Here is a 225372-nt window from a genome sequence, read left to right on the forward strand (position 1 = left end):
GCCTTGGCCTCGGTGATGAGGTTGGTGTCGAGGCCGAGAACGAGGTCGGCCTTGGTGCTTTCGCCTTCGAGCTTCAGGCGCGTCAGAAGTTCCACGCCATCGGCGACGCCGACCCATTCGACCGTGCAGCCGCAGGTCTTCTCGAAGGCTTCCTTGACCTTGGGGCCGGGGCCCCATTCGGCGACGAAGCTCTCATAGGTGTAGACGGTCAGCGTCTTTTCCTGCGCGAGCGCGGGAAGGGCGAGGGAAACGGCCAGTGCCGCGATGGTGGAGAAAAGTGTCTTGCGCATCCGCGCCTCCTTGTTGTTCACAAAACGGGAGTAGGGCGCAGGATGTGCCGTCTAATCCCTCCGCCGGTACGAGCCGGATCAGGTTCTTCGGGTTGGCGAGACCGCCTCTCAGCCAGTGGATCAAAAAAACCCGCTGGCACCCCGTTAGAGCAAGGCAAGGCATAATCCCGCTTGTGACAGTACGCAAGGGGCAAGCAAAAGGCCGGCGCAAGCGCCGGCCCTGCCGTTCTGAAATGTGTCGGGCCTTAAAGGCCGAAGGCGTCCTTGAACTGATACCACCAGGAGCCGATGGTGGAATATTGCGCACGGAACATGCGCCCACCCGGGAAGGGAATCCAGGGCAGCTTTTCGAACTGGCTGAAGCGCGAGAGATCGCCATCGACCGCTTCCGAGAGGATGCGGCCGAAAAGGTGCGAGCCGGTGACGCCGTGGCCGCTGTAGCCGTGGGCAAAATAGGTGTTCTTGCCGATCTTGCCCATCTGCGGCACGCGCGAGAAGGAGAGGGCGAAGTTGCCGCTCCAGGCGTAGTCGATTTTTACACCCTTCAGCGAGGGGAAGACCTTTTCGAGGTTTGGGCGGATTTTTGCGCGCACGTCCGCCGGATCGGTGCCGCCATAGACGGTGCCGCCGCCGAAAATCATGCGCTTGTCGGCGGAGAGGCGGAAGTAGTCGAGGATGTAGCGGACGTCCTCGACGCACATGTCGCTCGGGATCAGCGCATCGGCGCGCTCGGCGCCGAGCGGCTCGGTGGCGACCATCTGGGTGGAGACGGGCATGACGCGCGAAACCAGCTTCGGCACGACATGGCCGAGATAGGCATTGCCGCAAAGTACGGCGACCTTGGCGGTGACGCTGCCCTTCGCCGTGTGAATGACCGGCTTTTCCGCCTCGTGTTCGACGTGGGTGACGGGCGACTGTTCGTAGATCACGCCGCCGAGCGATTCGAGCGCCTTGGCCTCGCCGAGGGTGAGGTTGAGCGGGTGCATGTGGCCGCCGGTCGTGTCCAGCATGCCGCCGATATAGGCGTCGGTGTTGACCAGCTTGCTGATCGCCGCCTTGTCGAGCATCTGGTGGTCGTCCATGCCGTAGCTCTTCCAAAGGGCCTTCTTGTGCTCGAGGTCCTTCATGTGGGCGGGTGTATAGGCGGCATAGATATTGCCGGTCTTCATGTCGCAATCGATATCGTATTGCGAGACGATGCGGCGGATGATCTTGCCGCCTTCCTGCACCAGGCCGCCGACGAAGGCGCCGGCCTGGTCGCCGTAGCGGCGCTTGATCGTGTCGAGGCTGGCGTTGAGGCCATTGACGATCTGGCCGCCGTTGCGGCCCGAGGCGCCCCAGCCGATGCCGGCGCCCTCGACCATCACGACCTTGTAGCCCTTTTCGGCAAGGTGGATGGCGGTGGAGAGGCCGGAATAGCCGGCGCCGAGCACGGCGACGTCGGCGGTGACAGCGCCTTCCAGCACCTTCGGCGTGCGGATGATGTTGCGGGAGGCGGCGTAGTAGCTGTCGGGATAGGCGCCGTTGCCGGCATAGGACTGGGTATTGGCCATCAGACGATTTCCAGGTAGGCGCTGAATTCGAAGTCGGTCACCTGTTCGGCAAAACCGGCGATTTCCTGCCGCTTGCAGGCGATCAGCATGGAGCGGAGATCCGTGTCGAAGATCTCCGAGACGATCGAGCCGTTCTCGAAGGCGGTGACGGCAGAGCCCCATTCCGAGGGGATGCGCGGCAGCTGCGAGAGATAGGCCCGGCCCGAGACCGGTGCCGGCGGCTCCCACTTGTTGCGGATGCCGACAAGGGCGGCGCCGAGAATGCCGGCCATGACGAGATAGGGGTTGGCATCGGCGCCGGCGACGCGGTGCTCGATGCGGCGCGCCTTGTTGCTGCCGCCGGGAATGCGGATGGCGGCGGTGCGGTTCTCGTAGCCCCACGAAACGGAGGTGGGGGCATGCGTATCCGGGCGCAGGCGGCGGTAGGAGTTGAAATGCGGCGCGAAGAGCAGCGTCGATTCCGCCATGCCGCGCGTCAGGCCCGCGACGGCATGTTTCATGATGTCGGAGCCCTCGGGCGTGTCGTTGTCGAAGACGTTGTTGCCGTCCTCGTCGATCAGGCTGAAATGCATGTGCATGCCGCTGCCGGAGCGCATGCCGTAGGGCTTTGCCATGAAGGTGGCGGCAAAACCATGCTTGCGCGCGACGCCCTTGATGATGCGCTTGAAGAACAGCGCGTCGTCGGCGGCCTTCAACGGGTCGTCGGAATGCATCAGGTTGATTTCGAACTGGCCGATACCGTTTTCGGCGACGGCCGAATCCGCCGGCACATTCTGCCGTTCGCATTCCGCATAGACGTCGGAAAAGAACTGGCCGAAATCGTCGAGCTCGTCGATGGAGAGGATGGCGTCGGAGTCGAGCCGCTTGCCGGTATAGGGCGAGATCGGCGGCTGTGCATGGTCAGGCTCGGCGTCGATCAGGTAGAATTCCATTTCCGAGGCGACGACGGGGCGCAGGCCGAGTTCGTGGTACTGGCGCACGATATTGGCGAGTGCCTGGCGCGGGTCGGCAAGGAACGGTGTGCCGTCCTCCTTGAACAGCCAGAGCGGCACGACGGCCGACGGCTTCAACGTCCAGCTGACGGGGAGCGCGCCACGACCGGTTGCGGCGCAGATGCCGTCCATGTCGCCCGAGGCGAAGACATGGCTTGAGCCGACGATGTCCTCACCCCACACGTCCACGCCCACGATGGACAGCGGCATGCGAATGCCGCCCTTCAGCACCTTTTCCGCCTGCCCGACGGGCACGCGCTTGCCGCGCAGGATGCCGTTCAGGTCGCAGACCACGGCCTGGATGCTCTCCACGCCGTCGGCATTGATCAGCCAATTGGCATCATCGTTCGGAGTCATGGTTCCCTTCCGTATCACATAATTATTTTTGTGATCACATTTTCAAAATATGCACACTTTCTTGTCGGGGGTCAAGCTGCTAGAACCTGTCACAAAGCATAGGGTAGCATCTGCAGCCTTTCGTGGAGGGATGGATTGGGCAATTTGGCGCTTGAGCCGCTGGACCGGCCGGATGGGATGACGACGCATGAATATGCGCATCGGCGCCTGCGCCAGGCGATTATGGTCGGCTCGATCCGGCCGGGGGAATCGTTGACGATCCGCGGCATTGCCGAAGCGATGGAGAGTAGCCCGACGCCGGTGCGCGAGGCGCTGCGCCGCCTTTCGTCCGAAGGGGCGCTGCGCGTGCTCGACAACAGGCGCATCATGGTGCCGCGCATGACGGCGGACCGGTTCAGCGAGCTCGTCTCGCTGCGTTCCGTGCTGGAGCAGCACGCCGCGCGCAGGGCGGTACCGCATATCACCGAGCGCCGGATCGACCGGCTGGAAGAGATCGACAAGGCGCAGGATGAGGCGATCGGGCGCAAAGACAATGCGAACGCCCTGCTCCTGAACCAGGAATTCCATCGCACGCTCTACACCGCCAATCCCGAGCAGGTGATCATGCCGATGGTGGAGAGCATCTGGCTCCAGCTCGGCCCCTTCCTCGGTATCGCCATGGAACATGTCGCCCAGCTCTACTTCGTCGATCGCCACCAGGAGGCCATCGAGGCGCTGCGCAAGCGCGATGAGGATGCAGTGGCGGCGGCGATCAAGGCCGATATTTCCGAGGGCATCGGCGGTTTCGAGCGGGCGGCGATCGAGAACCTGTTGCGGCTGGCAGGCCAGTAGCCGGCGCTGCGGGTGCCTTGTCTTGCCGGGGCACGCATGCATTGATGTGCAAACGAAAGATCCTTGGGGCAGGCATATGAAGACGGATGTCATCGTTCTCGGCGCGGGTGTTGTGGGTATTTCGACCGCGATTCATCTGGCACGGCGCGGCAAGTCGGTGGTGCTCGTCGACCGGCGCGGGGCTGCGGAAGAGACCTCTTACGGCAATGCCGGCCTCATCCAGCGCGAGGGTGTTTTCCCTTACGGTTTCCCGCACGATTTCGGTGCGCTCTTCCGTTATGCGTTGAACAACACGATCGACGCGCACTACCATCCCTCGGCAATCCCCGGCATCATCCCGTTCCTTGCCCGCTACTGGTGGCATTCCGGTTTTCGCCAGCACCAGAGCATCGCCCATCTCTATGCACCGTTGATCGAGAACTCGATTTCCGAGCATGCCGACCTCATCGCGGCCTCGGGCGCTGAAGACCTCATCCGCAAGGACGGCTGGATGAAGGTGTTTCGCACCGAGAAGGAACGTGACAAGGCCTATGTGGATGCGGAAAAACTCTCCGCCAATTTCGGTGTCAACCACCAGAAGCTGACGACCCGGGAGGTCGCCGAGGCCGAGCCCTCCATTCGCGTGGAGCTCACCGGCGGCCTGCGCTGGACCGATCCCTGGTCGATCCTCGACCCGCAGAGCCTGCTGAAACGCTACCTTGCTTATTTCCAGTCGCTCGGCGGCGCGCTGAAGTCGGGTGATGCGGCGACCATCGAACATGTCCTTGAAGGCGAGGGCTGGCGCATCGCCACGCCGGAGGGACCGCTGGAAGGCAAAGAGGTCGTCGTCGCGCTGGGTCCCTGGGCCGATACGGTGACGCGCAAGCTCGGCTATCGCTTCCCGCTGGCGATGAAACGCGGCTATCACATGCACTACGGCACGGAAGACGGTGCGAAGCTCAACAATTGGGTGCTCGATGCTGAACGCGGCTATTTCCTCGCGCCGATGCAACGTGGCATCCGCCTGACGACCGGTGCCGAATTCGCCAAGCGCGACACGCGCAAGACACCGGTACAGCTTCGCAGGGCGGAAAAGGTGGCGCGCGAATTCTTCCCGCTCGCCGAGCGGCGCGACGAGGAGCCCTGGATGGGCGCCCGGCCTTGCACGCCGGACATGATGCCGATCATCGGCAAGGCGCCGCGCCATTCCGGCCTCTGGTTCGCCTTCGGCCATGCCCATCACGGCATGACGCTGGGCCCGATCACCGGCCGTGTGCTGGCGGAAAAGATGCTGGGCGAGCGCACGGTCATCAATATCGGGCCTTACCGACCGGAGCGGTTCATCGCCTGAGGCGGTTGCACGACGGATCCGCCGCAGTGCGGCGCTGAGGCGGCGCACCCGCCCTTGATCTGCCACAGCCCGTCACCCCGCCCTCCTTCGTCATCCTCGGGCTCGACCCGAGGATCCACGCATTACGGCGTAGCTTGAGTTTGTGGCATGGATCCTCGGCTCAAGGCCGACGATGACCGCGGAGAGGTGGAGAGCCTTGGTTGGGGTCGCCTGGTCCGATGTGGCATCCTATCGCCTGATCCGCGTCGACAGGATGATCGACGACAGTGTGCGTTCCACGCCGTCGATAGCGCCGATGCGGTCGATCAGGTGATCGAGTTCGGCGATCGACGTTGCCTCGACCACGGCAATCAGGTCGAAACTGCCGCTTACCGAATGTAGGGTGCGTACGGCCGAGATGGCGTGCAGTTCCGTGGTGATGCGCGCCAGCGTCTTCGGCGCGATGGTGATCAGTACATGCGCCTTCACCATGCCGCTCTCATAGGCGTCCGAAAGCTTGACGCCATAGCCGGCGATCACGCCGTCCCGCTCCAGCCGGTCGATTTTTGCCTGCACGGTCGTGCGTGATAGACCCAGTTTGCGGGCGATCGTGGCTGTCTGTTCGCGGGCGTTCTCGCTGAGGATGGCGAGAAGTTCGCGATCCTTGGCGCCTAGCGTCGAAATGCTCATTTTAACCGTCATTCTGCCGATACTGATGATTGATTATGCCGGATATGGCGCTTTAAATCGACTGTCTTCCCTCTCAAAATAAACGCATCAATTCATGCCGGAGGGAAATCACATGAAGGACATCGTCGTCATCGGCGCGGGCAAGATCGGCTCCACCATCGCCCGCATGCTGGCTCACAGCGGGGATTACCGCGTCACCGTCGCGGACCGTTCGGACGAGCAGCTTGCCGCCATCGAGCGCCACGATGCCGTTTCGACCGCCGTGGTCGATATCGCCGACGGCGCCGCGCTCCGCGCCCTGCTCGCCGGCAAGTTCGCCGTCCTCTCCGCTGCGCCCTATCATCTGACGGTCGCCATCGCGGAAGCCGCAGCAGACGCGGGCCTGCACTATCTCGACCTCACGGAAGACGTCGAATCCACCCGCCAGGTCAAGCGCATCGCGGAAAACGCCAAGACGGCCTTCATCCCGCAGTGCGGCCTTGCACCGGGTTTCATCTCCATCGTCGCCAACGATCTCGCCAGCCGTTTCGATTCGCTCGAAAGCGTGCGCATGCGCGTCGGCGCGCTGCCGCAGTACCCGTCCAACGCGCTCAACTATAACCTGACCTGGAGCACGGACGGCGTTATCAACGAATATATCGAGCCCTGCGAAGCCATCGTCGAAAGCGCGCTGATCGAGGTTCCGGCCCTCGAAGAGCGCGAGGAATTCTCGCTCGACGGCGTCACCTATGAAGCCTTCAACACCTCGGGCGGCCTCGGCACGCTCTGCGAGACGCTGAAGGGCAAGGTTCGCACGCTGAACTACAAGACGATCCGCTATCCCGGCCACGCCGCCATCATGAAGGCGCTCTTGAACGACCTGGGCCTGCGTCACCGCCGCGAAGTTTTGAAGGACATTTTCGAAAACGCCCTGCCGACCACCACGCAGGACGTCGTCATCATCTTCGTCACCGTCTCGGGTCGCAAGGGCGGTCGCCTGATTCAGGAAACCTACGCCAACAAGGTTTACAGCGCCCCGGTCGCCGGCGCCCTGCATTCGGCCATCCAAATCACCACGGCCGGCTCGATCTGCGCCGTGCTCGACATGCTCGCCGACGGGTCGCTGCGCGCCGAAGGTTTTGTTCGCCAGGAAGAAATCGCCCTCGACGCCTTCCTCGCCAACCGTTTCGGTCACTACTACGCCCAGGAGCACCACGGCGCCCGCGCCGCCTGATTTTTAAAGCCCATTAAACGCCCCGGCCAGAAGGCCGGGGCGTTTTCGCATCTGTGGCTCAGCCGCGGGGAAGTAGAGAACGCCACAAGGCGCGAACCCATAAAAATGGGGCCTCTTGCGAGGCCCCTTTTCTTTTGCCGATTTTTGCTTTGCCGCTCAGACGAGCCGGGCGCAGGCGTCTGCGATGCGCTTCAGCGCTTCCGCCAATTCGGCTTCCGACGTGGCGTAGGAGATGCGGAAATAGGGCGAGAGGCCGAAGGCCGAACCTGGAACGACGGCGACATGGGCGTCTTCGAGGAGATAGTCCGTGAAGTCGCTGTCTGCCTCGATGCTCTTGCCCCTGGGTGTCACCTTGCCGATCACGCCAGCGCAGCCGGCGAAGGTGTAGAAGGCACCCTCGGGCGTGCGGCAGGTGAGGCCGGGGATGGCGTTCAATGCGGAGACGACGAGATCGCGGCGGTGCTTGAAGCTCGCCTGGCGGTCCTTCAGAAACTCCTGCGGACCGTTCAGCGCCTCGACGGAGGCGGCCTGGCTGACGGAGGAGGGGCAGGAGGTCGCCTGGCTCTGGATCACCGCCATGGCCTTGATCAGCGCCTTCGGGCCACCGGCATAGCCGATGCGCCAGCCGGTCATGGCATAGGCCTTCGAGACGCCGTTGATGGTGAGCGCACGGCTCTTCAGCCGCGGTTCGATGGCAACGGGGGTGACGAACTTGAATCCATCGTAGACGATGTGTTCGTACATGTCGTCGACCATCAGCCAGACATGCGGGTGTTTCAGCAGCACGTCGAGCAGCGGGCGGTAGTCGGCTTCGCCATAAGCGGCGCCCGAGGGGTTCGAGGGCGAGTTGAACAGCACCCAGCGGGTCTTCGGCGTGATCGCTTTTTCGAGCTGCTCGGCCTTCAGGCGAAAACCGGCTTCGGCGTCGCAGGGGATCAGCACCGGCACGCCGCCACAGATCTCCACGATGTCGGAATAGGACGTCCAGTAGGGCGTCGGGATGATCACCTCATCGCCTGGATTGACCGTCGCCATGAAGGCGTTGAACAGGATCTGCTTGGCGCCTGTCGCGACGGTGACTTCGTCGAGCGCGTAGTCGACATTGTTTTCGCGGCGAAATTTTTCGGTGATCGCCTTTTTCAGCTCCGGCGTGCCGTCGAGCGCGGTGTACTTGGTGTCACCACGGTCGATGGCGGCCTTGGCGGCAGCCTTCACGTTGTCGGGCGTGTCGAAATCCGGCTCGCCCGCGCCGAGAATGATGATCGGCAGGCCGTCCTTCTTCATGGCAGAGGCGCGGGCGCCGATCTGCAGGATTTTGGAGACGCCGATGGCGGCGATGCGCGAGGCGGGCTGGAAGCCCGCCTCCTCGATTTTGCTAGCGACGGTCATGGCCGATTACTCGATATCGAAGGAGACGCCCTGGGCGAGCGGCAGGGCCTTCGAATAGTTCACCGTGTTGGTGGCGCGGCGCATGTAAGCCTTCCAGGCGTCGGAGCCGCTCTCGCGGCCGCCGCCGGTTTCCTTCTCGCCGCCGAAGGCGCCGCCGATTTCGGCGCCGGAGGTGCCGATGTTGACATTGGCGATGCCGCAATCCGAACCGTCGACCGACAGGAAGCGTTCGGCCTCCTGGACGTTCAGCGTGAAGATCGACGAGGAGAGGCCGGCGGCGACAGCGTTGTGGTCGTCAAGAACGGCGTCGAAGTCGGAGTACTTCATGACGTAGAGGATCGGCGCGAAGGTTTCTTCGAGAACCGGGCCGGCCTGCTTCGGCATTTCGACGATGGCCGGCTTGACATAGTAGGCCGTGTCCTTGCCGGCGTCGGCAACGCGCTCGCCACCAGTGACGGAACCGCCTTCGGCCTTGGCCGCTGCCAGTGCCTTCTGCATGCCGTCGAAAGCCTGCTTGTCGACGAGCGGGCCGACGAGGGCCGAGGTTTCCAGCGGGTTGCCGACGGAAACGCTGGTGTAGGCCTTCTTCAGGCGCGGCACGAGCTGGTCGTAGACGCTGTCATGCACGAAGAGGCGGCGCAGCGTCGTGCAGCGCTGGCCGGCGGTGCCCATCGCACCGAAGGCAATCGCGCGCAGCGCCATGTCGAGATCGGCCGAGGGGCAGACGATGCCGGCATTGTTGCCGCCGAGTTCGAGGATCGAGCGGGCGAAACGCTTGGCGAGACGCGGGCCGACTTCCTTGCCCATGCGGGTGGAGCCGGTGGCCGAGACGAGCGCGACCTTGTGGTTGTCGACGAGGGCTTCGCCGATGGTGCGGTCGCCGATGAGGACGATCGACAGGTTCGCCGGGGCATCGCCGAAGCGGGCAAGGGCCCGTTCGAAGATCGCCTGGCAGGCAAGCGCCGTCAGCGGGGTCTTTTCGGAGGGCTTCCAGACGATGGAATTGCCGGCGACGAGGGCGAGTGCGGCGTTCCACGACCAGACGGCGACCGGGAAGTTGAAGGCGGAGATGATGCCGACGACGCCGAGCGGGTGCCAGGTTTCCATCATGCGGTGGCCGGGGCGCTCGGTGGCGATGGTCAGGCCGTAGAGCTGGCGGGAGAGACCGACGGCGAAATCGCAGATGTCGATCATTTCCTGCACTTCGCCCAGGCCTTCCGAGGTGATCTTGCCGGCTTCGATGGAAACGAGGCGGCCGAGATCGGCCTTGGACGCGCGCAGTTCCTCGCCGAGCAGGCGAACGAGTTCGCCGCGCTTGGGTGCGGGCACGAGACGCCATGCCTTGAAGGCGTCGTGGGCGGCGTCGATCGCCTTGTTTGTGTCGGTGGCCGAGACGGTCTTCAGCTTGCCGATCTCCTCGCCGCTGACGGGGCTGTAGGAGGCCATGTCGCCGCCCTGCCAGGCGCTGCGGGCAACGCCGAGCTTGTCGAGAAGGGCTGCGGTTTCCTGTTTCACGTCGACGTTCGTCATGGGGTGTCTCCCTGTCGGTTTCTTAAAAGGTGATCGCGCCGAGCGGGCCCGGCGAGGTGATGGTTTTCAGTCCGGCCGCGAGCTCGCGGAGCTTTTCCGGGGTGTATCTGTCATAAAAAACCTGGTTCTTGCGGCCGATGGCGTGTTCCGCGCTGAAGCTGCCACCGAATTGCTCGACGGCGACGGTGAAGACCCATTCGCGCAAATCCGCTTCGAAATCGGGATCGGCGAGCCGAGGATCATCCTTCGCGACGACCAGATTGAAGTGCACGCCGCCGTCGCCGATATGGCCGAAGTCGCAGATCGTGACGTCCTCGAAATGGTCAGGCATGTCCGCCTTCATATGGGCGAGGAAGGGCATGATGTCACCCCGGCGGAAGGACAGATCGAAGGCGATCAATCGTCCACGATGCTTCACGCCTTCGGACAGCGCATGGCGCAGCGCCCAGATCTCGTGCGGCGGGCCGACGAAAGCGTCGGCGAGCGGCGCATCCTCGCGCTCCCAGATCGTGGCCAGCACCTCCTCCAGCACCGCATCAAGCGGCTGCTCGCCCTCGCGCGGCGGGCTTGAACGGGAGATCTCCGCAAGGATGACGAAGTCGGGCACCACGCCACCCTGGAAAGGGTTGCGCAGCGACGGCACATGGTCGAGCGCGGCGGCGACCGCGTTGCCGGACATGCCTTCGAAAGCCGAGAGGTAGCTGCCGAGCGCGTCTTCCATGGCGACGAGCAGCGTTGCCACCTGCTCTGCCGAGGCGGGCACGAGCAGGGCGGTGGCAGACTGTTTCGGTGCCGGTTCGAGGTTCAGCACGCATTCGGTGACGATGCCGAAAGCGCCCGACGTACCGATGAAAAGCTGCTTCCAGTCGACACCGGTGTTGTTCTTGCGCAGATCCGAAGACAGGTCGAGCACGGTGCCGGCCTCGTCGGCGAGCACCACCGTGAGGCCGAGAACGTTGCGGCGCACGTCGCCGTAGCGCAGGAAGCGCGAACCGCCGGTGTTCGTCGCGATCATGCCGCCAAGACGCGGGTCGGCGCCGAGGTCGATCGGAAAGAACAGGCCGCTCTCTTCGAGCCGGCCGTTGAGGTCGGAAAGGCGCAGACCCGCTCCGGCCGTGACGGAACGGTTTATCCGGTCGAGGTCGAAGGGCGCGTTCAGGCGGTCGAGGCTGAGCACACCCTGAAGGCCGCTACCGTCAGGCGTCGAGCCGGAGACGAGACCGGTATTGCCGGATTGCGGCACGAGGGCGATGGCGTTCCTCACGCAGTAGGAGACGACGGCAGAGGCCTCCGCCGTCGTGGCCGGACGCGCGACGAAAGCGGCGCGGCCCTTGTCATAGCGCGCGCCGGTCTCGTAGGCAGCCATGTCGGCTTCCTCGGTGAGAAGGCCCTTCTCGCCGGTGATGCCTTTCAGTACTTCGATATGGCGTGCCTCGATCATGCGTTCTTCCGTCACTCCGCAGCGGCAGCCATGTTGACGATGCCGAGGCACATTTCAAGCGACGCGCGCTGGATGGCGGCATAGTGCGCGAATTCGTCGAGCACGGCGGCGCCGAGATCGCGCTCGAACATCACCTGGTTCGGGCTTGCGACGAAGTCCTGGGTCGCGTCGTCGCCGAGGTTCGACTGGAAGATGCCTGCGGCACTGACCGGCAGGAAGTCCTCGTAGACGATCGGATCGAAGCGGATGAGGCCGGCTTCGATCGCCGTTTCGAGATCGGCGTTGCGGCCGGTGACGGCCTTGCCCTTCTGTGTCAGGGAGTAGGTGAAGTAGCCGAGGCCTGCCTTGCGGATGCCGTCCCAATCATCGGGAAAGGTCTTGAAGACGTCGGAGAGAGCGGCTTCGTATTCGTCAGCGTTAGAGCCGTCAGCGGCAGGACGTACGCGGGCGCGCGTCTCGGTCAGCAGCCCGTCATAGAGCGCGCGGCCCTTCGGCGTCAGCGCCACGCCGCGCTGCTCGATCTCGCCGAAGCGGGCCGTGTGGGAGCCTTCCTGCCAGGTGCCGTCGGCGCCGACGAAGGAGACGGCCTCTTCCAGGGCCTTGAACGAGGTCTGGCGCAGGAGGATCGGGCAGGTTCGGGTCGGCGGACCTTCGACTACGGCCTTAGGGGCGATGCCCTCTTCCGGCATGCGGGCCTGCACCTTGTCGATGTCGAGCGTGCGCGGCGTCAGGTGGTTGATGTGCGGACCCTTGAAGGAGACGACGTCGGCGATCAGACGATGCGCATCGTGCAGGCGCTTGTACATACCGGTGCTGACGATGGCCTGATCGTGCCAGCGGAAGGTTTCCAGCAGTTCGGTGACGAAGCGGGCGGCATCGGCCGCATCGAGGCCGCCGTCGCGTTCGGCCTTCTCGATGAACCTGACGGCTTCGTCGGTAAAGATCTTTCGCGCGGCGAGCACGTCGGCTGCTTCCTCGCGCAGTGTCTCGTCGGCGATGAGATCGAGGCGCAGCAGCGAGGTGAAGACGCGGAAGGGATTGCGGTTGAGGCTTTCCTCGCCGACCGGGCGGAAGGCGGTGGAATGCACCGGCACGCCCGCGGTGGAGAGATCGTAGTAGCCCACCGGATACATGCCCATGACGGCAAAGGCGCGGCGCATCATGGAAAGCTCTTCCGGCGTGCCGAGGCGGATGGCGCCGTGGCGTTCCTCGGAGATGCGCTCCAGCGTGTCCGTCGCCTCGAGACGCTCCTTGAGGACGGGGTCGGCGGCGAGCGTCTCGGCGTTCACATCGGCCACCAGCGCCATCAGCGTGCCATAGGCCGGAACCTCGGTGCGATACATGGCGGACATGGCGGTGGAGAAGTCCGCGCGGATCGTGTCGGCGGAAACGTGCGAATTTGCTTTCATGGCGAGTGATCTCATCTCGGTGTTGCGCAATTCCAGGAAAACCGCTTCACACTTTTCGTGGAATTGCTTTAGAAGGGTGGGAGGCCCTGATCATTCTCAAAACGGATCATACCGGATCGTTTCTTCCCGCGATTGCGACCGTTCTGACTATGTTGATGCGAGGAAAGAATGAAGCTCAGTCGAAGGCTGATCCCTGACGTCACCACGCTGCAAGCGTTCGAATGTGCTGCCCGTCATGGCAGCTTCACGCAGGCGGCCCATGAGCTGAACCTCACCCAGAGTGCCGTCAGCCGCCAGATCAAGGACCTCGAGGAACAGCTCGGCGTGCTGCTCTTCGAGCGTGTGCGCCAGCGCGTGGTGCTCTCCGACGACGGCCGCCGTTTCCTGCCGGAAGTACGCAAGCTGCTGCATCAGACGGAAGAGACCATGCTGCGCGCCATGGCGTCGGCCTCTTCCGAGCACAGCCTTTCCATCGCGACGCTGCCGACGTTCGGAAGCCGCTGGCTGACGCCGCGCATTCCGGGTTTTCTCGCGGAAAATCCGGGCACGATCGTCAACATCGCCTCGCGCTCGGCGCCATTCGATTTCGACGAGGAGAATTTCGACCTTGCGATCCACTACGGCCAGCCGGTCTGGGCGCGGGCGGCCTGCTCCTATCTGTGCAGCGAGGTCATCCTGCCCGCGGCGAGCCCGGAACTGGTAAAATCCTGGAACCTTGCCGAGCCGAAGGACCTGGAAAGAGCACCGCTCCTGCATCTTGCGACGCGGCCGAAGCTCTGGGCACAATGGTTCGAGCTGAACGGCGGCTCGGCGGATACGGCCTATCGCGGCCACCGCTTCGACCAGTTCTCCATGGTCATCGAAACGGCCGTCGCCGGGCTCGGCTTCGCGCTCCTGCCGTATTATCTGATCGAGCAGGAGCTGGCGAACGGCCGGCTTGCCGTCGTTTTCGACCGGCCGATGGAGACGGAGAACAGCTATTATCTCGTCGTGCCGGAGGGAAAGCTCGAAAACCCGCTGAGTCAGGCATTTCGCGCCTGGATCTCCAAGCAGGTCCCGGCGTAGGATTTCCGCGACCGATCATGCGGCGGGGGCATGACCCCGTTCTCATTTTTTGCTTTAGTCGTCGTGCCGCATGGCCGATTGTGCGGCGAGAAATCCTCCTCCTCCGGAAAAGACTGACGCCCATGCTCAACGATCCGCGCTCCCATGGCCTTTGGGAGATGACCGCTCCGCCCGCCCCCGAAACCGTTGCCTTTTCCGGCAAGGCGGAGGCGGATGTCGTCATCGTCGGCGGCGGGTATACCGGCTTTTCGGCGGCGCTGCATCTGGCCGAGCGCGGCACGCGGGTCATCCTGCTTGAAGGCGCGGAGATCGGCTATGGCGGGTCGGGCCGCAATGTCGGCCTCGTCAATGCGGGCATGTGGGTCATGCCGGACGAGTTGCCGGGCGTGCTCGGCGAGGTGCACGGCGGCCGGTTGCTGGAACTTCTCGGCAATGCGCCCCGTGCGGTGTTCGATCTCGTCGAAAAGCATGCCATCGACTGCGAGATCAATCCGGCGGGCACGCTGCATTGCGCCGTCGGAAAGGCGGGTCTCGACGAATTGAAGCAGCGCGCAGAGCAGTGGGCCCGTCGCGGCGCCCCGGTGCGCCTGCTGGATGCCGCCGAGACGGCGGCGAAGGTGGGCACCGAGGCTTATGCCGGCTCGCTTCTCGACATGCGCGCCGGCACGATCCAGCCGCTGGCCTATGCGCGCGGCCTTGCCCGTGCGGCGATTGCAGCGGGTGCCCAGGTCTTCACGGCAAGCCCGGTGACGGGCGCAGAGCGGACCGGAAAACGTTGGACGGTGAAGACCGCGCGCGGCTCCGTCACGGCGGACTGGGTGGTGGTTGCGACCAACGCCTATACGGTCGCGCCCTGGAACGAGGTGCGCACCGAGCTCGTGCATCTGCCCTACTTCAACTTCGCCACCGTTCCGCTTTCGCCCGAGATGCAGGCAAGGATCCTGCCGGAGCGCCAGGGCGCCTGGGACACGAAGGAAGTGCTCTCCTCCTTCCGCTTCGACAAGCGTGGCCGGCTGGTGTTTGGCAGTGTCGGGGCGCTGCGCGGCGCGGGTACAGGCATCCACAAGGCCTGGGCGCGGCGCGCGCTGAAAAAGCTCTTTCCCGCTATCGGCGACGTCGCTTTCGAGGCGGAATGGTACGGCAAGATCGGCATGACCACGGACAACCTGCCGCGCTTCCACCGCCTTGCCGACAGCGTCATCGGCTTTTCCGGCTACAACGGCCGCGGCATCGCGCCGGGCACTGTCTTCGGCCGCACGCTGGCGGAGCTCGTTTCCGGCGAGATCGCCGAACGGGACCTGCCGTTGCCGGTAAGCGAACCCGAAGCGCAGTCCTTCCGCTCGATGCGCGAGGGCTATTACGAACTCGGCGCGCAGATCGCCCATCTCGCCGGCGCCCGCTTCTGATTTCAGAGGAGAGAGCCCGCCTGTTTCCTGCGGAACAGCGGGCGGCGGGGCGATGTGCGATCTTCTGATCACCGGATGAGAGAGGCTCATCCTTACCAGAGATCAGGAGAGACCCCATGCGCAAGATCATCGTTTCCGCCACCGTTGCCCTCGTCGCCGCCGTCTCCTTCGCGGCCCCTTCGCAGGCCGGCTACTACAGCTACGGCTACGAGCCCTATTGCTTCATCAAGAAGGTGAAGTCCTACGACTACTACGGCAACGTCGTCATCAAGAAGATCAAGGTCTGCAAGTAAACATCGCCCAGACTGACCTCCCCAAAGACCCGGATGTTCCCTGCATCCGGGTCTTTTGCCGTGCTGCGGTCAGAGGCGCAGGCCCGGAATGGCGAGCGGGTTGTCGGAAAGCGCGGCGCGGTCCGGCCGGTCGATCCTGGGAGTGCCGGTAAACGCATCGAAGAGGTCGCGCACGAAGGCTTCCGGCAGGTCCTTGGTGATGAGCACCAGTCGTGTGCGGCGGTCCGCCGGGTCGGGCCAGGCGGAAAGGCGCTCCGGCGGATGAAAGACGCTCTGCACACCCTGCAGCACCAGCGGCCGCTCCGGCGTGTTCGACATCAGCACGATGCCCTTCATGCGCAGGAGCTTTTCTCCGTGCGCGGAGCGCAGCAGGTCGATGAACATTTCCAGCGCCATCGGATCGACCGGGCGGTCGTGCACGATGCTGAAGGAGCGGATCGTCGCGTCGTGGCGGGTCACGTCATGGGCGTGCTGGTGGTCGTGGTGGTGATGCCCGTGATCATGCCCATGGTGATGGTGCTCATGATCGTGGTGGTGCCCATGATCATGGTGGTCATGTGTTTCCTCTTGCAGCCAGCGGCGGACGTCAGGAATCTTGCTGCCGGGATCGTAAAGTCCATTGGCGAGGAGGGCGGGGCCGACGAGACCAGGCGTGTCGATATCCACGATGCTTGCCCGTGGATTGAGTGCGGCAATCTCCCGCTTCACCGCCTCTACCGTTGCGGCATCTGAAAGCGAGATCTTGCTGATCAGCACGCGGTCGGCGACGGCGATCTGCTTGACGGCTTCCGGATGGTTGGCGAGCGTCGACAGGCCGTTGACGGCATCGACCACTGTTATCACGCCGTCGAGGCTGAAGGACTGGCTGATCACGGGATTGCCCATGACGGATTGCAGCACCGGTGCTGGATCGGCAAGGCCGGTGGTCTCGATCACCACACGCTTCAGCGGCTGGATCTTGCCCGTCTGCATGCGATCCATCAGGTCGGCGAGCGTATCGACCAGTTCGCCGCGGATGGTGCAGCACAGGCACCCGTCGGAAAGCTCGATGACGCCGTCGCTCGACTGTTCGACGAGCAGATGGTCGATGCCGACCTCGCCGAATTCGTTGATGATGACGGCCGTGTCCGTGAGTGTCGGATCCTTCAGCAGGCGGTTGAGCAGGGTCGTCTTGCCCGCGCCCAGAAATCCGGTCAACACGGAAACCGGCACGCGCCGCTCAGCAAGGGTCATGGTCTTTCCAATCAAATGGGGCCAATCAAACGGGCCAGTCAAAAGGGGCCGTTCAGAAGGTCGTGGGACGCGGAATCGGGATCGGCACATTGGCAAGGCCGCCGGTATCGCCGACGGCGACCTGCTCGTTGCCGGCAGGCTTCGCCGTGTCGCCGCCCATGAGGCCGGCAAAGACCAGCTTCAGCGGCCGGTTGAGCTCATGGATGTAGGGTGACACGAGCTTCTGGCGTCCGGCCTCGTCACGGCCTTCGCTGCGCACCTTGGCTGCGTGCTTCGAGCAGATTTCCTGCGACACGTCGGTGACGATGTCGCGAGTCTCGCCATAGGGGCGAAGCTGGCCGAGCGTCGGTACATTGCCCGCCCGCATCGTCAGGCCCTTTTCCAGCATGCCGGCGGAAATGTCCGCCCGTGCGCCGAGGCTGTCGGAGCCGAGCACGACGGAGACGACGCTGCGGCCGTTGCGGGTGGCCGAAGACACCTGGTTGAAGCCGGAGGCGCAGATGAAGCCGGTCTTCATGCCGTCAGCGCCGTCAAACCGGCCGATCAGCATGTTGAAATTCGGATACTGCTTCTTGCCGGTAGTGAAGCCTTCCAGCGCGAAATAAGGGGCGTATTGCGGGAATTCTCGCTTCAGCGTTACCGCAAGGACCGCAAGGTCGCGTGCCGTCGTGTACTGGCCCTTGCCGGGCAGGCCGTTGGGATTGATGAAGCGCGAGGAGCTCATGCCGATGCGGGCCGCCTCTGCGTTCATGCGGTCGACGAAGGCCTGCTCGGAGCCGGAGATCGTCTCGCCGATGGCGACGGAAACGTCGTTGGCCGACTTGACGAGGATGATCTTCAGCGCGCTGTCGAGCGTCATCTTCTGACCGGGCTTGAAGTACATCTTGCTCGGCGGCTCGGCGGCGGCATGCTTGCTCATGACGACCGGGCTTTCCAGCGTCAGCTCGCCGGCCTTGACGGCGCGGAACACGGTATAGGCCGTCATCAGCTTGGTCAGCGAGGCCGGATACCAACGCTGGAAGGCATCCTCATGCTCGATGACCTTCAGCGTGTTGACATCCACCAGGATGCGCGGGGCGGCGCTTGCCGCGTTCGCCAGAAGGGAGGCTGCGAGCAGCAGGCAGGAGCCCAATAGCCATGCGCTCCGGCGCGTCGTTCGTCCGTTCATCTGCAAGGGTCTCACCTCGAAATCGGGAGTTGTCTCGAACCGTCGCCCTATTTAACCTATATGGCACCGTGATGGCAAAGCCATCGAATGCAGTTGGCCGCTTTCGCGGCCGAAATGACAGGAAGTGTTGCATGCCCATCCTCAACCGCGCCGCAGAGATGCAGGATGAAATCACCGAATGGCGCAGGCACATCCACCGGGAGCCGGAAATCCTCTTCGCGGTGGAGAAGACCGCCGCCTTTGTCGCTGAAAAGCTGCGTGAATTCGGCGTCGACGAAATCGTGACCGGCATCGGCCGCACCGGCGTCGTCGGCCTTATCCGCGGCAAGGCTGCGGGGCGCACCATCGGCCTTCGTGCCGACATGGATGCCCTGCCCATCGAGGAGACGAGCGGAAAGCCCTGGGCCTCGACCGTCAGGGGCAAGATGCATGCCTGCGGCCATGACGGGCACACGGCCATGCTGCTCGGCGCGGCGAAGTATCTCGCCGAGACGCGCAGTTTCTCCGGCAATGTCGCGGTCATCTTCCAGCCGGCCGAAGAGGGTGGCGGCGGCGGCAACGAGATGGTCAAGGACGGCATGATGGAGCGTTTCGGCATTGCCGAAGTCTACGGCATGCACAATCTGCCCGGCATGCCGGTCGGCTCCTTCGGCACGCGCCCCGGCCCGATCATGGCAGCGACCGACGAGTTCAACATCACGGTGAAGGGTCGCGGCGGCCATGCCGCCCTGCCGCACAAGACGGTCGATCCGATTGTCATCGGTGCGCAGGTGGTTTCCGCGCTGCAGACCATCGTCTCGCGTGTCGCCGATCCGATAGCCTCCCTCGTCGTCTCTGTTACCAAGTTCAACGCCGGTTTCGCCCACAACGTCATCCCGGAGACGGCGCAGCTTGCCGGTACGGTGCGCACCCTGAGCGCCGAGATGCGCCAGGAGACCGAAGCCCGGATCCGCCAGATCTGCAGCGGCCTTGCTGCCGCGCATGGTGCCGAGATCACGGTCGGCTACCACCGCAACTACCCCGTCACGGCCAATCATCCCGACGAGACCGACCATGCCGTTGCCGTCGCGCGCGAAATCGCCGGCGAGGCTGCGGTCGATCCCGCGCTGGACCCGATGATGGGCGGCGAGGATTTTTCCTACATGCTGCTCGCCCGCCCCGGTGCCTTCGTCTTCCTCGGCAACGGCGACAGCGCGGGCCTGCATCACCCTGCCTACGATTTCAACGACGACGCGATACCCCATGGCGTGAGCTATTGGGTCAAGCTTGCCGAAAGCCGCCTCGCCGCCTGAAAATCGCTTGGCTAAAAGCCCCGGCTTTTGTATGGGTTCAGTCAGTGGTCCCGTAGCTCAGCAGGATAGAGCACCAGATTCCTAATCTGGGGGTCCCGCGTTCGAATCGCGGCGGGATCACCATTGCCTTGATGCTCCTGCCGTCACTTCCGACAAGTATCCGGATACTGCTCTCCGCACGCGGACCTGCATGCAAATCCGGACATGGTCGCTGGCGGCATCGAATGAGAATTTCGACGCTCCACTCGACGATTACGATCAAAAATTGCAGCTTGGAGTAGGGGGCCGGGAGGAGATATGAAGAACCGGCAGAACGAGAAAGCTAAGCTGACCGCGCGCTATCTCAATGGCATTGCCATCGCGGTTGCTTTGGCGGGGCCTTGACGCCCACCCTGGCAGGGATTCAGGAAAATCCGGGTCCGATAAACTGGATGACCGCTGGTATCGTGGCGATCTGCATGGTCGTTTCGGTGTCGTTCCACGCAATGGCGCGTCGGGCGTTGAGTTACCTGCTGGACTGGGTCTGGCCCAAGCATTGCGGGCCATCGCCCCGATTGGGAGGGATCAGACGTCCTCCTTCTCGCGCTCCGGCGTGACGACGCGCGGCTTGGGGCGAATGGAGGGGATGGCGGAGGGTTTGGTGACGACCTTCGGCTGCGGGGCTTTCAGGCCGAGCATGCTGCGGATCCGGTCGCTGACCAGGGGGCGGAAGCGGGTGGCGCGGAAGGGCATGTCGTCGGCCCCGTAGCCTTCCGGGCCGTCGTCCTTGCCGCGGTAGAGTTCGACCAGCTTGATGCCGTAGAAATCGCCATCGACATAGTGGCGGTAGTGGCCGGTCCAGCGGACCGTATAGACCTGCCCTTTGCGGATGCCCTGGTCGATCGAGACATTCTTGAAGCGGTCGTTGATGCAGACGACCTTCTGGCCGACACGGAACGTGGGCATGCGATGGTCCCCTCCAGTGACCGGCCGGATCAGCCGGTCTTGCGGCAGTTGACGCCTGGTGCGTTCTCGCCCTTGGTCAGGTCGTAGAGCGTCGCCTCGTCGCCCTTCGTCCACCATTCATACTGGCCGCCGGCATATTTGGCGCCGGAGGCGGACAGGACGTTGGCGGCGATGACCGTCTCTTCGCCGATCTTCAGCACGGCAAGCGAATTCGTACCGGCATTGATATATTCGACGACGACGCGCTGCTCGGCGTCGCACTGGTAGTTGATCGTCTCGCGCGCCACGCTCTGTTCGGGTCCCGGCAGGCGGATGACGATGTCGGTGTTGTTCTTGAGGCCGGCAAGGCGGATCGCCGGGGCGCCTTCCTTGCCCGTCAGGTGCAGGATGCCGTTTTCGAGCTTCCACGAGGTGACGGTGCCGAGCGCGTCGAAGAATTTCTGTTCCTGGTCCATGATGGCCGGCGCGCACATTTTGCGCGTCGCGGCAGCGGGGGCAAAGGCGATGTTGCCGTTCTGCACCTTCAGCTTGCCACGATAGGTGTTGCAGCCGCCATTGCCGCCATAGGAGCCGTCCGGCTTGATCTCCAGCGTCGTCTGCAGGTCGTCGATGACACCATTGCCGCCGATATCCTCGGCAAGCCAGGTGCCGCCGAGACCACCCGGGACCGGCTCGTCGGCATAGGCCGGAGCTGCCGCCATGAAGGCGAGGCAGGCGAGGGTCCATACTCTCAGGCGTCGGTACACAGATTTCTCCAATCGCGTCAGGGCGGAAGACCGCTTTGCCGGGACGTTATGGCCGTCCGGGTGAAAAGGTCAAGCCGCGGGTTTGCGAAGACTGGCGCAGCCTTCGCTTTACAGCATTTCCATGACTTGTTGCAGGCGTCTTTCGCCTGTAGAGCCTTTTGTCGATAACAAGAAAATCGCGGACTTCACCATGGCTCCCGACGCGCGGCAAAAGCGCCGTATCACCATTCTCGGCTCGACAGGCTCCATCGGCACCAGCACGCTCGACGTGGTGCGCCAGCTCGGCGGGCAGGATCGCTACGAGGTGCTGGCGCTGACCGGCAACGGCAATGTCGACCTCCTCGCGGCGCAGGCGAAGGACTGCGGGGCGAAGATGGCGGTGACGGCGGACGAAAGCCGCTACAGTGCGTTGAAGGAAGCCCTTGCCGGCAGCGGTATCGAGGCGGCGGCGGGGCGAGCGGCGCTGCTGGAGGCAGCCTCCGGCGAGGCCGACTGGGTGATGGCGGCGATCGTCGGCACGGCAGGCCTTGCGCCGACGCTGGCTGCAGCAAGGAAGGGTGCGGACATCGCGCTTGCCAACAAGGAGTGCCTCGTGTCGGCGGGCGACCTCTTCGTCCGGGCCGTCGCCGAGGGCGGCGGGCGGCTGATCCCCGTCGACAGCGAACACAGCGCGATCTTCCAGGCGCTGGAGGACGACCAGCGTCATGCGGTCGAGCGGATCGTCCTGACGGCTTCCGGCGGACCGTTCCGCACCTGGAGCCGGGCGCAGATGGCCGATGTCACCGCCGATATCGCCCGCGCCCACCCCAACTGGTCGATGGGGCTGAAAATCTCGATCGGCAGCGCCTCCATGTTCAACAAGGCGCTGGAGATGATCGAGGCGAAGCACCTCTTCGACGTCAGACCGGAGCAGATCGAGGTGGTGGTGCATCCGCAGTCGATCATCCATTCGATGGTCGGTTATGTCGATGGATCGGTGCTGGCGCAGCTTGGCGCGCCGGACATGCGCACGGCGATCGGCTACGCGTTGACCTATCCCGAGCGTTCGCCGCTCAATGTCGACCGGCTGGATTTCGCAAAGCTGTCGCGGCTCGATTTCGAGGCGCCGGATGAAGAGCGCTTCCCGGCGCTGCGGCTGGCCCGCACGGCGCTGACGCGCGGCGGCCTGCAGGGTGCGGTGATGAATGCGGCCGAGGAGGTGGCGTTCCACGCCTTTGTCGGCGGGCGCATCGGCTTCCTTGCCATGGCCGATATTGCCGAGGCGGTGATGGACAGGCTCACCCATCTGCCGCCGGCCGCGTCCATGGACGATGTCTTTGCCGCGGACGAAGAAGCCCGGCGGGTGGCCGCCGGGCTCATCGGATAGTCCTGGCTTACGCCACGCTGTCAGGCGACGGCGCGGGCGAGCGCACAGCGCGACCAGAGCGAATGCAGGGCGCTTACAAGATGCTCGATATCGGCATCCGTGTGCAGCGGGGTCGGCGTGATGCGCAGGCGTTCGGTCTTCTTCGGCACCGTCGGGTAGTTGATCGGCTGGACATAGATGCCGAAATTGTCGAGCAGCAGGTCCGAGATCCACTTGCACTTGGCCGCGTCGCCCACCATGACCGGCACGATATGGCTCGGATTGGGCATGTGCGGGATGCCGTTGCGGTCGAGCAGGCTGCGCAGCTTGCGCACGCGCTCCTGGTGGGCAAAGCGCTCGACCTGGCTTTCCTTGAGATGGCGGATGGCAGCAGCCGCGCCGGCGGCGATCGTCGGCGGCAGCGAGGTCGTGAAGATGAAGCCGGAGGCGAAGGAGCGCACAAAGTCGCAGAGCGCCGCCGAGCCGGCGATGTAGCCGCCCATGACGCCGAAGGCCTTGCCGAGCGTGCCCTCGATGAGAGTGAGGCGGTGCATGAGGCCGTCGCGTTCGGCAATGCCGCCGCCGCGTGGGCCGTACATGCCGACGGCGTGCACTTCGTCGAGATAGGTCATCGCGCCATATTTGTCGGCGAGGTCGCAGATCTCCCTGATGGGGGCGATATCGCCATCCATGGAGTAGACCGATTCAAAGGCGATCAGCTTCGGCGCCTTCGGGTCGGCGGCGGCAAGCTTGGCTTCGAGATCCTTGAGGTCGTTGTGCTTCCAGATCACCCGCTCGCATTTCGAGTGGCGGATGCCTTCGATCATCGAGGCGTGGTTTCCGGCATCGGAAAAACAGATGATGCCGGGGATCTTGGAACAGAGCGTGCCGAGCGCGGCCCAGTTGGACACATAGCCCGAGGTGAAGAGAAGCGCCGATTCCTTGCCATGCAGGTCGGCGAGCTCGCGTTCGAGGAGGACGTGGTAGTGGTTGGTGCCGGAGATGTTGCGGGTGCCGCCGGCACCGGCGCCACAGTGATCGATGGCGAGCTTCATCGCCTCGGTCACCTTGGGGTGCTGGCCCATGCCGAGATAGTCGTTCGAGCACCAGACCGTGACGTCCTGCGGGCCGTTCGCCGTATGGCGGGTCGCTTTCGGGAAGTTGCCCTTCTGGCGTTCCAGGTCGGCGAAAACGCGGTAGCGGCCTTCCTGATGCAGGCCGTCCAGCTCGTTCTTGAAGTAGGTCTCGAAGTCCATCCAGAGTCTCCTGTCCGGCGGGAACCCGGACATCATCGTCGTTGGCGGTCGTTCAATCGGCTATATCAGGCGCCCGTTTCTCGCAACGGGATGCGCTGCGGCAAATCGGCGCCACCTTTGAACCATTCCAATGTATCATAGGCCCCCAAAGGCCATTTCCTGTTGATGCATGTCAAGTCTGCATGAAAAAAGGACGGCCTCAACCGTCCTTTTAATCGAACAGTTTCACGTTTTTCGAGGGGTCAGGCGGCGGCGACGGCGCGCTTGGCCATGACCTTCACGAGATTGGCGCGGTATTCCGCGCTGCCGTGGATGTCCGAGAGCAGCTCGCCGGCATCGACGGTCATGCTTGCTGCGGCATCGGGCGACCAGTTGGCGGACAGCGCCGCTTCCAGCCCGGCATGGCGGAAGACGCCGTTGGAGCCGGCACCCGTCACCGCCACCCGCACGCCGCCATCCCCCGCCTTTGCCACGAAAACGCCGGCCATGGCGTAGCGCGAGGCCGGGTTTGGAAATTTGGAATAGGCGGCTCTTGCCGGTGCGTCGAAGGTCACGGCCACGACGATCTCACCGTCTTCCAGTGCGGTCTCGAAGAGGCCGGTGAAGAAGTCGTCGGCGGGGATCTCCCTGGCATTGGTGACGATCGTCGCACCCAGCGCCAGCATGGCGGAGGGATAATCGGCGGCGGGGTCGTTGTTGGCGATGGAACCGCCGATCGTGCCCATATGCCGCACATGCGGGTCGCCGATATGGGAGGCGAGCTGGCAGATCGCCGGGCAGACGGCTTTCAACTCCGCCGAGGTCGAGACCTCGTAGTGCGTCGTGCCGGCGCCGATCCTCACCCGGCCGCCGTTGACGGAAATCCCCTTGAGGTCGGCTATGTGACGCAGATCGACGAGGTCGGACGGTGCCGTCAGCCGCTGCTTCATGGTGGGGATGAGCGTCATGCCGCCGGAGACGTACTTCGCCTCGTCGGAGGACGACTGCAGCTTGACGGCCTCGGCGACCGAGGAGGCGCGATGGTAATTCGTGGCGTACATGGCTTCCTCCGTCAGTTGCCGGCTGCCAGCGCCGCTGCCCAGACCTTCTGGGGCGTTGCCGGCATGGTGAGGTCGTTGTTGCCGATGGCGTCGGTGATGGCGTTCATCAGCGCCGGCGGCGAGCCGATGGCGCCGGCCTCGCCGCAGCCTTTGATGCCGAGCGGATTGTTCGGGCAGGGCGTCACCTGGTGGGAGACCTGGAAAGAGGGCAGATCGTCGGCGCGTGGCATGGTGTAGTCCATGTAGCTCGCCGTCAGCAGCTGGCCCGTCTCCGGATCGTAATGCACGCCTTCGAGCAGGGCCTGGCCGATGCCCTGGGCGATGCCGCCATGCACCTGGCCCTCGACGATCATCGGATTGATGATGTTGCCGAAATCGTCGGCGGCAACGAACTGGATGATCCTGGTCTTGCCGGTTTCCGGATCGACCTCGACCTCCGCGATGTAGCAGCCGGCGGGGAAGGTGAAGTTGGACGGATCGTAGAAGGCGCCTTCCTTCAGGCCCGGCTCCATGCCGGAGGGCAGGTTGTGCGCGGTATACGCGGCAAGGGCCATCTGGAACCACGGCACCGACTTGTCCGTGCCGGCGACCTTCAGCGCGCCGTTCTCGATGACGATATCGCTCTCGTCAGCCTCCATCAGGTGGGCGGCGATCTTCTTGGCCTTGGCCTCCACCTTGTCGAGCGCCTTGACGACGGCGGACATGCCGACGGCGCCGGAGCGCGAGCCGTAGGTACCCATGCCCATCTGCACCTTGTCGGTGTCGCCGTGCACGATGGAGACGCTGTCGATCGGCACACCGAAGCGCTCGGCGACGAGCTGGGCGAAGGTCGTCTCATGGCCCTGGCCGTGGCTGTGCGAACCAGTCAGCACCTCGATCGTGCCGACGGCGTTGACGCGCACCTCGGCCGATTCCCAGAGGCCGACGCCGGCCCCGAGCGAACCGACCGCTGCCGACGGGGCGATGCCGCAGGCCTCGATGTAGCAGCTCATGCCGATGCCGCGCTTCATGCCACGGCTTGCGGCCTCCGCCTTGCGGGCCGGAAAGCCGTTCCAGTCGGCCGCCGCCATGGCGGCCTCGAGCGAGGCTTCGTAGTCGCCGGCATCGTAGTTCATGATGACGGGCGTCTGGTGGGGGAAGGAGCGGATGAAGTTGATGCGGCGAAGCTCTGCCGGCGAAACGCCGAGTTCGCGCGCCGCTGTCTCCATGGTGCGCTCGAGCAGGTAGGTGGCTTCCGGTCGTCCGGCGCCGCGATAGGCGTCGACGGCGACCGTGTTGGTATAGACCGCGCGCACATTGGCGTGGATCGCCGGGAAATCATACTGTCCGGAGAGCAGGGTTGCGTAGAGATAGGTCGGCACGGCCGAGGAGAAGAGCGACATGTAGGCGCCGAAATTGGCGATGGTATCGACCTTTAGCGCCGTGACGCGGTTGTTCGCATCGAAGGCCATCTTGACGGTCGAGACGTGATCGCGGCCATGCGCATCCGTCAGGAAGGCCTCGGTGCGGTCGCTCGTCCATTTTACCGGCACGCCCGAGCGCTTCGAGGCCCACAGACAGACGATCTCTTCCGGATAGATGTAGATCTTCGAGCCGAAACCGCCGCCGACGTCGGGCGCGATGACGCGCAGCTTGTTTTCCGGCGCCACATTGTAGAAGGCGCTCATGACGAGACGCGCGACATGCGGGTTCTGGCTCGTCGTGTAGCAGGTGTAGTGGTCCTCGGCCGAATCGTAGATGCCGAGCGCAGCGCGCGGCTCCATCGGGTTCGGGGCAAGCCGGTTGTTGACGATCTTCATCTCCGTGACATGGGCGGCCGCGGCGATGGCCGCGTCGGTGGCGGCGCTGTCGCCGATCTCCCAGTCATAGATGAGGTTGCCGGGGGCTTCCGGATGGAGCTGCGGCTGGCCGGCTTCCAGCGCCTTCACCGCATCGGTGACGGCCGGCAGCACCTCGTAGTCGACCACCACGGCCTCGGCCGCATCGCGTGCCTCGCCCACACTGTCGGCGACAACGACGGCGACGGCATCGCCGACATAGCGCACCGTCTCGTGCGCGATCGGCCGCCAGGCGCCCATCTTCATCGGCGAACCGTCCTTGGAATGGATCATCCAGCCGCAGATCAGATTGCCGATGCCGTCGTCGAGCATCTGCTTGCCGTTAAGCACGGCGATGACGCCGGGCATGTCCGCCGCCGCTGCCGTATCGATGCTCTTGATCTTCGCGTGTGCATGCGGCGAGCGCACGAAGGCCGCATAACGCATGCCCGGCACGGACATGTCGTCCGTGTAGCGGCCCTGGCCCATGAGAAACCGCTTGTCTTCCTTTCGCGCGACGCGCGCGCCGATGCCTTCGACACCCATCTTCATCTCCTCCAGAGAAATGAGGCAGCAGGTGTTGGCCAAGGGGCGTTCGGGCTTTCACCGTCGCACAATTGGCCGCCCTGCTGGCTTCTGCCTATTGCGTAACGCCTACTGCGCTGCCTGCTGGCCTGCCGCGCCCATTTCCTCGGCGGCGGCCAGGATGGCCTTGACGATGTTGTGGTAGCCGGTGCATCGACAGATATTGCCTTCGAGGTTGTCGCGCACCGTCTGTTCGTCGAGTTTCGCGCCGTAGCGGTTGATCATATCGACCGCGGTCATCACCATGCCGGGCGTGCAGAAACCGCATTGCAGGCCATGGTTGGCCTTGAAGGCGGCCTGGACGGGGTGCAGCTCGCCATTGGCCGCAAGGCCTTCAATGGTAAGGATCTCGGCGCCGGCGGCCTGGGCCGCGAGGATCGAACAGCTCTTCACTGCCTTGCCGTCCATATGCACGACACAGGCCCCGCACTGGGAGGTATCGCAGCCGACATGGGTTCCGGTAAGACTGAGCTGGTCGCGGATGAAATGGACAAGCAGCGTGCGGTCCTCGCACTCGCGGCTCACCTTTCGGCCATTGACGGTCATTGCCACTTTCGCCATGCGTTCCTCCCTGGCGGTTCATTGTCCGCTGGAGCGATCGATCCGACGTCACATGCAGCTGGCGTCCTCGCGACGCGGGCCTGGGATCAAACGACACCAGCATTGTCTCTTCGCGTGCACTGCATTCGTAGCGGGATGCCGCCCGGCTGTTCCTCCAACCGCCGGTGCGACATCAACAATCATATCATTTGACGTTTTGCGGCGGCGATCAACCGGTACTTTCAGGCAATTGCGAAATTTCTCGTGACCGGTCGAAGTGTCGGGACCAATCAAACGAAACGGAAACGATATTTATTCGCGCGCCAAAAAAATACTTCAACGCCATGGACTTCCCGATTTCCGGGTATATTTTCGATCTCGGACAAACCTCACCGTTGAAGACGGCCGCGGTATGTTGCCTGAGTAGAAGGGGATAGGGCGGACCCGGCAAACGCGGCCGCCGCTCAACTTTGGAGAACATCTTCATGAAGAAAGTCATTGCGCTCGTTCTGGTCGGTCTGGCCGTGGCCGGCTGCACGCAGACGGAAAAGGGTGCAGGTATCGGCGCCGTCTCCGGCGCGATCATCGGCGGTGCCATTACGGGCGACGTTCGCGGTGCAGCCGTCGGCGCGGCCATCGGTGGCGTTTCGGGTGCCGTCATCGGGTCCGTCGCAGAACAGCCGGGCCAGTGCTACTACCGTGACCGCTACGGTCGTCGCTATATCGACCGTTGCCCGTCAGGTTACTAAGACCAAAACTTGCAACCTATGCGAAGCCCCGGAGTGTCTCCGGGGCTTTTGCTTTGACGAGTGTGGCGTAAAATCACCGCTCCAGTGCTTCAAATCTTGTTTCCATCCGTGTAAAACCGCCGTTAACATTACGGAAAACCTAACGCGTTAGGGTCTTTTCCTGCCTGAAAGCTCCGTATGAGACGGGGCGCCTGAAGTTTGTGACGGAAGCTGTCGGTTTGCCGCGCGCACCGCACCTGAAGGAGAAAGGCGACGGATAGCTGCGGATGCGGGATAAAGTGAACCGGCCGGAAAAGAGTTTTGCGTTTCTGAGAGCTGGCACCGCGCTTGCGGTTGCGGCCTCCCTGCTGTGCGGCCCCTTGTCTGCCGGGCCAGCCTCTGCCTTCGAAATTTTCGGCATGAAATTCTTCGAGGACGACGAAGAGGCTGCCACCGCCGTCATCGATCCCGTGAACTACACGCTGACGTTCGATCCCGGGACGGATGATGACGACCTCAAGGACGCGATCGAGAACACCGCGCGCCTGAAACAGGACGAGGGCAAGCCGGTGTCCGGCGATCTCGGCCTTGTCATCAAGGCCCGCGACGACCGCGACCGCATCCTCGCTGCGCTTTATGAGAAGGCGCGTTATGGCGGTGTTGTGAATGTGACGGTTGCCGGCCAGGATCTCGATTCCCTGCCGCCCAACCCTGAATTCAACCACAGCGGCGCCATTCCGGTGACAATCACCGTCCAGCCCGGCCCGGCCTTCACCTTTGGTGACGTCGCCTTTGCCGGCGACGCAGAGGGGCGCAATCCGGCCGACTATGGACTGGTGCCCGGTGCGCGGGCCGATTCCACCCTCATCCTGAAAGCAGGCGAGAAGGTCGTCGTTGACCTGAAGGCCGAAGGCCGGCCTCTTGCCAGGCTCGTCGAACGCAATGCGACGGCGGACCACAAGACGCAGACCGTCGACGTTGTGATCTCGGCCGAAGGCGGACCGGTCGCGCCCGTCGGCGAAGTCGGCGTTTCCGGCACCAAGACGGTCGATCCGGCCTTCGTGCAGCGTTATTCGCGCATCAATGCCGGCCAGCCCTATTCGCCGGAAGCGCTCAACAAGGCGGCGGAGCGGCTGCGCACGCTCGGCGTCTTCTCCAGCGTGACGATCCGCGAGACCGACAAGCTGGCGCCGGACGGTTCGTTGCCGATGACGATCGAGGTCTCCGAAGGCAAGCACCGCTATTTCGGTGTCGGTGCGCAATATTCGAATACGGACGGCCTCGGCCTGCAGGGCTATTGGGGGCACCGCAATCTTTTCGGGGAGGCCGAATCCCTGCGCCTGGAAGGATCGGTCAACCGCATCGGCGAGTCGGATATCAGCAATCTCGACTATTCGGCCGGCATCCTCTTCTCCAAGCCCGGCGCGTTCGGGCCGGCCTCGACCTTCAATGCCAGCCTCAAGGCCTCGATTGCCGATCCCGACGCCTACAAGGCGTTCACCACCACGGCGGCGGCCGGTGTCACCATCGAGCTTTCCGACAGGGACACGGTCAGCGCGGGCGGCGAGGTGATGTGGAGCGATGTCGAGGACGCCTTCGGCAACAACAACTATCTCACTGTCGCCATCCCGATCGAATATGTACGCGACACGCGCGACGACAAGCTGAATCCGACGGAAGGCTATCGCGCGATGATCAACGCGAAGCCCAGCTACGAGATCGATCGGGGCACCTTCTTCTCCAGCTTCGAAGGCGCGATCACCGGCTACCAGGCATTCGGCGAGGAAAAGCGCTTCGTTTTGGCCGGGAAGCTCGCTGCCGGCACGATCATCGGTGGCGACGAGCTGTCCGATATTCCGGCGACGCGGCGCTTCTTCCTTGGCGGCGGCGGCACGGTGCGTGGTTACGGCTATCAGGAGATCTCGCCGCGTGACGGCCGCAACAAGCTGCTCGGCGGCCGTTCCTATGTCGCGGCCACGGCCGAGGCGCGCATCGGCGTCACCGAGACGATCGGCGTCGTGCCCTTCATCGATGTCGGCACGGTTTCGACAGACGAAGTGCCCGACTTCAAGGATATCAGGGCTGGCGCCGGTATCGGCCTTCGCTATGCGACGCCGTTCGGCCCGCTGCGTCTCGACGTCGCGGTGCCGCTGAAGAAATATCCCGGTGGAACGTCCTTCGGGGTCTATGCCGGTATCGGCCAGTCCTTCTGACTGTCGCCCCAATTTTCGTCTAGACTCTTGATTGCTCGCGCGATTCGGATTCAAGACGTTGTGGAGCGACCCCGGCGCTCCCCCGCACGCGAAATGGATGACGCATGAACAGGCTGTCCCGAATTCTCCGCGCCACGCTCCGTTTTATCGGCTATGGCCTTGCCGTTCTTGTGGTTCTTCTTGCCGGTCTCGTCGGTTTCATCGGTTTTACCGATGCGGGTGCGCGTTTTGCCGTGTCGCAGGCGGAGAAGATCGCCGCTGCGAGCGGTCAGGTGATCTCGATCAGCGAACCCTCCGGCCTTCTCACCGGCAAGCTCCGCGCCGGCTCGATCGCGCTTGGCGATGCCAGGGGCACCTATGCGGAGATCCGCGACCTCGCGGTCGACTGGTCGCCGCTCCAGCTTCTCTTCTTCAGCTTCGAAGCCGAACGTGTCTCCGCCTCTTCCGTCTCGCTCCTGCGTCTGCCCGAGCCAAAGGCGGATGCGGAGCCTTCCGACACGCCGTTCACCCTGCCCGTGGAAGTACATGTCGGCGCGCTTGATGTGCCGGAACTCTTTGTGTCGGGCACGGTCGCCGGCCGGGACCAGCGTATCGTCGTCTCCGGCAGCGGTGATGCGACGGCCGAAAGCGTTGCGGTCAAGCTCTCCGCTTCGGAAAAGGCGCGGCCGGATGCACGCGTCGCCGCCGATATCGTCTTCAACCCTGCCGACAACGAGCTTCGTCTTGAGGCCGATGTCGCCGAGCCGAAGGGCGGGCTGCTCGCGGCGCTGCTCAAGCTGCCGAACGACCCTGCCGTCACGATCCGCCTTACGGGCGACGGTCCGCTTTCCGAATGGACGGGCCGGCTGTCTGCTGCGCTCGACGGCACGGAAATGCTGCGGGTCGACGGACGCCACGACCTTGCGACGAACGGCCTGCACACGATCGCCCTCAGTGGCGGCGGCACTTTCGACGCGCTGATGCCGCCGCAGCTTCGCCCGCTCTTTGCCGGTGAAACGGGCATCGACGTTGTCGCCGCCTTCGACGGTTCGGACATGTTGCGCATTGAGAAGGGCTCGATCTCGACGGGCGCCATGACCCTTGCCGCCTCGGGTACGGTCAGCGCCAAGGGTGCCAACGACCTCGACGTCAAATTTTCGGGCAAGGACGGGCCGGTCGATTTCCGTTGGCCGCTCGCCGAGGGCGATGCGCGCGTGCTGATCGAAGGTGCCGATCTGTCGCTGACGGGCGAGGCGACCGCGGCAGCGCTCAAAGCCAATGCGACGGTCGTTTCGGCCGAACTGCCAGCCGGGCGGGTGGAGAACATCCGCCTGACGGCAAAAAGCGAAGCGTTCAATGTGGCGAGCCAGTCCGGCCGTATCGATGCCGTGCTCGAAACCGGCATGACGGCCTTTGCCAGTGCTGATGTCGACCGTACGGTGAAGGGGCCGGCGAAGCTGGTAGCGACGCTCACCGTCTCGCCTGACGAGATCGCCTTCGATCCCGCCACGCTCGAAAGCGCCAGCATCGGCGGTACGCTGTCGGGCCGCTATGGGTTGAAGAGCCGTGAGGCCGATGTCAATTTCCGTCTCTTCGCGCTGCCGGCCGTGCTGCCGCCGGCGCTGGCCGGCAAATTCGACACGACGATTGCGATGGAGGGACGGGTCCAGCTGGCGGGCGATGGTGCCGTTCAGGTTTCCGGGCTTCAGGTCAAGTCCGGTACGCTGGAGACGGCGGGCACGATCTCGCTCGGCAACGGTGCGCTCGATGCCGCTTTGACCGGCAAGGTACTTAACCTTGGCAAGCTGCTCGCCGATGCGGCGGGCGAAGCGGCCTTCGAGCTTTCCGCCACCGGTCCCGTTGCGGGGCTCGATGTGTCCGCCAAGGTCACGTCGAGCGGGGCAACCCTCTCCGGCCGCACGCTCAGCGATCTCGTGGTCACGCTGACTGGCAAGGCCGTTGCCGACAGCCCGTCCGGCGAATTGACGGCGACCGGTGCGCTTGATGGCCAGCCGATCAACGTGCGCTCCAGCATCACCTCGGAAGGCGGTCGCATTGCCGTGCCGGTGCTGGAAGCGGAAATCGGTCCCAACACGCTGAAGGGCTCGCTCGCGCTGGCGGACAACTTCATGCCTGACGGCACGATCCGCTTTGATTTTCCTGATCTTGGCTTGCTCGCCGCCATGGCTGGCCAGAAGGCGGCGGGCGATCTCTCCGGGCAGGTGGAAATCGCGACCGGCAATGGCCGGACGTCGGCGACCATCCAGGCCTCCGGTTCCGCCATCCGCCGCGATGCTCTCAGCATCACCAAACCGGCGGTCGATCTCACCATCGCCGACCTCGCCACCGCGGCGATTACAGGCACGGTGCGCGCCGAGCGGGTGGCCTCGGGTGAGAACCGGCTCGAAGCGCTGAAGCTCGGTTTTTCGCGCGAAGGGCAGGCGACCAATTTCGATCTGACCGGCCGTCTCGACGGTGCGCCGCTTCTGACGAAGGGCAAGGTCATCCAGCGCGACGGTGGGCTGGATGTCGCCCTGCAGGCCTTCGAGGCCGCACCGCGGCGCATTGCCTTGAAACTGGCCAAGCCGACGACGATCGGCGTCACCAACGGCGTCGCCTCGCTCGACGGGCTGACGATCCAGGCCGGCCGCGGCTCCATTGCGGTCACGGGCCGCGCGGGTGAAGCGCTCGATCTGTCCGTTCGCCTCTCCGCGCTGCCGGCTGCGCTGGTCAACAATTTTGCCGACGGCCTTGGTGCGGAAGGCACGATCGGCGGCACGGTTACGGTTAAGGGACGCGCGGCGGCGCCCGTCGTCAACTACGCGCTGGGCTGGGGCGGGGCGGTAACGAGCCAGACCCGCGGCGCGGGCATCGGCGCGCTCACCATCACTGCCAAGGGGGAATTCGCCAACAACCAGGTCCGGCTCGATACGGTGCTTTCGGGCGGTGGCGGTTTGTCCTTCCGCGGTGGCGGTACGGTCGGCATCGGCGGGGCGACGCCGCTCGGGCTCAAGTTCAACGGCACGGTGCCGTTCGGCCTGCTGCAGGGTCAGCTGTCCGCCCAGGGCTTTGTCCTGACCGGCAATGCCAATGTCGATCTCTCCATCGGCGGCACGGCGGCCGCACCCTCGATTACCGGCAGCATCACGGCCGGCGGCGCGCGGCTTGTCGATGTGCGCCGCAACCTCGCGGTGGAGAACCTGACGGTCCGCGTTACGATGGACGGGCGGCAGGCGGTGATCGAGACGGTCTCCGGCAAGCTTGCCAGCGGCGGCCAGCTGTCGGCCAGCGGGCGCGTCGGCATCGACCCGGCGAGCGGCTTTCCGGTCGACGTCGCCGTCAAGCTCGGCGACATCACCTATGTCGACGGCACGCTGGTGACGGCGAATGTCGCAGGTGACTTGACGCTGAAGGGACCCGTGGCGGGGCTTTCGCTCGGCGGCAAGGTGCGCATCAACAAGGCGAACATCACCATTCCCCAAAAGCTGCCGGCCTCGCTCTCCGAAATCGACATCAAGCACCGCAATGCGCCGGCCGACGTCAAGCGCATGACGGCGGACGTGCAGCGCGACCAGGGCAGCAGCGGCGCTTCGCGCGGCATTGCGCTCGACCTTACCATCGAGGCGCCGGGCCAGCTCTTCGTGCGCGGCCGCGGCATCAATGCGGAACTTGGCGGCAGCCTGAAGATCACGGGTACGTCCGCCTCGCCGGTCGTTTCCGGCGGTTTCGAATTGGAGCGTGGACGCATGGAGATCCTGACGCGCCGTCTCGATTTCACCAGTGCCCATATCGGTTTTGCCGGCGGCCTTGTGCCGACGGTCAATCTGGTGGCCGGCAGCACGGCCGGCTCGACGGAAATCACGGTGACGGTGGCGGGCCTTGCCAACAACCCGACCGTTACCTTCGCCTCTTCGCCTTCGCTGCCGCAGGACGAAATCCTGGCGCAGCTGATCTTCAACCGCTCCATGTCGAACCTCTCGGCGGTGCAGATCGCCCAGCTTGCCTCCGCCGCCAGCCAGCTCGCCGGCGGCAGTTCGACCGGTCTGCTTGACAGCCTGCGCAGCAAGCTCGGCGTCGACGATCTCGACATCACGACGGATGCGGAAGGCCGGGCGGCGGTCTCGGCGGGGAAGTATCTCAACGAGCGGACCTATATCGAGTTAAAGCAGGACCCGGAGACGAACGGCGCCAAGGCGGTCATCAACCTCGATGTCGGCCGTGGCCTGAAGCTACGCGGCGAGGCGGGCAGTGGCGGCAGCGCAGGCGCGGGTATCTTCTACGAGAAGGAATATTGAGGGCATTGCCGAGGCTGACGGGCGCTCCCGCCTGGATGGGATGATTGCCGGCTCCTGCAAATGGTAGGGTCGGAAAAAGTGCAAGGCTCCGTGGCGACGCGGAGCCTTTTGCATGCAGGGCGCAACAAATCGCGGCGCGTTTGAAAGATTTTAACCAGAGCGTGCATAGGATCGGGACACGAAGCAGATGAAACTGGAAAGATCCCGATGTCCTCCATCAAGACGACCGGCTTTGCCGGCGACACGCTCGAAATCATCGCATTCCGCCTGCACGATCAGGAATTCTGCGTGAAGACGACCACGATCCGCGAAATCCGCGGCTGGGCGCCGTCCACGCCGATCCCGCACTCGCCGCCTGACGTCATCGGCGTGATGAACCTGCGCGGCACGGTGATCCCGATCATCGACCTCGCTCACAAGCTCGGCATGAAGAGCACCGAGGCAAACGAGCGCAGTGCCATCGTGGTCGCCGAAGTGCACAGCATGGTCGTCGGCCTCGTCGTCGATCGGGTCTCCGACATCCTCACCATCCGCAGTGAGCAGATCCAGCCGGTGCCGGAAGTGACGACCTCCTTCGACAAAGTCTATGCGGAGGGCATCATCGCCCATGAAAACGGCATGATCTGCTTCCTCAACCTTGCGCGCATGTTCAAGGAGCGCGAAGTGGAGGACATGGCGGCCTGATCCGCCCGCTTTATCGCTGAAATCCTGAGACCGCCGTACGATTGTACGGCGGTTTTTTTATGTTTCTCGGCTTGTGCAACTTTTGCGTGTTTCAGGACTCGCCGTCTGGAGCGCCTACCTGACGTTACGTAAGCATCATGTTTTCAGGTATGCTATAAGTCATTGTTATATAATAGATCTAAAATATCGCTGTTTGTTTTTCATCAATTCTTAAGTCTGTGTCGCCATCTTTGATTGCAGATGCGCATTCCGTCGCTCTGGCATGATGCCTCTCGCGAAGATTGTACTTACCGTTGCCAGCGTATGACCGTTAAAGCGGGTCATATCTGGGCATCAACACACGACGATCACCACGCGCACAATTTTGAAGAAGACCGTGGTCATCGCACAGAGGGACAGGTCATGCTTTCATTTGCGAAATCCATGGATGCGGGCCACATCTTCGACGCGCTGTCGCGTTCACAGGCCGTGATCCAGTTTGATCCCAAGGGAACCATCCTCACCGCCAACGAGAATTTCTGCCGGGCGCTCGGCTACGACTTGAAGGACATCGTCGGTCAGCACCATCGCATGTTCTGCGAGGCGGCCTACACGGCCAGCGAGGAGTATCGCCAGTTTTGGGCACATCTCGGACGTGGCGAATACGATTCGAACAGCTACAAGCGCCTGCGCAAGGACGGCAGCGAAATCTGGATCCAGGCGACCTACAATCCGGTCTTTCGCGGCGGCAAGCCCTACAAGGTTGTCAAGTTCGCCAGTGACATCACCGAAGCGAAGAGACGTGCGGCGGAGGATGCGAGCAAGCTCGACGCGATCTCCCGTTCGCAGGCCGTGATCGAATTTACGCCGACCGGCGAAATCCTGCACGCCAACGAGAATTTCTGCACCGCGCTCGGTTATGATCTGTCCGAAATCCGCGGAAAGCATCATCGCATGTTCTGCGATCCGGCCTACGTGCAGACCGCGGCCTATGCGGATTTCTGGAAGAGCCTTGCCGAGGGCCGCTTCATCTCCAACGAGTTCGTGCGTTACGGCAAGGGTGGTCGCGAGATCTGGATCCAGGCGGCTTACAATCCGATCCGCGACCTTTCCGGCCGGGTCTACAAGGTGGTCAAGTTTGCCACCGATGTCACCGAGCGCATGTCGGCGATCAAGGCGCTCGGCATGGCGCTGAAGGCATTGGCCGGGGGCGATCTGACGCAAAATCTCGCAACGCCTTTCGTGCCGTCCATGGAAACGGTGCGCAGGGACTTCAACGAAGCTGTCGCCGGCCTTCACGATGCCATGCGCACCGTCGAGACCAATGCCAATGCGATCGCGTCGGGCGCACAGGAAATCCGCTCTGCCGCCGACGATCTGGCAAGGCGCACCGAGCAGCAGGCGGCCTCCGTGGAGGAAACTGCGGCCGCTCTCGACGAGATCACCACCACCGTCGGTGATTCGAGCCAGCGGGCCGATGAGGCAGGAACGCTGGTAAGCAAGACACGGGCGGGTGCGGAAAAATCCGGCGTGGTCGTCCGCAAGGCGATCGACGCGATGGGGCAGATCGAGCAGTCCTCGCGTGAAATCTCCAACATTCTCGGCGTCATCGACGACATCGCCTTTCAGACCAACCTTCTGGCGCTGAACGCCGGTGTCGAGGCGGCGCGGGCGGGCGAGGCGGGCAAAGGCTTCGCCGTCGTGGCGCAGGAGGTGCGGGAACTGGCCCAGCGGTCGGCCAGCGCCGCCAAGGACATCAAGGCCCTGATCGCGACATCGGGCGAGCAGGTCAGGAGCGGTGTGGCGCTGGTCGATGAGACCGGACGGGCGCTTCAGGAGATCCTGGCGCAGGTCCAGGACGTGCACACCAACGTGGCGGCGATCGTCGAGGCGTCGCGCGAGCAATCGACCGGGCTTCGAGAGATCAACCAGTCGGTCAATGCGATGGACCAGGCGACGCAGCAGAATGCGGCCATGGTCGAGGAAAGCACGGCCGCCAGCCATGCCATGGCGCGCGAGGCGGATGCGCTGCATGCGCTCATCCGCCGGTTCCAGCTTGCCGGAAATACTGCCCACCCGGTCCAGCGGGCACCCGCGCCTGCACAGGTATCACAACTTCATGCCGTGGCCCGCACCCTGCGGGCGCCGCGAGGCTCCACGGCGCAGGCAGCGGAGAACTGGGAAGAGTTCTAAGCGGCCCGCGGCATGAAAAACGGCCGGCAGCGATGCCGGCCGTTTGCGTTTGAGGATTGGTCAGGGAGCTGTTGGAGCGTTCGCTCCGGCCGCAGCCGGGATTTCGGCTGGCGGCGGGCGGTGGATCATCGGCACCGCCGCGAGGACGAGGGCATCAAGGCCTTCGCCGGCGTGGTTGTCGACGATATCGAAGAGTTGCCGGCGCATGCGGGGTTCCCAGAACTTGTTGATATGGGTCGCCACGCCGTTCGGGCCCTCGCTCTTGGGCTGCGAGTGGAAGAAGGTGGCGATCTGGTTCGCCATCCTGGGAATCTTGCTGCCTTCCGACATTCCTGTCTCCTAACCGTTGCCGACCTGGCGTTCCGCACGGGAGACGATGCGCTCCGCGCCGGTGAAAATCTCGAATTCTTCGCCCCGCACCAGCGCGACCAGCGTCATGCCGGCGTCCTCGGCGGTGCGGATGGCGAGCGCCGTCGGCGCGGAAATGGCGATGATGAAGGGGCTGCCGATGACTGCCGTCTTCTGCACCATCTCGACGGAAACGCGGCTCGTCACCACGACGGCGCCGGTGCCGCCTGCATGGCCTGTGCGTCGTGCCGCGCCGACGAGCTTGTCGAGCGCATTGTGCCGGCCGACATCCTCGCGCACGGCGATAAGGCCTTCGCCCGGGACATAGAACCCGGCGCCATGCACGGCGCGCGTCACCATATGAAGCGGCTGCTGACCGTTCAGGAGGCGCACTGCCTCCACCACGTCCTCCGCGCCGAGCGTGAGGGACGACGCCCGCACCGAGGGCGTCACGCGCACGGCCTGCTCGATCGATTCGATACCGCACAGACCGCAGCCGACCGGGCCGGCCATGTGGCGCCGGCGGGTGGTCAGGGCGTCGTTCTGTGCGTCCGCCAGCTGGATCTGCACATCAATACCCTTGTCTTCGGTCAGCACCTCGATGGCCTCGATCTCGCAAGGGTCGGTGATGATGCCCTCCGTCAGGCTGAAGCCGACGGCGAAATCCTCGAGGTCGGCGGGCGTTGCCATCATCACCGCATGGGTCGAGCCCGCATAGGAGAAGGCAACCGGGGCCTCCTCCGGCACGAAGCGCTCGCTTTCCGCGAGCCGCCCGTTGCGGCGGGCGATCTCGGCAACCTTGGTCGTGGTGGAAAAATCCGGCACGCCGCTATCCTACTCCGCTGCCTCCAGCTTGCCCCTGATCCGACGCGAGCGGCGGGCCAGTTCGTCATATTCGACCTGCCAGTCGGACGGGCCGTTCGACGGCGAGATCTGCACGGCGGTCACCTTATACTCCGGACAGTTGGTCGCCCAGTCAGAGAAATCGGTGGTGATGACGTTTGCCTGCGTCGTCGGGTGGTGGAAGGTCGTGTAGACGACACCCGGTGCGACGCGGTCGGTGACGAGGGCGCGCAATGTCGTCTCGCCGGCGCGGCTGGCGAGACGCACCCAGTCGCCATCGCGGATCCCGCGGTTTTCCGCATCGTGCGGGTGGATCTCCAGCCGGTCCTCCTCGTGCCAGACGACGTTCTCCGTGCGCCGCGTCTGGGCGCCGACATTGTACTGGCTGAGAATGCGGCCGGTGGTGAGCAGCAGCGGGAAACGCGGGCCGGTCTTCTCGTCCGTTGCGACATATTCCGTGCGGATGAACTTGCCTTTGCCGCGCACGAAGCCGTTGATGTGCATGATCGGCGAACCTTGTGGGTTCTTCTCGTTGCAGGGCCACTGCACCGAGCCGACCTTTTCCAGATAGTCGTAGGAAACGAGGGCGAAGCTCGGCGTCGTTGCGGCGATCTCATCCATGATTTCGGAGGGATGACTGTAGTTCCAGGCAAGGCCCATGGCCTTGGCGAGGTTCTGGGTGACCTCCCAGTCCGCATAGCCGTTCTTCGGCGTCATCACGCGGCGCACGCGGTTGATGCGGCGTTCGGCATTGGTGAAGGTGCCGTCCTTTTCGAGGAAGGTCGAGCCCGGCAGGAAGACATGGGCGTAGTTCGCCGTCTCGTTGAGGAAGAGGTCCTGCACGACGACGCATTCCATGGCGGCAAGGCCGGCGGAGACGTGCTTGGTGTCCGGGTCGGACTGGAGAATGTCCTCGCCCTGGATATAGAGGCCTTTGAACGTGCCTTCGACGGCGGCGTCCAGCATATTGGGGATGCGCAGGCCCGGCTCGTTGTTGAGCGTCACGCCCCACAGCTTTTCGAAGATCTCGCGCGTCGCATCGTCGGAGATGTGGCGGTAGCCCGGCAGTTCGTGCGGGAAGGAGCCCATGTCGCACGAGCCCTGCACGTTGTTCTGGCCGCGCAGCGGATTCACGCCGACGCCTTCGCGGCCGATATTGCCGGTCGCCATGGCGAGGTTGGCTATGGCCATGACGGTGGTCGAGCCCTGGCTGTGTTCGGTGACGCCGAGGCCATAGTAGATCGAGCCGTTGCCGCCGGTGGCGAACAGGCGGGCGGCGCCGCGCAGCGTTTCCGCCGGCACGCCGGTGAAGGCTTCGGTTTCCTCGGGGCTGTGGCGCGGCTCGGCGACGAAGGAGGCCCAGTCCTCGAACTCCGACCAGTCGCAGCGCTCGCGGATGAATTTTTCGTCGAAGAGGCCCTCCGTCACGATGACATGGGCGAGCGCCGTGACGACGGCGACGTTCGTGCCGGGCTTCAGCGGCAGGTGATAGGAGGCCTTGATGTGCGGCGAGGAGACGAGATCGATGCGGCGCGGATCGATGACGATCAGCTTGGCACCCTGGCGCAGGCGCTTCTTGAGGCGCGAGGCGAAGACCGGATGGCCGTCCGTCGGGTTGGCGCCGATGACGATGACGACGTCGGTGTGCTCGACGCTGTCGAAGTTCTGCGTGCCGGCGGAGGTGCCGAAGGCCTGGCCAAGGCCATAGCCCGTCGGCGAATGGCAGACGCGGGCGCAGGTATCGACATTGTTGTTGCCGAAACCGGCGCGGATCAGCTTCTGGACGAGGAAGGTCTCCTCGTTGGTGCAGCGCGAGGAGGTGATGCCGCCGACCGAATCACGACCGTACTGGTACTGGATGCGGCGGAACTCGGCGGCGACATGGGCATAGGCCTCATCCCAGGTCACCTCGCGCCACGGGTCCGAGATCTTCTCGCGGATCATCGGGTTGAGGATGCGCTCCTTGTGGGTCGAGTAGCCATAGGCGAAGCGGCCCTTGACGCAGGAATGGCCGCGGTTCGCCTGGCCGTCCTTCCAGGGCACCATGCGCACCAGTTCCTCACCGCGCATCTCCGCCTTGAAGGAGCAGCCGACGCCGCAATAGGCGCAGGTGGTGACGACGGAATGCTCCGGCTGGCCGATCTCGATGACGGATTTTTCCGTCAGCGTCGCCGTCGGGCAGGCCTGCACGCAGGCGCCGCAGGAGACGCATTCGGATTCGAGGAAATGCTCGTGCATGCCGGGCGAAACGCGGCTGTCGAAGCCGCGGCCCTCGATGGTCAGCGCGAAGGTGCCCTGTACCTCCTCGCAGGCCCGCACGCAGCGCGAGCAGACGATGCATTTCGACGGATCGTAAGTGAAATAGGGGTTTGATTCGTCCTTCGGCATCCAGCGGGCATTGGCTTCGCCATTGTTGCGTGCCTTGACGTGGTTGTCGCCCTTGTAGCCGTAGCGCACGTCGCGCAGGCCCACGGCTCCGGCCATGTCCTGCAGTTCGCAGTCGCCATTCGCCGCACAGGTGAGACAGTCGAGCGGATGGTCGGAGATGTAGAGCTCCATCACGCCCTTGCGGATGTCCTTCAGCCGGCCTGTCTGGGTGTGGACGACGAGGCCGGGCGCCACCGGGGTCGTGCAGGAGGCCGGGGTACCGTTGCGGCCCTCGATCTCGACGAGACAGAGCCGGCAGGAGCCGAAGGCATCGACCATGTCGGTGGCGCAGAGTTTTGGCACCTGGATACCGGCCTCCATCGAGGCGCGCATGATGGAGGTGCCCTCTGGAACGGTGATCTCGTTCCCGTCGATGGTGAGCGTCACCATCTTTTCCGAGCGGGAGGCGGGAGTGCCGAAGTCGATTTCTGGAACGAGGGGCATGAGAACCTCCGGGTCAATCCGTTGCGCCGCTGATGGCGGCGACTTCATTTGTTGCTACGACTTCGTCTCGGCGAGCGTCGCCGCGACGAGTGCATTGGCATGGCCATGGCCGAGACCGTGCGTTTCCTTGAGGAATGCGACGATCTGCATGTGCGCCTTGCCGTCCTGTGCGCGGATGATCTCCTTCCAGTGTTCGATCGGCTGACCGTAGGTCTTCTCGATCGAAGGGAAGTAGGATGCCGGGCCTTTGACCTTTTCCGGTGTGCTCATTCCGCCGCCTCCACCATCGGGGCCGGGGAAAAATCCCCCGGGAAATGCGTCATGGCGCTCATGACAGGATAGGGCGTGAAGCCGCCGAGCGCGCAGAGCGAACCGAACTTCATGGTGTTGCAGAGGTCGGCGAGCAGTTCGCGGTTCTTCTCCGGCTCGATGCCCTGGGCGATCTTGTCGGCGGTCTCGACACCGCGCGTCGAGCCGATGCGGCAGGGCGTGCACTTGCCGCAGCTTTCGACGGCGCAGAACTCCATGGCGAAGCGTGCCTGCTTCAGCATGTCGACCGTGTCATCGAAGACAGTGATGCCGGCATGGCCGATGAGGCCGTCCTTCGCGGCGAAAGCCTCGTAGTCGAAGGGCGTGTCGAACAGGGCGCGCGGGAAATAGGCGCCGAGCGGGCCGCCGACCTGCACGGCGCGAACCGGCCGGCCGGTGGCGGTGCCGCCGCCGATGGCGTCGACGATCTCGCCGAGCGTCAGGCCGAAGGCGGTTTCATAGAGCCCGCCATGCTTGACGTTGCCGGCGATCTGGATCGGGATGGTGCCGCGCGAGCGGCCCATGCCGAAATCGCGGTAGTAGGCGGCGCCCCTGTCCATCACGATCGGCACGGAGGCAAGCGAGATGACGTTGTTGACCACGGTGGGGCGGCCCATGAAGCCCTGCAGGGCCGGCAGCGGCGGCTTGGCGCGCACGATGCCGCGCTTGCCCTCCAGGCTGTTGAGCAGTGCCGTTTCCTCGCCGCAGACATAGGCGCCCGCGCCGACACGGATCTCCATGTCGAACGCCCTGCCGGAGCCGAGCACGGACGGACCGAGCACGCCGGCGGCGCGCGCGACGATAACGGCGTCGTTCATCACGGCGATGGCGTGTGGATATTCGGAACGGGTGTAGACGTAGCCCTTGGTGGCGCCGGTGGCGAGGCCGGCGATCGCCATGCCCTCGATCAGAACGAAGGGATCGCCCTCCATGATCATGCGGTCGGCGAAGGTGCCGCTGTCGCCCTCGTCGGCATTGCAGACGATGTATTTTTTGTCGCCGGGGGCATCGAGCACGGTTTTCCACTTGATGCCTGTCGGGAAGCCTGCACCGCCGCGGCCGCGCAGGCCGCTGTCGGTGACTTCCTTGACGACATCAGCAGGAGCCATCGCGATGGCCTTTTCGAGGCCTCGCAGACCGCCATGGGCCCTGTAGTCCTCAAGCGAGACGGGATCGATGACGCCGCAGCGCGCGAAAGTGAGGCGGGTCTGGTTCTTCAGGAACGGAATCTCTTCCGTTCCGCCAAGACAGAGCGGGTGGGCCTTGCCGTCCAGCAGGCCGGCGTCGAGCAAGGCGGGCACGTCGGCGGGCTTGACGGGGCCGTAGGCGATGCGGCCTTCAGCCGTCTCGACCTCGACCAGCGGCTCCAGCCAGTGCATGCCGCGCGAGCCGTTGCGCACGATCGCGATGTCGAGCTTGCGGGCCTCCGCCTCACGGGAAAAGGCCTGGGCGACGCGGTCGGCGCCAAGCGCCAGCGCAGCGGCATCGCGGGGAACATATATGCGAACGGTCATCGGCGTGCCTCCGCGACGAGTTCCTTCGCCAGATCCGCATCGACCCGTCCATGCACCTCGCCGTCGAGCATTGCGGCGGGTGCGCAGGAACAGAGCCCGAGACAGTAGATGGGTTCGAGCGTGACGGCGCCGTCCAGCGTCGTCTGGTGGAAATCGATGCCGAGCAGCGCCTTCACGCGCTCCGCCAGTTCATCTCCGCCCATCGATTGACAGGCCTCGGCGCGACAGAGCTTCAGCACATGCCGTCCGGTCGGGTGGTCGCGGTAGTCGTGGTAGAAGGTGACGACGCCATGCACCTCGGCGCGCGACAGGTTGAGCTCGCGGGCGATCACCGGCAGGCTCTCCTGCGGCACGAAGCCGAACTCCGCCTGAATTTCGTGCAGGATGGGAAGAAGCGGCCCTTCGAGCCCCTTCAGTTCGCTGACGATCGCCAGCGTTCTTGCGCCGACATCGCTGCCGGATACGTGCACATTCATCGTCAGGCCTCCCAACCGACACGAATGAACCGCAAGGTGTCAGGGGTTCCATCGCGCCGATACCATTGAAACTGCTCGGCGAAGACCGGAACCCTGTCGATCCACGCGCTTGTTCTAACAGCTTCTCAGCCGGGAGACGACCGGTCAATAAAGCAAAGCCGTTGGCCGATAGAAAAATCCTATTAATCGATCCCCTTTTCCGCCAGCACACGGGCCTCGTGCAGCAGGGCGGATACGAGCGGGGTAAAGGGCTCGCGATGGGTGGCGACAAGGCCGACGGTGTGGTGCGGCTCGGGATCGACGAGGGAAACTATACTTATTTCGTCAGGAAATCCAAATGATTTTGCAACATTTCGCGGCATGATGCTCGCCCAGCGCCCCGTGCGCACATGGGAGAACAGCACGATCATCGAATTGGCCTCCAGCGAGGGCTCCACCGAAACGCCGGCCTCGGCGAAGTGCCGGTTGATGATGCGACGGTTCTGCATGTCGGCGGTCAATAGGCAAAGCCGAACGCTCCCGGCCTCCTGCCAGGTCACGGTCTTGCGATCGGCAAAGGGCGTGCCGCGGGCGGTGACGAGGCAATAGTGCTCGTGCAGCAGTGGTACGCTGGTAACGCGGCCGAGCGGCTCGTTTTCGAGATAGGTGAGGCCGGCGTCGATCTCCAGATTCTCCAGGAGGCCGAGGATCTTGATGGAGGTGGTGGAAACGATGGAGAAGGTGACGTCCGGGTGCTTTTCCTGGAAGGGTGCGGTGATGCGGGGCACCATGGCGAGCGTCGTCGGAATGGCGGCAAGGCGGATATGGCCGGAAAGACCCTTGCGCGCCGCGCGCATCTCCTCACGCATGGTGCGCGTGTCGCCGACAATGCGGCGGGCCCATTCGAGCACGCGCTGGCCTTCCGGCGTCAGGCCCTGGTAGCGCGAGCCGCGCACGACCAGCATCACGCCCAGCTGGTCCTCCAGCTGGCGGATCGCCGCCGAAAGCGTCGGCTGCGAGATGCCGAGTTCTTCCGCTGCCCGGGCGAAATGTTTCTCGCGGGCGAGCGCAATGAAGTATTCGAGCTTGTCTATCATCCCGTCCCTCCGCGTCCTTGATACAAAAGAACAGTGGCGGCACCAATGCCCCGCGCCCTATATCTGGGGCGAATGGATGCGCACGAGGAGAAAGCGATGACGTTCCAGGCATTGTTGGTGGAAAAGGGGGCGGATGGCGCGGTTTCCGCATCGATCCAGGACCTGGAGGATTCGCGGCTTCCGGCCGGCGATGTCACCGTTGCCGTCGAATATTCGACGCTCAACTACAAGGACGGGCTCTGCATCACCGGCAAGGGCGGTCTGGTGCGTAGCTTTCCGCACGTGCCGGGCGTCGATTTCGCCGGCACCGTCGAAGCCTCCGATGATCCGCGCTACCGGCCAGGCGATCGTGTGGTGCTGACCGGCTGGCGGGTCGGCGAGATCTGGTGGGGCGGTTACGCGACGCGCGCGAAGGTCAAGGCCGACTGGCTGGTGCCGTTGCCGGCGGAGCTTTCGACCCGGCAGGCCATGGCGATCGGCACGGCTGGGCTTACCTCCATGATGTCCGTCATCGCGCTGGAAAAGGCCGGGCTCTCTCCGCTGAAGGGCGAGGTCCTGGTAACGGGTGCGGCCGGCGGCGTCGGCTCGGTGGCGGTCGCACTGCTGGCGCGGCTCGGCTATTCGGTCGCTGGCGTGACGGGGCGGCCGGAAACGGCGGACTACCTCAGGGAACTTGGCGCCGAAACCATTGTCGACCGCGGTGAGCTGTCGGAAGCGGGTAGCAAGCCGCTCGAATCGGAGCGCTGGGCCGGCGCCGTCGACGCGGTCGGCGGCGAGATGCTGGCGCGCGTGCTCAAGCAGATGAAGTATGGCGGTGCGGTCGCCTCGGTGGGCCTTGCGGCCGGCGCGGCGGTACCGTCCTTCACGGTCATTCCGTTCCTTTTGCGCGGCGTCAGCCTGCTTGGTATCGATTCGGTCATGCGGCCCTATGACCAGCGTGTCGACGCGTGGAACCGCATCGCCGCCGACCTTCCGATGGACAAGCTGGAGGCGATGGTGGTGGAGCACCGGCTCTCCGACCTGCCGGCGCTGGCCGGCAGGATCCTTGAGGGCAAGGTGAAGGGCCGCGTCGTCATTGATCTCAACGCCTGACCGGTGCCAACGGCCGGCTGGCTTCAGCAGATCAGCTGGCCGCCGTTCACTTCCAGTACCTGGCCGGTGATGTAGCCGGACAGCGCCTTCGAGGCCAGGAAGAGATAGGCAGGGGCGCAATCCTCCGCGGTGCCGAGCCGCTGCAACGGAATGGTCTTTCGCGTCGCCTCGAGCTTGTCGGCCGACGAGTAGCGTGAATGGAAGTCGGTGGTGATTGTACCCGGCGAGACGCAATTGACACGGATGCCATCAGGCGCGAGCTCGCGCGCCAGGCCCTTGGAATAGGTCGAGACGAAAGCCTTGGTTGCCGAATAGATCGCCGATCCGGGGCTGCCCCCGGTCAGTGCCGAGATCGAAACCGTGTTGACGATGGCGGCGCCCGGTGCCCTGCGCAGTGACGGCAGCAGCGCGCGCGTCACCTCGACGACGGAGGTCTGGTTGAGGCGCACGACGGTTTCGTACTGCTCGTCTGTCAATTCGGCGGCGGGGAAGCGGCCGACCATGGTGCCGGCATTGTTGATGAGCACGTCGATATGCGGGAAGAGGCTGTCCACCCGCTGCAGGATCGCGCCGATGCCGCCTTCGACGAGGAAGTCGGAATAGACGATGTGGGCACGGGCTTCTGCGACGGCGTTTTCCAGGAAATCGGGCAGCGGGCCGGTGGGCGCTCGCCCGCCATGCAGCAGCACATGGGCGCCGCAATCGAGGAACTGCCGCGCGATCTCCAGACCGATGCCGCGCCCTGCACCCGTCACGACGACATTGGCGCCCTTGAACAAGGCTGGATGAAACATGTGCTTTCCTCCCGATGCTGGCCGCAACCTGCTGCCTGCCCAGTATCACAAAAAGTGGGGCGCACTCCAAGAAGGCGCGGCAGATCAATTGATGTGCTTTCGTTTTTGCATATTATGAAAACAAACGAAAGCAATGGGAGGAGCCGATGTTTCTGACAGGTCGCCAGGCGGAGATCCTTGATCTCGCCAAGGCCGAGGGCCGCGTGCTCGTGGAGGACCTTGCGGCGCGCTTCTCCGTGACGCCGCAAACCATCCGCAAGGATCTCAACGATCTCTGCGACAACAAGGTCCTGACGCGCATCCATGGCGGGGCGTTGTTCCCGAGCGGCAACGAGAACGTCAAGTACGAGGCGCGCCGCTCCATCGCTGCGCCGGAAAAACAGGCGATCGGCCGCGCCGCCGCCGCCATGATCCCGGACAATTCCTCACTCTTCATCAATATCGGCACGACGACGGAAGCCGTGGGGGAGGCGCTGCTCGAGCACAAGGAGCTGATGGTCATCACCAATAATATCAACGTCGCCAATCGCTTGCGTGTCTATCCCTCGATCGAGGTGGTGATCGCGGGCGGTGTCGTGCGCGGGGCGGATGGCGGCATCGTCGGCGAGGCGGCGGTCGATTTCATCCGCCAGTTCAAGGTGGATTACGCGGTCATCGGTGTTTCCGCGATCGACGAAGACGGTGCGCTGCTCGATTTCGACTATCGCGAGGTGAAGGTGGCGCAGGCGATCATTGCCAATGCACGCCACGTCATTCTGGTTTCGGATTCGACGAAATTCGAAAGGACAGCGCCGGTCCGCATCGGCCACCTCTCGCAGGTCCATACCTTCATCACGGACAGCTGTCCTTTCGAGGGCATCCGCAGCATTTGCCAGGAGCATGACGTGCGTCTCGTGGAGACGGCTTCTCCCCATTGAACGGGGAAATGGCGTTTTCACCCGCATTCGTTTGACATTCGAAATGTTTTCGTTTTAACTCCACTGGCTTTCGCAACTGCGCAAATTTGTGCGATGCGAAATGGGAGGGGACTTTGAACGGCGACGTGATCCGCGATATTTTCGTTATCGGTGGCGGCATCAATGGCTGCGGCATCGCACGCGATGCGGCGGGCCGTGGATATTCGGTCGTGCTTGCCGAGGTGAAGGATTTCGCGTCGGGCACGTCCTCGGCCTCCACCAAACTCATCCATGGCGGCCTGCGCTATCTCGAACACTACGAGTTCCGTCTGGTGCGCGAGGCGCTGATGGAGCGCGAAGTGCTCTGGGCCATGGCGCCGCACGTCATCTGGCCGATGCGTTTCGTGCTGCCTTTCCAGAAGGGCGGTCTGCGTCCCGCCTGGCTCATCCGCCTCGGCCTGTTCCTTTATGACTATATTGGCGGGCGCAAGCTTTTGCCGGCCACCCGCACGCTCGACCTAGCGAAGGACCCGGCGGGCGGGCCGCTGAAGAAACTCTTCCGCAAGGCTTTCGAATATTCCGACGGCTGGGTGGACGATGCGCGCCTCGTTGTCCTGAATGCCCGCGACGCTGCCGATCGCGGTGCGGATATCCGCACCGGCACGAAGGTCGTCACTGCCCGCCGCGAAAACGGCCACTGGAATGTCGAGACGGAGAATGTCGAGACGGGGGCGCGTGAAACCGTCCGCGCGCGCATGCTGGTCAATGCGGCAGGTCCCTGGGTCGACAAGGTTCTCTCCTCTGCCTTCGGTCGCAACGACGTGCACAATGTCCGCCTCGTGCAGGGCAGCCACGTCGTCGTGAAGAAGAAGTTCTCCGATCCGCGCGCCTACTTCTTCCAGAACCCGGACGGGCGTATCATGTTCGCCATTCCCTACCAGGAAGAATTCACGCTGATCGGCACGACCGATCGGGACTATCAGGGCGATCCCCGAGATGTTCGCATCAGCGACGCGGAAATCGATTATCTTTGCGCCTCGGCGAGCGAGTATTTCGCCGAACCCGTAACGCGGAACGACATTGTCTGGACCTATTCCGGCGTGCGTCCGCTATTCGACGACGGCGCCAGCAAGGCGCAGGAAGCGACACGCGACTACGTACTGAAGGTCGAGGGCAGCGATGGTCAAGCACCGTTGCTCAACATCTTCGGCGGCAAGCTCACCACCTACCGGCGTCTCGCCGAATCGGCGCTGGAAAAGATCGGGGATGCGATCGGCGTGAAGGGGGATCGCTGGACGGCCGGCTCGCGCCTGCCCGGCGGCGATTTCAAGGCCGACGGGTTCGATGCCGAGGTGAAGGCGCTTTCCGCGCGGTTCGCCTTCCTCACTCCGGCCCATGCCCGCCGGCTCGTGCGGCTTTACGGCACGCGGGCGTCGGTGATGCTGGATGGTGCGAAAGGGATCGACGACCTCGGGCGGCATTTCGGCAGCGATCTCTATGAGCGCGAAGTGCGCTGGCTGATGACGGAAGAGTGGGCCCGGCATGCCGAGGACGTGCTGTGGCGGCGGACCAAACGCGGATTGCATTTGACGGCTGACGAAGCGGCCGCGCTGGAAGAGTACATGGCGGTCGCACAGGCGGCCCCCCACTAGCGGCCTTTTCCGGTGGCTGGGAGGAACGACGGAGACAGGAATGCTGGAACTTAAGAACATCACGAAGGTGGCGGGGGCGGAAACGCATATCCACCCGACCAACCTCGTGCTCGAGCGCGGCTCGCTCAACGTGCTGCTCGGCCCGACGCTGTCGGGCAAGACCTCGTTGATGCGGCTGATGGCCGGCCTCGACAAGCCGACATCCGGTTCCGTCTGGTTCGATGGCAAGGATGTGACGGGCGTGCGCGTGCAGGATCGTGGCGTCGCCATGGTCTATCAGCAGTTCATCAACTACCCGGCGCTGACCGTCTATGAGAACATCGCCTCGCCGATGCGCATCAAGGGTGCGGATACGGCGACGATCGATCGGGAAGTGCGCAAGGCGGCGGATCTTCTGAAGCTGACGCCGTATCTCGACCGCACGCCGCTCAACCTCTCCGGCGGCCAGCAGCAGCGCACGGCGCTTGCCCGCGCCATCGTCAAGAATGCCAGCCTCGTGCTGCTCGACGAGCCGCTCGCCAACCTCGATTACAAGCTGCGCGAGGAATTGCGCCTCGAACTGCCGAAAATCTTCGCCGCCTCCGGTGCGATCTTCGTCTATGCGACGACGGAACCCTCCGAGGCACTGCTTCTCGGCGGCAACACGGCGGCACTCGCGGAAGGTCGCATCACCCAGTTCGGCCGCACCATCGACGTCTATCGCCGCCCGAACGATCTTCTGACCGCCCGTACCTTCGCAGACCCGCCGCTCAACACGATGCAGGTGCTGAAGACCGGCGACCGGTTCGAGATCGGCGGCAAGCCCGTGCTGCCGGTGCCGGCGCATCTTTCCGCCCTGCCGGATGGCCCCTGCACCATCGCTTTCCATCCCCATCATCTGGCGCTCACCAGCCAGCATCCGGCATCCGCAAGCCTTCAGGTGCGCACGGCGATCTCGGAAATCGCCGGCTCGGAAAGCTTCATTCACATCGAGTTCGAGGGCAGCCGCTGGGTCATGCTCTCGCCGGGCATCCACGACATCGAGCCGGACGCGGTCATCGCCGTCCATGTCGACACGCGCCACCTGATGGCGTTCGGCACGGATGGCAGGGCGATCGCGGAACCTGCGGCCGCGGCGGCCTGAGGAGGAGACCATGGCACGCATTACCCTTGACCATATCCGTCACGCCTACGGCGAAAAGCCGAAGTCCGAGGCGGACTACTCCCTGAAGGAAGTCCATCACGAGTGGAACGACGGTGGCGCCTACGCGCTGCTCGGCCCTTCGGGTTGCGGCAAGACCACGCTGCTCAACATCATCTCCGGCCTGTTGCAGCCGTCGGAGGGACGCATCCTGTTCGATGGCAAGGATGTCACGTACCTCTCGACGCAACAGCGCAACATCGCGCAGGTCTTCCAGTTCCCGGTCATCTACGACACGATGACGGTCTACGACAATCTGGCCTTTCCGCTGCGCAATCGCGGCGTTGCGGAGCCCGAAGTCGACCGCCGCGTGCGCGAAATTCTGGAAATGATCGATCTCGCCGGCTGGGCGAAGAAGACCGCGCGCGGCCTTACCGCAGACCAGAAGCAGAAGATCTCGCTCGGTCGTGGCCTCGTGCGCAACGACGTCAACGCGATCCTCTTCGACGAGCCGCTGACCGTCATCGACCCGCATATGAAATGGGTGCTGCGCTCGCAGCTGAAAAAGCTGCACCGGCAGTTCGGCTTTACCATGGTCTATGTCACGCACGACCAGACCGAGGCGCTGACCTTCGCCGACAAGGTGGTCGTCATGTATGACGGCCAGATCGTGCAGATCGGCACGCCGGCCGAGCTTTTCGAGAGGCCGAGCCACACCTTCGTCGGTTACTTCATCGGCTCGCCGGGCATGAATGTGCTGCCGGCCGTCATCGACGGCAGCAGCATCAAGGTCGGTGAACAGACGCTTGACCTCGACTACAAGCCGCAGGTCGCTGCTGGTGCAAAAACCGAACTCGGCATCCGCCCGGAGTTCATTTCGTTGTCGCGGGACGGCATGCCGGTTTCGATCAGCAAAGTCGAGGATATCGGCCGGCAGAAGATCGTGCGTGCCGAATTTGCCGGCAAGCCGATCGCCATCGTCGTCCCTGAAGACGGGGAAATCCCGGCCGAGCCGCGCGTGTCCTTCGATCCTGCGGCCATCAACATCTATGCCGATTCGTGGCGTGTCGGCAGGGAGGGCTGACGATGAACAAGACCTGGAACAACAAGGCCTGGTTCATGGTCCTGCCGGTCCTGCTGCTCGTCGCCTTCTCGGCGGTGATCCCGCTGATGACGGTGGTGAACTATTCGGTTCAGGACACGTTCGGCAACAACCAGTTCTTCTGGAACGGCGTCGGCTGGTTTTCCGACGTGCTGGAATCCGATCGCTTCTGGCAGGCGCTCGGCCGCAACCTGCTGTTCTCCGGCATCATCCTGTCCATCGAGATCCCGCTCGGCATCCTGATTGCGCTCAACATGCCCAAGAAGGGGCTTGGCGTACCGGTCTGCCTCGTGCTGATGGCGCTGCCGCTGCTCATCCCGTGGAACGTCGTCGGCACGATATGGCAGGTGTTCGGCCGCGTCGATATCGGCCTGCTCGGCCGCACGCTCGATGCGCTCGGCATCAGCTACAACTACGTCAACAACGTCTTCGACGCCTGGCTGACGCTGATCGTCATGGACGTCTGGCACTGGACGAGCCTTGTCGTGCTCCTGTGCTATGCCGGTCTCGTCTCGATCCCGGAGGCCTACTACCAGGCGGCCAAGATCGACGGCGCGTCGCGCTGGGCCGTGTTCCGCTACATCCAGCTGCCCAAGATGAAGCGCGTCCTTTTGATCGCCTTCCTGCTGCGCTTCATGGATAGTTTCATGATCTATACGGAGCCCTTCGTCGTCACCGGCGGCGGCCCGGGCAACTCGACGACCTTCCTGTCGATCGACCTCGTCAAGATGGCGATCGGCCAGTTCGACCTCGGCCCGGCCGCGGCCATGTCCATCATCTACTTCCTGATTATCCTGCTGCTGTCGTGGATCTTCTACACGGTCATGACCAGCAGCGACGAACAGGCGTGAGGGAGGAAACCATGACCTCGCAGGCAACCACTGCAAGCTCCATCCAGGCAAGCGCCACAACCAGCGCCGGTGCAAAGGCCGGGGCCGGCTCGAAGCGTAGCCTCTCCTGGCTCGTGCCGACGCTCTACATCGTCTTCCTGATGCTGCCGATCTACTGGCTCGTCAACATGAGCTTCAAGACGAACCAGGAAATCACCGGCGCCTTCTCGCTCTGGCCCCAGTCGCCGACGCTCCGGAACTACGCGGTCATTTTTACCGATCCGGCCTGGTACAACGGCTATCTCAACTCGATCATCTACGTGGTCTTGAACACGGTCATTTCGGTCGCCGTGGCGCTGCCGGCGGCCTACGCCTTCTCGCGTTACCGCTTCCTCGGCGACAAGCACCTGTTCTTCTGGCTGCTGACCAACCGCATGGCGCCGCCCGCCGTTTTCGCGCTGCCGTTCTTCCAGCTCTATTCGGCCTTCGGCCTGATCGACACGCATATCGCCGTTGCCATCGCGCACTGCCTGTTCAACGTGCCGCTCGCCGTCTGGATTCTTGAAGGCTTCATGTCCGGCGTGCCGAAGGAAATCGACGAGACCGCCTATATCGACGGCTACTCGTTCCCGAAATTCTTCGCCAAGATCTTCGTGCCGCTGATCGCATCGGGCATCGGCGTCGCCGCCTTCTTCTGCTTCATGTTCTCCTGGGTCGAGCTGTTGATTGCCCGCACCTTGACGACGACGGACGCCAAGCCGATCGCCGCCACGATGACGCGCACGGTTTCGGCTTCCGGCATGGACTGGGGCGTGCTCGCTGCCGCCGGGGTTCTGACCATCATTCCCGGCGCGCTCGTCATCTATTTCGTCCGCAATTACATCGCCAAGGGCTTTGCCCTGGGGAGGGTCTGATGGCCGCTGTCGTAAGCCGCACCAACCGCTGGCCGGTGGCGCTTGCCGCCGTGCTTGCCACCTACGCCGTCCTCACCGGCCTCCTCGTCATGGCGATCCCCGTCAAGGACGGTGCGCGCGACTGGTTCGCCTCGCTCATTCCAGGCGGCTGGATGGCCTGGTCGTTCCCGACGGCCATGTTCTTCCTGACGATCTTCACGCTGATCGCGCTGATGGCAGTGTGGGAATATGCCCGCCCGGGCGGATCCCCGCGCGTCGGCATCCTGCGCTTCGAGACGACCCGTGGCGACCGGCTCTTCGTGTCGCTGCTCGGCTCGGCGTTCATTCATCTCGCATGGCTGGGGCTCGTCGGCCCCAACCTGTGGTGGGCTCTTGCCTTGTCTGTGGTCTACGCCATCGGCGTTTTCCGCTTCGTCTAGGCAAAGAAAATGGGGGCCCCGGGGAGATAGGGGCCTTCGCAGATGCAATCGCAAAACCCCAAGGGAGGATCAATATGCGAAAGCAACTTCTGACGACGACGGCAGTCATGCTGCTGGCGTTCACCGGCTCCGCATTCGCGGACATGGATGCCGCGAAGAAATTCCTCGATGCGGAAATCGGCGACCTGTCCACGCTCGACCGTGCCGGCCAGGAAGCGGAAATGCAGTGGTTCGTCGATGCGGCAAAGCCGTTCGCCGGCATGGAGATCAAGGTCGTCTCCGAAACGATCACCACGCATGAATACGAATCGAAGGTCCTTGCGCCGGCCTTCACCGCCATCACCGGCATCAAGATCACCCACGACCTGATCGGCGAAGGCGACGTCATCGAAAAGCTCCAGACGCAGATGCAGTCGGGCGAGAACATCTACGACGCCTATGTCAACGACTCGGACCTGATCGGCACCCATTGGCGCTACCAGCAGGCCCGCTCGCTGACCGATTTCATGGCGAACGAGGGCAAGGACGTCACCAACCCGACGCTCGACCTTGATGACTTCATCGGCAAGTCCTTCACGACCGCGCCTGACGGCAAGCTCTACCAGCTGCCCGACCAGCAGTTCGCGAACCTCTACTGGTTCCGCTACGACTGGTTCAACGACGAGAAGAACAAGGCGGACTTCAAGGCGAAGTATGGCTACGATCTCGGCGTTCCGGTCAACTGGTCCGCTTACGAGGACATCGCCGAGTTCTTCACCGGCCGCGAGATCGACGGCAAGAAGGTCTATGGCCACATGGACTACGGCAAGAAGGACCCGTCGCTTGGCTGGCGCTTCACCGACGCCTGGCTCTCGATGGCCGGCAACGGCGACAAGGGCATTCCGAACGGCAAGCCCGTCGACGAATGGGGCGTCAAGGTCGATGAGAACTCCCGTCCGGTCGGCTCGTGCGTTGCCCGCGGTGGTGACACCAACGGTCCGGCTTCCGTCTACGCCATCCAGAAGTACCTCGATTGGTTGAAGGCCTACGCACCGGCAGCAGCCGGCGGCATGACCTTCTCCGAATCCGGTCCGGTTCCCTCGCAGGGTGAAGTCGCTCAGCAGATGTTCACCTATACGGCGTTCACCGCCGATTTCGTGAAGGAGGGCCTGCCGGTCGTCAATGCGGACGGTACCCCGAAGTGGCGCTTTGCCCCGTCGCCCCATGGCGTCTACTGGAAGGACGGCATGAAGCTCGGCTACCAGGACGTGGGTTCCTGGACGCTCTTGAAGTCGACGCCTGACGATCGCGCCAAGGCCGCCTGGCTCTATGCGCAGTTCGTCGTCTCCAAGACGGTCGACGTCAAGAAGAGCCATGTCGGCCTGACGTTGATCCGCGAATCCTCGATCGCCCACAACTCCTTCACGGAGCGGGCGCCGAAGCTTGGCGGTCTCATCGAGTTCTATCGTTCGCCGGCCCGCGTTCAGTGGTCGCCGACCGGCACGAACATCCCGGACTACCCGAAGCTGGCACAGCTGTGGTGGCAGGCGATCGGCGATGCATCCTCGGGTGCCAAGACCGCGCAGGAAGCCATGGATTCGCTCTGCGCCGAGCAGGAAAAGGTGCTGGAGCGCCTTGAGCGCGCCGGCGTCATGGGCGACATGGGTCCGAAGCTCGCCGAAGAGCACGATCTCGAATACTGGAACAAGGATGCCGTCGCGAAGGGCAACCTTGCGCCGCAGCTGAAGATCGAGAACGAGAAGGAAAAGCCGCTCACGGTCAACTACGACGAACTCGTCAAGAGCTGGCAGAAGTAAGGCGAACCGGCCGCGGGCGATCTTTTTGCCCGCGGCCTATCCTTTCTGGCGTTTCCGGCACGGTCGCGATGCGGCCCTGCCGGACGTGCCGTATCATCCGATCCCCTTTGCCCGCGTGCCGAAAGGTGTGCGGGCCTTTTCGTTCAGCCGAGCCGTTTCACCCAGAGCGTATCGATGATGGAGGGGAAGAGCGTATCCAGCATGTCCGTCTCGCTGGCGCATTCGGCAATGCGGGAAAGCTTCTTGTCGAGCGTCAGGTGGGCAAAGCCATGCGCCGTCGACCAGATGCCGATCAGCATGGCCTCGCCCTCGGCATCGAGTTCCTCGCCTTCCTTTTGGCCGTGCAGGGCGAGCACGGTTAGCGCGAGCGCATTCCAGGCTGCTCCTGTCGCCTGGTCGAGCGAGGGCTGGTCGTGCAGCAGCATGTCGTGGCGGAACATCAGGTGGAAGCGTCCGGGAAAATCCACGGCAAAGCGCACATAGGCGACGCCCTGGGCCTTGAGGCGCTCGGCTGTGCTGCCGGTTTCGCCGGCAGTCGCCAGACGGCGCGCAAGCTCCGCCCAGCCGAGGGCGGCAACTTCGGTGAGAAGGCCGGCGGCGCCACCGAAATGGTGTGAGGGCGCGGCGGGTGAAACGCCGGCCCGCCGGGCCGTTTCGCGCAAAGTGAACCCTTCGAGGCCGCGTTCGGCAAGCAGTTCGTCGGCGGCGCGGATCAGCGCGTCGCGCAGGTCGCCGTGATGGTAGCCGCGCTCGGCAGTTTTTTTCTCGTTCATGGCAGGCCTCGCAGATATGTCATCTTTACAGTGTAAAGATTGTGCGCTAGCACAATGTAAACACTGTTTAGATTTCTGCGAGGTATCATAGTGCGTGCAGCCGGTGTGGCAATCGCCGAGACGAGGCGGGAACCATGGACCCTTTCGCAGATGCCGGATCAGGCCGGTCGCCTTGCCGTGGTGACCGGCGCCAATAGCGGCCTCGGTTTCCTGACCGTTCGGGAGCTTGCGAGGAGGGGCGCCGACGTGGTGATGACCGCGCGGGATTCGGACCGGGGGGAGCGGGCGCTGACCCACCTTCGCGCCGAGCTTCCCGGTGCCAAGGTCGTGCTCCGCCGGCTCGATCTTGCCGATCTCGCCAATGTCGCGGCCTTTGCTGACTGGCTCGCCGCCGAGGGCCGGCCAGTCGATCTCCTCGTCAACAATGCCGGTGTCATGATGCCACCGCGCGGATTGACGCGGCAGGGCCACGAGACCCAGTTCGGCGTCAATCACCTTGCCCATTTTGCACTGACGCTACACCTGCTGCCGCTGCTTTCTGCGGCGCCCGGTGCACGCGTCGTCACCGTCAGTTCCGAGCTGCATCGCCGCGGCCGTATCCATTTCGAGGATATCAAGGGCGAGAAGACCTATGGCCGCCTCGCCTTCTACGCCCAGTCGAAGCTTGCCAACGTACTTTTCGCGCTGGAGCTCGATCGCCGGCTCAAGGCGGCCTGCCTGCCGCTCCTCAGCGTGCTCGCCCATCCCGGTTACTCCAACACCAATCTCCAGACCAATGCGACATCCGGCGCGCTGCGTCTTTTCATGCGCATCGGCAACCGATTCCTCGCGCAGAATGCAGAGCAGGGTGTGCTGAACCAGCTCCATGCGGCAACGGCTGCTGGTCTTCGCGGCGGCGAGTTCATCGGCCCGGATGGGTTTCGCGAGATGCGCGGTGCGCCCTCGCATGTGCATCCGCTGCCTCCCGCGACCGATCCCGCCCTTGCCGCGCGGCTGTGGCGGTTGTCGGAAGACCTTACCGGCCTCATCTTTCCTTCTGTTGTGGAGCACCAGCAATGACCGCCCTGACGATGGACGCCTATCATTTTTTCCGCGCCTGGATGCGCGATCCGCTGCGGGTCGCCTCGGTCACGCCGTCCGGCAAGGCTTTGGCGGATCTCATCGTGCGGGAGATCGGGCCGCAGACCGGCCGGGTCATCGAGCTTGGGCCCGGAACGGGCGTCTTCACGCGGGCGCTGCTGCGGCGCGGTGTTGCGGAGGAGGACATCGTCCTCGTCGAAATGGGGGTGGAATTCGCGGCGCTGCTGCAGCAGCGCTTCCCGAAGGCGCAGATCGCCTGCACGGATGCGGCGCGCATCGCGCGGTTCTGCCCCGTGCCCGCGGGTGCGGCGATCAGCGGCCTGCCGCTGCTCTCCATGCGGCCGGAGAAGGTTCTTGCAATCCTGGCCGGCACCTTCGCGCGGCTTGGCGAGGGGGCTTCGCTCTATCAGTTCACGTATGGCCTCCGCTGCCCAGTGCCGCGCGCCGTGCTCGACAGGCTTGGCCTCTCCGCTGTCCGGATCGGGGGCACGCTGCGCAACGTTCCTCCTGCCTTCGTGGATCGGCCGCAAGGCTTAGATCTACGAAAGACCGTTTGCCGGATTCCATGCATTGCGCAGCGCGGGGTCTTCCGCTAAGAGACCCCGCGGTTTCTCCCGCGCGCTCGCGCGATTATTTGGAATAGCGGTATACACTCATGGCACGCATCGTGATGAAATTCGGCGGAACGTCCGTCGCTGACCTCGACCGTATCCACAATGTAGCCCGCCACGTGAAACGTGAGGTCGATGCCGGCCATGAGGTCGCTGTCGTCGTTTCGGCCATGTCCGGCAAGACGAACGAGCTCGTCGCCTGGGTGCAGAACATGCCGAAGGTCACGGGTGCCAACTCGCCCTTCTACGACGCGCGCGAATATGACGCGATCGTCGCCTCCGGTGAACTCGTCACCGCCGGCCTTCTTGCTATCGCACTCCAGTCGATGGGCATCGATGCCCGATCCTGGCAGGGCTGGCAGATCCCGATCAAGACCGACAACGCCCACGGCGCTGCCCGCATCCTCGACATCGAAGGCGCGGAAATCATTCGCCGCATGGGTACCGGCCAGGTCGCTGTCGTCGCCGGCTTCCAGGGCCTCGGCCCGGACAACCGCGTCGCGACGCTCGGCCGCGGCGGTTCGGACACGTCGGCCGTCGCCATTGCCGCTGCCGTAAAGGCGGATCGCTGCGATATCTACACCGACGTCGACGGCGTCTACACGACGGACCCGCGCATCGAGCCGAAGGCCCGCCGCCTCAAGAAGATCGCCTTCGAGGAAATGCTCGAAATGGCCTCGCTCGGGGCGAAGGTTCTGCAGGTGCGCTCTGTCGAGCTTGCCATGGTGCACAAGGTACGCACCTTCGTTCGTTCCTCTTTCGAGGATCCCGATGCGCCGGGCATGGGCGATCTTCTGAACCCGCCCGGTACGCTGATTTGTGATGAGGATGAGATCGTGGAACAGGAAGTCGTAACCGGCATCGCCTATGCCAAGGATGAAGCGCAGATCTCGCTCCGCCGCGTCGCCGACCGGCCGGGTGTGTCGGCCGCGATCTTCGGCCCGCTCGCCGAGGCGCATATCAATGTCGACATGATCGTCCAGAACATTTCCGAGGACGGCTCGAAGACCGATATGACCTTCACCGTTCCGTTCGGCGACGTGGAGAAGGCGCTCAAGGTTCTCGACGGCGCCAAGGAGAAGGTCGGCTTCGACGTGATCCAGCACGAGACGGGCCTCGTCAAGGTTTCCGTCATCGGCATCGGCATGCGCAGCCATGCGGGCGTTGCCGCCTCGGCTTTCCGCGCGCTCGCCGAGAAGGGCATCAACATCAAGGCGATCACCACGTCCGAGATCAAGATTTCCATCCTGATCGACGGTCCTTATGTTGAACTCGCCGTTCGGACTTTGCATTCCGTCTACGGTCTCGATAAGAAGTAAGGACCGGCCGACTCGGCGCCGATCCATGGGATCGCCGGCGTAGCCCGCGCCGGCGGAGTAACGTCATTTTCGGGAGACGCCACGCGATGAGAGACCTCTCCGCGGGTCCGCGCGTTCTTCTCAAGCGGCTGCGCGAACTCATGGCGGAGCCGCTTGAGCCGCAGGAGCGCCTTGACCAGATCGTGCGCCAGATCGCGCAGAACATGGTCGCGGAAGTGTGTTCCGTCTACGTGCTGCGCTCCGATGGCGTGCTCGAACTCTATGCGACCGAAGGTCTCAATCCCGGTGCCGTCCACCTTGCCCAGCTCAAGATGGGCCAGGGCCTCGTCGGCACGATTGCCGCGTCCGCGCGGCCCCTGAACCTTTCTGACGCGCAATCCCATCCCGCCTTCACATACCTGCCGGAAACGGGCGAAGAGATCTACCACTCCTTCCTCGGCGTTCCTATCTTGCGCACCGGCAGGGCGCTCGGCGTGCTTGTCGTGCAGAACAGGGCGAGCCGCACCTACCGCGAAGACGAGGTGGAGGCGCTCGAAACGACGGCGATGGTGATTGCGGAAATGGTGGCGACCGGCGAGCTGAAGAAGCTCACCAAGCCCGGCCTCGAGCTGGACCTGTCCCGCCCCGTCGCGATCGAAGGGGCGAGCTTCGGTGAGGGTATCGGTCTCGGTTATGTCGTGCTGCACGAGCCGCGCATCGTCGTCACGAACCTTTTGAACGAGGATTCCGAACACGAGCTCGGTCGCCTCGCCGAAGCGCTGGGGTCCTTGCGCATTTCCATCGACGACATGCTGTCGCGCCGCGAGGTGTCGATGGAGGGCGAGCACCGCGAGGTGCTGGAAACCTATCGCATGTTTGCGCATGACCGCGGCTGGGTGAGGAAGCTCGAAGAGGCGATCCGCAACGGCCTGACCGCGGAAGCGGCGGTCGAGCGCGTGCAGAGCGAGACCAAGGCGCGCATGATCCGCCTGACGGACCCGTACCTGCGCGAGCGCATGCACGATTTCGACGATCTCGCCAACCGGCTTCTGCGCCAGCTTACCGGCTATGGTGCGAAACTCTCGGCCAGCAGCTTCCCGAATGATGCGATCGTCGTTGCGCGCGCCATGGGGGCCGCGGAACTGCTCGATTATCCGCGGGAGAACGTGCGCGGCCTGGTGCTCGAGGAGGGCGCCGTCACCAGCCATGTGGTGATCGTCGCGCGCGCCATGGGCATTCCGGTGGTCGGCCAGGCGGCGGGTGCCGTGGCGTTGGCGGAAAACGGCGATCCGATCATCATCGATGGTGACGACGGGCGGGTGCATCTGCGACCGCTGCCGGACCTCCAGCGCTCCTATGAGGAAAAGGTGCGCTTCCGCGCCCGCAGGCAGGAGCAGTACCGGGCGCTGCGCGCTGTCGAGCCCGTCACGAAGGACGGCCGCGCGATCAATCTCCAGATGAATGCGGGTCTGCTCGTCGACCTGCCGCATCTCAATGAATCCGGCGCATCCGGCATTGGTCTTTTCCGCACCGAGCTTCAGTTCATGATCGCCTCGACCATGCCGAAGGCAGAGGAGCAGGAGTCATTCTATCGCAGCGTGCTGAAACATGCCGGCGGTCGGCCGGTGACGTTCCGCACGCTCGATATCGGCGGCGACAAGGTGGTGCCCTATTTCCGCGCGGCGGAGGAAGAAAACCCGGCGCTCGGCTGGCGGGCCATCCGCCTGTCGCTCGACCGGCCGGGCCTGCTGCGCACCCAGCTGCGTGCCATGCTGCGTGCTGCGGCGGGCGCCGACCTCCGGCTGATGCTGCCGATGGTGACCGAGGTTTCCGAATTGAAGGAGGTCCGCGACCTCTTGCAGAAGGAAATCCAGCGCCAGTCGAAGATCGGCGAGCAGTTGCCGAAGAAGCTGCAGTTCGGCGCCATGCTGGAAGTGCCGGCATTGCTCTGGCAGCTCGACGAATTGATGGCCGAGGTCGATTTCGTCTCTGTCGGCTCGAACGATCTCTTCCAGTTCGCCATGGCGGTCGACCGTGGCAATGCCCGCGTCTCCGATCGGTTCGACACACTCGGCCGGCCGTTCCTGCGAATCCTGCGCGATATCGTGCGCGCCGGACTGCGCAACGATACGTTGGTGACGTTGTGTGGGGAAATGGCGAGCAAGCCGATCTCGGCCATGGCGCTGCTTGGCATCGGCTTCCGCTCGGTCTCGATGTCGCCGGCAGCGATCGGCCCGGTCAAGTCGATGCTGTTGTCGCTGGATGCGGCGAAACTCGAAGCGGTGTTGACACCGGCGCTCGACGATACCAGGCCGACGGCCTCGGTCCGCCAGATCCTTACTGACTTTGCGGCCGAGCACGGCGTTCCGCTTTGAATTTTTTGACGGGAGTTTGAACGGTGGCGAAGCTTCCCGTTGAAAAGATGCGTGAACTCGAGCGCCGTTTCGGCGAGATCGAGGCGCGCATGTCGGCGGGGCCGGATTCGGAGACCTACGTGCGTCTCGCCTCGGAATATTCCGAGCTCCAGCCGGTCGTGACGAAGATCCGCGAATACCAGAAGGTCAGCGATGAGATCGCCGATCTCGACGTGCTGCTTGCCGACAAGGCGACGGACCGGGAGATGCGCGACCTTGCGGAAATGGAACTGCCAGAGCTGAAGGAGCAGTTGGAAGGCCTCGAAAAGGAGATGCAGATCCTGCTTCTCCCGAAGGATGCCGCCGACGAAAAGAGCGCGATCCTCGAAATCCGCGCCGGTACCGGCGGTTCGGAAGCTGCGCTTTTCGCCGGCGATCTTTTTCGCATGTATGAGCGGTATGCCGCGGCCCATGGCTGGAAGGTGGAGATCCTGTCTTCCAGCGAAGGCGAGGCTGGCGGTTTCAAGGAAATCATCGCGACGATCACCGGGCGTGGCGTTTTCGCCAAGCTGAAGTTCGAATCGGGTGTGCACCGCGTCCAGCGCGTTCCGGAGACGGAGGCGAGCGGGCGCATCCACACCTCGGCGGCGACCGTCGCCGTGCTGCCGGAAGCAGAAGAGATCGATATCGAGATCCGGCCGGAGGATATCCGTATCGACACGATGCGCTCGTCGGGCGCCGGTGGCCAGCACGTCAACACGACCGACTCGGCCGTGCGTATCACCCACCTGCCGACCGGCCTCATCGTGACGAGTTCGGAAAAGTCACAGCACCAGAACCGCGCCAAGGCCATGCAGGTGCTACGCTCTCGGCTCTACGACATCGAGCGCCAGCGCGCGGAAAGCGAGCGCTCCGCCGATCGCAAGAGCCAGGTCGGTTCCGGGGACCGCTCCGAGCGTATCCGCACCTACAATTTCCCGCAGGGCCGCGTCACGGATCACCGCATCAACCTGACGCTCTACAAGCTCGACCGCATGATGGTCGGCGAGATCGACGAGGTGGTCGATGCGCTGGTCGCCGACTACCAGGCCGGCCTTCTGGCCCAGCTCGGCGAACAGGGCCGATGAGCGGTAAGACGCTTGCCGAGGTCCTGGCCACGGCGCGGCGCCGGTTAGCCGAAGCGGGGATCGTCGATGCTGCGGGCGACGCGCGAACGCTGCTTGTGGGCTTGCTGGGCCTGACGCCGACATCCTTCATAACGCGGGGTGATCAGCCTTTGGGGGAGGCCGAGCGGCAGACCATTGATGACGCGCTTGTCCGCCGCATCGCACGCGAGCCGGTCCACCGCATCCTTGGCCGCCGGGCCTTCTCGCGGCTCGACCTGGTGCTGTCGCCGGAGACGCTGGAGCCGCGGCCGGATACCGAAGTCCTCGTCGATGCGCTGGTGCCGCATGTGGAACGGATCGTGCGCGAGATGGGTGGTTGCCGGATTCTCGACCTTGGAACCGGAACAGGTGCGATCTGTCTTGCCCTTCTGGATCTCGTGCCAGTGGCGACCGGGATCGGCGCCGATCTTTCGGTCGGTGCCCTTGAAACGGCGCGGCGCAATGCCGATATCAATGGCATCGCCGACCGGTTTGAGACGGTCGAGAGCGACTGGTTTGCAGCCGTGACCGGGGTGTTCGACATCATCGTGTCAAATCCCCCCTATATCGTCAGTTCCGTGGTCGAAACGCTGGACGATGAGGTCCGGCTCCACGACCCGATGCTGGCACTGGATGGTGGAGACGACGGGCTCGATGCCTATCGCGCAATCGCTGCCGGCGCGGGCGCTCATCTAAAGGAAAACGGCCTGGTGGCCTACGAGATCGGCTACGACCAGAAAGACGCGGTCACGGCCATCATGCGCGAAAGCGGCTTCTCGCGGATCGACGCAATCCAGGATCTTGGCGGCAATGACCGTGTTCTTCTCTTTTCAAAGGCGGCCGCCCTGTAATTTTGCTGCACAAGCGCAGCAAATTCTGCGGCTGCAAAGAAAAGGCTTGGAATCGGGAAGGAAGCGGGCTAGGTTGCGGGCACGCACTGGGCAAGCGGTCATGACACAAAGGATTCGTTCCTGCATGACCCGATCGCGAGGATTGCTCTCTCGAAGAGTTGCTAGGGTTGAAGACTGCCTAGTGCGGGTACCTGTTAATTTGACGTCTTACGGCGACAGGACCACCGACCGGCGTGGTTTGCCCGCGGGTAAGGACGCTTGATCTGGCATGGCCTGATCAAGCGTGCAGACACATGATCATCAAGACACGATACGTTAGGTGAGTGACATATGAGGCCAGGACAGCAAAACAAGCGCGGCCGCGGGCGTAACAACAACAATAATAACAACAATAACAATAACAACAATAACCACCGCAAGGGTGGCAATCCCCTGACGAGGACCTACGACAGTTCGGGTCCGGACGTGAAGATCAGGGGCACCGCCCAGCATATCGCCGAGAAATATTCAGCGCTTGCCCGGGACGCCCAGAGCGCCGGCGACCGCGTCATGGCGGAAAATTATCTGCAGCATGCCGAACACTACAACCGCATCATCGCAGCCGCTCAGGCGCAGATGCAGGAGCGCTTCCCGCGGGATGAGCGTTCGGACAATGCCGAGCGGACCGACTTTAATGACCGCGATGGTTTCGACCGGGATTCCGACGAATTCGATTCGGCGCCCGTCGATGAGCCCGCACCCGTTGCCGTCGCTGCGCCGGCTCCGGTCGCCAAGGCTCCTGTTGCCAAGGCCCCTGCCGCCAAGGCCCCTGTCGCCGTCGAGCAGCCCGTTATCGATGGCACCGGCCCGCAGCCGGTGATCGAGGGTACGCCGGCTGAAGTTTCGCTCGAAGACGAAGCTGCAGCGCCTGCCACGGGCCGCGCGCCAGCCCGTCGCCGCAGCACGCCCCGCCCGCGCCGCCCGCGCCGCGGCGAGGCCGAGGCTGAGGCTGCCGGTGAGGGCGCACAGCCCGCCGGTGATGCCGCTCCGGCTCTCGAAGCCTCGGAATAACGGCGTTTCGATACGGTAGAGGAACCCGGCCCCGTGCCGGGTTCTTGCGTTTTGCAAGGCGCCTGCGAAAAATCTCGACCGGCGGCCGGACGCTCCCTTTAATTCGGAAAAACCTCCACCATATTCGCTTCAGGCGATTGACCGGTCGCAAGGCCGGGCGGGTCGCATGTATGAAAGGTTCGCCTTGATGGGAGCCTTATCCTGAATCATCGACCGGTGCCTTGATGGGCCGGCCGAGTCCTGGAGGTAATGATGAACATTGAAAAATACTCCGAACGCGTTCGCGGTTTCCTGCAATCCGCCCAGACAAAGGCGCTTGCCGACGGCAACCCGCAGTTCACGCCCGAACACGTCCTGAAAGTGCTGCTCGACGACGACCAGGGCATGGCAACATCGCTGATCGAGCGTGCCGGCGGCAATGCGCGCGAAGCGCGGATCGCCAACGACGCCGCCCTTGCCAAGCAGCCGAAGGTGTCCGGCGGCAACGGTCAGGTCTATCTCTCCCAGCCGCTTGCAAAGGTATTCTCCACCGCCGAAGAGGCCGCGAAGAAGGCCGGCGACAGTTTTGTCACCGTCGAGCGCCTGCTTCTGGCACTTGCGATCGAAAAATCCGCGGCGACGTCCGAGATTCTTGCCAAGGCCGGTGTCACGGCGACCAAGCTCAACCAGGTCATCAACGACATCCGCAAGGGGCGCACCGCCGATACGGCGAGTGCGGAGCAGGGTTTCGATTCGCTCAAAAAGTTCGCCCGTGACCTCACCGCCGATGCGCGCGAAGGCCGGCTCGACCCCGTCATTGGCCGCGACGATGAAATCCGCCGCACGATCCAGGTCCTGTCGCGCCGCACGAAGAACAATCCCGTCCTCATCGGTGAACCCGGCGTCGGCAAGACGGCGATCGCCGAGGGTCTTGCCTTGCGCATCGTCAACGGCGATGTGCCGGAGAGCCTCAAGGACAAGAAGCTGATGGCGCTCGATATGGGCGCGCTGATCGCCGGTGCGAAGTATCGCGGCGAGTTCGAGGAGCGTCTGAAGGCTGTCCTTGCTGAAGTGCAGGCGGAAGACGGCGAGATCATCCTGTTCATTGACGAGATGCACACGCTTGTCGGCGCCGGCAAGGCGGATGGGGCGATGGACGCCTCCAACCTGCTGAAGCCCGCGCTTGCCCGCGGTGAACTGCACTGCGTCGGTGCGACCACGCTCGATGAATACCGCAAGCATGTCGAAAAGGACGCGGCCCTTGCCCGTCGGTTCCAGCCCGTGATGGTGGACGAGCCGACTGTCGAGGACACGATCTCGATCCTGCGCGGCCTGAAGGAGAAGTACGAGCAGCACCACAAGGTCCGGATCTCCGATTCGGCTCTCGTTGCCGCCGCCACCCTTTCCAACCGCTACATCACGGATCGCTTCCTGCCGGACAAGGCGATCGACCTGATGGACGAAGCCGCTTCGCGCCTGCGCATGCAGGTCGATTCCAAGCCGGAAGAGCTCGACGAACTCGACCGCCGCATCATCCAGCTGAAGATCGAGCGCGAGGCCCTGAAGAAGGAAACCGACCGCTCGTCGCAGGACCGGCTCGAAAAGCTCGAGATCGACCTTGCCGCGCTGGAAGAGGAAGCCTCTGCGCTCACCGCGCGCTGGCAGGCGGAAAAGTCGAAACTCGGCCGCGCCGCCGACCTCAAGCGCCAGCTCGACGAGCTGCGCAACGAACTCGCCATCGCGCAGCGCAAGGGTGAGTTCCAGCGTGCGGGCGAGCTCGCCTACGGCATCATCCCGAAGCTCGAAAAGGAGCTGGAGGAGGCTGAAGGCCGCGATGCCGGTGATGTCGATCCGATGGTGCAGGAGGTCGTGACCCCCGACAACATCGCCCATGTGGTCTCCCGCTGGACGGGCATTCCCGTGGACAAGATGCTGGAGGGCGAGCGCGACAAGCTCCTGCGCATGGAGGACGAACTCGGCAAGTGGGTCGTCGGGCAGGGCGACGCCGTTCAGGCAGTCTCCCGTGCCGTGCGTCGCGCGCGTGCCGGCCTTCAGGATCCGAACCGGCCGATCGGCTCGTTCATCTTCCTCGGCCCGACCGGCGTCGGCAAGACGGAGTTGACCAAGGCGCTCGCCCGCTTCCTCTTCGACGATGAGACGGCGATCCAGCGCATGGACATGTCGGAATACATGGAGAAGCACTCGGTGGCCCGGCTGATCGGCGCGCCTCCCGGTTATGTCGGCTATGAGGAAGGCGGTGCGCTCACCGAATCCGTTCGCCGCCGGCCTTATCAGGTCGTGCTGTTCGACGAGATCGAGAAGGCGCATCCTGACGTCTTCAACGTGCTCCTGCAGGTCCTCGACGACGGCCGCCTGACCGATGGCCAGGGCCGCACCGTGGACTTCCGCAACACGATGATCATCATGACCTCCAATCTCGGCGCGGAATATCTTACCGCGCTCGGCGAGAACGAGGACAGTGACAGCGTGCGCGACCAGGTCATGGATGTGGTGAAGATGGCATTCCGGCCCGAGTTCCTGAACCGGGTGGACGAGATCATCCTGTTCCATCGCCTCAAGCGGTCGGAAATGGGCGCGATCGTCGATATCCAGCTGGCCCGGCTGCGCAAGCTCCTGGTCGATCGCAAGATCGTTCTCGACCTTGACGAGGAGGCTGTGCACTGGCTGGCCGAAAAGGGGTATGATCCGGTCTATGGTGCACGCCCCCTGAAGCGCGCGATCCAGAAGCATCTTCAGGATCCGTTGGCGGAAAAGATCCTCGCCGGCGACATCCCCGACGGTTCGACCGTCAAGGTGACCGCCGGTTCCGACCGGCTGCTCTTCTCCCCGCGGGGCGCCGCGGTGAGCAACGCCGCCTGATACGGCTACGATCCTTATAAAATCGAAGCGCGGGTTCTGCCCGCGCTTCTTGCGTTTCATGTCCCTCCTGCTGGCTGCTCCCTGTCTTCGAATGCAAAATCTTTCCCTTTCTGGGGAACATGCGCTAAGGGCATCAGCCATGACCATGCCGGTATCGACAGACCCGAAATTCGTCGTCCTTCTAGGAGGCGCACTCGCCGTGACGCCGCGTCTTCGCGCGGACGTGGCGGGCGCGCGCGTTATTGCGGCGGATGGCGGCATGCGGCACGCGCAAAGCCTCGGCGTTGTGCCCGAACTCTGGGTGGGCGATTTCGATTCGACCTCGCCGGAGCTTGTCGCCGCCTGGCCGCAGGTCGAGCGCCAGCCCTATCCCGCTGCCAAGAACGAAACCGACGGGGCGCTTGCCGTTGCGGTCGCGACCGAGCGCGGGGCGCATACTATCCTGCTTGCCGGCGCACTCGGCGGGGAGCGCAGCGACCATGCGCTGATGCATCTCCTGCACGCCGTCTTCCTGGAAGAGCAGGGCTCTATCATCAAGCTCACGTCGGGCGAGGAGGAGGCCTGGCCACTGCTGCCGGGCCGCCGCGCCATCGATCTTCCGAAAGGCAGCCTCTTCTCCATTCTCGGCCTTGCCCCGCTTTCGGGCCTCACCATCGACAATGCGCGCTATCCGCTGAAGGACTTTTCGCTGCCCTTCGGTTCGTCGCGCACCATTTCCAATGTGGCGGAAGGTCCGATCCGCCTTTCGCTTGCGACCGGCCGCGCCATTCTCATCGCCCGGCCCTACGACCTTTCAGGAGCCTGACCCTTGGCACCGCCTATTCTCAAACTCGACGACATTTTCCTCAGCTTCGGCGGCACGCCGCTGCTTGCCGGCGCCAGCCTGCAGGTGGAGCCGGGCGACCGCATCTCTCTCGTCGGCCGCAACGGTTCGGGCAAGTCGACGCTGATGAAGATCGCCGCCGGCCTTGCCGAAGCGCAGTCCGGCGAGGTCTTCCGCCATCCTTCCGCGACGATCCGCTACCTGCATCAGGCGCCGGATTTCGACGGCTACGACACGGTTGCGGCCTATGCGGAGGCGGGCCTCGGGCCGAGTGACGATCCCTACCGCGTCACCTACCTGCTCGAACATCTGGGGCTCAACGGCAGCGAGGATCCCAAGTCGCTGTCGGGCGGCGAGGCGCGCCGGGCGGCGCTGGCCCGGGTGATGGCGCCCGAACCGGATATTCTCCTCCTCGACGAGCCGACCAACCATCTCGACCTTCCGACCATCGAATGGCTGGAAGGCGAGTTGCAGTCGACCCGCTCGGCCCTCGTCGTCATCTCGCACGACCGTCGTTTCCTCGAAAAGGTGTCCAACGCCACCGTCTGGCTCGATCGTGGCCAGTCGCGGCGGCTCAACCGCGGCTTCGGTCATTTCGAGGCCTGGCGCGACGAGGTGCTGGAGGCCGAGGAGCTGGAGCAGCACAAGCTGGGCAAGGCGATCGAGCGCGAGGAGCACTGGCTGCGTTACGGCGTTACCGCCCGGCGCAAGCGCAACATGCGCCGCCTCGGTGCGCTTCACGATCTGCGCGCCCGCTATCGCGGCCACAAGGGGCCACAGGGGAGCGTACAGGCCAGCGCTTCCGATGCGCAGGAATCCGGCAAGCTGGTCATCGAGGCGGAAAAGATCACCAAGACCTATGGCGAGCGCACAATTGTCGCGCCGTTCTCTATCCGCGTCCACCGCGGCGACTGTATCGGTCTCGTCGGCCCGAACGGTGCGGGCAAGACGACGCTGCTCAAGATGCTCACCGGCGAGCTCGAGCCCGACAGCGGCACGGTGAAACTCGGCACGAACCTGGAAATCGCCACGCTCGACCAGCGTCGCGAGGACCTGAATCTCGATGACACGCTTGCCCATTATCTCACGGACGGGCGCGGCGAGACACTGCTCGTCAACGGCGAGCAGCGGCACGTCACCGGCTACATGAAGGAGTTTCTGTTCCAGCCCGAGCAGGCCCGCACACCCATCCGCAACCTTTCAGGCGGTGAGCGTGCGCGCCTGATGCTGGCACGCATCCTGTCGCGGCCGACGAACCTTCTCATCCTCGACGAGCCGACCAACGACCTCGACATCGAGACGCTCGACCTGTTGCAGGAAATCGTCGCCGGTTTTGCCGGCACCGTGCTGCTCGTCAGCCACGACCGCGACTTCCTCGACCGCACCGTAACCTCGACCATCGCGCCGGCCGACCCGGAAAACCCGGATGGCCGCTGGATCGAATATGCCGGCGGCTATTCCGACATGATGGCGCAGCGTCGCGGCGCAATCGAGGAGAAACGCAAGGCGGAAAAGGCCGAGAAGGCGAGGGCCGCCGAGGCGTCATCCGCCGCGGCCCCGGCGGAAAGCAAGGGTAAGGCAAAGCTCTCCTACAAGCAGAAATTCGCCCTCGAGAACCTGCCGAAGGAAATGGAGAAGGCGGAGAAGGAGATCGCCGCGCGCGAGGCGAAGATGGCCGACCCGGCCCTCTTCACCAAGGATCCCGCCACCTTCAACAAGCTGGCGGCGGAGATGGAGAAGCTGCGCCATTCGCTGACGGCGATGGAAGAGGAATGGCTGGAGCTGGAGATGCTGCGCGAGGAGCTGGAGGGCTAGGAAACCTTGAAATCATGGATGTCGGCGCCGTGTTCCATCCGAAACAGCGCTGCGTCCTGGTCCATGAGACAGTCTGATCACTGGATGAGAGGAGTTCATCCTGTAACCCGAAAGAGATCAGGAGAGTCCCATGCGCAAGTTCATCATCTCGGCCGTCGTCGCCGTCGTCGCAGCCGTTTCCTTCGCCGCCCCGTCCGAGGCCGGTTACTATGGCTACGGCCACAAGAGCTACGGCTGGAAGAGCTATGGCCACGGCCACCACGGCTACAGGAAGCACTATCGCGTCAAGCGCCACTATGGCCACTATGGCCATCGCTGGGGCGGCGACTGGGGCGGCAAGGTCTACTACAAGAAGCGCTACTACAGCTACTACTGAGCTGCCCGACTTCTCTCAAGCAGCAAGGCCTGGATGCCAGCCGCATCCGGGCCTTGCCCGTTTCCGGGCATGGATTGATTCGTGGCGCAAGGAGCGCTATTTAAACGCCTCGTGGTGATTTGGCCGGCCGGCTTGCAGCCACGTTAAACAAGTCGCTAAAGGGCCGCGCGAGGAAAAACCTTCCGTGGGCCGGTTGCGACACTGTTGCGGCCGGTTTTTGTTTTTCGATCGAGTGACACATGCCCATCAAGATTCCCGATACGCTCCCCGCCTTCGAAACCCTCGTTCACGAGGGCGTGCGGGTGATGACCGAGACGGTGGCGATCCGGCAGGATATCCGCCCCTTGCAGATCGGGCTTCTCAATCTCATGCCGAACAAGATCAAGACGGAAGTGCAGATGGCGCGCCTCGTCGGCGCCTCGCCGCTGCAGGTCGAGCTGTCGCTGGTACGCGTCGGCGGCCACCGGGCGAAGAATACGTCGGAAGAACACCTGCTTGCCTTCTACGACACGTGGGAAGAGGTGCGGCATCGCAAGTTCGACGGCTTCATCATCACCGGCGCGCCGATCGAGCTGCTGGATTATGAGGACGTCACCTATTGGGACGAGATGAAGCAGATCCTCGACTGGACGAAGACCAATGTCCACTCGACGCTCAATGTCTGCTGGGGCGCCATGGCGGCGATCTACCATTTCCACGGCGTGCCGAAGCACACGCTGGAGGAAAAGGCCTTCGGCGTCTACCGTCATCACAATCGCAAGCCTTCCTCGGTCTATCTCAACGGCTTCTCCGATAATTTCGAGGTACCGGTCTCGCGCTGGACGGAGATCCGCATCGAGGATATCCGGGCGGTGCCGGAGCTCGACATCCTGCTTGATTCCGACGAGACGGGTGTCTGCCTCGTGCGGGAGCAGGCTGGAAACCGTCTCTACATCTTCAACCATGTGGAATATGATTCCACCTCGCTCGCCGACGAATATTTCCGCGATGTCTCGGCCGGTGTGCCGATCAAGCTGCCGAAGAACTATTTCCCGCACAACGATCCGTCGTTGCCGCCGCAGAACCGCTGGCGCGGCCATGCACATCTGCTCTTCGGCAACTGGATCAATGAAATCTACCAGACCACGTCCTATGACCTGGAAAAGATCGGAACAGGAGCCTGACCCATGAGCGGTGTCGTCATTCGCCCATTGCACAAGGATGATGAAGGCGAATGGCGGCGCCTGTGGACCGCCTATCTCGCATTCTACGAGACGGTGCTGCCGGAAGAGATCTACGCCACCACCTTTGCCCGGCTGACGGACGAGGGGGCGGAGGGCGAATATCGCGGCCTCCTCGCCACGCTCGAGGGCAAGCCCGTCGGCCTTGCGCATTACCTGTTCCACCGGTCCTGCTGGACGGTCGGCAATGTCTGCTACCTGCAGGACCTCTTCGCCGATCCTGGCGTGCGCGGCTCCGGCATCGGCCGGGCGCTGATCGAGGGCGTCTATGCCAAGGCGAGGGAAGCCGGCTCGCCCGAGGTCTACTGGATGACGCAGGAGTTCAATGCGACGGCGCGCCAGCTCTATGATCGCATCGCCGACAAGACCCCCTTCATCATCTACCAGAAGTCCTTCTGAGCAGGGCGACAGAAAAGTCATACTTTTCGATTGCGAATGGAGGGGAATTGCAGCAGGTTGCCGCGCGAGACCGGGCGACCAGCGGAGGAGAGCGGGTGTGGGCAGAGGAAATGAAATCTTCGGGCGATTGGAGAACGGCGAACCGGTCGAGCGTATCCGCCTAGTCGGCGGCGGTCTGACGGCGCATGTCCTCACCTGGGGCGCCGTCATTCAGGATCTGCGGCTCGAAGGGCATCCCGCGCCACTGGTTCTCGGTTTCGAGAACCTTGCCGGCTATCTCGACCACTCGCCCTATTTCGGGGCGACGCCCGGCCGTTGCGCCAACCGTATCAAGGGTGGGCGCTTCTCGATCGACGGCGTGGATTTCCGGCTTGAATGCAACGAAGGCGGCGTCACCCATCTGCACGGCGGTAGCGATGGCATCGCCCGGCAGAACTGGCAGATTGCCGCACAAGGTCCGGACTTCGTCACCCTGTCGATGATCGATCCAGCCGGCCGCGCGGGCTATCCCGGCACCTGTGCCATTTCCTGCACTTACCGGCTTGCCGGTGACGGCGTGCTCTCCGTCGTCTACGAGGCGACGACGGATGCGCCGACCCCCGTCAACCTCTGCCAGCACAGCTATTTCAACCTCGACGGCGGGGCAGATGCGCTCGGCCATGAGATTCGTCTTGCGGCGGAGCACTACCTGCCCGTTGACGAAAGGTTGATACCGACCGGTGACGTCCGCGCGGTCGCCGGCACGCCCTTCGATCTGCGGCAATGGACGCCGCTGGACCGGCAGACGCAGGACGGCGGGATCGCCTTCGACCACAATTTCTGCCTCTCGTCTGAGCGGCAGGCGAAACGGCCGGTGATCGAGGTCCGCAGTCCGCAGTCCGGTGTTTCGCTGGCGGTGCTGACCACCGAGCCGGGTGTGCAGCTCTATAGCGGTGCCCATGTCGCCCCGGCCGCCCCGGGGCTGGAGGGCCGCCGCTACGGGGCTTTCGCCGGTTTCTGCCTCGAAACCCAGGTCTGGCCGGATGCCGTCAACCATGGCCATTTCCCGAATGCCGTTCTCCGGCCCGGTGAAACGTTGCGGCAGGAGACGGACTACATCTTCCGTAAGGGGTGAAATCCTAGATTGTGGTGCCGGAAGGCAATAAAATCGAAACCTTTGTGCCTGAAAAACCAATCTCAGGACCTGGCATGATGCGGGGTTGTGCGGGATTGAACGCGCCAGGACAGCGCCGGTCGCCCTCAGGGGACGTTGTCCATGAAAATCTCGGATCTCTCCATTTCCAGAAAAGTTGGTCTTCTCGTGCTGTTGATGGGCATCGCCGCCGGCACGATCGCTGCTGTCGGAGGCGGGGGTCTGCGGGCACTCGGCGCGGCGTTTCAGGACACCGGCGGACGGGAAGAAGTGGCGCGGGAAGCCATGGACCTGCGCATCGACGTCATCGCGATCAGCCGCATGACCTACCAACTGGCGCTTGCACCGGAAAACGCCGCAGACTTTGCCGCCGAGACGGAAAAGCGCGCCAAGGAAATGCTGGACCGCCTGCCGAAGATCGCCTCGACGGCCGATGCCGAGGAGGCGAAGCTGCTCGATGGCGTGCGCGCATCGCTGGCGCCCTATTTCGAAGATATCCGGGCCATGGTGGCCGTTGCCGGCTCGCCGCAGGGCCAGGACCGTGCCGTCATGCTAGCCGCGCTCGACAAGGCGCTGGAGGGGCAGAAGGCCGTTACCGTTGCGCTCAAGCTCTACACCACCCATTCGGCCGAAACGCTTTCGCAATCGCGTGCCGATGCCATCGCGCGCTCGACGACGACGCAGGTCGTGCTTCTGGCCACTGCCTTCATCTGTATCGTCGCGGGTATGCTGCTCAGCACGCTGCTCGCCCGCACCGGCATCGTCCGCCCGATCCAGCTTCTGACCGGCGTGATGTCCAATCTTGCGGCCGGCAAGCTTGACGACGCCATTCCCTGCACGGAGCGCAAGGACGAGATCGGCGCCATGGCGCGCACGCTCGATGTCTTCCGCGCCAACGAAGCGCATATGCGCGAGATGGAGGTGCAGGAAGCTGCCCTGCAGACACAGAGCAGGGACCTGCAGTCGAATATCAGCACGATCGTGGCCGCCGCCGCAGCGGGCGACTTCACCCGCCGCATCACCAAGGCCTATGAGGACGAGGACCTTCGCCGCTTCGCCGCCGGTGTCAACGAACTGGTCGAGAATGTCGACCGGGGCGTCAGCGAAGTGCGCCGCGTGATCGCCTCGCTCTCCCATGCCGACCTGACGCAGGAAATGGCCGGCCATTTCCAGGGCGATTTCGCGGAGCTCCAGGCGAATGTCAACGGCGCCATGCTGACGCTGCGCAGCACGATGACAGGCATCCTCTCCACTGCCGGCACCATTACCGGCAATTCACGCGAGCTTTCGGCCGCCGCTGACCAGCTCGCCCATCGCACGGAGCAGCAGGCGGCCTCGCTGGAGGAAACCGCTGCCGCGCTCGAAGAAATCACCACGACGGTGAAGACCTCGACGACCCGTGCGCTCGAAGCCTCCGAGATCGTGCGCGAGACCAAGCACAGCGCGGAAAAGTCCGGCGGCATCGTGCAGGACGCCATCGATGCCATGGGGCGCATCGAGCAGTCGTCGCAGAAGATCAACCAGATCATCTCCGTCATCGACGAGATTGCCTTCCAGACGAACCTCCTGGCGCTGAACGCCGGCGTCGAGGCTGCCCGCGCGGGCGAGGCAGGCCGCGGCTTTGCGGTCGTCGCCCAGGAAGTGCGCGAGCTCGCCCAGCGCTCGGCCAATGCTGCCAAGGAGATCAAGACGCTGATCAACGCTTCGGCGGGCGAGGTGAAGGGCGGCGTGGCGCTGGTGCTGTCGACCGGTGACGTGCTCTCGGAAATCAAGGACCTCGTCAATCGCGTCAACGACCATGTCGTCTCGATTACCCGGGCGGCACAAGAACAGTCTGCAGCGCTCGGCGAGATCAACACGGCCGTCAACCAGATGGACCAGATGACCCAGCAGAACGCTGCGATGGTGGAGGAGACGACGGCGGCGAGCCAGGTGCTTGCCAACGAAGCCGCCCAGCTCCAGGCTGCGCTCTCGCAATTCCACATCGGCGACGGCCGCGACAGCGCCACCTACCAGCGCCGAGCCGCGTAAGGTCTTTCCGTATCACACGCCCAAGGGCCAGCGACCAGGATCGGTCCTGGCCCTTTGTCCTTGTCGGGGCGCTGGACGGCTTCTTCAGGCCGCCCCAGAGGGCACTGTTCGCGCTGTTTGCGTTCGGCGTGATGCTCGTCCACATGTTTCCTGCGCACTGGCTCGGTGGGCCGGAAACAGGGAAAGAGCGGATATCGAAACCTCGGCTTGCAGGCCCGGTCAGCAAATCCGCGCCACGATCGCACCTTCGTCATGTCCTCAATCGCGTTTGAGGTCGCCCTTGACCGCGATTGGCATCATGATGATCGCCAACAACGCCAACGGATTCGTGCTGCCCCGTGCTCTTCGTTCCCCTGCCTTTCGTCGTCGCCCTCCTGCTCCTCTCCCGCTTCGTCGCGCTCCTGCGCCAGCAGGATGGCGGCAATCGGCCGTTTCTGGCCTTGATCGCCCTCTGCATCCTGCAGTCGGTCGCCGTTGGCCTGCGCTGGGGCTATGATGTGTCGGCGGCGCGATATGTCCTGCCCGTGCTGGCGGGTGGCCTGCCGCCGCTGGTGCTGGCGAGCTTTCAGAGCTTGATCCACCGCGACCGGGCGGAGATTCCCTGGCTCAATGCTGCGCCGCCGGTGCTCATCCTCGCCCTTCTGGTGTTTGCGCCCTATCTCATCGATGGCGCACTCGTCGTCATCTTCGTTGGCTACGCCATCATCCTGCTGCGGCTCGCCTATGCCGGGCCCGACGGGTTGGACGAGGCGCGGCTCGATGGCGCCGCCGGCGCCCACAAGGCGCTTCTGATTGCTGCGGGTTCGCTTTGCCTCTCTGCCTCTTTCGATATTGCCGTACTGCTCGATTTCGAATGGAGCCGGGGCGAGAACGTGCCGATGCTCGTCGGCAATGCCAATCTGCTCGTCCTCTTCCTTGTCGGTGTCACTGCGACGGTCGCAGCACGCGCCCATGCCCTGCCGTCTGCTCCCGAGGAAAGGGACGAGGGTAGCGGGACGAACGAGCGGGACCGAGACGTGATGGAGCGGATTGATCGGCTTCTCTCGGAGCAGAAACTGTTCCGTGACGAAAATCTGACGCTTGCGCGCCTTGCCCGACGGGCGAGCGTTCCGGCCCGGCAGATTTCCGGTGCGATCAACCGTCTGACCGGCAGGAATGTCTCGCAATACATCAATGATTTCCGCATCGCCGAGGCCTGCCGGCTGCTGCGCGACACCGATATGCCGGTGATTTCGGCCATGCTCGAATCAGGCTTCCAGACCAAATCGAACTTTAATCGAGAATTCCGTCGGGTCACCGCCCGCAGCCCCGCCACCTGGCGCGCCGAAAACCGGCCACCATCGCCGTGAGCCAGCTGATATTCTCATTGGGGAAAACACAAAAGCCCCGGCGAACCGAGGCTTTGGACCATTGGGAAGAATGGAGCGGGTGAAGCGATTCGAACGCTCGACCCCAACCTTGGCAAGGTTGTGCTCTACCCCTGAGCTACACCCGCTCATTGTCGACGGCCTGGGGTAGTTGGTGGCCGAAGGTCGCTGCGTTGCGGCGACGGCCGGTATATGGCCCAAGGGATTTTCAAATGCAACAGGGAAATGTCAGATTTTGCAGAAAAAAATGCTGAGGCTTTCAAAGTCCCGGATTTTCAGGCGGTTGCGCTTGTGCGGTCGAAGCCCTATCAGCGGATGGACATCAATTGAGCCGGGGCAGGCAGGAAAATGACCGAAGCGCAGCCGAAGACCGACAGGGATCTCTTCCAGTTTCTCGACGATCTGGGCATTGCCCACAGCACGAAGGAGCACGCGCCGGTCTTCACCGTCGCCGAATCGGTGGCGCTGCGTGATGAAATTCCCGGCGGTCATACGAAAAACCTCTTCGTGAAGGACAAGAAGGACAATTATTTCCTGATGACCGTCGAGGAGCACGCGACGGTGGACCTGAAGACCGTGCATTCGGTCATCGGCGCCGCGAGCCGCGTCTCCTTCGGCAAGCCGGAGAAGCTGATGGAGTATCTCGGGGTCATTCCCGGCGCCGTCACTGCCTTCGGGGTGATCAACGACACGGCCGGCAAGGTGAAGATCATCATCGATGCGGACCTGATGGCTTTCGACACGATCAACGGCCACCCGCTGCGCAACGATGCGACGACCTCGATCGGCTCGAAGGATCTCCTGCGCTTCATCGAGGCGACCGGCCACGAGCCGCTTGTCTTGAAAGTCACGGCCTGACATACGATCTGGGGCACAGACACGACATCGAGGCGCTTGGCGCCACAGGAGAGACCCATGAGTGCAGGCGACAACCCCTACGCATCGTCCTATGGCGGCCAGATGAACGTCTCGGCGAGCTTTGGCGGCGCGGCACCGGCGGATGATCTCATCAAGGACACGACGACGGCGAATTTTTCGCGCGACGTGCTGGAGGCCTCGCGCCAGCAGCCCGTTCTCGTCGATTTCTGGGCGCCCTGGTGCGGTCCGTGCAAGCAGCTTCAGCCGATCATCGAGAAGGTTGTGCGGGAAAGCGCTGGCCGCGTGAAGCTCGTCAAGCTCAACATCGACGACCATCCCTCCATTCCCGGCCAGCTCGGTATCCAGTCGATCCCGGCGGTCGTCGCCTTCGTTGGCGGGCGCCCGGTCGATGGCTTCATGGGTGCTGTGCCGGAAAGCCAGATCCGCGACTTTATCGACAAGGTCGCAGGTCCCGCCGGCGCCGACGAGAAGGCCGAGATCGAGGCGCTGCTCGCCGAGGCGAAGACCCTGTTCGATGCAGGCGATCTTGCCGGCGCGGCCGATCTCTACGGCGCGCTCCTGCAGGCCGATCCGGAGAATCCGGCTGCCCTTGCCGGCATCGCGGAATGCATGATCGCTGCCGGCCAGCCGGAAAATGCCCGGCAGATCCTCGGCAACCTGCCGGAGGCCGTCGCGGCCGATCCGGCGGTTGCGGCCGTGCTGAAGAAGCTCGACCAGATCGAGGAGGCGCGCAAGCTCGGCGATCCGGCCGCGCTCGAGCAGGCGTTGGCGCTTGATCCGGATGACCATGCGGCACGGCTGAAGCTCGCCAAGATCCGCAATGTCGAGGGTGACCGGCAGGCGGCGGCCGATCATCTGCTTCTCGTCATGAAGCGCGATCGCGCCTTCGACGATGATGGCGCGCGCCGCGAGCTTCTGCAGTTCTTCGACGTCTGGGGTCCGAAGGATCCGGCGACGATCGCTGCCCGGCGCAAGCTGTCGTCGATCCTGTTTTCCTGAGGCATTTTCCGGGAGAACGGCGTGGCATCCCTTGAGAAATGCCACGCCTACCCCACATTCGGGAAGAAGCGCGTTGACGGGCGGCGAAGACGGATCGTCACGTTGCGCGCAAGGGAAGGCACTGCCATGCATGTGGGAAATGCACGTTATCTGAAGCCGGAGGACCTGCCTGAGGCCATCCCCGTCTTTCCGTTGACGGGTGCTCTTCTTTTGCCCGGCGGGCAGTTGCCGCTCAACATCTTCGAGCCGCGCTACCTCTCCATGTTCGACGACGTGCTCGCCACGCACCGGTTGATCGGCATGGTGCAGCCCGTCTTCGGTGCTGATCGCACGGATGATGCCGCAACCGACACGCCGGACCTTTGCCAGGTCGGCTGCATCGGCCGCATCACGTCCTTTGCCGAGACGGGAGACGGGCGTTACATCGTCTCGCTCACCGGCGTCTGCCGCTATCGCCTGCTGGAGGAACTGCGCGGCGACAAGTCCTATCGCAGCTTCCATATCGCTCCCTTCATCGCCGACCTTTCGGGACGCGACGACGAGCAGAGCGTCGATCGCGAAGCCCTGCTCGCTGCCTTCAAGGCCTATCTCGACGCCAACAAGCTGGAGGCCGATTGGGAGAGCGTGGAACGGGCGAGCAATGCGACGCTGGTCAATTCCATGGCGATGATGTCGCCCTATGGACCTGCTGAAAAGCAGGCACTGCTGGAGGCACCGGATTTGAAGACGCGGGCGGAAACGCTGATCGCCATTACCGAAATCGTGCTGGCGCGCAGCTACGGCGACGTCGATACGATGCTGCAATAGGCCTGTGCGATGAACGTCAGCACCAGTCGTGTCGATCCCAAATTGCTCGAGCTTCTCGTTTGCCCGCTGACCAAGGGCCGGTTGACCTATGATGCGGCTGCGGGCGAACTCGTTTCCGAAAAGGCCAAGCTCGCCTATCCGATCCGCGACGGTATTCCGATCATGCTGATTTCCGAGGCGCGGGAAATCAAGGATTAGGCTGCCGACAGAGCCCGATCATATCTTCTTCGTCACGATCGGATTTGAAGGGCCAGAACGAGCGCAGCGTTGCTGCGCCCTGCCAGTCAGATCCGTTGCCCGACCAGCATGCGCGGGTGCCCGTTCCCGGTGGTGCCTTCCGCCTGGCGGATGAAGAAGGATTTCAGTCCCGGCAGCCGATCGACGACGCCGAGGCCGACATCGCGCAGCACGCGCAGCGGCGTCACATCGTTGGAGAAGAGGCGGTTCAGCACGTCCGTGGTCACGCCCATGCGCACCGTGTCGAAGCGACGCCAGCCTTCATAGCGTTCCAGCACGGAGATCGCGCCGATATCGAGGCCGAGGCGATCGGCCTCGACGACGGTTTCGGCAAGCGCCGCCACGTCCTTGAAGCCGAGATTGAGGCCCTGGCCGGAAATCGGGTGGATACCGTGCGCGGCATCGCCCGCAAGCGCGAAGCGCGGCGCGACGAAGGCGCGGGCGAGCGTCAGGCCGAGCGGGAAGGCACGGCGGCCGCCGACGACCTTCAGTGCGCCGAGCTTGTGGCCGAAGCGGCGCTCCAGTTCTTCTTCGAAGACGAGATCGTCGCTCTCGATAAGCCGGCGGGCATCCTCCGTGCGCTCGGTCCAGACGAGCGAGGACCGGTTGCCAGCCAGCGGCAGGGTGGCGAAGGGGCCGGCGGGCAGAAAATGCTCCTCCGCCGTGCCCTCGTGCGGGCGCTCGTGCTCGACTGTCGTAACGATGCCGGATTGGCCGTAGTCGAAGCGCACGGTCTTGATGCCTGCCATGTCGCGCAGCTTGGAGCGCACACCGTCGCAGGCGACGAGCAGGCGGGTCTGGCATTCGGTTCCGTCGGACAGGCGGACCGTTGTCGCATGTTGCTCGGTTGCAAAACCCTCCGCTGACGTTGCCCAACGCATGGGGATGCCGAGCACTTCGGCCTGGCGAAGCAGGCTGCGTGTCACCGCGCGGTTGGGCACCATATGGGCGAAGGGCTGGCCGTCGTCTCCGGAGCCGGCCCCCTCGAAGGTAAGGAAGACGGGACGCACGGGATCGGCCGTGCGCGAATCGGTGATCACCATGCGGCGGATCGGTTCCGCCTCCGGTGCGATCTCGCCCCATACACCAATGACGTCGAGCAGGTTGCGGGCGGCAGCGACGATCGCGAAGGCGCGCTCGTCCTTCTGCCAGGCGTGTTCCGGCGCACCGTCGACCACGGTGACGTCAAGATGCGGGGCGGCCTTCTTGATGGCGACGGCCAGCGACAGGCCGACATAACCACCGCCGGCGACAAGAACGTCGAGCATGGTCGCTTCGGGCATGGTGTACTCCTGGCCGCTTGAGGTCTTCCGTCCCTCTATATAGAGGAGGAGAAACCGTATTCCTACCTGCGGAGTCACGTCCAAATGTCGCGTCAGCCTGCGAAGAACCCCGCCATGGATGTCCTTTTGGAGACGCTGGATCTCGAGCGCCTGGAAAGCCGGCTGTTTCGCGGCAAGAGCCCGCAGGTCGGCTGGCAGCGGGTGTTCGGCGGGCAGGTGATCGGCCAGGCACTGGTTGCGGCGACCCGGACGGTGGAGGCGGGGCGCTTCGTGCATTCGCTGCATGCCTATTTCGTGCGGCCGGGCGATCCCGCCGTGCCGATCATCTACGACGTGGAAAACATCCGTGACGGCGGTTCCTTTGCCACGCGCCGCGTCATCGCCATCCAGCACGGCAAGCCGATCTACTTCATGACGGCATCCTTCCAGGACGACGAGGACGGGCTGGAGCACCAGGCGCCGATGCCCGACGTGCCGCAACCGGAAGACCTGCTCGGCGAGGCGGACCTGAAGCAGCGGTTCATGACCGAGGCGCCGGAGCATATCCGCGCCTACTGGCAGCGACCGCGGCCGATCGAGTTGCGACCGGTTTTGCTGGACCACTACTTTTCGCGGGAGAAACTGGAGCCACGGCAGAACATCTGGGTGCGCACCACCGGCCCGGTACCGGCCGAACGCCATCTGCAGGCTGCCGTGCTCGCCTATCTCTCGGATATGACGCTGCTCGACACCTCGCTCTTTGCGCATGGCACCTCGGTGCTCGACCGCTCGCTGCAGGTCGCCAGCCTCGACCACGCCATGTGGTTCCATCGCCCGCCGAATGTCGACGACTGGCTGCTCTACAGCCAGGACAGCCCCTCCGCCTCAGGTGGGCGCGGGATGACCCGTGGCGCGATTTTCACCCGTAGCGGGACCCTCATTGCCTCCGTGGCCCAGGAAGGGCTGATTCGGAAAAAGGCAACTGACTAATTTTTATCCATCGTTCTATTTACGCCTATTTTTTGATCATGTGTGATGGTGATTTTTTGCACTGCACCATGCCTTCTATTTTTTTCGGTTTCATTTCAAAAGCTTAGCTGGCCCGTTCGAATCTGGCACGCCCCTTGAATGTGTAGTTCCCAGTCGTGGCTGACGTGACGTCGCCAACGATGAGGAGAGATGGCCCCGGCTGGGGACAAGCACGAAGGATGGGAAACCAGATGAAAATTGTGATGGCCATTATCAAGCCGTTCAAACTCGATGAGGTGCGCGAAGCCCTCACCGCGGTCGGCATCCAGGGCCTGACCGTGACCGAGGTGAAGGGCTACGGGCGCCAGAAGGGACATACGGAAATCTATCGCGGCACCGAATATGCCGTCAGCTTCCTGCCGAAGCTGAAGATCGAGATCGCCGTGCCTGGCGATGTCGTCGACAAGGCCGTCGAAGCGATCGCTTCCGCCGCCAAGACCGGCCAGATCGGCGACGGCAAAATCTTTGTCTACGCGATCGACCATGCCGTGCGCATCCGCACCGGCGAAACCGATTCCGAAGCGCTCTAAGCAAACGGCCTATCAGGGAGCCTTTTCAACATGTCTTCATTTACGCTTTCGCAGACCTTCTCCCGCGTGGCTGCCGCCACGACGGCCGTGCTTCTGCCGGTCGCCGCCTTCGCGCAGGAAGCCGCACCCGCCGCCACCGAGGCCGCCGCTGCCGCGCCCGTGCCGGACAAGGCCGACACTGTCTTCATGTTCCTCGCCACGCTTCTCGTGTTCTTCATGCTGATTCCGGGCCTTGCGCTGTTCTACGGCGGCCTGGTGCGCACCAAGAACATGCTCTCGGTCCTCATGCAGTGCACCGTGATCGGTGCCATGATGATGATCGTCTGGGTGACTTACGGCTATTCCTTCGCCTTCGGCGGATCCACCAGCCCCTATTTCGGCGGCTTTGCGAAGATGTTCCTGTCGGGTGTGACGGTCGACAGCACGGCGGCCACCTTCTCTGATGGTGTCGTCATCCCGGAATACATCTTCATGCTGTTCCAGATGACCTTTGCGGCGCTGACGCCGGCGCTCATCATCGGTGCCTTCGCCGAGCGCATCAAGTTCTCCGCGGTGCTCCTCTTCACCGTTCTCTGGGCCACCTTCGTCTATTTCCCGATCGCTCACATGGTCTGGGACGGCAACGGCCTGATCTTCAACATGGGCGCGCTTGATTTCGCCGGCGGCACCGTCGTGCACATCAATGCCGGCGTCGCAGGCCTCATTGGCGCAATCATGGTCGGCAAGCGTACCGGCTTCGGCAAGGACATGATGGCTCCTCACTCCATGACGCTCACCCTCGTCGGTGCCGCCATGCTGTGGTTCGGCTGGTTCGGCTTCAACGCCGGCTCCAACCTCGAGGCCTCGGGCGGCGCGGTTCTCGCTACCGTCAACACCTTCGTTGCCACCGCTGCCGCGATCCTCGCCTGGTCGGTCGTCGAAACCTTCACCCGCGGCAAGGCTTCGCTGCTCGGTGCCGCCTCGGGCATGATCGCCGGCCTCGTCGCCGTCACCCCGGCCGCCGGCTCCGTCGGCCCGTTCGGCGCAATCGTGCTTGGTCTCATCGTCTCGCCGATCTGCTACTTCTTCGTCGCGGTCGTGAAGAACAAGTTCGGCTATGACGACACGGCCGATGTCTTCGGCGTCCATGGCGTCGGCGGCTTCATCGGCGCGCTCGGCACGGGCATCTTCACCGCCCCGTCGCTCGGCGGTACGGGTGGTGCGGATTTCTCCATCGCGTCGCAGTTCATGACCCAGCTTACTGCCGTCGTCATCACCATCGTCTGGTGCGCCGTCGTCTCGGCAATCCTCTACAAGGTGGTCGACATGATCGTCGGGCTGCGCGTCTCGGTCGAAGCCGAGCGCGAAGGGCTCGACCTCTCCTCCCACGGCGAAGCGGCGTACCACTCCTGAGATGCCTGCGGCGGCTCCCAGCGGCCGCCGCCAAACATCCCGTCGCGGCCATAGGATAATCTATGCCGCCCTTGGCCCGGACCCTGTGTCCGGGCTTTTTTCGTTTACCGGGGAGAAACCATGCTGCGGGATCGCATGGTTAACATGCCATTAAGGCTTCCTTCGTAGGGTTCACAGTCAGGCACAGTCCGCGAATCACGCGGGCACCGTGCGATTTCCTTGCGTGGACCATAGGCTGTAACCATGAGCAGAAGCATTTCGGCAGGACTGGACAACCGTCACGACCGCTTCGTTCTGTCGGCATTCGTCTGGCGACAGGTGCAGATCCTTCTCGGGATCATCGTCTTCCTCGGCCTCGCCTTCGCCATTGCCGCGCTGTCCACCTGGAACGTCTCCGACCCCAGCCTCTCTTATGCCTCCAGCGGCGAGCCGGCCAACATCCTCGGCTATTCGGGCGCCGTCTTTGCCGATATCTTCATGCAGTTCTTCGGGCTCGCCAGCGTCATCGCGCTCCTGCCGGTCGTCGCCTGGGGTCTGGCGCTGATCAGCGGCCGGCGCTTCAACCGGGTGCCGCAGCGCGCCGGCGCCTGGCTCGGGGGGGCGATTCTCGCCTCTGCGGCGCTCGCCTGCGTGCCCGGACCCGTCACCTGGCCGCTGCCGACCGGTCTTGGCGGCGTCTTCGGCGACATGATCCTGCGTTTTCCCGCGCTCTTCACCGGTGCCTATCCGACGGGGCTTTTCGCCTCCATCCTCGGCGGTATCATCGCCGTTCCCGCCGCCTGGCTCATGGTCTTTGCAGCCGGCCTGATCGGCTCCGTGGCGATCGACGACGAGGAGGATTTTGCTCCCGTTCCGACGCCGAGCCGGGCGCGCACCGTCGCCGAAGACGACGATGATGACGAGCGGGAAGGCCCGCTGACCGTCCTTGCCGGCGCCATGACTCATGCGTGGTACACCGGCCAGGCGCGGTTCCGCCGCATCTTCGGCCTTGCCAACCAGCGCCGCAAGGCGCGGGGTATCGAGCAGCCCTACGATTTCAACGAGGACGAGTTCGGCACGCTGAACGAGCCGTCCCGCGCCCGCACGCCGTCCCGTTCGGCCGACCGCGTCGAGCCCTCCCTCGATGGACGGCGTGTCGTCGCGGCCCCGCCGATGGCTGGCGATGACGACGACCTGCCCTTCGACATGGATGAGCCGATGGCCCGTCCAAACGGCATCCTGCCGGACGACGACATGGACGATATCGCCGCCGACTGGGCACCGCGCCGCGCGCCGGCCCGCCAACCCATGCCGGCGACGACCGCTCGGGTCGTTCCGGCTGCTTCCCGGCCGAAGCCCGGCCAACGCATCGAGCGCGAGGCGCAGACTTCCTTCGTCGGTCCCGATGGCTTTGCCCTGCCGCCGATCCACCTGCTCGCCGAGCCGAAGGGCCAGGTGCGCGACATGACCCTTTCGGCCGATGCGCTGGAGCAGAACGCCCGCATGCTGGAAGGCGTGCTGGAAGATTTCGGCGTCAAGGGCGAGATCATCCATGTCAGGCCCGGCCCGGTCGTTACGCTCTACGAACTGGAGCCGGCCCCCGGCATCAAGTCATCGCGTGTCATCGGTCTTGCCGATGACATCGCCCGCTCGATGAGCGCGATCGCCGCCCGCGTCGCCGTCGTGCCGGGCCGCAACGCCATCGGCATCGAACTGCCGAACCAGAGCCGCGAGACGGTCTACCTGCGCGAACTCATCGCCAGCCGCGATTTCGAGACCTCGAAGGCCAAGCTCGCCATGGCGCTCGGCAAGACGATCGGCGGCGAGCCGGTGATTTCCGACATCGCCAAGATGCCGCACCTGCTCGTTGCCGGTACAACCGGCTCGGGCAAGTCCGTCGCCATCAACACCATGATCCTCTCGCTGCTGTACCGCCTGAAGCCGGAGCAGTGCCGCCTGATCATGATCGATCCGAAGATGCTGGAACTCTCCGTCTATGACGGTATCCCGCATCTGCTCTCCCCCGTCGTCACCGATCCGAAGAAGGCCGTCGTCGCCCTCAAGTGGACGGTCCGCGAGATGGAGGAGCGCTACAAGAAGATGTCGAAGATCGGCGTGCGCAACATCGACGGCTTCAACAGTCGCGTCGAGCAGGCGCTGGCGAAGGGCGAGCAGATCAGCCGTACCGTGCAGACCGGCTTCGACCGCCAGACCGGCGAGGCGATGTACGAGACGGAGGAGTTCGATCTCCAGCCCATGCCCTATATCGTCGTCATCATCGACGAGATGGCCGACCTGATGATGGTTGCCGGCAAGGACATCGAAGGTGCCGTTCAGCGGCTTGCGCAGATGGCGCGCGCGGCCGGCATCCACGTCATCATGGCGACGCAGCGCCCCTCGGTCGACGTCATCACCGGCACGATCAAGGCCAACTTCCCGACGCGCATCTCCTTCCAGGTGACGTCGAAGATCGACAGCCGCACCATCCTGGGCGAACAGGGTGCCGAACAACTGCTCGGCATGGGCGACATGCTCTACATGGCCGGCGGCGGGCGCATCCAGCGCGTGCACGGTCCCTTCGTCTCCGATGGCGAGGTGGAGGCGGTGGTCGCGCATCTGAAGACGCAGGGCGCGCCGCAGTATCTCGATGCGATCACCGAGGACGACGATGACGACGGCGAGGGCGGGAGCGGCCCGGCCGGCACCGCCAATCTCGACGATTCGGACGATCCCTATGACCAGGCGGTGGCTGTCGTGCTGCGCGACGGCAAGGCATCGACCTCCTATATCCAGCGCCGTCTCGGCATCGGCTACAACCGTGCCGCATCGCTGATCGAGCGCATGGAGAAGGAAGGGCTGATCGGCCCGGCGAACCATGCCGGCAAGCGCGAGATTCTCGTGCCGACCGAGGATGAAATTTCGGGACGCTGACCGGGAACGGGCGCGCCTTCTGCGGCGTTTTCACCGGCAAGTCTCGCGTCAGGGCGAAACGCCATTATGGCGCCGCGTTTGGCCCGCATGAGAAACGCATGAAGGAGACCAACATGATCCGATCCGAGAACGGCCGCGCGACCGGAACGCTGACGCGCCGCGGCTTCACCTGCCTGATGGCCTTCACGCTTGCAACCGGCCTTTCGGCGTTTGCGCCCACCGACGCCTCCGCGCAGGCGAGTGGTGCCGCCCAGAAGATCGCCGATCACTTCGCCTCGGTGAAAACGATGATGGGTGAATTCGTGCAGTTCGGCCCGCGTGGCGAGCAGACCGGCGGCAAGTTCTACATCTACCGCCCCGGCAAGATCCGTTTCAACTACGAGGAACCCTCGCCGATGCGCGTCATCGCCGACGGCAAGGCCGTCGTGATCGGCAATCGCAAGCTGAAGACCTGGGACCTCTATCCGCTCTCAAAGACACCGCTCAACCTGCTGCTCGGCGAAAAGATCGACCTTTCCACCAAGATGGTGCGCAGCGTGAAGGAAGAGGCGGACCTGACGACGATCGTGCTCGGTGACCGGAACATGTTCGGCGATTCGACCATCACCATGATGTTCGACCCGAAGACCTACGACCTGCGCCAGTGGACCATTACCGATGCACAGGGCAAGGACACCTCGGTGATGATCTTCAACGTCAAGACTGGCATGAAGCTCGACGACAAGGTTTTCTCCATTCCTTACGACGAAGTGCGCAACAAGGGCGGCTAATTCGAGCCGCAGCCGTTTCCGTTTCGCCCTTCATGCGCTAAGACGCCCCGACCGGCCCGTGAGAACGGGCCGGATGTTTTTGAGGGCGATGGCATGGCACTTTCGATTGCGACTTGGAACATCAACTCGGTGCGGCTGCGCATGCCGCTCGTCGAACATTTCCTGAAGACCTTTTCGCCGGACATCCTGTGCCTGCAGGAAACCAAGTGCCCGAACGACCAGTTCCCTTCAAAGCCGCTGAAGGCGCTTGGCTACGAGCATATCGTCATGCATGGCCAGAAGGGCTATCACGGCGTCGCCACCGTCTCCCGCCTGCCGCTGACCGAACTTGTCGAGCGGCGGGATTACTGCGGCGTCGGCGATGCGCGCCATGTCTCGGTGCTCTTCCACCACAAGGGAAAGTCGATCCGCCTGCACAATTTCTATGTGCCGGCCGGCGGCGACGAGCCGGATCGCACGATCAATCCGAAATTTGGCCACAAGCTCGATTTCATCGAGGAGATGAAGCTGCTGCACGCCGAAGCCGAGGCTGGCATTTCCTCGGTCCTCGTCGGCGACCTCAACATCGCCCCGCTGGAACATGACGTCTGGTCGCACAAGCAGCTCCTCAAGATCGTCAGCCACACGCCGATCGAAACGGAGGGCCTGGTCGACGTCATGACGAAGGGGGCCTGGGTCGACCTCATGCGCAGCAAGATACCGGCCCATGAGAAGCTCTATACGTGGTGGAGCTACCGCTCGGCCGACTGGGTCGCCGCCAACAAGGGCCGCCGCCTCGACCACATCTGGTCTTCCGCCGACCTCGAGCCGCACCTCAGCAACATCGCGGTGGTTCGCGAGGCCCGCGGCTGGGAGCGGCCGTCCGACCATGTGCCTGTCATTGCCGAATTTGATTTCTGAGGGGACGTGCCCCGCGCGTGGAGTTGGTTGGGGAAACCGGTGCCGCAATTCCCTTCGCCCCGCTTGCGGGGAGAAGGTGGCGGCAGGCCGGATGAGGGCCTTGCCTCACGCAAACCGCCCGGCAAGCCCCCGCATCGAGCTGATCATTGCCGCGAGGTTTTCGCGGATGCGGGCATCGACGAGCACGGCGACGTCGGGATACTCTTCCAGCATGCGCCGGAAGAGCGGGCGGTTGATGCGGATGACCTCGCTGTCCTCCGTCGCCACGGCCGTGTATTTACGCTCGACGGCGGAAATCATCGCAAGTTCGGAAAGCAGGGTGCCGGCACCGGCCGTGCCTTCGTCCCGCGTTGCCCCGTCGCGTAGCGTCGAGGTCAGCCGGAACGCGCCATAGGCGACGACGAAGCCGCAATCCGCCGATGTGCCCTCGCGAAACAGCGTCTGCCCCTCCACCAGCCGCCGGCGCTCGGCGCCGAAGGCCATCAGCCGGAGCTTGTCGTCGGCAAGGCCGGCGAAGAGCGGCACGCGGGAAAGAAGGGCGATGTCGTCGCTGAGACCCACGGCGGGCGCTCCTCAAAAGCGATTCCAGGAAAGGTGCGAAGCGGTTTTCCGCCCGGAACTGCGTGAAATTCTAAGGTACGATCTTGTAACCGCCGTTCTCTGTCACGAGAATCTCCGCATTGGAAGGGTCCCGTTCGATCTTCTGGCGCAGGCGATAGACATGGGTCTCCAGCGTGTGGGTTGTGACGCCGGAATTATAGCCCCAGACCTCTTCGAGCAGCACGTCGCGCGTTACCACCTTCTGGTCGGCACGGTACAGGTAGCGGATGATCGCCGCCTCTTTCTCGGTCAGGCGGATCTTCTGGCCGTTTTCCAGCGTCAGCAGCTTCTGGCCGGGCTTGAACGTGTAGGGGCCGACCGTGAAGGTGGCGTCTTCGCTGCTCTCGTGCTGGCGCAGCTGGGCGCGGATGCGCGCGAGAAGAACGGCGAAGCGGAAGGGCTTCGTCACATAGTCGTTCGCGCCGGCTTCAAGGCCGAGAATCGTGTCCGAATCGGTGTCATGGCCGGTCAGCATGATGATCGGCGCCTTGAAGCCGCCCTTGCGCAGCAGTTTCACGGCTTCGCGGCCGTCCATATCAGGCAGGCCGACGTCCATGATCAGGAGATCGATCTGGTTGGCGCGGGCAGTCTGGATGCCCTTGCCGGCGGTGGTTTCCTCGAGCGTCGAGAATTCCTCGTAGAGCGAAAGCTGCTCGACGAGCGTCTCGCGAAGATCGTTGTCGTCATCGACAAGTAGGATTGTGCGGGATGTCATGCTTTACCTCTCGGCATTCCTCTGGAAAGTAAGGGAATTGGGACTTTTGGCAAGCCCGCCCATGGCTTAGCCAGTCAGGTTACCACAAGGCGCGAATATGGCGGAGTGACATGAGCCGGATCACATTTCCTGAACATTGCGTGAAGACGATCCTGGTGCGCCCGGCACCGGGCAGGAAAACACGCGCCATCGTCCAGGTCGGCCCCCTGCGTCTGCCCGCCGCCATCGGCCGTTCCGGCGTTACCGCCCGCAAGCGGGAGGGGGACGGTGCGACGCCGATCGCCGCCATGCCGCTTCTCTCCGGCTTTGTGCGCGGCGACCGCCTGTCCCGGCCGCAAAGCCGGCTGGCGCTCCGGCGTATCCGGCCCGATATGCTCTGGTGCGACGCGCCGGAGCACCCGTCCTACAACCGCCTCGTGCGCGGACCCTTCAAGCCGAGCCACGAGGAGATGCAGCGCAAGGACGAGCTCTACGACATCTGCCTGGTGCTCGACTGGAACGTGACTGCGCGCCGACGAAATGCCGGCTCGGCGATCTTCTTCCATCTCATCCGCCCCGGTTATGAACCGACGGCCGGCTGCATCGCCCTTGCGCAGCGGGACATGCTGCGCATCATGCCCTATCTGCGGCGTGGCACGGTCGTGCGCGTGCTTTGAGGATTTTGTCGGCGACGGGCTGAAATGCTGCGATGCGGAGCCTATATCAGCCTCGACCGTCGCCGGGCTTCAAGGCGCCACGGGAAACCCGCCCGGGTTCAAGCACGCCATTTTTTCACGGAGAGATTCTGATGAGCGATCAACCGACAATCCTGTTTCACGACGGCAACAGCATTCCCCAGGTCGGCCTTGGCGTCTGGCAGACCCCGAACGACACGGCCGGAACCGCGGTCAAGGCCGCGCTCGATGCCGGCTATCGGCATATCGATACGGCCGCCATCTATGAAAACGAGGAGGGTGTCGGCGAAGGCCTCCGTACCTCCGGGGTCGCCCGTTCGGAGATATTCCTGACGACGAAACTCTGGAACTCCGAGCAGGGTTACGATGCGACGCTAAAGGCCTTCGACGCGAGCCTGAAGCGGCTCGGCACCGATTATGTCGACCTCTATCTCATCCACTGGCCGGCGCCGAAGCGCGACCAGTATGTCGATAGCTGGAAAGCCTTCATCCAGCTCCAGAAGGAAGGTCGCGCCCGCTCGATCGGCGTGTCCAATTTCTATCCGGAGCACCTGCAGCGGCTGATCGACGAGACCGGTATCACCCCGGTCATCAACCAGATCGAGCTGCATCCGGATTTCCCCCAGAAGGACGCGCGGGCCTATCATGAGAAGCACCGGATCGTCACCCAGTCCTGGAGCCCGCTCGGTCAGGGCACGCTCCTGGAAAACCCTGTCGTAGCCAGGGTTGCGGCAAAACATGGTCGCACGCCGGCACAGGTCATCATCCGCTGGCATATCGACAACGGGCTGGTGGTGATCCCGAAATCCGTGACGCCCTCGCGCATCGTGGAGAACTTCAAGGTGTTCGATTTCAGGCTCGACGACGAGGACATGGCGATCTTGGCGAGCCTTGAAAAGGATGGCAAGCGCATTGGGCCTGATCCGATGACGGCAACGTTCTGATGGAGCTCGGGTGACGCTTGCCATCAATCAGGGAATGACACGGCGGCAGGCGAAACCGTTCAATGGCGCGCCCAACTCTCCCCCGTCACCTCGGACTAGATCCGGGGGCCAGCCGTCGCGCGTCTGCGCGGCGAGCGGATACACCGCTCCGGCGAAAGTGTTTTCCCGCGTAAGGACTTGCGCGCGCTGGATGCCGGCTCAAGGCCGGCATGACGAAGGAGAGGTTGGGATAGGGCGAGAAGCCGCCCCGTGGGCCAGCGTTGGAGGATGTTGCAGGCTTCAGGCTTTCCTTACGGCAAGGTCTTCGGCGTCACGAAGGCGTCAAGCCTTCCCTTTCCAGGCGCAGCATCCGCCCACGCCTCGATATCGAAGGCGATCACGGCAAGGCCTGCCGTTGGATACTTCGTGCCTAGCCGGGCTAGCGCACCCGCCTCGCCCTCAGGTGCCAGCAAAGCCACCAGATCCTCGAAACCTGGATTGTGGCCGATGACCAGCAGCGTCCTGCTTTCTGCCGGCGCTTCATGGATGGCCTTGAGGATGGCCGCAGGATCAGCTTCGTAGATCGCCGTCACCGTGCGGGACGGGCAGGGCTTTGCGAGGGCAGGGGCGACGAGAGCCCAGGTTTCCTGCGTGCGGCGGGCGGAAGAGACCAGCGCGAAATCCGGGTTGAGGCCCGCTGCAGAAATGTGCGCACCCATGCGTGGGGCATCGCGGCGGCCACGGTCGGCGAGGGGGCGGTCTTGGTCCTCGACGCCATCCGGCCAGGCGGATTTGGCGTGGCGCAGGAGGAGAAGGTGTTTCATGGGAATTTCTCCTTCAAACGAAAAGGCCGGGAGCATGCTCCCGGCCTTCTATCATATCGGCAATGACGCCGGATCACGTCCAGTCGCGGATATCGACGAAATGGCCGGCGATCGCGGCAGCAGCGGCCATGGCCGGGGAAACGAGGTGCGTGCGGCCCTTGAAGCCCTGGCGGCCCTCGAAGTTACGGTTCGAGGTCGATGCGCAGCGCTCGCCCGGCTTCAGGCGGTCGTCGTTCATGGCAAGGCACATGGAGCAGCCCGGCTCGCGCCAGTCGAAGCCTGCTTCCTTGAAGATCTTGTCGAGGCCTTCGGCCTCCGCCTGCTCCTTCACGAGGCCGGAGCCCGGAACGATCATGGCGTTGACGGTGGAGGCCACCGTCTTGCCTTCGACAACGGCAGCGACGGCGCGCAGGTCCTCGATGCGGCCATTGGTGCACGAGCCGATGAAGACCCGGTCAATGGCAATGTCGGTGATCTTGGTATCCGGCTTCAGGCCCATATAGTCGAGTGCGCGCCACTTGGAGGCGCGCTTCGTTTCATCTTCGATGGCGTCCGGGTTCGGCACGACGCCCTCGATGGAGACGACGTCTTCCGGCGAGGAACCCCAGGAGACGATCGGCGGCAGGTTGGCGGCATCGAGCACGACCACGCGGTCGAAATGCGCGCCGTCTTCCGTGTAGAGCGTCTTCCAATAGTCGATCGCCATGTCCAGCGCCTGGCCCTTCGGCGCACGCGGCTTGCCCTTGATATATTCGAAGGTCTTTTCGTCCGGTGCGATGAGGCCGGCGCGGGCGCCGCCTTCGATCGTCATGTTGCAGATCGTCATGCGGCCTTCCATCGACAGCGAGCGGATTGCCTCGCCGGCAAACTCGATGACGTGGCCGGTACCGCCGGCCGTGCCGATCTCCCCGATGATGGCGAGGATGATGTCCTTGGCAGTGACGCCCGGCGGCAGCTGGCCGTCAACGCGCACCAGCATGTTCTTCGCCTTCTTCTGGATCAGCGTCTGCGTGGCGAGCACGTGCTCGACTTCCGACGTGCCGATACCATGCGCCAGCGCGCCGAAAGCGCCGTGCGTGGAGGTGTGGCTGTCACCGCAGACGATGGTCATACCCGGCAGGGTAAAGCCCTGCTCGGGGCCGACGATGTGCACGATGCCCTGGCGCACGTCCTTTTCCGAATAATATTCGACGCCGAATTCCGCGGCATTGTTGGCGAGCGCCTCGACCTGGATGCGACTCTCCTCGTTCTTGATGCCCTGGTGGCGATCCGGCGAGGTGGGGACGTTGTGATCGACGACGGCGAGCGTCTTCTCCGGCGCACGCACCTTGCGGCCGGCCATGCGCAGGCCCTCGAAGGCCTGCGGCGACGTCACTTCGTGAACGAGGTGACGGTCGATGTAGAGAAGACAGGTTCCGTCTTCCTGGCGGCTGACGATGTGGTCGTCGAAAATCTTGTCATAGAGGGTACGGGGTGCGCTCATGGCTCTTCATCCGTCTTGGCAGTTTCTGGGCATGTTGAAGGGTGTAGGACGTTGGCGAGCACGCGGCTCGCTGGACCGCAAACGGTCAGGATAGGCGGCTGATGAGCGCCCCGAAGACACGCGCAAAGAAGCGTGCCGGCAGGCGCTTGTGATCCTGCAGCACGACGACATGCTTTTCCGTGCATCCGAACTTGGATTCCATACCTCCGCATATAGCGATTTTTCGAAGGCTCGGCAAGTTGACGCGCGGCGGCGGCCATTTACGCTTCTTCCGAAAATTTCCGGCCGCCCTTCTTGCCGCGATCACGAATTTTTGAGACTCGATAGACGTATCCCGGCGGAGAGCCGGCATGAGGGGACATAGATGAAGATGATTACCTGGCGGGATCGCCTGCGCTACCAGTTCGACAAGAGCATGGCAGCAGGGCCGATCGCGCTTATCGGCTGGCTTGCGGTCATTTCGCTGATCGTCATCGTCATCGCCGGCCTGTTTCTCGCCTTGACCGGAATCACTCCGGAAGGGGGTGAGCCCGTCTCCTTCATCGAGGGTGCCTGGGAATCCCTGATGCGCACCATGGACGCCGGCACGATGGGCGGCGATGCCGGCTGGAGCTTCCGCGGCGTGTCACTCGTCGTCACGGTCGCCGGCATCTTCGTCTTCTCCGCGCTTATCGGTGTTCTCAGCTCGGGTCTTGATGAGAAGCTGGACGAGTTGCGCAAGGGTCGCTCGCACGTGCTCGAAAAGGAGCACACGATCATCTTCAACTGGTCGCCCTCGATCTTCGACGTGATTTCCGAGCTTGTCATTGCCAACCAGAGCCGCCGCAACCCGCGTATCGTCATCATGGCGAGCAAGGACAAGGTGGAGATGGAGGACGAGATCGCCGACAAGATCGCCGATCTCGGCAACACCCGCATCATCTGCCGCAGCGGCGATCCGACGGACCTCTATGACGTCAACATCGTCAACCCGCAGGCCTCGCGTTCGATCATCGTGCTGTCGCCGGAAAGCGACTATGCGGATTCGGAGGTCATCAAGACGGTGCTGGCGCTGGTCAACGATCCGGACCGGCGCAAGGAGCCCTACCAGATCGCTGCGGAAATCCGCGACGCCAAGAATGCGGAAGTCGCGCGCATCGTCGGCGGTTCGGAACTGCAGCTCGTGCTGGCCGACGAGCTGATCTCGCGCATTGTCGTCAGCTCCAGCCGGCAGGCGGGCCTTTCCGCCGTCTATACGGAACTGCTCGACTTCGACGGGTCTGAGATCTATGCGGTCGAGCAACCGGCGATCGTCGGCAAGTCCTTCGGCAATGCGGTCATGTCCTACGACACCTCGACGCTGATCGGCATCTGCGACACAGACGGCGTGGTGCATCTCAACCCGCCGACAAGCCGACCGATCGCCGCCGGCGAGCGGGCGATCCTCATTGCCGAGGACGATGCGATGATCAAGCTGCGCAGCGGGGATTTCGAGGTCGACCGGGAGATCGTACGCCCGCCCGTCCATCACCAGCCCACCTCGGAACGCACGCTGCTGCTCGGCTGGAACCGGCGAGGGCCGATCATCACGCAGGAGCTGTCGCGGTATGTCGCGCCGGGATCCGAGCTGATGATCGCGGCCAATACACCGGGCCTGGAGAGCGTGGTCGCGGGGCTGTCCTATCTGACGGAGAACCTTGCGGTACGCTGCGCGGTCATCGATACGACCAACCGTGCGGCACTCGATGCGCTCGACGTGCCCTCTTATGATCATGTGCTGGTGCTCGGCTACAGCGACGACATGGCAGCCCAGCCGGCCGATACCACGACGCTCGTCACCCTGCTGCAGCTTCGCAAGATCGCCGATGCGGCCAATCAGCATATCGGCATCGTCAGCGAGATGATCGATGTGCGCAACCGCAACCTCGCGGCCGTGACGCGCGCCGACGACTTCGTCGTCAGCAACAAGCTGGTCAGCCTCATGCTGGCGCAGGCTTCGGAGAACGAGCTGATGGCGCAGATCTTCGACGAGCTGCTCGACGAGGACGGGTCCGAAATCTACATGCGTCCCGTGACCGATTACATCGCCATCGATCGGCCGGTGAATTTCTACACCGTGACGCTGGCTGCGCTTATCCGCGGCGAAGTCGCCCTCGGTTACAGCCGCGCGGGCGTGTCTGGCCACGACCCGCGCAACATGGGCGGGGTCGTGGTCAATCCGGCGAAATCGGACAAGGTAACGTTCGGTGCCAATGACCGCCTGATCATCCTTGCCCGCTGACGCGTTCTAGGTCCGCCGCAAGCGCCTTTCCAGCGCCCTCAGGGCCAGGGAAAGGCCGATGGTCAGGATAAGATAGACATAGGCGACGATGGAGTAGGTCTCGAAGAAGCGGAAGGAGCCTGACGCGTAGACCTTGCCCATCTGGGTGATGTCGGCGACGCCGAGTACGGAGACGAGCGACGAATCCTTCACCATCGCCACGAAGTCATTGCCGAGCGGTGGCAGGATGACGCGCACGGCCTGCGGAAAGACGACCAGCCGGAAGCGCTGGAAGCGCGACAGGCCAAGCGCCTTCGCCGCCTCGATCTGCCCCTTGTCGACCGACTGGATGCCTGCGCGAAAAACCTCGGCGATGAAGGCTGAATAGCCGATCATCAGCGCGATGATCGCCCGCCACATCAGCGAAAGGTCACGCACCTGCATCGGCTCCATGGTGCCGGCGGCAATAAGCGGCCCGATCGCGAAGTTGATCACGGCCACCAGTGCCGGCGCGCCGACAAAGGCGATGTAGAAGAGCAGGACGAGCACCGGAACGCCACGGATCACCTCCGTGTAGAAGCGGGCGATCTGGCGCAGTGCCTTGCTTTCGGAGAGCGCCATGAGGGCGATGCCGAGGCCGAGCATCGTGGCGAGCAGGAAGGCGACGAGGGTCACGAAGATCGTCACCCACAGCCCTTTCAGCACGACACTGAAGACCTGCGCATAGAGATCGTTTGCGATGATGATGCCGGCAAGAGCAAGCGCGATGACGCCGAGGGCGACCAGCCACCAGGGATAGTCGCCCTTCGCCGTGTCAGAGGAAACGGGAGCCATGGCAGCCCGCTACTGACCCATCTTGTAGTCGAGGAACCACTTCTTGTTGAGATTGTCGAGCGTGCCGTCCGCCTTCAGCGCCGCGATCGCCGCGTTGACCGGGGCGACGAGGTCGGATCCCTTCGGGAAGATGAAGCCGAAATCCTCGGTGCCGAGCGGCCCGCCGACCACTTTCAGCTTGCCGCCCGAGGCATCGACATAGCCCTTGGCAGCCACGCTGTCGGTGAGCACGAGATCGACGTCGCCGGCCTGCAGCGCCTGGACGGTTGCGCCGAAGGTCTCGAACAGCTTGATGCGCGGGTTCTGCTCGTTGCCGTCGAGGATTTCATAGACGGCGGTGTAGAAGGGCGAGGTGCCGGGCTGAGCGGCGATCAGACCGTCGGTCAGCGCCGCGAAGGATTTTGCATCGTTGAAGCGTTCTTCGTCGCCACGTACCAGCATGAACTGCTGCGAGCGCATATAGGGGTCGGAGAAATCGACCTTCTCCTTGCGGTCTTCCTTGATGGTGATGCCGGTCATGCCGATGTTGTACTGGTTGTCGGAGACCGCCTGGATCATCGTGTCCCAGCTGGCGTTCTGGTATTCGACCTTGAAGTTCAGCCGCTTTGCGATCTCGTCCATCGCGTCATATTCCCAGCCGATCTGCTTTCCGGTCTTGGGATCGATGAACTGTATCGGCGGATAGGCGTTTTCCGTGACGACGACGACGGTCTTGCCGGCGAGGTCGGGCAGGTCCGCGGCGAAGGTGGCGGCGGGCATGAGGGCGGCGGCGGCAAGGCCTGCGAGAACGGCGCGGCGGGAAAACATCAAAACATGCTCCTGAAATTGTGGCGGCGGAACACTCTCACAGGTTCAGGCTGGGAGGCAAGCACGGCGCTTGCGTGCAAAGGCTTTTCCTTGAAACAAAAAAGCCGCCGGCCAGGCCGACGGCTCTTTCGAATGGACGTGCTGCCGGATTATTCGGCGGCGGCTTCCGCAGCCTTTGCGGCTTCGGCAGCTTCTGCTGCGGCCTTTTCAGCGGCGAGCGCCTGGGCGGCTGCTACCTTCTCGGCTTCGAGACGGGCCTTTTCCTCGGCAACAGCCTGGCGCTCGGCGTCGTTCAGCTTGCGGGCGCGCGTACCGGTGTTCTCGACGATACGAGCCGACTTGCCGCGACGATCGCGCAGGTAGTAGAGCTTGGCGCGGCGGACCTTACCGCGGCGGACGATTTCGACGCTTTCGACGAGCGGCGAGTAAACCGGGAATACGCGCTCGACGCCTTCGCCGTAGGAAATCTTGCGGACGGTGAAGCTCTCGTTGATGCCGCCGCCGGAACGGGCGATGCAGACGCCTTCATAGGCCTGTACGCGGGTACGCGTGCCTTCCGTGACGCGGACGTTGACGCGCACGGTGTCGCCCGGGGAGAATTCCGGGAGGGTGCGCTTGGCTTCGATCTTCGCGGCCTGTTCGGCTTCGAGCTGCTGGATAATGTTCATCGGTCTAACCTTCGTGGTTCTTCTGAAACAGCCAGAGCGCTCGACGGTCACCTTGAGAGGTCATGCCTCATTCGGTTAGTCCGTTGCCGGACGGAGCGGATTCGCCATTCTTTGATTGCAGGTCGGCGGGAGGTAATCCCAAATCCGTGCGGGCCAATACACCAATCGAACCGGCTTGTCATCCCCGATGCAAAAGAATCCGCACGGGAGAGGCGGTTTTTCGGGCCTTGCCGGGCCAGCGGCACCACGTTATCACGCTTTGCGGAGGAGGCCGCGCTTCTTTGCGGCTGCGGGTGGAAAGATCATGACGCTTGCCGATGCCGTTTTGCTGTTCGTTGCCGGATTCCTGTCCGGCGTGGTCAATGCGATCGCCGGTGGCGGCACCTTCCTCACCTTTGGTGCGATGACACTGGCCGGCCTGCCACCGATCGTTGCCAATGCCACGTCCTCGATCACCCAGTTCCCCGGCTACGTCACCTCCTCGCTTGCCTATGCCAAGGAGATCAGGGCCGACTGGCGCGAGGCTGCGCTGCTCGGGGCGCTCTCGCTTGTCGGCGGGCTTGCCGGGGCGCTGCTGCTGTTGTCGCTCTCCAACCCGTCCTTCCGGGCGCTGGTGCCATGGCTGTTGTTGGCGGCGACCGCCATCTTCGCCGCCGGACCCTATCTGAAGCCCAAGACGCTGAGCCCGGAAAAGCCGATCACGCCGTTCGGCCTTGTCGGCCAGTTCGTCACCTCTATCTATGGCGGCTTCTTCGGCGCCGGCATGGGCATCATGACGCTCGCCGTTCTCGGTCTCACCAAGGGCGGTGACTACCATCGCCTGAATGCGCTGAAGAACTTCCTTGCCGTGGTGATTGCCGGCATGGCGATCGTCGTTTTTGCCAGTGGCAATGTGGTCGGCTGGCCGCAAGCGGCGGTCATGGTGCCGGCGGCGGCGCTCGGCGGCTGGTCCGGAGTCTGGGCGGCACGGCGCGTGCCGCAGCCGGTCATCCGCGGCCTGGTCGTCGCGGTCGGTATCGCGTTGACGATCTATTATTTCGTGACGGGCTGAGTGGCGAGAAGATCCGGCCGTCGCTCGCGCGTCAGCGTCTCTGCCTCCTTGCGTCGCCACTTTTCGATCGCCGCATGGTGACCGGAGGTGAGGACACCGGGAATCTCCATGCCTTCCCAGACCTGCGGGCGGGTATAGTGCGGGTGCTCCAGCAACCCGCCTTCGAAGCTCTCTTGCTCGCCCGAGAGCACATTGCCCATGACGCCCGGCAGGATGCGGATGATGGCGTCGAGCAGGATCATCGCCGCCGGCTCGCCGCCGGAGAGGATGTAGTCACCGATCGAGACCTCTTCGAGCTGGCGGCCATCGATGACGCGCTGGTCGACCCCCTCGAAGCGACCGCAGACGATGATTACGCCGTCGCCCGCCGCCAGTTCCCGCACGCGCGCCTGCGTCAGGGGACGGCCGCGAGGGCTCATCAAGAGGCGCGGACGGCTGTCTCCGTCGGAGGCATGGTCGATGGCACGGGCGAGAACGTCGGGCTTCAGCACCATGCCCGCGCCGCCGCCGGCCGGTGTGTCGTCGACGGTGCGGTGGCGGTCGGTGGTGAAATCGCGGATCTGCACGCAGTCGAGCGCCCAGTCGCCGCGGACGAGCGCCTTGCCGGAAAGCGATTGGCCGAGAAAACCCGGGAACATCTCCGGATAGAGCGTCAGGATGGTGGCGCGGAAAGCCACGTCATTCCCCGCCGTCTTCTTGCGGCGGACGGCGGCGCCTGCTGCCTGGACCTTCGCTCTCTTCCTCTTCCAGGCCTGCGGCGACGGCATCGATCAGAAGGCGCCCGCCTTCGACGTCGATCTCCAGCACGGCCGCTTCGGAGAAGGGAATGAGCACGGGCCGTTTGCCCGGCCCCTTGAGCTCGAGAAGATCGCCGGCGCCGAAATCGAAGATGCCGGTCACCTTGCCGTGGCTGCGGCCGGCGGTATCGACGGCTTCCAGCCCTTCAAGGTCGGCGTAGAAGAACTCGTCCTCGTCCAGCTCCTCGTCCGGCAGGTTGTCGCGCTCGATGTAGAGGTCGGTACCGTTCAGTGCCTCGGCGGCGTTGCGGTCGTTGATGCCGCGAAAACGCACCACGACGACGTTCTTCGCCTCGCGCACTTCAAGCACCTCGAAAGACCGGCCGTCCTCGGTATGCAGATGGCCGTAGTCGCCGATCGCCGTCGGGTCGATCGTGTAGGATTTCACACGGACTTCGCCACGCAGGCCCTGCGCCGCGCCGACGGTGCCCATGAGGACGGGATTTTCCAGTTTCGCCATGGTTTGGTTCCGTGTGGTTTGTGGAGCCTCTTACGATGTTCGTGGCAAGGCTCCAAATGAAAACGGGCGGCGTGAAGCGCCGCCCGTCAGCTTGGTAAAGAACCTCGCCCATCCGCTGACGTCATCCACGCCTCATGTGCGGCGGGTGGATGCCCGGGTCAAGCCCGAGCATGACGGAGGGGAGGCTCGTCGCGAGGGATTATTCGCCAGCGGCGGCAGCAGCGGCGTCTTCTTCCTTCTGCTTCTTTTCGGCAGCGCGCTCGAGCGCCTTCTTGCCCGGCTTTGCCTTTTCCGGGTTGTTGCGGGTGTCGCGCTTCACGACGCCGGCTTCATCGAGGAAGCGGGCAACGCGGTCGGTCGGCTGGGCGCCCTTGGCAAGCCATTCCTTGGCGCGGTCGGCATCGATCTGGACGCGGTTGGCGTCGTCCTTGCCGAGCATCGGGTTCCAGGAACCGAGCTTTTCCAGGAAGCGGCCGTCGCGCGGCGAGCGGGCGTCGGCAACGACGATCTGGTAGTACGGGCGCTTCTTGGAGCCACCGCGGGCGAGACGGATTTTCAGGGACATGTCATTACTCCTTGGATGTGACGTGGCCGCTTTTTTCAAGCGGTGTTCTGGTTGACGCCGCTGTGTTCAGCGGCAATGGCTTCATGGTGCCGGATCACCTCGCGGATGATGAAGTTCAGGAACTTCTCCGCGAAATCCGGATCCAGATTGGCATCCTTCGCCAGGCGGCGGAGGCGTTCGATCTGGTATTCCTCGCGCGCCGGATCGGCCGGCGGCAGTTCATGCGTCGCCTTCAGGACGCCCACCGCCTGGGTGCAGCGGAAGCGTTCGGCGAGCATATGCACAAGGGCCGCGTCGATATTGTCGATCGACTGCCGGTATTCCCCCAATTGCTTCTTGACCTCTTGGTCGATCGTCATCGGCAATTCCCTCACTTCTTCTTGGGCAGGCCGGGAAGACCCGGCAGGCCGCCGAGACCGGGCAGGCGCCCGCCACCGAGGCCCGGAAGGCCACCGCCGCCGCCAAGGCCCGGCAGGCCGCCCGGCTTGATGCCGGCGGCTTCCGCCTGCTTGGCGAGCGCTTCGAGCTGCTTCGGGTCCATGCTGGAGAGATCGGGCATGCCGCCCATGCCGCCAAGGCCCATCTTGCTGGCAAGACCGCCCATCATCTGCTTCATCATGCCGCCCTTCTTGCCGCCCATCATCTTCATCATGTCCGCCATCTGGCGGTGCATCTTCAGAAGCTTGTTGATGTCGGCCGCATCCGTGCCGGAGCCGGCGGCGATGCGTTTCTTGCGGGAATGCTTCAGCATGTCGGGGTTGGCGCGCTCGGCCTTGGTCATCGAATTGATGATGGCGATCTGGCGGCCGAACAGCTTGTCGTCGAGGCCGGCGGCGGACATCTTGTCCTTCATGCCGGCCATGCCGGGCATCAGGCCCATGATGCCGCCCATGCCGCCCATCTTCTGCATCTGGCGCAGCTGGTCGGCGAGGTCGTTCAGGTCGAACTTGCCCTTGGCCATCTTGGCGGCCATGGCGGCCGCCTTCTCGGCGTCGATATTTTCCGCCGCCTTCTCGACGAGCGAGACGATGTCACCCATGCCGAGGATGCGGTCGGCAACGCGGCGGGGATGGAATTCTTCCAGCTCGCCCATCTTCTCGCCGACGCCGATCAGCTTGATCGGCTTGCCGGTGACGGCGCGCATGGAAAGGGCCGCACCGCCGCGGCCGTCGCCGTCCATGCGGGTGAGCACGAGGCCGGTAATGCCGACGCGGTCGTCGAAATTGCGGGCGAGGTTGACGGCGTCCTGGCCGGTCAGCGCGTCGGCGACGAGCAGGATCTCGTGCGGATTGGACTTCCGCTTGATCTCCGCCATCTCGATCATCAGCGGCTCGTCGATATGGGTGCGGCCGGCGGTATCGAGGATGACGACGTCATGGCCGCCGAGCTTTGCGGCCTGCACGGCGCGCGCGGCGATATCGGTCGGCGACTGGCCTTGAATGATCGGCAGCGTATCGATGCCGGTCTGGACGCCGAGCTGGCGAAGCTGCTCCTGCGCGGCCGGACGGCGCGTGTCGAGCGAGGCCATCAGGACCTTCTTCTTGTCGCGCGTCTTCAGCCGGTTGGCGATCTTGCCAGAGGTGGTCGTTTTACCGGAGCCCTGCAGGCCGACCATCATGATGACGACCGGAGCGGCGGCATTGAGGTCGATCGACACGCCCTCGGAGCCGAGCATCGAGATCAGCTCGTCATGCACGAGTTTGACGACCATCTGGCCGGGCTTGATCGACTTCAGGATTTCCGCGCCGACGGCCTTTTCGCGCACTGCATCGGTGAAGGAACGCACCACTTCCAGCGCCACGTCCGCTTCGAGCAGCGCACGGCGGACCTCGCGCAGCGCCGCCGAGACATCCGCCTCGGAAAGCGCGCCACGGCCTGTCAATCCATTCAGAATGGAGCCAAGGCGGTCCTGGAGTGTTTCAAACATCACGTCTTCCTTGTTGTTTCCGCGTCAGGCGGAAACGTCGGTGCAATCGGCGACAAAAACAAGACGCAAAGCCAAAAAGCACCCGAGGGCGCATCGCGCTGTCGGGTGTTGACCTCCGGGATCTGTTTATACCGCAATGGGTCCCGGTCGGCGGCTTCAAGCATTGTCACTTGTCGCTGATGGCGCGGCTTAAACAGCAAAGAGGCTGGAAAGTCAAGGACGGCGGGTAAATCCGGCGGTTCGTAACATTTTCGCGAAGCCATGCCGTCGCGTTGCAGCATGGCCTGGCGCACCTTATCTTTTGTCAATGAACCGTCGTACGTTTCTCAAATGGTCGAGCCTTGGCGCGCTGGCGACGCTGGCGGGCGGTGCCTTTGCGAGCCGCACCTTTGCGGCCAATCGTTATTACGAGGGGCCGGCCAGCGATCATTTCAACGGTGCGCATTTCTTCAATCCGGATGGCGAGGAGCCGAACAACTTCTTCGAGCTGATGCGCTGGCAGTTCGGGGGCGGGCGAGCGGCCTGGCCGGCCAATTGGCCGAGCCCCTTTCCAGCCGCCGTGCCGGAGGCGCGCGTTGCCGGTGATCGCCTCGTCGTGACGCTGGTTGGCCATGCGGCGGTGCTCATCCAGACGGCGGGCCTCAACATCCTCACCGATCCCGTCTGGAGCGACCGCGCCAGCCCCTTCACCTTCGCCGGTCCCAAACGCGTCAATCCGCCGGGTATCCGCCTTGCCGATCTGCCGAAGATCGACCTCGTGCTAGTCACGCACAATCACTACGACCATCTCGACCTTGCGACATTGAAAGTGCTCGCGGAGCGGGACCAGTGCCGTATCGTCACGCCGCTCGGCAATGACCGGATCATCGCGCCAACGGTCGACAAGGCGCTGATCACGACGATGGATTGGGGTGGCGTGTTGGCAGTGGCCGAGGGCGTGACGCTTCACTGCGAGCCCTGCCATCACTGGTCGGCGCGCGGGCTCGGCGACCGGCGTATGGCGCTCTGGTCCGCCTTCCTCGTGGAGACGCCGGGCGGCAAAATCTACCACATCGGCGATACGGGCTTTCACAAGGGCATCAACTATCGGAAGATCCGCGAGAAACACGGTGCAATCCGGCTCGCCAACCTGCCGTTCGGCGCTTATGAGCCGCGCTGGTTCATGCGTCCGCAGCATCAGAACCCGGACGAGGCGGTTCAGGGCATGGCCGCCTCCGGTGCGGCCTATGTCGCGGGCCATCATTGGGGTACCTTCCGGCTGACGAACGAGGCGATCGACGAGCCGCTTGCCGCGCTGGCGGCGGCACTCGATGCGGCCGGCATTGCCCGCGAACGGTTTCGTGCGCTCCGGCCGGGTGAGGTGTTCGAGGTTCCCGCGGCCGCGGTCTGAGCGAGGCACTGGAAATCCGCGGGCTTTTCGGCCATATACGCGCGCAATGGGCGTGTTCGGCCCAAACGGGCAGAGTGTGATGACAAAGACGGTCGATTTCGCGAAGATGAACGGGCTGGGAAACCTGATCCTAGTCGTGGACATGCGCGGCCGCGGCGATGTCGTGACGCCGCAGGCGGCGATCGCCCTCAATGCTGATCCCGCCACCCGCTTCGACCAGATCATGGCGATCCACGACCCGAAGGTCGACGGCACCGATGCCTTCATCGACATCATCAATTGCGACGGCTCCAAGGCGCAGGCCTGTGGCAACGGCACGCGCTGCGTCGTGCAGGCACTGGCCGCCGAGATGGGCAAGAAGGTTTTCACCTTCCAGACCGTCGCCGGCATTCTTAACGCTGTCGAACATGAAGACGGCACGATCTCGGTCGACATGGGCAAGCCGGTCTTCGAATGGGACCGCATCCCGCTTGCCGAAGAATTCTTCGATACGAGCCGCATCGAATTGCAGATCGGGCCGATCGACGCGCCGGTGCTGCACTCGCCCGCGGCGATGTCGATGGGCAATCCCCATGCCGTCTTCTGGGTCGATCGCGATCCGATGAGCTTCGATCTCGACCGCTTCGGCCCGCTGCTCGAAAACCACCCTATGTTCCCCGAAAAGGCGAATATCACGCTGGCGCAGGTCACATCCCCCGAGGCAATGACCACGCGCACCTGGGAACGCGGTGCGGGGCTGACGCTCGCCTGCGGCTCGGCCGCCTGTGCGGCCGGCGTTTCCGGCGCACGCACGGGCCGCACGGGCCGCAAGGTGGCAATCACCGTCGCGAGCAGCCCGAACCGCGGCGTGCTGACCATCGAATGGCGCGACGACGATCACGTCATCATGACCGGGCCGGCTGAGTGGGAATGGTCGGGCACGCTTGATCCCTCGACCGGCGCCTTCCGCCGGGATGATGCCGAGGCGGCCGCCCTTTGAGCGGCGTTACGGTCATAACCTTCGGCTGTCGGCTCAACACCTACGAATCGGAAGTGATGCGTGCCGAGGCCGAGAAGGCGGGGCTCAACAATGCCGTGCTGGTGAACACCTGCGCCGTGACGGGTGAAGCCGTGCGCCAGGCTCGCCAGGCGATCCGCCGCGCGCGGCGCGACAATCCGCATGCCCGCATCATCGTCACCGGCTGCGCCGCGCAGACGGAGAAGCATACCTTTGCCGAGATGCCGGAAGTCGATGCCGTGCTCGGCAACGAGGAGAAGCTGAAAAGCACAGCCTACCGCGCGCTGCCGGATTTCGGCGTCTCGGCGGAAGAGAAGCTGCGCGTCAACGACATCATGAGCGTGCGAGAGACCGCGCCGCAGATGGTGAAGCTGATCGACGGTCATGTGCGCGCCTTCGTGCAGGTACAGAACGGCTGCGACCATCGCTGCACCTTCTGCATCATCCCCTATGGCCGCGGCAATTCCCGATCGGTGCCGATGGGCGCCGTCGTCGATCAGGCGCGAAAACTCACCGAAAGCGGTTATTGCGAGATCGTGCTGACGGGCGTCGACGCCACCAGCTACGGCGCGGACCTGCCGGGTAAGCCGAGCCTCGGCTACCTTGCGAAAACGCTTTTGAAGCAGGTGCCGGACATCCGCCGTCTGCGCCTGTCCTCGATCGACAGCATAGAGGCGGACGATCATCTCTGGGACCTGATCGCGGACGAGCCGCGCTTCATGCCGCACCTGCATCTGTCACTCCAGCACGGCGACGACCTGATCCTGAAACGCATGAAGCGCCGCCATTCCAGCGCCGATGCGCGCGCCTTCTGCGGGCGCGTGCGGGAGCTTCGCCCGGAGGCCAGCTTCGGCGCTGACATGATCGCCGGCTTTCCGACCGAAACCGAGGACATGTTCGCCAATGCGGCGCGGCTTGCCGAAGACTGCGGCATCGCGCATCTGCATGTCTTTCCCTACAGCCCGCGCCCCGGCACGCCGGCCGCGCGCATGCCGCAGCTTGACCGCGCGCTCGTCAAAGAGCGCGCCGGCCGCCTGCGCGAGACTGGAAAACGGCTCCACGAGGCCCATCTCGTGTCCATGATCGGGAAGCGGGAAATGATCCTTGTCGAGAACAACGGCCTTGCCCATACGGAAAACTTCACGCTCGTCGATGCTGCAGGCCTTGAGGCCCGCGATCTTGTGCCGGTCACGATCACCGGCCACAATGGAAAACACCTGACGATGCGGCCCGAAACCGCCCTCTCGCATAACTAGCGGACATCCTTCATGGCCCTCGGCTTCATCAAGAAGATATTCACGTTCGGAAAAGACACCGCCCCTGAGCAGAAGCCGGAGGTGGAGGCGCCTGCTGTCGCCAGGGTCGAGGACGCCACGCCGGAGCCGGTTGCAGAAATCCTGGAACCTGTGGCGGTTGAAGAACGGGATGCGCTGCTCGATGAGGCGGAGGCCGCCAATCCTGAAGCGGCGCACCATGTGCCCGACGAAACCGAACCCGATATCTATCCGCTGCCGCACGCCCCGGAATTGCCCGTTGCGGAGGATCCGGTCGCGCCGGCCGAAATCGAGACTGCCGGTGGCCCGGCGGATGACGTGCCTGCTGCCGAGATAGTGGAGGAGGTCGCCGAGGAAGAGCCTGCTGCTCCTGCCGAGGAGATTGTCGAGGCCGAGCCTGTAGCGACGGAAGAGGCGGCCGAGCCGGAAAACGAGATCGTACCGGTGGAGGAGACCATACCCACCGAGGTGGAGGATCGGGTCCTTGAGGAGGCGATGCGCAGCGAGCCGAGAGCCGAGGCGCCCGTCCTGCCGAAGGGTTTTGCGACGGTGGCGCGCGAGCTGGCGGTGGAGGCTTCGGTGCCGCAAGTCAAGCGCACCTGGTTCCAGCGCCTGCGAGACGGGCTTGCCCGCACCTCCTCGCAGCTCACCGGGCAGATCACCAGCCTCTTCACCAAGCGCAAGCTCGACGACGACACGCTGCAGGATCTCGAAGACCTGCTGATCCAGGCCGATCTCGGCGTGGAGACGGCGCTGCGCATCACCGATACGCTTGCTTCCGAACGCTATGGCAAGGATGTCACCGGTTCGGATGTTTCGCGCATCATGGCGAGTGAGATCACCAAGGTTCTGGGACCCGTCGCAAAACCGCTGGCGCTCGATCTCAACCACAAGCCGCATGTCATCCTCGTCGTCGGCGTCAACGGCACCGGCAAGACGACGACGATCGGCAAGCTGGCGGCCAAGCTTTCGGGCGCAGGCCTGAAGGTGATGATGGCGGCGGGCGACACATTCCGCGCGGCTGCCATCGAGCAGTTGAAGATCTGGGCGGAGCGCACCGGGTCCGACATCGTCTCCTCGAAACTCGGTGCGGATGCTGCGGGGCTGGCCTATGAGGCCTATGAGCAGGCGAAGCTGAAGAAGAGTGACGTCCTGATCATCGACACGGCTGGTCGCTTGCAGAACAAGACGGAACTGATGGCGGAGCTGGAAAAGATCGTGCGCGTGCTCGGCAAGCTCGATCCGGACGCGCCACACACCGTTCTCCAGACGCTCGACGCAACCACCGGGCAGAACGCCATGAACCAGGTGGAGATTTTCCGCAACGTTGCGGGCGTCACGGGCCTGATCATGACAAAATTGGACGGTACGGCCCGCGGCGGCATTCTTGTGGCCATTGCCGCCAAGCACAAGCTGCCGGTCTATTTCATCGGCGTCGGGGAGGGGATCGACGATCTCGAACCCTTCGAGGCCAAGGATTTCGCGGAAGCGATCGCAGGAGTTGAGGCATGAGCAAGGCAACGCTGGACGCCCCCGCCAAGGCGGAGGAGAAGATCAGCCCGCTTCTCAAGATGGTGCTGGAGCTTGGGCCACTTGCCGTGTTCTTCTTCGCCAATTCGCGCGGCGAATGGCTTGCGGAAAAATTCCCGGTGCTGGCCGAAATGGGCGGGCCGATCTTCATCGCTACGGGCCTCTTCATGGCCGCGACGGCGATCGCCCTCGTCGTCTCCTGGATCCTGACGCGCACCCTGCCGATGATGCCGCTGATCTCGGGCGTCGTCGTCTTCGTTTTCGGCGCGTTGACGCTGTGGCTGCAGAACGACACCTTCATCAAGATGAAGCCCACGATCGTCAATTCGCTGTTCGGTGCGATCCTGCTCGGCGGCCTTCTCTTCGGCAAGTCGCTGCTCGGCTACGTCTTCCACGCCGCCTTCAAGCTCACCGACGAGGGCTGGCGCAAGCTGACGCTGCGCTGGGGCCTGTTCTTCGTCTTTCTCGCGGTGCTCAATGAAGTGGTCTGGCGCTCGTTCTCGACGGATTTCTGGGTCGCCTTCAAGGTCTGGGGTACCATGCCCATCACCATTCTCTTCACGCTCTCGCAGATGCCGCTGATCATGCGTCACTCGATCGAACAGCCGGAAGAAGGCAAGGCGCCGTAAAAAGCGTCATCGTCCCGTCACCGAAACTTTGGCGAAACGTCATCGTCCCGTTACCGGACTGACACGCTCAGGACTCATGGTCTGCCCGTCGATTCGCGGGCTTGGCCGGAGGTGGCATGGCGATTGTTCCCGAGACGCTGACGCGGCGCTCGTTTCTTCTCACCGCAGGGGCCGGGGCGCTTGCAACCTCCTCGGCGCTCGCCGTTCCCTACTACAAGCGACGCCACGGCAGTCCGGTCTTTTCCCATGGCGTGCAGTCGGGTGATGTCGATTGTTCCTCCGGCATGGTCTGGGCGCGGGTCGATCGTCCTGCGGAACTGACGCTGGAATGTTCTACCACCGAAAGCTTCCTCGATGCAACGCGCCTGCCGGTCCAGAAGGCGTTCGGCGCTTCGGATCATACGGTCAAGACGATGCTGCAGGGCCTCCTGCCGGACCAGGATATTTTCTATCGCTTCACCGCCAGCGATCCCTATTCCAGCCACCTTGTCTCAGAGCCGATCGTCGGCCGCTTCCGCACGGCGCCGATGCGCAAGCGCTCGGTGCGCTTCGTCTGGTCGGGCGACACCGCCGGGCAGGGCTGGGGCATCGACGATGTCGGCATGAAGACCTATTCGACCATGCTGCGCCACGAGCCGGACTTTTTCATCCATTCCGGCGACACCGTTTATGCGGATGGTCCGATCCCGGATGAAATCCCGCTGCGGGATGGCGGGGTCTGGAAGAACCGCATCGTCACGGACGAGAAGCGCAACGTGGCGCGCACGCTGGAAGAGTTTCGTGGGCAGTGGAAATACAATCTGCTCGACGAGCACCTTCTGTCCTTCAACACGCAATGCCCGACCTTCTTCCAGTGGGACGACCACGAGGTCTTGAACAACTGGTCGGAATCGAGCGACCTTTCGGATGACCGGCGCTATCCGGAAAAGGAGATCGGCGTCTACGAACAGCGTGCCCGGCGCGCCTTCCACGAGATGACGCCGATCCGGTATTTCCCGACCGAGCCCGGCCGCATCTTCCGCAAAGTCGCTTACGGGCCGCTGCTCGACGTCTTCTTCGTCGATCTCCGGTCCTATCGCAGCCCGAACCGGGGCGGCACCGAGAACGGCCTTTTCGGCTGGCGGCAGGCGGATTGGCTGCGGCGGGAGCTCGCGGCCTCTGAGGCCGTCTGGAAGGTGATCGCCTGCGATATGCCGCTTGGCCTCGTCATCTGGGACGATTTTTCGAACAGTCTCGGCTATGAAGGCGTGGCGGACGGGCTCAACGGCCCGCCTGCGGCGCGCGAACGGGAGATCGCGGATCTGCTCTCCTTCATGCGCGACAACGCCATCCACAACGTTGTCTGGCTGACCGCGGACGTGCATTACACGGCTGCACACCACTACGATCCGTCGCGGGCAAAGTTTCAAGAATTCAATCCGTTCTGGGAATTCGTCTCCGGGCCGCTGCATTCCGGCACCTACGGACCGAAACCGCTCGACATGACCTTCGGACCGGAGGTGCGGTTCATCAAGTCTTCCAAGGGCGGCATCGACAGCAACCTGCCGCCCTCGGCCGGCCTGCAGTTCTTCGGCCTGGTTGACATAAACGGGGCGAGCGAGGAGATGACGGTGCGCCTGATGGACCGGGAAGATCGCGAGCTTTGGAACATTACCCTGCCGCCGGTGCGCCCGTCGTGAGGCCGAGCTCCGCGCGGCGCGGGCAACAGAGTTGCAGCCCGCCCCTTTCGCATTTGCGGAAAAGCATGTAAGAGCCCGGCCATTGAAGACGGCGCCCCCCATACCGCGCGCCCCGAACCTCAGAGATTAAACCATGTCCATCCGCAATATCGCGATCATCGCGCACGTCGACCATGGCAAGACCACACTCGTCGACGAGCTCCTGAAACAGTCCGGTTCGTTCCGTGAAAACCAGCGCGTCGCCGAGCGCGTGATGGACTCCAACGACATCGAAAAAGAACGCGGCATCACCATCCTCGCCAAGGCAACTTCGGTGGAATGGAAGGGAACGCGTATCAACATCGTCGACACGCCCGGCCACGCCGATTTCGGCGGCGAAGTGGAGCGCATCCTCTCGATGGTGGATGGCGCGATCGTTCTCGTCGATTCGTCGGAAGGCCCGATGCCGCAAACCAAGTTCGTGGTCGGCAAGGCGCTGAAGGTCGGTCTGAAGCCGATCGTCGCGATCAACAAGATCGACCGTCCGGACGGCCGCCACGAGGAAGTGCTGAACGAGGTGTTCGACCTGTTCGCCAACCTCGACGCCACCGACGAGCAGCTCGACTTCCCGATCCTCTACGGTTCGGGCCGCAACGGCTGGATGAACGTCAATCCGGAAGGCCCGCAGGACGAAGGCATGGCGCCGCTGCTCGACCTCGTGCTCAAGCACGTTCCCGAGCCCACCGTTGCCGAAGGCCCGTTCCGCATGATCGGCACGATCCTCGAAGCCAATCCCTTCCTCGGCCGTATCATCACCGGCCGCATCCATTCCGGCTCGATCAAGCCGAACCAGGCCGTCAAGGTTCTGGGCCAGGACGGCAAGCTCATCGAAAACGGCCGTATCTCGAAGATCCTCGCCTTCCGCGGCATCGAGCGTACGGCTATCGACGAAGCCCATGCGGGTGACATCGTCGCCATTGCCGGCCTCACCAAGGGCACGGTCGCCGACACGTTCTGCGACCCCTCGGTTTCCGAGGCGATGAAGGCCCAGCCGATCGACCCGCCGACCGTCACCATGTCCTTCATCGTCAACGATTCGCCGCTCGCCGGCACCGAAGGCGACAAGGTCACGAGCCGCGTCATCCGTGACCGCCTCTTCAAGGAAGCCGAAGGCAACGTCGCGCTGAAGATCGAAGAGTCGGGCGACAAGGATTCGTTCTTCGTTTCCGGCCGCGGCGAATTGCAGCTTGCCGTTCTCATCGAAACCATGCGCCGCGAAGGGTTCGAGCTTGCCGTCTCGCGTCCGCGCGTCGTCATGCACAAGGACGAGACGACCGGCCAGATGCTGGAGCCGATCGAGGAAGTCGTCATCGACGTCGATGAAGAGCATTCCGGCGTCGTCGTGCAGAAGATGTCGGAGCGCAAGGCCGAGATGGTCGAGCTGCGCCCCTCCGGCGGCAACCGCGTGCGTCTCGTGTTCTTCGCCCCGACCCGCGGTCTCATCGGCTACCAGTCGGAGCTTCTGACGGACACGCGCGGCACGGCGATCATGAACCGCCTGTTCCATGACTACCAGCCTTACAAGGGCGAGATCGGTGGCCGCGTCAACGGCGTGCTGCTCTCCAACGAAGCCGGTGAAGCCGTCGCCTACGCGCTGTTCAACCTGGAAGACCGCGGCCCGATGGTCATCGACGCGGGCGAGAAGGTCTATATGGGCATGATCGTCGGCATCCACACGCGTGACAACGATCTCGAAGTGAACGTGCTGAAGGGCAAGAAGCTCACCAACATCCGCGCCGCCGGCAAGGATGAAGCCGTGCGCCTGACGCCGCCGATCAAGATGACGCTGGAGCGCGCGCTTTCCTGGATCCAGGACGACGAACTCGTGGAAGTGACGCCGAAGTCGATCCGCCTGCGCAAGCTCCACCTCGACGCGAACGACCGCAAGCGATTCGAAAAGCAGCGTTCGGCCGGCGCGGCCTGACCGGCTTTTTCCGAAACGGCACAGTTTTGAACCCCGGCGCCCATGACAGATGGGCGCCGGGGTTTTTCATGTGTGTGTCATCGTTTTACGACTTGTGACGCCTGTTAAAAAAGCGTTAACTTTTCTATGTGCCGCCCGGAACTCGCCTGTGGGCAATGGAAGCCTCCGCGCCCTGCGGGATTCCGGTGGAATCGGTGCCGGAATATGAGTCGTGTTATGAAGACACTGTCGATCGATGTGCGGCGCGCCGAGCCGCAGGACGCGCGCGCGATATCCGAGACGCATCGGGTATCGTGGCTGCAGGCCTATGGCGGCCTCATTCCGCACAAGCCGCTTATCCAGATGGTTGATCGCCGGGGTGAGACCTGGTGGCGCAAGGCGACACGCGGTCCTGCGACCTTGTTGGTGCTCGACGTTGCCGGCACGGTGGCGGGCTACGCTACGCTGGGCCTCAACCGTGCCCGCGCGCTGCCGCAGGAAGGCGAGGTCTACGAACTCTACCTGCGGCCGGAATATCAGGGTATCGGCCTCGGCCGCCTCCTCTTCGGTGAGGCGCGGCGGCTTCTGAAGTCGCTCGGCTGCCAGGGCATGATCGTCTGGTGCCTGGAAGACAGCGAGCATGCAGAGCGCTTCTTCCGCTCCGCCGGTGGGCGCGATATCGCCGAGGGCATGGAGAATTTCGGCGACAAGGAATTGAAGAAGCTCGGCTTCATCTGGCCCTGACGGATTCAGCGCCCCTATTCTGCGGTGCCGGGCAGGTGGCGCATCGGCTCGCCGGCCAGTTTCCCTCTTGATCCATGCCATTGCGGCTCGCTTACGCCGCAGGCGAAATCATGTGCTTCCTCGTCTGCCACCGTGCGGGCGAGCGCGTTGGCGTCCTTGTTCTCCAGCGCGTCGATATAGCCGACGACGCAGCTTTCCGGGTTTTCCGCCGTTGCGATTGTCGAGACGACGAGGACCTGGCCGTAGCGCGTGTCCGTATCGCTGGTCGTTTCCGGGTCGGAGACGAACCAGCGTACGATGGTCGCCACGGGCTTACCTGCCGCAATCCGCCATTCGATCTTGGCATTGGTGTGGTTGAACGGGCCGAAGCTCTCGAAGGCCTCATCGAGATAGGCCTTGCTGATCGGGCCATAGGCCTGGCTCTGGCGCAGGTCGCCTTCCTTGAAGTAGACGGGAAAACCCTTGTAGCCGGCGCATTCGAGGGTGATGCTCGGGCCTTCATCCTCCTGCGAAAGCGTCTTGCAGGCATCGAGGTTGCGGTCGGAATAGGCGCTTTCGTTGGCCTTGGCGGCCGAAGCGGCGAGGGTTGCCACAAAGAGAAGGGATATCAGGCGCATGGATCATCATCCTCCGGTCTTCAAGGAGACGGAGAAGGCGCGCCGTCTATTCGCCTGCGGCGAAAGTCATGTTGCGCTGCAATGGGATTCGCATTAGGAAGCCCGCGAACAGAACCATTCCACCTGAGGGAGCCCCCCATGCGTATCGATGCGATTTCCGTTGGCAAGAACCCGCCGGATGACGTGAACGTCATTGTCGAGGTGCCGGTCGGCGGCCATCCGATCAAGTACGAGATGGACAAGGAAGCCGGCGCGCTCGTCGTCGACCGTTTCCTCTACACGCCGATGACCTATCCGGGCAATTACGGCTTCGTGCCGCATACGCTTTCGGAAGACGGCGACCCGATCGACGTCCTGATCGCCAACACCCGCCCGCTCGTTCCGGGCTGCGTGATCAACGTGCGCCCGATCGGCGTACTGGTCATGGAAGACGATGGCGGCAAGGACGAGAAGATCATCGCCGTGCCGGTGCCGAAGCTGACGCGCCGCTACGACAAGGTCGAAAACTACACCGACCTGCCGGAAATCACCCTGAAGCAGATCGAGCACTTCTTCTCGCACTACAAGGATCTGGAACCCGGCAAGTGGGTGAAGATCGCAGGCTGGGAAGACGTCAAGGTCGCCAAGAAGATGATCCTCGAAGCGGTCGATCGCTACAACGCGCAGAAGTAAGCGATCTTACTGCGCTGCCGCGCTCTCGAGCATGAACATGATGTCCTCCGGGTCGCCCTCGATCCGGAGGATTTTCTTTCTCTGGGTATCGCCGCTCAGGAGGCTGACTGCCGATTTCGGCACGCCGGCCGCCTTGGCGATCAGGGCAAGCAGTGCCTTGTTGGCTTTGCCCTTGTCCGGCGGGTCGCTGACACGCACCTTCAGGTAACAGGCGCCGTCACTGCTTGTATCCCAGCCGTCGATCGCGTCGCGCCCACCATTCGGCGTGAGCCGCACGGTCAGGCGCACATGGTAGGCGTCTTGGCGCCGCAAGGCGGCGCCGGGTGCCTGCGTCACAGGACGGCGGGCGCCAGAACGCTGCGGATCACCTGCTCCAGGAAGAACAGGATGACGAGCACGACGAGCGGCGAAAGGTCGACGCCGCCGAAGTTCGGCAGAACGCGGCGGATCGGGCGGTAGATCGGCTCCGTCAGCTGATACAGCGAGCGGCCGATGGTGGCGATCACCTGATTGTTCGCGTTGATGACGTTGAAGGCATAGAGCCAGGAGAAGATCGCCGAGGCGATCACCAGGAACCACGCTATGCTGATGATGAACAATAGGGTGTTGATGACCGCTATCATTGATGTCTCCAATTGGTTTCGTCTCGACATGTAGCCATTGCGCGCCCTGCCAGCAAGGCCGGGCGCTGGGCGGTGCGGCAACATGTTTAATGGTGCGGGCCCGGCACGGATGTGAAACGGTCGTCCAGATTTGCCGGACGTAGGCTCAGGCCTCGTGGAAGATGCGCTTGAGGAAGGAGGTCATCCAGAGGCGGAGCGCCGCATCGTGCAGGAGGCGTCCGTCGAGATGGGCGCGACCGACCTGAGCGCCCGGTAGCTCGAAGCGATGCGCGCCGTGCACCACCCAGCGATGCATCATGGCGAGCGTCAGCTCGCCGTGGAACTGGATGCCCCAGGCATTGTCGCCGTAGCGGAAGGCCTGGTTCTCGTAGTGATGGCCGGTGGCGAGCAGCGTTGTGTCCCGCGGCAGGTCGAAGCCCTCGCGATGGAACTGGTAGACCATGTCCGGCCAAGGCATCAGCGCCGTGCCCGCCTCGGTCGCCGCCAGCGGATACCAGCCGATCTCCGTCCAGCCTTCCGCATGGCCGAAAACCGTGCCGCCGAGATTCTTCACCAGCATCTGTGCGCCGAGGCAGATGCCAAGGAAGGGGCGGTTCTCGGCAAGGGGGACGGAGAGCCAGTCGATCTCCGCGCGCACATAGGCCTCGTCGTCATTGGCGCTCATCGGCCCGCCAAAGACGACGGCGCCCGCATGCTGCGACAATGTGGCGGGCAGTGGATCGCCGAGCACGGGGCGGCGGATGTCCAGCGCATGGCCCATCGTCTGGAGGATCTGCCCGACGCGGCCGGGGCTGGAGGTCTCCTGGTGCAGAACGATCAGGACGGGGCGCCTGCGGCGCGGCGTGCGGGGAAAATCGAGCATGCTCAGCCTTCGTCCGGTTCCTCCGGGCCTGTCGCCGCGCCGACCCGTTCGGCCACTTCCTGCCGCTTCATGATGCGCTCCCGGCCGGAGACGCCGAGCAGGTCCGCGATGCGCCAGATGGCGTGGTCCTCCATCTCGCTGCGCTCGCCGTCGGCATAGACGATCTCCCAGAGCAGGCCGATCAGATCGACGCGCTGCTCCTCCGAAAGCTGGCGTTTCAGTTCCGAGGTGAAGCGGAAGAAGTCGATCGCTTCGCTCTCCGCATCGGTACCGGCAGCGACCAGCGCATCGAGCTCGCTCTCGTCGAGGCCGTAGAACTCCTTGAAGCGGGCGCGCAACGCCCTTTTCTCGACATCGAGAATCTTGCCGTCTGCTTCCATCACCTGGATGCAAAGCGCCATGACGGCGACCCGGGGGTCGTCGGCGGCAAAGGCCGGCCTGTCACCGCCGGAAAGGCTCGCCAGAAACTGCTGCAAGCGTTCGAACATTCAGTGTCGCCCCGTTCCTCAAGCCCTATGAGATTTCCGCCTCTTTCCGATAGGCGGAATCCTTGTCTTCATGCGCAATTGTTCTAGAACAAGCGGAAGCCGCTTGTTCCGTCCCGTTTGACCGCACCTTCCTTGACGCCCGGATCATCCGGCAGACCGAAGAACGGGCGCTCGTCCTCCTCGATGGCCACCGTCTCCCTGACCTTTTCCGGTGTCGCAGCCTTCACCGGTGCAGCCTCCACCACCGTGGCGACGACGACGGGTTTCTGGACGACTTCCGCGGTCTCGACCCTGGTTGCCTCTTCGGCCCGCCTGACGGGCCTGCTCTCGATAGCGAGCGGCGGCAGGGTGCGGATAGCCTCGTCGACGGTGGCGGTCGAGCCTTCCTCGATCGGTCCATCGAGCGGGCTGACCGGCGTCTTCCATTCGAAGGCGTCGAGATGGCCCGTGACCGGCGAGACGGCCCGCCACTCCGGTGCGGTGATGCCGTCGGCGGTCCAGGCTGGATCGCGCGGCGCCTTCAACGCCTGGTTCATCCAGTGGCGGATGCGGCCCTGGTCGCCCGTCTCGGCATCCTCGATATCGGCAAGCAGCAGGAAGGCGCTTTCGCGGGGCGCCAAGCGGGCAGCCGCTTCGGCCTTGCCGCGGGCAAGCGCGAAGTCGCGGGTTTCCAGCGCGGTTTCAGCGACGGCATAGAGTGCTTCGGCATTGTTCGGGCGTATCGCTTCAAGCTTTTCCGCCCGTTTCAGGCGGTCTGTCGCCGAATCGCCGCTGCGGGCACGGACATAGAGTTTCGCGACATCGCCGTGTGCGGTCGCCTTCCAGAGTTTTTCGAGGATGGCGGCGGCCTTGCGCAGGTTGTCCTCGCGCAGATAGGCCTTGGCCGCGATGAGGCCGGCGGGCACGAAATTCTCGTCGAGCTTCAGCGCCTGCTGGGCATCCTCGCGCGCGCCCTTGGGGTCGGCATCGAGCCTGGCGCCGGCGCGGGCGGTGAGCAGCACGACCTTGCGGCGGGTATAGGTCTTCTTTTCCTCGGCCGAGCCGGAACGGCCGTCGCCGAGAAGCTTCAGAGCCTCATCCCAGTCTCCTGCCTCGGAGCGGTATTCCAGCGCGGCTTCCGCCGCCCAGGGAAGCTGCGGCGCCTTTTCCGCGGCGCGCTCGGCATATTGCCGTGCAGCCTCGTTCGCGCCGAGCCGGCGGGCTTCGAGATAGAGGCCGCGCAAGCCGAGTTCACGTGTTTCGGGATCGTCCGCCATCAGTTCGAATTTCCGACGGGCGTCGTCGTAGCGACCCTCGATCATCGCCGCCTGCGCTTCGAGCAGATGGATGAGCGGCTCCTGGTCGGCACTCAGGAGGCCCTTGGTGCGACCCAGCATCTTTCGCGCCCCGGCGGCATCGCCGGCACCGGCGGCGATCAGGCCGGTGGAAAGCGCCTGGTAGCCACGGTCGCGCTTGCGGGCGCGGAAATAGCGCTGGATGGAGTGCGGCGAGGTCCAGACGACGCGCACGATCCACCAGGAGAACATCACGGCGGCGACCAGCGAGACGACGAGGGTGGCGGCGACCATCAGGCTCATGTCGGCGCGCTGGCCTTGCCAGATGATGGAGAGTTCGCCGGGGCGATCGGCAAGCCAGGCGAAGCCGGCGGCAAGCGCGAGGACGAAGAGGGCGAAGACCAGAATGCGAATCATGAAGCCTGTCTCCTCAGCCCTGGTTGCCGGTGGCGCCTGTGGTCGTGCCATTCAGGGCGCCGGAAACAACGGCGCCGATCAGGCCTTCCACGCTGACACGTTCATCGAGCTTGCGCTTGTAGTCGGTCGCTGCGGCCTGACCCTTTTCCGGCAGGGTCTGCCATTCGATCTGCGCACCCTTGAAGTCGCCGTTCTGCAGCTTGTTCTCGATGCGGGCGACCACCGCTTCCGGCGTGTCGCCCTCGATGCTGCCGACGGGACGCACGCGGATCGCCGAGGCGGCGCTCGACATCAGGCGGTTGAAGATGCCCTCGTCGCCGTCCGGCTGGTGCACGGCGTCGAGAATGGCATCCGCCGTCGGCTGGAAATCACGCACGAGATCCGAGCGTGCCGAAACACCGATGGCGGCATGTTCGCGCAGGCCCGCAAGGGAGGGATCGTCCGGCGCAATGCTTGCGAAGGCCTCCAGTTCGGCGAGATACGGACCGCCGCGGTCGATCGCGGTCTTCAGGGCGCTCGCGGCAACGGCCCGCGCCATTTCGATGTCGCTGCGCGGCTCGTCGAGCTTCTGCTCGGCGGCGGCGATGCGTTCGGTGAGCTGGCTTTCCGTCGCACTGACCGCTTCTGCGGTGCGCGCCATGGCCTCGCGCAGCGTCGCAAGCTCTGTCGTGAGGCGGGTCACGTCGCCTTCGAGTTTGCTGACGGCTTCAGGGTTTGCACCTTGCGCGCTCGTGCCATCACCGGCCGATTTTTCCAGTGCGGCGATCCGCGTTTCGATCGGCTGGAGATCGACCGGGCTTGTGGCTGGGGCCTCGGAAAACCGCGTCTTCAGCGCCTCGACTTCGTTTGCCAGGGTGGACACGGCGTCGGATTGGCCGGAACGGTCGGGCCCGAGTGCCGGCAAGTAGCCGCCATATTGCAGGCTGCCGGCGCCGAGAAGTGCGATCAGGCCACCCAGGATGCCGGCGGCCAGCGTACCGGCATTGCTGCGCTGCGGTGAAGGTTGCGTTTCGGCGCGCGCCGGTTCCTCATAGGTCGTGCGGGCAGGCTCGATCGGCTCGGCTTTTTCTTCGACGGGCTCGGCGGCGGTTTCCGTTGTCGCGGTATCAGCCGCTTCCGCTGCCTGGTTTTCCAGCGTTTCGGCCTTTGCCGCTTCCTCGGCTGCCAGCGTTTCGTTGCTGACGGAGGCGGGAACCGCTTCGAGATCGATTGTCACGGGCTCGTCGCCTGCCTTCTTGCGACGGGACGGGGTTTCCGGTTCCATGGCGGCCTCCTCGCGTTCATGTGCATTGCATTAAACGTAGACAGGGAAGGCAGCGAGGGAAAGACCCTTGCGGCAAATTCGTCCGTCGCCGCCCGCCTTCGCCCCTTGCTCTTACAGCAAATCCAGCAGGCTTTCCTCGTTGGGCAAGGACGCGACGACAGTCGATGCGGCAAAGCGCTGCGGCACGGCTTTGGCGACATTCGCGCTCATGCAGAGCATCAGGGTGGACAGGAAGCGCTCGGGAATTTCCACGAGCGGGGAGAGTTTGAAGAAGGCCCGCGCGCTTTCGCCGGAATAGAACAGCACGGCATCCGGCACCGGCTTGAGAAGGGCCGCCTCCGCATCCGTGCGCCGGGGAACGACTGATACCATGCGGTAGGCTTCCACGGTGCGGAACGGGATGCCGGCTTCGGCAAGGCGCGCCTCGAAGCCCTGTGCGCGCGGCAGGCCGGCGAGATAGAGGATCGGTTCGGCCGGCATGCCGAAATCCCGGCAATGCGTGATGATCATCTCGGCAAGGTCCCTGCCGTCCCCGCCGGGGGTGAGCACGGTGCGGAAGCCGGCCGCGCTCGCGGCATCCGCAGAAGCACGCCCGACCGAAAAGACCGTGGTCAGGAGGTGGCGGTCGAGCGTTTCACCGAGATGAGCGAAGAGGCGCGCGACCTCGGCGCTGGTGATGGCGATGGCCGAATGCCGCTCTGCGAGCGCTGCTTTCACCGCATCGAGGTCGTGTTCGGGCTTCGACAGCGGCAGGCAGGCGGTCTCGTGGCCCAGCGCCGCGAGCTTGCGGGCGGTCCGGGCCGCCGCCTGTTGCGGGCGAAGGACGAGAACGCGCACGGATCAGCCCCAGCTTTCGAAGAAATCCGCTCCCGCCTTGTCGCGGATCGCCTGCCCCGCCGCTTCGCCAAGCCGGCCGGCTTCGTTTGCCGAGCCGCTCGTCTCGATCTCGTGGAACCGGCTGCCGTCAGGCGTCAGGATCATGCCGCGGAACTGGAGATGTTCGCCCTCGACCGTCGCATAGCCGGCAATCGGCGTGCGACAGGAGCCGTCGAGCGTGGCAAGGAAACCGCGTTCGCAGGAGACGGCCGCGCGCGTCGCGCGGTCGTCGATGGCTGCAAGCAGGCTTTCTGTCTGCGCATCGCCGATGCGGCTTTCGATACAGATCGCGCCCTGTGCCGGAGCGGGGGGGAAGGAGACGGGATCGAGGATCTCCGTCGGCACGTCCGGCTTGCCGAGGCGCTTCAGCCCCGCATAGGCGAGCAGCGTTGCGTCCGCCTGGCCTTCGGCGAGCTTGCCGAGGCGGGTATCGACCTGGCCGCGGAAGACGATGACATTGATATCGGGCCGAAGACGGCGGATGAGCGCCTGGCGGCGAAGCGAGGCGGAACCGACGGTCGCGCCCTGCGGCAGGTCGAGGAGGCGGGCGGCGCTGCGGCCGATGAACGCATCGCGCACGTCCTCGCGCGGCAGGAAGGCCGAGAGATGCAAACCCTCCGGCAGCTTCGTCGGCATGTCCTTGGAGGAGTGTACGGCGAAATCGAGCTCGCCGGAGGAAAGCTGCGCCTCGATCTCCTCTGTGAACAGGCCCTTGCCGCCGATCAGCGCCAGCGAACGGTCGGTGATACGGTCGCCCTTCGTTGAAAGCACGACGATCTCGAACATGTCTTCCGGCAGGCCGTGGGCAGCCATCAGGCGTGAGCGGGTCTCGTAGGCTTGGGCGAGCGCCAGCGGGCTACCCCGTGTGCCGATCCTGAAAGGTTTTGTTTGCATCCGCCTTGATCCGTTGTTACCGGGATGTCTCGTAACCGGGTTTCCGGCCCATCGCAATCAATTCCCAAGTGCTACATGTCGTCCCATCTGACCATTCTGGGCATCGAAACGAGCTGCGACGAGACCGCGGCGTCCGTCGTCGTGCGTGATGCCGAAGGCCGGGGCGAGATTCTTGGCGAGGTGGTGCTGAGCCAGCTCGAGGAACACAGCGCCTATGGCGGCGTGGTGCCGGAGATTGCCGCGCGCGCCCATGTGGAAGCGCTGGACAGCCTGATTTGCGAGGCCTTGCTACGGGCCGGCCGCTCGCTCGAGGATGTCGATGCCATTGCCGCGACCAGCGGCCCGGGGCTGATCGGCGGCCTCATCGTCGGGCTGATGACCGGCAAGGCGATCGCCCGGGCGACGGGCAAGCCGCTCTACGCCGTCAACCATCTCGAAGGTCATGCGCTGACGGCGCGGCTGACGGACGGGCTCTCCTTTCCCTATCTCATGCTGCTCGTTTCCGGTGGTCACACGCAGCTCGTGCTGGTGCGCGGCGTCGACGACTACGAGCGCTGGGGCACGACGATCGACGATGCGCTCGGCGAAGCCTTCGACAAGACGGCCAAGCTGCTCGGCCTGCCCTATCCCGGTGGGCCAGCGGTGGAGCGCATGGCGAAGGCGGGCAATCCGGAGCGCTTCACCTTCCCGCGGCCGCTCGTCGGCGAGGCGCGGCTTGATTTTTCCTTTTCCGGCCTCAAGACGGCGGTGCGGCAGGCCGCGCAGTCGATCGAACCGGTGACGGAGCGGGACATCGCCGATATCTGCGCCTCCTTCCAGCGCGCCGTCTCGCGCACGCTGAAGGACCGTATCGGCCGCGGTCTCGAGCGCTTCCGCACGCTGTTTCCGGATGCCGGGGCGCCGGCGCTGGTCGTTGCCGGTGGGGTGGCGGCCAATGCAGAGCTGCGTGCGACGCTGCAGGCGCTGTGCGACAAGCAGAAATTCCGCTTCATCGCGCCGCCGCTGGCGCTGTGCACCGACAATGCGTCCATGATCGCCTGGGCGGGGCTGGAGCGTATGGCGGCCGGTTTTCCGCCCGATGACCTTGCCGTCGCGCCGCGTTCGCGCTGGCCGCTTGACCGCGAGGCGGTAACCGTTCTCGGATCCGGCAAGCGGGGAGCCAAGGCATGAGCACCAGTCCGAGGATTGCCGTCGTTGGTGCAGGCGCCTTCGGGACGGCGCTGGCGAGCGTGGCCGCGGCAAGCGGCGGTGACGTCACCCTGATCGGCCGCGACAAGGCGGCCGTCGATCTGATGTGCACCTCGCGGCGCAACGAAAAGGCGCTGCCCGGCATCGACCTGCCGCCGGCGCTTTCCTTCAGTGCCGATGCGGAGGCGATCCGCGGTGCGGGTATCGTGCTGTTCGCCATGCCCTCGCAGGCCCAGCGTGATGCGGCGCGGTCCCTTGCGCCCCTGCTTGCGCCGGGTGCGGCTGTGGTGATCTGCGCCAAGGGCATGGAAAAGGGCACCGGGCGGTTGCTGACGGAGGTTCTGGAGGAAGAGCTTCCCGGCCGCGAGATCGCCGTGCTTTCCGGCCCCGGCTTTGCAGCCGACATCGCGAAAGGCCTGCCGACGGCGATGGTGGCCGCCGCGCGTACCGCCGAAACCGGCGCGGCGCTGGCGCAGGCCCTTTCGGGACCGACATTCCGGCTCTACCCTTCGACCGATCGCATCGGCGTTCAGCTCGGCGGCGCGCTGAAGAATGTGCTGGCGATCGCCTGCGGCATCATCGAAGGCGCCGAACTCGGCGATTCGGCACGGGCGGCGCTGATTTCGCGTGGACTTGCGGAGCTGTCCCGCTTCGTCGCGGCCCATGGCGGGGAGGGCATAACGGTCACCGGGCTCTCTGGCCTCGGCGACCTCGTGCTGACGGGAACGAGCCACCAGTCGCGCAATTTGCGTTTCGGCATCGCGCTCGGCCGTCATGGCAACGCCGCCGGCTGGTCGGGCGATCTCGTGGAAGGCGCCTTTGCCGCCTCGGTCGCATCCGGTGTTGCCGCTGAAAAGGGTATCGACATGCCGATCACCGATGCGGTCGCCCGCATCATCGACGGCAGCCTCGACGTGAAGACCGCCATAGGGCAGCTGATGACGCGCCCGATCACCCAGGAATGACAGAGCGGCCAGGAACAGCCCGGAACAGAAAAAGGATCGTTTCATGCATTTCGCATTTCTCTGCCAGGACAAGCCCGGTGCGCTGCAGGTGCGCCTCGATACGCGCCCGGATCACCTCGCCTACCTGACCGGCCTCAATGTCGACGGCAAGCTCGCCTTCGCCGGTCCCTTCCTCGGCGATGATGGCAAGCCGACCGGCAGCCTGGTGGTGGTCAAGGCGGAGACGATCGAAGAGGCCCGGCAGATCGCCGAAAACGATCCCTACGCCAAGGCCGGCCTTTTCGCCTCTGTCGAGGTAAAGGCCTGGAACTGGGTCTTCAACAATCCGGAGGCCTGATTTTCCATGGCATACTGGCTCTACAAGTCCGAACCCTTCAAATGGTCCTGGCAGATGCAGAAGGATGCCGGCGAGGTGGGCACCGAATGGACGGGCGTACGCAACTATCTCGCGCGCAACCACATGCGGGCGATGACGATCGGCGACAAGGGCTTCTTCTACCACTCCAACGAGGGATTGGAGATCGTCGGCATCACCGAGGTCTGCGCGCTTTCGCATCCCGATTCGACGGCCGGTGAAGACCCGCGCTGGGATTGCGTCGATATCCGCGCCGTGCGCGACATGCCCAAGCCCGTCTCGCTGAAGGACGTCAAGGCCAACCCGAAGCTGGCCAACATGTCGCTCGTCACCTCCATGCGTCTTTCGGTGCAGCCGGTGACCGAGGAAGAGTGGATCGAGGTCTGCCGCATGGGCGGTCTCGACAAGCCGCCGCGCTGATGGTTCGGCCCTTCGCCCGCCACATTGCTTTCCTTAGAGGCCGACGCCGCGGAGCGATGTTTCCGTGAAGACGGATCCCGAGGTCTTCATTCGCGACAACACCGACGTGCTCTCTCCGCCGCATGTGCCGGAGGTGAGGCTGCGGCTTGCCACGGAGGCGCATGACCTCTGGCTGAAGACCGAGGAGGAGCTGCAGGAGATCGGCCTGCCGCCGCCCTTCTGGGCGTTCGCCTGGGCGGGCGGACAGGGGCTTGCCCGGCACATTCTGGATCATCCCGCCCTGGTGACCGGAAAATCGGTGCTGGATTTTGCCAGCGGTTCCGGCCTTGTCGGCATCGCGGCGCGGCTCTCCGGTGCCTCATCCGTGCTGGCGGCCGATATCGACCCCTGGAGTGAAGCAGCTGTTCGCCTGAACGCCATCCTGAATGGTGTCGACCTCATCCACACTGCGGAAAACATGATCGGCCGGGACGAGGGCTGGGAGGTCGTGCTAGCCGGCGATGTCTTCTATGACCGCGGTTTTGCGGATGTGCTCATTCCCTGGTTCTCGACGCTAGCGGCGCGGGGCGCCATGGTGCTCGTCGGCGACCCCGGCCGGGCCTACTGCCCGCGCGAGCGCATGGAGGCGCTCGCCACCTATACGGTGCCGGTGACACGGGCGCTGGAGGACAGCGAGGTCAAGAAGACGACGGTCTGGCGCTTTGGCGTAATCCCGCAAAAGGCGTAATGCTTTGCCCGACCGTCAAAGGCCCGGGCGGATGACGCAGACGCCGGCTTCCCACGAGCAGCCGTTCTGGCCTGGCGTCACCACAATGACTTTCGGTCCGTGGTTCTCGGCCAGGGGAGCATCGAACAGGTCGTCATAGTAACGCTCCCGATCGATGTAGAAGTAGATACTGTTGCCCTTGTCGCGATAGGCGGAGATGGCGCCGCCGTAGAAATTGCGGTCCTTGCGCCAGTGGCGATCGCGATGCCGCTCGACCCGGCGATCGTCGCGGTAGCGATCGCGTGGCCGCCATTGGCGGTGCTCACGCCGTTCGATGCTGCGGCCGATGAAGCTGCCTTTCGACCAGTCCGCGTCGGAATTGTCCGACCAGCCGGTATCGGAGGTGCGGTCGCGGGCCGCGACGGGCGTCATGCCGCCGGCCGCAAGGGCGACCGCAAGTGCTAGAACTTTGGTCGCATGGGGCGCTGAAAACAGAGTCATTCTGTCGTGCCTTCCGATTACGCTTAACAGATCCTTAACGGCAAGATGGGGCAGCGCCCGGCAAAAGTCACGGATTTGGTTATGATTTTTCCGGTTATCGTTAATTGGCGGAGCGTGTCCCGGAATGGCACAAAAGCGGCAGGCGCTTAATCGATTAAATTCATTTTGCACTGCAAGAAGGCTTGTGGTTCCGCTTTCCGGTGATTAAACGTCGCAATCACTGCATTGTGCACAACATACTGCAATTCCGGAGAAATTCTGTCCAGTTTATGGCTCTCCGGGGTTCCGTGAGGTTCAGATGGCGAATGTCACTCGAAGCCGGCCGCTCTCGCCGCATCTCCAAGTCTACAAGCCGATCCCGACGATGGTCATGTCCATCGTGCATCGCATAACCGGCGCCGCCCTTTACTTCGGCACGGTGCTCGTTGCCTGGTGGCTCATCGCCGCCGCTTCGGGCGAAGCCTATTTCGACTGGGTCAACTGGTTTTTCGGTGCGCTGATCGGGCGCCTCGTGCTCTTCGGCTACACCTGGGCGCTGATGCACCACATGCTGGGCGGTCTTCGCCACTTCATGTGGGACATGGGGCGCGGCTATGAAAAACACTTCAATACAAAGCTCGCCATCGCCACCCCGGTCGTCTCCGTCGCCCTGACGGTTTTGATCTGGATCGTCGGTTACCTGGCGCGCTGAGGAGAAACCCATGGACATGCGCACTCCCCTCGGCAAGGTTCGTGGTCTCGGCTCGGCCAAGGATGGCACGGAGCATTTCTGGCGCCAACGCCTGACGGCCGTTGCCAACGTTCCGCTTCTCTTGTTCTTCGTCGGCTTCCTGATCTGCTACAACGGCGCGTCCTATGCGGAAGTCACCGCGGCGCTGTCGAACCCGATCGTCGCCGTGCTCATGGGCCTTGTCGTCGTCTCCGGCCTCATCCACATGAAGCTCGGCATGCAGGTCATCATCGAGGACTACGTGCATGCGGAAGGCGTGAAGATCGCGCTCCTCATGCTCAACACCTTCTTCGCGATCCTGGTCGGCGGGCTCTGTCTTTTCGCCGTCCTCAAGATCGCCTTCGCAGGATAATCCATCATGGCAGCGAACTCCTCCCCGGCGGCCAACGGCAAGGCCTATACTTATGTGGACCACTCCTTCGACGTGATCGTCGTCGGTGCCGGCGGCGCCGGCCTGCGCGCCACGCTCGGCATGGCCGAACAGGGGCTCAAGACCGCCTGCATCACCAAGGTTTTCCCGACACGCTCGCACACGGTCGCTGCCCAGGGCGGCATCGCGGCCTCGCTCAGGAATATGACGCCGGACAGCTGGCAATGGCACCTCTACGACACAGTCAAGGGTTCCGACTGGCTCGGCGACGTCGATGCCATGCAGTATCTCGCCATGGAAGCGCCGAAGGCGGTCTATGAGCTGGAGCACTACGGCGTACCCTTCTCGCGCAATGCGGAAGGAAAAATCTACCAGCGGCCGTTCGGCGGCCACATGCAGAATTACGGTGAAGGCCCGCCGGTGCAGCGCACCTGCGCTGCCGCCGACCGGACCGGCCATGCCATCCTGCACACGCTCTACGGCCAGTCGTTGCGCAACAATGCGGAATTCTTCATCGAATATTTCGCGCTCGACCTGATCATGTCGGCCGATGGCCGCTGCACCGGCGTCGTCGCCTGGAACCTCGATGACGGCACGATCCACCGTTTCGCCGCCAAGATGGTGGTGCTGGCGACCGGCGGCTACGGTCGCGCCTATTTCTCGGCCACCTCGGCGCACACCTGCACGGGTGACGGCGGCGGCATGATCGCCCGCGCCGGCCTGCCGCTCCAGGACATGGAATTCGTCCAGTTCCACCCGACCGGCATCTATGGCGCCGGCTGCCTTATCACCGAGGGCGCGCGCGGCGAAGGCGGCTATCTCGTCAATTCGGAAGGCGAGCGCTTCATGGAGCGCTATGCGCCGTCGGCCAAGGACCTGGCGTCTCGCGACGTCGTCTCGCGCTGCATGACGATGGAGATCCGCGAAGGCCGCGGCGTCGGCAAGAACAAGGACCACATCTTCCTGCATCTCGACCATCTCGATCCCGCCGTGCTGCACGAGCGCCTGCCGGGCATTTCCGAGAGCGCGAAGATCTTTGCCGGCGTCGATGTGACGCGCGAGCCGATCCCGGTCCTGCCGACCGTGCACTACAATATGGGCGGCATTCCCACGAACTACTGGGGCGAAGTGCTGAACGCCGACAGCCAGAACCCGGAGCGCCTGGCGCCCGGCCTGATGGCGGTGGGCGAGGCCGGCTGCGCCTCGGTGCACGGCGCCAACCGTCTCGGCTCCAATTCGCTGATCGACCTTGTGGTCTTCGGCAGAGCCGCTGCGATCCGCGCCGGTCAGGTGATCGACCGCGCCGCCCCCGTTCCGGCACTCGACATCGCTGCCTGCGACAAGATCATGGACCGCTTCGATCGCCTGCGGAACGCCAATGGCGGCACGCCGACGGCAATCCTGCGCGACAAGATGCAGCGCACCATGCAGGACGACGCGGCCGTGTTCCGCACCCAGGAATCGCTCGAAAGCGGCTGCCGCCGCATGAGCGAGATCTGGAAGGAAATGCCCGACATCAAGGTCACCGACCGCTCGATGATCTGGAACTCCGATCTCGTCGAGACGCTGGAACTGGAAAACCTGATGGCCAACGCCATCACGACCGTCTACGGCGCCGAGGCCCGCAAGGAAAGCCGCGGCTCGCATGCCCGTGAAGACTATGTCGACGGCCCCTTCGCCGGCCGCGACGACGTCAACTGGCGCAAGCACACCCTGGCCTGGGTAAGCGAGGCGGGCGACGTCAAGCTCGACTATCGCCCTGTTCACACCGACCTTATCGCCGACGGCATCGATCCCCAGAAGATCGCGCCCAAGGCCCGCGTCTATTGATCCCGAGGAGAACAGGACATGGTTGAACTCGCTCTCCCGAAAAACTCGCAGATGACCGAAGGCAAGGTCTGGCCGAAGCCGGCCGGCGCCGCGAACACCCGCGAGTTCCGCATCTATCGCTGGAACCCCGACGACGGCAAGAACCCGTCGATCGACACGTTCTACATCGACGTCGACGATTGCGGCCCGATGGTGCTCGACGCGCTGCTCTATATCAAGAACAAGATCGATCCGACGCTGACGCTGCGCCGCTCCTGCCGCGAGGGTATCTGCGGTTCCTGCGCCATGAACATCGACGGCACCAACACGCTCGCCTGCACCAAGGGCATGGACGAGGTGAAGGGTGCGGTGAAGGTCTATCCGCTGCCGCATATGCCGGTCGTAAAAGATCTCGTTCCCGATCTCACCAACTTCTACGCCCAGCACCGTTCGATCGAGCCCTGGCTGAAAACCGTCTCGCCGACGCCGGCCAAGGAATGGAAGCAGAGCCATGAGGATCGTCTCAAGCTTGACGGCCTCTATGAGTGCATTCTCTGCGCCTGCTGCTCGACCTCCTGTCCGAGCTATTGGTGGAACGGCGACCGCTATCTCGGCCCGGCCGTCCTCCTCCAGGCCTATCGCTGGCTGATCGACAGCCGCGACGAAGCCACCGGCGAGCGCCTCGACAATCTGGAAGACCCCTTCCGCCTCTACCGCTGCCACACGATCATGAACTGCGCCCAGGCTTGCCCGAAGGGGTTGAACCCGGCGAAAGCGATCGGCGAAATCAAGAAGATGCTGGTCGAGCGCCGGCTCTGACCCATATGATAGGCATTCACGAAACGTGAGGAGGCGGCTCGACTATTCGGGCCGTTTCGTCTTGATTCGTGCGGGCGATTCACGTTAATTCGGCGGAAATTGCTGCATGGCAGCAGTATCGGGCAGATATCGGGAGTAACGACATGCGGATTCACCATGTGGCAGGCGGGCTGATGATGGCGCTTGCTCTGGCCGGTTGCCAGCGCACGTCGATGGACAGCGTCAACACGCAGCAGAATATTACGCCGCTGCAGGCCCAGCCGATCGGCAGCGTTTCCTCCAGCCAGCTGCCCGACCCGACGACGGACACGTCGCAGTTCCCGGAAAAGCCGACGACCGACACGGCCATGGCGACCGGAACGGGTGTTGCCGGCGGCGCGGCGGATGCGGCAGCTGCGACGGCGCTCGACGTCACCAAGGAATCCATGGTCGGCAACTGGCGTGTGGCAAGCGGCCCGTCTTCCTGCGACATGTTCCTGACGCTCACCAATCTCGGCAGCGGCTCGCGCGGTGGCACGCGTGGTTGCGCCGGCGAGCTGACGACGATGGGCTCCTGGGAAGTTGCCGGCAAGCAGGTCGTGTTGAAGGACCGCAACGGCAATTCCATTGCCCGCCTCTACAAGTCTGCAGACGCTCGCTTTGACGGCACGACCAATTCCGGCCAACCCGTCAGCCTTTCGCGCTGATCCCGTCCTTCCGACACCGACACGGATAAAACCCGCCCATGGGCAAGGACTGGGACAGCGGATCGACACATCCGGACCATGGCGTTTCGGATAGGCTGCAGGCCCTTGTCCAGAGCGGCGAGCTGAAGCCGGACCCGGCGCAGAAGGCCATGGCCGCGCGCTTCGACCGGCTGCTTCTCGACCTGCACGCCCAGCGCCCGGCGCGCAAATCCAGTGCGCTCGGCTGGCTCTTCGCCTCCCGCAAACCCGAAACTGTCAGCGCCCCCAAGGGCCTTTACATCTATGGCGGCGTCGGGCGTGGCAAGACCATGCTGATGGACATGTTCTTCGAGCTGGCGCGGGTGAAGCGCAAGCGTCGGGCGCATTTCCATGAGTTTATGGCCGACGTGCACGATCGCATCCACAAGCACCGCCAGAAGCTGAAGGCCGGGGAGACCAAGCAGGCCGATCCCGTACCGCCGGTGGCCGCAAGCCTCGTCGAGGAGGCGCGGCTGCTCTGCTTCGATGAGTTTTCCGTGACGGATATCGCCGATGCGATGATCCTCTCGCGCCTGTTCGGCGAGCTCTTCCAGCGCGGCTGCATCTTGGTGACGACATCGAACGTCGAGCCCGACAATCTCTACAAGGATGGCCTCAATCGCGGCTTGTTCCTGCCCTTCGTCGATCTCCTGAAACAATATGTCGAGATCGTTCCGCTGGATTCGCTGACGGATTACCGGCTGGAAAAGGACAGCGGCCTGCCGGTCTTCCGCTATCCGCTGACGCCGGAAGCCGACATGGCGATGGATGCGGCCTGGCGGCGCGAGGTGGCGGGCAAGCCGGTCGGTGCCGAGACGATCGCCTTCCGCGGCCGCAGCATAACGGTGCCGCAGGCATCAGCCCGGGCGGCGCGCTTTTCCTTCGCCGATCTCTGCCAGCGTCCGCTGGGGGCCGCCGACTATCTCGAAATCCTGTCGCGCTACGACACGCTGTTCGTCGACCACATCCCCTTGCTCGGCGCCGACAAGCGCAACGAGACCAAGCGCTTCATCAATCTCGTGGACACGGTCTACGACCATCGCGTCCGGCTGTTCGCCTCCGCGGCCGCCGCCCCGGAAGAGCTTCTGGTGACCCGCAAAGGCACCGAAGGTTTTGAATTCGATCGCACCGTCTCGCGCCTCATCGAGATCCGCAGCACGGAATATCTTGCAGATCATACGGCCCGATATGGCGATGACGTGACGAAAGTGTGACAGGAATTCTTACGTTTACGTAAGAATTTTTGCATCTAACCGATTGAAAAATTTCGATACAAAAGTATGTGTTGAATTTTTAACCCGAGGGGCGTAAGCCCTTGCGCCGAAAGGTCCCGCAATTGCGACATTGGGGGCCTGTTGATCGGAGCAAGAGGAAGCTTTTCATGGCCCGCAAGAAGATCGCACTTATTGGTTCTGGAATGATCGGTGGCACGCTGGCGCATCTCGCCGGCCTGAAGGAGCTGGGCGACATCGTCCTCTTCGACATCGCCGACGGCATTCCGCAGGGTAAGGGCCTCGACATTGCCCAGTCCTCGCCGGTCGAAGGCTTCAATGCCTCGCTGACGGGCGCCAGCGACTACGCCGCCATCGAAGGCGCTGATGTCTGCATCGTCACCGCCGGTGTTGCCCGCAAGCCCGGCATGAGCCGCGATGACCTGCTCGGCATCAACCTCAAGGTCATGGAACAGGTCGGCGCGGGCATCAAGAAGTACGCGCCGAACGCCTTCGTCATCTGCATCACCAACCCGCTCGACGCGATGGTCTGGGCGCTGCAGAAGTTTTCGGGCCTGCCGAAGAACATGGTCGTCGGCATGGCCGGGGTGCTGGACTCGGCGCGCTTCCGTCTTTTCCTCTCGGAAGAATTCAAGGTTTCCGTGCAGGACGTCACCGCCTTCGTTCTCGGTGGCCATGGCGACACGATGGTGCCGCTCGCCCGTTACTCCACCGTTGCCGGCATCCCGCTGACCGACCTCGTCAAGATGGGCTGGGTCACCAAGGAGCGCCTCGAAGAGATCATCCAGCGCACCCGTGACGGCGGCGCCGAAATCGTCGGCCTGCTCAAGACCGGCTCGGCCTACTATGCTCCGGCCGCTTCGGCGATCGAGATGGCCGAATCCTTCCTCAAGGACAAGAAGCGTGTCCTGCCCGTCGCCGCCCATCTCTCGGGCCAGTACGGCGTCAAGGACATGTATGTCGGCGTTCCCACGGTCATCGGTGCCGGCGGCGTCGAGCGCATCGTCGAAATCGACCTCAACAAGGCCGAACAGGAAGCCTTCGACAAGTCGGTCGCAGCCGTTGCCGGCCTGTGCGAAGCCTGCATCAACATCGCGCCCGCGCTGAAGTAATCCCGGCTCTTTTGTTTCACGCAATTCCAGCAGGTCCTGCTGGAATTGCTCAGACAGGATTTATCCCATGAACATTCATGAATATCAGGCCAAGGCTCTGCTCAAGAGCTTTGGCGCACCGGTCGCCGAAGGCGTCGCGATCTTCTCCGCCGACGAGGCGGAAGCGGCTGCCAAGTCGCTCCCCGGCCCGCTCTACGTGGTCAAGAGCCAGATCCATGCCGGCGGTCGCGGCAAGGGCAAGTTCAAGGAGCTTGGCCCGGACGCCAAGGGCGGCGTTCGCCTCGCTTTCTCGATCGACGAAGCCAAGGCCCACGCCAAAGACATGCTCGGCAACACGCTCGTCACCGCGCAGACCGGCGAAGCCGGCAAGCAGGTGAACCGCCTCTACATCGAGGACGGCGCCGACATCGACCGCGAACTCTATCTCTCACTGCTCGTCGATCGCTCGGTCGGCCAGGTTGCCTTCGTCGTTTCGACCGAAGGCGGCATGGACATCGAGGCTGTTGCCCATGACACGCCGGAGAAGATCCTCACCGTCGCGATCAACCCGGAAGCCGGTGTCACCGCCGACGATCTGGCGAAGCTCACCTCGGCGCTGAAGCTCGAAGGCGAAGCCAAGGCGGATGCCGAAAAACTCTTCCCGATCCTCTACAAGGCCTTTGTCGAGAAGGACATGAGCCTGCTCGAGATCAACCCGTTAATCGTCATGAAGAACGGCCGCGTGCGCGTTCTCGACGCCAAGGTGTCCTTCGACGGCAACGCGCTGTTCCGCCACGACGACATCAAGGCGCTGCGCGACGAGACCGAAGAAGACGCCAAGGAAATTGAAGCCTCCAAGTGGGACCTCGCTTACGTGGCGCTCGACGGCAACATCGGCTGCATGGTCAACGGTGCCGGCCTTGCCATGGCGACGATGGACATCATCAAGCTCTACGGCAAGGAGCCGGCGAACTTCTGCGACGTCGGCGGTGGCGCCGGCAAGGAGAAGGTCGCGGCCGCCTTCAAGATCATCACGGCCGACCCGAAGGTCGAGGGCATCCTCGTCAACATCTTCGGCGGCATCATGAAGTGCGACGTCATCGCTGAAGGCGTGGTCGCAGCCGTGCAGGAAGTCGGCCTCAAGGTTCCGCTGGTCGTTCGTCTCGAAGGCACGAATGTCGAGCTTGGCAAGAAGATCCTGAACGAATCCGGCATGGCGATCACCGCCGCCGACGATCTGGACGATGCTGCCAAGAAGATCGTCGCCGCGATCAACGGCTAACCTGAAGGACCAGACCTCATGTCGATTCTCGTCAACAAGAACACCAAGGTCCTCGTTCAGGGCCTGACCGGCAAGACCGGGACCTTCCACACCGAACAGGCGCTCGCCTATTACGGCACGCAGATGGTCGGCGGCATCCACCCGAAGAAGGGTGGCGAAACCTGGACCGGCTCGAAGGGCGAAAGCCTGCCGATCTTCGCTTCCGTCGCCGAAGGCCGCGAAAAGACCGGTGCCGACGCATCCGTGATCTACGTTCCGCCGGCAGGCGCCGCGGACGCGATCATCGAGGCGATCGAAGCGGAAATCCCGTTCATCACCTGCATCACCGAAGGTATCCCGGTTGCCGACATGGTGCGCGTCAAGGCTCGCCTCGACCGCTCCTCCTCACGTCTGCTCGGCCCGAACTGCCCCGGCATCCTGACGCCGGAAGAATGCAAGATCGGCATCATGCCGGGCTCGATCTTCCGCAAGGGCTCCGTCGGTATCGTTTCGCGCTCCGGCACGCTGACCTATGAAGCGGTCTTCCAGACCTCCAACGAAGGCCTCGGCCAGACTACGGCCGTCGGCATCGGCGGCGACCCGGTCAAGGGCACGGAATTCATCGATGTGCTGGAGATGTTCCTGGCGGACGACGCCACGACCTCGATCATCATGATCGGCGAAATCGGCGGCTCGGCTGAAGAAGATGCGGCACAGTTCCTCATCGACGAAGCCAAGAAGGGCCGCAAGAAGCCGATGGCTGGCTTCATCGCGGGCCGTACCGCTCCGAAGGGCCGCACCATGGGTCATGCCGGCGCTGTCGTTTCCGGCGGCAAGGGTGACGCGGAATCCAAGATCGCGGCGATGGAAGCTGCAGGCATCCGCGTTTCGCCTTCGCCGGCGCGTCTCGGCAAGACGCTGGTCGAAGTGCTGAAGGGCTGAGAAACGAAACTGGGATTGGCCGGCTGAAAACGCCGGCCGATCCATCTCTTCCTGGCGCTGGATAGAGCGCTGGGCGGCAAGCCGGGGAAAGCCCGGTCAACACGATCGTTCGGGAGGCGGGCGCGGCGCCCGCAAAACACCATGGCACGACTAGACGCCAACGAACAATTCCTGGCCACGTCCTTCCTCGATGGAGCGAACGCGGCCTATATCGAACAGCTCTACGCGAAGTATGAGGCGGACCCCGCCTCCGTCGGCGAAGAGTGGCAGGCCTTCTTCAAGGCGCTGGAAGACCAGCCCTCCGACATCGTGAAGGCCGCCAGGGGCGCCTCGTGGCAGCGCGCCAACTGGCCGATCGCCGCCAATGGCGAACTGGTCTCGGCGCTTGATGGCAACTGGGGTGTCGTCGAGAAGGTTCTTGAAAAGAAGGTGCAGGCGAAGGCCGAGGCCGTTGCCGTGCAGACCGGCACGCCCGTCAACCAGGCGGACGTCAATCAGGCGACGCGCGATTCTGTTCGCGCCATCATGATGATCCGTGCCTACCGCGCCCGCGGTCACCTGCATGCCAAGCTCGACCCGCTCGGCCTTGCGGCGCCGGTTGAGGATTACAACGAGCTCTCGCCGTCGAACTACGGTTTCGAGGAGAAGGATCTCGACCGCAAGATCTTCATCGACAACGTGCTTGGCCTCGAATACGCGACCGTGCGCGAAATGGTCGAAATCCTCGAGCGCACCTATTGCTCGACGATCGGCGTCGAATTCATGCACATCTCCAACCCGGAAGAGAAGGGCTGGATCCAGGAGCGCATCGAAGGTCCGGACAAGGGCGTCGATTTCACGCCGGAAGGCAAGAAGGCGATTCTGCAGAAGCTGATCGAGGCTGAGGGCTTCGAGCAGTTCATCGACGTCAAGTACAAGGGCACCAAGCGCTTCGGCCTCGACGGCGGTGAAGCGCTGATCCCGGCGCTGGAGCAGATCATCAAGCGGGGCGGCCAGCTCGGCTTGAAGGAAATCGTTCTCGGCATGGCGCACCGCGGCCGCCTCAACGTTCTGACGAACGTGATGGCCAAACCCCACCGCGCCGTCTTCCACGAGTTCAAGGGCGGCTCCTACGCGCCCGACGAAGTGGAAGGCTCGGGCGACGTGAAGTACCACCTCGGTGCTTCTTCGGACCGCGAGTTCGACGGCAACAAGGTGCACCTGTCGCTGACCGCCAACCCCTCGCATCTCGAGATCGTCAACCCTGTCGTCATGGGCAAGGCCCGTGCCAAGCAGGACCAGATGGCGAAGGTCTTCGAGGGTGACATCATCCCGCTCTCCGAGCGCGTCCAGGTCATGCCGCTGCTGCTGCACGGCGATGCGGCCTTTGCGGGCCAGGGTGTGACGGCCGAAATCCTCGGCCTGTCGGGCCTGCGCGGCCACCGCGTTGCCGGCACGGTGCACGTCATCATCAACAACCAGATCGGCTTCACCACGAACCCGGCCTTCTCGCGCTCCTCGCCCTATCCGTCGGATGTGGCGAAGATGATCGAGGCGCCGATCTTCCATGTGAACGGCGACGATCCGGAAGCGGTGACCTACGCTGCCAAGATCGCGACCGAATTCCGCATGAAGTTCCACAAGCCGGTCGTGCTGGACATGTTCTGCTACCGTCGCTTCGGCCACAACGAAGGCGACGAGCCGGCGTTCACGCAGCCGAAGATGTACAAGGCGATCCGCGCCCACAAGACCGTGGTCAACCTCTATGGTTCGCGTCTCATTGGCGAAGGCGTGATCAGCGAGGGCGAATTCGAGAAGATGAAGGCGGATTGGCGCGCCAATCTCGAGCAGGAATTCGAGGCTGGCCAGTCCTACAAGCCGAACAAGGCCGACTGGCTGGACGGCGCCTGGTCGGGCCTGCGCTCGGCCGACAACCAGGACGAACAGCGTCGCGGCAAGACCTCCGTGCCGATGAAGCAGCTCAAGGAGATCGGTCGCAAGATCGCGACGATCCCGGAAGGCTTCAAGGCCCACAAGACCATTCAGCGGTTCATGGACAACCGCATGCAGATGGTGGAGACGGGCGAGGGTATCGACTGGGCGATGGCGGAAGCGCTTGCCTATGGCACGCTCTGCGTCGAGGGCACGAAGATCCGTCTCTCCGGCCAGGATTGCGAACGCGGCACGTTCTCGCAGCGCCATTCGGTTCTCTACGATCAGGAGACCGAAGACCGCTACATCCCGCTTGCCAACCTCTCGCCCACGCAGGCGCGCTACGAGGTCATCAACTCGATGCTCTCGGAAGAGGCCGTGCTCGGCTTCGAATACGGCTATTCGCTGGCCCGTCCCAACGCGCTGACGCTTTGGGAGGCCCAGTTCGGCGACTTCGCCAACGGCGCGCAGGTCGTCTTCGACCAGTTCATCTCGTCGGGCGAACGCAAGTGGCTGCGCATGTCGGGCCTCGTCTGCCTGCTGCCGCACGGCTATGAGGGCCAGGGTCCGGAGCACTCCTCCGCCCGCCTCGAACGCTGGCTGCAGATGTGCGCCGAAGACAACATGCAGGTCGCCAACGTCACGACGCCGGCGAACTACTTCCACATCCTGCGCCGCCAGGTGAAGCGCGACTTCCGCAAGCCGCTGATCATGATGACGCCGAAATCCCTGCTGCGCCACAAGCGCGCCGTTTCCTCGCTGTCGGAACTGGCGGGCGAGAGCTCGTTCCACCGTCTGCTGTGGGACGACGCCGAGGTGATCAAGGACGGTCCGATCAAGCTGCAGAAGGACGCCAAGATCCGCCGTGTCGTGATGTGCTCGGGCAAAGTCTACTACGACCTTCTGGAAGAGCGCGAAAAGCGCGGTATCGACGACGTTTATCTCCTGCGCCTGGAACAGCTCTATCCGTTCCCGGCCAAGGCGCTGATCAACGAGCTGTCGCGCTTCCGCAATGCCGAGATGGTCTGGTGCCAGGAAGAGCCCAAGAACATGGGTGGCTGGGCCTTCATCGATCCGTATCTCGAATGGGTGCTCGCCCATATCGACGCCAAGTACCAGCGCGTGCGCTACACCGGTCGTCCGGCCGCAGCCTCGCCGGCGACGGGCCTGATGTCGAAGCACATGGCGCAGCTCGCTGCTTTCCTCGAGGACGCGCTGGGCGGTTGATCCGCCCGGCTTCCCAGTAACCACGATAAGAATCACGAACGGAACACACTCATGGCTACCGAAATCCGCGTCCCGACTCTGGGCGAATCCGTCAGCGAAGCGACCGTCGGCACCTGGTTCAAGAAGGTCGGCGACGTCATCAAGGCCGACGAGCCGCTCTGTGAGCTCGAAACCGACAAGGTGACGATCGAAGTGCCGGCGCCGGCCGCCGGCGTCCTGTCGGAAATCACGGCCGCCGCCGGCGAGACCGTCGCCCCGGGTGGTCTGCTTGGCCAGATTTCTGCCAGCGGTTCCGCCGGTGCGAGCGCGCCTGCTGCTGCCGAAAAGGTCGAGAAGGTTGCGGCGGCTCCCGCTGCCGAAACCAAGCCCGCCGCGGCTGCGTCTTCCATGCCGGCTGCACCCTCGGCCGCCAAGCTGCTTGCGGAAAACAACATTTCCGCCGACCAGGTCGATGGTTCCGGCAAGCGTGGCCAGGTGCTGAAGGGCGACGTCATCGCAGCCGTTGCCAAGGGCATTACGGCGTCTACCGCTGCTGCCGCCGAACCGGTCAAGGTTGCCGCCCGCGTTCCGTCCTCCGAGGCGGACGCGCCGCGCGAAGAACGCGTGAAGATGACGCGTCTGCGCCAGACGATCGCCAAGCGCCTCAAGGATGCGCAGAACACCGCCGCCATGCTGACCACCTACAACGAGGTGGACATGAAGGCCGTGATGGACCTGCGTAATCGCTACAAGGACATTTTCGAGAAGAAGCATGGTGTGAAGCTCGGCTTCATGGGCTTCTTCACCAAGGCCGTCACGCATGCGCTGAAGGAACTGCCGGCCGTCAACGCCGAGATCGACGGCACCGACATCATCTACAAGAACTACTGCCATGTCGGCGTCGCCGTCGGCACGGACAAGGGTCTTGTCGTACCGGTCGTGCGTGATGCAGACCAGATGTCGATCGCCGAGATCGAGAAGGAAATCGGCCGCCTCGGCAAGGCCGCCCGTGACGGTGCGCTTTCCATGGCCGACATGCAGGGTGGTACCTTCACCATCTCGAACGGCGGCGTCTACGGCTCGCTGATGTCCTCGCCGATCCTCAACGCCCCTCAGTCCGGCATTCTCGGTATGCACAAGATCCAGGATCGCCCGGTCGTCGTCGGTGGCCAGATCGTCATTCGTCCGATGATGTATCTCGCGCTCTCCTACGATCACCGCATCGTCGACGGCAAGGAAGCCGTGACCTTCCTGGTGCGCGTCAAGGAAAGCCTGGAAGATCCGGAACGCCTCGTTCTCGATCTGTAATGAGACTGGCGGCGGGTGCTCTCTTCGGGCACCCGCTCCGTGCTCGTCGCCGACCGGCGGCGGGCTTCCCGTGATCGAGTCTGCGCCGGGATGTGCGAGGGGTGATGGAAGCAGCAGCAGCGTCGACGGAAATCTGGGTGCTCGGCTGGAGTGTCGTGCTTCTTATCGTGCACATCCTTGTTCAGGCATTGTCGCTCGATCTCGCCGGTGATCTCAGCGTCAAGTACCTGCTCGGCCCGCGCGACGAACAGCGCACGACGAAGAGCATCATGGCAGGGCGCCTGCTGCGCTCGCTGAACAACATGCTGGAGACCTATCCGGCCTTCATCGCGCTGGCGCTTGCGCTGGCCGTGACGGGCAAGACCGGAGGGCTCGGTGCGGCGGGGGCCGTGACCTGGATCCTGGCGCGCCTGGTCTTCACCTTCTTCTATGTTGCGGGCATTCCGATCCTGCGCACGGCTGCCTGGTTCGTCTCGATCATCGGGCTCGTCCTGATGGTCCTGCGCCTGATGCTATGACAAGCGCGGCCCGATGGCTTTCTCTCCTTCCACTATTCGGATGTCCGGCCGCATGCGTGACGGCGTGCCTGGTTCCTTGCCGCAGGGTGGAAGATCGACAGCGGCCGAACCGCAGGATACCCTCCGGCCAGCGCCCCTGATGCGCATGCAGCAACCCGCGGGTGCCGATAGGGCCCTCAACGCACCGGTGACGATCGTATGAGCCAATATCTCCTGGAACTTGCCTCGCTGATGGCGATCTTCGCCTTCGCCATCGTCTCGCCGGGTGCGGATCTCGCCATGGTCATGCGCCAGTCGATCGTGCATGGCCGGCGTGCGGCTGTCGTCACGTCCTTCGGCATCGGCACGTCGCTGATGTTCCACGTCACCTATACGATCCTCGGCCTCGGCCTTATCATTTCCCAGTCGATCTACCTCTTCAACATCGTGAAGTGGTGCGGCGTCGCTTACCTTGTCTATATCGGCATCAAGGCGTTGAGGGCCGGCAAGGCCGACCTTTCCGTGGAAGCGGTGAAGGGTCATGAAGAGGGCAGGGGCGGGCAATCGGCCGTCCGCGCCTTCGGCCTCGGTTTCCTTGCCAATGCGCTGAACCCCAAGCCGGTCTTCTTCTTCCTGTCGATCTTCTCGACGGTCGTCAGTGCCCATACGCCGATCGCGGTAAAATTCGGCTATGGCGTCGTCATGGCCGCCTGCCTCATTGCCTGGTTCGTCGGCGTCTCGCTGTTCATGACGACGCCAAGGATGCGCGCCGCCTTCGCGCGCATGAGCCAATGGATCGACCGGGCCAGCGGCCTCGTCTTCATCGCGCTCGGCATCAAGCTCGCCACGGAAAAGGCTCACTGAGCCATGCGCGCCGCCCTCGTTGTTGCCGGATTGCTTGCCGCGACCGCCGCTTCTGCGGCGGAGTGCCGGCAGGACCGCGCGCTCTATGCGGATCGCGACGGGGGCTATGAGCTGGCATTCGAATCTGTCGGCTCGAATGCGGCGGCGACGAGCCATCATTTCAAGCTGAAGGTTCTGGCAAGCGGCGTGGTGCTTGACGGTGTCGTCATGCCGGGCGAACCCGCCCGCTCGAACGGCATGGCCATGTACAACTGCCCGGAAGGGGACGTCACCGGTGAGGAGATCGCCGCCTGCACCGTGTGGGAAGGCGTGATCTACGCGCTTGACGGCGCGGGCGATGCCGGCCTCCTGCCGGAGGAGGGGACTGTGGCAGCTGAAACCCTGCTTCTTTCCGGCTTCGGGCCGTCGGTCCGCTATTCGAAGCTGTGGGATGACGGCAAGGCGAGCGTTGCGCCCTGGGACGTCTTCATACGGAAGGGGTGTGCGGCATGACGGAGGCCCCTGTTCTTCTCGTTACCGGCGGCAGCCGCGGCATCGGTGCCAGTGTCTGCCGCATGGCGGGCGCCGCGGGCTGGCAAGTGGCGGTGAACTATGCCGCCAATCTCGAGGCAGCCGAGGCCGTGGTCGCCGATATCCGGGCGCTTGGCGGCTCGGCGATCCCGGTACAGGGGGATGTCGGCACGGAACTTGGCCTTGCCTCCATCTTCTCCACCATCGACGGCACCTTCGGTCGGCTCGATGGGCTGGTCAACAATGCGGGTATCGTTGCGCTGCCGCAGCGCGTCGACGAGATGTCCGCCGAGCGGCTGGAGCGTATGTTCGCCGTCAATGTGATGGGCTCGATCCGTTGCGCGCAGGAGGCTGTGCGCCGCATGTCGATCCGTCACGGCGGCAAGGGCGGCTCGATCGTCAACATCTCCTCCGTCGCTGCGCTGCTCGGCGCGGCCGGGCAATATGTCGATTATGCCGCCAGCAAGGGCGCCATCGAGAGTTTCACCGTCGGCCTCGCGCGCGAGGTCGCGGCGGAGGGCCTGCGCGTCAATCTCGTGCGACCCGGTATCATCGACACCGACATCCACGCCTCCGGCGGCCTGCCGGACCGGGCGCGCGACATGGCATCGCTGATCCCGATGCAGCGGCCGGGCACGGCCGATGAAGTCGCCCATTCCATTCTCTATCTTCTCTCCGATGCGGCATCCTATGTGACGGGTGCCGCCCTCAACGTCAGCGGCGGGCGCTAGGCCCCCGCGCAGGAAGGACTTGTCATGGCATATGATCTCATCGTTATCGGTTCCGGCCCCGGCGGCTACGTGTGCGCCATCAAGGCGGCCCAGCTCGGCCTCAAGGTCGCGGTCGTCGAAAAGCGCGCCACCTATGGCGGCACCTGCCTCAATGTCGGCTGCATCCCCTCCAAGGCGCTGCTGCATGCGTCCGAAACCTACAGCCATGCCGCCCACGGCATGGACGCGCTCGGCATCGAGGGCGTCACGCCCACGCTGAACCTCGGCAAGATGATGGCGCACAAGGATGCGACGGTGAAGTCGAATGTCGACGGCGTCGCCTTCCTGTTCAAGAAGAACAAGATCGACGGCATCCAGGGCATCGGCAAGGTGCTCGCCGCGGGCAAGGTTTCCGTCACCAGCGACAAGGGCGAGGAGCAGGTTCTCGAGACGAAGAACATCGTCATCGCCACGGGCTCCGATGTCGCCGGTATTCCGGGCGTTCCGGTCGAGATCGACGAGAAGGTCATCGTCTCCTCCACCGGCGGTATCGCCCTCGACAAGGTGCCGGGTCACCTGATCGTCGTCGGCGGCGGTGTCATCGGCCTCGAGCTCGGCTCCGTCTGGGCTCGCCTCGGCGCCAAGGTCACCGTGGTCGAGTATCTCGACACCATCCTCGGTGGCATGGACGGCGACGTCTCCAAGCAGTTCCAGCGCATGCTGGTCAAGCAGGGTATGGAGTTCAAGCTGGGCGCCAAGGTGGCGGGTGTCGAGAAGGCGGCTTCCGGTGCCAAGGTAACCTTCGAACCTGTCAAGGGCGGCGACGCGACCACGATCGAAGCCGATGTCGTGCTGATCGCTACCGGCCGCAAGCCCTATACCGAGGGCCTCGGCCTCAAGGAAGCCGGCGTCGTGCTGGACAACCGCGGCCGTGTCGAGATCGACAACCACTTCCAGACCAACGTTGCCGGCATCTATGCCATCGGTGATGTGGTGCGTGGCCCCATGCTTGCCCACAAGGCGGAAGACGAGGGCGTCGCCGTTGCCGAAATCCTTGCGGGCCAGGCTGGCCATGTGAACTATGACGTCATCCCGGGCGTCGTCTATACCCAGCCGGAAGTCGCCTCCGTCGGCAAGACGGAGGAGGAGCTGAAGGCCGCGGGCATCGCCTACAAGGCCGGCAAGTTCCCGTTCACGGCGAACGGTCGCGCCCGCGCCATGCTGGCGACGGACGGTTTCGTCAAGGTGCTGGCGGACAAGGAGACGGACCGTGTGCTCGGCGTGCACATCGTCGGCTTCGGCGCTGGCGAGATGATCCACGAGGCAGCCGTTCTGATGGAATTCGGCGGCTCTTCGGAAGACCTCGGCCGCACCTGCCACGCGCACCCGACCATGTCGGAAGCCGTCAAGGAAGCAGCGCTCGCAACCTTCTTCAAGCCGATCCACATGTGATCCGGTCAGGCGGCTGCGACAACCGGCCGCCTGTCTTCATCCGGTGAAGCGGGGCACCATGGAAGCCTTAAAGGATGGCCTTCATGTCCCCCGTTTCGAGACCGGTCTCGCTTCCACATCCGCTTCTGCCTGCCGCCGACTGGGCGGATCGCTTTACGTTGGGCCTGCCGGTCGAGCACCTCACGGCGCGGGAGGCGGCGCGGCTGGCACTCGAACATCCTCCCGGCTGGGTGCGCCGCCTCATGGTGCTGCGCAATGCGCTCGTCAGGCCCTTTGGTCTGAAAGGGGCGGCGGAGAGGGTCGCGACGTCGGAGACGGAGATCGGCGGCTTTCCCGTGGTCAGCGCAAGCGACGACCGGGTGGTGCTCGGCTTCGACGACCGGCACCTCGATTTTCGCATCGTCATCGATGTCCGGCAGGATCGGCCGAGCGGCCAGACGCTCAGCGTCATGACGCTCGTCCATCGCAACAATCTCCTCGGCCGGCTTTATCTTGCGGCCGTGATGCCCTTTCACAAACTGATCGTGCGCACGATGCTGGCAGGCATCGGCCGAAGGGTCTCGACCGTCCGGAAGCCCTGAGGCTCAGGGCACCGCCGTGACGGTGAAGCCTTGCTTGCGCAGCAGTTCGACGACCCCTTCCGGGCCGGCGAGGTGCAGCGCACCGACGGCGATGAAGACATTGCCGCCGGCCAGGATCGGCGCGGCGCGCTCTGCCATCGTGTGGTTGCGGTCGATGATGATGCGCTGTTCGAAATCGGCATAGGCCTTGGCGTCCGTATCCGTCTCGGGCGCGGCGGCGCGCATCATCGGCATGATCATGCCGGTATCACCGGAAAGGTAGAGCTGGCTCATCGTCTCGATGACGTCCGTCAGCGTATCGCCGAGTTCCAGCGTCTGGACGAGGCCCTGGACCTGCGGCTCGAGCGGCAGGGAATCGAGGGCGGAAATCTGCTCGACGAGCGTTTCGAGCCCCTTCAGCGTCTTGCCTTCGGTGAGCGCATCCTTGGCGAGGCGCTGGTCGAGGAAGGCCGCGCCTGCTGTCTTGCGGGCGATCTCGCAAGCGGGCAGCGCCACGAAGCTTGCGATCATCCACGGTTTCATGCGGCCAACGGCAGCGAGCGAAAGCCCACGGTTCTTCAGGCCCTCGGCCAGTTTCTCGGCGCCCTCCTTGTCGAGGAAATCGGTGATGGACTTGCCGTCGGTGAACATGGTGAGGTCGGGGCGCGTGAGTATCGCCGCGCCGGCCTTCTTCTCGTCGGCGATCTCGTCCGACTCGACCACGACAGTGGTCGCTGCAGCAAAGGCGGCGCGCGCGGCCTCCGGCATGGCCAGCACGCGCGGATCCGTCACATGCATGGTGCCGAGCAGCCAGGAGCTGGGCTGGCCGTCCTTCTCGATCTTCCAGAAGATGCCCTTGCCGTTTTGCACACCATCGGCTTCGGCGCGCAGTTTGGCGTAGCCTGCCGGATCGTCTTTCTCGAACTTCTCGAGCAGGTTGATGCCGCCGCAGGCCGGCGGTTCTTCCGCACGAGCCGGTGACAGGGCGGCGAGCACGAAGAGAAAGGAGAGCGCGACCAGCACATGGACGACCGCCACGCCCCAGAGGCCGGCTTCGGCCAGCCGGTCGGCAAGCGCCGCGCGCTGTTTGCGAAGAAGGACTGTCATGGTCGAACTCCCTGTCTTTTCGGTGACCCTGAAGCGCGTCGCGATCCTTGAGAATCGCCCCTCGTGCTTTCGACACTGGTTTTACGCATGTCGTTCTCACAATCCCTTAACAGGCCAGTGCCCTTCGACATCGAAGGGGTCTTATGCCCGCGGGTGGGCGCGGTCGTAGATTTCGAGCAGTCGGGCGGAATCGACGCCGGTATAGACCTGCGTGGTGGAAAGGCTGGCATGGCCAAGCAATTCCTGGATGGTGCGCAGATCGCCGCCGCCGGCAAGCAGATGCGTGGCGAAGGAATGGCGCAGCGCGTGCGGCGTCGCGCTGTCCGGCAGACCGAGCGCGCCGCGCAGCTTCTGCATCTCGCGCTGGAGGATCGCCGGCTGCAGGGGGCCGCCGCGGGCGCCGCGGAAGAGCGGACTGCCCTCCGCCAACGAGAAGGGGCAGAGTTTTACATAATCCCTCACGCCGGCAAGGGCCGGTGCGATCAGCGGCACGATGCGGGTCTTGTCGCCCTTGCCGGTGATGCGCAGCGATGTCGGCGTGCCGGCAAAGTCGGCCGGCGTCAGCGACAGCGCCTCGGAGATACGCAGGCCGCAGCCGTAGAGGAGCGTCAGCACGGCAGCGTTGCGCAGGCGGATCCATGGCTCCTCCGCCAGCTGCTCGCCGGCATCGACGACGGCGATCGCCTGCCGGTCGGAGAGCGGCTTCGGCAGGGATTTCGGTTGTTTCGGCGAGCGCACGGCCGCGGCGCCGGCGGCGTTGGCAAGCCCCTTGCGCTCCAGATGGCGCAGGAACGAGCGCAGCCCTGCAAGGCCACGGCCGAGCGTGCGGGCGCCTGCGCCGTCGCGGCGGCGGGCGGCGAGAAAACCGCGCAGGTCCGCCGGCCGCAGCTCGCCGATGTCCTTCAGTCGCGCGGGGGCGGCAAGGTGCTGTGTCAGGAAGGCGAGGAATTGCCGGGTGTCACGTTCATAGGCATCCAGCGTGTTGCCGGAAAGCCGCCGCTCCTCCGCGAGCGTGGCAAGCCAGCCCTGGCGCTCGGCCATCAATGTCGGGTCGGCGATGATGAGAAGATCGGTCATGGGCGGCCCCTTGGCGTTTGTCGGAGCATCGGCGATTTCCGCTTAAGGTTTTGCTAACGTTCGCGTCGGGGCTGGGCAAAGCGGTCTGCCTTCCTCTAGACACGGTGGCTGGTATAGAGAGGGTCTTCCTTCATTCCGGGGCCATCATGCTTTTGCGTTCCATGTCCGCCGAAAACTATCGTTCGCTGCGCTCGATCCGCATGGATCTCGGCCGCGTGAACCTGTTCGTCGGTGAAAACGGAGCGGGCAAATCGAATCTCTATCGATCGCTCCAGCTGGTGCAGGCCGCGGTGCGCGGAAACTTCGCCCATGAGATCGCCGCGGAAGGCGGCATGACCTCGGCGCTCTGGACGGGCCGGCGGCGGGCGAACGAGCCGGTGCGTATCCGTCTCGAAACGGAGCTCCTCGACGAAGAACGGGCGATCACCTTCCGCTACCGTGTCGAGGCCGGCTTGCGCCCTCCGAAAGCTGCGGCGGGTTTCGCCTTCGAGCCGCAGGTGAAGGCGGAGGAGTTGACCATCGAGACCGGCCGCCGGCCGGTGACGGTGATGAAGCGCACCGGGCCGGGCATATTGGTGCGCGACGAGACCGGCCGCATGGTCGAGCATCCCGAGCAGGCACTGACTTCGGAAACGGCCATCGCGCTGCTGGGTGATGCCGGCCATTATCCCGAGATCGGCACCTTCCGCCGTGCCGTCTCGCAATGGCGCTTCTTCCACGGCTTCCGCTCCGATCGGGATTCGGCGCTGCGCCAGCCGTGCCTTGCCGTTACCGCGCCATTGCTCGACCAGGACGGAGCGAACATGGCGGCGGTCTTCGCGACGCTCACCTGGACGCGGGAGGATACGCTCGATCTCGACCGAGCGGTGTCGGACGCCTTCGGCGGGGCGCGGCTTTCCGTACCGGAGCCGGAGGAGTTCGCGTCCTACGGTCTGGTGTTCCCGCAGTTTCCGCAGCGTGTCTTCCAGCCACGCGAGCTTTCCGACGGGCAGATCCGTTTCCTGGCGCTCGCCGCTGCCCTTCTTTCCTATCGTACGCCTCCCTTGATCGCGCTCAACGAGCCGGAGGCAAGTCTCCATCCGGACATGCTGCCGCCGCTGGCCGAAATGATCGCCCGGGCGGCGCAATCGAGCCAAATCTGGATCGTCACCCATTCCGAACGATTGGCGCAGGAGGTGGAGACGCGCTGCGGCGTCCGGGCGAAGCGTGTCATCCGCAATGACGGGGCGACCTGGATCGACGGCATGCGGCTGACCGGTGAAATGGCCGAGGACGACGAATGAGCGGGACGGCGATCTTTGCGGTTTTCTTCGCGCGGCGGTGGGGGCATCTTCGCGGGCGATGAGCAGCGATTCGATCGACCTTTTCGGGGAGAAACTCTTTCCGCGCACGGTGCCCGTGATGGTGCCGGTGCCGACGCCCGTGCCCTATTCCTATTCTGTGCCCGAGGGTATGGCGGTGGAACCGGGTTCGATCGTGCGGGTGCCGCTGGGGCCCCGGCTGGTGCCCGGTGTCGTCTGGGACGGTAGCGACGACGGAAGGGTCGATCCGAAGAAACTGCGGCCGATCGAAAAGGTGTTCGATTGCCCGCCGCTTTCGAAGGAGATGCGCGATTTCCTCGATTGGGTTTCCGCTTATACGGTGACGCCGCCCGGCCTCGTCGCCCGCATGGCGCTGCGCGCGCCGACTGCCTTCGATCCCGAACCCATGATCGAGGGGCTGCGTTTCACGGGCCATCGGCCGGAGCGGCTGACGAGTGCGCGTGAACGCGTGCTCGAGTTGATCGAGGACGGCATACCCTGGACGCGCTCTGGCCTTGCGCATGCCTCCGGCACGTCGACGAGCGTCATCGACGGACTGGTGAAGCAGGGCACCTTCGAGACGGTCTTCCTGCCGCCGCCGCCGGTGGTGGCTCTGCCGGACCCGGACTACGTCGCACCGCGGCTGGAAGGGCCACAGACGGACAGCGCTGCGGAACTGGTCGAGAGCGTGCAAAAGGGGGAATTCTCCGTCTCGCTGATCGACGGCATCACCGGCTCGGGCAAGACCGAGGTCTATTTCGAGGCGATCGCCGAGACGCTGCGACGGGGCAAGCAGGTGCTTATCCTGCTGCCGGAAATCGCGTTGACGGCAAGTTTTCTCGAGCGGTTTCATGATCGTTTCGGAGCAAAGCCCGCGGAGTGGCATTCCGATCTCGCCCCGCGCACCCGCGAACGCGTCTGGCGGCAGGTGACGACGGGCGATGTGCGGGTCGTGGCCGGTGCGCGGTCGGCACTGTTCCTGCCCTTTGAAAATCTCGGCCTCGTCATCGTCGACGAGGAGCATGATCCGGCCTACAAGCAGGAGGACCGCGTCTTCTATAATGCCCGCGATATGGCGGTGGTCAGGGCGCGCATCGGTGATTTTCCGGCCGTGCTCGTCTCGGCGACGCCTTCGGTCGAAAGTCGCGTCAACAGCGATGTCGGGCGCTACCGCAAACTACATCTGCCGACGCGCTACGGCGATGCGGCGCTGCCGGATCTGCATCTCGTCGACATGCGGCGCCATCCCCCGGCGCGCGGCGGCTTTCTCTCGCCGGTCATGCTGCGCGGCATCCAGCGCACCATCCAGAAGGAACAGCAGGCGCTGCTCTTTCTCAATCGCCGGGGCTATGCGCCGCTGACGCTCTGCCGGGTCTGCGGCCATCGGTTCCAGTGCCCGCAATGTTCGAGCTGGCTGGTCGAGCACCGGTTCCGCGGGCAGATCCAGTGCCACCATTGCGGCCATGCCGAGCGCACGCCCGAGGCCTGCCCGGAATGCGGCACCTTCGACCACCTTGCCGCCTGCGGGCCGGGGGTGGAGCGTATCGCCGAGGAGGTGGAGCGGCATTTCCCGGAGGCGCGCACCATCGTGCTTTCTTCCGATCTGATGGGTGTAAAGCGGCTCAGGCTGGAGCTGGAGGCGATCGCGCGCGGTGAGGCGGACATCGTCATCGGCACGCAGCTTGTCGCCAAGGGGCACAATTTCCCGCTGATGTCGCTGGTCGGTGTGGTGGATGCGGATCTGGGACTCTCGAACGGCGATCCACGCGCGGCGGAGCGGACCTTCCAGCTTCTCTCGCAGGTGACGGGGCGTGCGGGCCGCTCGGGCCTCAAGAGCCATGGTCTTATCCAGACCTATCAGCCGGCGCATCCCGTCATGCAGGCCATCGTCTCGGGCGATGCGCAGGCCTTTTACGATCGCGAGATCGGCGAACGGGAAAAGGCGCTGCTGCCGCCGTTTGGCCGGCTCGCCTCGGTCATCGTCTCCGCTGACACGCGCGGCGAGGCGGAGGCCCATGCTCGCGGGCTGCGGCAGGCGGCACCGCAGGTCACCGGCATCTCGATCCTCGGCCCGGCGGAGGCGCCGCTGGCGTTGATCCGTGGCCGCCATCGTTTCCGTCTGCTGGTGCATGGGCGGCGCAACAGCGACATGCAGACTTTCCTGCGGACCATGCTCGCCAACGGGCCGAAGGAGCGGGCCACGCTTCAGGTGCAGCTTGATATCGATCCGCAGAGTTTCCTCTAAGGCCGAGGGTTAACAAAGAGTTGTGCGAATGTTTCAGACGCGCTTCTGCCTGTCGGTTGCCTGTGCGATAGAGGGCGACGGGCACTGACGGGAGAAACGCTGCGATGGAATTCTACATCCCCACCGAGACGGGCGAGTTCCTGGCCTTCTGTGCAGCCGCTGTGACCGTGCTCTTCGGCCTTTTCGCTCTGTTCGCGCCGGGTACTGCGTTGAAGCTTGCAGGGCTCCAGATGCGGGATGGAAGCCGCGAGGGATATGCCTTCGCCCGCTCGGCCGGCGGCTTCTACGCGGGGATCGCCATCGTCGCGCTGTTGATGGCGCAGAGCTGGATCTACATGGCGATCGGCGGTGGGTTCGCACTGGCCGCTTTCGGCCGGATTCTCTCGTTGATGTCGGACGGTTCCTTCACAGCCAAGAACCTCCTCGTTCTCGCGGTGCAGGCGGTACTCGCCGCGCTGCCGCTCGGATATGCCTTCGGCTTCCTCTGAGCGCAAAAAGCGGCTTCTTACGCTCAAAGGTGAGAGAACATAGTCCGCGCAGTCAACTTTTGCCCCGACTGTGGCCGACTTATGGCGCATTCCTGCGCCCGGCGTGTTGCGAGTCCCGGTTTCCTATGCTAGACGAACCGCGAAATTCAGAAAAAGCGGGCGCCAAAGCCTGTAGGAACTGAAGATTACCGCAACGATTTCAGGTGGTTAGGACCGTAGCTCAGCTACTGCCCTGCCTCTTGAATGAAAAGAAGAGAAGCTTGTGCCCGTGGCAGACACATCCCAGCTTGTTTCCGGTGTTGCAGAAAGATACGCGTCTTCGCTTTTCGACCTCGCTCAGGAAGCCGGTTCGGCTGACAGTGTCGGTGCCGATCTTGCCCGTTTCCAGGCGATGATCGACGAAAGCGACGACCTGAAGCGGCTGATCGCCAGCCCCGTCTTCTCCGCCGAAGATCAGACCAAGGCCATTGCTGCCGTTGCCGCCAAGGCCGGCATTACGGGCCTCGTGGCAAACTTCCTCAAGGTGGTTGCGTCAAATCGCCGCCTCTTCGCCGTTCCGGGCATGATCAAGGCATACCGCGTCATCGCGGCCCGCGCCCGCGGTGAAATCACGGCCGAGGTCACCTCGGCCCATGCGCTGACCGCAGCGCAGGAAACAGAATTGAAGGCGGCGCTGAAAGGCGTCACCGGCAAAGACGTGGCGATTGCCGTCACCGTCGATCCGTCCATTCTCGGTGGTCTGGTCGTCAAGGTGGGATCCCGCCAGATCGACACGTCCCTTCGCACCAAACTCTCTACTCTTAAGCTTGCACTGAAAGAGGTCGGCTGATGGATATCCGCGCCGCGGAAATTTCCGCAATTCTCAAAGATCAGATCAAAAACTTCGGCAAAGAGGCGGAAGTCTCGGAAGTCGGCCAGGTGCTCTCCGTCGGTGACGGTATCGCCCGCGTTTACGGCCTCGATAATGTCCAGGCCGGCGAAATGGTCGAGTTCCCCGGTGGCATCCGCGGCATGGCGCTGAACCTGGAAAGCGACAACGTCGGTGTCGTTATCTTCGGTTCCGACCGTGACATCAAGGAAGGCGACACCGTCAAGCGGACCGGCGCCATCGTGGACGTGCCGGTTGGTCCGGAGCTGCTCGGCCGCGTCGTTGATGCGCTTGGCAATCCGATCGACGGCAAGGGCCCGATCAATGCCAAGCAGCGCGCCCGCGTTGACGTCAAGGCTCCGGGCATCATTCCGCGCAAGTCGGTGCATGAGCCGATGTCGACCGGCCTCAAGGCCATCGACGCCCTCATCCCGGTCGGCCGCGGCCAGCGCGAGCTGGTCATCGGCGACCGCCAGACCGGCAAGACCGCCATCATTCTGGACACGATCCTGAACCAGAAGGCGATCCACGACAACGGCCCGGACGGCGACAAGCTGTACTGCGTCTACGTCGCTATCGGCCAGAAGCGCTCGACCGTCGCCCAGTTCGTGAAGGTTCTCGAAGAGCGCGGCGCTCTCCAGTACTCGATCATCGTTGCTGCTACCGCCTCCGACCCGGCGCCGATGCAGTACCTCGCACCGTTCGCCGGCTGCGCGATGGGCGAATACTTCCGCGACAACGGCAAGCACGCCCTCATCGGTTACGACGACCTTTCCAAGCAGGCCGTTTCCTATCGCCAGATGTCGCTCCTGCTGCGCCGCCCGCCGGGCCGCGAAGCCTATCCGGGCGACGTCTTCTATCTGCACTCGCGTCTCCTCGAGCGCGCTGCAAAGCTCAACGACGAGATGGGCGCCGGCTCGCTGACGGCTCTGCCGGTCATCGAAACTCAGGGCAACGACGTTTCGGCGTTCATCCCGACCAACGTGATCTCGATCACCGACGGCCAGATCTTCCTTGAAACGGACCTGTTCTGCCAGGGTATCCGCCCGGCCGTGAACGTCGGCCTGTCGGTTTCCCGCGTCGGCTCGTCCGCTCAGATCAAGGCGATGAAGCAGGTCGCCGGCTCGATCAAGGGGGAGCTCGCCCAGTACCGCGAAATGGCAGCCTTCGCTCAGTTCGGCTCGGACCTCGACGCCGCAACGCAGCGCCTGCTCAACCGCGGTGCCCGCCTGACCGAACTCCTGAAGCAGCCGCAGTTCTCGCCGCTGAAGACGGAAGAGCAGGTCGTCGTGATCTTCGCAGGCGTCAACGGCTACCTCGACAAGCTGCCGGTCGCCGAGGTCGGCAAGTTCGAGCAGGGCCTGCTCGGCTACATGCGTTCCGAGGGCAAGGCGATCCTCGACACGATCCGCACCGACAAGGCGATCAGCGACGACACCAAGGGCAAGCTCAAGGCTGCTCTCGATGCCTTCGCCAAGAGCTTCGGCTGAGACCTAACGGCTCGAGCCCTGCGCGCCTCCGGCGCGCAGGCAGCCCGGGAACTTTGATTGACGCATGATCCGCTGAGGGAACCTTCTCCCGGATCGTGTTACAGGACGGAAAACGGATGCCTTCACTTAAGGATCTGAAAAACCGGATCGCCTCCGTCAAGGCGACGCAGAAGATTACCAAGGCGATGAAGATGGTCGCCGCGGCAAAGCTTCGGCGTGCCCAGGAAGCGGCCGAGGCCGCCCGGCCCTATTCGCAGCGCATGAGCGCCGTTCTCGCCAACATCGCCCAGGCTGTCGGCCAGGACGATTCGGCGCCGCGCTTGATGACCGGTACGGGCAAGGACCAGGTTCATCTCCTCGTCGTCTGCACGGCCGAACGTGGCCTTTGCGGCGGCTTCAATTCGCAGATCGCGCGTCTGGCGCGTGACCATACCCGCAAGCTTCTGGCGAGCGGCAAGACGGTCAAGATCATCTGCGTCGGCAAAAAAGGTTTCGATATCCTGCGGCGCGAATTCGCCTCGCTGATCATCGACCGTGTCGACTTGCGTGAAGTCAAGAAGATCGGCTTCGCCAATGCAGACCAGATCGGCCACAAGGTCATCGGTCTGTTCGAGCAGGGCGAATTCGACGTCTGCACGCTCTTCTATTCCGAGTTCAAGTCGGTCATCGCGCAGATCCCGACAGCGCTCCAGCTCGTTCCGGCGTCCGCTCCTGCGGTTGCTGCCGAGACGACGGGCGCGACGGCGATCTACGACTACGAGCCGGATGCTGGCGCGATCCTCGGGGATCTCATCCCGCGCAACATTTCCGTCCAGATCTTCCGGGCCCTGCTCGAGAACGTCGCCGGCGAAATGGGTGCCAAGATGAGCGCCATGGACAACGCGACCCGCAATGCTGGTGAGATGATCAACAAGCTGACGCTCAACTACAACCGTCAGCGTCAGGCTCAGATCACCAAGGAACTCATCGAAATCATCTCGGGCGCTGAAGCGCTCTAAGGACCAGGACAAAGAGGGTAAGATACATGGCTAAGGCAGCTACCCCGAAGGAAACCGCCGCAGTAGAAAAGAAGCCGGCAGCTCGCAAGCCGGCAGCAAAGACGGCTGCTGCAACCAAGGCGGCGGCTCCGGTCGCAGCCGGTGCAACCGGTCGCGTTACCCAGGTTATCGGCGCCGTTGTCGACGTCGCTTTTGACGGCGACCTGCCGCTCATCCTGAACGCGCTGGAAACCGACAACAACGGCAACCGCCTCGTTCTCGAAGTCGCCCAGCACCTCGGCGAGAACACGGTTCGCACGATCGCCATGGACTCGACCGAAGGTCTCGTTCGCGGCCAGCCGGTCACCGATACCGGCGCTCCGATCACAGTTCCGGTCGGCGACGAGACGCTCGGCCGCATCATGAACGTCATCGGCGAGCCCGTCGACGAAGCCGGTCCGCTGGTCACCTCCGGCCGCCGCGCCATCCACCAGGACGCACCGGCCTATGTCGAGCAGTCCACGGAAGCCCAGATTCTCGTCACCGGCATCAAGGTCGTCGATCTGCTCGCGCCTTACGCAAAGGGCGGCAAGATCGGCCTCTTCGGCGGCGCAGGCGTCGGCAAGACCGTTCTCATCATGGAACTGATCAACAACGTCGCCAAGGCGCACGGTGGTTACTCGGTGTTTGCAGGCGTGGGTGAACGCACCCGCGAAGGCAACGACCTTTACCACGAAATGATCGAATCCGGCGTGAACAAGCACGGCGGCGGCGAAGGCTCCAAGGCTGCCCTCGTTTACGGCCAGATGAACGAACCGCCGGGCGCCCGCGCTCGCGTCGCCCTGACGGGCCTGACGATCGCCGAAGACTTCCGCGACAAGGGCCAGGACGTTCTGTTCTTCGTCGACAACATCTTCCGCTTCACCCAGGCAGGCTCCGAAGTGTCGGCTCTGCTCGGCCGTATCCCGTCGGCCGTGGGCTACCAGCCGACGCTCGCCACGGACATGGGCCAGATGCAGGAACGCATCACCACCACGACCAAGGGCTCGATCACCTCGGTTCAGGCCATCTACGTTCCCGCCGACGACTTGACCGACCCGGCGCCGGCAACCTCGTTCGCCCACCTGGACGCCACGACGGTTCTGTCCCGTTCGATCGCCGAAAAGGGCATCTACCCGGCCGTCGACCCGCTCGACTCGACCTCGCGCATGCTTGACCCGATCGTTGTCGGCGAAGAGCACTACGAAGTCGCCCGTAAGGTCCAGACGACCCTGCAGCGCTACAAGGCCCTCCAGGACATCATCGCCATCCTCGGCATGGACGAACTGTCGGAAGACGACAAGCTGGCCGTTGCCCGCGCCCGCAAGATCGAGCGCTTCCTGTCCCAGCCGTTCTTCGTCGCCGAAGTCTTCACCGGTTCGCCGGGCAAGCTCGTCGCTCTCGAAGACACGATCAAGGGTTTCAAGGGCCTCGTTAACGGCGAGTACGATCACCTGCCGGAAGCCGCCTTCTACATGGTCGGTTCCATGGAAGAAGCGATCGAGAAGGCCAAGAAGCTGGCTGCTGAAGCCGCTTGATGAACTTAGGGCGCCCGTCAAGGGCGCCCTCTCATATTCCCGCAATTCCGGATGGAAAGCCGTCTCGCGCTTTTCCAAGAATTGCTCTGCTGACCGGATTAGTCAAAAAGAAGTGAATGGTCATGGCCGACAGTTTCAACTTTGAACTCGTTTCTCCCGAGCGCCTGCTGGTTTCCGGCAGTGTGAGCGAAGTCGTCATCCCGGCGACCGAGGGCGAGATGACCGTCATGGCCAACCACGCGCCGACCATGACGACGATCAAGCCGGGTATCGTCACCGTGAAGTTCGCGGACGGCAAGAAGGACCGCTACGTGGTCTTCGGCGGTTTCGCCGACATCATCCCGACCGGGTGCACGCTGCTGGCCGAATCGGCCGTGCATGTCGACGACTTCAAGAGCGACGACATCGTTCGCCGCATCGAAGCTGCGCGTGCCGAGCTTGATCACGCCAAGTCCGACGACCAGAAGTTCGGTATCGAGACCTATCTCGCCGAACTCACCACCCTGCAGGGCATCGTCGTACCGGTCTGATTGCGGTTCGCAGTCCGGCCTACCAAACCCGCCGCTTTGGCGGGTTTTTTGTTGCCCGCGATTTACTGCTTCCGGAGAAGGTCCTCTTTACCTTATCCGCAACATTGCGTACCCGAGCGGAACGTCAGGTTGTGGTAGTTTGCTGTTTCTTTACGACGCCGGGCGAGAGTGGCGCGCAAAGCGTGCGCCATGACGGCGGACCAACGCATCAGGACGAGCAGGATGAGCAGCAAGATCGTACCCGTCATCATGGCCGGCGGTAAGGGCACCCGCCTCTGGCCTCTGTCGCGCGCTTCCGCGCCGAAGCAGTTCCTCGAATTCCTGGGGGAAACCACGCTCTTCCAGAAGACGCTGGCGCGTGTCGCCGATGCAGGGCTCTATGCGGCGCCGATCGTCGTCACCAACAGCGATTTCCGCTTTCTCGTTGCCGAACAGGCCCGGGCCGCTGGTGTCGCGCTGACCTCGATCCTGCTTGAGCCCGTTGCCCGCAACACGGCGCCGGCGCTTGCGGCGGCCGCGACCTTCATCGCGCGCCTCCACGGCGATGACGCGATCATGCAGGTGCTTGCCTCCGACCACGAGATCGATGCCAACGCCATCTATTTCGATTGCATCGCCAAGGCGGCCGCGGCCGCCCAGGCTGGTCGTCTCGTGACCTTCGGTATCACGCCAAGCGAGCCGGCGACCGGCTACGGCTATATCGAGATCGGCGAGGACCTTGGCAACGGCGCCAATGCTGTGCGCCGGTTCGTCGAAAAGCCCAATCATGAGAAGGCGACAGCCATGCTGGCCGCCGGCGGCTATCTCTGGAATTCAGGCATGTTCATGCTGCCGGTCGGGCTTTTCCTGCGCGAGCTTCGTCAATATGCGCCCGAAGTGCTGGACGCTGCGGGTGAGGCCGTCGCCAGGGCACAGCATGACCTCGATTTTGAACGGCTCGACGAGGCGGCGTTTTCGCGGGCACCCGATATTTCCGTCGATTATGCGATCTTCGAGAAAACGCCGATCGCCGCGGTCGTGCCTTCGCCGATCACCTGGTCCGACCTCGGCAGCTGGGATTCGGTGTGGAAGACCGGCCGACAGGACGAAGCCGGCAACGTTGCCGACGGCAGCACGACGGTGCTCGATACCCGGAATTCGCTGGTCATCTCGCGGGATATCCATGTTGCCGTGCAGGGCCTCGACAATGTCGCGGTCATTGCCAGCGAGGACGCCGTCTATGTCGGCCGCATGGAGGACAGCCAGAATGTCGGCAAGCTGGTGAAGCATCTGGCCAGTCTGCCGAAGACGGCCAAGCTGACCGAGACACACCCGACATCCTACCGGCCCTGGGGCGGCTACACGTCGGTGCTGAACGGCGAGCGTTTCCAGGTCAAGCGCCTGTTCGTGACGCCGGGCAAGCGGCTGTCGCTGCAAAAGCACCATCATCGCTCCGAACACTGGATCGTGGTGCGGGGCACGGCCGAGGTGACGATCGGCGACAGGACGATCCCTTTGCGCGAGAACGAGTCCGTCTACATTCCGCAGGGCGAAGTGCATCGTCTCGCCAATCCGGGAAAAATCCTGCTCGAACTGATCGAAGTGCAGACCGGTTCCTATCTCGGCGAGGATGACATCATCCGCATCGAGGACGAATTCGGGCGGGGGTGATGATCCCTAAACCAGGTCCGCGCCCGCAAGGGTCACCTTGAGGGCGGTCAAGCGGCCGGTGGCGTAGCAGGTCGTATCGATGCAGATGCGGCCCTTGCCGAAGACCGGCTCGCGCCCCGCGGTATGGCCATGGATGACCGTCAGAGGCAGGCCGGGACCTTCGCTGAGGAAGGGTTCGCGGATCCAGATCAGGTCGTGGTCTTCCTGGTGGGCGAGTGGGATGCCCGGCATGATCCCCGCATGCACGAAGAGCCGGTCGCCGCTGGCCAATGCGATCGGCAGGTTCTGCAGGAAATCGACATGGTGCTGCGGAACCGCCCGGCGCAGATCTTCGCCGAGTGTGTACATCGCCGCGTCGCGGTCCGGATAATCCGCAAGATCCAGCCCGTAGGAGCGCAGTGTGGCGTCGCCGCCGTAGTCCAGCCAGCGCAGGTGCTGGTGCGGATTGAAGATGAACTTCAGGAATGTGTCGTCATGGTTGCCGCACAGCGCGATGCGCGCGATGCCGTCGCCATGATCGGGCGTTGCCAGATGCTCGACCACCGCCGCGGAAGCCGGGCCGCGGTCGACATAGTCGCCGAGATAGAGGATGAGCGGCTGCTCGGACATCCGGCCCGCGGCGTCGCGGCGAATCCGCTCTTCCAGCGCCAGCAGGGCGTCGAGGGAGCCATGCACGTCACCGATGGCGTAGATCAGCGGCCGTTCGGCGGAAAGGGTGAGGCGCTGACGAAGGATGGGCTGGGCAGGAAGGGTCATAGGCCCGTCATAGCGGGGATGGGTCGGGGAGGGAACCGACAAAGTGGCGCATCAACGTCAGCGCCGCCCGGCCGATGGGCATCGTCCGCGCGCGCGGCATTCCGCGTCCATCCAGATGCCGGCCTTCCGCTGCATGGCGTCTTCCTGGACGCGAACAAGCCGCGGCGTGGCGGCCGAAGCCGCACCGCTCGCGACAAGCGTTTCGGCGAGATCCCTGCCGCCGGCCGAGCAGGTGACGAACGATACGCCGGCAAACCGGATATCTTCCTTGCAGGTCAGGCTCTTGCCGGCAACCAGCCGCTTGAGGGCGATCCGCGCCTTCTGGCCGCAGACGGCGACCGAGCCGTCCGTGTCGCGGCAGAAGCGTTTCGGATCGACGGGCACGGCGTCCGTCAGCACATAGAGCCGCCCGCGGTCCGCAAAGGAGGCGCTGTCGAAGGCTGTGGCGCGGGTGGTTGGATGAAGGCGCAGCGGCACCATGACCGGCTCGACGGCCAGCCGCTCATAGGCCTGTGTCTTCCGGTCGATGCGCACGGGCTTGTCGGTCCAGATCGGGTCGTCCGAAACCGGGCCGGGTTCGAGGCCGGTGGCATGGGCGGCGGCGACTGCAAGGAGGAGGGCAAAGATCGCCGCCCACCGTCCCGTACCCTTTCTGACCTCTATCGACCTCTTGCGCGTCATAACTTGTCGGGCAGCGGCAGCCAGCGGCCGCGGTCGAAATAATCCGGCAGGTAGGATCCGCGGTTTCGCGTGCGGTCCGGCGTGATGATGAAATTGTAACGTGGCGTCTCGCTGAATTCCTTCTTGAGCTGGATGCGGTTGCCGAAGCGGATGATGTCGAACTCCTTGAGGGCCCGGATATCGGCGACGATGTCGGGCGCGTCTTCCCAGCGCAGCTCGTCGAGGAAGACCTCGATCGCCGCGATGACGGCGTCGGTCACGCGGTTCTGTGTCGCGGTGTTCTCGATGTTGAGCTTGATGCGGAAGGAGGAGACGCGGGTTTCCGCATTACCCTTGATCGACAGGAAGGCGGAGGAGGACGGATTCGGGCCGTCGTTTGCATCCACAAATTCGCGATAGGACTGGCATTCCCAGCTCTGCTGGTCGAACAGCCCGGCCTTCCAGCCGGCCGTCTCGAAGCCGCTGCGGCGCAATGCCTCGCAAAGCATTTCCGGTGCCTTGCGGATGGAGCGGACAAACTGGGTCTGCATCGGCGTGACGGGCGTCAGGAGCCGTTCCGAAATGAGGCCCTTGGGGCGCGGCACGCGGTTGCCCTTCAGCTCATAGGGGCGCAGCGCGCGTGTCTGCGGCGTTGCCGTGACGGGAGCGTAGCCGAAGCGGTCGAGCAGCCGGTTGAGATTGCGGTAGTCGTTGGCCAGGAGAACGGTCGCGCCGATCGCTCCGAGCAGCACGATGGCCAAAAGCCCGAAGACAACCAAGCCGGATCTGCCTTGCTTCCGCTCCGTCATGCTGAACCGCGCCGTTGCCCGTGTCGATGCGGTGATGCCGGACCCCTTCACGCCGGGCCGGATCCATCGATCTCCCGCTCCTGATAGGCTACTCCCCGGATGCCTGCAAGCGCACGTCCTATGGTGCGGTGCGGCTGGCAAGCAGGCTTTCGTGCAGCCGGACCGCCTCTGGGGGCGAGGTGCGGAATTTCGGCAGGCCGAGATGATAACCGTAGCCTGTGACGAGGCGCGCGTCCCCAAGCTGCACCAGCGTACCCTCGGCAAGCGGGGCGGCGAGGAGGTCGAGGCTGCCGAGCGCCACGCCGTCGCCGCTGAGGGCTGCATCGATGGCGAGCGCATAGGTGGAAAAGGTGAGGTGCGGTCGCGGCGCCGCCTTGCGAAGCGCCTGTGGCGCGACCCGCTCCAGCCAGGGCCGGAAGGAGATCCAGTTGGCGTTGAAGCGCTCGTAGTCGATGAGATCGAGGGCGGCGAGATCGGTTGGCGCGATTGCGGTGGCATCAAGGCCTTTGCGGGCGATGTAGTCCGGTGCGGCGACAGGGGCTAGCGTTTCGGAGAGCAGTGGCGTCAGCGTCCAGCGGGGGTGCTCACCTGCGCTGTAGAGGATGACGAGGTCGTTGTTTTCCGAGGCGAGGTCTGCCGGGCTATCCGAGGTGACGAGGCGGAGCGCGACGTCGGGATTGTCGCGAGCGAAATCGCGCAGTCGCCTGCCGAGCCAGAGATGGGAGACAGATCCGCTGGCGGCGAGCGAGATACTCTGTGCCGCGCCGATGCGGAACGGCTCCAGGCTTTCCTCCAGATAGTCGAGCGAAGCGCGCACGCGCTGGAACAGCTTTTCGCCGCGCGGCGTCAGTGCCAGGTTTTTGCCGCTGCGGGTGAAGAGCTGCGTGCCGAGATGATCCTCCAGTCCCTTGATGCGTCGGCTGACGGCTGCCTGGGTGATGTTCAGTTCCCGCCCGGCACGTGAAAAATTCATATGCCGGCAGGCGGCATCGAGGACACGGAAGGCCTCAAGGGGAATATGGGCGAGCAGGGCGTCTTTCATGATGTCATGTTATCAAAAAGACCGAATAATCCCAGTATTTGAAAATTTGAAATTGTGATGCACGGTTCGGCAAATCCATTTGGGAGGTTCCGTGCAGTTCACAACGTCTTTCGTGCCCGAGATCCGTTTCGGCGAAGGGGTTCATGAAACCATCGCCGCATCCGCGCGTGCGCTTGGTGCCCGCGCCGTGCTTGTCGTCATGGACGGGTTTCTTGCTGCCGGCGGGCTCGGTGAGCGGTTGGCCGCCCAGTTTAATGCCGAAGAGGTAACGGTGGAGTTCTTCTGCGGATTTTCCGGCGAGCCGAAGCTGGCTGCCGTCGAGGCCGCCACGGCCGCCGCTCGCGGCAAGGACCTTGTCGTCGGTCTCGGCGGCGGCTCGGCGCTGGATATCGCCAAGATTGCCGCCTGTGTGGCGGCGGATGCGCATGGCCCGATGCACTATGCGCTTGCCGCCCATCCGCTGCCTTGCCGGCCGCTGCGCAAGATCCTGGTGCCGACGACGGCGGGCACCGGCTCTGAAACCTCTGCGACGACCATCTTCACCGGGCCGGAAGGCAAGAAACTGTGGATCTGGGGGCCGGAAACCAAGGCGGACCTCGTGCTTCTCGATCCGGCGTTGACCGTAACGCTTCCGCCAAACCTTACCGCCTGGTGCGGTCTCGACGCCTTCGTGCACGCCTTCGAGGCAACGACCAACCGCAACGCCCATGCCGGCGCCGCGCTCTATGCCCACGCCGCTCTCGGTCTCCTCGTGGAGGCGCTGGAAACGGCGGTGAAGAATCCGGCGGACAGGGAGGCACGGGGCAAGGTGCTGCTCGGTGCCTGTTATGCCGGTATCGCGATCGACAATTGCGGTACGGCGATCGCCCATACAATCAGTCACGCGCTTGCGGGGCTTGCGCCGGTGCATCATGGGCTCGCCACGGCGCTCGGCTTCGAGGCGACGCTCGACTGGCTCGTCGAGGCCGACACGACCGATCTCGCCGCGGCGGCACGGGCTTGTGGCTTGCAGGACGCGGCGATGCTGCCCGTGTTCGTTGCCGGCCTGATGGATCGCTGCGGCATCGTCCGCGCCTTGCCGGCCGCCTTTGCGGCCTTCACCGCCGACGACCTTGCCCGTGAAATGCGCGCGCCGGAGAACCAGCCGATGCGTCGCGCGACGATCCTGCCGGTTTCCGATGCCGATATCGATGCCTTCGCCACCATCATGATGGCCCTGCCCCGGGCGCTCTGAGGACGACCATGACCAATCAGCACAGCCGCGCCTATTGGGAAGAACGCCTTGCCGGCCTCTTGCTTGCCCGTGGGCATTTCGTCGATGGCAGGGGGCAGCCTGCTGTTTCCGGCCGGACCTTTACCCGAACGCGGCCCATGGACGGTCAGCCCGGCGCTGTTCTGGCGCGCGGCGATGCGGCCGATGTCGATCGTGCTGTTGCCGCTGCCCGCACGGCCTTTGCCAGCGGCGTATGGCGTGGCAGGGAGCCGCTCGAGAAGAAGCGGATCATGCTGCGCTGGGCGGAGCTGATCCGGGTCCACGGCGAAGAGCTGGCGCTTCTCGAAACGCTCGATGTCGGAAAGCCGGTGCAGGCCTCGCTCGGCGTCGACGTGCGCCTCTGCGCCGAGGGCATCCAGTACTACGGCGAGATGATCGACAAGATGTATGATGAGATCGCGCCGACCGGGCCGAAGGCGCGCGCTCTCGTCCGCAAGGTGCCGCTCGGTGTCGTCGCGGCGATCACGCCATGGAACTATCCGATGATCATCGACGCGTGGAAGCTGGGGCCGGCGATCGCCGCCGGCAACTCCGTGGTGCTGAAGCCGGCGGAGCAATCCTCGCTCTCGGCGTTGCGGCTCGCCGAACTTGCCATCGAGGCGGGCTTGCCTGCGGGCGTCTTCAACGTCGTCACGGGCTTCGGCGAGGAGGTCGGCAAGCCGCTTGCGCTGCACATGGACGTGGACATGGTCGCCTTCACCGGCTCGACCGAGGTGGGCAAGCTGGTCATGGGCTATGCTGCCCAGTCGAACCTCAAGCGCGTGGCGCTGGAGCTCGGCGGCAAGTCGCCGCTCGTCGTCTTCGCCGATGCGGACCTCGACGCGGCGGCGAGTGCGGCCGCCTGGGGGGGCTTCTACAATTCCGGCGAAACCTGTCATGCCGCGACGCGCCTTCTCGTGCAGCGCCCGGTGCAGGACGCACTGATCGAAAAGATCGAGGCCGTGGTGAGGCGCGAGATCGTGCTGGCGCATCCCTTCGAGCAGTCTGCGCAGATCGGAGCCCTGATCGAGGCGGAGCACATGGACAAGGTCCTCGGCCTCGTCGCGGCGGGCGAGAAGGACGGTGGACGCCGCGTCTTCGGCGCGGAGCGGGTGCTGTCCGAGACGGGTGGTCACTATGTCTCGCCCGGTGTCATCACGGATGTGACGAACGACATGCGTATCGCCCGGCAGGAGATTTTCGGGCCTGTGCTTGCGGCCATCGCCTTCGACACGGAGGAGGAAGCGCTCGCCATCGCCAACGACACGATCTACGGGCTTGCCGGCGCCGTCTTCACACGCGACATGGACCGGGCGCACCGCTTTTCCGACGGCATCCATGCCGGAACGGTCTGGATCAACACCTATGACATGTCGAATTTCGCGACGCCCTTCGGCGGCTTCAAGCAGTCGGGCTTCGGCCGGGACCGCTCGGTGCATGCGATCGACAAATATTGTGACTACAAGACGATCTGGCAGCAGTTCGGCTGAGGCTCTTGGTTTGGCAAACGCTCTGGAAGACGGCTGTGCACTGTTCCAGGAATTGCTCTCGGGGAGGGGCACATGAACAAGATCGTTTCCATTGGCATCAGCCATCACCGGCTGCCGCTCGATCCGCCGTTCAAGGCAAGCTGGGACGGGCGCCCGCGCAACCATTTCGACGCGACGATCGTGCGCGTGCGCGATGAAAACGGCCGCGAAGGGGTCGGCTCGGGTGATCTGATGAAGGGGTTCGAGGGGCATGAGGACCTGTTCATCGGCGAGGATCCGCGCCATCTCGAACGGCACTATGAAGTGCTCTCGCACATCAATTTCCACTATGGCCGCTGCTGGCCTCTCGATCTGGCGCTCTGGGACCTAGCGGGCAAGGTGACGGGCGAGCCGGTCTGGCGCATGCTTGGCGGCCGCGCCGACCGGGTGCGGCTCTACGCGTCCTCCGGCGTGCTGCGCGCGCCTTCCGCCATGGCCGACCAGGCCGAGCGCTACCTCGCGGAGGGCTTTCCGGCGATGAAGGTGCGCTTCTCTTCCTCCGCCGGTGGTCGCGATGGCTGGCGAGCGGACGTGAAGGCACTGGAGGCGATCCGTACGCGGGTCGGCGACCGGCTGGAGCTGATGGTCGACTGCAACCAGGGTTGGCGCATGCCCTGGGACACGACGCTCCCCTGGAGCTTCAAGGATGCGCTCGTTGTTGCGCGGGAGCTGGAACGGCTCGGTGTCTACTGGATGGAGGAGCCGCTGCACCGCTCCGACCGCAAGGGCATGAAGGCCCTGAAGGAGGCGACGAGCGTGCGCATCGCGGGCGGGGAAATGACGCGTGAGCTCTATGAGTTCCGCGACATTATCGAGGAGCGGGCCTTCGATGTGATCCAGCCGGACGTGGCGCTGGTCGGCGGCATCACGGGATGCAGGCGGCTTGCCTTCCAGGCGCGCGAGGCGGGTGTCGCCTTTACCCCGCATTCCTGGACGAACGGCATCGGCGTGCTTGCCAATGCGCATCTGACGGCGGGCGCAGGCGATGCTCCCTTTCTCGAATATCCCTATGACGGGCCGGAATGGAGCGAGGCACGCCGCGATTATCCGCTGCGGGCGCCGCTGCAGCACGAGGGGGGATGGCTGGTGCTTGGCGATGCGCCCGGCCTCGGTGTCATCCTCGACGAGGATAGGCTCCGCGCGACGCGACTCGGCTGAGCCGCTTCACTTCGTCTCCCTCGGCATTCAACCCTTGACATCCGTGCCGGGGAGGCCGACTTCACGGGGGACACGGACGCGAAGGAGACGAGCCATGAGCGAGGCAGCCCGCACGACGATCGACCAGGCGGAAGTCGACCGCTTTTCGGCGATGGCGGCTGAATGGTGGGATCCGGCCGGGAAGTTCCGGCCCCTGCACAAGTTCAATCCGGTCCGCCTCACCTATGTCCGCGATCTCGTTTCCGCACAGTTCGGCCGCGACCCCACGGCGCATCGCCCGCTCGAGGGCCTGCGTATCCTCGATATCGGCTGCGGCGGCGGCCTGCTCTCCGAGCCGATGGCGCGCATGGGAGCGGATGTGCTCGGTGCGGATGCCTCGGAAAAGAACATTGGCATCGCCAAGGCCCATGCGGCTGGCAGTGGCGTTCCGGTCGACTACCGCGCCGTGACCGCCGAGGCGCTGGCGGAAGCCGGCGAGACCTTCGATGTCGTGCTCAACATGGAAGTGGTCGAACACGTTTCCGACGTCGATTTCTTCCTTACCACCTGCGCCTCCATGGTGCGCCCCGGGGGCATGATGTTCGTCGCCACGATCAACCGCACGCTGAAAGCGGCGGCGCTGGCGATCTTCGCCGCGGAGAACGTGCTGCGCTGGCTGCCGCGCGGCACCCATCAATACGAAAAGCTGGTGCGTCCGGAGGAAATCGAAAAGCCGCTGACGGCCTCGGGGCTGACGGTGACGGATCGCACCGGCGTGTTCTTCAATCCGCTGTCCAACCAGTGGAACCTGTCGAAGGACATGGATGTGAACTACATGCTGGTGGCACGCCGCGCCTCTGCCTGAAGCCGGCGCGGAGCAAAGTCTTCGGTTCAGGCCTTCAACGTTTTCGCGACGGCCAGCAGGTCCTCCTGCCCGGCCGCATTGCGTGCGGCAATCGCCTTCACGCCTTCCCGGTCGATGCCAATGGCCTTGCCGTCGGGGCAGAAGGGTGTCTTGAAAGTAAAGGCGCGGGGCGTGGGGCCGTGATCGGCAAGATGCTCCAGCCGTTCGGCGCCATCGGCCCAGACCGGCCGGTCGCCTTCCGCCACCCACCAGAGCACGAGGGCGGGCCAGGCCTGCCGCTGGTTCCAGTTGCGGGCGTGTTTCAGGGCATCGGCATGCACGCCATTGTAGCTGAAGGCCATCAGCGCCTCGAGGCTGACCCACAGTGAAAGTGAGGAAGGGGCATCCAAAAAGCCGCTGCCGGCGATAAACCGCGGATAGACCTTTTCGCCCCAGCTTTCCGGCCCCGGCTCGCCGTCATAGCCGGAACGGCCGGCAAATCCTTCCGCCCGGTTCGCGGCCTCGAAATTCAGCGGCTCGCGCAGACGGAAGCCTTCGACGCGCGGGCTTTCGTAGTCGTCGACATGCAGGCCGAAATTGTAGATTGCGAGATGATGGCCGCGCATCAGTTGGTTTCGTCGGGCAGGACGGGAAGGGGCGCGACCTCGACGCCTTCCTCCAGCAACTCGCGCACCTCTTCCGCGGAGGCCCGACCGATCAGACCGCGCTGCTCGGCCTCGCCGTAGTGAATCTTGCGGGCTTCCTCGGGAAAGCGCTCACCGACATCCTCCGAATTGGCGCGGATGGTCGAGACGATTTCGCGAAGCTTGTTCATCATCTCCTTCTGGCCGGCCTGCACCACGAGCTCCTGGCGGCGCTCTTTCTTGCGGGCGGTCGAGACGGAGGGCGCCATCAGGCGCTTGGCGACATGGCTGGAGCCGCAGGTGGGACAGGAGACGAGCGCCTTCTTCTGCTGGCGGTCGAAATCGTCCGCCGAGCCGAACCATCCTTCGAAGGTGTGCCCGTTGTCACAGGAAAGCTCGTAGCGGATCAAGCGGCAACGCCTCCCTTCGCGGGGGCCTTCGCCGCTTCAAGCGTGAAGGTGCGCCCGTTGCGCAGGTTGGGGATCTTGTCATGCGCGGCCTTGACGGCGGCGCTGTCGATCTCGGCAAGCACGATGGCCTCGCCGGTGCCGCCGGCGCAGGCCAGGACGCGCCCCCAGGGATCGATGATCATGGAATGGCCGAAGGTTTCGCGACCATCCTCGTGCACGCCGGCCTGTGCGGCGGCGATGATGTAGACGCCGTTTTCGATGGCGCGGGCGCGCAGCAGCGTTTCCCAATGGGCTTCGCCGGTCTGGCGCGTGAAGGCGGCGGGAACCGAGATGATCTCCGCACCGGCCTGAGCCTGCAGCTTGAAGAGCTCAGGGAAACGCACGTCGTAGCAGATGGCGAAGCCGAGCTTTGCGAAGGGAAGCTCGGCCATGCGCGCGACGGAACCCGGCGAATAGACCGCGCTTTCGCGCCAGCTCTCGCCGTTGTCGAGATTGACATCGAACATGTGGATCTTGTCGTAGCTGCAGATCTGCCCGCCATCAGGGCCGAACAGGAAGCCGCGATTGGCGACCTTGCCGTCGGTAAGCGCGATGGCGGTGGAGCCGACATGCAGGTGAATGCCGAGTTCAGCGGCAAGCTCGGCTGCAGCGGCGACCACGAGATCATCGGCCTCCGTGCGCAGAATGGCGCGCAGTCCCGCGCGGTCGCGCTGGAGTGCGCCGGTCATTTCCGGCGTCTGGACGTAGACGGCGCCCTTGGCGGCTGCCTCGCGCACGAGGCGCCGCATTGCCTCCACGTTGCGGACGGGATCCGTCCCGGAACACATCTGGAGGGCGGCGATCGTGACGGTCATGGGATGCTCCTCAGGCGGCGAGCAGGGCGTCGAGTTCGCCGGCGCGCTCCAGGGCATGCAAGTCGTCACAGCCGCCGACATGGCGTTCGTCGATGAAGATCTGCGGGAAGGTGCTGCGGCCGTTGGCGCGCTTGATCATCTCCTGGCGGATCTCCGGCGCATAGGTCGCGTCGTGCTCCTCGTAGGTCACGCCCTTGGTTTCGAAAAGTTTCTTGGCGGCGCTGCAATAGCCGCAGAACTGACGCGTATAGATGACGACCGAAGCCATATTCTCCTGCTCCAAAGCTTGGAAAACCTTATCTTTCATATAGGTCCGGGAAGCGCCCTTGCAAAGGTCAAAACGGTGATGTCGGCAGCACCCGCCCGTTTCAGCGCGCGCGTGACGGCCGAAACGGTGGCTCCAGTGGTATAGACGTCATCAATGAGCACCACGCGGCGGCCGAACAGCGCCTCGCGGCCTTCGGGCGTAACGGTGAAGGCACCGCGCACGTTCTCCTCGCGGGCGCGGGGCCCGAGGCCGATCTGACGGCGGGTGCGTTTCGTCCGTCGCACGGCATCGATGAGCACGGGCGTGCCGGACAACTCGCCGAGTGCGCGAGCAAGCTCCGACGACTGGTTGAACTTGCGCCAGAGGAGACGGAAGCGATGCAGGGGAACGGGAACGATGGCGTGTGCGGCCTCCACGGTGCCGTCGCCGGCGCGTAGCATCCACCTCGCCATCATCGGCGCGAGATCGGTGCGGTCGCGGTATTTCAGCGCGTGGACGAGTACACGGGCAAGGTCGTCGTAGAGGGCGACGGAGCGCAGCCGGTCGAAGGGTGGCGGGCTGGCGATGGCGTCGGCGCTGAGGATCCCCGGGCCGAGATCGTGGGAGAAGGGAGTGCCGAGCACCTCGCAATAGGGGCGTTCGATCAGGGCGAGCTTCGACCAGCAGTGCGGGCAGAGGCTTGCGCGGCTGCCGAGCAGCGCGCCGCAGCCGGCGCAGGCCGGCGGATAGACGAGGTCGAGGGCGCCGCCCGCAAGATCGCGCAGCCGACGGACGAGGGCCAGCCGGAGCGGGACTGCCGGCGTTGTTTCGGCCTCGATTTCGCCCATGCGGTTGACAATAGTCGGTGCAAGCGGCCAAAGCGAATGGAATTGCGAACTGGACCTCTCCCATGGAAACGCTCTTCGACCAATCCCTGATCGACACGAACCGGCGGCGCGCGCTTGCCGGCCAGCCGGCGGATTTCCTGCTCGACGTGGTGGCGCGGGAGCTTGCCGAAAGGCTCAGTGTCATCGAGCGCCGGTTCGAGCGGGCGGTCGAGCTGCACGGCCACACGGGGGCTACGGCGCGGGCGATCGTCGCGACGGGTAAAGTGGACGCAATGGAGCGGGTGGAGAGCGATGCACGGTTTGCGGCGCCGGGTGAGGCGCTGACGGTCTCCCCGCTCGAAACGGTGCCGCTGGAGCCGCAATCGGCCAACCTCATCGTCTCGCCGCTGGCGCTGCACCTCACCAACGACACACCGGGCGTCTTCGTGCAGATCCGCCGCGCGTTGAAGCCGGACGGGCTGTTTCTCGCGGCCATCCCGGGCAGTGGCACCCTGCAGGAACTGCGCGAGGTGCTGCTTGCGGCGGAAAGCGAAATCATGGGTGGGGCGAGCCCGCGGGTCATTCCCTTCCCGGATGTGCGCGATGTCGGCGCGCTTCTGCAGCGTGGTGGCTTCGCCCTGCCGGTGACGGACCGGGAGACCTATACGGTGCGCTACGACTCGATCTTTCCGCTGATGAAGGACCTGCGGGCCATGGGCATGGCCAATCCGCTCGCCGGCCGCAGCCGCCGGCCGCTGACGCGCGGCACGTTCCTGCGCGCGGCGGAGCTTTACGCGGAACGGTTCTCCGATCCGGACGGGCGTATCCGCGCGAGTTTTTCGATCATCTACGTATCGGGCTGGGCACCGCACGAAAGCCAGCAGAAGCCGTTGAAACCCGGTTCTGCGACGATGCGCCTCGCCGATGCTCTGAAGCAAGGCGGTTCTGACTGATCCGGCTAGCCCTTGCCGGCGGAATCCATACTGTTCGAGATCGTGGTCAGGGTGTTCGAGAGGCCGCCGCTGAAGGCTTCGAGACCTGCCAGCAGGCCAATCGAGATTAGCGTCAGCAGGAGCCCGTATTCGATAGCCGTGCCGCCGGCGCGGTCGGAGCAGAATGATCTCAGCAATTTCAGCACCATTCCACTCTCCCGCGCCCGTCGCGCATTTGTATCGCCCGTTCAGCAGCCGTTGCTGACACCGTTACCGTTCACGATGCACACGGCGCCGGGCATTTCCTGCAGGACGCTGCGGCGCACCGTATAGCGTTTTCCACCTTCCGACGGGATCGAGCCCGTCGAGATCATGTCGAATTCATCGGGCACATTCGCCATCATGCGCTTGTCGGTCTTGGCGGACAGGACCGGGGTCAGAACCAGAGCAAGCGCGATGACGGCGGTGCCGAAGAGGAGGGCGAGGTTGAGCGCGCCGGTCCGGCTATCGCCGGCCGGCGTGAAATCCTTCTCCTGAACGGTTTTCCAGAAGTCTTCGTCACGCATCTGAGGGTCTCGTAGGCATTCATTGCAACGTTAGGCCCAATCTTTGAACTATGGTGCTAAACGATTGCTTAACGGAGACTGAAAAATACGGGGTAAATCCCTGCCGTTCCGTTCAGAGAAGGTCCATCAGGAAGGGAATGAGCGGCTCGTCGGCCGGCGGCATGGGATAGTCGCGCAGCGCCTTCGGGCGCACCCATTTGATCGCCTGCCCCTCGCGGCCATGGGCGGTGCCCTCGAAACGGCGGCAGATGTAGAGCGGCATCAGGAGATGGAAGTCGTCATAGGTGTGGCTGGCGAAGGTCAGCGGGGCCAGGCAGGCAACCTTCGTGCGGATGCCGAGTTCCTCGTCCAGTTCGCGGATCAACGTCTCCTCCGGCGTCTCGCCGGGTTCTACCTTGCCACCCGGAAATTCCCAGAGACCGGCGAGCGTCTTTCCCTCCGGGCGCTGGGCCAGAAGGATGCGGCCATCAGCGTCGACGAGCGCGCACGCAGCGACGAGCAGAATGCGGCGGGGTTTCGCTTCGATTTCGCTCATGCCGCGGCAGGCCCCCTGTAGCAATACTGGTAGACGTCCTTGAAGCCGGCGCGGCGGTAGAGTGCGATGCCGGCCGCATTGTCGGCCTCGACCTGCACCCAGGCCTGCCGGGCGCCCTTGAGCTTTGCCCAGCGCAGGGCGGCGTGAAGGACGGCAGTGCCGAGGCCGCTGCCGCGCTTCTCTTTTGCGACGCCAAGCTGGAGGACACCGACAAGGTCGTTGTCATGCACGGCGATCGCCACCGCTGCAGGGCCGAAATCGGGCTCCTCGAAGATGAAGAGGCCGGTTTCCGGCTTGATGGCGTTGATAATCTCGGTGAGGCCGGGCTTCAACGCCGGGTCGTCGCCGGCAACGCGGATGCGCGCATCGACGAAGCGGCCGACGTCGCGGCTCGGCAGATGGTCGAGGCCTTCGTCGCGCGGAAGGGTCGCAAGGTCCGCCATCATGACGATGGTGCGGCCCGCCTCCGTCCAGCCGGCCTCGTCCATATGGGCGACGAGTTTCGGTGGGGTCAGCGGCGTCTGGCGCACCAGCAGCGGGCGCCCGTAGTCGGAAAACTTCTTTGCCGCCTTCTGGAGGCGGATGTCGAGATCGCGGGTGTCGGACGGGTCGAGCGGGTTCACCGAGTTCAGCCGGCGTGAGGGGTGGCCGGCGGTCAGCCGGAACAGCCAGCTTCCATCATAGTGCACGGAGGCGGCCGGCCACGCGCGGAAGCCGACGGCTTCGAGCCGGCGGACTTTTGGCAGATCGCTGGTGTTTTCTTCTGATGGCGTCACGCAAGAAGGCCTTTAGCTGCGGTAGTCGCCGTTGATTTCGACATACTCCTTGGTGAGGTCGCAGGTCCAGACCGTCGCCTTGCCGGTGCCGAGACCGATCTCGACGCGGACGGGGATATCCTGCTGCTCCATGACCGCGGTGGTTGCCTCTTCGGAGTAGGCGGGGTCGCGTTCGCCATCGACGGCGACGCGCACGTCGCCGAACCAGATGGCGAGGCGGTCACGGTCGGCCATCTCGCCGGACTTGCCGACGGCCATGACGATACGGCCCCAGTTGGCATCCTCGCCGGCAACCGCGGTCTTGACCAGCGGCGAATTGGCGATGGAAAGCGCGATGCGCTTGGCAGCCGCGTCGCTTTCGGCGCCCTCGACGGTGACTTCCACCATCTTGCGCGCGCCCTCGCCGTCGCGCACGACCTGGAGCGCCAGGTCGCGCAGGAGGTCGTTCAGCGCCGCACGGAAATCGTCGAGCGCGGCGTCGTCAGCGGTGACAGGGGCTTGGCCCTCGGCTGCACCGGTCGCAAACAGCATGAGCGTGTCAGAGGTCGAGGTGTCGCTGTCGACGGTGACCGAATTGAAAGTCGGGCCGACACCGGCGGAGAGCAGCGATTGCAGAACCGGTGCCGGGATGTCGGCATCGGTCACGACGAAGGAGAGCATGGTCGCCATGTCGGGCGCGATCATGCCCGCGCCCTTGGCGATGCCGTTGATGCGCACGGTGACGCCACCGAGTTTTGCGGTGCGGGTCGCGACCTTCGGATAGGTGTCCGTCGTCATGATCGCCTTGGCGGCTTCAAACCAGAAATCTTCCGTGCCGGATGCGGCAAGGGTGTCGAGCACACCGGAAAATTTGGTGGCGTCGAGCGGTTCGCCGATCACGCCGGTCGAGGCGAGGAAAACCTCGCCCTCCTGGCAGCCGATCGCCCTTGCGGCGGCTTCCGCTGTCATCCTGGTCGATTCGCGGCCCTTGCGGCCGGTGAAGGCATTGGCATTGCCGGAATTGACCACCACGGCACGGGCGATGCCGCCAGGCAGGTTGGCACGGCAGAAATCGACCGGCGCCGAGGGGCATTTCGAGCGGGTGAAGACGCCAGCGACGGCCGCGGGGCGGTCGAACACCATCATCAGCACGTCTGTCCGGTTCTTGTACTTGATCCCGGCGGCAGCGGTCGCCATGCGCACGCCGCGTACTGGCGGCATTTCGGCATAGGTTTTGGGAGCGAGCGGGGAGACGGAACCGGACATCGTACTTTCCTGTTTCAAGAATGGCCCGACAGTTGCCGGGCCGTTGTCTGTTACTGCTGGCCTTCGGTTGCCGGTGCGGCTTCGCCTTCACCCGCGGCTTCCGGCTTGTTGACCGCGTCATAGGCGGTCTTCAGTGCGGCATCCTGGATGTCGACCGGGGCTGCAGCCTTGGCCTTTTCCAAAAGTTCCAGATACTTGTCACGCATGACAAGCTGACGAACCTGGCTTTCAACCTGGTCTAGCGCCGGGGGCTGCTGCTTGCGCTTGTCCTCGATCTTGATGATGTGGAAGCCGAACTGGCTCTTCACCGGCTCCTTGGAATAGGCGCCCTTTTCCAGTGCGAAGGCGGCCGCTTCGAATTCCGGAACCATGCGGCCCTTGCCGAAGTAGCCGAGGTCACCGCCTTCGGATTTGTTCGGGTCGGTCGACTTTTCCTTGGCGATTTCGATGAAATCCTTGCCGGCATCGAGATCCTTGATGATGGCCTTGGCCTCTTCCTCGGTCTTGACGAGGATGTGGCGGGCGCGGATTTCATCTTCCGGCTCGATGGCAGCGACTTCCTTGTCGTAGCGGGCCTTCACCTCTTCCGGGGTCACCGCATCGACGACATGCTTCTTGAAATAGGCATTGTGCAGTTCGCGATCGGTGAGGAAGGCGAGGCGCTGCTTGAAGTCGGGCGTATCCTGCAGGCCTTCCTTGCCGGCATCGGCGGCGAGCAGCTTCACGTCGATGATCGAGGAGAGGGCGGCAACGCGCTTCTGTTCGTCCGGCAGGTTGGCAAGCTGCGGGTCTAGGCCGGCAATGGCGAGCTTCAGTTCCGATTCGTGGATCTCGAGCGTGCCGACCTTGGCGATGACTGGATCGGCGGCGGCATCCTGGGCGCGGACGCTGGTGCTTGCGGCGGCAATCGCAATAAGGGCGACTGCTGCGAGCTTGCTGTACTTGAACATATTGAAAAAGACCTTTCAAATCCTCGCCGGAATCGGGCCGATATCCGGTGCCAGACGGCTCAACACCACCAGAATGTGGCAGTTGTGCAACCGCCTGAGCCGTTGACATCATTCGACCCCCCTCTTATCTGTCACGCAATCCCGCGTCCAGAACAGTTTCCGGGCGTCTCAAGGCTTTGCGCGCAAATATCGTGCGACCTGTCACGCGCCGGGCGCCCATGAAGAAAGGACCATCCTGATGGTCAGCCTCGGCGGCATAGCCCGCAAGTTGTTCGGTTCCTCGAACGATCGTCGCATCCGCTCTTACAAGCCGCGCGTCGATGCCATCAATGCGCTTGAACCGCAGATGAAGGCGCTCTCAGACGACGCGTTGCGGGCGAAGACCGTGGAATTCCGCGAGCAACTTGCTAGCGGCAAGACGCTCGACGACATTCTGGTGCCGGCCTTTGCGGTTGCCCGCGAGGCGGCCCTTCGTGTTCTTGGTCTGCGTCCCTTCGACGTCCAGCTGATCGGCGGCATGATCCTGCACGAAAAGTCGATCGCCGAGATGAAGACCGGTGAAGGCAAGACGCTGGTGGCGACACTTCCCGTCTACCTCAATGCGCTTGCCGGCAAAGGCGTGCACGTCGTGACGGTCAACGACTACCTTGCGACACGCGACAGTGCGCTGATGGGCAAGATCTACAGCTTTTTGGGGCTTTCCACCGGCGTCATCATGCACGGTCTCGATGATGACCAGCGCCGCGCCGCCTATGGCTGCGACATCACCTACGCGACGAACAACGAACTCGGCTTCGACTATCTGCGCGACAACATGAAGTACGAGCGCGGCCAGATGGTGCAGCGCGGCCACTTCTTCGCCATCGTCGATGAAGTGGACTCGATCCTGGTCGACGAAGCACGCACGCCGCTGATCATTTCCGGCCCGCTCGACGACCGGTCCGACCTCTATACGACGATCGATGCCTTCATCCCGATGCTGGACGAGGCGGACTACGAGATCGACGAGAAGCAGCGCTCGGCCAATTTCTCCGAAGTCGGCACGGAAAAGCTGGAAAACCTCCTGCGTCAGGCGGGCCTGCTCAAGGGCGAATCGCTCTACGATGTCGAGAACGTCGCGATCGTCCACCACATTAACAACGCGCTGAAGGCCCACAAGCTCTTCACCCGCGACAAGGACTACATCGTCCGCAACGACGAGATCGTCATCATCGACGAGTTCACCGGCCGCATGATGCCGGGCCGCCGCTATTCGGAAGGCCAGCACCAGGCGCTGGAAGCCAAGGAAAAGGTGACGATCCAGCCGGAAAACCAGACGCTGGCTTCGATCACCTTCCAGAATTATTTCCGCATGTATTCCAAGCTCGGCGGCATGACGGGTACGGCTTCGACGGAAGCAGAAGAGTTTGGCAACATCTACGGCCTCGAGGTCCTGGAAGTGCCGACCAATCTGCCGATCCAGCGCCTCGATGAGGACGACGAGGTCTACCGGACGGTCGAGGAGAAGTACAAGGCGATCATTCAGGAGATCAAGGATGCGCGCGAGAAGGGTCAGCCGGTCCTCGTCGGCACGACCTCGATCGAGAAGTCGGAATATCTTGCCGAACGCCTCAAGATGGCAGGTTTCCAGGATTTCCAGGTGCTGAACGCCCGCTACCACGAGCAGGAAGCCTATATCGTTTCGCAGGCCGGCGTGCCGGGCGCTGTCACGATTGCCACCAACATGGCTGGCCGCGGCACGGACATCCAGCTCGGCGGCAACCTTGAAATGCGCCTCGAGCGTGACCTTGCCGAGATGGAGCCGGGTCCCGAGCGGGATGCCAAGCGTGAGGCGATCATCGCCGAGGTGAAGAAGCTGAAGGAGCAGGCGCTTGCCGGCGGCGGCCTCTATGTTCTCGCCACCGAGCGCCATGAAAGCCGCCGCATCGACAACCAGCTGCGCGGCCGTTCCGGCCGTCAGGGCGACCCGGGCCGTTCGAAATTCTTCCTGTCGCTGCAGGACGACCTGATGCGCATCTTCGGCTCCGAGCGCATGGATTCCATGCTGCAGAAGCTCGGCCTCAAGGAAGGCGAGGCGATCGTCCATCCCTGGATCAACAAGGCTCTGGAGCGTGCGCAGAAGAAGGTCGAGGCGCGCAACTTCGATATCCGCAAGAACCTCCTGAAGTATGACGACGTGCTGAACGACCAGCGCAAGGTCATCTTCGAGCAGCGCATCGAGCTGATGGATGGCGAGAACCTCTCGGAAATCGTTGGCGACATGCGTCACGAAGTGGTCGAAACCCTCGTCCGCTTGCACATTCCGGAAAACGCCTATGCCGAACAGTGGGATGTCGCGGGCCTCAAGAAGGGTGTTCTCGAACAGCTCAACCTCGATCTGCCGATCGACGCCTGGGCAGCCGAGGAAGGCATCGACGAGAAGGACATCCTGGAGCGCCTGCACAAGGCGACCGACCAGGCTGCTGCCGACCGTGCGGAGCGCTTCGGCCCCGAGATCATGACCTATGTCGAGCGCTCCGTGCTGCTCCAGACGCTGGACCATCTCTGGCGCGAACACATCGTCAACCTCGACCATCTGCGCTCTGTCATCGGCTTCCGCGGCTATGCCCAGCGCGACCCGCTGCAGGAATACAAGGCCGAGGCTTTCGAACTCTTCCAGGCTCTGCTCGCGAACCTTCGCCAGACCGTGACCGCGCAGCTCATGCGCGTCGAGCTGGTGCGCCAGGCTGCCGACGCCCCGGCGCCGGTGCCGCCGGAGATGGAGGGCCATCATATCGACGGCACGACCGGCGAGGACGACTTCGGCGAAGGCAATGGCGGCGGTTTCATGGCCGTCGGCGTGTCGCCGGAAGATCGTGATCCGGCCGACCCGGCGACCTGGGGCCGCGTGTCGCGCAACGAGGCCTGCCCATGCGGCTCGGGCAAGAAATACAAGCATTGCCACGGCGCTTTCGAGCAGGCTTGACCGGCCGCAGGAGTAAATGGCGCATCGTTCACATGAACCGTTGCCCCATCGCCAAACGTCATCTCCGGGCTCGATCCGAGGATGCCGGAAGAGAGATATGCGGATATTGATCCGCTCCCATTGAATGCCGCCCCCGGGCGGCATTTTCTTTGGTGGGTGCTGCACCGTTCACGGCCGACCCAACCGTTTGTTAACCCTGATCTGACAAGACTGATCCTGGTTCAGTTCTGCGTTGCGTACGGGTTCCTGTGTTGATGGCGGTCATTCAGTCGGCGGAGAAATTGCTGCCATCGGCCCTGCGCGGCAAGGCGGAACCGCTGGTGCGCGCGCTCGGAACGATCCTCGTCAGCGACGACCCTCGCAACCTTGCGCAACGCATGGCGCTCATCACCTTCGCCATTCGCGTGATCAATGCGGCAATCGCCTTCCTTTCGCAGATCATCCTCGCCCGCGTGATGGGCGAGTTCGAATACGGCATCTTTGTCTTTGTCTGGGCACTCGTCGTCATCTTCGGCGACATGTCCTGTCTCGGCATCCACACCACCGTTGTACGCTTCCTGCCCGACTATGCAGGACGCAGCGCGCACGCAGAAATCCGTGGCCTCACCTCGACGGCGCGCGTCTTCGCCATGCTGTCCTCGACGGTGCTGGCGACCATCGGCCTGCTCGTGCTGTGGTTCTTCCATGACAGTTTTGCCGACTACTACGTCGTGCCGCTCTTCGTTGGTCTCTTCTGCATGCCGATGATTGCGCTCGGCGATGTGCTCGACAGCACGGCGCGGGCTCATAGCTGGGCGGTGGTGGCTCTCAGCCCGACCTACATCATCCGCCCGCTGCTGATCCTCGTCTTCATGGTTCTGGCGGTTTTGCTGGACGCGCCCCACACGGCGCTGACCGCCATGGTCGCGGCGCTCGCCGCCACCTATCTTACGACCGTCGTGCAGTTCTTCAACATCCTGCGGCGGCTCAGCAAGCGCTACGTCAAGGGCCCGCGCAAGCTGGAATTCTCCCTCTGGATCAAGGCGGCCTTGCCGATCTTCCTCATCGAGGGGTTCGGCTTCCTTCTGACCAATTCCGACGTCATCGTGGTCGGCCTCTACCTCGATCCGGAAAGTGTCGCCATCTACTTCGCTGCGGCGAAGACCATGGCGCTCGTGCACTTCGTGTTCTTCTCGGTGAAGGCTGCTGCGGCGCCCCGCTTTTCTGCGCTGTTTTCGGCCGGCGACCGGCTGGCATTGGCGCGCTTTGCCGGCGAGACGGTGCGCTGGAGCTTCTGGCCGTCGCTGGCCGTCGGGCTCGGCGTGCTGGCGCTGGGCCATTTCCTCCTGTCCCTGTTCGGTACCGCCTTCACGGCGGGCTATAGTCTGATGTTCATCCTCTTCGTCGGCATTCTCGCCAAGGCGCTGATCGGGCCGGGCGAGGTGCTGCTCACCATGGCAGGCCAGCAGAAACTCTGCGTTCTCGTCTATGCGGTGGCCTTGGCCGCCAACATCAGCTTCAACGTCACCCTCATTCCGCTCTTCGGTCTGACGGGTGCGGCGACGGCCACCGCCGGCGCCATGATCCTCGAGGCGCTGCTGCTGCACCTCGTCGTGCGTAGAAAACTCTCCATCATTCTCTTCGCCTTCGCCAATCCGGTGACGGCAAGCCTTGCCAACGGGGTGGACCGCCATGACCGATAGCCACGGCTTAGACCACACGATCGTGACCGGCCGTGCCCAGGCCGCCATTCCGCCTGCCTTGCCGCATGCGCCGCCGGCGGACCAGCGCTTCCTTGTCGGCCGGCCCGGCCGCTCGCTGGCGCTCTATCCGGCGACAGCCGGCTACGAACTGCAGCAGGAACTCGATTTCCTGTCGAACCGCGTCATGGAGCCGAACGTCTTCTTCACGGGGCGCTTTCTCGCTCCTGCCATGCCGCGCCTTGAGGATCGCACCGTGCGCCTTTCCGTGTTGCGCGACGAGGGCGCCGGGCGCAGCCGCATGCGCTTCCTCATGCCCTTTTCCGTCGAGAAGCCGGGCTTTTCCATCGGCTCGAGCATCCTGCGCGCCTGGGCAAATCCGTTCGGGCCGCTCGGGACGCCCCTCGTCGATGCTGAGGATGCCGCCGAAACGCTGGACAACGTGCTGGAAGCCCTTGGCGGTGCCGGCAGCGGCCTGCCAGGCATCCTCGTCCTGCCGGACCTGCGCCTCAACGGTGCCTTCGCGCAGCTGATGCGTGCCGTCGCCATCGGCCGGAACCTTCCCGTCACCGTCACCGATACCTATCGCCGCCCGATGCTGGAGAGCCTGCTCGACGGTCAGACCTATCTGCAGCAGGCGATCTCGCCGGAGCACTTCCGCGAGTTGCGCCGGCAATGGCGCAAGCTCGATGCGATGGGCGCACTTTTCTACAACGTCGCCCGCCAACCCGCTGACATCCGGTTGCGCATGGAGGAATTCCTGCTGCTCGAAGCCTCGGGCTGGAAGGGGCGCGGCCGCACGGCGATGATCAACGATCGTTACCGTGCCGCCTTTGCCCGCGAGGCGATCAGCAATCTTGCCGAGACCGACGGCGTGCGCATCCACACGCTCGACCTCGACGGCCGGGCCATCGCCTCGATGATTGTCTTCATGATGGGCGGGGAGGCCTATACGTGGAAGACCGCCTATGACGAGGAGTTCGCCAAGTTCTCGCCCGGCAAGCTGCTGGTGGCGGAACTGACGGAGTGGCATCTCGACGACGCCAATATCGCCCGGTCGGATTCCTGCGCGGTGCCGGATCACCCGGTCATGAGCCGCTTCTGGGAAGAGCGAGAGGACATGGGCACGCTCGTCGTCGGCCTGCAGCAGAATCGCGACCGTGACGTGCGCCAGGTGGCGACGCAGCTTCACCTCTATCGCAACACGCGCAATGTCGCGCGGCTGCTCCGCGAGAAGATCCGTGCGCTCGCGCGCCGCTGAGGCCTTTCCGGTCCAGTCGGCGGCTTGCCGTTCCGAGCCTCTGAAAAACTAGGCGGCGAAGGGTGTTTCTTCCGCTGCGCGCTTGCGCAGGATATGGCGGATGACCTTGCCCGAGGTCGTCAGCGGCAGGGCATCGACGAAGTCCACCTCGCGTGGGTATTCGTGCATGGAAAGACGTGATTTCACCCAGTCGCGGATATCGTTTGCAAGGGCGTCCGACGGCGCGTTTCCGGGGCGCAGCATCACATAGGCCTTGACGATTTCCGTGCGCACCGGATCAGGCTTGCCCACGGCAGCAGCGAGCTGCACGGCCGGATGTCCGGCAAGGCAATCCTCGATCTCGCTCGGCCCGATGCGGTAGCCGGAGGAGGTGATGACGTCGTCGTCGCGGCCGAAGAAGGTGACGTAACCCTCTTCGTCCATGCGGCCGAGGTCGCCGGTCGTCATCCAGTCGCCAATGAATTTTTCCGTCGTTGCCTTCTCGTTCTTCCAATAGCCGAGGAACATGACGGGATCGGGTCGCCTTACTGCGACCTGGCCGACGGTGCCGCGCGGCACTTCCCGGCCGTTCGCATCGATGATGGCAACGACATGGCCGGGCACCGGCTTGCCGATCGGCCCGGGTCGCGACACGCCGAGCTTGCCGATCGAGCCGAGCACGATGTTGCACTCCGTCTGGCCGTAGAACTCGTTGACGGTGACGCCGAGCGTGTCGCGCACCCATTCCCAGGTCTCGCGGCCGAGCGATTCACCGGCCGAGCCGATGGTACGCAGGTTCAGCCGGTATTTTTCGCGCGGATTGGCGACTGTTTTCATCAGCCGCAGCGCCGTCGGCGGGATGAACGCATTGCGTACATTCATGTCCTGCATGATGCGGTAGGCCATGTCGGGATCGAATTTCTGGCCCGGCGAGGAGACGACGGGCACGCCGAGCAGCAGCGCCGGCAGGAGCACGTTGAGAAGTCCGCCTGCCCAGGCCCAGTCCGATGGCGTCCAGATGCGGTCGCCCGGCTGCGGCAGGAACTCGTGATGCATCTGAAAACCCGGCACATGACCGAGCAGCACGCGGTGGCCGTGCAGCGCCCCCTTCGGCGGCCCCGTCGTGCCAGACGTGTAGATCATCATCGCCGGGTCGTCCGGGCCGCTGTCGACGGCTGCGAAGAGGCCGGCATTGCGGGCGATGAGCTCTTCGAACGATTTTGCCGAGGCGTCCTTGCCCGGCTCGGTGGTGATCACCAGATCCAGCGTCGGCAGCTCGGCCCGGATCGGCTTCAGGCGTTCCAGGCCGAAGCGATTGGTGACGATTGCCTTTGCCTCGGCATTCTTCAGACGGAAGGACAGCGCATCGGCGCCGAAGAGAAGGGCGAGCGGCAGGGCGATGGCGCCGAGCTTGTAGATTGCCAGATGCGCTATGACCGTCTCGAAACCCTGCGGCAGCAGGATGGCGACACGATCCCCGACCGTTACCCCTTCTGCCGCTAGGGCGACGGCAAAGGCGTCCGACTGCTCGGCCAGCTGGCCATAGGTGAGCGCGCGCGGCGGGGCATCGGGCAGGAAATGCTCAAGGCAGACCCGGTCGGGGGCATGCGCCGCCCACGCATTGGAAACCGCGGTGCCTATATTGAAGCGCCCGGGGATCTGCCAGCGGAAATCCCGGTAAAGCGCATCATAGGTCGGTCTCTCGGCGAGCATCCGGCGTCACTCCAGTTTGCTGCATTGCACCTAGCATTCCGGAGGGGCCGCCGGCAATGGCGGCTTTTCGCGTATGTCAGAGCCAGGAGAGGCGGTTGTCCACTTCACGGACCTCCTTGACGGCGGCGGCAATCGCGACGGCCCTGCCCGCCTCTTCCGCGGAGCCGATGCTGCCGGAAAGAATGATGCGCGTGCCCTTGCAGGTCACGGTGACGTCGGAGGCATCCACGTCGCCCGCGATGGACAGTGCGTCCGCTACCGCCGTTTCCAGCCAGGCCGGGTGGGGACCATCGAAATGTTCGGGCGGTTCGCCCTTGAAGGTACCTTCCTTGAAGACCATGTCGCACTCCTCTTGCTCGGCGTCTGCAGGAAAACGCGGGATGAACCTGTTTGTTCTTTGCGGCTGAAGGAAAGATGGGCCTTGCTCGCTATCGGCGGCCTTGCCCCCAAAATGGTTGAGACCCAAGAGCGTGCACATCGCTCTCGGGTCCCCCTCCGCAACCACATCCGGGGGTGTCTGTCGTTGCACGGGGTAAATGCGGTTCTGCAAAATTTGTTCCCGCTAAAAAGCAAATTTTTGAAGGACTAGATGAAAACCTGATTCTATCGATTGCGCACAACTGACTGTTGAGGGCGGTGGATATCTCGCGCTCCTCGCCGATGCAGGGCGGCAGAACGCCTTCTGCCGGCATTCGTCGGCCGCCTGTTGGTCGAGCCCCCAGGCCAGCACATCCAGCAGCTTGGGGGCGCAGCCGGATCGTGGCTATCGGGCTTTGGCGTAGATCATGAGCGCGAAGCCCGCACCCATGCCGATATAGCAGATCCAGGTCAGGATTTCCTGCCAGCGCTTCGGGCGCAGGCGATCGATCTCCTCCTCGCCCGGCCCGCCATGGCGTGTCTGAAGCCCGAACAGGCCGAGCGTACGATGCGTCGCCTCATGGTCGATCCGGGTGTTTCGTATTGTGCCACCCAGGATGCGCCCCAGGAGGTAGCGCTTCATGCCCGCGACGAATGAGCCGAGGAAGAACGTGTTCAGGGTGAAGGAGAACGCCAGGACGATGGCAAGCCCTATGATGAACAAGGTCCAGTCGCCCATATGCCCTCCATTCCGCGCGGTTGTCGGGCCTGAACGTGCGAAAATCCTCGCGCGTTCCTTCCCGGTTGTCTAAGGAACACGGCTGATCCAGTCGGCCTATTCACTGGCACCAGGTACTTTCTTCCCGGAATAGGAGGCGACCTTGAGCCATGGTGTGTACGCGTATGCGTTGAGGTCATTAGACTTTATCAACGAGACGAAGCAACGTTGCTTGTCGGGGCGTGCCCCGTGTGATTTCCTTCTCCAATCTGAACGGGGAGGGGACGATGCCGGTACCGGACGATCTCGACAACGATCATCACAAGCTCATTTCCACGATTCGCCAGGACATCGCCGTCAATCAGGGGCAGGCAAACCGGCGGCAGGCGGTCAGCAAAAATTTTCACGTCTACCTGGAACTCTATTTTCAAGGGAAACACGATCAGGCCGTGCGCGCCTATTGCGCTTCTAAGCGCATCGAGACCCGCCGATCTGACGGGTCGCAGGTCGATCCGAGAAATGGCAATTCCGACGATCCCTGCATCTATTACCAAGAACATGCGGCCACCATGGTGAATGAAGTCTGCGGGCAGATGCGGCAGCGCTGGCAACGCAACAACAACAACAATACCGTCTTCATCGCCGGGCATCAGAATATGGCGAACATCCAGGGAAGGCGCATCGACGGATATTCGTATGAGATGTCCTATTGGTACGACTATGGCGACATCTACATCGCCTTCCATTGTTATCCCAACTAGTTGGAGCGGGGGGCTGCATCCGCCAGGGCTCTGAAAGGTACCGGTGGCGGATATCGCCAGACCGACATTCGCAAGGACGGCACGGGCCTGTGGGGCGGTCTGTGATGTTTTCACGGGGATGACGGCGGAGATAAACGGGGAACCGCAAGACGGGCTGGGAATAGAGCGGGCCGATAGCCTGGTTCACCTGTTGAACGCCGAATATAGTGCTACGCACAAGGGGACGACACATTGAGGAACATCATTGCCATCGCCTGCATCTTGATTGCCACCGCGTCACTTGCGAGCTGCGCTGGGCGCCAATGCAGCGATTGGCCGGGGACGTGCATCATTCAGTGATGGTAGCCTTAAGGGGACGACATGCTGAGTGGCTAGGCGGCTGTGCATGAAAGACTTCTTCAAGTGGATACCTGAGAGCGGCTTGGAGCCGTGGTTTGAAACGGCTCCCTATCAACCCAGGCGCCTGGTGCCGGTTGCTCCTGAGGGGCGCGCCCGCGTGTTGTTCCATGACGTTCGCAGCAGGAGAGGTGCTGAGCTCGTCGTTAGCCCACCGGTCATCGCCAAACGTTCTCCGACGAATCTGCCTTTCTCTTGGTCTTCGTTGTGGCGTCAGTGGAGGCACGACGGTAAGGCCGGCACTCCAGAGCAAAGTGCGTCACGGGCGATGCAGGGCAATATCTGATCTTATGAGTGCGCACTGCATTGAGCATCTTGTCTTCCTCAACCAGATGCTCATAGGTCTCCATGATTGCATTTTCAGGACGGGCATCAAATTTCATGAATGACAAAACCCGCGATGCCTTAACCGGCATGTACTTCACGGTCGATGATCTCGACGGGACCTATGGTACCGGACAAGTCGTTCGGCTTGCCGCCGATGGCATCTATTTCGTACGCTTTGACGGCAACGAGGTGACCTTGCCCTTGGAACTCGCGTCTCTTGGCGAGATGCTGGAAACAACGGATGAGGGCTACAAACTCTGGCGGTTCTTCGACACAATCGATGAACGAGGAAAATGGATTGAGTGGCTGGACGCGCCGTCGAAGCCGAGAGTGGTTTCGCTTGTGAAGCCCGTTAAAGATTAAGCGGTGAGCTCATAGATGCGAATATCCGGGGCGAGCCGGTTTGTGCGTAGCCCTTAAGTGGACACCTAGCCATCGGCGTTGCACAAAAACGCGGCCATCACGCCACGCTTGCCCTTCAATTTGGAGGCATCCGATACGTCATGCCGCCATGCTTCGCCTTGTACTTGCAGAAGGTCGCATCCGAGATCTCGTGCTTGCGGCATACATCGACCGTCTTCGCGCCCGCCTCCTGCGCCTTCAATATCCCGATGATCTGTTCTTCCGCGAAGCATGAACGCTTCATTCGTTCGTCTCCTCGTTGTGACGAACGAGGCTGCCACTATGCAGCGCTCACGGCCTGCGGAAGGTTGCAGCAACTCGATTGGCGAGGAGTGTCATTGGCATGCTGACGAAGCCGGCTGATTCGCTCGACGATGAAGACGAAACTGAGAACAAAAGTGTCCAAGAAAATCGGCTGAGAGATTTTCTCGGATGTTTAGGCCAATTTTATATAGGAAAAACAATGCAAAAAAATGCTTATGGTGCCCCATGCCGGAATCGAACCAGCACTCCTTTCGGAACTCGATTTTGAGTCGAGCGCGTCTACCAGTTCCGCCAATGGGGCACGGCACTTGCAGCCATCGCCGTTTACACGAAGCGCTCGCGGGCGGCAACCGGCAAATCCCCGTATGCGGACGATCACTTGTTTGTGCGGGTGATTTACAAAGCCGCCTCACCTGATAGAACTCGGCGCCGTTTCGCCGGTACCCCGCTGGCCCGATTGGACGACCCTGATGACGGCATCTCTCGACCTTTCCCGCAAGGCATCCGCAGGCCTCCTGACGCTCGGCATGGCGGCGACCGTCGGCGGGGCGCTCGCTTTCGAACATATCGGTGGCTATATTCCCTGTGCGCTCTGCCTGCTGCAGCGTGACCCCTACTACTACGGTATCCCGGTGGCGGTCGCCGCCCTCCTATCGGCCCTCTTCGGTGGCCCAGCCTGGCTGACGCGGCTGCTGCTCGCGATCGCCGGTATCATGATGCTCGTCGGCGCGGGCATGGGTGTCTATCACGCGGGCGTCGAATGGGGATTCTGGGAGGGGCCTGCGACCTGCGCGACCTCCGCGCAGGGCGTTACGCAGAATGCCGGCGATCTCCTCTCCGATCTCAACGCCAAGCACGGGCCGTCCTGCACGGAAGCCTCCTTCCGGCTCCTCGGCCTCTCCTTTGCCGGGTGGAATGTGATCGCAAGCCTCATCCTCGCCGCGATCGCCTTTTCAGGCGTGCGGTCGGCGAAAGCGTGATATACCCGCAGCCCGGGCGCAAATGCCTGTTGGTGCCGCAAAAACGCCAGGCGTTTCTGCGGTTCCGGCATCAGGGCTGCAGTTCGACGTCCCAGTAGAGATAGTCCATCCAGCTTTCGTGCAGATAGTTGGGTGGAAACAGTCGCCCGTTGTTGTGCAGATCCTGAACCGTCGGCTGGTAGGGCTTCTGATGCGGGTGCATGCCCGCCTGCTTCGGCAGCTTGCTGCCTTTTCTCAGATTACACGGGGAGCAGGCCGCGACCACGTTGCACCAGGTCGTCTCGCCGCCATGGGCACGCGGGATGACATGGTCGAAGGTCAGGTCGTCCGGCGACCCGCAGTACTGGCATTCGAACCTGTCGCGCAGGAACACGTTGAACCGGGTGAAGGCCGGATGACGTGACGGCTGCACGTATGTTTTCAGGCACACGACGCTTGGCAGGCGCATCGTGAAACTCGGGGATGACACCGAATGCTCGTATTCGGCGATGATGTTTACGCGGTCAAGAAACACGGCCTTGATCGCGTCCTGCCAGGACCAGAGCGACAAGGGGTAATAACTCAGCGGCCTGTAGTCAGCATTCAGTACAAGGGCTGGCAGGGCCTGTGGTGAAACAGAAATCGTCAAGGGCTTCTCCTGATCGATTCGGCATCTGCCCTTCTATATTAGGCCCGTTGTTACAGCATTGTGAAGCGGGAAAGGAAAAGCGAAAACAAGCAATTTCGCGACGGCTCAGCCTTCGAGCACCGGAGCCGCCTCGCGCCGCATCTCCCGGGAATAATAGGCCCAGAACAGCCGGGCCGAGACGCCGCGCCAGGGCGACCAGCTTTCCGCGATCCGGTCGAGTTCCTGCGGGCTCGGGCGCACCGCGAGGCCGAGCGCATGGGCGACTGCATTCTGCAGAGCGATATCGCCGGAGGGGAAGATATCCGGATGGCCGCCGCAGAAGAGCAGATAGACATCCGCCGTCCAGCGCCCGATGCCCTTGATCGCGGTCAGCTTCCGGGCCGCTGACGTTGCCTCCATATGGCAGATCGCATCGAGGTCGAGTTCGCCGCGATCGACGGCATCAGCGGCGCGGCGCAGTGTCTCCGCCTTGGCGCGCGACAGGCCCACAGTGCGACAGTCCTCGTCGGAAAGGCCGAGGATGTGATGGGGGGTGATGTCGCCGGCCGTTTCCTCGAGCCGGCGCCAGATGGCATCGGCGCTGGCGCGCGAGACCATCTGCGCGACGATGATGCCGGCAAGGCCGCGATAGCCGGGCGAAAGGCGGCGAAGCGGCACGGGGCCGGCCTTGTCGATGACGGTGAAAAGACGTGCATCGAGCAAAGCGAGATCGACGAGACCCGCCGCGACATCCGCATCCGTCCTGATCATGTGCAACTGCATTTTCTTAAGAGGCCTCGATCCTTGCTGCCACCGCGGCCTTGGCGGTTTGGGTCCTCAATTGTCCGCGTAGCCCTGCCGTAGAACGCTGCGCAGCTTTGCCCGGCATGCCTTGGTGGCGTAACGCACTTCTTCGTGCCAGAAGACCCCATGCAAACTGCTTTGTCAAAACGTCGTGTCTTCCGATTTGCGCCGAGCCCGAATGGCCTTCTGCATCTCGGTCATGCGCTGTCGGCGATCCTCAACCATGACCTTGCTGCGGCCTGCGGCGGGCGCTTCCTCCTGCGCATCGAAGACATCGATCCCGCCCGGTCGCGGCCCGAATTCGAGGCGGCGATCTATCGCGATCTCGCCTGGCTGGACCTTGACTGGGAAAGGCCGGTGCGGCGCCAGTCGGAGCACCTTGCCTTCTATGGTGAGGCGCTGGAACGGCTGAAGGCCATGGGCGTGCTCTATCCGGGCTTCCTCAGCCGTGGCGATGTGAAGGCGCGGGTTCTGGCGCAGGAGGCTGCGGGCGGGACATGGCCGCGCGATCCGGACGGTGCGCCGCTCTACCCGACGGACGAGCGTTCGCTCGATCGGGATCAGGCGCTTGGCTGGATTGCGGCGGGTCGCCAGCACGCCTGGAGGCTCGATATGGGCAAGGCGCTGGCGCTCGTGCCGGAGGCGTTGACCTGGTCGGAGGCGGGCGAGGGGCCGGAGGGAGAGACCGGTATCGTTGCGGCGAGGCCGGAACGCTGGGGCGATGTCATCCTCTCGCGGCCGGATGCTCCGGCGAGTTACCATCTTGCCGTGGTGCTCGACGATGCGGTGCAGGGTATCACCGACGTGGTGCGCGGGCAGGATCTCTTTCATGCGACGGCGGTGCATCGCCTCCTGCAAAGCCTGCTCGGCCTGCAGGTGCCCTCCTACCGGCATCATGGGCTGGTGCCGGGGCCGGATGGACGGAAACTGTCCAAGAGCAATGAGGATACCGGTCTTGCGGCCTACCGGGAACGGGGCATCTCACCTGCCGGCATTCGCGCCCTGCTCGCGGGCTATGGCTTCGTCCTCCATTGAGTCCTCCTCGGGCTGCCGTGGCTTGCGGACGCCGCGGACCTTGTCGAGGATCAGGTGCTTCACCCGGTATTTCATCAGGGCCGCGTTGATTTCAGCACCGATGATGAAGATCGCCCCGACGATGTAGAGGAAGACCAGCGCGATCATGATCGAGGCGAGACCGGCATAGGTCGAGACGTAATTGGCGAAGGTGGTGAGGTAGGAGGCGAAGGCATAGGCGCCGATGCCCCAGGCGATGAGTGTCACCAGGATGCCGGGCAGCACGTCGGCGATCTTGCGCCGGCCGGCGGGCAGCCACAGATGGGCGATCAGAAGGCCGGAGAGCAGCACCAGGATGGTGCCGAACAGTCCCCAGCTTTCCACCCAGGAATAGACGTAGGTCAGCCAGGGCAGCCAGTCGCCCGTCGCCCGCACGGCAAGGGGGGCCGCTACGAGCACGATGCTGAGGACCGCCAGCGCCAGAACGCCGGCGATGACGAAGCCGAGACTGGCAAGGCGAGTCACGTACCAGTAGCGCGTCTCGGCCACCCGGTAGGCGCGGTTGAGCGAGACGCGCAGCGCCTCCACGCCGTTCGAGGCGAAGTAGGCGGCGGCGAGCACGGAGACCGTGAGCAGGCCGCCGCGCGGGATCGTGAGCACCGCGACGACCTCGCGCGATATCGGTGCGGCGATCGATTCCGGCCAGGTATCGAAGATGAGATGCACGGCGGTTTCGGCGAACTGGTCGGCGCCGAGGAAGGAGCCGAGCGCCGTGCCGAAGATCAGGAAGGGGAAGATCGCCAGCAGCGTCGACAGCGCGACATGGCTCGCCATCGCCCAGCCGTCGTCCTCGGAAAAATGCCAGATCGCGTCGAAGACGACCTTGTAGGCAAGACGGATGGCGGTCGGCATCGGCAATCTCAGGTCCTCGTGGCCGTCTTCGGCCGTCTCTCGCATTGTCTGCCCGGGTATAACCCCTTACACCGGGGTCGGTTCAAGGGCGGCCCGGATTCAATGGCTTGCCACGCCGGCGCGTGATGGCGATGGCGGTGCGCTGGTGGTGAATATGGGAAACACGAGCAGATTTGTACAGGAAACCGACATGCCTTCTTCGAATGCGACAACGCCGCCGAGCATCATCGTGACGGGATGCTCCTCGGGCATCGGTGCTTATTGCGCCCGGGCGCTGAAGGCGGAGGGCTGGCGGGTCTTTGCGACGGTGCGCCAGCAGGAAGACCTCGCTGGCCTTGAGGCCGACGGCATTGAGGCTCTCCTGATGGATTATACGCAGCCGGCGTCGATCGCTGCGCTCGTCGAGACCGTGCTGGCGCGCACAGGCGGCCGGCTCGACGCGCTGTTCAACAACGGTGCTTACGGTCAGGCCGGTGCCGTCGAGGACCTGCCGGTCGAGGCGCTGCGCCTACAGTTCGAGACCAATGTCTTCGGCTGGCACGATCTGACGCGGCGGGTGATTCCCGTCATGCGCGGGCAGGGGTTCGGGCGCATCGTGCAGTGCTCGTCGATCCTCGGCATCGTGCCCTATCGCTGGCGCGGTGCCTACAATGCCTCGAAATTCGCGCTCGAAGCGCTGTCGCTGACGCTGCGCATGGAGCTTGCGGGCTCGGGCGTGCATGTCAGTCTCATTGAGCCGGGGCCGATCACCTCGCGCTTCACGGCCAATGCACTAGTCCACATCGAGCGCAACATCGATCTCGAAAACTCTGTACATGCGGACGAGTATCGCCGCCAGTTGCAGCGGCTGCGCGGCGAGGCAAAGCCGGCGCGCGGAAAGCTTGGACCTGAGGCAGTGCATGCGGTGCTGCGCCATGCGCTGACGGCAAAAGCACCGCGGCCGCACTACATCGTGACGACGCCGGCCAAGCAGGGCGCTCTTCTGAAGAAGCTGCTGCCGGCCGCGCTCTTCTACCGGATCATCGGCAGGCTCGGCTGACGCGTCGCGGCGTCGCAGGGGGCTCGCCAGCAAAAAGCGTGCACTTTGTGCGAAATGCCCTATTTGAATAGGGCTGACGGAAATCAAATCGGATCGTTGGCATGTCTTCCTTCCTCACCTTCATGACCCTGCTCGTCATGGGCCTCGTCGCCATCGTGCTGGTGCGCGGTCTCGTCAACATGGCCAAGGGCGGCAGCGGCAACACCTCGAACAAGCTGATGCAGCTTCGCGTGCTCTTGCAGGCGATCGCGATCGTCCTCATCATGCTGACGCTCTGGATCACGGGCGGCGGGCGCTGAGGGGGATCATGGTCAAGCTCAACAAGATCTACACGCGCACGGGCGACGACGGCACGACCGGCCTCGTTGCCGGGCCACGCCGCAAGAAGCACGACTTGCGGGTCGAATCCTATGGCGAGGTTGACGAGGCGAATTCCTGCATCGGCCTCGTGCGCCAGCATCTGGCAGACCATCCGGATCTCGACGCGATGCTGATGCGCATCCAGAACGATCTCTTCGATCTCGGCGCTGACCTTGCGACGCCGGAGACCGGGAAAAAACTCGACTATGAGCCGCTGCGCATCGCGCAGGTGCAGGTGGACCGGCTGGAGACGGAAATCGACCTGCTCAATGCCGATCTCGAGCCGCTGCGCTCCTTCGTCCTGCCGGGCGGCACGCCGGCCGCGGCGGCGCTGCATCTTGCGCGCACCGTCGCGCGGCGGGCCGAACGGCGCGTCGTTGCCCTGCAGGATATCGAGGGCGAGGCGGTCTCGGCCGCGGCTGCAGCCTATATCAACCGGCTCTCCGACTTCCTCTTCGTTGCGGCGCGCTGGGTCAACGAGAAGGGCCGGACGGACATATTGTGGGTTCCGGGCAAGAACAGGTAAGCTCGCTTCCAGCAAGCCTTGGGAAGGGGATCCATGTTCATACCGCTGCACGACGCGAACGCCCTCAAATACATCAAGGTGCAGTATGTCACGATCAGCCTGATCGTGATCAATGTCGTCGTCTGGCTGGTGACGGGGCTTGCCTCCACGCAGGCCTTTTCGGATGCGACGGTCGTCAGCCTCGGTTATATCCCGGCTGTCGTCTTCGATTTCGCCGATCTGGAGCCAAGCCTGGTGCTGGTTCCGGAGGACGCGACCTACATCACCTATGCGTTCCTGCACGGTGATTTCATGCATCTTGCCTCGAACATGCTGTTCCTCTGGGTGTTCGGCGACAATGTCGAGGATGCGCTCGGACACTTCCGCTTCCTGCTCTTCTACCTGCTCTGCGCGGCGGCGGGAGCGCTTGTGCACGGTCTGGTGCAACCGGATTCGGAGGCGCCGCTGATCGGTGCTTCGGGTGCGATATCCGGTGTGGTGGCGGCCTATTTCCTGCTGCATCCGAAAGTGCGCGTCTGGGTGCTTGTGTTCTTCCGTATTCCCCTGCCGCTGCCGGCAGTCATTCCGCTTGCCTTCTGGATCGCCCAGCAGTTTTACATGCTGGTGGTTGACGGCGACAGCGGTGTTTCCTGGGGCGCCCATGTCGGCGGCATCCTCGCCGGCGCGCTTCTGGTGCTCGTGCTGCGGCGGCGGGGTGTGCCGCTGTTCGACCGCACCATCGTCACGCCAAAGGCGGTGCGGCATGTCGAGGCGACGCCCGTTGCTGCCGAGGAAACTGCCGCGCGCCCCTCCGTGCCGCCGACCCATTGGGGACGGTGAGCATGTCGTTCTGAGAAAATTGACGTGAACGTAAAGGCAATTTATAACCCGCCCGTTTTCACGCCGGGAGGGGCCGTGGCGCATTGTAATTGGGAAAAAAACGCGTATCGATGTCGCCAACCGACAATCAGGGCGCCTTTGAAAGGCGCATTTTCCCTCGCGGGCATTTGAAGGAAGGAAGCCATGAAGATCTTGGTCCCTGTAAAGCGGGTCGTTGATTACAACGTGAAGATTCGCGTGAAGTCGGACGGCTCGGGTGTCGAGCTTGCCAATGTGAAGATGTCGATGAACCCGTTCGACGAAATCTCCGTGGAAGAGGCTTTGCGGCTGAAGGAAGCCGGCAAGGCCGAGGAAGTGGTCGTCGTTTCGATCGGCCCGGCCAAGGCCGAGGAAACGCTGCGCACCGCGCTCGCCATGGGCGCGGACCGCGCCGTGCTGGTCGAGACGGAAGATGCCGTCGAGCCGCTCGCCGTCGCCAAGATCCTCAAGGGGGTTGCCGAAGCCGAACAGCCCGGCCTCGTCATCGTCGGCAAGCAGGCGATCGACGACGATTCGAACCAGACCGGCCAGATGCTGTCGGCCCTGCTCGGCTGGGCACAGGCGACCTTCGCCTCCAAGGTCGAGATCGGCAACGGCTCGGCTCAGGTCACCCGCGAAGTCGACGGCGGCCTGCAGACCATCGACGTGAAGCTTCCGGCGGTCGTGACCACCGACCTTCGCCTCAACGAGCCGCGTTATGCCTCGCTGCCGAACATCATGAAGGCGAAGAAGAAGCCGCTCGACAAGAAGACGCCGGCCGATTTCGGCGTCGATACCGCCCCGCGCCTGAAGGTGCTGAAGACCGAGGAACCGTCGGGCCGCAAGGCCGGCGTCAAGGTCAAGTCGGTCGCCGAGCTGGTCGAAAAGCTCAAGACCGAAGCCGGCGTGCTCTAAGGCAGGAAAGGGAGAACATTACCATGGCCATTCTTCTTCTGGCAGACCACGACAACGCTCACCTTTCCGACCAGACCGCCAAGGCGCTGACAGCAGCCTCCAAGATCGGCTCCGACGTGCATGTGCTCGTCGCCGGTTCCGGCGCCAAGGCTGCGGCCGAACAGGCTGCAAAGCTCTCTGGCGTCTCCAAGGTCCTGCTCGCCGACGACCAGAACCTTGCCAACAACCTGGCAGAGCCGCTGGCAGCGCTCATCGTCTCGCTTGCCGGCAACTATGATGCCATCGTCTCGGCCGCCACCTCGGTCGGCAAGAACGTGCTGCCGCGCGTTGCCGCCCTGCTCGACGTCGCGCAGGTCTCCGAGATCGTCGAGGTCGTCTCATCGGACACGTTCAAGCGTCCGATCTATGCGGGCAATGCCATCCAGACCGTTCAGTCCACCGATGCCAAGAAGGTGATCACGGTCCGCACCGCGTCCTTCGCCGCAGCGGGTGAGGGTGGAAGCGCCTCTGTCGAGACGGTCTCGGCCGCATCGAACCCGGGCCTTTCGACCCACGTCAAGGATGCCCTGTCCTCGTCGGATCGTCCGGAGCTGACCTCGGCCAAGATCATCATCTCGGGCGGGCGTGCGCTCGGTTCGTCGGAAAAGTTCCAGGAAGTCATTCTCCCGGTTGCCGACAAGCTCGGTGCGGCTGTCGGTGCGTCCCGCGCGGCCGTCGATGCGGGCTATGCGCCCAACGACTGGCAGGTCGGGCAGACGGGCAAGGTGGTTGCGCCGCAGCTCTACATCGCCTGCGGCATCTCGGGCGCCATCCAGCACCTTGCCGGCATGAAGGATTCGAAGGTCATCGTCGCCATCAACAAGGACGAGGAAGCGCCGATCTTCCAGGTCGCGGACTACGGCCTCGTCGCCGATCTCTTCGAAGCCCTGCCCGAACTCGAAAAGGCGCTTTGAGCCAGCTTTGACCCGGCTCTTTGCGACGATGATTTCACTGGAAAAATGCGTCGCGGCGCTTTATCACTTCACCGGGCCGGCTTGACCGGCCCGGTGTTTTTTTGCCTGCGCCTAGGGGCGCAGACGGTGTGATGGGGCGATTGGCGCTATGATCAAGAACGTCGGTATTGTCGGTGCGGGCCAGATGGGATGCGGTATCGCGCACGTCTCTGCCATGGCCGGATACAAGGTCCACATCTACGACCTGTCGCCGGAGCGTGTCGAAACCGGGCTTGCCACGATCAACGGCAATCTTGCCCGCCAGGTCTCCTCCGGCAAGATGACCGACGAGGAGCGCAAGGACGCACTCGCCCTGATCAAGGGATCCTCCGATATCAACGACCTCTCCGACGCCGATCTCGTCATCGAGGCGGCGACAGAGGACGAGACCGTCAAGCGCAAGATCTACGGCCAGGTCTGTTCCGTCCTGAAGCCGGAAGCGATCCTCGCCACCAACACCTCTTCGCTGTCGATCACGCGGCTCGCGTCTGCCACCGACCGTCCGGAGCGCTTCATGGGCATCCACTTCATGAACCCGGTTCCGGTCATGAAGCTGGTCGAGCTCGTGCGCGGTATCGCGACCGAAGAGGGCACGTTCTCCGCCGCAAAGGAATTTGTCGCCAAGCTCGACAAGACGATCACCGTCGCGGAGGATTTCCCGGCCTTCATCGTCAACCGCATCCTGTTGCCGATGATCAATGAGGCGATCTATACGCTTTACGAAGGCGTCGGTTCGGTGGAAGCCATCGATACCGCGATGAGGCTCGGCGCCAACCATCCGATGGGTCCGCTGCAGCTTGCCGATTTCATCGGCCTCGACACGTGCCTGTCGATCATGCAGGTGCTGCATGACGGCCTCGCCGATTCGAAGTACCGCCCCTGCCCGCTGCTGGTGAAGTATGTCGAGGCCGGCTGGCTCGGCCGCAAGTCCGGACGCGGCTTCTACGATTATCGCGGCGAAGTCCCTGTCCCGACGCGCTGAGCAGCGGGACATTTCCCAAGCTTGCCCTTTCAGGGAAAAATGTTTCGTCTGCCGCAAGTGCTGCGGCAGGCCATACCTCGGATCGGGAGCGGCCGGTCGCTATTGTCTGCCCGAATTCAGGTTCCATTCGGGGTTTTTCAGATGAAACGTTTGCTCCTTCTCGGCGTGGCTCTCCTTGGCCTTGCCGCTCCGTTCTCCGCGCAGGCCGCAGACAAGCTGCTCAACGCCTCCTATGACGTGGCGCGTGAGCTTTTCGCTGCCGAGAACGAAGCCTTCGTGAAGGGGCATCCGGGTGTCACCGTCGACCAGTCGCATGGCGGCACCTCCAAGCAGGCGCGCGCCATCGTCGAAGGTCTGGAGGCGGATGTCGTGACCTTCAACCAGGTGACGGATATCGACTTCCTCGTGAAGAACGGCTTTGTCGCCGAAGGCTGGCAGCAGAAATTCCCCAACAACGCTTCGCCCTTCTACTCTTTCCCGTCCTTCCTCGTTCGCGCCGGCAACCCGAAGAACATCAAGGACTGGTCGGACCTTGCCCGTGACGACGTGAAGGTCATCTTCCCGAACCCGAAGACCTCGGGCAATGCGCGCTACACCTATCTTGCAGCGACCGCCTATGCCAAGGAAGCCTTCAACAACGATCCGGCCAAGGTCGAGGAGTTCGTCACCAAGATCTTCGACAACGTTCCGGTCTTCGACACGGGCGGCCGCGCGGCGACGACGACCTTCGTCGAGCGCGAAATCGGCGATGTCATCATCACCTTCGAGGCGGAAACCAAGTCGATCGCCAAGCAATATGGGGAGGACAAGTTCCAAAGCGTCGTACCCTCCGTCTCGCTGCTTGCCGAGTTCCCGGTCGCCATCGTCGACAAGGTGGCCGACGCCAAGGGCAGCCGTGAGCTTGCAAAGTCCTACCTCGATTTCCTTTATGCGCCAGAGGGCCAGAAGATCGCTGCCGAATTCGGCCATCGCGTCCATGACCAGACGGTCGCTGCCGAGTTCAAGGGCCAGTTCCCGGAAATCCGCCTCGTGAATGTCGATGACGTCTTCGGCGGCTGGAAGAAGATCTCCGAGGAGCACTTCGCCGAAGGCGGCGTGCTGGACAAGATCTACGGCAGCCGTTGATCCATCGACCTTCGTTTTATCGCAACCGGCGGCCGAAAGTCCGCCGGTTGTGGCATGAAAAGTGTTCGCACAAATCCGGCCGGATGATCGCGCTCCGCACTTTTCCTGGATCAGCTTGAGAAAGGAAGCGCCTCTTGAGACGGCGTGTACTGCCCGGATTGCCGCTCGCGCTCGGCATAACTCTCGTCTATGTGGCGATCATCGTCGTGCTGCCGCTGGCTGCGCTCGTCTTCAAGGCGGCCAGCCTCGGGCCGGAGGACTACTGGCGCATCATCTCGTCGGACCGCGCTTTTGCGAGCTACCGGGTCACGGTGCTCTGCGCGCTGGCAGCAACCGCCTTCAACCTCGTCTTCGGCCTATCGCTCGCCTGGGTGCTGGTGCGTTACCGCTTTCCCGGTCGCCGGCTGGTCGATGCGCTTGTCGATCTGCCGTTCGCGCTGCCCACCGCCGTTGCGGGTATCGCGCTTACCACGCTCTTTGCGACCAACGGCTGGTTCGGCGGACCGCTCTCGCTTCTCGGTATCAAGGTCGCCTATACGCCGCTCGGCATCATCGTCGCCATGAGCTTCACCAGCATTCCCTTCATCGTGCGCACGGTGCAGCCGGTGCTGGAGGAACTGGATCCGGCGCTGGAGGAGGCGGGGCAGACGCTCGGGGCGAGCGACCTGTCGATCTTCACCGGCGTCATCCTGCCGCTCCTCACGCCGGCGCTTCTGGCCGGTGTCTCGCTCTCCTTCGCCCGCAGTCTTGGGGAATTCGGGGCCATTATCTTCATTGCCGGCAACCAGCCGTTCTCAACGGAGATCACCGCGCTGCTCGCCTTCATCCGGCTTGAGGAATACGATTACCCGGCCTCGGCCGCCATCGCCTCCGTCATGCTGCTGACGGCCTTCGTCATGCTGGCGATCACCAACCTCATGCAGGCCCGCGCCCTGCGTTATACGGCAAGGGGCTGACCATGGTGCACCCTGGAAAAGGCACGCCGCCCCGCGTCGGCGACAATCCGGTCTTCCGCCGCTCGCTCCTCGCCTTCGTGCTCGTGCTGGTCGCGCTGATGATCGTCGCGCCGCTCGTCGTCATCGCCGTCGAGGCTTTTTCACGCGGTGTCGGTTATTTTGCCGCCTCGATTGCCGATCCGGACACGCGGCACGCCATCCTGCTGACGGTCGTCACGGCGCTGATCGCGGTGCCGATCAACACGGCTTTCGGCGTTGCGGCGGCATGGGCCATCACCAAGCACGATTTCCGCGGCAAGCGGCTGCTCACTGTCGTTATCGAACTGCCTTTCTCCGTATCGCCCATCGTTGCGGGCGTCTCCTATCTCTTCGTCTATGGTCTGCAGGGCCTGTTCGGACCGGCTCTGCAATCGATGGAGATCAAGATCCTCTTCGCGCTGCCGGGCATCGTGCTGGCCAGCATGTTCGTGACCGCGCCCTTCGTGGCGCGCGAACTGATCCCGCTGATGCAGGCGCAGGGCCGCGACCTAGAGGAGGCGGCGACGTCGCTGGGGGCAAGCGGCTGGCGCACATTCTTCTCCGTCACGCTGCCGAACATCAAGTGGGCGCTGCTCTACGGTGTCGTGCTTTGCAATTCGCGCGTGATGGGCGAGTTCGGTGCCGTTTCCGTCGTCTCGGGCAACATCCGCGGCCAGACGAACACGCTGCCGCTGCACATCGAGCTGCTCTATCACGACTACAACGCGGCCGGTTCCTTTGCCGCCGCATCCATTCTCGCCGGTCTTGCCATCGTTACGCTTGTCGCCAAGGTGGCGCTGGAGCGGCAGGGCGCAGGCCGCGTGCAGCGCCCCTCTCAGCTGGCCGGCGCCGACAGCATCACCCCGGAGGTAAAACCGTGAAGATCCGCCTTACCAATGTGGTCAAGGAGTTCCAGACCTTTCGCGCCGTGCACGGCGTGTCGCTCGATATCGAAAGCGGGGAGCTGGTGGCATTGCTCGGCCCGTCCGGCTCCGGCAAGACGACGATCCTGCGCATGGTTGCCGGCCTCGAATATGCCGATGGCGGTGCGATCTATTTCGGCGATGAGAATGCGACGGACATTCCGGTGCGCGAGCGCGGCGTCGGTTTCGTCTTCCAGCACTATGCCCTCTTCCCGCATATGACCGTCGGCGAGAACATCGCCTTCGGCATGAAGGTCTCCAAGGTCAAGCGCTCGCCCGACGCGATCGCCAAACGTGTTGCGGAACTGCTCGATCTCGTGCAGCTCGGTGGCCTCAAGGACCGTTTCCCCGGCCAGATCTCCGGTGGCCAGCGCCAGCGTGTGGCGCTCGCCCGGGCGCTCGCCGTCGATCCCCGCGTTTTGCTGCTCGACGAGCCATTTGGTGCGCTTGATGCCAATGTGCGGCGGGACCTGCGCCGCTGGCTTCGGAAAATCCATGACGAACTGGGCATCACCACGCTCTTCGTCACACACGACCAGGAAGAGGCGCTCGACCTTGCCGACCGGGTCGTCATCCTGAACAAGGGCAAGATCGTGCAGGAGGGCACGCCCGAGGCGGTCTGCCGCAACCCGGCCGATGCCTTCGTGATGAATTTCCTCGGCGATGCGAACCGGCTCGATGCGGAGATCCGCGGCGGCAAGGCCTATGTCGGCGACGTGGCCTTCGAGGCGGGCGGTGTGGCCGATGGCAGCGGTCAGATCCTGTTCCGCCCGGCCGACGTCACCTGGCGCGAGGATGGGCAGGGCATCGCTGCGAAGATCGTGCGGGTCATCGACCGGCCGGACTCACGCCGCGTGCTGGCGCTGACGGGCAGTGGTCAGCCGGTCGAGTTCGATACGGCGCCGGAATTCCCGCACCGCAAGGGCGAAGCGGGTTTCCTCGACATCCGCCGGTCGCGCGCCTATCCAGCGGCGTGAGCGAAACCTTCTCGCGATGCCTCAGCTTTTCGGCGCAGCAAGCGCGGCTTTGATCAAGGCCTTGGCGTCGTCGCTGTCCCAGGCGGCGGGGCCGTTCATTGCCGAGATCAAGCAGCCCTTGTCATCCATCAGCAGTGTGACCGGCAGGCCAAAGGCGAGGCCTTCCTTCTTCAGGGTGTTGAACACGCCCATCGAGGCATCACGATAATAGCCGAGGTCGTTGACGCCTGTTTCGGTGAGGAAGGTTTTCGGCTTTTCGTCATCGCCCGTGTCGATGTTGATCGCCACGACCTCGAACTTGTCGCTGCCGAGCTCCTTTTCGAGCGCGTTGAGTGCCGGCATTTCCTCACGGCACGGCACGCACCAGGTGGCCCAGAGGTTGACGAGCAGGGTCTTGCCGGAAAAATCGGCGATCGTCTTCTTCTTGCCGTCGGGGCCGTCGAACACGAGATCGGGCAGCGCGCGATGCTCGTCGACCGTGCGCATGGCGGCGACCTGTCCCTTGGAAAAGGGTGTCAGGGCTTCGGCCTTCGCTGCGGTGGCCGTGCAGGCGGCGGGATCGGCGGAAGCGACCGCGCCATTGCCAGACAGGCTTTCCTTCACGTATATCGCTGCACCACCGGCGAGAAGTCCGGCGAGCCCGGCAATGGCGATCAGTTTTCCTGCCGGCAGGCCGAGTTTCTTCTTCACTGTCATTTCACTCTCCAGGACGGGACCCATGGCTGACGGCACTTCCGAGACGAAATCCTCGAACCAGATGTGGGGCGGCCGTTTCGCCTCGGGACCGGATGCGATCATGGAGGAGATAAATGCCTCCATCGGCTTCGACAAGAAGCTTTACGCCCAGGACATCCGCGGCTCAAAGGCGCATGCCGAAATGCTTAGCCACCAGGGCATCATTTCGGCGGACGATAAGGAAAAGATCGTTCACGGTCTCGACACGATCTTGTCAGAGATCGAAAGCGGCAATTTCGAGTTCTCGCGCCGCCTGGAAGACATTCACATGAATGTCGAGGCGCGGCTGGCGACGCTGATCGGTCCCGCCGCCGGACGCCTCCACACCGCCCGCTCGCGCAACGACCAGGTGGCGCTCGATTTCCGTCTGTGGGTGAAGGAAGAGCTGCAGAAGACGGAGAAGGCGCTGACGGGCCTCATCGCGGCCTTCCTCGACCGTGCCGAGGAGCACGCCGAAACCGTCATGCCCGGCTTCACCCACCTTCAGACCGCCCAACCCGTTACCTTCGGCCATCATTGCATGGCCTATGTCGAGATGTTCGGCCGCGACCGCCAGCGGGTGCGCCACGCCATCGAGCACCTCGATGAAAGCCCGATCGGTGCCGCCGCGCTTGCCGGCACGGGCTACAATATCGACCGACACATGACGGCGAAGGCGCTCGGCTTCCGCGAGCCGACCCGCAATTCCATCGATACCGTGTCGGACCGCGATTTCGCCCTGGAGTTCCTGTCGATTGCGGCGATTGCCGGCGTTCATCTGTCGCGCCTCGCCGAAGAGATCGTCATCTGGTCGACGCCGCAGTTCGGTTTCATCCGCCTGTCGGATGCCTTCTCCACCGGCTCCTCGATCATGCCGCAGAAGAAGAACCCGGATGCCGCCGAGCTGGTGCGTGCCAAGACCGGCCGCATCAACGGTTCGCTGATCGCACTCCTGACTGTCATGAAGGGTCTGCCGCTCGCCTATTCCAAGGACATGCAGGAAGACAAGGAACAGGTCTTCGACGCTGCCGAGAGCATCGAGCTGGCCATTGCCGCGATGACCGGCATGGTGCGCGACATGACCATTCGTACCGACAGGATGAAGGCGGCGGCCGGCTCCGGTTATTCCACTGCCACCGATCTTGCCGACTGGCTGGTGCGGGAAGCGGGACTTCCCTTCCGAGATGCCCATCATGTGACGGGCCGCGCCGTGGCGCTGGCCGAGAGCAAGGGCTGCGACCTTTCCGACCTGTCGCTCGAGGAGCTGCAGGCGATCCATGCCGCCATCACCGCCGACATCTTCAACGTCTTGACGGTCGAGGCCTCGGTCGCCAGCCGCAAGAGTTTTGGCGGTACCGCCCCTCTGGAGGTCCGCAAGCAGATCGCCTGGTGGCGGCAGCGCAACTGATCAGATTGCTTGCAGGACTCATCAGTAGATTAAGGGTGCACAAGGACGGGCGAATTCGCTAAGGATGATGCCCACCCGATCACCGGCATTTCCAGGGAACGCTTCATGACACGCATCGACATCGGCAGGCTGGCTCTCGCGCTCTGCCTTTCCGCAGCGGTTCTGACCGCCTGTGGTCGCAAGGGCGATCTCGACCTGCCGGGCGGGGCTCAACCGGTCGTGAAGACCGTCGATGGCAAGAAGGTCGAGCAGGTCGAAGACAAGCCTTTCATCCTCGACCCCCTTCTCTAGTTTTGACGCAGTTCCCAACGCAAGGCCGCCGCGCGGTTTTGCCGGAACTGCCCCTGTTTAACGGACGAGACCTGTGAACCATTTCGAGCATCGCGACGGCATCCTCTATGCGGAGGACGTGCCGGTTCCGGAAATCGCCAAGACGGTCGGCACGCCCTTCTACGTCTATTCGACGGCGACGCTGGAGCGTCACTACAAGGTCTTCGCCAAGGCCTTCGACGGTGTCGATGCCATGGTGTGCTACGCTATGAAGGCGAACTCGAACCAGGCGGTGCTGAAGACGCTTGCCCGGCTTGGCGCCGGCATCGACGTGGTCTCGGAAGGCGAACTGCGCCGGGCGCTGGCCGCCGGCGTTCCTGCCTCGCGCATCATGTTCTCCGGCGTCGGCAAGACGCCGCGCGAAATGGATCTGGCGCTTGAGGCCGGCATCTACTGCTTCAACGTCGAATCCGAGCCCGAGCTGGAGGTGCTGAATGCCCGCGCCGTGAAGGCCGGCAAGGTTGCGCACGTCTCCTTCCGCATCAATCCAGACGTCGACGCCCGCACGCATGCCAAGATCTCGACGGGCAAGAAGGAAAACAAGTTCGGCATTTCCTGGGAACGCGCCCGCGCCGTCTATGCCCGCGCCTCCAGCCTGCCGGGCATCAAGGTGACCGGTATCGACATGCATATCGGCAGCCAGATCACCGAGTTGCAACCCTTCGAGGATGCCTTCAAGCTCCTGCGCGAACTCGTCGATACGCTGCGTGCCGACGGACACACGATCGATCACGTCGATGTCGGCGGTGGTCTCGGGATTCCCTACAAGACGGACAATGCGCCGCCGCCGCTTCCGGATGCCTATGCCGAAATCGTCAAGAACCAGCTCAAGGGCCTGAACTGCAAGATCGTCACCGAGCCTGGCCGGTTGATAGTCGGCAATGCCGGCATCCTCGTCACCGAGGTGATCTACGTGAAGGATGGCGGCGAGAAGACTTTCGTCATCGTCGATGCGGCCATGAACGACCTCATCCGCCCGACGCTCTACGAGGCCTGGCACGAGATCCAGCCGGTCGTCATTTCGGCGGCCAGCGCGCCGCGCATCCGGGCGGACGTGGTGGGTCCCGTCTGCGAGACCGGTGACTATCTGGCGCAGGACCGAGAGATGGCGCAGCCGAAGCCCGGCGATCTCATTGCCGTCGGGTCCGCCGGTGCCTATGGCGCCGTGCAGGCGGGCACCTATAACAGCCGTCTGCTGGTACCGGAAGTGCTGGTCAACGGGGCCGAGTTCCATGTCGTGCGGCCACGCCTCAGCTATGACGACCTGATCGGCCTCGATTCGCTTCCGGACTGGCTCGCCTGACCTTCGCAAGTGCTAAACCAGGCTGCGCGCGCGATCACGATTTTGCGTGCGCCCTCGTCTTCGCCACAAAGCATGTTATCTTTTGGCGGTGACAACCTGCAGCGGAGAGCGGCGATCGATGGCGATTGACACGCAAGGACAGCGCGAGACGGAAGCGGCCGGCAACCCGGTGGCCCGACGGCTTGCGGGCAAACGCCTTGCCGCCCAGACCATCCTCTATCTGGAGGCGCTCGCCCCGCGGGTGCTGCCGATCCTGCTTCTCGTCGCGGCGTTTCTCGCGCTGACCTGGTTCGGCTATTTTCGCCATGTTCCCACCTGGCTGCATCTTGCGACGCTGGCCGGCTTCGCGCTTGGTCTTGCCGGTCTGCTCATTCGCCTGCGCGGTATCGGCTGGCCTTCGATTGACAGGGCCTATCGCATGCTGGAGGCGCGCAACGCGCTGGCTCATCAGGCGATCCGGGTGCAGGAAGATCGGCCGGCCGGTGGTGGTGCCGTTGCCGAAGCGCTGTGGCGCGAGCACCAGAGCCGTATGGCACGGATGATCGGCGCGCTCAGGACCGGTGCGCCTGAGCCGGACATTGCCCGTTATGACCGCCATGCCCTGCGCGCCGTGCCGCTGCTCCTTGTCGCCATCGCCTTTGCCTTCTCCTATTCCAATCGCGGTGGTCTTCTGGCGGATGTGGTTACCCTTCGCGCGCCTGCCGACACCGCGCCGGATGTGCGCATCGACGCCTGGGTGACGCCGCCGGCGCACACGTCGCGTGCACCCATTTTCCTGACCGGCAGCACGCAGGGCCAGCCGGGCGAGGCTGCCACGGGCGAGATTCGCATTCCGCAGTTCAGCGAATTGACCGTGCGCGTTACGGGTGGCGGCGGCGATGAGCCGGTGAGCTACCAGGTGACGGGCGAGGCCACGGCGACGGCCATACGCCCGGAGGCAGAAAAGCCGAAGGATGAAAAGGCCGAGGGCCCGAAGGCCGAAGCGAAGGTGCCGGTTGCCGCGGCCAATGGCGCCAAGACCATGCGCTACAAAATTCTGAAGGACGGCACGCTCTCGGTCGCCGGCCAGACCTGGGCGTTTGCGGTCATTCCGGACCGCGTTCCGGAAATCGCCTTCGATGGTATTCCGAAAAAGACCGTCGCGTCGGCGCTGGAGATTAGCTTCGTCGCCAAGGACGACTACGGAATCCAGGAGGCTCATGCGGAGATCGTGCCGGTCGAACAGCCGAAGGATGCACGTCCGCTCTATCCGCTGCCGGAGTACCGCCTCGACCTGCCGCGCCGCGCTGCGCGCGACGCCAAGGGCACGACAAGCCGCAACCTGTCCGAACATCCGCTCTCCGGCAAGCGCGTGAAGATCACGCTTGTTGCCAGGGATGCCGCCGGGCAGGAAGGGCGCAGCCAGCCCGTGGAGATGATCCTGCCGGCCAAGAACTTCTTCGAGCCGCTGGCCGGGGCCGTCGCTGAACAGCGGCAGGTCTTCGCACTCGATGCCAACCAGCTGCCGCATGCCATCGCGCTCAACGAGGCGCTGACGATCCGGCCGGAAGAGACGATCCCCAACCTCACGCATTACCTGCTGCTGCAATCGGCCAATGCGCGCATGAAACTTTCCCGCACGGACGACCAGATGCGCGAGACGGCGGACTATCTCTGGGAAATCGCCCTTGGCATCGAGGACGGCAACCTGTCTTTGGCTGATCGCCGGCTGCGCGAGGCGCAGAAGGCGCTCTCCGAGGCGCTGGAGCGCAATGCCTCCGACGAGGAGATCGCTGCGCTCATGAAGGAGCTGCGTGAGGCGATGCAGGCCTATATGGAGGAGCTTGCCCGCCAGGCGGCCAAGAATGGCCAGATGCAGCAGAACGCCCAGCAGCAGGGCCAGATACTGCGGCAGCAGGATTTGCAGCGCATGATGGATCAGATCGAGAATCTGGCCCGGTCCGGCGCGCGTGACCAGGCCCAGCAGATGCTCTCCGAACTGCAGCGCATGATGAACAACCTGCAGGCCGGTCGGCCGCAGCAGGGTCAGCAAGGCCAGCAGAACGACGCGATGCGCCAGCAGATGGACAAGCTCGGCCAGCTGATGCAGCAGCAGCAGAAATTGATGGAGCAGACCTTCCAGTTCGATCAGGCGTTGCGCGACCGCCAGCAGCGGGGCGGTCCGATGCCGGGCGAGGGCGAGGAAGGCCAGCAGCAACAGCAGCCGGGCGACAATGGCGCCGGTCAGCAGTCGACCGACCAGATGACGGCCGATCAGCTTCGTGAGGCGCTGAAGAAGCTTCAGGAGCAGCAGGATGGGCTCGGCAAGCAGCTCGGGGAGATCCAGGAGGCGCTGAAGGGCATGGGGCTTGAACCTGGCGAAGGCTTTGGTCAGGCCGGTCGTGAGATGAAGGGTGCTTCCGAAGCGCTGGGCGAGGGGCAGGGCGAATCGGCCGTTGGTAGCCAGGGCCGTGCACTGGAGGCACTCCGCCAGGGCGCGCAGAACATGATGAGCCAGATGCAGGCCATGGGGCAAGGGCAAGGCCAGGGGCCGGGCGAAGGCATACCGCAGGCCGGGCGCAACGGCCGCGACCCGCTGGGCCGAGAGCGCGCACTCAACGGACAGGGCCCCGACTTCGGCGGGCCGACCAAGGTTCCGGAAGAAATCGATATCCAGCGGGCGCGTGAAATTCTGGAAGAGATCCGTCGCCGTCTGGGTACCGGATCTGCGCCCGGTTTTGAACGGGATTATCTGGAGCGGCTGCTCGGAATCCGTTGAGGCGTGGTCAGGCGGCGAGTGCCGTTGCCACGGCGCGGCGGATGTCGGGCAGGCTGAATGGCTTGCTCACCACATCGACGATCTTCGAGGCAAGGTCGTCTGCCCGCTCGCGCTGTTCGGCATAGCCGGTCATCAGCAGGATTTTCAGCGCCGGATGGGCGGCTGACGCCTTGTGGGCGAGTTCGATGCCGTCCATCACAGGCATGCGGATATCGGACAGGAGGAGATCGAAACCGCCATCCGTCAGGGCGTCGAGTCCGGCTGCACCGTCCGGCGCTTCGACGGTCTCGTGGCCGTCCATGCGCAACGCCCGCGCCACGAAGGTGCGGAGCGAATCCTCGTCTTCGGTGATCAGGATCTTGGCCATCGGTTCCCCTTTCGGTCCGTTCATCCGGCCTTGTTCCGAGGGAACGGTAGGCCGGAGCGGTGCGCCGATTCCCGGTGCCGCTCCTTGAGTGAAAAGACCAGACTTTCCTTGTCGATCGGTAAACGGCCGATGGGGGAATCTGCGGTCAGGACAGCCTCAGGCGTCCGCGTCGCCCGTCACGATGCCGACGAAGGGCAGTTCGCGGAAGGCATAGGCGACGTCCATGCCGTAGCCGACGACGAAATGATCCGGGCATTCGAAACCGACATAATCGGCTTCGAGGTCGGTCTTGCGCTTCTCGCGCTTGTCGAGCAGCACGGCGATGGTGACGTTCTTGGCGCCGCGCTCGTACATCAGTTCCTTGGCGAAGCTGAGCGTGCGGCCGGATTCGAGGATATCGTCGATCAGGAGGATGTCACGGCCGTGTACGTCGCTATCGATGTCCTTGATGACCTTCACGCCCTGCGAAACGGTGCCGGCGCCGTAGCTCGACAGCGTGATGAATTCGACTTCCGGGGCAAGGCCGGCGGCGTGGAGGGCACGGGTGAGGTCGGCGGCGAAGATGAACGAGCCCTTGAGGACGGCGATGACGAGAAGGTCTTTCGTCGGCCCGCTGGCGATATCTGCCGCCAGTTCTTCGTTGCGCTTGGCGATCGTAGCGGCGTCGTAGAGCGTTTCGATCTTCTTTCCGCGGACAATCTGCATCGCGAGGCGGCTCCTTGGTCGTAGGCAGATCCGGCAAACCCGATGGTTTTGCGTGCGGAACTGGGAGAAACAAAGGAGCCGATTAGCACAGTCAGCGAGCGGGCGCACCCTCGGCGGCAAGCGAAACCGAGACTTTCGGTACTTTTCCGCCACTGTGCGGAATGCGCAACGCGAAGGTCTCGCTGGCACCTGGGGCGAGTGCGGCAGTTTCGAGCGAGAGACGGTGGCGGAGCGTCTTGCCAGCGCCTTCGAAGACGATGTCGACCGGCGGGACGGCGGCAGTGGTGTTGCCGCCATTGGTGAGGCGGCCATAGACGGCAAGCACCTTCATGCCGTTGCGGTCGTCGACTGTCGTGATGACGTCGGCTATGCGCAGTGTCTCGCCCGGCTCGTTCTCAGGGAGTGCGGCCTTCAGGGCGGAGAGCCCGCCGGCATAGGCAAAGACGAAGATGAAGGCTGTCGTCACGAGGCCGGCAAAGGCACGGCCTGGAAGAAGCTGCAGGCCAGCCTCGCACAGCCGGGCACTGGCCGTGGCGATGCGGAGCAGCAGGTGATGTAGCTGTTCGGCAGATGGTGCAGGGCGGGCGGCGCGGTGATTGTCATTGCTGGTGCGGGCGGCAGTGCTGCGAATGACGACGAAATCGGCATCGACCACTTCGAGACGTGCCGGAAACGGCTTTGCATTCCTGCGGGCTGGTGTCTTCGGTTCCGGCGGCAGAAGGTCGATCCGGCCCTTCGCCTCGCGTCTTGCCCTGAAGGCGTTCATCGCGACCTCCTCGTTCCGCCTGCGCCCTTCCGCGCAAAATCATCGGCGAAAAGTCGGGCATTGAATGAAATCCTTACCAAACGTAAACCATACTGGTTAATGCTTCGGAAACCCGACCGTGAAAGAGCCGTTTTCCTGTGCGACCTCGCCAGCGAACCTGCCTCGGCGGGCAAGGGTAACCCGCTTCTAGAACCGGATTGATCATTGATTCACTTCGAGAATGTCGGACTGCGCTATGGGATGGGCCCGGAGATCCTCCGCGACCTGACCTTCGATATTCCGCGCCGGTCTTTCCAGTTCCTCACGGGGCCTTCCGGTGCCGGCAAGACGACGCTGCTGCGTCTTCTCTTCCTCTCCCTGCAGCCGACACGCGGTATCATTCGCACCTTCGACCGGGAGATTTCCACCATTCCGCGCGACGAGCTGCCGATGTTGCGTCGGCGCATCGGCATCGTCTTCCAGGATTTTCGCCTGCTCGACCATCTCACGACCTATGAGAATGTCGCCCTTCCGCTGCGCGTGCGTGGCAAGGAGGAGGCGAGTTATCGCGCCGACGTGCTGGAACTCCTGAAATGGGTCGGGCTCGGGGAGCGAATCAACGTCCTGCCGCCGGTGTTGTCGGGCGGGGAAAAGCAGCGCGCGGCCATTGCCCGCGCCCTCATCGACCGGCCGGAACTGCTGCTTGCCGACGAGCCGACCGGCAATGTCGATCCGCCGATGGCGCGCCGGCTGCTGAGCCTCTTCCTCGAGTTGAACCGTCTCGGCACCGCCGTGGTGATCGCCACGCACGACCTGTCGCTGATGGACCAGGTGGAGGCCCGGCGCATGATCCTCTCGCAGGGACGGCTCGATATCTATGACTGACGCGCCGCACGATACCGCCCAGGACGCCCAGCCGGCGCGCCGGCCGGAAATGAAAGTGCGCCCGACGGCACCCATCGTGCCGCAGGCGAACGTGTCCGGCAACGCGCTGATGCTCGTCATCGCCATCATGGCCTTTCTGGCCTGCCTCACCTTTGGCGCGGTCAGCATGGTGCGGGCGACGGCGGCGAGCTGGCAGAGCCAGATCTCCCGCGAGATCACCATCCAGATCAAGCCCGACGACAATCTCGACATGGAGAAGGCGCTGACGGATGCGCGTGACCTCGCGCTAACCTTCTCCGGCACGCGCGACGGCACGATCGTCGACAAGACGGCGACGGCGCGGCTGCTCGAACCCTGGCTTGGGGAAGGGCTGAACATCGACGAACTGCCGGTGCCGCGTCTCGTCATCGTGACCATCGATGAGCAGAGCCCGCCGGATTTCATGGCAATGCGGGCAGCACTGGCGCAGAAGATCCCGACGGCCTTCCTCGACGATCACCGTACCTGGGTCGATCGCCTCGTCGCCATGGCGCGCACGACGGCCTTCATCGGTACCGGCGTGCTGGTGCTGGTCTTTTCCGCCATGGTGTTGACCGTCATCTTCGCAACGCGTGGCGCGCTTTCCGGCAACCGGCACATTGTCGAGGTGCTGCATTTCGTCGGCGCGGAGGCAAGCTTTGTCGCGTCCGAGTTCCAGAAGCATTTCCTGAAGATCAGCCTGAAGGGTTCGGTGGCCGGCGGGTTCCTGGCAGCCTTGTTCTTTGCCGTCGCCGGCTTCTGGCAGGGGCGCTCCATCGCGACCCCCCAGAGCGACCAGGCGACGGCCCTGTTCGGCACCTTCTCCATGGGGTTCACGGGCTATCTCGGCATTGCCGGCACGATTGTCGTCATCGCGCTGCTGACGACGCTGACGGCCCGTTTCACCGTCATGCGGACCATCCACGAGATCGACCAGATCCGTTCCGACCCATCTCGCACCGACCAACTGCCCGACCCATGAGCCGGCCCAGACGAACCGCTGCCGCGAAACGGACCATCGGTTGCCGCAATCACGTTCTATGGACGGAATCATGAACGCGCTTGAACGGGCAAAACCGGGTCTGCCGCAGGGCGTCCGGTCTGAGGGGGAGGGGCGGCGGCGCAAGGGCCCCGTCCGCCTTGCCGTGCGTGCGCTGCTCGCACTCATCCTGCTTGCCGCCGCGGCGGGTACCGGCGGCTTCCTCTATTTTGCCGAAACCGTCGCTGCGCTGGAAGCGCCGAGCGATCCGAAGGCCGATGCCATTGTGGTGTTGACCGGCGGCTACCAGCGTATCGACCGGGCAATCGGCCTGCTCAAGCAGGGAGCCGGGCAGCGGCTGCTGATCTCCGGCGTCAACCCCGCCACCAGCGGCAACCAGATCCGCAAACTCACCCAGAGCTCGTCGGCGCTTTTCGAATGCTGCGTCGACATGGGCTACGAGGCGGTGGATACGATTGGCAACGCCAACGAGACGGCGCGCTGGATCAGCGATCACCAGTTCCGCCGCGTGCTCGTCGTCACCAACAACTACCATATGCCGCGCAGCCTGCTGGAGTTGAAGGTCATCGATCCCCGGACGGAGTTCATCGCCTATCCGGTCGTCAATTCGGACCTGAAGAACGGCAACTGGTTGCGCCAGCCGGGCATCGTGAAGGCGATGTTGTCGGAGTACCTCAAGTACAGCCTTGCGCATATCCGTGCCTTTGCGGGGGCGGGCAACTGGTCTGGCCTTCGCGGCGACATGGCGGGCCTTTCCGGTGGTTGAGATCGCTGCAACGGGAGTTTCCCCGTCGTTGAATATCGTGTAGGGCGAAGGAACGCGTCCCGCTGACAGGCTGCCCGATGATCGCTTTCCGTTCCGTCCTCTTCAATACCCTCTTCTACCTGAACCTCATCTTACAGATGATCATCATGACGCCGGCCTATTTCCTGCTGCCGCGCAAAAAGGCCTATGGCGTCGCCAAGAACTGGGCGAGGAGCAATCACTGGCTCTTCGACAAAGTCGTCGGTACGACGTTCGAGATCGAAGGATTGGAGAATATCCCGGCCAATGGCGGTTACATCTTCGCACCGAAGCACCAGTCCTTCTGGGATGCCTATGCGCTGCTGCCCTGGCTCGACGATCCCTTCTACATCCTCAAGCGCGAGCTGACCTGGATTCCGCTCTTTGGCTGGTATCTGAAGAAGCAGCGCATGGTGCCGGTCGATCGCAGTGCGCGTGGCAAGGTCATGGCCGCCGTCATGCAGCGCACCAAGGAAGAGATGAATTCCGGCCGCCAGCTCATCATCTATCCGGAAGGCACCCGTCGCCCACCGGGCGCGACACCGGAATACAAATACGGCATCGCTCGCCTCTACCGGGATCTGCAGGTGCCTGTCGTGCCCGTCGTCATGCATCCGGGCCTGTTCTGGCCGCGCCGCAAGTTCATCCGTTATCCCGGCCACTTCAAGGTGCGTATCCTGCCGGCGATCGCGCCGGGCATGGATCCCGATGCCTTTCTCGCCCATCTCGTCGAGGTGATGGAGACGGCGAGCGACCGGCTGCTGGTGGAAACCGTCGCGGCAAATCCAAACCTGCCCCTGCCGCCGACGGCCGAGCAGCGGCTGGCGGAGCTGAAGGCGCACACCGCCTGATCAGGCGGGGCCTTGCGTGTGGAGGTTTTCCGCGGTGCGGCCGACGTCCTCCAGCCAATGGTCGCGGATACCCATGGCGCGCAGATGCGTCAGCGTGTTGCGCACATAGTCGATGTTGTGGCCGGACTTGCCGATGGCAGCGCTGACGGTCGTCGCCGCCTCCTCGATGGAGAGCGAGCCGGCGAACTGGTGATGGGCACGGTCGCAGATGTAAGCGAGCGTCGAGACGCGCCGGCCGTCGCCCAGCGTCGCGGCAAGTGTGCGCTCCTTGTAGACATGGGTCACCAGTTCCCGCTCGCGCAGGTAATCGACCACGGCCTCCTGGCTTGCGGGGGCAATGCGGAAGGCGACGCCGCGGCAGGAGCCGCCGCGATCGAGGCCCAGCACGAGGCCGGGCTTGGCCTCGGTGCCGCGATGGACCCAGGAGCGCACGCAGAGCGAACGGCGGAAGCCGAAGAGATGGGCCGGCTGCTGTTCCTCGAATTCGAAGCCCGGATTCCACATCAGCGAACCGTAGCCAAAAACCCAGAATTCGTTCATATCCACCGTCACTTGGACCATCTCTCAAAAAGCCGCCGCAATTGCCGGCTTTGACGCGCTTGCGGGCAAATCATGTCCGCCACCATTGGAGAACAGCATGGCATCGTCAAGCCACACCGGCACATCCGGCGTCACGCGCAAACTCGTCCGGCTCGCCGTTGCCGTCGTTCTCGTCGTCGCGCTCTATACGGGCGGATGGTTCTATGCCGCAAGCTGGTTGAAGGACACGCTGGATCGGCAGCTCACTGCATCCCTACAGGGCATGCATTCGGCCTCGTGCAGCAACCTTTCCGTCCGCGGCTTCCCGTTCCGCATCGGCCTGTTTTGCGATGCGGTCGGTATCGACGATCGCCCGGCGGGTCTTTCGGCGACCTTCGGCGCGCTTCGCTCGGCTGCGCAGGTCTATCGCCCCGGCCATGCGGTCGTCGAGCTTGACGGGCCGGCGCAGGTGCGCGTGACGCCCGATCTCGTCTTCGACGCAAACTGGGACCTCATGCGGGCAAGCGGCACTGCCTGGACGAACGGGCTCGATCGCGCCTCGGTTGCCTATGACGGGCTGAAGGGCCGGCTCAACGTGCCCTCGGAGGCCGTGTCGCTTGGCGTGACGGCTGCCCACGGCGAAAAGCACATCCGCCAGTCGGGCGGTGCGCTCGATGTCGCCGCCTCCTTCGACGCGCTCTCGCTCGATCTTGGCGACAGGGTGCTGCCGCCGCTTGATGTTGCGGCCGACATGACTATTGCCGATGCGGCAACATGGATTTCCGCCGAAGGGCCGCCGGCTGGTGCGCCGCTCGGCGCGAATGTGGAGCTGCGCCGCCTGTCGCTCGACCTCGGTGACGGCAAGGTGGCGAGCCTTTCCGGCCCGCTCAGGGTGGGCGACGATGGGTATCTCTCTGGTACGCTCGATCTCGACATTGCCGGCATCACGGTCTGGCGCGACCGGATTTCCGAGGCCTTTCCGGAGATCGCGGAAACGGCGACGCAGGTCGCACAGGTGATCGAAGGCCTCTCGAAGGGTGGCGACCGGGCCGTGGTAAAACTCAATGTGCAGGAAGGGACCGTTTATCTTGGCCTCTTCCCGATCGCCTTCATCCCACCGGTCTGACGCCTCGTTCCGACGGGACCCTGTGGAAAATGCTCAGCCCTTCTTGTCGGCGACCGGCCGGCCGAAGTTCGGTGCGGATGTGTCCTGGCCTGCATCGATGATCGAGCGGCGGATGGCGCGGGTGCGCGTGAACAGGTCGAAGAGCTTTTCGCCGTCGCCCCAGCGAATGGCGCGCTGCAGATAGGCGAGGTCCTCGGAAAAACGCGCCAGCATTTCAAGGATCGCGTCCTTGTTATGCAGGCAGACGTCCCGCCACATGGTCGGATCCGAGGCGGCGAGGCGGGTGAAATCGCGGAAGCCCGAGGCCGAGTATTTGATGACTTCCGATTCCGTCACGGTCTCGAGGTCGTCGGCTGTGCCGACGATGTTGTAGGCGATGATATGCGGCAGGTGCGAGACGATGGCGAGCACCTTGTCGTGATGCTCCGTATCCATTTCATCGACCTTCGAGCCGAGGGCTTCCCAGAAGGCGGCGAGCCGGCGCTTGGCTTCCTTGTCTGTGCCGTGCACGGGCGTGAGGATGCACCAGCGGTTCTGGAAGAGTTCGGCAAAGCCGGCGTCCGGACCGGAATGCTCGGTGCCTGCCAGCGGGTGGCCGGGGATAAAATGTACGTTCTTCGGCATATGCGGCAGCATCTGTGCGACGACCGAGGCCTTGGTGGAGCCGACATCGGTGACGATGGCGCCGGACTTCAGGTGAGGAGCGATGTCCTCCGCGACCTTGCCGGAGGCGCCGACGGGCACCGACACGATGACGAGATCGGCGTCTTCGACGGCTTTGCCGGCGTCGTGGACGTAATCGGTGCCGAGCTCGAGTTCGCGGGCGCGGTCGAGCGTCTCCTGGCTGCGGCTCGAAATGGTGACGGTCTTGGCAAGGCCCTTCGCCTTGACGGCGCGGGCGATGGAAGAGCCGATGAGGCCGATGCCGATCAGCGTGATCTTGTCGAAATGTCCGTCCGTCATGCCCTTCGCCCTTCGTTTCCGCGTGGGCCCGCTCTAGCGGGCGGGCCGGCATTTGTCGAGGGGATCAGCGTTGCGCGCGCTCGCGCGTCGTCGGCACGCCGTGTGGGGCGAGCACGGGCACGAAGACGCGACGTGAGGCGCGTGCGGCAACGGGCAAGCCCTGGTAGAGCCGCTTCTGTGCCTCGACGATGATGACGCCGGAGAACATCGGCCAGAGCGTTCGGCCTAGCCGTTCGAAGGCGCCTCGTAATTTCTGCACGCTGCGCAGCTTGGAGGGCGGAAAGAACAGCGCCTCGGCCGAGGCGCCGGGCGTAAAGTTGGTCTCGCGCAACAGCGCGGTCAGCTGGCGGCGCGAATAGGGCCGGCCGGAGCCGAAGGGTGTGTGCTCCATGCGTGCCCAGACGCCACGCCGGTTCGGCACGACGATGACGAGCCGCCCGCCGGGGGCGAGCACGCGCCAGAGTTCCTTCATCGTCTCGCGCGGGTTTTCCGCAAACTCCAGCGAATGCACCATCAGAATGCGATCGACAGAAGCGTCCGGCAGTGGCAGTTCTTCGTCGAAGACCAGGGCCGTGGAGGAGAGCTCACTCGGCGGCCAGTTCACCGCACCCTGGCCCGCCGGCATGAAGGCGAAGGTGCGCTCCGTATCGGCGCGGAACCGTTCCAGATAGGGCACGGCATAGCCGAGCCCGACCAGCCGTTCGTCTGGCAGGCGCGCCCAGAGCGAAGCGAGTGCCATCGCGATCGAATGATCGGCGAGGCGCCCGAGCGGCGAGTGGTAGAATTCGCGAAGGTCGACAATATCGGCATGCATGACCTGAATGTGCGCGATGGGCTGGTGGACTTCAAGGCCGATTGCCTTACATTCCCGCCGACCGCTCTGCCAATGCGATGAGGAATGCACCATGATCCCGCTGGAAATAGACCTCTTTCCCTGCCGCAGCGACAATTTCGGCGTGCTGCTGCATGATCCGGCAACGGGGGCAACCGCGAGCATCGACGCACCGGAGGAAAAGCCGATCCTCGACGCGCTCGCCCGCCGCGGCTGGGCGCTCAGCCACATTTTTACGACGCACCATCACAACGACCATGTCGAGGCCAATCTTGCGCTGAAGGAGCGTTTCGGTGTGACGATCATCGGTCCGGTGCGCGAGACGATCCCGGGTATCGATCGCAAGGTGGATGGTGGCGACAGCTTTGACTTCGCCGGCCGGCGCGTCGAGGTCATCCTGACGCCGGGGCATACGGCAGGACATATCTGTTTCCATCTGCCGGCGGAAAAGCTGCTCTTTGCGGCTGACACGCTTTTCGCGCTCGGCTGCGGCCGGCTCTTCGAGGGCACGCCGGCGCAGATGTGGGAGTCGCTGTCCAAGCTCGCCGTGCTGCCGGACGAAACGACCGTCTATTTCGGCCATGAATACACGCTCTCCAATGCGCGTTTTGCCAGGACCGTCGATCCGGACAATGCCGTGCTTGCAAGCCGCGTGGCGGAAATCGAGGCGATCAGGGCGGCTGGCGGCTTTACCGCGCCGACGACCATCGGCCTTGAAAAGGCAACCAATCCCTTCCTGAGGGCTGCCGAACCCTCGATCCGCCGCCATCTCGGCATGGCGGAAGCGCGTGACGCCGAGGTCTTTGCGGAAATCCGTGCGCGCAAGGACCGGTTCTGATGACGCCGCAGGATATCATTGCCCGGCTCGGCATGGAGCGCCATCCGGAAGGCGGCTGGTATGTGCAGACCTTTCGCGACACAGCGGGTGGCACGCGCGGGCATTCGACGGCGATCTACTACCTCCTGGAGCGGGGTGAGCGCTCGCACTGGCATCGGGTGGTGGATGCGGTCGAGGTCTGGCACCATTATGCCGGTGGGCCCCTGGCGCTTTCGGTGAGCGACGGTATGGAGCGGGCGGAGGCTCAGGTGCTCGGGCCGGATCTTGCTGCCGGCGAGCGGCCGCAGATCATCGTGCCGGCGAACTGGTGGCAATCGGCCGAGCCGCTCGGCGATTGGACGCTGGTTGGCTGCACGGTCTCGCCGGGCTTCCTCTTCTCATCCTTCGAGATGGCGCCTGCCGGCTGGGAGCCGGGTGCCTGATCAGGCCGGGCTTGCTGCGGTCTTGCGGAAGATCATGTCCTTGGCGGCGAGGATGGCACCGCCCGTCACCAGCAGGCAGGCAAGGCCGATGCGCCAGGATGGTTCGGCAAAGCCGCTGAGAATCAGCACGAGCGTCGAGAGCAGCGGTGCGGCATAGCTTGCGGCCCCGAGGATCTGGATGTCGCCGTTCTTGACGCCGAAATCCCAGGCATAGAAGGCCGCGCCGACCGGCAGCAGGCCGAGCCCGGCGATGGCGAGCCATTCGAAGCCTGTCTGCGGCCAGACGGTGGTTTCCAGCATCAGGTGGCAGAGAAGCGAAAGAAGGGCGGTTGCGAGGCAGAAGCCGGTTACCACATCCGTCGAGACCGCCTCGAAGCGGCGGGTGAGCAGCGAGTAGCCCGACCAGGTGAAGGCACAGAGAAAGGCTGCTCCATAGCCGATGAGGTAGGCCTCGTCGAAGGCGAAGCCGTTGCGGCCGACGATGAGCACCGTGCCGCCGAGGCCGAGAAACGCGCCGACGACATGGTTCCACTTCAGCTTTTCACCCGGCAGCAGCGCCGAGCCGACGACGATGAGGAGCGGCCAGAGATAGGCGATGAGGCCGGCTTCCACGGCCGGCGCGTTGCGCAGCGCGGTGAAATACAGGAAGTGATAGCCGAAGAGGCCGAGGATGCCCGTGACCCAGACCTTCGCCGGCTGCCGGAGCAGCCTGGCGCGCTCCGGCCGGGCGATGAGCACGAGCATGCCGGGCAGGCTTCCGATGAGGAAGCAGACGGCCGAGAGCTGGAAAGGTGGCATCTTGCCGGAGGCCGCGGTGAAGAGCGCGAGCAGCGACCACATCAGGATCGCCGAAAAGCCAATCAGGGTTGCACGCGTCTTCAAGGCCGATCACTCCGGTCGTCCGACCGGAGCCATGTGTCAACCGCCGAAGCGCGTGGCCGAGACGGTGACAGGGCCGAGCTTGGTCGGAATCTGCACATAGACCGGAGCATATACCTTCGCTCCCTCGGCCTTGGCAAACCAGATTTCCATCGTCTTCAGCTTGCGCAGATATTCCACGTCGTCACGGCCCTTCTTGTAGCCGGATTTCGGGACGAAGCGGATGCCGCAGACGACGACCTCTCCCTCGAAGCCCTTGGTGGAATAGGGCTTGGTACCCTTGGAGCTCAGCTTCAGGTCGAGGCGGCTCTCGCCGTCGAAGATCGGCAACGTCTTCGGGCAGACACGGCTTCCTTCCGGGATGATGAGGCCAGAGATCGGGTCGAGCACGGCGCGCATGTCGGCGGTGGAGACGGGCACCCAGTTCTTCGGCTTGCGCCGCGGCGGCGTCATGCTGGCGGTGATGACATTGCCGTTGTGGAAGGTCACGTCGATGGCGCGGCTGCGCTTGCCGCTCTTGTAGTTCACCGAATAGTTCGTGGCGTGCAGCCGGCCGCGGCTGACGGTGCCGGAAACCGATGTCGTACCCTTGGTGCTCGAGAAGATATCGGCAAGGCCGGCCGATTGCATGCTGCCGGAAATCGTGTAGCGGTTGCCGTTGAAGGCCGAGCGGAAGGTGGCGGTGGCCACAGGCAGGCCGGACAGGCGGATGCTGTAATCCGTGCGGTGCTCGATTTCCGCCGAGGAAAGCGGCGTCGCGCCACCCGCCAGGGCAACCGACATGACTGCGCCTGCAACCCAAACCCGCCCGTTCATCTTCACGACTCCCATTGAGACGCTCCGCCTAGTCTGCCATTGCGGCGATTCTACGCCGTGGCAAAAGCCCGATCCATTTGCTCTTGCCTGCAAATCATGGCCCTTGGCAACTGAATTCCCGATGAACGGCAGGTTTGGCTTGACGTCGGCGTCGCGTGTGACTATAGAACCGCGACTTTCCAAAAAGGCCAGACGGACTGCGGCCGGTTTCGGTGCCGGAAACGTATTGTCCTGAACCAAGAAAAATAGGTGTACCATGTCCCGTAGTTGCGAATTGACCGGCAAGGGCGTCCAGTCGGGCAACAATGTGAGCCACGCAAACAACAAGACGAAGCGCAAGTTCCTGCCGAACCTGTGCAATGTCACGCTGATTTCCGATGCCCTCGGCCAGCGTTTCCGTCTTCGCGTTTCCGCTGCTGCCCTCCGCTCGGTCGAGCACCGCGGTGGCCTCGACGCCTTCCTTCTGAAGGCTGAAGAGAACGAACTGTCGATGCGCGCTCGCCTGCTGCGCCGCCAGATCGCCAAGAAGACCGCTGCTGCTGTCGCTGCCTGATTTCAGGCCCTAAGCTGCGCTGCTTTTATTGAGGCTTGACCGGGTTCCGGCCAGGCCTCAATGCTGTGTGCATAGCGTGGCGCAAAAAGCGCAATTCCGGGCGCAACTCCTGGAATTGCTTCATCCACTCCAGCTGGTGGCATCACCCAGGGTAAAAAAATGCAAGCGAACCGCATTACGATTCTCTATGTCCTCCTGATGACGGCCGTCGTCGTCGCGTCAAACGTGCTCGTGCAATACCCGCTCTCAGGCGAACTGTTCGGCATCGCCCTCGGCGATCTCCTGACCTATGGCGCCTTCACCTATCCGGTCGCCTTCCTCATCACGGACCTCACCAACCGCCAGTTCGGGCCGCGTGTCGCGCGCCGTGTCGTTGCGGCCGGTTTCCTCGTGGCAGTGGTGTTCTCCTTCGCGGTCGCCTCGCCGCGTATCGCGATCGCGTCCGGCTCGGCTTTCCTGTTCGGCCAGTTGCTCGACATCTCCGTCTTCAACCAGCTCCGCCGGCAGGCCTGGTGGCGCGCGCCGCTGATCGCCTCGCTGATCGGCTCGCTGCTGGATACGATCCTGTTCTTTTCCCTCGCCTTCGCGCCGGCCTTTTCCATCTTCGGACCGAACGATGCCTTTGCCATCGAATGGGCGCCGGTACTGGGTGTTCTCACCGCGGAAGCTCCGCGCTGGGTATCCTGGGCGTTCGGGGACTTTACGGTAAAGATGCTGGTCGGTATCGCCATGCTGCTGCCCTATGGCGCGCTGATGAGCAGGCTGAAGCCGATGCCGGGTGTTGAAAAGACCACTTGAGACGAGTGGAAATGGTGAATGAAGAAGAGCCGTCCGGCGTTTGCAGGGCGGCTCTTTACTTTTCCGGAAGCAGGCGGAACTCCAGCATGAGGTTGCGCTGGAGAATGGAGTGGTTGTCGTCGGAAACGACGATGAGGCGGATGTCGTCATCCGCCATGGCGACGACGTCCAGTCCTTCCATGTTGTCGATCTGGTGGCTGAGATCGACGTCGATCAGCACGTCGCCATCGACCACGGCGCCGGGGCGGATCTTTTGACCCTCGATCCGGCGGATGCGCATGCCGATGCCGTCAGAGAGGCGGAAGCGGCGCTCCAGCAACAGGAGGTCGCCATTCGGTAGGAAGGCGCCGTCGGTGATGTCCCACGGGTCGTTGCGGGTGACCGCGAAGATACCGGCGCGCGGGCCGTCGAGTACGGCGGCGAAAACGTTCCCATCGGCGTCGAGGCTGCGTTCCGTGACGGTGACCGGTACCGCACCGAGCGGCCCCGCCTCCGGCGACATTGCCAGCGTTTCCATGCCGCGGTTGCTGCGCAGCTCGCGCAGGGGAAAGGGCAGGTCGAGGCGGCGTGCAGGCCTTTCCTCCATGAAGCCCGGATCGGGGTAGGCATCTATCCGGTGGAGGTTCTCGAAGCTCACCAGAACCTCACCCGTGCCGAGGGCAAGGCCTTCGGCGTCCATCTGGTACTTGACGTTCTCGTCCTGGCCCTTGTCGTTGAGCATCGAACGGGCCTTGAGATCGGCAAGGCCGCTCAGCCGGCCTTCAGCGTCCCGCTCGATGCGGCCGGTGAGCCAGTGGCCGGTATCAAGCACGGCGACGAAATCCTGGCGGTCGGGGCGAAAGCGGATCGCCGAGACCGCGCCAAGCAGGGGATTGCTGGACGAATAGCTGATGCCGCCGAGGAATTCGAGCTTGCCGAAGGTGCGTTGGTCAGAGCTGAAGGTGAAATGTGTGATGGTGTTGCTGGTGACCGGTAGCTCGACGGCCTCCGCCTTTGCAGCCGTCGGCAACGGCAGCGAAAGCGCGATGGTGGCAGAGAGGAGCTGGAGGCCTCGCAAAAGGCCTCCGTTACGCCGCTGCGCCGCTGCTTCAGCCGGCACGGCGGCGGCCGGCAGGGCGTCGGCTGGTGGCCTCGTCGGCGAAGAGCGAGGCGAGCTGTTCCGTCATGGCGCCAGCCAGTTCGTCGGCATCGACGATCGTCACGGCGCGGCGATAGTAGCGTGTCACGTCGTGGCCGATGCCGATGGCGAGAAGTTCGACCGGCGAGCGGGTCTCGATCTGGTCGATGACGGCGCGCAGGTGCCGCTCCAGATAATTGCCGGGGTTCACCGAAAGTGTCGAATCATCGACCGGCGCACCATCCGAGATCATCATCAGGATACGGCGCTGCTCGGGGCGGGCGAGCAGGCGGTCGTGTGCCCAGATCAGCGCCTCGCCGTCGATGTTTTCCTTCAGCAGGCCTTCGCGCATCATCAGGCCGAGATTGCGCCTTGCACGGCGCCAGGGGGCGTCGGCGCCCTTGTAGACGATGTGGCGCAGGTCGTTGAGGCGGCCGGGCGATTGCGGCTTGCCGCTGCCGAGCCATTTTTCGCGTGACTGGCCGCCCTTCCATGCCTTGGTGGTGAAGCCGAGGATCTCGACCTTCACGCCGCAGCGCTCCAGCGTGCGGGCCAGGATGTCGGCGCAGGTGGCAGCGACGGTAATCGGCCGGCCGCGCATCGAGCCGGAATTGTCGATGAGGAGCGTCACGACTGTATCGCGGAAGGTGGTGTCCTTCTCACGCTTGAACGAGAGCGGCTGCATCGGATCGATGATGATGCGTTGCAGGCGGGCGCTGTCGAGGTAGCCCTCTTCGAGGTCGAACTCCCAGGCGCGGTTCTGCTGCGCCATCAAGCGGCGCTGCAGGCGGTTGGCAAGGCGGCCGACCGCGCCCTGAAGGTGGGCAAGCTGCTTGTCGAGGAAGGCGCGCAGGCGGTCGAGTTCGGCCTCGTCGCAGAGCTCCTCCGCGGTGATCGTCTCGTCGAATTCCTGTGTGAAGACCGAATAGTCGACCTTCTCGTTGAAGTCGGTAAAGGGATGGTTCGGGCGGCGGACCTCGCCCGGTGTTTCGCTGTCGTCGCCGTCGTCATCGACGAGGTCGTCGTCGGAGATTTCCGCGCCGTCCATCTCGCCTTCGTCCATCTGCTCGTCGGACGTCTCGTTCTCGTCGGCAGGTGCGGCGTCGTCGCCAGCGTCTTCCTGGCTCTCGTTGTCTTCCTGTTCGTCGCTGCGCGGCTGATTCTCGTCCTCGGGCGTCTCCGAATCGTCAGGCTCGGTTTCGTCCTCGCCATACTGTTCGGCGACGTTCATCGAGGCGAGCATGTTGCGCACCACGCGGGAAAAGGCCTGCTGGTCGTTGATGGCGGCGGTCAGGCCGTCCATGTCCTTGCCGGCCTTGTCGGTGATGAAGTCGCGCCAGAGGTCCAGCACCTTGCCGGCGGAGGCAGGCGGGGCCTGGCCCGTGAGTTTTTCACGCACAATGAGCGCGACGGCCTCTTCGAGGGGCGCATCTGCCTGACGGGTGATCGCGCCGAAATTCGCCTTGGCGTATTTCTCCGTCAGCATGGTGGTGAGGTTCTGCGCCATGCCCGGCATGCGGTTGGAGCCGATGGCCTCGACGCGTGCCTGTTCGACCGCGTCGAAGATCGCGCGGGCATCGGCACCCTGCGGCGACATGGTGGCGTGGATGCGAGCGTCGTGGCAGGCCTTGCGCAGCGCCATCGAATCACCGAGGCCGCGGGTGATCGCGACTTCGGTGGGCGAGGGGCGCTTCGTCAGTTCCGGCAGGCGAATGCGCTCGCCAGTCATTCCGGGTCGCTCGTTGGCGAAGGTGACCTCCACCTCGCCATCGCCGGAGACGGCGCGGACGCAACCGCTCACGGCGCGGCGGAACGGCTCCATGTCGACCACGCCGCCGGGCCTCGGCTTCGAATTGTCTCCGCGAGCTGCCATGCGCTTCTACCGGGCCCTAGGCCGTCGCCTCCAGCACGATGTTGGCGGCACTTTCCTTCAGCTCCACACCGAAGGCGCGCTGATAGAGTTCCGCGACCAGCGTCCGTTCCAGCTCGTCACACTTGTTGAGGAAGGTGACACGGAAGGCGAAGGCGAGATCACCGAAGATCTCGGCGTTTTCACCCCAGGTGATGACCGTACGCGGGCTCATCACGGTCGAGAGGTCGCCGTTGATAAAGGCGGCGCGGGTGAGATCGGCAACGCGAACCATGCGCGAGATCGTGTCGCGGCCGTCCTTGCCGGCGGCCAGGCGCTTTACCTTGGCGGCGACGATGCTGACTTCGTGATCGTGCGGCAGGTAGTTCAGCGTGGTGACGATCGACCAGCGGTCCATCTGTGCCTGGTTGATCTGCTGCGTGCCGTGATAGAGGCCCGTCGTATCGCCGAGGCCGACCGTGTTGGCCGTCGCGAACAGGCGGAAGGCGGGGTGCGGGCGGATGACGCGGCTCTGGTCGAGCAGGGTCAGGCGACCGGCGGATTCCAGCACGCGCTGGATGACGAACATCACATCCGGGCGGCCGGCGTCGTATTCGTCGAAGACGAGCGCGACATTGTGCTGGTAGGCCCAGGGCAGGATGCCGTCCTTGAATTCGGTGACCTGCAAGCCGTCCTTGACGACGATCGCGTCCTTGCCGACAAGATCGATACGGCTGACATGGCTGTCGAGGTTGACGCGCACGCACGGCCAGTTGAGGCGCGCGGCGACCTGCTCGATATGGGTCGACTTGCCCGTGCCGTGGTAGCCGGAGACCATGACGCGGCGATTGTGCGCAAAGCCCGCGAGAATGGCGAGGGTGGTTTCCCGGTCGAACAGGTAGTCCGGGTCGAGGTCCGGTACGTAAGCGTCCGCCTTGGAGTAGGCCGGGACCTTGAGGTCCGTATCAATGCCGAAAACCTCCCGAACGGATACCGTGGTATCGGGGAGGTTGGAAATATCGAGATCCATCTTGCTCATCACGTCTCCGCGGGCGGTGGGTTTGCCTCCACCCCAATATCCTAGTGCACGCCGACTGCGCCCTTTGCCTGATAGCATCGTGCGAAACCGGGCGATTCCGTCCGGCCGCAAAATGCTCTAGCAGAAGCCGGCCTGCTTTAACAATTGATATGCTTGGATGACCGCGCGAAAACGCTCTTCCGAGCCTCTATCTCCGCCATTTGCATCGGGGTGATGCTTTTTGACAAGGGCTTTGTAGGCGGTCTTGATGTCCTGTGCTGTCGCATCGGCGGAAAGACCGAGTGTATCGTAGGCCTTCGCCTCCAGCGTTTTCAGCTTTCTCGCGCGCGGCTCCATCTGCGGCCGGCGGCCTTTGCCTTCGGGGAAAAAGCCGAAGGGGTCGCGGATGCGCTGATTTGCCCCGGCGGAACCCGAGCGTGCTGTGCCCTGCGCGGGGCCGTTTTTGGCGGCCTTGTTGACGCCGATCGTCCAGGTCGGACGGTGACCGGTGATGGCCTCCTTCTGGTAGCGGGCGATCTCGCCGTCGGAGAGGCCGGAGAAGTAATTGTAACCCTTGTTGTATTCCTTGACGTGCTCGAAGCAGAACATGAAATACTGGCCTTCGGCATTGCGGCCGACGGGCGCGCGATGCACGGCATTCTCTTCGCAGCCATCCCACTGACAGGTCGGCGCGGAACGTTCCGGACGCTCCATGCGCCGCTTCGTGCGGATGCGGTCGAAGTATTTGGAATCGAGTTTCATGGCCCCATTATGGGGTTCAGGATGGCCTGCAACAAGAATTGACAAAGCGGATTGTTGCTGGCTTTGTGGAACCATTTTGTGCATTGCGGCGCACGGTTTCCGCCGCCCAAGGTCTGCCATGTCCATGAAGTCCAGCATCACCGAAAAGCTGACCGCCGCCTTCGCGCCGGAGCGGCTCGACGTCCTCAACGAGAGCCACCTGCATGCCGGCCACCAGCCGGATTTCAACGGCGAGGGGGAGACGCATATGCGCGTGCGCATCGTCGCTTCCGCCTTTGCCGGCATGAGCCGCGTGGCGCGCCACCGGGCGATCAACGATCTGGTGAAGGCGGAGTTCGATGCGGGCCTGCATGCCCTGGCCGTCGAGGCGGCGGCACCTGGGGAGGCAACCCGCTGGTGATCAGGTCCGCGGCGCTTCCGGCTCGACCGGGCGGACGCGCAGCTTGGTGATGCGGTTCTTCACCCGCTTCATGACGATGAAGCGCTTGCCGTAGAAGGTGAAGGCCTGGCGCTCTTCCGGGATCGATTTCGATTCGTGAATGACGAGGCCGGCAATGGTCGTTGCTTCCTCGTCGGGGAGGTTCCAGTCGAAGGCGCGGTTGAGGTCGCGGATCGTCACGCCGCCGTCGACGACGAGCGAACCGTCCGCCTCCTGCCGCACGCCCTGCATGTCGACATCCTTCTCGTCGGAGATATCGCCGACAATTTCCTTCAGAATGTCTTGCAGGGTGACGAGGCCCTGCACCTCGCCATATTCGTCGACCACGGTCGCGAAATGCTCCTTGCGGCGCAGGAATGCGGCAAGCTGCTCCTTGAGCGTCGTGGTGTCGGGCACGAACCAGGGTTTTTGCGCCACCCGGGTGATGTCGAGGTTCTTCGGCTCAATACCCGGCTCCGCCAGCGCGCGCAAAAGATCCTTGGCGTGCACGACGCCGACGATGTTGTCGACGGAGCCCGCCCAGAGCGGCATGCGCGTATAAGGGCTTTCCAGCACGGCCTTGACGATCTCCTCTGGTGGATCGCCGGCGTTCAGCGCCCGCATCGTCGTGCGATGGACCATGATGTCGGAGACCTCGAGCGCATCGAGGTCGAGCATGCCGGAGGATTTTTCCCGATCGGACTTTGCCGCTGCGCCGTCGCGGGCAGACTGGCCGTTCCGGCGGTCTCCCTCCGCTTCGCGCGCGTCCTGATGTCTGCGCCAGAGCGCGGCGATCGAACGGCGCCAGCGGAAAAGAACCACAACGAGAACAATGAGGCCGAGCAGCAGAATGACCAGCGGCCAGGAGACGGGAGCGAGCGCGGCGGGCGTGTCGCTGTTCATTTCGGCAGCTTTTCCTTGAGGAAAGCGATGACCTCGGATTGCGGCACGTCGTCGGCGACGAAGGACTGGCCGACGCCGCGCGTCAGGATGAAGGTGAGCTTGCCGCCCTTGACCTTCTTGTCCTGGGCGATGGCGTCCATCAGCACGTCCGCCGGCGGCAGGCCGCCCGCGATCTGGTTCATGGCGGTCGGCAGGCCAACGTCGGCGAGATGTGCCTCCACACGCTTGCCGTCGTCGGGGCTGGCAAGGTTCATGCGGGCGGAAAACTGATAGGCAAGCACCATGCCGATCGAGACGCCCTCGCCGTGCACGAGGCGGGCGCTATCATACTGCGTCGCCGCCTCCAGCGCATGGCCGAAGGTATGGCCGAGATTGAGCAAAGCGCGCTGGCCGTTCTCCCGCTCGTCCGCGGCAACGACGTCGGCTTTGGCCTGGCAGCTCGTGGCGATCGCCTCGATGCGGGCCTCGCCGCCGGCAAAGACGGCACGCCAGTTCTTTTCCAGCCAGGCGAAAAAGTCCGGTTTGTCGATCAGGCCGTATTTGGCGACTTCAGCATAGCCGGCGCGGAATTCACGCAGGGACAGCGTATCGAGTACATCCGTATCGGCGAGTACCAGGTCCGGTTGGTGGAAGACGCCGATGAGGTTCTTGCCGTGTGGCGAGTTGATGCCGGTCTTGCCGCCGACGGAGGAATCGACCTGCGCGAGCAGCGAGGTCGGAACCTGAATGAAGCGCGAACCACGGCGCGCGATACCGGCGGCAAAGCCGGTGAGGTCGCCGATGACGCCGCCGCCGAGCGCCACGACCGCGTCGTTGCGCTCGATGCGGGCGGCGAGCACGCTGTCGCAGACGCTGATCAGGTGTTCGAAGCTCTTCGTCTTCTCGCCGGCCGGCAGCACGAGAGAGACGGCCTCGATGCCCTCCGCCTTCAGCGCGGCCATGAAATTGTCGAGATAGAGGGGGGCGACATGCGCGTCTGTGACGACGGCGATCTTGCGGCCCTTGAGGCGGCTGGCGATCTCGCGGCCGGCGGCGGCGATGAGGCCGGGGCCAATCAGGATATCATAGGAACGGTCGCCCAGATCGACCCGGACGGTACGGCGGGCGTTGGCAGGTGCAGTCGCAGTCATTGTCATCTCGTCAGGCTTTCTTGGCAGCGGCGGTGATCGCGGCGAGCACCTCCTCCACCATGGTTTCCTTCTTCACATCACGCGACAGGACCGTGAGATCGGCCTGCGCATAGATCGGATAGCGGGCGTTCATGAGGTTTTCGAGCGTCTGGCGCGGGTTTTCCGTTTTCAGCAGCGGGCGGGTGTCGCGCTTGTTGACGCGCTCCCAGAGGACGTCGAGGTCTGCGTTCAGCCAGACCGAGAGTCCACCACGCTTGATGTGCTTGCGTGTGTTCTCATTGATATAGGCGCCGCCGCCGGTTGATACGACCCGCGGGCCGGAGCGCAGCAGGCGCTTGATGACGCGGGTCTCCAGCGCGCGGAACTCCGCTTCGCCATAGGCCGCGAACAGGTCGGTGATCGACATGCGCGAGACGCGCTCAATCTCATGGTCGCTGTCGATGAAGGGAATGCCGAGCGCTTGCGCGGTCATGCGGCCGATCGCCGACTTGCCGGCGCCCATCAGGCCGATCAGCACGAGGTTACGCTTGCCGAGCACGGCGCGGGCCGCCTCGGCAAGCGTGGGGGCAAGCGTGAGAGGGGGCTGGTCGGTCAGCTCGGTCATTCGCGTTTTCCGGGGTTTCGTCCCTTTCCGTATCGACAAAAGCGCTGGAAGCGTCAAGCCTCGGCGCGGATCCATCGCTTGCGCCGGGCCGCGGCCGGCCTTGCACTCGGCCTATGGTGGGGCGATATAGGGACCATCGTCCCGGAGAGTGCCATGCCGACCCTGTTCCGATTCCTGTTCTTCTGCGCCGTGATCGCCGGCTCGATCTATGGCTCGATGGTGGCGCTGGTGACGTT

Annotated in this window: 218 protein-coding genes, 3 tRNA genes, 1 pseudogene and 2 riboswitches (2 of these 224 cut by a window edge); of the genes and pseudogenes, 131 read left to right on the top strand and 91 right to left on the bottom strand. The window is 63.9% G+C overall.

The window, feature by feature from the left end:
- The 3 genes from thiB to P9A16_RS21960 form a co-directional block, all read right to left on the bottom strand.
- On the bottom strand, nucleotides 1-290 hold the 5' end (the start) of the coding sequence (gene thiB / locus P9A16_RS21950; RefSeq protein ID WP_278025934.1) for a thiamine ABC transporter substrate binding subunit. The gene continues 718 nt to the left of window position 1, outside the view; 290 of the gene's 1008 nt are visible here — the first part of the coding sequence; it begins with the start codon at nucleotides 288-290; the stop codon falls past the left edge of the window.
- Nucleotides 291-328: 38 nt separating this feature from the next.
- A riboswitch (TPP riboswitch) is annotated at nucleotides 329-444 on the bottom strand.
- 91 nt (nucleotides 445-535) lie between these two features.
- A complete protein-coding gene (locus tag P9A16_RS21955) occupies nucleotides 536-1843 on the bottom strand; it encodes an NAD(P)/FAD-dependent oxidoreductase (RefSeq protein WP_023516111.1) in 1308 nt (435 codons plus the stop codon).
- Nucleotides 1843-3192: a glutamine synthetase family protein gene (locus P9A16_RS21960; protein WP_023516110.1), complete on the bottom strand. Its 1350-nt coding sequence runs from the start codon at nucleotides 3190-3192 to the stop codon at nucleotides 1843-1845. The genes P9A16_RS21955 and P9A16_RS21960 overlap by 1 nt, the downstream gene beginning before the upstream one ends.
- Nucleotides 3193-3369: 177 nt before the next feature.
- Between P9A16_RS21960 and P9A16_RS21965 the strand changes: the two genes are divergently transcribed.
- Nucleotides 3370-4023: a GntR family transcriptional regulator gene (locus P9A16_RS21965; RefSeq protein ID WP_050746122.1), complete on the top strand. Its 654-nt coding sequence runs from the start codon at nucleotides 3370-3372 to the stop codon at nucleotides 4021-4023.
- 76 nt (nucleotides 4024-4099) lie between these two features.
- Nucleotides 4100-5353 carry an NAD(P)/FAD-dependent oxidoreductase gene (locus tag P9A16_RS21970; RefSeq protein ID WP_023516828.1) on the top strand — a complete coding sequence of 418 codons (1254 nt, stop codon included), beginning with the start codon at nucleotides 4100-4102 and terminating at the stop codon, nucleotides 5351-5353.
- A gap of 228 nt (nucleotides 5354-5581) precedes the next feature.
- Here P9A16_RS21970 and P9A16_RS21975 read toward each other — a convergent pair whose 3' ends face one another.
- A complete protein-coding gene (locus P9A16_RS21975) occupies nucleotides 5582-6022 on the bottom strand; it encodes an Lrp/AsnC family transcriptional regulator (RefSeq protein WP_165909364.1) in 441 nt (146 codons plus the stop codon).
- A gap of 112 nt (nucleotides 6023-6134) precedes the next feature.
- On the opposite strand from P9A16_RS21975, the gene P9A16_RS21980 reads away from it, so the two are divergent.
- A complete protein-coding gene (locus P9A16_RS21980) occupies nucleotides 6135-7235 on the top strand; it encodes a saccharopine dehydrogenase family protein (RefSeq protein ID WP_023517112.1) in 1101 nt (366 codons plus the stop codon).
- A gap of 156 nt (nucleotides 7236-7391) precedes the next feature.
- Here P9A16_RS21980 and P9A16_RS21985 read toward each other — a convergent pair whose 3' ends face one another.
- From P9A16_RS21985 to hglS, 4 genes are read right to left on the bottom strand one after another with little or no spacing between them, the layout of a single operon-like run.
- Nucleotides 7392-8624 (bottom strand): pyridoxal phosphate-dependent aminotransferase, encoded by a 1233-nt coding sequence (locus P9A16_RS21985; protein WP_023517111.1) that lies wholly within the window; start codon nucleotides 8622-8624, stop codon nucleotides 7392-7394.
- A gap of 6 nt (nucleotides 8625-8630) precedes the next feature.
- Nucleotides 8631-10154, bottom strand: coding sequence for an L-piperidine-6-carboxylate dehydrogenase (gene amaB / locus P9A16_RS21990; RefSeq protein WP_023517110.1), 1524 nt, complete (start codon nucleotides 10152-10154; stop codon nucleotides 8631-8633).
- A 22-nt stretch (nucleotides 10155-10176) separates the two neighbouring features.
- Nucleotides 10177-11595, bottom strand: a complete 1419-nt coding sequence (locus P9A16_RS21995; protein WP_023517109.1) for an FAD-binding oxidoreductase — start codon at nucleotides 11593-11595, stop codon at nucleotides 10177-10179.
- A gap of 11 nt (nucleotides 11596-11606) precedes the next feature.
- Nucleotides 11607-13004 carry a 2-oxoadipate dioxygenase/decarboxylase HglS gene (hglS, locus tag P9A16_RS22000; RefSeq protein ID WP_023517108.1) on the bottom strand — a complete coding sequence of 466 codons (1398 nt, stop codon included), beginning with the start codon at nucleotides 13002-13004 and terminating at the stop codon, nucleotides 11607-11609.
- 168 nt (nucleotides 13005-13172) lie between these two features.
- On the opposite strand from hglS, the gene P9A16_RS22005 reads away from it, so the two are divergent.
- The 3 genes from P9A16_RS22005 to P9A16_RS22015 all read left to right on the top strand — a co-directional run bounded on the left by P9A16_RS22005 (nucleotide 13173) and on the right by P9A16_RS22015 (nucleotide 15768).
- Nucleotides 13173-14069: a LysR substrate-binding domain-containing protein gene (locus P9A16_RS22005; protein ID WP_024271269.1), complete on the top strand. Its 897-nt coding sequence runs from the start codon at nucleotides 13173-13175 to the stop codon at nucleotides 14067-14069.
- 122 nt (nucleotides 14070-14191) lie between these two features.
- Nucleotides 14192-15475 carry an NAD(P)/FAD-dependent oxidoreductase gene (locus tag P9A16_RS22010; RefSeq protein WP_023516265.1) on the top strand — a complete coding sequence of 428 codons (1284 nt, stop codon included), beginning with the start codon at nucleotides 14192-14194 and terminating at the stop codon, nucleotides 15473-15475.
- A 116-nt stretch (nucleotides 15476-15591) separates the two neighbouring features.
- Complete coding sequence (locus tag P9A16_RS22015) at nucleotides 15592-15768, top strand: hypothetical protein (protein WP_024270203.1); 177 nt, start codon at nucleotides 15592-15594, stop codon at nucleotides 15766-15768.
- Nucleotides 15769-15837: 69 nt separating this feature from the next.
- Here the strand turns inward: P9A16_RS22015 and P9A16_RS22020 are convergent, their stop codons facing one another.
- Entirely contained in the window at nucleotides 15838-17001 is a 1164-nt protein-coding gene (locus P9A16_RS22020; protein WP_023516991.1) for a CobW family GTP-binding protein, read from the bottom strand.
- A 52-nt stretch (nucleotides 17002-17053) separates the two neighbouring features.
- Nucleotides 17054-18169, bottom strand: a complete 1116-nt coding sequence (locus tag P9A16_RS22025) for a D-alanyl-D-alanine carboxypeptidase family protein (RefSeq protein WP_023516992.1) — start codon at nucleotides 18167-18169, stop codon at nucleotides 17054-17056.
- Between the two features lie 131 nt (nucleotides 18170-18300).
- Between P9A16_RS22025 and P9A16_RS22030 the strand changes: the two genes are divergently transcribed.
- Together P9A16_RS22030 and P9A16_RS22035 are read left to right on the top strand one after the other, a co-directional pair.
- Nucleotides 18301-19461 (top strand): M20 aminoacylase family protein, encoded by a 1161-nt coding sequence (locus tag P9A16_RS22030; RefSeq protein ID WP_023516354.1) that lies wholly within the window; start codon nucleotides 18301-18303, stop codon nucleotides 19459-19461.
- A 46-nt stretch (nucleotides 19462-19507) separates the two neighbouring features.
- Nucleotides 19508-19584: transfer RNA gene (locus P9A16_RS22035), tRNA-Arg, on the top strand.
- A 441-nt stretch (nucleotides 19585-20025) separates the two neighbouring features.
- Here the strand turns inward: P9A16_RS22035 and P9A16_RS22040 are convergent.
- Nucleotides 20026-20406, bottom strand: a complete 381-nt coding sequence (locus P9A16_RS22040; protein ID WP_023512680.1) for a hypothetical protein — start codon at nucleotides 20404-20406, stop codon at nucleotides 20026-20028.
- A gap of 29 nt (nucleotides 20407-20435) precedes the next feature.
- Entirely contained in the window at nucleotides 20436-21152 is a 717-nt protein-coding gene (locus P9A16_RS22045; RefSeq protein ID WP_023512681.1) for an META domain-containing protein, read from the bottom strand.
- Nucleotides 21153-21342: 190 nt separating this feature from the next.
- On the opposite strand from P9A16_RS22045, the gene dxr reads away from it, so the two are divergent.
- On the top strand, nucleotides 21343-22518 hold the full coding sequence (dxr, locus tag P9A16_RS22050) for a 1-deoxy-D-xylulose-5-phosphate reductoisomerase (RefSeq protein ID WP_024271106.1): 1176 nt from the start codon (nucleotides 21343-21345) through the stop codon (nucleotides 22516-22518).
- A gap of 20 nt (nucleotides 22519-22538) precedes the next feature.
- Here the strand turns inward: dxr and hemA are convergent, their stop codons facing one another.
- From hemA to P9A16_RS22070, 4 genes are all read right to left on the bottom strand, one after another.
- Nucleotides 22539-23753, bottom strand: coding sequence for a 5-aminolevulinate synthase (gene hemA / locus P9A16_RS22055; RefSeq protein WP_023512683.1), 1215 nt, complete (start codon nucleotides 23751-23753; stop codon nucleotides 22539-22541).
- Between the two features lie 242 nt (nucleotides 23754-23995).
- Nucleotides 23996-24793, bottom strand: coding sequence for an FAD binding domain-containing protein (locus P9A16_RS22060; RefSeq protein ID WP_023512684.1), 798 nt, complete (start codon nucleotides 24791-24793; stop codon nucleotides 23996-23998).
- A gap of 11 nt (nucleotides 24794-24804) precedes the next feature.
- Nucleotides 24805-27156, bottom strand: coding sequence for a xanthine dehydrogenase family protein molybdopterin-binding subunit (locus P9A16_RS22065; protein WP_130517116.1), 2352 nt, complete (start codon nucleotides 27154-27156; stop codon nucleotides 24805-24807).
- 108 nt (nucleotides 27157-27264) lie between these two features.
- Nucleotides 27265-27756, bottom strand: a complete 492-nt coding sequence (locus tag P9A16_RS22070; RefSeq protein WP_024271108.1) for a (2Fe-2S)-binding protein — start codon at nucleotides 27754-27756, stop codon at nucleotides 27265-27267.
- 464 nt (nucleotides 27757-28220) lie between these two features.
- On the opposite strand from P9A16_RS22070, the gene P9A16_RS22075 reads away from it, so the two are divergent.
- The 5 genes from P9A16_RS22075 (at nucleotide 28221) to P9A16_RS22095 (ending at nucleotide 37806) form a co-directional block, all read left to right on the top strand.
- Nucleotides 28221-28484, top strand: coding sequence for a YMGG-like glycine zipper-containing protein (locus tag P9A16_RS22075; protein ID WP_024271109.1), 264 nt, complete (start codon nucleotides 28221-28223; stop codon nucleotides 28482-28484).
- A gap of 266 nt (nucleotides 28485-28750) precedes the next feature.
- The gene (locus tag P9A16_RS22080) at nucleotides 28751-30676 is read left to right on the top strand and encodes an autotransporter assembly complex protein TamA (RefSeq protein ID WP_023513972.1); all 1926 of its coding nucleotides are present in this window, start codon (nucleotides 28751-28753) and stop codon (nucleotides 30674-30676) included.
- A gap of 104 nt (nucleotides 30677-30780) precedes the next feature.
- Complete coding sequence (locus P9A16_RS22085) at nucleotides 30781-34950, top strand: translocation/assembly module TamB domain-containing protein (RefSeq protein ID WP_278025935.1); 4170 nt, start codon at nucleotides 30781-30783, stop codon at nucleotides 34948-34950.
- 207 nt (nucleotides 34951-35157) lie between these two features.
- A complete protein-coding gene (locus P9A16_RS22090; protein WP_024271110.1) occupies nucleotides 35158-35634 on the top strand; it encodes a chemotaxis protein CheW in 477 nt (158 codons plus the stop codon).
- Between the two features lie 402 nt (nucleotides 35635-36036).
- Entirely contained in the window at nucleotides 36037-37806 is a 1770-nt protein-coding gene (locus P9A16_RS22095; protein WP_024271111.1) for a methyl-accepting chemotaxis protein, read from the top strand.
- Nucleotides 37807-37866: 60 nt separating this feature from the next.
- On the opposite strand, the gene P9A16_RS22100 is transcribed toward P9A16_RS22095, so the two are convergent.
- The 7 genes from P9A16_RS22100 to P9A16_RS22130 all read right to left on the bottom strand — a co-directional run bounded on the left by P9A16_RS22100 (nucleotide 37867) and on the right by P9A16_RS22130 (nucleotide 45243).
- Nucleotides 37867-38136, bottom strand: coding sequence for a formate dehydrogenase subunit delta (locus P9A16_RS22100; RefSeq protein WP_023515854.1), 270 nt, complete (start codon nucleotides 38134-38136; stop codon nucleotides 37867-37869).
- 9 nt (nucleotides 38137-38145) lie between these two features.
- A complete protein-coding gene (gene fdhD / locus P9A16_RS22105; protein WP_278025936.1) occupies nucleotides 38146-38979 on the bottom strand; it encodes a formate dehydrogenase accessory sulfurtransferase FdhD in 834 nt (277 codons plus the stop codon).
- A 9-nt stretch (nucleotides 38980-38988) separates the two neighbouring features.
- Nucleotides 38989-41868: a formate dehydrogenase subunit alpha gene (gene fdhF, locus P9A16_RS22110; RefSeq protein ID WP_024271112.1), complete on the bottom strand. Its 2880-nt coding sequence runs from the start codon at nucleotides 41866-41868 to the stop codon at nucleotides 38989-38991.
- A gap of 54 nt (nucleotides 41869-41922) precedes the next feature.
- Nucleotides 41923-42138: a DUF4287 domain-containing protein gene (locus P9A16_RS22115; protein ID WP_024271113.1), complete on the bottom strand. Its 216-nt coding sequence runs from the start codon at nucleotides 42136-42138 to the stop codon at nucleotides 41923-41925.
- The gene (locus tag P9A16_RS22120) at nucleotides 42135-43691 is read right to left on the bottom strand and encodes a formate dehydrogenase beta subunit (protein WP_023515339.1); all 1557 of its coding nucleotides are present in this window, start codon (nucleotides 43689-43691) and stop codon (nucleotides 42135-42137) included. Before P9A16_RS22120 ends, P9A16_RS22115 begins: the two co-directional genes overlap by 4 nt.
- Entirely contained in the window at nucleotides 43688-44167 is a 480-nt protein-coding gene (locus tag P9A16_RS22125) for a formate dehydrogenase subunit gamma (RefSeq protein ID WP_023515338.1), read from the bottom strand. The genes P9A16_RS22120 and P9A16_RS22125 overlap by 4 nt, the downstream gene beginning before the upstream one ends.
- 182 nt (nucleotides 44168-44349) lie before the next feature.
- Entirely contained in the window at nucleotides 44350-45243 is an 894-nt protein-coding gene (locus tag P9A16_RS22130) for a LysR family transcriptional regulator (protein ID WP_023515337.1), read from the bottom strand.
- A gap of 96 nt (nucleotides 45244-45339) precedes the next feature.
- Between P9A16_RS22130 and acuI the strand changes: the two genes are divergently transcribed.
- Nucleotides 45340-46335, top strand: a complete 996-nt coding sequence (gene acuI, locus P9A16_RS22135; protein WP_023515336.1) for an acrylyl-CoA reductase (NADPH) — start codon at nucleotides 45340-45342, stop codon at nucleotides 46333-46335.
- A 23-nt stretch (nucleotides 46336-46358) separates the two neighbouring features.
- Here the strand turns inward: acuI and P9A16_RS22140 are convergent, their stop codons facing one another.
- Complete coding sequence (locus P9A16_RS22140; RefSeq protein ID WP_023515335.1) at nucleotides 46359-47129, bottom strand: SDR family NAD(P)-dependent oxidoreductase; 771 nt, start codon at nucleotides 47127-47129, stop codon at nucleotides 46359-46361.
- Between the two features lie 146 nt (nucleotides 47130-47275).
- On the opposite strand from P9A16_RS22140, the gene P9A16_RS22145 reads away from it, so the two are divergent.
- The 8 genes from P9A16_RS22145 to P9A16_RS22180 all read left to right on the top strand — a co-directional run bounded on the left by P9A16_RS22145 (nucleotide 47276) and on the right by P9A16_RS22180 (nucleotide 55858).
- Nucleotides 47276-48046, top strand: coding sequence for a DeoR/GlpR family DNA-binding transcription regulator (locus P9A16_RS22145; RefSeq protein ID WP_024271114.1), 771 nt, complete (start codon nucleotides 47276-47278; stop codon nucleotides 48044-48046).
- A 113-nt stretch (nucleotides 48047-48159) separates the two neighbouring features.
- The gene (glpD, locus tag P9A16_RS22150) at nucleotides 48160-49677 is read left to right on the top strand and encodes a glycerol-3-phosphate dehydrogenase (protein WP_278025937.1); all 1518 of its coding nucleotides are present in this window, start codon (nucleotides 48160-48162) and stop codon (nucleotides 49675-49677) included.
- 40 nt (nucleotides 49678-49717) lie between these two features.
- Nucleotides 49718-50800: an ABC transporter ATP-binding protein gene (locus tag P9A16_RS22155; protein WP_023512858.1), complete on the top strand. Its 1083-nt coding sequence runs from the start codon at nucleotides 49718-49720 to the stop codon at nucleotides 50798-50800.
- Between the two features lie 10 nt (nucleotides 50801-50810).
- Nucleotides 50811-51881 (top strand): ABC transporter ATP-binding protein, encoded by a 1071-nt coding sequence (locus P9A16_RS22160; RefSeq protein WP_023512857.1) that lies wholly within the window; start codon nucleotides 50811-50813, stop codon nucleotides 51879-51881.
- Between the two features lie 2 nt (nucleotides 51882-51883).
- A complete protein-coding gene (locus P9A16_RS22165; RefSeq protein WP_023512856.1) occupies nucleotides 51884-52750 on the top strand; it encodes a carbohydrate ABC transporter permease in 867 nt (288 codons plus the stop codon).
- 11 nt (nucleotides 52751-52761) lie between these two features.
- Nucleotides 52762-53643 (top strand): carbohydrate ABC transporter permease, encoded by an 882-nt coding sequence (locus P9A16_RS22170; protein ID WP_023512855.1) that lies wholly within the window; start codon nucleotides 52762-52764, stop codon nucleotides 53641-53643.
- Nucleotides 53643-54062, top strand: coding sequence for a DUF2160 domain-containing protein (locus P9A16_RS22175; protein ID WP_023512854.1), 420 nt, complete (start codon nucleotides 53643-53645; stop codon nucleotides 54060-54062). Before P9A16_RS22170 ends, P9A16_RS22175 begins: the two co-directional genes overlap by 1 nt.
- A 74-nt stretch (nucleotides 54063-54136) precedes the next feature.
- On the top strand, nucleotides 54137-55858 hold the full coding sequence (locus tag P9A16_RS22180; RefSeq protein WP_024271115.1) for an ABC transporter substrate-binding protein: 1722 nt from the start codon (nucleotides 54137-54139) through the stop codon (nucleotides 55856-55858).
- 143 nt (nucleotides 55859-56001) lie between these two features.
- Here the strand turns inward: P9A16_RS22180 and P9A16_RS22185 are convergent, their stop codons facing one another.
- Nucleotides 56002-56631, bottom strand: coding sequence for a TetR/AcrR family transcriptional regulator (locus P9A16_RS22185; protein ID WP_023513156.1), 630 nt, complete (start codon nucleotides 56629-56631; stop codon nucleotides 56002-56004).
- A gap of 105 nt (nucleotides 56632-56736) precedes the next feature.
- On the opposite strand from P9A16_RS22185, the gene P9A16_RS22190 reads away from it, so the two are divergent.
- The 16 genes from P9A16_RS22190 (at nucleotide 56737) to P9A16_RS22265 (ending at nucleotide 77024) form a co-directional block, all read left to right on the top strand.
- The gene (locus P9A16_RS22190) at nucleotides 56737-57690 is read left to right on the top strand and encodes an oxidoreductase (protein WP_037408548.1); all 954 of its coding nucleotides are present in this window, start codon (nucleotides 56737-56739) and stop codon (nucleotides 57688-57690) included.
- Nucleotides 57687-58307 carry a class I SAM-dependent methyltransferase gene (locus P9A16_RS22195; RefSeq protein WP_023513158.1) on the top strand — a complete coding sequence of 207 codons (621 nt, stop codon included), beginning with the start codon at nucleotides 57687-57689 and terminating at the stop codon, nucleotides 58305-58307. Before P9A16_RS22190 ends, P9A16_RS22195 begins: the two co-directional genes overlap by 4 nt.
- Before the next feature lie 59 nt (nucleotides 58308-58366).
- The gene (locus P9A16_RS22200; RefSeq protein WP_023513159.1) at nucleotides 58367-59641 is read left to right on the top strand and encodes an aspartate kinase; all 1275 of its coding nucleotides are present in this window, start codon (nucleotides 58367-58369) and stop codon (nucleotides 59639-59641) included.
- 86 nt (nucleotides 59642-59727) lie between these two features.
- Nucleotides 59728-61995, top strand: a complete 2268-nt coding sequence (ptsP, locus tag P9A16_RS22205; RefSeq protein WP_023513160.1) for a phosphoenolpyruvate--protein phosphotransferase — start codon at nucleotides 59728-59730, stop codon at nucleotides 61993-61995.
- Between the two features lie 23 nt (nucleotides 61996-62018).
- Entirely contained in the window at nucleotides 62019-63101 is a 1083-nt protein-coding gene (gene prfA / locus P9A16_RS22210) for a peptide chain release factor 1 (RefSeq protein ID WP_023513161.1), read from the top strand.
- Nucleotides 63098-63970 (top strand): peptide chain release factor N(5)-glutamine methyltransferase, encoded by an 873-nt coding sequence (gene prmC / locus P9A16_RS22215; RefSeq protein ID WP_023513162.1) that lies wholly within the window; start codon nucleotides 63098-63100, stop codon nucleotides 63968-63970. Before prfA ends, prmC begins: the two co-directional genes overlap by 4 nt.
- 330 nt (nucleotides 63971-64300) lie before the next feature.
- A complete protein-coding gene (locus tag P9A16_RS22220) occupies nucleotides 64301-65020 on the top strand; it encodes a DUF4167 domain-containing protein (RefSeq protein ID WP_023514145.1) in 720 nt (239 codons plus the stop codon).
- A 252-nt stretch (nucleotides 65021-65272) separates the two neighbouring features.
- The gene (clpB, locus tag P9A16_RS22225; RefSeq protein WP_130517079.1) at nucleotides 65273-67879 is read left to right on the top strand and encodes an ATP-dependent chaperone ClpB; all 2607 of its coding nucleotides are present in this window, start codon (nucleotides 65273-65275) and stop codon (nucleotides 67877-67879) included.
- Nucleotides 67880-68024: 145 nt separating this feature from the next.
- Nucleotides 68025-68684, top strand: a complete 660-nt coding sequence (locus P9A16_RS22230) for a thiamine diphosphokinase (RefSeq protein WP_037408550.1) — start codon at nucleotides 68025-68027, stop codon at nucleotides 68682-68684.
- 3 nt (nucleotides 68685-68687) lie between these two features.
- Nucleotides 68688-70517 (top strand): ABC-F family ATP-binding cassette domain-containing protein, encoded by a 1830-nt coding sequence (locus tag P9A16_RS22235; protein ID WP_023514142.1) that lies wholly within the window; start codon nucleotides 68688-68690, stop codon nucleotides 70515-70517.
- 130 nt (nucleotides 70518-70647) lie between these two features.
- Nucleotides 70648-70893: a hypothetical protein gene (locus P9A16_RS22240; RefSeq protein WP_023514141.1), complete on the top strand. Its 246-nt coding sequence runs from the start codon at nucleotides 70648-70650 to the stop codon at nucleotides 70891-70893.
- A gap of 101 nt (nucleotides 70894-70994) precedes the next feature.
- A riboswitch (SAM riboswitch) is annotated at nucleotides 70995-71072 on the top strand.
- A 60-nt stretch (nucleotides 71073-71132) separates the two neighbouring features.
- Nucleotides 71133-72056 (top strand): homoserine O-acetyltransferase MetA, encoded by a 924-nt coding sequence (metA, locus tag P9A16_RS22245; RefSeq protein WP_024271116.1) that lies wholly within the window; start codon nucleotides 71133-71135, stop codon nucleotides 72054-72056.
- Nucleotides 72057-72059: 3 nt separating this feature from the next.
- A complete protein-coding gene (locus P9A16_RS22250) occupies nucleotides 72060-72512 on the top strand; it encodes a GNAT family N-acetyltransferase (RefSeq protein ID WP_023515111.1) in 453 nt (150 codons plus the stop codon).
- Nucleotides 72513-72609: 97 nt separating this feature from the next.
- Entirely contained in the window at nucleotides 72610-73626 is a 1017-nt protein-coding gene (locus P9A16_RS22255) for an aldose epimerase family protein (protein WP_023515112.1), read from the top strand.
- A gap of 141 nt (nucleotides 73627-73767) precedes the next feature.
- A complete protein-coding gene (locus P9A16_RS22260) occupies nucleotides 73768-75675 on the top strand; it encodes a methyl-accepting chemotaxis protein (protein ID WP_278025938.1) in 1908 nt (635 codons plus the stop codon).
- Nucleotides 75676-76013: 338 nt separating this feature from the next.
- Nucleotides 76014-77024 carry a helix-turn-helix domain-containing protein gene (locus tag P9A16_RS22265; protein ID WP_023515114.1) on the top strand — a complete coding sequence of 337 codons (1011 nt, stop codon included), beginning with the start codon at nucleotides 76014-76016 and terminating at the stop codon, nucleotides 77022-77024.
- Nucleotides 77025-77095: 71 nt separating this feature from the next.
- Here P9A16_RS22265 and P9A16_RS22270 read toward each other — a convergent pair.
- Nucleotides 77096-77170, bottom strand: a tRNA-Gly gene (locus tag P9A16_RS22270).
- A 220-nt stretch (nucleotides 77171-77390) separates the two neighbouring features.
- On the opposite strand from P9A16_RS22270, the gene P9A16_RS22275 reads away from it, so the two are divergent.
- From P9A16_RS22275 to P9A16_RS22290, 4 genes are all read left to right on the top strand, one after another.
- Nucleotides 77391-77900 (top strand): prolyl-tRNA synthetase associated domain-containing protein, encoded by a 510-nt coding sequence (locus P9A16_RS22275; RefSeq protein WP_024271118.1) that lies wholly within the window; start codon nucleotides 77391-77393, stop codon nucleotides 77898-77900.
- Nucleotides 77901-77957: 57 nt separating this feature from the next.
- Entirely contained in the window at nucleotides 77958-78920 is a 963-nt protein-coding gene (gene trxA / locus P9A16_RS22280; protein ID WP_023514659.1) for a thioredoxin, read from the top strand.
- 126 nt (nucleotides 78921-79046) lie between these two features.
- Complete coding sequence (locus tag P9A16_RS22285) at nucleotides 79047-79727, top strand: LON peptidase substrate-binding domain-containing protein (protein WP_024271119.1); 681 nt, start codon at nucleotides 79047-79049, stop codon at nucleotides 79725-79727.
- A 9-nt stretch (nucleotides 79728-79736) separates the two neighbouring features.
- Complete coding sequence (locus P9A16_RS22290) at nucleotides 79737-79925, top strand: Trm112 family protein (RefSeq protein ID WP_023515566.1); 189 nt, start codon at nucleotides 79737-79739, stop codon at nucleotides 79923-79925.
- Nucleotides 79926-80011: 86 nt separating this feature from the next.
- On the opposite strand, the gene P9A16_RS22295 is transcribed toward P9A16_RS22290, so the two are convergent.
- A complete protein-coding gene (locus tag P9A16_RS22295; protein ID WP_037408551.1) occupies nucleotides 80012-81232 on the bottom strand; it encodes a ubiquinone biosynthesis hydroxylase in 1221 nt (406 codons plus the stop codon).
- A 99-nt stretch (nucleotides 81233-81331) separates the two neighbouring features.
- Here P9A16_RS22295 and tesB point away from each other — a divergent pair, with 99 nt between their 5' ends.
- The 6 genes from tesB to P9A16_RS22325 all read left to right on the top strand — a co-directional run bounded on the left by tesB (nucleotide 81332) and on the right by P9A16_RS22325 (nucleotide 88757).
- Complete coding sequence (gene tesB / locus P9A16_RS22300; RefSeq protein ID WP_278025939.1) at nucleotides 81332-82216, top strand: acyl-CoA thioesterase II; 885 nt, start codon at nucleotides 81332-81334, stop codon at nucleotides 82214-82216.
- A 218-nt stretch (nucleotides 82217-82434) separates the two neighbouring features.
- On the top strand, nucleotides 82435-82785 hold the full coding sequence (locus P9A16_RS22305; RefSeq protein ID WP_037408526.1) for a P-II family nitrogen regulator: 351 nt from the start codon (nucleotides 82435-82437) through the stop codon (nucleotides 82783-82785).
- 30 nt (nucleotides 82786-82815) lie between these two features.
- Entirely contained in the window at nucleotides 82816-84177 is a 1362-nt protein-coding gene (locus P9A16_RS22310) for an ammonium transporter (protein ID WP_023516743.1), read from the top strand.
- Nucleotides 84178-84420: 243 nt separating this feature from the next.
- Nucleotides 84421-87087, top strand: coding sequence for a DNA translocase FtsK (locus P9A16_RS22315; RefSeq protein WP_023516742.1), 2667 nt, complete (start codon nucleotides 84421-84423; stop codon nucleotides 87085-87087).
- Nucleotides 87088-87200: 113 nt separating this feature from the next.
- The gene (locus P9A16_RS22320; RefSeq protein ID WP_024271120.1) at nucleotides 87201-87857 is read left to right on the top strand and encodes an outer membrane lipoprotein carrier protein LolA; all 657 of its coding nucleotides are present in this window, start codon (nucleotides 87201-87203) and stop codon (nucleotides 87855-87857) included.
- Nucleotides 87858-87950: 93 nt separating this feature from the next.
- A complete protein-coding gene (locus P9A16_RS22325; RefSeq protein WP_023516947.1) occupies nucleotides 87951-88757 on the top strand; it encodes an exodeoxyribonuclease III in 807 nt (268 codons plus the stop codon).
- 105 nt (nucleotides 88758-88862) lie between these two features.
- On the opposite strand, the gene P9A16_RS22330 is transcribed toward P9A16_RS22325, so the two are convergent.
- Nucleotides 88863-89318: a cyclic nucleotide-binding domain-containing protein gene (locus P9A16_RS22330; protein ID WP_023516946.1), complete on the bottom strand. Its 456-nt coding sequence runs from the start codon at nucleotides 89316-89318 to the stop codon at nucleotides 88863-88865.
- A gap of 70 nt (nucleotides 89319-89388) precedes the next feature.
- A complete protein-coding gene (locus tag P9A16_RS22335; RefSeq protein WP_024271121.1) occupies nucleotides 89389-90072 on the bottom strand; it encodes a response regulator transcription factor in 684 nt (227 codons plus the stop codon).
- A 110-nt stretch (nucleotides 90073-90182) separates the two neighbouring features.
- Between P9A16_RS22335 and P9A16_RS22340 the strand changes: the two genes are divergently transcribed.
- On the top strand, nucleotides 90183-90728 hold the full coding sequence (locus P9A16_RS22340; protein ID WP_023514082.1) for a L,D-transpeptidase family protein: 546 nt from the start codon (nucleotides 90183-90185) through the stop codon (nucleotides 90726-90728).
- 131 nt (nucleotides 90729-90859) lie between these two features.
- A complete protein-coding gene (locus tag P9A16_RS22345; RefSeq protein ID WP_023514083.1) occupies nucleotides 90860-91690 on the top strand; it encodes an aldo/keto reductase in 831 nt (276 codons plus the stop codon).
- Nucleotides 91691-91980: 290 nt separating this feature from the next.
- Here P9A16_RS22345 and P9A16_RS22350 read toward each other — a convergent pair whose 3' ends face one another.
- Together P9A16_RS22350 and leuC are read right to left on the bottom strand one after the other, a co-directional pair.
- Entirely contained in the window at nucleotides 91981-92493 is a 513-nt protein-coding gene (locus P9A16_RS22350; protein ID WP_023514084.1) for a SixA phosphatase family protein, read from the bottom strand.
- Between the two features lie 73 nt (nucleotides 92494-92566).
- Nucleotides 92567-93976: a 3-isopropylmalate dehydratase large subunit gene (gene leuC, locus P9A16_RS22355; RefSeq protein WP_023512169.1), complete on the bottom strand. Its 1410-nt coding sequence runs from the start codon at nucleotides 93974-93976 to the stop codon at nucleotides 92567-92569.
- Between the two features lie 364 nt (nucleotides 93977-94340).
- On the opposite strand from leuC, the gene P9A16_RS22360 reads away from it, so the two are divergent.
- Nucleotides 94341-96236 (top strand): CASTOR/POLLUX-related putative ion channel, encoded by a 1896-nt coding sequence (locus tag P9A16_RS22360; RefSeq protein WP_023512168.1) that lies wholly within the window; start codon nucleotides 94341-94343, stop codon nucleotides 96234-96236.
- 6 nt (nucleotides 96237-96242) lie between these two features.
- On the opposite strand, the gene P9A16_RS22365 is transcribed toward P9A16_RS22360, so the two are convergent.
- The 3 genes from P9A16_RS22365 to rplS form a co-directional block, all read right to left on the bottom strand.
- Nucleotides 96243-97049, bottom strand: coding sequence for an amino acid ABC transporter permease (locus P9A16_RS22365; RefSeq protein ID WP_023512167.1), 807 nt, complete (start codon nucleotides 97047-97049; stop codon nucleotides 96243-96245).
- A gap of 9 nt (nucleotides 97050-97058) precedes the next feature.
- A complete protein-coding gene (locus P9A16_RS22370) occupies nucleotides 97059-97856 on the bottom strand; it encodes a transporter substrate-binding domain-containing protein (RefSeq protein ID WP_023512166.1) in 798 nt (265 codons plus the stop codon).
- 149 nt (nucleotides 97857-98005) lie between these two features.
- Complete coding sequence (gene rplS, locus P9A16_RS22375) at nucleotides 98006-98524, bottom strand: 50S ribosomal protein L19 (protein ID WP_023512165.1); 519 nt, start codon at nucleotides 98522-98524, stop codon at nucleotides 98006-98008.
- A 304-nt stretch (nucleotides 98525-98828) separates the two neighbouring features.
- On the opposite strand from rplS, the gene P9A16_RS22380 reads away from it, so the two are divergent.
- On the top strand, nucleotides 98829-99575 hold the full coding sequence (locus P9A16_RS22380; protein WP_023512164.1) for a sulfite exporter TauE/SafE family protein: 747 nt from the start codon (nucleotides 98829-98831) through the stop codon (nucleotides 99573-99575).
- On the opposite strand, the gene trmD is transcribed toward P9A16_RS22380, so the two are convergent.
- From trmD to P9A16_RS22410, 6 genes are all read right to left on the bottom strand, one after another.
- On the bottom strand, nucleotides 99557-100252 hold the full coding sequence (gene trmD, locus P9A16_RS22385) for a tRNA (guanosine(37)-N1)-methyltransferase TrmD (RefSeq protein WP_278025940.1): 696 nt from the start codon (nucleotides 100250-100252) through the stop codon (nucleotides 99557-99559). The genes P9A16_RS22380 and trmD overlap by 19 nt on opposite strands.
- A 1-nt stretch (nucleotide 100253) precedes the next feature.
- A complete protein-coding gene (gene rimM / locus P9A16_RS22390; RefSeq protein ID WP_023512162.1) occupies nucleotides 100254-100832 on the bottom strand; it encodes a ribosome maturation factor RimM in 579 nt (192 codons plus the stop codon).
- 199 nt (nucleotides 100833-101031) lie between these two features.
- Nucleotides 101032-101397, bottom strand: a complete 366-nt coding sequence (gene rpsP, locus P9A16_RS22395; protein ID WP_023512161.1) for a 30S ribosomal protein S16 — start codon at nucleotides 101395-101397, stop codon at nucleotides 101032-101034.
- A 35-nt stretch (nucleotides 101398-101432) separates the two neighbouring features.
- Nucleotides 101433-101756, bottom strand: coding sequence for a chorismate mutase (locus P9A16_RS22400; protein ID WP_023512160.1), 324 nt, complete (start codon nucleotides 101754-101756; stop codon nucleotides 101433-101435).
- An 11-nt stretch (nucleotides 101757-101767) separates the two neighbouring features.
- The gene (ffh, locus tag P9A16_RS22405; protein WP_023512159.1) at nucleotides 101768-103324 is read right to left on the bottom strand and encodes a signal recognition particle protein; all 1557 of its coding nucleotides are present in this window, start codon (nucleotides 103322-103324) and stop codon (nucleotides 101768-101770) included.
- Complete coding sequence (locus P9A16_RS22410) at nucleotides 103324-103632, bottom strand: hypothetical protein (RefSeq protein ID WP_051758751.1); 309 nt, start codon at nucleotides 103630-103632, stop codon at nucleotides 103324-103326. Before P9A16_RS22410 ends, ffh begins: the two co-directional genes overlap by 1 nt.
- Between P9A16_RS22410 and P9A16_RS22415 the strand changes: the two genes are divergently transcribed.
- The 8 genes from P9A16_RS22415 to P9A16_RS22450 all read left to right on the top strand — a co-directional run bounded on the left by P9A16_RS22415 (nucleotide 103632) and on the right by P9A16_RS22450 (nucleotide 113509).
- A complete protein-coding gene (locus P9A16_RS22415) occupies nucleotides 103632-104714 on the top strand; it encodes an MBL fold metallo-hydrolase (protein WP_023512158.1) in 1083 nt (360 codons plus the stop codon). The genes P9A16_RS22410 and P9A16_RS22415 overlap by 1 nt on opposite strands.
- Before the next feature lie 79 nt (nucleotides 104715-104793).
- Nucleotides 104794-105693, top strand: coding sequence for a diaminopimelate epimerase (dapF, locus tag P9A16_RS22420; RefSeq protein ID WP_037408553.1), 900 nt, complete (start codon nucleotides 104794-104796; stop codon nucleotides 105691-105693).
- Nucleotides 105690-106967, top strand: a complete 1278-nt coding sequence (gene mtaB, locus P9A16_RS22425) for a tRNA (N(6)-L-threonylcarbamoyladenosine(37)-C(2))-methylthiotransferase MtaB (RefSeq protein ID WP_023512156.1) — start codon at nucleotides 105690-105692, stop codon at nucleotides 106965-106967. Before dapF ends, mtaB begins: the two co-directional genes overlap by 4 nt.
- 12 nt (nucleotides 106968-106979) lie before the next feature.
- Nucleotides 106980-108497: a signal recognition particle-docking protein FtsY gene (ftsY, locus tag P9A16_RS22430; RefSeq protein ID WP_023512155.1), complete on the top strand. Its 1518-nt coding sequence runs from the start codon at nucleotides 106980-106982 to the stop codon at nucleotides 108495-108497.
- Complete coding sequence (locus P9A16_RS22435) at nucleotides 108494-109144, top strand: septation protein A (RefSeq protein ID WP_023512154.1); 651 nt, start codon at nucleotides 108494-108496, stop codon at nucleotides 109142-109144. Before ftsY ends, P9A16_RS22435 begins: the two co-directional genes overlap by 4 nt.
- 116 nt (nucleotides 109145-109260) lie before the next feature.
- The gene (locus tag P9A16_RS22440; protein ID WP_023512153.1) at nucleotides 109261-110823 is read left to right on the top strand and encodes an alkaline phosphatase D family protein; all 1563 of its coding nucleotides are present in this window, start codon (nucleotides 109261-109263) and stop codon (nucleotides 110821-110823) included.
- Nucleotides 110824-110956: 133 nt separating this feature from the next.
- A complete protein-coding gene (gene typA / locus P9A16_RS22445) occupies nucleotides 110957-112786 on the top strand; it encodes a translational GTPase TypA (protein WP_023512152.1) in 1830 nt (609 codons plus the stop codon).
- Between the two features lie 216 nt (nucleotides 112787-113002).
- Nucleotides 113003-113509 carry a GNAT family N-acetyltransferase gene (locus P9A16_RS22450; protein WP_023512151.1) on the top strand — a complete coding sequence of 169 codons (507 nt, stop codon included), beginning with the start codon at nucleotides 113003-113005 and terminating at the stop codon, nucleotides 113507-113509.
- Between the two features lie 14 nt (nucleotides 113510-113523).
- On the opposite strand, the gene P9A16_RS22455 is transcribed toward P9A16_RS22450, so the two are convergent.
- Complete coding sequence (locus P9A16_RS22455) at nucleotides 113524-114126, bottom strand: hypothetical protein (RefSeq protein WP_024271122.1); 603 nt, start codon at nucleotides 114124-114126, stop codon at nucleotides 113524-113526.
- Between the two features lie 138 nt (nucleotides 114127-114264).
- Between P9A16_RS22455 and ppa the strand changes: the two genes are divergently transcribed.
- The gene (ppa, locus tag P9A16_RS22460) at nucleotides 114265-114798 is read left to right on the top strand and encodes an inorganic diphosphatase (RefSeq protein WP_024271123.1); all 534 of its coding nucleotides are present in this window, start codon (nucleotides 114265-114267) and stop codon (nucleotides 114796-114798) included.
- Nucleotides 114799-114804: 6 nt separating this feature from the next.
- Here the strand turns inward: ppa and P9A16_RS22465 are convergent, their stop codons facing one another.
- The 8 genes from P9A16_RS22465 to hemC all read right to left on the bottom strand — a co-directional run bounded on the left by P9A16_RS22465 (nucleotide 114805) and on the right by hemC (nucleotide 121496).
- Nucleotides 114805-115134: a DUF167 family protein gene (locus P9A16_RS22465; RefSeq protein ID WP_024271124.1), complete on the bottom strand. Its 330-nt coding sequence runs from the start codon at nucleotides 115132-115134 to the stop codon at nucleotides 114805-114807.
- Nucleotides 115131-115421 carry a YggT family protein gene (locus tag P9A16_RS22470; protein WP_024271125.1) on the bottom strand — a complete coding sequence of 97 codons (291 nt, stop codon included), beginning with the start codon at nucleotides 115419-115421 and terminating at the stop codon, nucleotides 115131-115133. The genes P9A16_RS22465 and P9A16_RS22470 overlap by 4 nt, the downstream gene beginning before the upstream one ends.
- Before the next feature lie 145 nt (nucleotides 115422-115566).
- Nucleotides 115567-116283, bottom strand: coding sequence for a glutamine amidotransferase (locus tag P9A16_RS22475; RefSeq protein WP_023515702.1), 717 nt, complete (start codon nucleotides 116281-116283; stop codon nucleotides 115567-115569).
- A 2-nt stretch (nucleotides 116284-116285) separates the two neighbouring features.
- Nucleotides 116286-116771 (bottom strand): tellurite resistance TerB family protein, encoded by a 486-nt coding sequence (locus P9A16_RS22480; protein WP_023515703.1) that lies wholly within the window; start codon nucleotides 116769-116771, stop codon nucleotides 116286-116288.
- A gap of 83 nt (nucleotides 116772-116854) precedes the next feature.
- Nucleotides 116855-118462 carry a heme biosynthesis protein HemY gene (locus tag P9A16_RS22485; RefSeq protein WP_023515704.1) on the bottom strand — a complete coding sequence of 536 codons (1608 nt, stop codon included), beginning with the start codon at nucleotides 118460-118462 and terminating at the stop codon, nucleotides 116855-116857.
- A gap of 13 nt (nucleotides 118463-118475) precedes the next feature.
- Nucleotides 118476-119726: a COG4223 family protein gene (locus P9A16_RS22490; protein WP_023515705.1), complete on the bottom strand. Its 1251-nt coding sequence runs from the start codon at nucleotides 119724-119726 to the stop codon at nucleotides 118476-118478.
- 111 nt (nucleotides 119727-119837) lie between these two features.
- A complete protein-coding gene (locus tag P9A16_RS22495; protein WP_023515706.1) occupies nucleotides 119838-120563 on the bottom strand; it encodes a uroporphyrinogen-III synthase in 726 nt (241 codons plus the stop codon).
- A gap of 3 nt (nucleotides 120564-120566) precedes the next feature.
- The gene (hemC, locus tag P9A16_RS22500; RefSeq protein ID WP_023515707.1) at nucleotides 120567-121496 is read right to left on the bottom strand and encodes a hydroxymethylbilane synthase; all 930 of its coding nucleotides are present in this window, start codon (nucleotides 121494-121496) and stop codon (nucleotides 120567-120569) included.
- A 75-nt stretch (nucleotides 121497-121571) separates the two neighbouring features.
- Between hemC and tsaD the strand changes: the two genes are divergently transcribed.
- From tsaD to P9A16_RS22525, 5 genes are all read left to right on the top strand, one after another.
- Nucleotides 121572-122666: a tRNA (adenosine(37)-N6)-threonylcarbamoyltransferase complex transferase subunit TsaD gene (tsaD, locus tag P9A16_RS22505; RefSeq protein ID WP_023515708.1), complete on the top strand. Its 1095-nt coding sequence runs from the start codon at nucleotides 121572-121574 to the stop codon at nucleotides 122664-122666.
- Nucleotides 122663-123649 carry an NAD(P)H-dependent glycerol-3-phosphate dehydrogenase gene (locus P9A16_RS22510; RefSeq protein ID WP_024271126.1) on the top strand — a complete coding sequence of 329 codons (987 nt, stop codon included), beginning with the start codon at nucleotides 122663-122665 and terminating at the stop codon, nucleotides 123647-123649. Before tsaD ends, P9A16_RS22510 begins: the two co-directional genes overlap by 4 nt.
- Nucleotides 123650-123692: 43 nt before the next feature.
- Nucleotides 123693-123986, top strand: coding sequence for a YciI-like protein (locus P9A16_RS22515; RefSeq protein WP_023516507.1), 294 nt, complete (start codon nucleotides 123693-123695; stop codon nucleotides 123984-123986).
- A 6-nt stretch (nucleotides 123987-123992) separates the two neighbouring features.
- Nucleotides 123993-124424, top strand: coding sequence for an EVE domain-containing protein (locus tag P9A16_RS22520; RefSeq protein ID WP_023516506.1), 432 nt, complete (start codon nucleotides 123993-123995; stop codon nucleotides 124422-124424).
- 64 nt (nucleotides 124425-124488) lie between these two features.
- On the top strand, nucleotides 124489-125151 hold the full coding sequence (locus P9A16_RS22525; protein ID WP_023516505.1) for a class I SAM-dependent methyltransferase: 663 nt from the start codon (nucleotides 124489-124491) through the stop codon (nucleotides 125149-125151).
- Nucleotides 125152-125166: 15 nt separating this feature from the next.
- On the opposite strand, the gene P9A16_RS22530 is transcribed toward P9A16_RS22525, so the two are convergent.
- A complete protein-coding gene (locus P9A16_RS22530; protein WP_024271127.1) occupies nucleotides 125167-125631 on the bottom strand; it encodes a hypothetical protein in 465 nt (154 codons plus the stop codon).
- A gap of 298 nt (nucleotides 125632-125929) precedes the next feature.
- Here P9A16_RS22530 and sdhC point away from each other — a divergent pair, with 298 nt between their 5' ends.
- The 17 genes from sdhC (at nucleotide 125930) to P9A16_RS22615 (ending at nucleotide 143628) form a co-directional block, all read left to right on the top strand.
- On the top strand, nucleotides 125930-126322 hold the full coding sequence (gene sdhC, locus P9A16_RS22535) for a succinate dehydrogenase, cytochrome b556 subunit (RefSeq protein WP_024271128.1): 393 nt from the start codon (nucleotides 125930-125932) through the stop codon (nucleotides 126320-126322).
- Nucleotides 126323-126332: 10 nt separating this feature from the next.
- Nucleotides 126333-126713 (top strand): succinate dehydrogenase, hydrophobic membrane anchor protein, encoded by a 381-nt coding sequence (gene sdhD / locus P9A16_RS22540; RefSeq protein ID WP_023514882.1) that lies wholly within the window; start codon nucleotides 126333-126335, stop codon nucleotides 126711-126713.
- A 6-nt stretch (nucleotides 126714-126719) separates the two neighbouring features.
- On the top strand, nucleotides 126720-128561 hold the full coding sequence (sdhA, locus tag P9A16_RS22545; RefSeq protein WP_023514883.1) for a succinate dehydrogenase flavoprotein subunit: 1842 nt from the start codon (nucleotides 126720-126722) through the stop codon (nucleotides 128559-128561).
- An 18-nt stretch (nucleotides 128562-128579) separates the two neighbouring features.
- A complete protein-coding gene (locus P9A16_RS22550) occupies nucleotides 128580-129359 on the top strand; it encodes a succinate dehydrogenase iron-sulfur subunit (RefSeq protein ID WP_023514884.1) in 780 nt (259 codons plus the stop codon).
- 143 nt (nucleotides 129360-129502) lie between these two features.
- A complete protein-coding gene (locus P9A16_RS22555) occupies nucleotides 129503-130045 on the top strand; it encodes an AprI/Inh family metalloprotease inhibitor (RefSeq protein ID WP_023514885.1) in 543 nt (180 codons plus the stop codon).
- Nucleotides 130046-130083: 38 nt separating this feature from the next.
- A complete protein-coding gene (zapE, locus tag P9A16_RS22560; RefSeq protein ID WP_023514886.1) occupies nucleotides 130084-131277 on the top strand; it encodes a cell division protein ZapE in 1194 nt (397 codons plus the stop codon).
- 167 nt (nucleotides 131278-131444) lie between these two features.
- Complete coding sequence (mdh, locus tag P9A16_RS22565) at nucleotides 131445-132407, top strand: malate dehydrogenase (RefSeq protein ID WP_023514887.1); 963 nt, start codon at nucleotides 131445-131447, stop codon at nucleotides 132405-132407.
- 67 nt (nucleotides 132408-132474) lie between these two features.
- Nucleotides 132475-133668 (top strand): ADP-forming succinate--CoA ligase subunit beta, encoded by a 1194-nt coding sequence (gene sucC, locus P9A16_RS22570; protein ID WP_278025941.1) that lies wholly within the window; start codon nucleotides 132475-132477, stop codon nucleotides 133666-133668.
- 18 nt (nucleotides 133669-133686) lie between these two features.
- Nucleotides 133687-134589 carry a succinate--CoA ligase subunit alpha gene (sucD, locus tag P9A16_RS22575; protein ID WP_023514889.1) on the top strand — a complete coding sequence of 301 codons (903 nt, stop codon included), beginning with the start codon at nucleotides 133687-133689 and terminating at the stop codon, nucleotides 134587-134589.
- Nucleotides 134590-134730: 141 nt separating this feature from the next.
- The gene (locus P9A16_RS22580) at nucleotides 134731-137727 is read left to right on the top strand and encodes a 2-oxoglutarate dehydrogenase E1 component (RefSeq protein ID WP_024271129.1); all 2997 of its coding nucleotides are present in this window, start codon (nucleotides 134731-134733) and stop codon (nucleotides 137725-137727) included.
- Nucleotides 137728-137778: 51 nt separating this feature from the next.
- The gene (gene odhB, locus P9A16_RS22585; RefSeq protein WP_023513142.1) at nucleotides 137779-139014 is read left to right on the top strand and encodes a 2-oxoglutarate dehydrogenase complex dihydrolipoyllysine-residue succinyltransferase; all 1236 of its coding nucleotides are present in this window, start codon (nucleotides 137779-137781) and stop codon (nucleotides 139012-139014) included.
- A gap of 104 nt (nucleotides 139015-139118) precedes the next feature.
- Nucleotides 139119-139532: an MAPEG family protein gene (locus tag P9A16_RS22590; protein WP_023513143.1), complete on the top strand. Its 414-nt coding sequence runs from the start codon at nucleotides 139119-139121 to the stop codon at nucleotides 139530-139532.
- A 198-nt stretch (nucleotides 139533-139730) separates the two neighbouring features.
- Nucleotides 139731-140375, top strand: coding sequence for a LysE family translocator (locus P9A16_RS22595; RefSeq protein WP_023513144.1), 645 nt, complete (start codon nucleotides 139731-139733; stop codon nucleotides 140373-140375).
- 3 nt (nucleotides 140376-140378) lie between these two features.
- Nucleotides 140379-140867, top strand: coding sequence for a hypothetical protein (locus P9A16_RS22600; protein ID WP_023513145.1), 489 nt, complete (start codon nucleotides 140379-140381; stop codon nucleotides 140865-140867).
- Nucleotides 140864-141616: an SDR family oxidoreductase gene (locus P9A16_RS22605; RefSeq protein ID WP_023513146.1), complete on the top strand. Its 753-nt coding sequence runs from the start codon at nucleotides 140864-140866 to the stop codon at nucleotides 141614-141616. Before P9A16_RS22600 ends, P9A16_RS22605 begins: the two co-directional genes overlap by 4 nt.
- A gap of 24 nt (nucleotides 141617-141640) precedes the next feature.
- Complete coding sequence (lpdA, locus tag P9A16_RS22610) at nucleotides 141641-143047, top strand: dihydrolipoyl dehydrogenase (protein ID WP_023513147.1); 1407 nt, start codon at nucleotides 141641-141643, stop codon at nucleotides 143045-143047.
- Between the two features lie 83 nt (nucleotides 143048-143130).
- Entirely contained in the window at nucleotides 143131-143628 is a 498-nt protein-coding gene (locus P9A16_RS22615) for a DUF2867 domain-containing protein (RefSeq protein ID WP_023513148.1), read from the top strand.
- A 3-nt stretch (nucleotides 143629-143631) separates the two neighbouring features.
- On the opposite strand, the gene P9A16_RS22620 is transcribed toward P9A16_RS22615, so the two are convergent.
- Nucleotides 143632-144714, bottom strand: coding sequence for a TraB/GumN family protein (locus tag P9A16_RS22620; protein ID WP_278025942.1), 1083 nt, complete (start codon nucleotides 144712-144714; stop codon nucleotides 143632-143634).
- Nucleotides 144715-144855: 141 nt separating this feature from the next.
- Nucleotides 144856-145791, bottom strand: coding sequence for a tyrosine recombinase XerC (locus P9A16_RS22625; protein WP_024271130.1), 936 nt, complete (start codon nucleotides 145789-145791; stop codon nucleotides 144856-144858).
- Between the two features lie 146 nt (nucleotides 145792-145937).
- Between P9A16_RS22625 and P9A16_RS22630 the strand changes: the two genes are divergently transcribed.
- The 9 genes from P9A16_RS22630 (at nucleotide 145938) to P9A16_RS22670 (ending at nucleotide 156917) form a co-directional block, all read left to right on the top strand.
- Nucleotides 145938-147074: an AAA family ATPase gene (locus P9A16_RS22630; RefSeq protein WP_278025943.1), complete on the top strand. Its 1137-nt coding sequence runs from the start codon at nucleotides 145938-145940 to the stop codon at nucleotides 147072-147074.
- 58 nt (nucleotides 147075-147132) lie between these two features.
- A complete protein-coding gene (locus P9A16_RS22635) occupies nucleotides 147133-149337 on the top strand; it encodes a primosomal protein N' (protein ID WP_023513903.1) in 2205 nt (734 codons plus the stop codon).
- A 104-nt stretch (nucleotides 149338-149441) separates the two neighbouring features.
- Nucleotides 149442-149825, top strand: a complete 384-nt coding sequence (locus P9A16_RS22640; RefSeq protein ID WP_023513904.1) for an AGROH133_08824 family phage infection protein — start codon at nucleotides 149442-149444, stop codon at nucleotides 149823-149825.
- Between the two features lie 262 nt (nucleotides 149826-150087).
- Nucleotides 150088-150654 carry a F0F1 ATP synthase subunit delta gene (locus tag P9A16_RS22645; protein WP_024271131.1) on the top strand — a complete coding sequence of 189 codons (567 nt, stop codon included), beginning with the start codon at nucleotides 150088-150090 and terminating at the stop codon, nucleotides 150652-150654.
- Entirely contained in the window at nucleotides 150654-152183 is a 1530-nt protein-coding gene (atpA, locus tag P9A16_RS22650) for a F0F1 ATP synthase subunit alpha (RefSeq protein WP_278025944.1), read from the top strand. The genes P9A16_RS22645 and atpA overlap by 1 nt, the downstream gene beginning before the upstream one ends.
- 116 nt (nucleotides 152184-152299) lie before the next feature.
- Nucleotides 152300-153181, top strand: coding sequence for a F0F1 ATP synthase subunit gamma (locus tag P9A16_RS22655; protein WP_023516620.1), 882 nt, complete (start codon nucleotides 152300-152302; stop codon nucleotides 153179-153181).
- Nucleotides 153182-153207: 26 nt separating this feature from the next.
- On the top strand, nucleotides 153208-154737 hold the full coding sequence (gene atpD / locus P9A16_RS22660; RefSeq protein ID WP_023516621.1) for a F0F1 ATP synthase subunit beta: 1530 nt from the start codon (nucleotides 153208-153210) through the stop codon (nucleotides 154735-154737).
- A 122-nt stretch (nucleotides 154738-154859) separates the two neighbouring features.
- Nucleotides 154860-155267, top strand: a complete 408-nt coding sequence (locus P9A16_RS22665) for a F0F1 ATP synthase subunit epsilon (RefSeq protein ID WP_050745594.1) — start codon at nucleotides 154860-154862, stop codon at nucleotides 155265-155267.
- A 222-nt stretch (nucleotides 155268-155489) separates the two neighbouring features.
- Nucleotides 155490-156917, top strand: coding sequence for a mannose-1-phosphate guanylyltransferase/mannose-6-phosphate isomerase (locus P9A16_RS22670; protein ID WP_023514906.1), 1428 nt, complete (start codon nucleotides 155490-155492; stop codon nucleotides 156915-156917).
- Between the two features lie 6 nt (nucleotides 156918-156923).
- Here the strand turns inward: P9A16_RS22670 and P9A16_RS22675 are convergent, their stop codons facing one another.
- The 4 genes from P9A16_RS22675 to P9A16_RS22690 form a co-directional block, all read right to left on the bottom strand.
- Nucleotides 156924-157673, bottom strand: coding sequence for a metallophosphoesterase (locus P9A16_RS22675; RefSeq protein WP_023514905.1), 750 nt, complete (start codon nucleotides 157671-157673; stop codon nucleotides 156924-156926).
- A gap of 57 nt (nucleotides 157674-157730) precedes the next feature.
- On the bottom strand, nucleotides 157731-158354 hold the full coding sequence (locus tag P9A16_RS22680; RefSeq protein ID WP_023514904.1) for a thermonuclease family protein: 624 nt from the start codon (nucleotides 158352-158354) through the stop codon (nucleotides 157731-157733).
- Entirely contained in the window at nucleotides 158351-159112 is a 762-nt protein-coding gene (locus tag P9A16_RS22685; RefSeq protein WP_156032058.1) for a DUF6030 family protein, read from the bottom strand. Before P9A16_RS22685 ends, P9A16_RS22680 begins: the two co-directional genes overlap by 4 nt.
- A 148-nt stretch (nucleotides 159113-159260) precedes the next feature.
- A complete protein-coding gene (locus P9A16_RS22690) occupies nucleotides 159261-160184 on the bottom strand; it encodes a LysR substrate-binding domain-containing protein (RefSeq protein WP_023514902.1) in 924 nt (307 codons plus the stop codon).
- Nucleotides 160185-160275: 91 nt separating this feature from the next.
- On the opposite strand from P9A16_RS22690, the gene P9A16_RS22695 reads away from it, so the two are divergent.
- From P9A16_RS22695 to ubiG, 4 genes are all read left to right on the top strand, one after another.
- Nucleotides 160276-161418: an iron-containing alcohol dehydrogenase gene (locus tag P9A16_RS22695; protein WP_023514901.1), complete on the top strand. Its 1143-nt coding sequence runs from the start codon at nucleotides 160276-160278 to the stop codon at nucleotides 161416-161418.
- 8 nt (nucleotides 161419-161426) lie between these two features.
- A complete protein-coding gene (locus P9A16_RS22700) occupies nucleotides 161427-162926 on the top strand; it encodes an aldehyde dehydrogenase family protein (RefSeq protein ID WP_023514900.1) in 1500 nt (499 codons plus the stop codon).
- A gap of 72 nt (nucleotides 162927-162998) precedes the next feature.
- Nucleotides 162999-164123: a mandelate racemase/muconate lactonizing enzyme family protein gene (locus tag P9A16_RS22705; protein WP_023514899.1), complete on the top strand. Its 1125-nt coding sequence runs from the start codon at nucleotides 162999-163001 to the stop codon at nucleotides 164121-164123.
- Nucleotides 164124-164217: 94 nt separating this feature from the next.
- Nucleotides 164218-164967, top strand: coding sequence for a bifunctional 2-polyprenyl-6-hydroxyphenol methylase/3-demethylubiquinol 3-O-methyltransferase UbiG (gene ubiG / locus P9A16_RS22710; protein ID WP_023514898.1), 750 nt, complete (start codon nucleotides 164218-164220; stop codon nucleotides 164965-164967).
- 26 nt (nucleotides 164968-164993) lie between these two features.
- Here the strand turns inward: ubiG and P9A16_RS22715 are convergent, their stop codons facing one another.
- Genes P9A16_RS22715 through P9A16_RS22735 form a run of 5 tightly spaced genes read right to left on the bottom strand, consistent with a single transcriptional unit; the run spans nucleotide 164994 to nucleotide 167949 of the window.
- Nucleotides 164994-165572: a DUF3291 domain-containing protein gene (locus P9A16_RS22715; protein ID WP_023514897.1), complete on the bottom strand. Its 579-nt coding sequence runs from the start codon at nucleotides 165570-165572 to the stop codon at nucleotides 164994-164996.
- On the bottom strand, nucleotides 165572-166000 hold the full coding sequence (locus P9A16_RS22720; RefSeq protein WP_023514896.1) for a DUF1178 family protein: 429 nt from the start codon (nucleotides 165998-166000) through the stop codon (nucleotides 165572-165574). Before P9A16_RS22720 ends, P9A16_RS22715 begins: the two co-directional genes overlap by 1 nt.
- Complete coding sequence (locus tag P9A16_RS22725; RefSeq protein ID WP_023514895.1) at nucleotides 165997-166854, bottom strand: carbon-nitrogen hydrolase family protein; 858 nt, start codon at nucleotides 166852-166854, stop codon at nucleotides 165997-165999. The genes P9A16_RS22720 and P9A16_RS22725 overlap by 4 nt, the downstream gene beginning before the upstream one ends.
- Nucleotides 166855-166864: 10 nt before the next feature.
- A complete protein-coding gene (gene grxC, locus P9A16_RS22730) occupies nucleotides 166865-167122 on the bottom strand; it encodes a glutaredoxin 3 (protein WP_023514894.1) in 258 nt (85 codons plus the stop codon).
- Between the two features lie 35 nt (nucleotides 167123-167157).
- On the bottom strand, nucleotides 167158-167949 hold the full coding sequence (locus tag P9A16_RS22735; protein WP_023514893.1) for a ComF family protein: 792 nt from the start codon (nucleotides 167947-167949) through the stop codon (nucleotides 167158-167160).
- A 62-nt stretch (nucleotides 167950-168011) separates the two neighbouring features.
- Between P9A16_RS22735 and P9A16_RS22740 the strand changes: the two genes are divergently transcribed.
- Nucleotides 168012-168881, top strand: a complete 870-nt coding sequence (locus tag P9A16_RS22740) for a methyltransferase domain-containing protein (RefSeq protein WP_023514892.1) — start codon at nucleotides 168012-168014, stop codon at nucleotides 168879-168881.
- 5 nt (nucleotides 168882-168886) lie between these two features.
- On the opposite strand, the gene P9A16_RS22745 is transcribed toward P9A16_RS22740, so the two are convergent.
- The 6 genes from P9A16_RS22745 to P9A16_RS22770 all read right to left on the bottom strand — a co-directional run bounded on the left by P9A16_RS22745 (nucleotide 168887) and on the right by P9A16_RS22770 (nucleotide 172932).
- A complete protein-coding gene (locus P9A16_RS22745) occupies nucleotides 168887-169069 on the bottom strand; it encodes a Flp family type IVb pilin (protein ID WP_023514891.1) in 183 nt (60 codons plus the stop codon).
- 39 nt (nucleotides 169070-169108) lie between these two features.
- Nucleotides 169109-169426 (bottom strand): hypothetical protein, encoded by a 318-nt coding sequence (locus tag P9A16_RS22750; protein WP_023514890.1) that lies wholly within the window; start codon nucleotides 169424-169426, stop codon nucleotides 169109-169111.
- 112 nt (nucleotides 169427-169538) lie between these two features.
- Nucleotides 169539-169961 (bottom strand): 8-oxo-dGTP diphosphatase MutT, encoded by a 423-nt coding sequence (gene mutT / locus P9A16_RS22755; protein ID WP_023515897.1) that lies wholly within the window; start codon nucleotides 169959-169961, stop codon nucleotides 169539-169541.
- Nucleotides 169958-170737 (bottom strand): GNAT family N-acetyltransferase, encoded by a 780-nt coding sequence (locus tag P9A16_RS22760; RefSeq protein ID WP_023515896.1) that lies wholly within the window; start codon nucleotides 170735-170737, stop codon nucleotides 169958-169960. Before P9A16_RS22760 ends, mutT begins: the two co-directional genes overlap by 4 nt.
- 12 nt (nucleotides 170738-170749) lie before the next feature.
- Nucleotides 170750-171982 carry a bifunctional glutamate N-acetyltransferase/amino-acid acetyltransferase ArgJ gene (gene argJ / locus P9A16_RS22765; RefSeq protein WP_023515895.1) on the bottom strand — a complete coding sequence of 411 codons (1233 nt, stop codon included), beginning with the start codon at nucleotides 171980-171982 and terminating at the stop codon, nucleotides 170750-170752.
- 50 nt (nucleotides 171983-172032) lie between these two features.
- Complete coding sequence (locus tag P9A16_RS22770) at nucleotides 172033-172932, bottom strand: peptidylprolyl isomerase (RefSeq protein ID WP_023515894.1); 900 nt, start codon at nucleotides 172930-172932, stop codon at nucleotides 172033-172035.
- Nucleotides 172933-173170: 238 nt separating this feature from the next.
- Between P9A16_RS22770 and secA the strand changes: the two genes are divergently transcribed.
- From secA to P9A16_RS22785, 3 genes are all read left to right on the top strand, one after another.
- Nucleotides 173171-175897, top strand: coding sequence for a preprotein translocase subunit SecA (gene secA, locus P9A16_RS22775; RefSeq protein WP_024271134.1), 2727 nt, complete (start codon nucleotides 173171-173173; stop codon nucleotides 175895-175897).
- A gap of 254 nt (nucleotides 175898-176151) precedes the next feature.
- Nucleotides 176152-177579, top strand: a complete 1428-nt coding sequence (locus P9A16_RS22780) for a lipopolysaccharide biosynthesis protein (RefSeq protein ID WP_023511884.1) — start codon at nucleotides 176152-176154, stop codon at nucleotides 177577-177579.
- A complete protein-coding gene (locus tag P9A16_RS22785) occupies nucleotides 177569-178837 on the top strand; it encodes a GNAT family N-acetyltransferase (RefSeq protein ID WP_023511885.1) in 1269 nt (422 codons plus the stop codon). The genes P9A16_RS22780 and P9A16_RS22785 overlap by 11 nt, the downstream gene beginning before the upstream one ends.
- Nucleotides 178838-178885: 48 nt before the next feature.
- On the opposite strand, the gene P9A16_RS22790 is transcribed toward P9A16_RS22785, so the two are convergent.
- The 3 genes from P9A16_RS22790 to P9A16_RS22800 form a co-directional block, all read right to left on the bottom strand.
- Nucleotides 178886-180529: an AMP-binding protein gene (locus P9A16_RS22790; RefSeq protein ID WP_023511886.1), complete on the bottom strand. Its 1644-nt coding sequence runs from the start codon at nucleotides 180527-180529 to the stop codon at nucleotides 178886-178888.
- A 76-nt stretch (nucleotides 180530-180605) separates the two neighbouring features.
- The gene (locus tag P9A16_RS22795) at nucleotides 180606-180869 is read right to left on the bottom strand and encodes a BON domain-containing protein (protein WP_023511887.1); all 264 of its coding nucleotides are present in this window, start codon (nucleotides 180867-180869) and stop codon (nucleotides 180606-180608) included.
- A gap of 423 nt (nucleotides 180870-181292) precedes the next feature.
- Nucleotides 181293-181625, bottom strand: a complete 333-nt coding sequence (locus tag P9A16_RS22800; protein WP_024271135.1) for a hypothetical protein — start codon at nucleotides 181623-181625, stop codon at nucleotides 181293-181295.
- 266 nt (nucleotides 181626-181891) lie between these two features.
- On the opposite strand from P9A16_RS22800, the gene P9A16_RS22805 reads away from it, so the two are divergent.
- Complete coding sequence (locus P9A16_RS22805) at nucleotides 181892-182365, top strand: hypothetical protein (protein ID WP_024271136.1); 474 nt, start codon at nucleotides 181892-181894, stop codon at nucleotides 182363-182365.
- Between the two features lie 777 nt (nucleotides 182366-183142).
- Nucleotides 183143-183451: a hypothetical protein gene (locus tag P9A16_RS22810; protein WP_037408539.1), complete on the top strand. Its 309-nt coding sequence runs from the start codon at nucleotides 183143-183145 to the stop codon at nucleotides 183449-183451.
- Between the two features lie 113 nt (nucleotides 183452-183564).
- Here the strand turns inward: P9A16_RS22810 and P9A16_RS22815 are convergent.
- Together P9A16_RS22815 and P9A16_RS22820 are read right to left on the bottom strand one after the other, a co-directional pair.
- A pseudogene (locus P9A16_RS22815) lies at nucleotides 183565-183734 on the bottom strand (transposase); the annotation flags it as partial.
- 236 nt (nucleotides 183735-183970) lie between these two features.
- Nucleotides 183971-184055: transfer RNA gene (locus P9A16_RS22820), tRNA-Leu, on the bottom strand.
- Nucleotides 184056-184221: 166 nt separating this feature from the next.
- Between P9A16_RS22820 and P9A16_RS22825 the strand changes: the two genes are divergently transcribed.
- Entirely contained in the window at nucleotides 184222-184734 is a 513-nt protein-coding gene (locus tag P9A16_RS22825) for a disulfide bond formation protein B (protein WP_371260135.1), read from the top strand.
- A 70-nt stretch (nucleotides 184735-184804) separates the two neighbouring features.
- On the opposite strand, the gene P9A16_RS22830 is transcribed toward P9A16_RS22825, so the two are convergent.
- Nucleotides 184805-185362, bottom strand: coding sequence for an HNH endonuclease (locus P9A16_RS22830; RefSeq protein ID WP_024271138.1), 558 nt, complete (start codon nucleotides 185360-185362; stop codon nucleotides 184805-184807).
- Nucleotides 185363-185467: 105 nt separating this feature from the next.
- Nucleotides 185468-186118 carry a DNA-3-methyladenine glycosylase family protein gene (locus P9A16_RS22835; RefSeq protein ID WP_037408559.1) on the bottom strand — a complete coding sequence of 217 codons (651 nt, stop codon included), beginning with the start codon at nucleotides 186116-186118 and terminating at the stop codon, nucleotides 185468-185470.
- 153 nt (nucleotides 186119-186271) lie between these two features.
- On the opposite strand from P9A16_RS22835, the gene gluQRS reads away from it, so the two are divergent.
- Nucleotides 186272-187180, top strand: a complete 909-nt coding sequence (gluQRS, locus tag P9A16_RS22840) for a tRNA glutamyl-Q(34) synthetase GluQRS (RefSeq protein WP_023514932.1) — start codon at nucleotides 186272-186274, stop codon at nucleotides 187178-187180.
- Here gluQRS and P9A16_RS22845 read toward each other — a convergent pair.
- Entirely contained in the window at nucleotides 187127-188071 is a 945-nt protein-coding gene (locus P9A16_RS22845) for a YihY/virulence factor BrkB family protein (RefSeq protein WP_024271139.1), read from the bottom strand. The two genes, gluQRS and P9A16_RS22845, sit on opposite strands and share 54 nt — an antisense overlap.
- A 190-nt stretch (nucleotides 188072-188261) precedes the next feature.
- Here P9A16_RS22845 and P9A16_RS22850 point away from each other — a divergent pair, with 190 nt between their 5' ends.
- The 11 genes from P9A16_RS22850 to P9A16_RS22900 all read left to right on the top strand — a co-directional run bounded on the left by P9A16_RS22850 (nucleotide 188262) and on the right by P9A16_RS22900 (nucleotide 197721).
- Nucleotides 188262-189110: an SDR family oxidoreductase gene (locus P9A16_RS22850; RefSeq protein ID WP_023514934.1), complete on the top strand. Its 849-nt coding sequence runs from the start codon at nucleotides 188262-188264 to the stop codon at nucleotides 189108-189110.
- Nucleotides 189111-189211: 101 nt separating this feature from the next.
- On the top strand, nucleotides 189212-189409 hold the full coding sequence (locus tag P9A16_RS22855) for a twin transmembrane helix small protein (protein WP_023514935.1): 198 nt from the start codon (nucleotides 189212-189214) through the stop codon (nucleotides 189407-189409).
- Between the two features lie 8 nt (nucleotides 189410-189417).
- On the top strand, nucleotides 189418-189996 hold the full coding sequence (locus tag P9A16_RS22860) for a cob(I)yrinic acid a,c-diamide adenosyltransferase (RefSeq protein ID WP_023514936.1): 579 nt from the start codon (nucleotides 189418-189420) through the stop codon (nucleotides 189994-189996).
- 33 nt (nucleotides 189997-190029) lie between these two features.
- Entirely contained in the window at nucleotides 190030-190815 is a 786-nt protein-coding gene (locus tag P9A16_RS22865; protein ID WP_024271140.1) for a rhomboid family intramembrane serine protease, read from the top strand.
- A gap of 183 nt (nucleotides 190816-190998) precedes the next feature.
- Nucleotides 190999-191748 (top strand): electron transfer flavoprotein subunit beta/FixA family protein, encoded by a 750-nt coding sequence (locus P9A16_RS22870; protein ID WP_023515811.1) that lies wholly within the window; start codon nucleotides 190999-191001, stop codon nucleotides 191746-191748.
- Nucleotides 191749-191771: 23 nt separating this feature from the next.
- Nucleotides 191772-192701, top strand: coding sequence for an electron transfer flavoprotein subunit alpha/FixB family protein (locus P9A16_RS22875; protein ID WP_024271141.1), 930 nt, complete (start codon nucleotides 191772-191774; stop codon nucleotides 192699-192701).
- 148 nt (nucleotides 192702-192849) lie between these two features.
- On the top strand, nucleotides 192850-193722 hold the full coding sequence (locus P9A16_RS22880; RefSeq protein WP_023515809.1) for a 3-hydroxybutyryl-CoA dehydrogenase: 873 nt from the start codon (nucleotides 192850-192852) through the stop codon (nucleotides 193720-193722).
- A gap of 141 nt (nucleotides 193723-193863) precedes the next feature.
- Nucleotides 193864-194847, top strand: coding sequence for a sulfate ABC transporter substrate-binding protein (locus P9A16_RS22885; protein WP_050745501.1), 984 nt, complete (start codon nucleotides 193864-193866; stop codon nucleotides 194845-194847).
- Between the two features lie 134 nt (nucleotides 194848-194981).
- Nucleotides 194982-195803, top strand: coding sequence for a sulfate ABC transporter permease subunit CysT (gene cysT / locus P9A16_RS22890; protein WP_023515807.1), 822 nt, complete (start codon nucleotides 194982-194984; stop codon nucleotides 195801-195803).
- Nucleotides 195804-195805: 2 nt separating this feature from the next.
- On the top strand, nucleotides 195806-196702 hold the full coding sequence (gene cysW / locus P9A16_RS22895; protein ID WP_023515806.1) for a sulfate ABC transporter permease subunit CysW: 897 nt from the start codon (nucleotides 195806-195808) through the stop codon (nucleotides 196700-196702).
- On the top strand, nucleotides 196699-197721 hold the full coding sequence (locus P9A16_RS22900; RefSeq protein ID WP_023515805.1) for a sulfate/molybdate ABC transporter ATP-binding protein: 1023 nt from the start codon (nucleotides 196699-196701) through the stop codon (nucleotides 197719-197721). The genes cysW and P9A16_RS22900 overlap by 4 nt, the downstream gene beginning before the upstream one ends.
- Nucleotides 197722-197742: 21 nt before the next feature.
- Here P9A16_RS22900 and tlpA read toward each other — a convergent pair whose 3' ends face one another.
- Nucleotides 197743-198417, bottom strand: coding sequence for a thiol:disulfide interchange protein TlpA (tlpA, locus tag P9A16_RS22905; RefSeq protein WP_023513171.1), 675 nt, complete (start codon nucleotides 198415-198417; stop codon nucleotides 197743-197745).
- Nucleotides 198418-198439: 22 nt separating this feature from the next.
- Here tlpA and argH point away from each other — a divergent pair, with 22 nt between their 5' ends.
- The 4 genes from argH (at nucleotide 198440) to P9A16_RS22925 (ending at nucleotide 204234) form a co-directional block, all read left to right on the top strand.
- Nucleotides 198440-199843, top strand: a complete 1404-nt coding sequence (gene argH / locus P9A16_RS22910; RefSeq protein WP_023513172.1) for an argininosuccinate lyase — start codon at nucleotides 198440-198442, stop codon at nucleotides 199841-199843.
- A gap of 105 nt (nucleotides 199844-199948) precedes the next feature.
- The gene (gene lptM / locus P9A16_RS22915) at nucleotides 199949-200134 is read left to right on the top strand and encodes an LPS translocon maturation chaperone LptM (RefSeq protein WP_023513173.1); all 186 of its coding nucleotides are present in this window, start codon (nucleotides 199949-199951) and stop codon (nucleotides 200132-200134) included.
- A 73-nt stretch (nucleotides 200135-200207) separates the two neighbouring features.
- Nucleotides 200208-201476 carry a diaminopimelate decarboxylase gene (gene lysA / locus P9A16_RS22920; protein ID WP_023513174.1) on the top strand — a complete coding sequence of 423 codons (1269 nt, stop codon included), beginning with the start codon at nucleotides 200208-200210 and terminating at the stop codon, nucleotides 201474-201476.
- 118 nt (nucleotides 201477-201594) lie between these two features.
- The gene (locus P9A16_RS22925; RefSeq protein WP_023513175.1) at nucleotides 201595-204234 is read left to right on the top strand and encodes a TIGR02302 family protein; all 2640 of its coding nucleotides are present in this window, start codon (nucleotides 201595-201597) and stop codon (nucleotides 204232-204234) included.
- 7 nt (nucleotides 204235-204241) lie between these two features.
- Here the strand turns inward: P9A16_RS22925 and P9A16_RS22930 are convergent, their stop codons facing one another.
- The 3 genes from P9A16_RS22930 to P9A16_RS22940 form a co-directional block, all read right to left on the bottom strand.
- A complete protein-coding gene (locus P9A16_RS22930) occupies nucleotides 204242-204601 on the bottom strand; it encodes a response regulator (RefSeq protein WP_023513176.1) in 360 nt (119 codons plus the stop codon).
- A gap of 156 nt (nucleotides 204602-204757) precedes the next feature.
- Nucleotides 204758-205306, bottom strand: coding sequence for a hypoxanthine phosphoribosyltransferase (gene hpt / locus P9A16_RS22935; protein ID WP_023513177.1), 549 nt, complete (start codon nucleotides 205304-205306; stop codon nucleotides 204758-204760).
- Nucleotides 205307-205397: 91 nt separating this feature from the next.
- The gene (locus P9A16_RS22940) at nucleotides 205398-206072 is read right to left on the bottom strand and encodes a hypothetical protein (protein ID WP_023513178.1); all 675 of its coding nucleotides are present in this window, start codon (nucleotides 206070-206072) and stop codon (nucleotides 205398-205400) included.
- 204 nt (nucleotides 206073-206276) lie between these two features.
- On the opposite strand from P9A16_RS22940, the gene ftsE reads away from it, so the two are divergent.
- The 4 genes from ftsE (at nucleotide 206277) to P9A16_RS22960 (ending at nucleotide 209589) form a co-directional block, all read left to right on the top strand.
- A complete protein-coding gene (ftsE, locus tag P9A16_RS22945) occupies nucleotides 206277-206936 on the top strand; it encodes a cell division ATP-binding protein FtsE (RefSeq protein WP_023513179.1) in 660 nt (219 codons plus the stop codon).
- Complete coding sequence (locus P9A16_RS22950) at nucleotides 206929-207936, top strand: cell division protein FtsX (protein ID WP_023513180.1); 1008 nt, start codon at nucleotides 206929-206931, stop codon at nucleotides 207934-207936. Before ftsE ends, P9A16_RS22950 begins: the two co-directional genes overlap by 8 nt.
- 70 nt (nucleotides 207937-208006) lie before the next feature.
- Entirely contained in the window at nucleotides 208007-208720 is a 714-nt protein-coding gene (locus tag P9A16_RS22955) for a YdcF family protein (RefSeq protein ID WP_023513181.1), read from the top strand.
- A 77-nt stretch (nucleotides 208721-208797) separates the two neighbouring features.
- Nucleotides 208798-209589 (top strand): lysophospholipid acyltransferase family protein, encoded by a 792-nt coding sequence (locus P9A16_RS22960; protein WP_024270158.1) that lies wholly within the window; start codon nucleotides 208798-208800, stop codon nucleotides 209587-209589.
- On the opposite strand, the gene P9A16_RS22965 is transcribed toward P9A16_RS22960, so the two are convergent.
- A complete protein-coding gene (locus P9A16_RS22965) occupies nucleotides 209590-210141 on the bottom strand; it encodes a gamma-glutamylcyclotransferase (RefSeq protein ID WP_037405721.1) in 552 nt (183 codons plus the stop codon).
- An 85-nt stretch (nucleotides 210142-210226) separates the two neighbouring features.
- On the opposite strand from P9A16_RS22965, the gene P9A16_RS22970 reads away from it, so the two are divergent.
- Nucleotides 210227-211234 carry a DUF2125 domain-containing protein gene (locus P9A16_RS22970; protein ID WP_023513753.1) on the top strand — a complete coding sequence of 336 codons (1008 nt, stop codon included), beginning with the start codon at nucleotides 210227-210229 and terminating at the stop codon, nucleotides 211232-211234.
- A gap of 33 nt (nucleotides 211235-211267) precedes the next feature.
- Here the strand turns inward: P9A16_RS22970 and P9A16_RS22975 are convergent, their stop codons facing one another.
- Nucleotides 211268-212197, bottom strand: coding sequence for a prephenate/arogenate dehydrogenase family protein (locus P9A16_RS22975; RefSeq protein WP_023513754.1), 930 nt, complete (start codon nucleotides 212195-212197; stop codon nucleotides 211268-211270).
- Between the two features lie 64 nt (nucleotides 212198-212261).
- Nucleotides 212262-213011 (bottom strand): class I SAM-dependent methyltransferase, encoded by a 750-nt coding sequence (locus tag P9A16_RS22980; protein WP_023513755.1) that lies wholly within the window; start codon nucleotides 213009-213011, stop codon nucleotides 212262-212264.
- A gap of 91 nt (nucleotides 213012-213102) precedes the next feature.
- On the opposite strand from P9A16_RS22980, the gene gloB reads away from it, so the two are divergent.
- Both gloB and P9A16_RS22990 read left to right on the top strand, forming a co-directional pair.
- On the top strand, nucleotides 213103-213867 hold the full coding sequence (gloB, locus tag P9A16_RS22985) for a hydroxyacylglutathione hydrolase (protein WP_023513756.1): 765 nt from the start codon (nucleotides 213103-213105) through the stop codon (nucleotides 213865-213867).
- The gene (locus P9A16_RS22990; RefSeq protein ID WP_023513757.1) at nucleotides 213867-214289 is read left to right on the top strand and encodes a cupin domain-containing protein; all 423 of its coding nucleotides are present in this window, start codon (nucleotides 213867-213869) and stop codon (nucleotides 214287-214289) included. Before gloB ends, P9A16_RS22990 begins: the two co-directional genes overlap by 1 nt.
- Here the strand turns inward: P9A16_RS22990 and yddG are convergent, their stop codons facing one another.
- Together yddG and P9A16_RS23000 are read right to left on the bottom strand one after the other, a co-directional pair.
- Nucleotides 214290-215171, bottom strand: a complete 882-nt coding sequence (gene yddG, locus P9A16_RS22995) for an aromatic amino acid exporter YddG (RefSeq protein ID WP_023513758.1) — start codon at nucleotides 215169-215171, stop codon at nucleotides 214290-214292. It abuts the gene before it with no gap.
- Nucleotides 215172-215207: 36 nt separating this feature from the next.
- Entirely contained in the window at nucleotides 215208-215999 is a 792-nt protein-coding gene (locus P9A16_RS23000) for a DUF3108 domain-containing protein (protein WP_023513759.1), read from the bottom strand.
- Between the two features lie 241 nt (nucleotides 216000-216240).
- On the opposite strand from P9A16_RS23000, the gene rpmB reads away from it, so the two are divergent.
- Both rpmB and P9A16_RS23010 read left to right on the top strand, forming a co-directional pair.
- Nucleotides 216241-216537, top strand: coding sequence for a 50S ribosomal protein L28 (gene rpmB / locus P9A16_RS23005; protein ID WP_024270157.1), 297 nt, complete (start codon nucleotides 216241-216243; stop codon nucleotides 216535-216537).
- A 159-nt stretch (nucleotides 216538-216696) separates the two neighbouring features.
- Nucleotides 216697-217335: a VUT family protein gene (locus P9A16_RS23010; protein WP_023516504.1), complete on the top strand. Its 639-nt coding sequence runs from the start codon at nucleotides 216697-216699 to the stop codon at nucleotides 217333-217335.
- 55 nt (nucleotides 217336-217390) lie between these two features.
- On the opposite strand, the gene P9A16_RS23015 is transcribed toward P9A16_RS23010, so the two are convergent.
- The 4 genes from P9A16_RS23015 to P9A16_RS23030 all read right to left on the bottom strand — a co-directional run bounded on the left by P9A16_RS23015 (nucleotide 217391) and on the right by P9A16_RS23030 (nucleotide 222081).
- Nucleotides 217391-218392, bottom strand: coding sequence for an esterase-like activity of phytase family protein (locus P9A16_RS23015; protein ID WP_023516503.1), 1002 nt, complete (start codon nucleotides 218390-218392; stop codon nucleotides 217391-217393).
- A 31-nt stretch (nucleotides 218393-218423) separates the two neighbouring features.
- A complete protein-coding gene (cobT, locus tag P9A16_RS23020) occupies nucleotides 218424-220325 on the bottom strand; it encodes a cobaltochelatase subunit CobT (RefSeq protein WP_037405711.1) in 1902 nt (633 codons plus the stop codon).
- A 16-nt stretch (nucleotides 220326-220341) separates the two neighbouring features.
- Nucleotides 220342-221340: a cobaltochelatase subunit CobS gene (gene cobS, locus P9A16_RS23025; protein ID WP_023516501.1), complete on the bottom strand. Its 999-nt coding sequence runs from the start codon at nucleotides 221338-221340 to the stop codon at nucleotides 220342-220344.
- Between the two features lie 117 nt (nucleotides 221341-221457).
- On the bottom strand, nucleotides 221458-222081 hold the full coding sequence (locus tag P9A16_RS23030) for a J domain-containing protein (protein ID WP_023515281.1): 624 nt from the start codon (nucleotides 222079-222081) through the stop codon (nucleotides 221458-221460).
- A 118-nt stretch (nucleotides 222082-222199) separates the two neighbouring features.
- Between P9A16_RS23030 and P9A16_RS23035 the strand changes: the two genes are divergently transcribed.
- Nucleotides 222200-222481: a BolA family protein gene (locus tag P9A16_RS23035; protein WP_023515282.1), complete on the top strand. Its 282-nt coding sequence runs from the start codon at nucleotides 222200-222202 to the stop codon at nucleotides 222479-222481.
- On the opposite strand, the gene P9A16_RS23040 is transcribed toward P9A16_RS23035, so the two are convergent.
- Genes P9A16_RS23040 through P9A16_RS23050 form a run of 3 tightly spaced genes read right to left on the bottom strand, consistent with a single transcriptional unit; the run spans nucleotide 222482 to nucleotide 225136 of the window.
- Nucleotides 222482-223402, bottom strand: a complete 921-nt coding sequence (locus P9A16_RS23040; RefSeq protein WP_023515283.1) for a transporter associated domain-containing protein — start codon at nucleotides 223400-223402, stop codon at nucleotides 222482-222484.
- Nucleotides 223399-224532: a 3-dehydroquinate synthase gene (gene aroB, locus P9A16_RS23045; RefSeq protein ID WP_023515284.1), complete on the bottom strand. Its 1134-nt coding sequence runs from the start codon at nucleotides 224530-224532 to the stop codon at nucleotides 223399-223401. The genes P9A16_RS23040 and aroB overlap by 4 nt, the downstream gene beginning before the upstream one ends.
- A 10-nt stretch (nucleotides 224533-224542) precedes the next feature.
- Nucleotides 224543-225136 (bottom strand): shikimate kinase, encoded by a 594-nt coding sequence (locus P9A16_RS23050; protein ID WP_023515285.1) that lies wholly within the window; start codon nucleotides 225134-225136, stop codon nucleotides 224543-224545.
- A 153-nt stretch (nucleotides 225137-225289) separates the two neighbouring features.
- On the opposite strand from P9A16_RS23050, the gene P9A16_RS23055 reads away from it, so the two are divergent.
- On the top strand, nucleotides 225290-225372 hold the 5' portion of the coding sequence (locus tag P9A16_RS23055) for a hypothetical protein (protein ID WP_023515286.1). 67 nt of this gene lie beyond the right edge of the window; 83 of the gene's 150 nt are visible here — the first part of the coding sequence; it begins with the start codon at nucleotides 225290-225292; its stop codon lies off the right edge, out of view.

The organism is Shinella sp. 838, from assembly GCF_029623935.1.
GTDB lineage: Bacteria > Pseudomonadota > Alphaproteobacteria > Rhizobiales > Rhizobiaceae > Shinella.

Excerpts from the sequence above, each read along its gene's own strand:
- P9A16_RS21955 (WP_023516111.1), bottom strand. The coding sequence starts at position 1,843 with ATGGCCAATACCCAGTCCTATGCCGGCAACGGCGCCTATCCCGACAGC.
- P9A16_RS21960 (WP_023516110.1), bottom strand. The coding sequence starts at position 3,192 with ATGACTCCGAACGATGATGCCAATTGGCTGATCAATGCCGACGGCGTG.
- P9A16_RS21965 (WP_050746122.1), top strand. The coding sequence starts at position 3,370 with ATGACGACGCATGAATATGCGCATCGGCGCCTGCGCCAGGCGATTATG.
- P9A16_RS21970 (WP_023516828.1), top strand. The coding sequence starts at position 4,100 with ATGAAGACGGATGTCATCGTTCTCGGCGCGGGTGTTGTGGGTATTTCG.
- P9A16_RS21975 (WP_165909364.1), bottom strand. The coding sequence starts at position 6,022 with ATGAGCATTTCGACGCTAGGCGCCAAGGATCGCGAACTTCTCGCCATC.
- P9A16_RS21980 (WP_023517112.1), top strand. The coding sequence starts at position 6,135 with ATGAAGGACATCGTCGTCATCGGCGCGGGCAAGATCGGCTCCACCATC.
- P9A16_RS21985 (WP_023517111.1), bottom strand. The coding sequence starts at position 8,624 with ATGACCGTCGCTAGCAAAATCGAGGAGGCGGGCTTCCAGCCCGCCTCG.
- amaB (WP_023517110.1), bottom strand. The coding sequence starts at position 10,154 with ATGACGAACGTCGACGTGAAACAGGAAACCGCAGCCCTTCTCGACAAG.
- P9A16_RS21995 (WP_023517109.1), bottom strand. The coding sequence starts at position 11,595 with ATGATCGAGGCACGCCATATCGAAGTACTGAAAGGCATCACCGGCGAG.
- hglS (WP_023517108.1), bottom strand. The coding sequence starts at position 13,004 with ATGAAAGCAAATTCGCACGTTTCCGCCGACACGATCCGCGCGGACTTC.
- P9A16_RS22005 (WP_024271269.1), top strand. The coding sequence starts at position 13,173 with ATGAAGCTCAGTCGAAGGCTGATCCCTGACGTCACCACGCTGCAAGCG.
- P9A16_RS22010 (WP_023516265.1), top strand. The coding sequence starts at position 14,192 with ATGCTCAACGATCCGCGCTCCCATGGCCTTTGGGAGATGACCGCTCCG.
- P9A16_RS22015 (WP_024270203.1), top strand. The coding sequence starts at position 15,592 with ATGCGCAAGATCATCGTTTCCGCCACCGTTGCCCTCGTCGCCGCCGTC.
- P9A16_RS22020 (WP_023516991.1), bottom strand. The coding sequence starts at position 17,001 with ATGACCCTTGCTGAGCGGCGCGTGCCGGTTTCCGTGTTGACCGGATTT.
- P9A16_RS22025 (WP_023516992.1), bottom strand. The coding sequence starts at position 18,169 with ATGAACGGACGAACGACGCGCCGGAGCGCATGGCTATTGGGCTCCTGC.
- P9A16_RS22030 (WP_023516354.1), top strand. The coding sequence starts at position 18,301 with ATGCCCATCCTCAACCGCGCCGCAGAGATGCAGGATGAAATCACCGAA.
- P9A16_RS22040 (WP_023512680.1), bottom strand. The coding sequence starts at position 20,406 with ATGCCCACGTTCCGTGTCGGCCAGAAGGTCGTCTGCATCAACGACCGC.
- dxr (WP_024271106.1), top strand. The coding sequence starts at position 21,343 with ATGGCTCCCGACGCGCGGCAAAAGCGCCGTATCACCATTCTCGGCTCG.
- hemA (WP_023512683.1), bottom strand. The coding sequence starts at position 23,753 with ATGGACTTCGAGACCTACTTCAAGAACGAGCTGGACGGCCTGCATCAG.
- P9A16_RS22060 (WP_023512684.1), bottom strand. The coding sequence starts at position 24,793 with ATGTACGCCACGAATTACCATCGCGCCTCCTCGGTCGCCGAGGCCGTC.
- P9A16_RS22065 (WP_130517116.1), bottom strand. The coding sequence starts at position 27,156 with ATGGGTGTCGAAGGCATCGGCGCGCGCGTCGCGCGAAAGGAAGACAAG.
- P9A16_RS22070 (WP_024271108.1), bottom strand. The coding sequence starts at position 27,756 with ATGGCGAAAGTGGCAATGACCGTCAATGGCCGAAAGGTGAGCCGCGAG.
- P9A16_RS22075 (WP_024271109.1), top strand. The coding sequence starts at position 28,221 with ATGAAGAAAGTCATTGCGCTCGTTCTGGTCGGTCTGGCCGTGGCCGGC.
- P9A16_RS22080 (WP_023513972.1), top strand. The coding sequence starts at position 28,751 with ATGCGGGATAAAGTGAACCGGCCGGAAAAGAGTTTTGCGTTTCTGAGA.
- P9A16_RS22085 (WP_278025935.1), top strand. The coding sequence starts at position 30,781 with ATGAACAGGCTGTCCCGAATTCTCCGCGCCACGCTCCGTTTTATCGGC.
- P9A16_RS22090 (WP_024271110.1), top strand. The coding sequence starts at position 35,158 with ATGTCCTCCATCAAGACGACCGGCTTTGCCGGCGACACGCTCGAAATC.
- P9A16_RS22095 (WP_024271111.1), top strand. The coding sequence starts at position 36,037 with ATGCTTTCATTTGCGAAATCCATGGATGCGGGCCACATCTTCGACGCG.
- P9A16_RS22100 (WP_023515854.1), bottom strand. The coding sequence starts at position 38,136 with ATGTCGGAAGGCAGCAAGATTCCCAGGATGGCGAACCAGATCGCCACC.
- fdhF (WP_024271112.1), bottom strand. The coding sequence starts at position 41,868 with ATGCCCCTCGTTCCAGAAATCGACTTCGGCACTCCCGCCTCCCGCTCG.
- P9A16_RS22115 (WP_024271113.1), bottom strand. The coding sequence starts at position 42,138 with ATGAGCACACCGGAAAAGGTCAAAGGCCCGGCATCCTACTTCCCTTCG.
- P9A16_RS22120 (WP_023515339.1), bottom strand. The coding sequence starts at position 43,691 with ATGACCGTTCGCATATATGTTCCCCGCGATGCCGCTGCGCTGGCGCTT.
- P9A16_RS22125 (WP_023515338.1), bottom strand. The coding sequence starts at position 44,167 with ATGAATGTGCACGTATCCGGCAGCGATGTCGGCGCAAGAACGCTGGCG.
- P9A16_RS22130 (WP_023515337.1), bottom strand. The coding sequence starts at position 45,243 with ATGATAGACAAGCTCGAATACTTCATTGCGCTCGCCCGCGAGAAACAT.
- acuI (WP_023515336.1), top strand. The coding sequence starts at position 45,340 with ATGACGTTCCAGGCATTGTTGGTGGAAAAGGGGGCGGATGGCGCGGTT.
- P9A16_RS22140 (WP_023515335.1), bottom strand. The coding sequence starts at position 47,129 with ATGTTTCATCCAGCCTTGTTCAAGGGCGCCAATGTCGTCGTGACGGGT.
- P9A16_RS22145 (WP_024271114.1), top strand. The coding sequence starts at position 47,276 with ATGTTTCTGACAGGTCGCCAGGCGGAGATCCTTGATCTCGCCAAGGCC.
- P9A16_RS22155 (WP_023512858.1), top strand. The coding sequence starts at position 49,718 with ATGCTGGAACTTAAGAACATCACGAAGGTGGCGGGGGCGGAAACGCAT.
- P9A16_RS22160 (WP_023512857.1), top strand. The coding sequence starts at position 50,811 with ATGGCACGCATTACCCTTGACCATATCCGTCACGCCTACGGCGAAAAG.
- P9A16_RS22165 (WP_023512856.1), top strand. The coding sequence starts at position 51,884 with ATGAACAAGACCTGGAACAACAAGGCCTGGTTCATGGTCCTGCCGGTC.
- P9A16_RS22170 (WP_023512855.1), top strand. The coding sequence starts at position 52,762 with ATGACCTCGCAGGCAACCACTGCAAGCTCCATCCAGGCAAGCGCCACA.
- P9A16_RS22175 (WP_023512854.1), top strand. The coding sequence starts at position 53,643 with ATGGCCGCTGTCGTAAGCCGCACCAACCGCTGGCCGGTGGCGCTTGCC.
- P9A16_RS22180 (WP_024271115.1), top strand. The coding sequence starts at position 54,137 with ATGCGAAAGCAACTTCTGACGACGACGGCAGTCATGCTGCTGGCGTTC.
- P9A16_RS22185 (WP_023513156.1), bottom strand. The coding sequence starts at position 56,631 with ATGAACGAGAAAAAAACTGCCGAGCGCGGCTACCATCACGGCGACCTG.
- P9A16_RS22195 (WP_023513158.1), top strand. The coding sequence starts at position 57,687 with ATGACCGCCCTGACGATGGACGCCTATCATTTTTTCCGCGCCTGGATG.
- P9A16_RS22200 (WP_023513159.1), top strand. The coding sequence starts at position 58,367 with ATGGCACGCATCGTGATGAAATTCGGCGGAACGTCCGTCGCTGACCTC.
- ptsP (WP_023513160.1), top strand. The coding sequence starts at position 59,728 with ATGAGAGACCTCTCCGCGGGTCCGCGCGTTCTTCTCAAGCGGCTGCGC.
- prmC (WP_023513162.1), top strand. The coding sequence starts at position 63,098 with ATGAGCGGTAAGACGCTTGCCGAGGTCCTGGCCACGGCGCGGCGCCGG.
- P9A16_RS22220 (WP_023514145.1), top strand. The coding sequence starts at position 64,301 with ATGAGGCCAGGACAGCAAAACAAGCGCGGCCGCGGGCGTAACAACAAC.
- clpB (WP_130517079.1), top strand. The coding sequence starts at position 65,273 with ATGAACATTGAAAAATACTCCGAACGCGTTCGCGGTTTCCTGCAATCC.
- P9A16_RS22230 (WP_037408550.1), top strand. The coding sequence starts at position 68,025 with ATGCCGGTATCGACAGACCCGAAATTCGTCGTCCTTCTAGGAGGCGCA.
- P9A16_RS22240 (WP_023514141.1), top strand. The coding sequence starts at position 70,648 with ATGCGCAAGTTCATCATCTCGGCCGTCGTCGCCGTCGTCGCAGCCGTT.
- metA (WP_024271116.1), top strand. The coding sequence starts at position 71,133 with ATGCCCATCAAGATTCCCGATACGCTCCCCGCCTTCGAAACCCTCGTT.
- P9A16_RS22250 (WP_023515111.1), top strand. The coding sequence starts at position 72,060 with ATGAGCGGTGTCGTCATTCGCCCATTGCACAAGGATGATGAAGGCGAA.
- P9A16_RS22260 (WP_278025938.1), top strand. The coding sequence starts at position 73,768 with ATGAAAATCTCGGATCTCTCCATTTCCAGAAAAGTTGGTCTTCTCGTG.
- P9A16_RS22275 (WP_024271118.1), top strand. The coding sequence starts at position 77,391 with ATGACCGAAGCGCAGCCGAAGACCGACAGGGATCTCTTCCAGTTTCTC.
- trxA (WP_023514659.1), top strand. The coding sequence starts at position 77,958 with ATGAGTGCAGGCGACAACCCCTACGCATCGTCCTATGGCGGCCAGATG.
- P9A16_RS22285 (WP_024271119.1), top strand. The coding sequence starts at position 79,047 with ATGCATGTGGGAAATGCACGTTATCTGAAGCCGGAGGACCTGCCTGAG.
- P9A16_RS22290 (WP_023515566.1), top strand. The coding sequence starts at position 79,737 with ATGAACGTCAGCACCAGTCGTGTCGATCCCAAATTGCTCGAGCTTCTC.
- P9A16_RS22295 (WP_037408551.1), bottom strand. The coding sequence starts at position 81,232 with ATGCTCGACGTTCTTGTCGCCGGCGGTGGTTATGTCGGCCTGTCGCTG.
- tesB (WP_278025939.1), top strand. The coding sequence starts at position 81,332 with ATGTCGCGTCAGCCTGCGAAGAACCCCGCCATGGATGTCCTTTTGGAG.
- P9A16_RS22305 (WP_037408526.1), top strand. The coding sequence starts at position 82,435 with ATGGGAAACCAGATGAAAATTGTGATGGCCATTATCAAGCCGTTCAAA.
- P9A16_RS22310 (WP_023516743.1), top strand. The coding sequence starts at position 82,816 with ATGTCTTCATTTACGCTTTCGCAGACCTTCTCCCGCGTGGCTGCCGCC.
- P9A16_RS22315 (WP_023516742.1), top strand. The coding sequence starts at position 84,421 with ATGAGCAGAAGCATTTCGGCAGGACTGGACAACCGTCACGACCGCTTC.
- P9A16_RS22320 (WP_024271120.1), top strand. The coding sequence starts at position 87,201 with ATGATCCGATCCGAGAACGGCCGCGCGACCGGAACGCTGACGCGCCGC.
- P9A16_RS22325 (WP_023516947.1), top strand. The coding sequence starts at position 87,951 with ATGGCACTTTCGATTGCGACTTGGAACATCAACTCGGTGCGGCTGCGC.
- P9A16_RS22335 (WP_024271121.1), bottom strand. The coding sequence starts at position 90,072 with ATGACATCCCGCACAATCCTACTTGTCGATGACGACAACGATCTTCGC.
- P9A16_RS22340 (WP_023514082.1), top strand. The coding sequence starts at position 90,183 with ATGAGCCGGATCACATTTCCTGAACATTGCGTGAAGACGATCCTGGTG.
- P9A16_RS22345 (WP_023514083.1), top strand. The coding sequence starts at position 90,860 with ATGAGCGATCAACCGACAATCCTGTTTCACGACGGCAACAGCATTCCC.
- P9A16_RS22350 (WP_023514084.1), bottom strand. The coding sequence starts at position 92,493 with ATGAAACACCTTCTCCTCCTGCGCCACGCCAAATCCGCCTGGCCGGAT.
- leuC (WP_023512169.1), bottom strand. The coding sequence starts at position 93,976 with ATGAGCGCACCCCGTACCCTCTATGACAAGATTTTCGACGACCACATC.
- P9A16_RS22360 (WP_023512168.1), top strand. The coding sequence starts at position 94,341 with ATGAAGATGATTACCTGGCGGGATCGCCTGCGCTACCAGTTCGACAAG.
- P9A16_RS22365 (WP_023512167.1), bottom strand. The coding sequence starts at position 97,049 with ATGGCTCCCGTTTCCTCTGACACGGCGAAGGGCGACTATCCCTGGTGG.
- P9A16_RS22370 (WP_023512166.1), bottom strand. The coding sequence starts at position 97,856 with ATGTTTTCCCGCCGCGCCGTTCTCGCAGGCCTTGCCGCCGCCGCCCTC.
- rplS (WP_023512165.1), bottom strand. The coding sequence starts at position 98,524 with ATGAACATTATCCAGCAGCTCGAAGCCGAACAGGCCGCGAAGATCGAA.
- P9A16_RS22380 (WP_023512164.1), top strand. The coding sequence starts at position 98,829 with ATGACGCTTGCCGATGCCGTTTTGCTGTTCGTTGCCGGATTCCTGTCC.
- rimM (WP_023512162.1), bottom strand. The coding sequence starts at position 100,832 with ATGGCGAAACTGGAAAATCCCGTCCTCATGGGCACCGTCGGCGCGGCG.
- rpsP (WP_023512161.1), bottom strand. The coding sequence starts at position 101,397 with ATGTCCCTGAAAATCCGTCTCGCCCGCGGTGGCTCCAAGAAGCGCCCG.
- P9A16_RS22400 (WP_023512160.1), bottom strand. The coding sequence starts at position 101,756 with ATGACGATCGACCAAGAGGTCAAGAAGCAATTGGGGGAATACCGGCAG.
- ffh (WP_023512159.1), bottom strand. The coding sequence starts at position 103,324 with ATGTTTGAAACACTCCAGGACCGCCTTGGCTCCATTCTGAATGGATTG.
- P9A16_RS22415 (WP_023512158.1), top strand. The coding sequence starts at position 103,632 with ATGAACCGTCGTACGTTTCTCAAATGGTCGAGCCTTGGCGCGCTGGCG.
- dapF (WP_037408553.1), top strand. The coding sequence starts at position 104,794 with ATGACAAAGACGGTCGATTTCGCGAAGATGAACGGGCTGGGAAACCTG.
- ftsY (WP_023512155.1), top strand. The coding sequence starts at position 106,980 with ATGGCCCTCGGCTTCATCAAGAAGATATTCACGTTCGGAAAAGACACC.
- P9A16_RS22435 (WP_023512154.1), top strand. The coding sequence starts at position 108,494 with ATGAGCAAGGCAACGCTGGACGCCCCCGCCAAGGCGGAGGAGAAGATC.
- P9A16_RS22440 (WP_023512153.1), top strand. The coding sequence starts at position 109,261 with ATGGCGATTGTTCCCGAGACGCTGACGCGGCGCTCGTTTCTTCTCACC.
- typA (WP_023512152.1), top strand. The coding sequence starts at position 110,957 with ATGTCCATCCGCAATATCGCGATCATCGCGCACGTCGACCATGGCAAG.
- P9A16_RS22450 (WP_023512151.1), top strand. The coding sequence starts at position 113,003 with ATGAAGACACTGTCGATCGATGTGCGGCGCGCCGAGCCGCAGGACGCG.
- P9A16_RS22455 (WP_024271122.1), bottom strand. The coding sequence starts at position 114,126 with ATGCGCCTGATATCCCTTCTCTTTGTGGCAACCCTCGCCGCTTCGGCC.
- ppa (WP_024271123.1), top strand. The coding sequence starts at position 114,265 with ATGCGTATCGATGCGATTTCCGTTGGCAAGAACCCGCCGGATGACGTG.
- P9A16_RS22470 (WP_024271125.1), bottom strand. The coding sequence starts at position 115,421 with ATGATAGCGGTCATCAACACCCTATTGTTCATCATCAGCATAGCGTGG.
- P9A16_RS22475 (WP_023515702.1), bottom strand. The coding sequence starts at position 116,283 with ATGCTCGATTTTCCCCGCACGCCGCGCCGCAGGCGCCCCGTCCTGATC.
- P9A16_RS22480 (WP_023515703.1), bottom strand. The coding sequence starts at position 116,771 with ATGTTCGAACGCTTGCAGCAGTTTCTGGCGAGCCTTTCCGGCGGTGAC.
- P9A16_RS22485 (WP_023515704.1), bottom strand. The coding sequence starts at position 118,462 with ATGATTCGCATTCTGGTCTTCGCCCTCTTCGTCCTCGCGCTTGCCGCC.
- P9A16_RS22490 (WP_023515705.1), bottom strand. The coding sequence starts at position 119,726 with ATGGAACCGGAAACCCCGTCCCGTCGCAAGAAGGCAGGCGACGAGCCC.
- hemC (WP_023515707.1), bottom strand. The coding sequence starts at position 121,496 with ATGCAAACAAAACCTTTCAGGATCGGCACACGGGGTAGCCCGCTGGCG.
- tsaD (WP_023515708.1), top strand. The coding sequence starts at position 121,572 with ATGTCGTCCCATCTGACCATTCTGGGCATCGAAACGAGCTGCGACGAG.
- P9A16_RS22510 (WP_024271126.1), top strand. The coding sequence starts at position 122,663 with ATGAGCACCAGTCCGAGGATTGCCGTCGTTGGTGCAGGCGCCTTCGGG.
- P9A16_RS22515 (WP_023516507.1), top strand. The coding sequence starts at position 123,693 with ATGCATTTCGCATTTCTCTGCCAGGACAAGCCCGGTGCGCTGCAGGTG.
- P9A16_RS22520 (WP_023516506.1), top strand. The coding sequence starts at position 123,993 with ATGGCATACTGGCTCTACAAGTCCGAACCCTTCAAATGGTCCTGGCAG.
- P9A16_RS22530 (WP_024271127.1), bottom strand. The coding sequence starts at position 125,631 with ATGACTCTGTTTTCAGCGCCCCATGCGACCAAAGTTCTAGCACTTGCG.
- sdhC (WP_024271128.1), top strand. The coding sequence starts at position 125,930 with ATGGCGAATGTCACTCGAAGCCGGCCGCTCTCGCCGCATCTCCAAGTC.
- sdhD (WP_023514882.1), top strand. The coding sequence starts at position 126,333 with ATGGACATGCGCACTCCCCTCGGCAAGGTTCGTGGTCTCGGCTCGGCC.
- sdhA (WP_023514883.1), top strand. The coding sequence starts at position 126,720 with ATGGCAGCGAACTCCTCCCCGGCGGCCAACGGCAAGGCCTATACTTAT.
- P9A16_RS22550 (WP_023514884.1), top strand. The coding sequence starts at position 128,580 with ATGGTTGAACTCGCTCTCCCGAAAAACTCGCAGATGACCGAAGGCAAG.
- P9A16_RS22555 (WP_023514885.1), top strand. The coding sequence starts at position 129,503 with ATGCGGATTCACCATGTGGCAGGCGGGCTGATGATGGCGCTTGCTCTG.
- zapE (WP_023514886.1), top strand. The coding sequence starts at position 130,084 with ATGGGCAAGGACTGGGACAGCGGATCGACACATCCGGACCATGGCGTT.
- mdh (WP_023514887.1), top strand. The coding sequence starts at position 131,445 with ATGGCCCGCAAGAAGATCGCACTTATTGGTTCTGGAATGATCGGTGGC.
- sucC (WP_278025941.1), top strand. The coding sequence starts at position 132,475 with ATGAACATTCATGAATATCAGGCCAAGGCTCTGCTCAAGAGCTTTGGC.
- sucD (WP_023514889.1), top strand. The coding sequence starts at position 133,687 with ATGTCGATTCTCGTCAACAAGAACACCAAGGTCCTCGTTCAGGGCCTG.
- P9A16_RS22580 (WP_024271129.1), top strand. The coding sequence starts at position 134,731 with ATGGCACGACTAGACGCCAACGAACAATTCCTGGCCACGTCCTTCCTC.
- odhB (WP_023513142.1), top strand. The coding sequence starts at position 137,779 with ATGGCTACCGAAATCCGCGTCCCGACTCTGGGCGAATCCGTCAGCGAA.
- P9A16_RS22590 (WP_023513143.1), top strand. The coding sequence starts at position 139,119 with ATGGAAGCAGCAGCAGCGTCGACGGAAATCTGGGTGCTCGGCTGGAGT.
- P9A16_RS22595 (WP_023513144.1), top strand. The coding sequence starts at position 139,731 with ATGAGCCAATATCTCCTGGAACTTGCCTCGCTGATGGCGATCTTCGCC.
- P9A16_RS22600 (WP_023513145.1), top strand. The coding sequence starts at position 140,379 with ATGCGCGCCGCCCTCGTTGTTGCCGGATTGCTTGCCGCGACCGCCGCT.
- P9A16_RS22605 (WP_023513146.1), top strand. The coding sequence starts at position 140,864 with ATGACGGAGGCCCCTGTTCTTCTCGTTACCGGCGGCAGCCGCGGCATC.
- lpdA (WP_023513147.1), top strand. The coding sequence starts at position 141,641 with ATGGCATATGATCTCATCGTTATCGGTTCCGGCCCCGGCGGCTACGTG.
- P9A16_RS22615 (WP_023513148.1), top strand. The coding sequence starts at position 143,131 with ATGTCCCCCGTTTCGAGACCGGTCTCGCTTCCACATCCGCTTCTGCCT.
- P9A16_RS22620 (WP_278025942.1), bottom strand. The coding sequence starts at position 144,714 with ATGACAGTCCTTCTTCGCAAACAGCGCGCGGCGCTTGCCGACCGGCTG.
- P9A16_RS22625 (WP_024271130.1), bottom strand. The coding sequence starts at position 145,791 with ATGACCGATCTTCTCATCATCGCCGACCCGACATTGATGGCCGAGCGC.
- P9A16_RS22630 (WP_278025943.1), top strand. The coding sequence starts at position 145,938 with ATGCTTTTGCGTTCCATGTCCGCCGAAAACTATCGTTCGCTGCGCTCG.
- P9A16_RS22635 (WP_023513903.1), top strand. The coding sequence starts at position 147,133 with ATGAGCAGCGATTCGATCGACCTTTTCGGGGAGAAACTCTTTCCGCGC.
- P9A16_RS22640 (WP_023513904.1), top strand. The coding sequence starts at position 149,442 with ATGGAATTCTACATCCCCACCGAGACGGGCGAGTTCCTGGCCTTCTGT.
- atpA (WP_278025944.1), top strand. The coding sequence starts at position 150,654 with ATGGATATCCGCGCCGCGGAAATTTCCGCAATTCTCAAAGATCAGATC.
- P9A16_RS22655 (WP_023516620.1), top strand. The coding sequence starts at position 152,300 with ATGCCTTCACTTAAGGATCTGAAAAACCGGATCGCCTCCGTCAAGGCG.
- atpD (WP_023516621.1), top strand. The coding sequence starts at position 153,208 with ATGGCTAAGGCAGCTACCCCGAAGGAAACCGCCGCAGTAGAAAAGAAG.
- P9A16_RS22665 (WP_050745594.1), top strand. The coding sequence starts at position 154,860 with ATGGCCGACAGTTTCAACTTTGAACTCGTTTCTCCCGAGCGCCTGCTG.
- P9A16_RS22670 (WP_023514906.1), top strand. The coding sequence starts at position 155,490 with ATGAGCAGCAAGATCGTACCCGTCATCATGGCCGGCGGTAAGGGCACC.
- P9A16_RS22675 (WP_023514905.1), bottom strand. The coding sequence starts at position 157,673 with ATGACCCTTCCTGCCCAGCCCATCCTTCGTCAGCGCCTCACCCTTTCC.
- P9A16_RS22680 (WP_023514904.1), bottom strand. The coding sequence starts at position 158,354 with ATGACGCGCAAGAGGTCGATAGAGGTCAGAAAGGGTACGGGACGGTGG.
- P9A16_RS22690 (WP_023514902.1), bottom strand. The coding sequence starts at position 160,184 with ATGAAAGACGCCCTGCTCGCCCATATTCCCCTTGAGGCCTTCCGTGTC.
- P9A16_RS22700 (WP_023514900.1), top strand. The coding sequence starts at position 161,427 with ATGACCAATCAGCACAGCCGCGCCTATTGGGAAGAACGCCTTGCCGGC.
- P9A16_RS22705 (WP_023514899.1), top strand. The coding sequence starts at position 162,999 with ATGAACAAGATCGTTTCCATTGGCATCAGCCATCACCGGCTGCCGCTC.
- ubiG (WP_023514898.1), top strand. The coding sequence starts at position 164,218 with ATGAGCGAGGCAGCCCGCACGACGATCGACCAGGCGGAAGTCGACCGC.
- P9A16_RS22715 (WP_023514897.1), bottom strand. The coding sequence starts at position 165,572 with ATGCGCGGCCATCATCTCGCAATCTACAATTTCGGCCTGCATGTCGAC.
- P9A16_RS22725 (WP_023514895.1), bottom strand. The coding sequence starts at position 166,854 with ATGACCGTCACGATCGCCGCCCTCCAGATGTGTTCCGGGACGGATCCC.
- grxC (WP_023514894.1), bottom strand. The coding sequence starts at position 167,122 with ATGGCTTCGGTCGTCATCTATACGCGTCAGTTCTGCGGCTATTGCAGC.
- P9A16_RS22735 (WP_023514893.1), bottom strand. The coding sequence starts at position 167,949 with ATGGGCGAAATCGAGGCCGAAACAACGCCGGCAGTCCCGCTCCGGCTG.
- P9A16_RS22740 (WP_023514892.1), top strand. The coding sequence starts at position 168,012 with ATGGAAACGCTCTTCGACCAATCCCTGATCGACACGAACCGGCGGCGC.
- P9A16_RS22745 (WP_023514891.1), bottom strand. The coding sequence starts at position 169,069 with ATGGTGCTGAAATTGCTGAGATCATTCTGCTCCGACCGCGCCGGCGGC.
- P9A16_RS22750 (WP_023514890.1), bottom strand. The coding sequence starts at position 169,426 with ATGCGTGACGAAGACTTCTGGAAAACCGTTCAGGAGAAGGATTTCACG.
- mutT (WP_023515897.1), bottom strand. The coding sequence starts at position 169,961 with ATGAGCGAAATCGAAGCGAAACCCCGCCGCATTCTGCTCGTCGCTGCG.
- argJ (WP_023515895.1), bottom strand. The coding sequence starts at position 171,982 with ATGTCCGGTTCCGTCTCCCCGCTCGCTCCCAAAACCTATGCCGAAATG.
- P9A16_RS22770 (WP_023515894.1), bottom strand. The coding sequence starts at position 172,932 with ATGTTCAAGTACAGCAAGCTCGCAGCAGTCGCCCTTATTGCGATTGCC.
- secA (WP_024271134.1), top strand. The coding sequence starts at position 173,171 with ATGGTCAGCCTCGGCGGCATAGCCCGCAAGTTGTTCGGTTCCTCGAAC.
- P9A16_RS22780 (WP_023511884.1), top strand. The coding sequence starts at position 176,152 with ATGGCGGTCATTCAGTCGGCGGAGAAATTGCTGCCATCGGCCCTGCGC.
- P9A16_RS22785 (WP_023511885.1), top strand. The coding sequence starts at position 177,569 with ATGACCGATAGCCACGGCTTAGACCACACGATCGTGACCGGCCGTGCC.
- P9A16_RS22790 (WP_023511886.1), bottom strand. The coding sequence starts at position 180,529 with ATGCTCGCCGAGAGACCGACCTATGATGCGCTTTACCGGGATTTCCGC.
- P9A16_RS22795 (WP_023511887.1), bottom strand. The coding sequence starts at position 180,869 with ATGGTCTTCAAGGAAGGTACCTTCAAGGGCGAACCGCCCGAACATTTC.
- P9A16_RS22800 (WP_024271135.1), bottom strand. The coding sequence starts at position 181,625 with ATGGGCGACTGGACCTTGTTCATCATAGGGCTTGCCATCGTCCTGGCG.
- P9A16_RS22805 (WP_024271136.1), top strand. The coding sequence starts at position 181,892 with ATGCCGGTACCGGACGATCTCGACAACGATCATCACAAGCTCATTTCC.
- P9A16_RS22810 (WP_037408539.1), top strand. The coding sequence starts at position 183,143 with ATGAATGACAAAACCCGCGATGCCTTAACCGGCATGTACTTCACGGTC.
- gluQRS (WP_023514932.1), top strand. The coding sequence starts at position 186,272 with ATGCAAACTGCTTTGTCAAAACGTCGTGTCTTCCGATTTGCGCCGAGC.
- P9A16_RS22845 (WP_024271139.1), bottom strand. The coding sequence starts at position 188,071 with ATGCCGACCGCCATCCGTCTTGCCTACAAGGTCGTCTTCGACGCGATC.
- P9A16_RS22850 (WP_023514934.1), top strand. The coding sequence starts at position 188,262 with ATGCCTTCTTCGAATGCGACAACGCCGCCGAGCATCATCGTGACGGGA.
- P9A16_RS22855 (WP_023514935.1), top strand. The coding sequence starts at position 189,212 with ATGTCTTCCTTCCTCACCTTCATGACCCTGCTCGTCATGGGCCTCGTC.
- P9A16_RS22860 (WP_023514936.1), top strand. The coding sequence starts at position 189,418 with ATGGTCAAGCTCAACAAGATCTACACGCGCACGGGCGACGACGGCACG.
- P9A16_RS22865 (WP_024271140.1), top strand. The coding sequence starts at position 190,030 with ATGTTCATACCGCTGCACGACGCGAACGCCCTCAAATACATCAAGGTG.
- P9A16_RS22870 (WP_023515811.1), top strand. The coding sequence starts at position 190,999 with ATGAAGATCTTGGTCCCTGTAAAGCGGGTCGTTGATTACAACGTGAAG.
- P9A16_RS22875 (WP_024271141.1), top strand. The coding sequence starts at position 191,772 with ATGGCCATTCTTCTTCTGGCAGACCACGACAACGCTCACCTTTCCGAC.
- P9A16_RS22880 (WP_023515809.1), top strand. The coding sequence starts at position 192,850 with ATGATCAAGAACGTCGGTATTGTCGGTGCGGGCCAGATGGGATGCGGT.
- P9A16_RS22885 (WP_050745501.1), top strand. The coding sequence starts at position 193,864 with ATGAAACGTTTGCTCCTTCTCGGCGTGGCTCTCCTTGGCCTTGCCGCT.
- cysW (WP_023515806.1), top strand. The coding sequence starts at position 195,806 with ATGGTGCACCCTGGAAAAGGCACGCCGCCCCGCGTCGGCGACAATCCG.
- tlpA (WP_023513171.1), bottom strand. The coding sequence starts at position 198,417 with ATGACAGTGAAGAAGAAACTCGGCCTGCCGGCAGGAAAACTGATCGCC.
- argH (WP_023513172.1), top strand. The coding sequence starts at position 198,440 with ATGGCTGACGGCACTTCCGAGACGAAATCCTCGAACCAGATGTGGGGC.
- lptM (WP_023513173.1), top strand. The coding sequence starts at position 199,949 with ATGACACGCATCGACATCGGCAGGCTGGCTCTCGCGCTCTGCCTTTCC.
- P9A16_RS22925 (WP_023513175.1), top strand. The coding sequence starts at position 201,595 with ATGGCGATTGACACGCAAGGACAGCGCGAGACGGAAGCGGCCGGCAAC.
- P9A16_RS22930 (WP_023513176.1), bottom strand. The coding sequence starts at position 204,601 with ATGGCCAAGATCCTGATCACCGAAGACGAGGATTCGCTCCGCACCTTC.
- hpt (WP_023513177.1), bottom strand. The coding sequence starts at position 205,306 with ATGCAGATTGTCCGCGGAAAGAAGATCGAAACGCTCTACGACGCCGCT.
- P9A16_RS22940 (WP_023513178.1), bottom strand. The coding sequence starts at position 206,072 with ATGAACGCCTTCAGGGCAAGACGCGAGGCGAAGGGCCGGATCGACCTT.
- P9A16_RS22950 (WP_023513180.1), top strand. The coding sequence starts at position 206,929 with ATGACTGACGCGCCGCACGATACCGCCCAGGACGCCCAGCCGGCGCGC.
- P9A16_RS22955 (WP_023513181.1), top strand. The coding sequence starts at position 208,007 with ATGAACGCGCTTGAACGGGCAAAACCGGGTCTGCCGCAGGGCGTCCGG.
- P9A16_RS22960 (WP_024270158.1), top strand. The coding sequence starts at position 208,798 with ATGATCGCTTTCCGTTCCGTCCTCTTCAATACCCTCTTCTACCTGAAC.
- P9A16_RS22970 (WP_023513753.1), top strand. The coding sequence starts at position 210,227 with ATGGCATCGTCAAGCCACACCGGCACATCCGGCGTCACGCGCAAACTC.
- P9A16_RS22975 (WP_023513754.1), bottom strand. The coding sequence starts at position 212,197 with ATGACGGACGGACATTTCGACAAGATCACGCTGATCGGCATCGGCCTC.
- P9A16_RS22980 (WP_023513755.1), bottom strand. The coding sequence starts at position 213,011 with ATGCATGCCGATATTGTCGACCTTCGCGAATTCTACCACTCGCCGCTC.
- gloB (WP_023513756.1), top strand. The coding sequence starts at position 213,103 with ATGATCCCGCTGGAAATAGACCTCTTTCCCTGCCGCAGCGACAATTTC.
- P9A16_RS22990 (WP_023513757.1), top strand. The coding sequence starts at position 213,867 with ATGACGCCGCAGGATATCATTGCCCGGCTCGGCATGGAGCGCCATCCG.
- P9A16_RS23000 (WP_023513759.1), bottom strand. The coding sequence starts at position 215,999 with ATGGGAGTCGTGAAGATGAACGGGCGGGTTTGGGTTGCAGGCGCAGTC.
- rpmB (WP_024270157.1), top strand. The coding sequence starts at position 216,241 with ATGTCCCGTAGTTGCGAATTGACCGGCAAGGGCGTCCAGTCGGGCAAC.
- P9A16_RS23010 (WP_023516504.1), top strand. The coding sequence starts at position 216,697 with ATGCAAGCGAACCGCATTACGATTCTCTATGTCCTCCTGATGACGGCC.
- cobT (WP_037405711.1), bottom strand. The coding sequence starts at position 220,325 with ATGGCAGCTCGCGGAGACAATTCGAAGCCGAGGCCCGGCGGCGTGGTC.
- cobS (WP_023516501.1), bottom strand. The coding sequence starts at position 221,340 with ATGAGCAAGATGGATCTCGATATTTCCAACCTCCCCGATACCACGGTA.
- P9A16_RS23030 (WP_023515281.1), bottom strand. The coding sequence starts at position 222,081 with ATGAAACTCGATTCCAAATACTTCGACCGCATCCGCACGAAGCGGCGC.
- P9A16_RS23035 (WP_023515282.1), top strand. The coding sequence starts at position 222,200 with ATGTCCATGAAGTCCAGCATCACCGAAAAGCTGACCGCCGCCTTCGCG.
- P9A16_RS23040 (WP_023515283.1), bottom strand. The coding sequence starts at position 223,402 with ATGAACAGCGACACGCCCGCCGCGCTCGCTCCCGTCTCCTGGCCGCTG.
- aroB (WP_023515284.1), bottom strand. The coding sequence starts at position 224,532 with ATGACTGCGACTGCACCTGCCAACGCCCGCCGTACCGTCCGGGTCGAT.
- P9A16_RS23050 (WP_023515285.1), bottom strand. The coding sequence starts at position 225,136 with ATGACCGAGCTGACCGACCAGCCCCCTCTCACGCTTGCCCCCACGCTT.